Consider the following 230,686-nt stretch of genomic DNA (forward strand, 5'->3'; position numbering starts at 1 on the left):
AGCAAGCTACCTGTTACCCCTCGACTTGCATGTGTTAAGCCTGCCGCTAGCGTTCATCCTGAGCCAGGATCAAACTCTTCATTGTATATTTTAAATAATATTAATGAATAAGTTTCAAAAGAATTTAACTTAATTAAAAGTTATGGTTATTCTACTCTTTGTTTACGCTGTCAATTTCAATATTTTCAATGAACTTGGTGAGTCGCCAATGACAAGTATTATCTCATCTTTTAAACTCAACCTTTTTGTAGAAACGCTAGATTCGAACTAACTGATTTTCATCTTAAAATCATTTCCAAAATTTCTTGGTTATTTTTGCTTTCTTAAAGCGGTTGCAAAACTACAAACTATTTTAAAACTGACAAACTATTTTTGAAGTTTTTTTTTTAATTTGTTTTTGCAATATTTTAATGAACTATCGTCTTTAAAACGGACTGCAAATATACTTTCTTTATCTCGATTTAAACAAGTAATACTTAACTTATTTTTAACCTTTTATTGAAAATATAATAACAACCTTTTTAATGAACTTTTGCTAATCTTAAACCTATGTTTTTCCCTTAGCGGGTGCAAATATAGATTCCTTTTCTAACATAACAATAACTTATTTAATCTTTTTTTTGAAGTGTTTTACTTTACGTTGTTTTTCAAGCTTTTAGAACGTGTCTTTTTACCTTACACATCTACACCGATGATATCACCCATCAATATGAGTTCTTTTTACACTTAAAAAGGCTAAAAGCAAACAATGAAAGCTTAATGTTAAAAAAAATGACTCCCCTTGAAAAACATTACTATTATTATAGTGTACAAAAAAAGGTTTTACAATATATTTGCTTTTCAAAATTCTCACTTGTAAGGGAATTAAACATAACATATATTTATAATGATTAAAATTACATTACCTGACGGTAGCGTCAAAGAGTTTGAAATTAATAGTACATCTATGGATGTTGCTAAAAGTATTAGTGAAGGGTTTGCAAGAAATGTTATTTCTGCTAATTTTAATGGCACCACTATTGAAACCTCTACCCCACTTACTACAGATGGCTCATTAGTATTATATACTTTTAATGATAATGATGGAAAAAAAGCATTTTGGCATTCTTCTGCCCACGTGTTAGCACAAGCTATCTTAAGTTTTCATCCAAATGCAAAATTGACAATTGGACCTGCTATAGATAATGGCTTCTATTATGACATTGACTTAGGGGATGGAACCATTTCTGACAAAGATTTTTCTGCAATTGAAAAGAAGTTTTTAGAATTTGCCAGAGGAAAACATGAGTTTAAATTACGTTCTATTTCTAAAGCGGATGCTTTAGATTATTATAAAAAAGAAGGAAATCAATACAAAGTTGAATTAATTGAGAATTTAACTGACGGAGATATTACTTTTTGTGATCATAGTGACTTTACTGATTTATGTAGAGGAGGACATGTTCCTAATACAGGAATCCTAAAAGCTATTAAAGTGATGAGTGTTGCTGGTGCTTATTGGAGAGGTGATGAAAAGAACAAGCAACTAACACGAATATACGGAGTTAGCTTCCCAAAACAAAAAATGCTTACTGAGTATTTAGAATTATTAGAAGAAGCTAAGAAACGTGATCACAGGAAATTAGGTAAAGAATTAGAGTTATTTACATTTTCTCAAAAAGTCGGAGCTGGTTTACCTTTATGGTTACCTAAAGGTGCTGCACTTAGAGGTCGTTTGGAAGATTTCTTAAAGAAAGCTCAAAAGAAAGCGGGTTATGAGATGGTAATGACTCCTCATATTGGACAAAAGGAACTTTATGTTACTTCTGGTCATTATGCTAAATATGGTGAAGATAGTTTTCAACCAATAAAAACTCCTAAAATGGATGAAGAGTTTTTATTAAAACCGATGAACTGTCCTCATCATTGTGAAGTTTATAATTTCAAACCTCATTCTTATAAAGATTTACCTAAACGTTTTGCTGAATTTGGTACCGTATATAGATATGAACAAAGTGGTGAACTACATGGCTTAACTCGTGTAAGAGGTTTTACACAAGATGATGCTCATATTTTCTGTACTCCTGAACAGCTAGATCAAGAATTTAAAGATGTTATAGATTTAGTTTTATACGTATTTAGATCTTTAGGGTTTAAGGACTTTACGGCTCAGGTTTCTATTAGAGACATGGAAAATCCTGATAAATATATAGGTGACGTTAATACATGGGAACTTGCAGAGCAAGCTATTATTAATGCTGCTACTGATAAAGGGTTAGATTTTGTTATAGAAGAGGGTGAAGCTGCTTTTTATGGACCTAAATTAGACTTTATGGTAAAGGACGCTTTAGGCAGAAGTTGGCAGTTAGGAACGATACAAGTTGACTATAATTTACCTAAAAGATTCGAATTAACCTATAAAGGAGCCGATAATCAGTTACATCAACCGGTTATGATTCATAGAGCTCCATTTGGTTCTATGGAGCGTTTTATTGCTGTATTATTGGAGCATACAGGCGGAAATTTCCCTCTTTGGCTAACCCCTGAACAGGTTATCTTATTGCCAATCAGTGATAAATATGAAAAATATACTAAAAAAGTTTTAACTTTGTTAGAAAATTCCGAAATTCGCGCCCTCGAAGATAGTCGAAGTGAGAAGACAGGAAGAAAGATTCGTGATGCTGAAGTTAGCAAAATACCATTTATGGTTATTATAGGCGAAAAGGAAGAACAAGACGGCACGGTATCTGTAAGAAAACACGGTGAAGGAGATATTGGAACATTCACTATAGAAGAATTTATTTCTTTAATACAAAACGAAGTTAATAAAACATTGGTTCCTTTTGGAAACTAAAAAAAGAATAATAATTTAAAATCATGAGTCATAGCAATTAGAAGAAGAGGCGGACGTAGACCGCTAAGGGTAATTAAAGAAGATCAACATAGAATTAATGATAAAATTAGATATGTTGATGAAGTTCGTCTTGTAGGCGAAAACATCGAAGTGGGTGTTTATCCTTTAGAAAAAGCCAAACAAATGGCAATTGAACAAGAACTAGATTTAGTTGAAATTTCACCTAAAGCTGTTCCTCCTGTTTGTAAAATTATTGATTACAAAAAGTTTTTATACGAACAAAAGAAACGTGATAAAGCTTTAAAATCAAAAGCAACAAAGGTTATTGTAAAAGAGATTCGTTTTGGACCTCAAACTGACGAGCATGATTATGAATTTAAAAAGAAACATGCTATTAAGTTTTTACAAGATGGAGCTAAATTAAAAGCTTTTGTATTTTTCAAAGGTCGTTCGATTGTATTTAAAGAGCAAGGGCAAATTTTATTATTAAAATTAGCACAAGAATTGGAAGAACATGGTAAGGTAGAACAAATGCCGAAACTAGAAGGAAAACGTATGATTATGTTTATTGCTCCTAAAAAAGCTAAATAAATCATTTATAATATATAAGCAAGATAAACTAAAGAACAGAGATGCCTAAAATTAAAACAAAGTCTAGTGCCAAGAAACGTTTCAAAATAACTGGTTCTGGTAAAATAAAAAGAAAGCACGCGTTTAAGAGTCACATCTTAACAAAGAAGTCTAAAAAACGTAAGCTTGCTTTAAGACACGCAACATTAGTACACAAATCTGATGTAGCGAACATTAAGCAACAATTAGTTTTAAAATAATTGTTAGCACAGGGAATTTAATTATTAACCATGGAGTTAGGCTCATTAAGTACCGAATTTCGGTCGCCTACTACAAAAAAACATTTGAATTATGCCAAGATCAGTAAATTCAGTAGCCTCAAGAAAAAGAAGAAAAAAAATCTTGAAGGCAGCAAAAGGTTACTTTGGAAGACGTAAAAACGTTTACACAGTAGCAAAAAATGCGGTAGAAAAAGCGATGACATATGCTTATCGTGACCGTAAAAACAATAAGAGAAACTTCCGTTCATTATGGATTCAACGTATTAACGCTGGAACCCGTCAGTATGGAATGTCTTACTCTCAGTTTATGGGTAAAGTAAAAGCTAACAGTATCGAATTAAACCGTAAGGTTTTAGCCGATTTAGCGATGAACAATCCAGAAGCTTTTAAGGCCATTGTAGAAAAAGTAAAATAAAGTTTCATATACTTGCTTATACTAAAAACCCAAACTTAAACGTTTGGGTTTTTTTAAACCAATTAGATTAATTATTGAAATGAAATTATCATCTATGAAAACTTTAAGAATACTTTTATTTTTTATTCTTACTCAGAGTGTTATTGCTCAAACGACAATAATCAACGAACCAAATACTGTTAAAAATCAGTTTAAGAAACTTTATAAAAATTCAAATAATTATCAAATTTATAAAGTTGTAAAAAAGAATGCTTTTTTAAGTCTTCAGAAAAATATATTAGATAGCATTAAAATCATTAAAGAAGATGCTATTTCAAAACAACTGAAAATAAACGAACAACAAAAGTCCATTACTTCTTTACAAACTAAGATAGATACTTTAAACAGCGATTTATCTGTATCTATTGATAAAGAAGATGCTTTTTCATTTATAGGAATCTCTTTAAATAAAGGAACATATAACACTATTTTATGGAGTATTATCGGAATACTTTTAATTGGTTTAGCTTTTTTTATCTACCGTTTTAATAACAGCAATTCAGTTACTAAAGAAACTAAAAACTTATTAACTGATGTTGAGCTTGAACTTGAACAGTATAAAAGAAACTCTATTGATAAAGAACAAAAATTAAGACGTCAACTACAGGACGAAATTAATAAACAACGTGGTGTAAATTAATTTCACCTAAATAAACGAAATAAAAAAGCAGCCTCTATAGAGGTTGCTTTTTTATTTTACAGGATAAATACTTTTTAAGACAACCCTGAAATAACTCCATTATTATCAATACTCATGTTTTCTGAAGCAGGTGTAGCTGGTAAGCCAGGCATACGCATCATTTTTCCTAAAATAGGAATTACAAATTGTGCCCCCGCAGCTATTTCAATTTCACGAACATTTACAGTAAAACCTTTTGGTCTTCCAATTAGCTTATCATTATCTGAAAATGATTTTTGAGTTTTTGCCATACAAACTGCAAAATCGTTAAAACCTAATCGATCAATTCTACGTAGATTTAATTCTGCTTTTTTATCATAAGTAACGTTTGTTGCTCCATATATTTCTTTTGCAATTATCTCTATCTTATCTTTTACAGGGCTCTTCCAATCATATAAAGGCTTAAATTGGGTTGCTTTATTTTCAACAACATCAACTACAGCTTTTGCTAACTTTTTAGTTCCTTCACCTCCTTTTGCCCATCCTTCTGAGACAACAGCTTCTACACCTAATTTACTACATGCTTCTATTACAAAGTTCACTTCTTCTTCTGAATCTGAGATAAATGAATTGATTGCAACTACTGGTTCTATATTAAATTTACGAATATTTTCAATATGTTTTTCAAGGTTTTTAAATCCATCTTGAACTCTTTCTAAGCTTGGTGCATTGTACTCTTCTTTCTTAGCTCCTCCATGATGACGCAGTGCTCTTACTGTAGCTACTAAAACAACACATTTCGGATTTAAACCTGCAAATTGCGATTTAATATTTAAAAACTTCTCTGCACCTAAATCTGCTCCGAACCCCGCCTCTGTTACAACATAATTAGACAATGATAGCCCCATTTTGGTTGCAAGAATAGTATTTGTTCCTTGTGCAATGTTTGCAAAAGGCCCACCATGAATAATCGCTGGATTCTCTTCTAAAGTTTGTACTAAGTTCGGTTTAATTGCATCTTTTAATAGAATTGCCATTGCATCCTGTGCATTTAAATCACTTGCAAAAACTGGCTTTTTATCAAATGTAAAACCTATAAATATACTACCTAATCTCTTTTTTAAATCATCAAAGCTAACCGCCATACAAAGTATTGCCATTACTTCTGACGCTGGTGTAATATTAAAACCATCTTCACGAGGAATTCCATTACCTGTACCTCCTAAACCAATAGTAATTTGGCGTAAGGCACGGTCATTCATATCAATTACACGTTTCCATAAGATAGTTCTAGGATCAATGTTTAAATTATTTGTTTTGCTTTGTAAATTATTATCAATTAATGCTGACAACAAATTATTAGCCTTTTCTATTGCATTAAAATCTCCTGTAAAATGAAGATTAATATCTTCCATAGGAACTACTTGAGAATAACCACCTCCAGCAGCACCACCTTTAATTCCAAAAACTGGCCCTAATGAAGGCTCACGTAATACAACTGTAGCTTGTTTATCTATTTTATTCAATCCCTCAGTAAGTCCTATAGAAACTGTAGTTTTACCTTCACCTGCAGGAGTTGGAGTTAAAGCTGTTACCAATACTAAATTATTTTCTCTTACTTTTTCTTCATCAATTAAATCTAAAGGTAATTTAGCTTTATATTTTCCATACATTTCTAAATCGTCCTCCTTTACATTAAGCTTTTCAGCAATATACTTAATGTGTTGTAAGTCTTTCGATTGGGCTATTTCAATATCAGTTAAATGCGCCATAAGTCATTAAATAATTTAAGTTATTTATTTATATAAAAATTTAGGTAAATATACCTAATATAATTTCTGTACTTAATGACATTTATTAGCTTTATTTAATTAAAAACATGCTAATTACATAAATATGGCAAAAGAATTGGCAAATCTTTTTTGAAATACTATATTTGCACGTTTAAAAAAAGAACTCGAATTAAACTATTATAGATGCAAAACAAAGGTCTTATTAAATTATTTGCTGTCCTTTTCGGATTAGTAAGCTTGTACCAATTGTCGTTTACATTTTTTGCCAACAAAGTAGAAGATAACGCTAAAGTACATGCAAAGGAAAACGTTAAAGATAACAACGGTAGAGAGTTAGCTAAATTCGAAAGAAAGTATCTAGATAGTGTTGCAAATAAAAAAGTTGTAGATTTAGGTGTTACGAACTATACTTTCAATGAAGTTAGAGAACGTGAAATGAACCTTGGTTTAGACTTAAAAGGAGGTATAAACGCAATTTTACAAGTATCTGTAAAAGATATTTTAATTGCTTTAGCGAACAACTCAAACAATACTGTTTTTAGAAATGCTTTAGAAAAAGCTAGTGAACGCCAAAAAAATGCCCAAGACAATTATATCGATTTATTTTTTAACGAGTTCGAAACTTTAAGTAACGGAAGTGTTAAATTGAGTGATCCTGCTATTTTTGGAACAAAGTCTTTACGTGAAAAAATTGACTTTAATAAAACAAATACAGAAGTTAAGGAAGTTCTTCAAGAAGAAATTAACACCTCTATTAATACTTCTTTTGAAGTATTACGTAGTCGTATTGATAAATTTGGAGTTACACAACCAAGTATTCAGCGTATTGGTACTTCTGGTAGAATTCAAATTGAATTAGCAGGTGCTAAAGATATAGAGCGTGTTACTAAATTAATTACAAGTACTGCTGAATTACAGTTTTGGGAAGTATATACAAATGCAGAAGTTCAAAACTTTTTCTTTACTGCAAATGCTAAAGTTTCGGAATTATTAAAAGACGATTCAACAACTGAACAAGTTAAAGATTCTACAAAAACTGACGATATTGATGATTTATTAGGTGAATCAGCAGATTCAACTAAAGTTGAAAATAAAAAGAACTTATTTACTTACTTGTTTCCTAATGTAGCTCAAAACCAACAACAAATGAGTTCTTTAGTTGCACAAGCTAGAGTGCAAGATACAGCTAAAGTAAATAGCTTATTAGCTGAGAAAAGCGTAAGAGCTTTATTACCAAGCAATTTAAAATATGTTAAGTTCTTATGGGACTATAAAGCACAAGCAAATACAAATGCTGAAGGTATTACTTCTGAGATTATTGGTTTATATGCAATAAAATCAAACAGAAACAACAAGCCTGCTATTGACGGTGATGTAATCGCAGATGCTAATCAAGATTTTGACCAAATGAGTAAACCTGTTGTTTCTATGTTAATGAACGGTACAGGTACTAAGAAATGGGCAAAAATGACTGGCGAAAACGTTGGTAAATTCGTAGCTGTTGTTTTAGATAATTATGTATATACTGCACCTGTTGTAAATGGTGTTATTGCAGGAGGTAGTACTCAGATTTCTGGAGGAACAATGACTGTTGAAGAAGCGCAAGATATTTCTACAGTATTAAAGGCTGGTAAATTACCTGCACCTGCAAGAATTATTCAAATGGAGGTTGTTGGACCATCACTAGGTCAAGAATCTATTAACGCAAGTATTTGGTCATTTGGATTAGCTATCTTATTAATTTTAGGATGGATGATTTTATATTATGGTAAAGCTGGTTTATTTTCAAACATTGCTTTATTAGTAAACATCTTATTTATTTTCGGATGGTTAGTATCTTTTAATGCGGTATTAACTTTACCTGGTATTGCTGGTATTATCTTAACCATAGGTATGTCGGTAGATGCAAATGTTATTATTTTCGAAAGAATTAAAGAAGCCTTAAGAGGTGGTAAGAGTTTAGAAACAGCTGTTGATGAAGGTTTTAGTTTTAAAGGAGCTTTATCTGCTATTATTGATGCAAACATTACAACTTTCTTAACAGGTCTTATCTTATTTGTTTTTGGTACAGGTCCAATTAAAGGTTTTGCTTATACTTTAATGTTAGGTATTGCTACTTCTTTATTTACTGCTATATTTATTACTCGTTTATTTATAGATGGAGCTGTTAACAAAGGAACAAAGTTAACATTCAATACAAACATTTCTAAGAACTGGTTTAACAGTATTAACATTGAATTTTTAAAGAAACGTAAGTTAGCTTACATCATTTCTGGAGGTTTCATCCTTGCAGGTTTAATTTCTATCTTTACTTTAGGGTTAAAGCAAGGTGTTGATTTTAAAGGAGGACGTTCTTACGTTGTTCGTTTTGATCAAGATATGAATGCTACTGAAGTTGCGTCTACTTTAAAAGGTGCATTTCAATCAGCTCCTGAAGTTAAAACATACGGTTCTGACAATCAATTAAAAATAACAACTACTTTTAAAATTGATGAAGAAGGTCGAGAAGTTGATGAGTTAGTTCAAAATTCTTTATACAAAGGGTTAAAATCATACTTAGGAACTACTTCTTATGAAGACTTTAAACCAGGTTTCGAAAAAGCAGGTAGCGGAATTATGAGCTACATGAAAGTAGAACCTACTATTGCTGATGATATTAAAAAATCTGCTTTATGGGCGGTTATCGGTTCATTAATCGTAGTATTTTTATATATCTTATTACGTTTTAGAAAAATGTCTTATTCAATTGGTGCAGTAGCAGCAGTATTCCATGATGTATTAGTAGTACTAGGAGTATTCTCTATCTTTTATAAGTTTATGCCTTTTGATATGGAAATTGGTCAATCATTTATCGCTGCGATTTTAACAGTAGTTGGATACTCATTAAATGATACCGTGGTAATTTTTGATAGAATTAGAGAGTATGCTGATAACAGTAATTCTTTAACTGCTGGTTTAGTAGATAAAGCTTTAAGCAGCACTTTAGGTAGAACAATAAATACTTCTTTAACAACATTATTAGTAATGTTAGCTATCTTTTTCTTTGGAGGAGATAGTATTAAAGGATTTATGTTTGCATTAATCGTAGGTGTAGTTGTTGGTACGTATTCATCGTTATTCGTTGCAACTCCAGTTATGTTTGATGTTTCTAAAAAAGAAGGTAAAGAATAACACTCTTTTATATATAAGAAAAACCGTTTTGAATAATATTCAAAACGGTTTTTTCATTTACTATCAAGCAACTATCTTTGCACTATTATGAAAATTACAAAACTCCACGATTTATATTTTAAAGAATTCATTTCTACTGATGAAATCTCAACTATTGTTAAGAAAATAGCACGTCAAGTAAAAGCTGATTTGCCTAAAGGGGAAGTCCCTTTATTCATCGGAATTTTAAATGGATGTTTTGTTTTTACCGCAGATTTTTTACGTGAATACAAAGGTGACTGTGAAATTAGCTTTGTGAAATTAGCTTCTTATGATGGCACTAAATCTACAGAAAACGTAAAAAAATTAATCGGTATTAATGAAGATTTAACAAATCGTACCGTTATCATTTTAGAAGATATTATTGATACAGGTACAACTTTACAAGAAATATACGAGCTTTTTAAAGCTAAGAATATAAAAGAACTAAAAATAGCATCATTATTTTTTAAGCCTGACGTTTATCGTAAGGAATTACCAATAAACTACATCGGAAAGAGTATTGAAGATAAATTTATTGTTGGTTACGGCTTAGATTATAAAAATTATGGTAGAAATTTACCAGCTATTTACCAATTAACAACACAACCCAAAATGACAAACATTGTATTATTTGGCCCTCCTGGTGCTGGAAAAGGAACGCAAGCAGATTTATTAAAAGAAAAGTATAACTTAGTACACATTTCTACTGGAGATGTTTTCCGTTTTAATATTAAAAATGAAACAGAATTAGGTTTACTTGCTAAAACATATATGGATCATGGTAATTTAGTTCCTGATGAAGTTACTATTAGCATGCTTAAAGCTGAAGTAGAAAAGAATACTGATGCTAACGGATTTATTTTCGATGGTTTTCCAAGAACACAATCACAAGCAGAAGCTTTAGACGCTTTTTTAGGTGAAAAGAACGAACGTATTAACGGAATGGTAGCTTTAGAAGTATCTGAAGATTTATTAGTTGAACGTTTATTAGAAAGAGGTAAAACAAGTGGAAGAATTGACGACACTGACGAAAGTAAAATTAGAAACCGTTTTAATGAATACAATACTAAAACGGCAATTTTAAAAGACTTTTATCAAGATCAAGGTAATTATTACGGAGTTGACGGTGTTGGCTCGATAGAAGACATTACACAACGTTTATCTACCGTATTTGATACATTATAAAATTAATATCATTACGAGAAATAATAATTCTGAATTAATCTGAAGAGATTCTTTCGCTTTACTCGAAATGGCATTAGTAATAACGATTAGTTCTGTTTAAATAAAACAGAAAACAACTTAGAAAAAATGACTGAAGGAAATTTTGTTGACTATATAAAAATCTATGCATCTTCTGGTAAGGGAGGTCGAGGATCTGTGCATTTACATCGTGAAAAATATATTACCAAAGGTGGTCCTGACGGAGGTGACGGTGGTCGTGGCGGGCATATAATTTTGCGTGGTGATAAAAGTATGTGGACTCTTTTTCATTTAAAGTTTAAACGTCATTTTAGAGCTGAATCAGGTGGTGATGGTAGTGCTAGTCGTAGTACAGGTCATGATGCTAAAGACATTATTGTTCCAGTACCATTAGGTACAATTATCCGTGATGCTGATACTGATGAAATTTTGCATGAAATTACACATCATGAACAAGACATTATTTTATTACAAGGTGGTAAAGGTGGTCTTGGTAACTGGCATTTTAAATCATCGACTAATCAAGCTCCTCGTTATGCACAACCTGGTATTGACGGTATAGATGGCTGGTTTCGTATAGAACTTAAACTTTTAGCTGATGTTGGTTTAGTTGGTTTTCCTAATGCAGGTAAATCTACTTTATTATCAGTTATAACTGCTGCAAAACCTAAAATTGCAGATTATGCATTTACAACTTTAAAACCTAACTTAGGTATTGTAGATCACCGTAATCACACAAGTTTTGTTATGGCAGATATTCCTGGTATTATCGAAGGTGCTGCTGATGGTAAAGGATTAGGTCATTATTTTTTACGTCACATTGAACGTAATTCTACGCTATTATTTTTAATACCGGCTGACAGTGATGATATTAAAAAAGAGTATGGAATTTTATTAAACGAATTACGTAAGCATAATCCTGAATTATTAGATAAAGATCGTTTACTAGCAATTTCTAAGTCAGATATGTTAGATGACGAATTAAAAGAGGAAATTAAACAAGATTTACCTGAAGGTATTGATGCTTTATTTATCTCTTCTGTAGCTCAATTAGGTTTACAGGAACTAAAAGATAAACTATGGGATATGTTAAATTAACATTCTCTGTAAAATACATTTAAAAAAGCAACCTCAAATGAGGTTGCTTTTTATTTTAATGATACTGTATTTTTATTAAAAACAATAATCTCCAATTGTACAACTCAACTAATCTTATGTTAAATGATTAACTACATGGAAAATTAAACAAGTTATAGCTAATTACACAAAACAATTTTTTCTTCTGTAGTTTCTCTAAGAATAATAGAGTCTTACAATAATTATGGAGATTATTTAAAGAATCTTTTTAATTCATACTCCATATTTCTTCAAAAACTTCTTTAAAAGCATTTGAGGAGTTATCATTTTTTTCTTTAGTTAAATACTTTTTCATTAAATTAACTCTTTCATTACCTCCTGGATGCGTAAACGTTTTATTGCCTAATAGATCTTTTAATGTTTCAAAATTTGATTCCAATATTTCGCTTAATTCTTTTTCATGAATATTTATTAGATGAATTGCAATTAAATCAGCTAAATATTCTGCCTTTTTATAATCATTCGTTACAACACCTGAAGGTATTGACTCTGATAACATAAAAGTATTTGCTTGATTAAGAGTTACTATATGGCTTATCTCATGAGCTAATACAAAAACTTGTATGTATTCTTTTTTAGAATTCACTAAACCTTTGCTAACCTCTAAATAGTTATCTGCTGCTCCTGCATTAATTGAATTATCTTCCTCATCTATTCTAAAATCGTTTGGAATAACAACATCTTTATACGTTTTAAATAATGGTTTAATAGTTTTAGAAAACAATTTCTTTAACGTTTCTTCTTCTGTTAAATCAATTGGTATTTCATCTTTTTTTATTGATGATGATTCACAACTAAATGCTATAAATATTAATAATATAATTAAATTTTTCATTTTTTTCTTAAAAAAACACTCTTAAAACTAAAATTAAGAGTGTTAGTATTAATGGGGAAAACGGGGTGTTATTAGTAATATGTGTATGTTACATTTGTATTAATAAAACCAAATACTACATAAGAAGCTGTTAAAGGATAGTTGTCTGTATTATATGTAAAAGTAATTGGGGTATCACTTGAAAAACTACCTTGAGATGGATTGTTAATATTTACTTCACCTAAGCCAACTCCAATATTAATTTTTGAATAAGATGCAGGATAGATTCCTTTAAATGGATTGTTTTTATCATCATAAGTATTTTCTAAAGTTTGAGCGCCAATAGTTACTGATTTTACATTACCCAAGTCATCATAAATATAACTAGTATTCGTTACCTTATCGTTTTCTTTATTTACCCTTACTGATTTTTGTAACTTATTATTAGTATCATAAATATAAGAATAAGTAAAAGTCTCTATATTTTCATCTTTTTGTAAAGCACTAATTATTAAACTTTCATCATTATATGTATAAACAATGTTACGTTTATCTGATTTCTTTTCTAATACTTGGTTTTTATCATTATAAACATAGGTATATTCAGTTGTACTACCTCCTTCTTCAATAATGTATGATTTAACAAAATTAGATGTATCATCATAAGTATATGTAGTAGTACTTTCACTAAAATCATCTTTAAAATGATATACTTTTATTTTTGATCCACTACCTACTTCACCACGAATATTAATCGTAACATTATACACTTTTTCATCTCCGTTTTCTGCAGTAACAATAAAAGGCATACTTACACCATCTATAAAATTAATAGATTCATTTAATGATGGTAAAATAGTTGCTTTATCTGATATTGTAATAATTGGGGTAACTCCAGTAATAGTAGTTTTATAAGGAACACTTATTTGTATATTATTTCCTAAATCATATGTAATATCGTTATCATTTACACCTTCAAAATTAATTTTAAAACTCGTAATACTATTTAATGATGAAAGTGAAATACTATTATTAGTATCATCTGAGCAACTTACTATTACAAGTGCTAAAATGAAAGATAATAAAGGGAAAAATTTTTTCATAATGTTGATATTTAAAAATTAGTAATTATATATCGATTATTTTACTCCGTTCGATACTTACCGGATTAATATTTTTAAAAATTTGGGTTATTTATTTTAGCGTCATTAGGAAATGATATTACATATCTACTATCATTTTTTTGTAATGTATATGCTTTACCATCATAAACTCTTGTTATTTCTGGTTGTTCAGTTCTTTTTAAATCATTCCAACGCTGACCTTCAATAGCAAATTCTCTAGCTCTCTCTTCTAATAATTCTTTGTATAAATCTTCTTTACTAAAAGAGTTTATTTGAGTAGTATATAACGCAATTTTCACAGGTGTATATCTCTTTTTTACAAATGATATTAATTCTAATTTTGCTAAATCTATTTGATCTGTCTGTATATAAGATTCTGTTAAGTTTAAAAATAATTCAGCAACTCTAAAAGTTGATTTATACTTTATATCTGCATTTTTATTAGCCCTATAAGCACTTCCGTCTTTAGTAAAATATAAATTGAATCTTAAATCATTTATTTTGTCATATTTATTTATAAAATCATCAGACATAAAAGCATGTGTTGAAATATCAAAAGAAGAAACAATATCTAAGGCTAAAATTGATTCTATTGAATTAAACTCTGATGGCATTTGAGTATTAACAGTATTTAAATCTTGTAAATTAGTTTGTATCGCTAACGCTTGTTTACTAATTTCAATAACTTCTTCCCATTCTTTTAAATACAGGTATACTTTAGATTTCAAGCTTTTTAAAGCAACCATAGAAAACCTATAATTTAATCCTATCTGTTGCTTATCTATATTGATAAGGTTCTCTGCCTTTTCAATATCTTTTAAAATTAAATTATATACTTCTTGCAAAGATTGGATATCATATGTTTGTTCTATATTATATTCAGTAACAATTGGAACCCCTTTATCTGTATCAGCAGTCAATTTATTATAAGGTTTTGCATATAAATTAACGAGTTGAAAATATTGCAATGCTCTTAATGCATAGGCTTCACCAACTAATTGATTTACTGCCAAATCATCACCAATAATATTTTTTTGATTATCTATGACATGATTCGCATGAAAAATTATTTTATAAAAATTTGCATATGAAAAACTTAAGGTTAGAGGTGATGCACTAGTATCATTCCATAAATAAATGTCTTCATACTGCTCTATACCAAAAGAATTTTTACTAAGCTCTAACTCATCTGTTCTATAAGTAGTTAATACATGGTGAGTTTCTTTTATTGTGGCATAAGCTGTAGTTAAAAAACTTCTATAATCCTCTACTGATTTAGGAATTACTTTTCCTACTGGTTCTAGATCTAAATAATCATCGCATGAAACAATGCTCATTACAGCTATAAATAATATGTATATATATTTTTTCATAATTTATATTTTTAAAAAGAAAGATTAAAACCAAAAGAAATAATTTTTGGTAATGGTTGTGCGTAAGAACTTCCTAAAGTTTCTGGATCAAAATAACCATTATAGTCAGCACCAAATACAAATAAGTTTCTTCCTGATAAATTAAAACTCAACCTTGATAAATTTATCTTTTCTAAATACTTAGCAGGTACATTATATCCTAGTTTAATATTATTTATTCTTATGTATGAGATTTTCTCGACCCAAATATCTAAATCGTTATAAGTATTTCCTGTATCGTATTGATTATACCAATTGTAAACTAAATCTGTTTCAAAACCAGGTGTTGTTGCCCCTATTAAAGAAGGGTAATTACCTGTACCCGCGTTTAAAACTTCTTTATTGTAATTATAAGTTGGACTTATTTGGGTTGGATGATACGTTGGGGTTCTCTTAATCGTTTGGTTTAAGTTAAAATTTGTAGCAATCGTTAAATTAAAATCTTTATACTGAAATTTATTAGTAAAACCTCCTGTAAATTCTGGATCTCCATTCCCAACATAACTATATAAATTTCTATGCTCTTCTCTGGTTAGTTGACTACCATCAACCCCTTCTGTTAAGTTGTAAAAATCTACTGCTGTTACTTTTTTACCATCTTTCCAAAATAACGGTAACCCATTACTATCTAAACCTGCCGTTTTAATAGCAAAAATTGCATTAACTCCATATCCTTTTAGTGATGGCTTAAAGTCATTATCTTTAATTTGAATTTCTTCTACTTTATTTTTATTTTGTGAGATATTAAAACTAGTTGTCCAACTAAAATCATCTGTTGTTATATTTTTAGTATTTATAGCTAGTTCTATTCCTTTATTACTTAATGTTGCCCAATTAGTATTAATAAAATTAAAACCACTTTCTAAAGGAACTGACTGTAATCCTATTAAATCAGAACTTTTACGGTAATAGTAATCTGCTGATATATATACTTTGTTTTTAAATAACCCTAAATCAAAACCAATATTAGATGATATTGTTTTCTCCCAGCGTAAATCTTTATTAGGTGCATTAATAACAGTTATAGCTTCTTCTGTATTCCCTGGCAAAATGTTAACATTTTTATAAAAACCTGTTACAAATGGAGAGGTAGATTTATCTATATTTCCTTGAACCCCATATGATGTTCTAATTTTAAGTTCATTTATAAAATCAGAATCGAAAAAGCTTTCTTTAGTAACATCCCAAGAAGCCGATACTGACCACAGTGGTAAATATCTATATTTAGGATTAACACCAAATAGGTTAGACCCATCATACCTTAAACTTCCAAAGACAGTATATTTTCTATCATAAGTATATGATGCTGTACCAAAAAAAGATGCATATGCGTTTTCGTTTATACTCTCTCTATAAGGTTTAAACAATGTATTTCCCAAAACTCTATCATCTGTAATTTCTGTTGTACTTAAAGTGTTAGAATTAAAACCAAAACCTTTAGTATGAATTTCAGTTCTTTTATCTTCTCTAAACTCCATCCCAACCATAGCGTCTATTTCATGAACACTATTTATAGTTTTATTATAGTTTAAGGTAGTTTTCCAATTATACTGAAAAGAATCACTATTCCAATTTTGAGTTATTCCTCCTTGAGGTAAAAAATAAGCATCATTACCATTTGTATCTAAATATCTAGATGCAAACCTATATTTTCGAGTGTAATAACTTTCTTGACCAGCAAATTTTTCGGTTTTATCAAAATCAAACTGCATACCTAATTGACTATAGAGAGTTAAACGGTTATTATACTTGTAGGTAATATCTATAATAGGTTTTATAGAAAAAGTTGTAAGTTCTTGGTTCGTATTACTTCTTTCTTCCAGTGGATTATACAAAAAGTTTAAATCACTACGCTCAATTAAATCTAAATCATAATTATAAGAACCATTACTATTTAATGGAGTAAAATAAGGATTTACTCTTCTTGAATAATATGCTGGATTAGTATTCGCATCAGCTCCTGTAATATATGACTTGCTTTTATTTTTACTTGCAAAAACACTTACACCAACATTTAACTTGTTATTAATATCATAATCATTTTTAAATGTTATATTGTATCTATTTAATCCTGTTCCTTTAGTACTCCCCTCTTCATCATAATAACCTAAAGAAAAATAATATCTCGATTTTTCATTTCCTCCAGAAATATTTAATCCATATTGTTGATTTAACGCTGCTTGATATAATTTATCTCCCCAATTAGTATTTGAATCTCTTAAGTTATTAATTGCCTTTTGAGCTTGAGATACTATACCTGAAAAGCCATTTGTTTGATAATTATCATATTCATTATAAAGTTGTAGTATGCGAGCAACTTCTCCTCTTTCTTTTTGATAATTTAAATCTGATCTACGAGCTAATTTTAATTCAAAATCTACTTTTTCGCTGGCATTCATAAGATTTAACTTACTAAAATCTGGTTTTAAAGTTAAAAATGTGTTAGAATTAAAATTAATTCTCATAGCACCTTCTTTCCCTTTTTTTGTTGTAATAACAATAACCCCATTAGCTGCTCTTGCTCCATAAATAGATGTTGCTGAAGCATCTTTTAAAATAGTAATATCTTTAATATCTTCTGGGTTAATACCTGCTATTGCATACGATCTTAAATTATCAATATTATCTTTATCATTAAAATCATTTGGAATATCATTTCCTTGTAAAGGAATTCCATCTAATACCCATAACGGATCTGATGAACCATTTAAAGTAGATGTACCTCTAATTTGAATTTTAGCAGGAGCTCCTGGACCTCCATTAGTAGGTTGAACAAATACTCCAGAAATCTCACCTGAAAGCATTTGATCAATATTAGCAGTACCTGAACGTTTAATATCATCTGCTTTAACCTTAGCAAAAGAAGAAGTTACTTTTCTTTTTTCAATTTTTTGATACCCAGTAACTATAATTTCTCCTAATATTTCTTCTTTTTCTTCTAACTTTATAATGAGGTCTCTACTTTTACTCTCTACATTAATTTTTTGCGTTTCAAATCCTAAATATGAAATTATAATGTATTTAACTTCTTTTGGTGCATTAAATGTAAAATAACCATCAAAATCAGTAGTAGAACCAATCATTGATCCTTGAATTACATTATCAATATCTGTTTTATTTCCAATAATTCTTGTTGAAGCAAAAACGGTTACCCCTGGCAAAGGTTCATTTCTAGGTCCATCTATAATGGTACCACTTATTATTTTTGTTTCTTTTTTTGTTTTTTGTGCAAAAACCGAAAATGATGTAAGAAATAGTAAGTAAATTATTATTTTTCTCATAATTATTGATTATTCAAATTATATTGTATTCTAGCTATAATATCGTTGTAATGATTCTTTGTTATTTGATCTCCTTTTTTTCTTTTCTTTTCTAACAATTTTAAAATTCGTTTTAGCTCTGCTCTTTTACTTGAACCTATATCTGAAACTCTAGGAATATATGTAAAGTGTACATTCTTAAATTTATTACCCTCTATTGTTATACCTTTATTCCTTGTTTTTTTCAATAATTGATTCCTACCGACAGTTAAAACATCTATGTAATTTTTCTGTGTTATACGATCTAACATATCTAAAGATTCATTATTAACTGTTTTCTTAAAAATAGTTTCAAATAGTCTATCAAATAAATATTCCTCTGAAAACGAAGTGCTTTTATCTAATGTTAAAGCGATATTTTCAGTTACCCTCATTAATCTATCTGTTTTCAATAAATGATACATCATGTTTGTTTGATAAACACGAAACATTGAAATTGAAGAATAAAAACGCTCTCCATCTGGTGCATCTCTAACAGGGTATACTTTATGAATTAGTTCGGGCACAAACAACCATTTTTGCGGTAAAATTGATTTTTTAATTATATAATCAAGTGATTTTTTTTGAATAGATGTTGGTACTGGCACATAAGTATTTTTATTATCTCCATAAACTGTATTATTAATGTATATACCACCTATGTTAGCCATAACATGGCTACTATATAACTGCCACTGATCTATTACTGCCTTATAAAGTTTAGATGCTTTATAATAATCCTCACCTTCTTGCTTTGTCCATTCTAAAATATTAGGCACTATTCTTTTTAAATTTTTTATTCCGTACTCACTAGCTTTTACAGCATCATCCCCTAAATCTTCGCTCTGAGACCTAGGATCTATAACTTTACTTTGCTGCTCTCCATAAAAATAAAGAGGGTTGTTTTCATGTTTCCTTATCCATTTATTTAAAATAGGTAGCTCTTCATGAGATGTTTTTGTACCCAACCAACGGTACCCCCAATTAATAGCGTATTTATCGTATACTCCTATTTTTGGGCTTATTTCAGTAATATTATCTTCAGGTTGTGCTACATAATTGTAACGAGCATAATCCATTATAGACGGTGCTGTTCCCCCCATATTTTTAGTAAAGTTTGAAGATCTAAGTGAATCTACAGGATAACTAAACGATGCTCCCATATTGTGCTTTAATCCAAAAGTATGACCGACTTCATGAGATGAGACAAATCTAATTGACGCTCCCATAATTTCATCTGAAAAAGTATTGGCTCTTGCTTTAGGGTTTATCGGTCCTGTTTGAACTCGAATCCATTGGTGTAAACCTTTCATTAAATTGTGCCACCAAATAATATCAGCTTCTAAAATTTCACCACTTCTTGGATCAATAACAGATGGCCCCATAGCATTTTGTTTTTCTGAAGCCACGTAAGTTATAACTGAATAACGAACGTCGTCTGCATCAAAATCTTTATCTTTCTCTGTTACTTCTTTAACTATAACAGCGTTTTTAAAACCAGCTTGTTCAAAAGCCTTGTTCCAATCAGAAACACCTTTTTTTATATATGATCTCCATTTTTGAGGCGTAGCAGGATCAATGTAATACACAATTTGTTTTTTAGGTATTACCAACTCTCCTTTTTTATACTTCTCTATATCTTCTTTTTTAGGAACTAACCTCCATCTAGTAATTAACTCACGGTGTTCTACTTCGTGCTGATTATCTGAGTAATAATCCATAGGCTTACTAAAATACCCAATTCTTTTATCTGCAAAACGCGGTTTCATAATTTTTGACGGTAACAAAACTATATTCGTAGTTACTCCTATAGATAGTGGTAATGCAGCACTTTTGCCTTCGGTTACAGATGTTGTTAAAAGAGATTTTACTACAATATTTTCATGAAACGTTTTTACTACTTCTATTTTAGATAATTTTGTTTTAATACTTCCTCCCAAACCTATATTAGCCAACAAATCATTAAAACTTTTTTCTTTACCATTAAAAATCTTGTTTACTTTTATAAGTGCTGATGTTGAAGTTTTATTTTCAGACTCTATTTTAAATTCTTCAATAATAGATTCACCGAAGTTTTCTTCTACAGAAAGAGTTATCGCATTATTTTTGGGAGACTTCACTCTAGGATTTATTGTTTTAACCCATATTTTATTTGAAACGGTATCCTTATAAAACCTAATTAATTTAGTTTCATAAGTCATTCCTTTATTCAACCCATGTCCATTTAACTCAAACGGTACTTTTGAAATTTTATTAACTATTAAAAAATCTTTAGAAAATAAAGAATCAGGTATTTCAAAATAAATATCTTCTTTTAATTTAAATATATTAAATACTCCTGTTTTTTTATTTCCTTCTTTATTTAATTTAGAATATGATATTTTATTATTCTTTTTGATAGAATCTTTTTTTTCGTCTTCCTTTTGTGCAAAAACAGAAGTAGTTATGATTAAAAAAAGTAAGCTAATCGCTTTTAAATTAATATTATTTATTTGAGTGTGACTCTTCATAAGTTTATTCTAGTTAACAAAGAGTCAAAACTAGAAAAGAAGTCTATCTTTAAAAATTAAACTAGAGTGAAGTCGTTTTTTCACGGAGTGAACTTTGTTATTTTGACAACAAAGGCAAGTAACACTTAAATTTTCCTTCAGAAACAATCGTTTTAAATGAATTTATACCATGAAATTCATAAAAATTATTCAAATAGCTTAATCCTATACTATGACTTATTTCCTTTTTATTTATTCTTGGATTGTAATAATTACTAATTGTAATTATATCATCTTCAATTAAAACTTCAATAAGGAGCGGTTTTATTTTTGTAATCTTATTATGCTTAATAGCATTTTCTGCAAGCGTTTGTAAAGCTAAAAAAGGTATCTTTTTTAACAACACATTATCTGTATTCTGATAACTAATTTCTAAATTTATCTTATTATTAAATCTAATTTTATTTAAAAAGAAATATTGCTTTAAAAAATAAAGTTCTTCTTTAACTGTTGCAAAATTTGCATCTTTATCTTTTAATAAATACCTATAAACTTCTGATAATTTTAAAACAAATTCCTGAGATGTTTCTTTATCTACATCTATCAAGACATGTAAAGAATTTAGACTATTAAATAAAAAATGTGGGTTTAATTTTTTTCGTAATTGACTTAACTGCAGCTTTGCATTTTTTTGTTGATATTGCTCATTACTTATTGCTAGTTTTTGTTTTTCTTGCTCATATTTAAGCATTTTAAAATATTGATAGCGTAATTTATTTCTAGAAAACCCTAATATTAATATAAAAGAAAGCAATACTAAAAAACCAACCCATAATAAATATTGCTTTATATTATTTACAGATTCTTTTATAAAAATGTTAATAGGAAAACTTGTTATTGAAACTAATTGAGATTCACCTACATGTATAACATCATAATATCGTAACACCTCTAAATTTAAATACTCTGATACAGCAATTGTTTTTATTTGTTGACTATTTTTACCTTCTTTTTCTTCTAATTCCTTATAAATCTGATTTAAGGAAGTTTTATCAAAAAAAGAAGTTACTAATTTCCCTATATATTTTGTTTCTGGGTGCAATAAACAAACTCCTTCTTTATTTGTTACAATAACATAACCTCCTTCTCCGTTGTGTTTTTGAGAAAAATAACTCCAATATTTTAATAAATTAATATCATAACCAAAAACAATTACCGAACCATCTGGTATTCTGCATATCATAGTTTTTCTATAATATATTTTACCCTTTGAGCTTATGACACTATCAAATACAAGCTTTTCACCATTTAAGGAATGGACTTTTTTAAATGTTTTTTTTTCAAACTCTTTATCTTTATCTCCAAAAAAAGATGAAAAAGTTACTTTATTTTCTTTTAAGAAATAAACAAAACTGGCATCAATATTATCTTCAAAAAAAGCTAATTCACTATTAAGTATTATTTTATTTTTAAGTTGATTTTCATCTAAATTATAGCTATTCTCAATAATTTTTCGAGTATCTGAAATAAATTTATTAAAATCATTAAAATCAAACTCTAAGATATTTTTCTTCTCCTTTGCATATTGTTTTATAACAACTTCAACTACATCCTCAGCTTCTGAAGTAATTTTATTGGTTATTAATCTATATCCTAAAAAAAATAATATTATTAATAAAACACTAATTAATAAATAATATTTGTGCTCTCTTTTTTTTATTAAAAATTTCATGAGAGTTAATTATCTAACCATTTTTTAAAGTCTTTAATCCTTTGAGCACTAACCAATAATGTTTCTTCTACTTTTAAGTCGGGTGCTAGTTCAATTTTTATGCGATTATTACTATACTTTAATATATTTTTAATAGCTGAATGTTGAATAATATATTTTCGATTTATTTTAAAAAAATACTTACTAGACAACTCTTCTTCTAAATTAGAAATTGTACCATCATAAAGATAACTCTCATTATTAAACGTATATAGAAAAAGGTGTTTTCCTTGAGCCATAAAATAAGTAACGTCTTCTCTTTTTATTGAGATAGATAGATTTCCTTTTGATACTAAAAAACGTTCTTTTTCTTTTTCGTTCTGAATTTTAGTATTCATTTTCAGTAATAACTTTTCTAATTTATCGCTATAACTAGTATCTTTTTTAAGATTTATATATTTTTCTATTGCCTTATGAAGCAACTCTTCGTTATATGGTTTTAATAAATAATCAATTGCAAAAAATTGAAAAGATTTAATTGCATATTCATCAAAAGCTGTTGTGAAAATTATAGGTGTTGAAATTTTTAATTTTTCAAAAATTTCAAAACTATATCCATCTCCAAGGTGAATATCACTAAAAATTAAATCGCAACTATTTTCTTTAAACCATTCAATGGCTGTCTCTACACTTTCTAATCTTTTCTTTACAAAAACTGAAAAAGGACATTTCAACAATAATTTTTCTAAAGATAATGATGCCAAATCTTCATCTTCTATTATAACTACATTCATTATTTTTAGACTTTTTTAAATGAGATTAGCTTCAAAAGTATTAAATTATTTTTTTATACTATTCAATAAATAACATTTGCTAACATAATTATGGCAGTAAATAGTTATGAAAAATATTAAGTGAACTACAAAATACGTTTTGCTTTTACAAACTCATTTTTCCAATAAGATTCTTTCATTGATGAAATAATAACACCCTTTGAAGTTGTAGAATGAATAAAAAATATCTCTCCGTTTTTTATTAAGGTTACCAAACCTACATGGTTTATTTCTCCTTGTAATCGAGCAATATTAAAGAATAATAAATCTCCTATTTTAACATTCTCTAAAAAAATTTCTTTTCCGTTGTTACTAATTTCACTTGATGATCGTGGTAATATAATTCCTATATTCTTAAATGAAGTACTTACTAAACCTGAACAATCCATCCCTTTTCTAGTAGATCCTCCTGCACGATATAAAACACCTTTATAAGAATTGGCAAATTCAATTAATTCTTCAATTTTAGGATTTGCTACTGTTTTTAAATTATTCTCAGGTTTTGATTTCTCATCCTTTTGGTTAAAAAAAAGAAAACTTATAAAACCAATAATAATTAATAATAGTAGTTTTTTATCCATTTTATTATAATATTCTTTTCGCCCTTACAAAGGCTTTTTTCCAATAATAAGTATGTAATGAGGTTACTATAACTCCTTTAGAACTGGTAGAATGTATAAAACGAATATCTTTATTTTTAACGGAAGTTACTAACCCAACGTGATTAACTCCCCCTCTTTTTCTAGAAGTTTTAAAAAACAATAAGTCTCCACGTTTTACTTTATTTAAAGAAATCTCATAACTTTTCGCATACATCTCACGAGATGATCTAGGTATGCTAACATTACGTTGTTTAAAAGAAGTATAAATTAAACCAGAACAATCCATTCCTCTCTTTGTCATTCCTCCAAATTTATAAGGAACTCCTTTATAGGTTACTGCTGTCCAAACAATTTTATCTGCTATTGTAGGCTTGTTTGTTGAATTTGAAGGCTGCCCTATTTGTTTCCTTGGCTTCTTATAACCTGTTACATTTTTTGATGATCCACAAGAAACCATTACAAATGATATTATAAAAATAAAAACTATTTTTTTTACCATGTTATTGTTAAATCGAGCGTAGTCGAAATTTAATTATACTATTTTTTATATCTCTCGACTACACTCGAGAAGACACATATTATTACAATCCGTTAACAATTAATTTTGCCGTTTTTTCTGAAGCTCCTTTACCTCCTAATTTATCTTCTAATTCATGATATGATAAAAATAGCTGTTCTCTGTGTTTAACTTCAAGAATATGCAATAACTCCTTTTTAAGGTTCTCTTTTGTAAAATCATTTTGAATTAATTCTTTTACAACTTCCTTATCCATAATTAAATTTACTAACGATATATACTCTAAAGTAATAATTCGTTTTGCTATTTGATATGAAATATTGCTACCTTTATAGCATACTACCTGAGGCACTTTAAACAATGCTGTTTCTAAAGTTGCTGTTCCAGAAGCAACTAAAGCAGCGTGTGAGATACTTAATAAGTCGTATGTTTTATTATTTATAAACTTTACGTTTTTACCTCCAATAAATCCATTATAAAATTCATAAGGTTGACTTGGGGCTCCTGCCACAACAAATTGGTAGTTAGAGAAATCATCTACTAAAGATAACATAACAGCTAACATTTTTGTTATTTCTTGTTTTCTACTTCCTGGTAATAAAGCAATAATTTCTTTATTTCCTAAATCATATTCTTTACGAAATAATTCTTCATCAACTTGTTTTCTGCCTGCAATTCCATCAATTAATGGATGTCCAACAAAATTTACATTGTAATTGTATTTTTTGTAGAACTCTTTTTCAAACGGAAGAATAACAAACATTTCATCAACATCTCTTTTAATATCCTTTACCCTTCCTGCTCTACTTGCCCAAACTTGTGGTGAAATATAATAATTTGTTTTAAATCCTTGTTGTTTAGCCCATTTAGCTATTCGAAGATTAAAACCTGAATTATCAATAAAAATAATTACATCTGGTTTAAATTCTGCGATGTCTTTTTTACAAAAAGACATCATTCCTAGTATTTTTCGCAAATTCATTATTACCTCTATGAATCCCATAAAGGCACGCTCTTTATAATGCTTAACAAGCTCACCTCCTACTTCTTGCATTAAATCTCCACCCCAAAAACGAATATCAGCATTAGGATCTTCTTTTAATAAAGATTTCATTAAGTTAGCTCCATGTAAATCTCCAGAAGCTTCTCCTACAAGAATATAATATTTCATAAAGTAACTTTATATAAATTTTAAAACAAGTGTTACTAAAGCAATTGCTACTGTCGTTATTAAAACACCTCTAGCTCTGTAATCTTGATTCTTTTTTAAAAACACCCAAAAAACAAACAAGTTAGGGATTGCTGCCAAAGCCAATACAGGCCCTAAAACACCACCTTCTCTCACCTTTTTAAAAGTTTCAGTTACAGTATCATCAGATATAAATTCTAAATAAATAAAAAGTCCGCAACTAGTAGCTATTATAGATATTAAAATTCCGATAAGAACTTCTTTTCTTATATTTCCCATGAATTTATTTTTTGTATTGCATGATGTGCAGTCATATCAAATTGAACAGGAACCATTGATATATAACCATTTTCTAATGCCCAAATATCAGTATCTTGACCTTTGTCTCTATTTACAAACTCTCCAGACAACCAATAATATTCTTTTCCGTGAGGGCTCTTTCGTTTCTCGAAATCTTCTTTCCAATATCCATTGGCCTGACGACAAACACGAACTCCTTTTAATTCACTTTCTTTTAACTTCGGAATGTTTACGTTTAAAACCACCCCTTCAGGTAATCCATTTAATAAAACATTTAACACTATTTTTTCTATGAATTTTTTTGCCGCTCTAAAATCAGCATGCCAATCAAAATCTAATAATGAGAAACCAATTGCAGGAATCCCTTCAATACCAGCTTCAACAGCAGCACTCATCGTTCCTGAATAAATAACGTTTATTGATGAATTTGCACCATGGTTAATTCCCGAAACACATAAATCTGGTGTACGGTTTAAAATTTTATTTTTCGCCATTTTAACACAATCAGCTGGTGTACCAGAGCAACTATATTCTATTTGTGGTCCTTCATCAATTGTAATAGGATTACAATGCAATACATTATTAACAGTAATTGCATGCCCCATTCCACTTTGTGGACTATCAGGAGCTACAACTACTACATCTCCTATTTTATTCATTATTTCAATAAGCATACGAATACCTGGCGCGGTAATTCCATCATCATTAGTTACCAAGATTAAGGGTCTTTCTTGCATAGTATGTAAGTTTTACAACAAATGTAACATAAAAAAAGCACTCTTATTTTAACATTTCGTAAAGACAGATTCCTTTATTTTATATGTAAAATTGTAGTAGTCAAAGAGAAACAAAAAAACATATTTTATTACTTATTTAGTTCCTATTATTTTTTCTACATTTATTTAGTGAACATATACTTAAATAAGCTATCATACTTTATTGTTTTTAAAAAGACGGTTAATTATTTAAAGATGAGTGCTATTAAATTACCTGGATTAAAAAATAAGTATAAGTAAAGCACTTAAAAATTAAAAAAATGGCATTATTTTAGTAGATTAGTAATGCAAAAACACCCTTAAAAAGAAAAAAGATACATGAAGACGAGATATATCATTCCATTTTTAGCAATTACACTATTATTCTCAAATACAATATTCTCAAATACAATCTCTGAAAAAGACCCTGAAAAGGATCGCGTAATTATATATGTCTTAAAAAATATTCTAAGTAGATATCATTATGTTCAAAAAGAATTAAATGATGATTTCTCTGAGCACGTTTATAATACCTTTATTGATGGTTTGGATCCTAGTAAAAGGTATTTCACTCAAGAGGATTTAAAAGAATTCTCTCAGTTTAAGTATCAAATAGATAATCAATTAAAAGATACCAAAATAGATTTCTACAAATTGGTTTACAATCGTTTTTTAGAGAAGCTAAGTACTGCTAAAAATAATTATCGTTCTTTATTAACGCATTCTTTTAACTACAAAAAAAATGAAGTAATAGATGTCGATTATGAAAAAATTCCTTTTGCTAAAAACGAAAGTGAATTAATTGATTACTGGAGAAAACAATTAAAGTTATCAATATTAAGTAGGGTTGAAGATGCCGAAAACCTACAAAAAGAAAGACTTAAAAAAGACAGCACATTTAAGAAGAAAACATTCTCTGAGTTAGAAAAAGAAGCTCGAAAAGAAGTTTTAAAAAACATGAATGAGTTATATGAACGTATTGATGAACTTGAAAATTCTGATTGGTATTCTACTTTCTTAAATAGTGTTGTTAGTGGATTTGGACCACATACAACCTATATGTCTCCTCGAATAAAATCTCGTTTTGATCAAGAAATGTCTGGTAAGTTAGAAGGTATTGGTGCCCGTTTACAAAAAAAAGGTATTTACACACATATTGTTGAACTTATTTCTGGTGGCCCTGCATGGAAGCAAGGTGAACTAGAACCTGATGATATTATATTAAAAGTAGCACAAGGTGATGCTGAACCTTTAGATATTGTAGGAATGCGTTTAGATGATGCTATTAAGTTTATAAAAGGAAAAAAAGGAACTGTAGTTCGTTTAACTGTTAAGAAAAAAATTGATGGTTCGACTAAAATTATTCCGATTACTAGAGACGTTGTTGAACTTGATGAAACTTTTGTAAAATCGAGTATTGTTGAAAAAAATGGTAAAAAATATGGTGTTATCGATTTACCAAGATTTTATATTGATTTTAATGATTTAAGCCGTAGAGATGCTGCTAAAGACATGGAGAAGGAAATTGAACGTTTAAAAAATGAAAACGTAAAAGGTTTAATTGTTGATTTACGTGATAATGGAGGTGGTTCTTTAAAAACTGCTATTGAAATTGGAGGATTATTTATTAAAAAAGGTCCTATAGTACAAGTTAAATACAGAGATGAAGAACCAGTAATTAAAAATGACACTGATTCTAAAATTCAGTGGAATGGTCCTTTAGTTGTTATGGTTAATGAATTTTCTGCTTCGGCTTCTGAGATTTTTGCTGCTGCAATGCAAGATTATAAGCGTGGGGTAATTATTGGAGGTAAACAAACTTACGGAAAAGGAACTGTACAAAATGTTCTACCTATTAATCGTTTTTACGAACAGTATCCTAGTGATTTAGGAGCTTTGAAAATGACAATTCAAAAATTTTATAGAATAAACGGTGGGTCTACTCAAATTGAAGGTGTATACTCAGATATTTCATTACCTACTAGATATAGTTACATGAAATTTGGGGAACGTGATTTAGACGGTGCTTTACCTTGGGATAAAGTTCAGCAAGCAAAATATAGTACGCTAAACTCATACAGTAATTATAGAGATGTTGTTTATAGTAGTCAGCAACGAGTGTTAGGTGATAAAAAATTCAAAAAGATTAATGAGTACGCTAAATGGTTAAAGAAAAACCAAGAAGAGAGAGTTTATTCTTTAAACTATAATACTTACAAGAAAGAAAGTAACGGAAAAGTAAAAGAGGCTGAACAATTTAAAGACATCTTTAAGTTTGATTCGAACTTAACTTTTAACTCACCTAAATATGAATTAAACTTATTTTCAAAAGATACCGTTTTAAAAGAAAAACGTATTGTATGGCATAAAAATTTAAAGAAAGATATTTATTTAAATGAAGCGCTAAATGTACTAAGCGAGCTTAAAATGAATAAAAACTATACGATTGTAAAACAATAAAAAAAGCAGCCTTAGGGCTGCTTTTTTTATTATATTTTATACTTAATTAAATCACATTTAAATTTACAACCACTCCCTCATTAGAACGGACGTTAAAAACTCTCTCATCTTCAAATATTAAATACTGTCCCTTTATCCCTGTTAACTTACCTGTATAAGTTTGTTCTTTTACAATATTTAAACTTTTTGGTTTTAATGGATATTTTTTAACAGGAAAGTTAATTAGTGTTTCTTTATTATTTTCAATAATGTACTGCTGTGCTTCTTCGGGAATAAAACTTTGTAATTTTTCTTTCCAAGCAACCAAGTTTTCATCATCAATATCATTTTTTAACATTTTTCGCCAATTAGTCTTGTCAGCTACATGCTCTTTTAAAGCAACCTCAGTAATTCCTGCTAAATAACGATTAGGCACCTCAACAATTTCAATTGCTTCATGTGCACCTTGATCTATCCATCGTGTTGGCACTTGTTGCTTTCTTGTAACTCCTACTTTTACATTACTAGAGTTTGCTAAATAAACTATATGAGGTTTTAATTGTACGCTCTTTTCATATTCTAAATCACGATCTTCTTCACCTAAATGTGCTTTACTTAATTCAGGTCGCATAATCCAATCTCCCGCATTTGGTGTTTCAAAAAAACATTTTTTACAAAAACCTTGACGATACACTTCTTTCTCTAAATGACAACTTAAACATTCGTAAGTAACGAAACTTAACGTTATTTCTCTGTTTAACAACTGATTTACATTTATAAAATCAGACTTCATGTCTAAATAATATTGAACCGTATCTAATTTTTCGGTTGACATCTTTTTTAAAACTCCTTGGTACTGCATGTCTTAAATTTTATTACTTTTAGCTTTACAAACTTACTGTAAAAAAACTAAATTAAGAGTTAATCTATGTCGTTTCCATTTATAAATTCTATCATCTCTTGGTTTTTAAAAAAACGAAAACATCAAGTAGAGTTATTTTTAAAATATCCAATTGATGTGCAAAATGAGTTGCTTCAAAAACTATTAAACACTGCAAAGAATACTGAATTCGGAAAATTACATAAATTTTCTTCTATAAAAAATTACACTGATTTTTCTAACATTGTACCTATTCAGAAATATGAGAGTATTGAACCTTTAATTGAACGATGTAGAAAAGGGGAACAAAACTTATTTTGGCCCACTCCTATTCATTGGTTTGCAAAAAGTAGCGGAACAACAAATGCTAAAAGTAAGTTTATACCTGTTAGTGACGAAGCTCTTGAAGACTGTCATTTAAAGGCTGGGAAAGACATGTTGTGTTTATATATTAATAACAATGTAGATACACAAATGTTTACCGGTAAAGGCTTAAAGTTAGGTGGTAGTACTGCTATTTACGAAGATAACAATTCGTATTTCGGTGATTTATCAGCAATTATAACAGAAAACTTACCTTTTTGGGCAGATTTTAGCTCTGCTCCTAGCTCAGAAGTTTCTTTAATGGCTGAATGGGAAACTAAAATGGAAGCCATTATTGAAGAGACAATTAATGAAAACATTACGAGTTTGGTTGGTGTTCCTAGCTGGATGTTAGTGCTTTTAAATCGTGTTTTAGAAAAGACTGGTAAAAATAACATTTTAGAAGTATGGCCTAATTTAGAAGTCTATTTTCATGGTGGTGTAAACTTTAACCCATACCGAGAACAGTATAAAAAATTAATCCCGAAAAAAGATTTTAAGTATTATGAAACCTATAATGCTTCCGAAGGTTTCTTTGGCATTCAAGATATAAATAACTCAGAAGAATTACTACTAATGTTAGATTATGGGATCTTCTATGAATTTATTCCTATGAATGAATATAACGGTGAAAACTCAACTACCATCCCGCTTTCTAAAGTAAAAAAAGATATCAATTACGCGATAATAATTACTACTAATGGTGGTTTGTGGCGTTATTTAATTGGAGATACTGTTAAATTCACATCAACAGATCCGTATCGTATAAAAATTACTGGTAGAACCAAACATCATATTAATGTTTTTGGAGAAGAGTTAATTATTGAAAATGCTGAAGAAGCTTTGAAATCTGCCAGTGAAAAAACAAATGCCAGTATTAAAGACTATACTGTTGGCCCTGTTTTTATGGATGATCGTAAAAGCGGTGCACATGAATGGGTTATAGAATTTAGTAAACCTCCTGAAAATCTTAAATATTTTACAGAATTACTTGATAATGCTTTAAAATCTATCAATTCAGATTACGAAGCAAAACGTTATAATAATATGACCTTAGCAATGCCTATTATACACGAAGCTCGTAAAGGTTTATTTTACGATTGGTTAAGAGAAAAAGGTAAATTAGGTGGCCAACATAAAGTTCCTCGTTTATCTAACAAACGTGATTTTGTTGAAGAACTACTAAAATTGTAATTTATGAATTCTTTCTTAGAACAAAATGCTTCTTTGCTATTAGAAGCCCCTGAATTAGCTGCTGCTTTTAAAAATACTGTGAAGTTTGAGAAACACCCAAAACATCACATTTTACATGAAGCAGGCAAAATTTGCAATTATGTGTATATAATTACATCTGGTATTGCTCGTATATTTTACTACAAGGAAGATAAAGATATTACTGTTCATATTTCAGCAGAGCAAGAAACAGTTACAGCTATAGATAGTTTTATTCAACGTAAAAAAAGTAAATATACTATTGAAGCTCTAGAAGATTTAGAGGTTTTAAAAATTAAGCATGCCGATTTGGAAAACCTATTTGAAATAAACCCAAAATTTGAACGTTTCGGAAGATTATTTTTACAACAAATTTATGTTGAATTAGTTGAACGAATTGATGATTTACAACTACATACTGCACAAGAACGTTATCAAATTTTATTAGACAAAAAACCGCATCTTTTTAAGAGAATTTCAGCAAAACACATTGCTTCTTTTTTAGGTATGACTCCAGAAACTTTTAGCAGAATTAGAGCAAAGTAGTTTTCTTGATAATTGTCAAGAATTTATAGCATACTATAAAATACCTTTGTCTTATAATCTATAATTATGATAATAGCAGACGCTTTACAACAGTTTTATAAAGAAAATAATTTTGCAAAAGATGGTGGTGAAAATGAAGACACTTTTAACTTAAAATTTAAATTATTCACTTTAAAACTCCCTAATTCTCAATTCAGAAAAAAGGTCGTTCACATTCATGATATTCAACATGTTTTATATAATTGTGATACTACATGGAAAGGAGAAGCCTTTATTGCTGGTTGGGAAATATCAACAGGTTTATGGAAACATTTCCCTATTGGTTTTATGAGTTTATGGGCAATGGGTTTTTCTTTATTAAACTACCCTAAAGATGTTTTTAAAGGCTATAAAGCGGGTATAAACACAATTGGTGTAGTAGATTTAAAACTTAGTAAACAAGAATTATTAGCCTTATCTCTTACAGAATTAAAAGAAAAAATTCAAAAAAAGCATACTGTTAAAATGGGATTCATTCAATTTATAAGTTTTTTTAGTTGGTCCCTCATAAGTCTTTTTGTTTTTTTATTCCCTATTAGTTTACTGCCTCTTTTATTGCTATTTTAATAGGTAATTGATATTGTGATACAACAGGCATACCTCTTTTAAATGCTGGTATTATTATAGGCAATTTTTTAATTACGCTTTTTAAAACACTATCTAACTGAGGTAATTGTTTATTAATTTTATTTGATGCCGTAATTTTTTTTAATTTGAACCTACCTTCAGCATCAATTAATAAATCAATTAAAATAGTTTCATTAATAAACTCTTCTGTTCTAAAATTATGTATTACTAAAGATTCTTGAATTCTTTTATTTATTTCTTTTCTAAAGCAAGTTGTTTTTTCTTTTACGGGTAAATCTTTGCAGATTTTAAAACTTGGTGAAATGTCTACTTTAGAATAATCAACAACTGTATTTACCACATGTTTTTTAGGCTCTTTAAAAAATGAGTCGCATGATAAAAATAATAAAACAATTATAAGAAAAGTAACATAACAATACCTCATCTCATTGATTTTTAGATGAAAGTACGAAAAATTGTTTTATTCTAACATTTCTCCTTTCAAGAAATAATACTTTTTAATTTCTTTAAGTCTAACTTTTGCTTGACTAGTTAACAAAGAATCTTTAGTTTCAAACCTACTCACATAGTTTTTGTAATGTTTGTAAGCTATTTTTTTATCCTTATAAAAATTTTCCGATGTATTTGCTAATTGAAATAAAGCTCTATGATTTTTATAATTCTCTTCATAAGCATTTTTATAGGCATTCATTTCTTCTCTAGGTTTCCCCAACTCTTTATATGTTCTTGCTAATTTATAATGCTCTACATCTCGAGGCACTTTACCTATAATAGTTGCATATATATATTTAAATCTTGCCGATTTATACTCCTTTTCAGCAAAAGCTATATCTCCCAAATAAGTGTATGACTTAAAATCTGATTTATCAATTTTTAATGCTTTTTCAAAATATTCTTTTGCCTTTTCATAATCTTTTAACTTGTAAAAAGCACGCCCCAACATTTTAAATGTGTAATGTTCATTTGGTTCTAAAGAATCTATTTTTTCTAATAAATTAACCGCTGACAGGTATTCTTTTTTTCTATAAAAATTATTGATTTTAAGTTTATTTAATGCTACATGATTCGAATTAACTTTTAATCCTTTATCTATAAATAAATTAGCTGAATCTTTATCTCGTAAAAAAGTGTAAGCCAATGCTAATTGATGAATAGCATTTATATGCTCACCGTCTTTCTCATATGTTTTTAAAAAACTATTAATTTTTAAATTTCTCTTTTTAAGCATTGCATATACAATTCCCATTTGATAATGATAGTTCGCATTATTTCTATCTTTTTGTAGTAATCCTTTAAAAATACTTTTTGCTTTTAAAGCCTGTTTAGTTTTTAAGTACAATTTACCAAGTTGATAGCTTACCAATAAGTTGGCTGAATCTTTTTTTAGTATTTCTTCATAGACTGAAATTGCTTCATGTAATTTTTTTTCTTTCTGATAACTTTTTCCTAAACTAATTTTTGCTCTGTAATCATCTTTTAATAACAGTGCTCTCTCAAAATATTTTGTCGCTAATTTATAATTATCAATCGATGTATAAATAGCTGCAATTCTTTTATTTGATTGAAAAGTAGGTTCTTGTTTTTTTAATAAAACAAGTGCTTTTTGGTATCGACCAATATGCACTAAACTATCTATGGATGTAAAAGCCGAAGTTTGTGCTTCGGCTTTTAGCAATCCAATTACAAGAACAATCATTAAAATTCTCTTTTTCATATAAGTTTACTTTATACTGAAAGTAATAGGTAATACATAACCTGTTCTAACTTTTTTCTTATCTTTTTCTCCTGGTTTCATTTGTGGTAACTTCTCTACTATATCTATAGCATGTTGCTTTAATATTGGATGTGGTGCGCGCGCATCAATTTCAGATATTTTTCCATCTACTCCTATCTTAAACTTAACATACAATCTTTTCACTCCTGAGGTTAAACTTAAACTATCAGCTAATTTTGGATTAAAATTATTTACAACAAAACGTTGAATACTCTTATTAAAACATATTTTATCACCTTCTTCACAACCAGGGTAAGTTGGAGATTTATCTAAATCTGAAAATGGTACGTCTATCGTTTCTACAAAGGTATAAGAACCACTATAAGACTTTTTTTCTTCTTTTGTTATCGTTTTTTTATTTTTATTAACTGATTTTGTACTTGAACATGAAGCGTACAATACCATACTTACTAATAACGGGATTAACAATAAATACTTTAATTGTTTAATTTCTTTTGATTTTCTTTTTGTCATCATAATAATTCTTTTTTTTATTAATGAATGTTTATAAAATTGATTAACGAATGAGATATTTTCTACTTGAAAAATTTCTGAAAGTAAATTATTTATATAGTTTTCTTTTTTTGTAGTTTTACTCACTACATCATCTGAAATATATTCATGAACCAATGTTATCCGTTTTTGATATACATATACCATTGGGTTAAACCACATGAGTACTCTAAGAACTTCAAAAAACAACAAATCAATTGTGTGTTTTTGTTTACTGTGTACTAACTCATGCTGAATTATCTTTTCTTGTTTTTCCTCTGGTATTCCTTTCCCTAAAAAAATATAATTGAAAAACGAAAAAGTTTTTGAATTTTCAGGCAATAATACCAGTTTATAAGCTTGTTTTTTTTCACTTCCGTATTTAAAAATCAACTTAATTATTCGCTGTAGCTTTATTATAAAAATTAAAAAGAAAAGGGTACTTCCTACTACAAAAAACACATCTAAATAGTTTGCAGACTGATACCAAGTAGATTTTTCAATAATACTTTGAGGAGACAAAACCACCTCTGGTAATAGAGTTGTATATTCTAACGGCACTACTTTTTGTATTGTAGGTATTTTTAATAACGGTAGTGCAAAAGAAATTATCGCTGTACTTAATAAATACCATCTGTTCTTCGCAAAAAAAGTTTCTTTGCTTAAAAAGAAATCATACACAGCTACAAACAACACTTGGAATAAGATTACTTGAATTATATAATTTATCATGATTTTTTATTTTTATCAACCTCCTTTAAAATACTTTCCAATTCTTGGATATCCATTTTATTCTCTTTCATAAAAAATGACACCATACTTTTAAATGACCCTTCAAAATACCCGTTCATTAACTTATGTAAACTTTCGTTACTGTAGTCCGATTTTTCAACCAATGGATGATATACAAATCCTCTTCCTTTTGGCTCATGACCTACGAAGTTTTTGGTTTCCAAAATTCTAATAATCGTAGACACTGTATTATATGCTGGTTTTGGCTCTGGTAATTCAACGATCACTTCTTTTACCGAAGCTTTTTTTAAATTCCACAAAACTTGCATTATTTGCTCTTCTGCTTTTGTTAGTTGTTTACTCATTTTTATTCTTTTAATGTTGTGTGGAAAAATTCTGATTTAAATAATTTAGAAGGATCCTCTTTACTATAGTAATACTTCACTTTGGTTACGTTTCTTACTGAAATAATTTCTTTATTCAATCCGTAAAAAGCTCTTTCTGATACATTCCCGTATTTGTCAAACTTGTAATTTCTAAATACGTATTCTCTATTTCCAACCATTGGTTTACCTTCTAAATCGACAGTTATATATTGTAATACATTTCCGTTTTTATCATACTTAACAATACCTCCAGCAGCTCCTATAAATGTTCCTATAACTGGTTCGCCTTTTGCATTTAAAAATTTATAAGAAATAATATTTAAATTCTCATCATAAACAGGTTTATCTATTGCAACTCCTGTTTCTTCTTCTATTAAACTTCCTTCTTCATCAATGTTATTCATTGACACTAAAATACCTTCATCAGTATATTTATAGAGCGTTGTCATAAAATTATAATACGATCTCATCGCTACATACTTCCCTTTTGTATTTTTTCTTTTTTCAATAATATCATTAGTCTCATTATGCATCCAGAAATACTCAAAAATCTTCCAAGAATTATTCACAGGTTTATCATTTTCATCAAAATGCTGTAAACCTATTCTTTTATTGTTTCTATTATATGAATAAACCTCCTTATAAACACCCATAAAATTTTTACACTGATTCCCATATTCATCATAAAACGTTCGAATCTCTTTATCCTCTTTATATGTTATTTTAGTTTTAGGCATTAAGTTCCGATTTCCATCTAACATACCAGATCTTCGGATTCCAATTAGCTTACCTGCTATATTGTACTCTACCAAAATTAACTTACCAGAACTATTATAAGTAAGCTTGTAATTATTTTCTTTTAAAGCACTGTTTTCTGAAATAGCAATTCTCCCTTTTGTTTCAGCAAACGGTGTTTCTCTAAACACTAAATGCTTATAGTATTCCGTTCTATTTTGTGATTCCACAGAAAATGACGAAAAAATAATTGACAGCAATAAGATATACTTCATTGTTTGTTTTTTCAAATATAACTAAAAAACTAGTTTAAACTAGTTTTTTAGTTATAAATAATTGTAACAAAGCTTTCACAACTTCGTCATATAGTTATAAAATCTAGGTTTTTTACAAAAAATTAATTTTAATCTATGGATATTCTTTTAACAATACTTGGCTTTATATTTGTTTGTTTAGGTATTATTGGGGCTTTTTTACCTGTATTACCTGGCCCAATTACTAGCTGGGTAGGTTTGCTATTACTTTATTTAACGAAAGCAATACCGCAAGATTGGACATTTTTAGGAATTACCTTAGCTATTGCAGTAGCTATCTTTTTTCTTGACTACATGATTCCTGCTATGGGAGCCAAACGTTTTGGAGGAACAAAATATGGTGTTTATGGCACAACTATTGGACTTATTATTGGCTTACTTTCTCCAATACCTTTCGGAATAATTATTGGTGCTTTTTTTGGTGCACTTATTGGTGAATTAATATATGATAGTAAAGATACTAACAGAGCTATTAAAGCTTCTTTTGGTGCGCTTTTAGGTTTTATTACTTCGGCAACCATTAAATTTTTGATTGCTGCTGTTTACTTCGTATTGTTTTTCACAACACTTTGGGAGTATAAAGATGCCCTTATTTAATATACAAAACTTACTAAATTAGTTTAGCCCTGATTGTAGCATTTGTTTGAGCTCCTCGCAGAGAGCAAGTGCGAAAAGCGGGATATAGCTTCATCAAAAAATCTTATACTTTTTAGGCATAAAAAAAAAGCGTCCCATCTCAGGGAAGCTTTCCATTGGTTAACAAAACCATGACACTATTTAAAGTGCCTAACAACACAACTAAATGCTACTTTAAAAAAAAGCAGCCTGCAAATATACAACCTTTTTTTATATCTTCAAGTTTTATTTTCATTTTAACATAAAACCTGTTCTTGTTATTTCATTGTTTAATTCTGCAATTGATTGTATCTTTACAGCTTCATTAAAAATTATAAAAAACAACCCATGCAATTATCAGAACAAGAAGTTGTACGTAGAGACAAATTAGGGAAATTACGTGAATTAGGTATTAATCCGTACCCTGCTGATTTATTCCCATTAGATTCAAATTCAAAAATTATAAAACAGGAGTTTGAAGAGGGTAAAAAGGTGATAATTGCAGGTAGATTAATGAGTCGTCGTATTCAGGGAAAAGCTTCTTTTGCTGAATTACAAGATAGTGATGGTCGTATACAAGTTTATTTTAACAGAGACGAAATTTGTACTGGTGAAGATAAAACTTTGTACAACGAAGTATATAAAAAATTATTAGATATTGGTGATTTCATTGGTATTGAGGGTGAATTATTTACTACTCAAGTTGGTGAAAAAACGGTAATGGTTAAAGATTTTAAATTATTAAGTAAGTCTTTAAAGCCACTACCTTTACCAAAGGTTGATGCTGAAGGAAACACTTTTGATGGATTTACAGATCCTGAGATGCGTTACCGTCAACGTTATGCCGATTTAGTGGTAAACCCACATGTTAAAGAAGTTTTTGTAAAGCGTACGAAGTTATTTACAGCAATGCGTAACTTTTTTAATGACGCTGGTTATTTTGAAGTTGAAACACCAATTTTACAGCCAATTCCTGGTGGTGCTGCGGCAAGACCGTTTATTTCTCACCACAATGCTTTAGATATTCCGTTATACATGCGTATTGCGAACGAATTATATTTAAAACGTTTAATTGTTGGTGGTTTTGATGGTGTTTATGAATTCTCTAAGAACTTTAGAAATGAAGGGATGGACAGAACTCATAATCCTGAGTTTACTGCTATGGAAATTTATGTAGCTTATAAAGACTACAATTGGATGATGGACTTTACTGAAAAGTTATTAGAACATTGTGCGATTGCTGTAAACGGGACAAGTAAAACGACTTTTGGTGAACACGAAGTTGATTTTAAAGCACCGTATGCAAGAGTTACTATGGCCGACTCTATAAAGCATTTTACTGGTTTTGACATTAATGGAAAATCTGAAAGCGAGCTTTTTGAGGCTGCTAGAGGTATGGGGATTGAAGTTGATGCTACCATGGGGAAAGGAAAGTTAATCGATGAAATGTTTGGTGAAAAATGTGAAGGTAATTACATTCAGCCTACTTTTATTACTGATTACCCGAAAGAAATGTCTCCTTTATGTAAAGAACACAGAGATAATCCTGAATTAACAGAACGTTTTGAGTTAATGGTTTGTGGTAAAGAAATTGCAAATGCTTATTCAGAATTAAACGACCCTATTGACCAACGTGAGCGTTTTGAAGCACAGCTTAAGTTAGCTGAGCGTGGTGATGATGAAGCTACTGAATTTATAGATCATGATTTTTTACGTGCTTTAGAGTACGGTATGCCTCCAACATCTGGTTTAGGTATTGGTATGGATCGCTTGGTTATGTATTTAACGAACAACCCATCTATTCAAGAAGTATTATTTTTCCCTCAAATGAGACCTGAGAAAAAAACTCCTTCTATTGAGTTAAATGATGATGAAAAAGCTGTTTTAGCGATTGTTGAGAAAGCAGAAAAAATTGACTTAAATAATTTAAAAACACAATCTGGTTTATCTAACAAAAAATGGGACAAAACCATTAAAGGTTTAACTAAAAATAAATTAGCTAAAGTTGAAAAAACTGAAGAAGGTTTATTTGTTGAGTTAGTATAACTATTTTCTTTAAATAAAATTAAAAGCAACCCTTTTTGGGGTTGCTTTTTTGTTTAATTATAAGTTTATTACTGAATAATGAAAACTAATATTTCTTGTACTGTTTAAATTCCATTAATAACTACACATACAAAATGCTCTGGAAATTAAACCAGAGCATTTTTTTATTCTAATACTTAAAACAAATTAGGTGTGTTCTTAATTACCACAAGCCCCAAGATTGTTCCATCCGTTAGATGTTCTTTGATATAAAGTTCCTTGAGAAGTTACTTTATCTCCTACAGAATAAGAAAAATTACTATTATATGGAGAAACACCATCACATATGTCAGCTGGAGCAGATGCACCACATGCACCAAGGTTAATCCATCCGCTAGATGTTCTTTGATATAAAGTTCCTTGAGAGGTTACTTTATCTCCTACAGAATAAGGAAAAGATCTACCTTTATATGGAGCTACACCATCACAAATATCACCAGTAGGAGGCGTTGTATCTGTTTTAGGATATACCTCAGCAATATACTCTTTATCTATTGCTGATAACTTGTTATTATTTCCTACAGAAAAATTATCAAGAGTATGCTCGTTTCTTACAGAATAGTGCATTATTGATTTAGGATCATATTGACTATAGTTTGTCGTGTTTTTATCAAGACGTCTAAATAAATTATAATCTACTTTTGCTTTATCCCAATAATTAGGTGCCCCTGCAAAGTATTTGTATACAGCTGGTTTATTCCAATTAATTCCAGCAACAGGATTTTGATGCTCATGGCTTAAACCAAGTGCATGCCCAAATTCATGAATTGTAGTACCTCTAAACCCGTAATCACTAGAGCCATTATCTTCATACCCTATATTCATAGATTGCCCAGAACCTTTAGACTGAGTTCCTAACCTAGACCAATGTCCTCCACGCGCGTCAAACTTAATTCTAATATCCGCAGAACTATTTGATGATACCCATTTAAATTTGATATTTGCATATTTTTCCCATTCTGAAGCGTATTCTTTTACCCTAGCTTGATAATTAGCACTTCCATTTAAAAAACTTACTGTAATAGTTTGCCCATTTTTCCAATGTAATGATGGAGTACTTACACCTCTTGCATTATCATCATTTGAATTTTTCATCTCAAATAAACACATACGAGCTTTTTCAGATGTAACAGGGTCTACTTCAATAACTTCTTCAGAATTACTTTCACAGTTGAAGAGTAAAAATGAAAGTGCTGTCATTAAAACTACTTTCATTAAATTTAATTTTTTCATAATTGATTATATAATTTAGTTAATAATTAGAAGGAGATAACAACTACTTTAATTCTTTATTGTGTTGTTATCTCTTTTTATTAACATTTATTAACCACTATACGTATTATTTTAACTAAAAAAGCAGGATTTACATAAAAAATAAGATTCGGAATTATTCTTAATAAAAATATTAATAATCAGTATTAGCCCTTTATTTTGAGCACCTTTTATTAAAATAAATAAACAAATATTACTTATAGTTCACACTTAACGACACATCAAATTGATTATTTTATAAAAAATAATTATTTTTAAAAACTTGCATCTTTTATGAAAAAATTACCTCAATATTTACTTTTTATTTATTGAGTTTGCATCATAATTAGCGGTATCCTATACTAACATTTTTAATTATAATCTCAAAGAGAAACAATGCAAATAAAAACCTATTAACCCCTTTAAAAATTGGCATTCATTATCTAAACATCTTCAAATAAAGAAAAATAATATTGTTGCCGTTAGTATTTGACTTATAACGTATAATAACACTTTGAACAGATATTCATTGATATTTACATAAATTTAATCCGAAATTCTTAAATAGATTCTATTTAATTCATCAGTTATAAAATCAAAAACTATAGATAAATGAGTAAATAAAAATACTCCGGAAATAAAACCAGAGTATTTTTTTGAAAAAAATTTTTAATCTAAAAAATAGGTTAGCTATTAATTAGTACAAGCCCCAAGATTAATCCAGTCATTACGTGTTCTTTTGAAGACATACCCTTTAAAGATTACTTTGTCTCCTACAGAATAAGAAATGTTACCATTATAGTTAGCAACTCCTTTACAAATGTTACCTCCTCCAGTATTAGCTCCACCAGGGTATACTTCTGAAATATACTCTTTATCAATTGTAGATAAGTAATTATTATTCCCTACAGAAAAACCATCAAGAGTATGGCTTGCATTTATAGGATAGTGCATTATTGATTTTGGATCATATTGACTATAATTCGATGAATTTTTATCAAGCGTTGCAAATATATTAGAATCTACCGTTGCTTTACTCCAATTATTAGGAGGCGCTGCATAATATTTATATACTACTGGTTTATTCCACTTAATTCCTGCGCTAGGGTTTCGGTGTTCATGATTTAAACCAAGTGCATGCCCGAATTCATGAATTGTAGTACTTCTAAACCCATAAGTACTAGAGCCATTATCTTCATACCCTAAATTCATAGAATGACCAAAATTCTCAGAATCAGTACCTAAATAAGACCAATGTCCTCCACGCGCGTCAAATTTAATCTTAATATCCGCCTGACTATTTCGTGATACCCATTGAAATTTAATATTTGCATATTTTTCCCATTCTGATGCGTATTCTTTCACCTTAGCTTGAAACCTAGTACTTCCGTTTAAAAATTTCACTCGAATCGTTTTACCGTTTACCCAATGCTTTGATGGAGTACTTACACCTCTTGCTTTATCTCCCTCTGCGTTCTTTACATCAGATAAACACATAGAAACTACCTCTGCAACAGGTTCAACTTCTAAAACTTCTTCAGAATTACTTTCACAGTTATAGAGTAAAAGCGAAACTGCTGTTGCTAAAACTAGTTTAGTTAAATTTAATTTTTTCATAATTTGTTATATATTTTAGTTAATAATCAGAAAGGATAACATCAATATTATTTTTTTATTATGTTAATTTCATTTTTTTTTAACAAATATTAATAACTATATATATTATTTTAACCAAAAAAATAACATATACTTAAAAAAAAGAAAAATATAATTATTCTTAATAAAATTATTAATAATCAGCATTAACAGCATTACCTCCTTATTATAACTACCTTTTATTAAAGTATATAAACAAATGTTACTTACAACTTACACTTAACAACATGTCAAATTGATTATTTTTTAAAGGGTAATTATTTTAAAAAAAATTCATCTTTTATGAAAAAACTACCTCAATATTTATTTATAACTCATTGATTTGTACACTTATTAGAATTATCAGTATAGAATTGTACTAGTAATTTCAATATTTCACATTTAATTACTAGTCCTTTTTGTTTGATTTTGATTTATTACTGATTAATTTAATTACCATTGGACATAAATAATTAAAGATCATCCTACTTAAAAAAACTCACTCACAACACAATAATAAAAAAGACCACTTCCACAAAACGATAAACTAACACCCATCATCTCCTATAACTAATTCAAATTGTTGCTTAACTTTTTCTCCTTCTGTGTTTTTTGCTGGTAACCATCTAGGCATCTCATATAGTAATTCCATTATTGAAGCATCCACAGATGTAACACCTGTAGATTTTGTAATATTCACCTCAGCAACCTTACCTTCTTCATTTACTATAAAAGAAGCCGTAGCGTTTTGCATTGGTTTAAATTGCCATTCTACTATTTCTTTACTACTGTTTTTAGTTAAATACTCTTTTAAAGTATTTTTATCACTAATAAAACTCGCTGAAACTTCTGGCACAACCGTTAACAATATATTTGTTTCATTAGTACTCGTATCATTTAATGAGTTTTTGCTTTTATATATAACTCTAACCAGTATATCATCGCCAGTATTTGCTTTTTTAAAGAGTCCTCTTTGTTTTTTATTTAAAGTAACATCCTTACCTAAAATTTTAATTTCACTATTCTTTGTTACTCTATATGTTTCTACTAAAACATACTCCCCTATCCAATTAGACGGGAAATGTGCTACGATATCTTCTAAGGTTTTAGCTTTACTTAATTTACTTTTTGTTATCGTTCTATTACTTGCTCCTCTCACAAAATAATTGAGTGCAACTTTAAGTTTATTTCCTAAAGGAACATTACTATTTAGAGCTACATATTTGCTACTAGAATTTGTAATAACTAAGCATTCTTTTTTTGCTTCACTTTTATTTATAAAACTTAAAACTATAAAGCTCCCTATAATTACTCCAATTCCTATAACTGCTAATTTTTTCATAAGTAAATGATTTAAATATTTATTAGATACCATAAAGGTACTCTGTAAGCTGTAACTCATTAAAAATGAAATGTAAAAAAAGTGCAAAAGAAGTGTCAACTCCACAAAACAATTTTAAAATCATTAAAAAACTAGTTTCAACTTCTATCACAACTGTTAGCTGTATGTTTATATCATTAATATATAAAATCATACATAATTCTAAATAATAATCGTCTTTATTGCTTACTATCAAAACTATCCATTACTATAAACTTCTTCGGACTTTATATTTTATCGACATTCTTTATTTTTATTACCATACCGTTGTCAATTACAATTACCTGTTCGTTTTTTATTATTTAAACTTTAATTGCATTACTTACTTTTTATCGACACAGATTGCAAATCACCGCTATCAAGTCGAATGCAGCGGTCTTGAAAACCGTTGTGCTACAAGATAACGAGGGCCCAAATACCTCTTTCTCCCCACAAAACAAGGTTTTATTACTTCTAAATTTAATTTTAAAAACATATTTTTTTTACTTTTTTTAATAACTTGGCTGATAGTTAAAACAAGCTGTTATTATAACTCCTTTATACTATGGAAATCTTATTTATTCTATTATTTTTTTTTATTATCTTTTTAATAATTAAAATGAAAGCAACAGCGTTTACAGTTGGTATTGCCATAATTCACCTAATTACCTTTATTCCTTTTATATTTTGTCTGCTAATTAGTGTAGAACACAATGTAGCAATAGACCCAATAGACGGAACAGGCTATACTCCTCTTGGACAAAAAAATATGATAACTGTTTTTGTCTTTTACACATTATATGTTATTTCTAAAATTTTAATTTGGAAAAAAAGCAAAACACTACCACCACTTACATGGGTTATTACAACTATTTTTGTAATTATTGGTATTGTTTTAAACCTTTTCATCATACTTCAAACATCCTATTCAAATGATATGTTCGAATTCAATTACGACCCAATTAATACCTCAACAAATCATAATACAATAACATTTTTTTTATTTTATCCTTTTATATCTAGTATTACTTCTATTTACGTATTGGCAAAAAGTTCTAATATTGTAGCTGATCATTTTAATGATTATCAATACAAAAACTCCATACTAAGTTATTTACATAATATACTCTTCAAAATAAAATCGTATCCTTTAATAATACTATTATTAATTTTTCCTGTTTTTTTTATAATAACCATCATTTTAATGCTATTCGGACAAGACTCTGATAGCATGATAAAAGTATTTACTGATACTACAACTTGGCGTTTTTCTCAACAATCACATCCCCCAGCATTAGACCATAAAGGACACTATTTATGTACTGTTGCAGCACGAGGAAACCCAACAATTGTAAAACCGATAAGAATAGGAAAAAGGCAAGGAAAGCCGATTATAATAAACAGACAACTAATGATTGCAAATGCTTTTGAAGATGTTATTCAAGTTAACTATCCAAAAACACATCACTTTATTCGTGAAAATTATGATACTTATGGCTATAATTTATCGAAAGTTATAAATACGCCTTTCAAATCTAATTTAATCTATATAATAATGAAACCTCTCGAATGGTTATTTATTATTTTCTTATATCTATTTTGCACTAAGCCAGAAGAATTAATCAAAAGACAATATAAGAATTGAAAAATACAGCAATAGAAATAAAACAAATTACCGCAACTGAAACACTTGAAATTCGACATAAAGTTATGTGGCCAAATAAACCACTAGCTTACGTTGAATTAGCAAATGATAAAAACGGAAAACATTTTGGCTTGTTTGTAAATGAAGAAATAACATCAATAGTTTCTTTATTTACAGAAAATAATGAAGCTCAATTTAGAAAATTTGCAACATTAATAGAATACCAAGGTTTTGGGTACGGAACAATATTACTAAACAAAGTAATCAACTTAATAGAAGAAGAAAAAATAGCACGGTTATGGTGTAATGCTCGAGTAGAAAAAGCAAAATTCTATGAGAGGTTCGGCTTAAAATTAACTGATAAAAAGTTTAATAAAGACGGAATTGATTATGTTATAATGGAAAGAATATTTACTTACAACTAATAGCAGGAATAACTTATTGCATTTAATCGAAACTTAGTAATTATCACAAACTAAGTTTCGATTATTTTTTTTTATAAAACTACCTTCTTCTCCTTCTTTTATTTTTAGGAGCGCTATATTTTTTAGTTTCTTTTGTTTCCGTTTTAGAGTTTCCGTTATTCTTATCTTCTTTCGTATTACTTTTAGAAGCTCTATAATTTTTATTCTTACGTTGGTTAAAAGGAACCGCATCATCAAAAGTATTTTTTGCTTCTGTTGCGTTCTTATTCTTTTTCCATGAATTGTTTTCTGGTAACAAGACTTTCAATAAATCTTTTCTTCCTACTTTATTAAGTGTATTACGAATCCAATCTTTATTTTCCTTCTTATACCAAAAGAAAAAACGATGTTGCTCTTCCTTTTCTTTGGCTGTTTTAGGTGTTTTTGTTGGTTTTAAAGTATATGGATGGTAACCACTATAATAAATTACCGTAGCAACCGTCATAGGTGTTGGTGTAAACCCTTGTACTTGCTCTAACTGAAAACCCATATCTTTTGTTTCAGCAGCTAAATTTGCCATATCTTCCTTCTCACAAGCTGGGTGATTAGATATAAAATAAGGTATTAGTTGAAGCTTTAGTTTTTTCTTTATATTAATACGATCAAACCTATCTTTAAACATATGAAAATATTTAAATGATGGTTTACGCATTAACTTTAAAACAGGATCAGATGTATGTTCTGGTGCTACTTTTAAACGTCCAGAAATATGATTTGTCATTACCTCTTCGGTATACGCATCTAATTCTTTAGGGTCAGCATTTTTATTAAATTCTGGCACCAACATATCATGTCGAATTCCACTACCAATAAACGATTTCTTTATTTTCGGATGCTTATCAACTGCTTGATATAATTCAGTTAAAGGCTTATGCGATGTATCTAAATTACTACATATTACAGGCGAAATACAAGACGGAGCAACACATTTATCACAGATAGATTGTATTTTACCTTTCATCTTATACATATTCGCAGAAGGCCCACCAATATCAGATAAATATCCTTTAAAATCATCCATTTCAGCAACCTTGTCTACTTCTCTTAAAACAGATTCTTGACTACGACTTGCTATAAATTTTCCTTGATGTGCAGAAATTGTACAAAAACTACACCCTCCAAAACATCCGCGGTGAATGTTAATAGAGAATTTTATCATTTCGAACGCAGGTATTGGCCCACGCTTATTATATTTAGGATGCGGTAAACGTGTAAAAGGTAAATCGAAAGACCCATCAATTTCCTTTTCAGTCATTGTAGGGTATGGCGGATTAATCATCAACTTCTTATCACCTACTTGCTGAAAAATTCGTCGTGCATTTAATTTATTCGACTCCTGCTCTATTACTTTAAAGTTAGAAGCAAATGTTTTTTTATCCTTTAAACAAGCTTCATGAGAATTAATTTCTATGTCTTCCCAATTCTTATTTTTAGGAACATTCTCTCCTTCTTCAACAAAAACAGCCGTTTGTTTAATTGTTTTTAAGCTCGAAAACGGAACTCCTTTTTGCAACAACTCTACAATTTCTCGTAAAGGCTGCTCTCCCATTCCGTATACCAACATATCTGCTTTAGATGTTTCTAAAATAGTTGGTAATAATTTATCTGACCAATAATCGTAATGTGTAACACGACGTAACGAAGCTTCAATACCACCAATTAAAACTGGAGTATCTGGAAACTTATCTTTTAATATTTTTGAATATACCGAAGTTGCATAATCAGGTCGAAACCCTTTATCTCCATTTGGTGTGTACGCATCTTTATCACGACGACGTTTACTTGCCGTATAATTACTCACCATCGGATCCATACAACCACCAGTAACCCCAAAAAACAAACGAGGTTTACCTAGTTTCTCAAAATCTTGTAAATTATCATTTACACTAGGTTGTGGTACAATTGCTATTCGCAACCCATAACTTTCTAGTATACGCCCTATTACTGCAGGACCAAATGATGGATGATCTACATATGCATCTCCACTAAAAAGAATTACATCTAATTCTTCCCATCCTCTTAACTTAACCTCCTTATTTGTAGTCGGTAACCAATCTGAAACTCGTCTTATTCTCATGCCGCTGCAAAGGTACAACGTTTTAGTTGATATTACGGTTCTTAAAATGGTGTTAAATAAGTAACAAAAAATGTAACATTTCGTCAATAATTAATACCTATGTAACAAATTAGAACTAATCATGAGAAAAATATTATTAGGAGTTGCTTCTTTAGCTTTATTAGCAAGCTGTGCTACCTACAAAACTGCTAAGAACACCAAACAAACTGTAGCAGTAGGAATTAATCTAAATACTGTTGTTAACGACAAAGTAATGGTTGAAGTTAATCCGCAAAAAATTAAAGAAGAAACCTTAGTATATAACATTCCTGCAATTGTACCAGGAACGTATGCAATGAGTAATTACGGAAAATTTGTTTCTGACTTTAAAGCTTTTGATTACAATGGTAAAGAATTAATTACTAAAAAGTTAAACGAAAATTCTTGGCAAATTAACAATGCAAAGAGTATGGATAAAATTTCTTATTGGATTGATGATACTTTCGATTCTAAGAAAGAGCATAAAATTTATGTAATGGCAGGTACAAATATCGAAGAAGGCAAAAACTTCTTATTAAACTTACCTGGTTTTATTGGGTATTTTAATGGTAAAAAAGAATTGCCTTATGAAATTTCTATAACGCACCCTACCAACTTATATGAAACCTCATCTTTAATTAATAGGAATACTACAAAAACTGACAATAGTAAAGATGTATTCTTAGCGCCTAGATATGATGAAATTTCTGACAATCCGATTATGTATGCGCCATTAAACAATGTAAACTTTACAGTAAACGGAATTGATGTTAATTTAGCAATCTATTCTCCAAACAACAAACATAAAGCAGCAGATTTAAAGGAAGCTTTAAAAACAATGATGACTGCGCAAACAAACTTTTTAAAAGGTTTTGAAACTACAAACGAGTACAACGTATTAGTATATTTATTTGACCCTGAAATTTATAAGTTTCAAGGATATGGTGCTTTAGAGCACAGATCATCTACAACTGTTGTGTATCCTGAAACAATGAGCAAAGAACAATTTGCTAGTAATATGATTAACGGAACGGTATCTCATGAGTTTTTTCACATCGTTTCACCACTATCTGTACATTCTGAAGAAATTCACTCGTTTGATTTTAACAAAGCAAACATGTCTGAACATTTATGGATGTACGAAGGAATGACTGAATATTTCGCTAATCTTTTTCAGGTAAATCAAGGATTAATTTCTGAAGATGAATTTGTTTCTGAAATGAACACTAAAATAGGATCTTCATTACGTTTTAACGATGCAATGTCTTTTACTAAAATGAGTAAAAACATTTTAGATCCTGAATATGCTAAGAACTATGGTAATGTTTATCAGAAAGGGGCATTAATAGGTATGTGTTTAGATATTATTTTAAGAGAAGAAAGTAAAGGTACTTACGGCGTAAGAAACATGATGTTAGATTTATCTAAAAAATACGGAAAAAACAAAGCTTTTAAAGATGAGAACATTATTGCTGAAATTGTAAAAATGACGTATCCTTCAGTTGGTGAATTCTTTAAAACTCATGTGCAAGGTGCTACACCAATTAATTATACTTCTTTTTTTAACAAGGTTGGTGTAAAGAGTAAAACAAAAACTGAAAAATCTGCTTATTTTATTGATGCTAAAGGACAACCTTTTATATCTGTAAATAGTGATAAAAAAATATTCTTTACCATAAAAACTAATTCCGCTTTAAAAGCTTTAGGAATTAAAGCAGGTGATATTTTAGAATCTGTAAATGGAGAAAAAACATCTTTAGCTAACATTCGTCCTATTATAGGAAAAACAATGCAGTGGAAAACTGGCGACAAAATAACTATGGAAGTTACTAGAGATGGTAAATTAGTAAAAGTAACAGGAGACTATGTACAACCAACTAGTGAAAGTACTGGTTTAGTAATAGAAGAATTACCTGTAACCAACCCTAAAGTAATCTTAAGAAATGCTTGGTTAAAAAATTAACTGAACTTTCATAAAATAAAAAAAGGCAACCATTTTGGTTGCCTTTTTTGTTTCTACCTCTCTCCTATTAAAATAACTTTACACTAAAAAACATTGTAATCTACAAACAGTAACCCCCGCTAACTTAATCATTAAAAACAAAGCTAACACACCGAATAATAATAGTTTACACTGTTAAAAAATCACTTTTATTCGAATTATTTTCGTTTTGCTATAAAAAAACGAAACTTAACAAAATGTTAACATGTCTTTTTACATAGCTTTACATTATAGTTAACTTATTTCTATGAATAGAAAGAAAATAGTTTTTCGTTTGATCACCGAAAAATTGAAATAATAAGAATAGGAGTTCTTATTATAATATTACTAACAAAAACTATTAATTATAATGAAACTTAACATAATTAAATCTTCAATTGTATTTACGACATTAGTAGTAACAATGTATTCTTGTCAAAAAAATGAAGAAACGATTCCGTCTGAAGCACAAAATTTAATATCAACAGAACATTTAAAAGAAGAAAACCTACTAGGTGCTGCTTCCGCCACTCCATTTAACACAGGCTATTATGGAGGTTACAAAACATACAAAATGCAATACGGACAGAGCTACATAGAATGGGCTATTCCTAATTTAAAATGGTTTTTTGGTGTAAATCCCACTGTTTATAATTGGCGCGGTGCAAATACCAATAATATGTTAGCATACTCTAATCCTAATCGAGTTTTTATTGGAGAAACTTGGTGGAATAGCATGTTATCAAACTACGATGCCTATGCAGCTAAATCAATTATTGCGCACGAGTTTGGTCATATATTACAGTACGATAACAACTGGTATTGGGCTAGTGGTAAAAACCAAGAAATTGGGGCTGACTTTTTCGCTGGCTATTGGTTAGCTAGTAATGCTGGGCAAAATATTACTTGGCAAGAAGCTTCAATCTCTTTTAGAAATTTTGGTGCTATCGGAAATGGAGTTTCTCATGGTTCTTCTACCGAAAGACAAGCCGCGGCTAAATTAGGATACTACACAGGTTTTTATGCCAATACTAAAGGTTTTTTAGGCTGGGATAAAGTGTATAAATTATTAGTTCGTTACTGGGGGTACATTGGTCAAGGTAGATATTGGTATGATGGTTCTGGTTATTACAGAACTAGTAAAAACAGTAAGACTAAAGAATTGTATAAAGATCTTTCTGATAAAGAAGCTGAATTTCTTGAATTTATGATGCATAATTTTAATGAAATTTTAGATATTAAAAACGGTAAAGCTTCAAAAAAGCAGTTTGCCAAATTTAATTTAAAGAAGGTTGTTAACTAATAACAACAAACACCTTTAAGAAAAGCTACCTAAATAGGTAGCTTTTTTATTTAAAAAGGTACTTATATATTATTTTAAAATATCGAGTATTATTGGTTTTAACCCTGCAAAAAAGAATTCTACTGCAATAACCATAACAATTAGTCCCATTAAACGCATCATAACATTAATACCTGTTTGCCCTAGTACTTTAATTATTTTTGAAGAACTATAAAGAATCAAATACGTTAAAAGCATCACTAAAAAAACAGCTATAATTAATGTGATTTTTTTTTCAATTGAATCTGCATCCTCCATCATAACAATTGCGTTTGTTAATGCTCCTGGTCCACAAATCATAGGTATTGCTAATGGTGTTATTGAAATATCATCTACATATGTTTTAACCTCAGCGCTATTCACTTTCACTTTACCTAATCGTGCTTGTAACATATCCATTCCCATTAAGAAAAAAATAACACCACCAACAATTCTAAAACTATGAACTGAAATGCCAAAAAAACTGAATAATAACTGACCTGAATAAGCAAAAACAACAATGGTAATAAATGAAACAACTGACGCTTTTTTAGCCGTTTTCGTTCTATGATGACTATCTAACTCCGCCGTCATTGTCATAAAAATCGGCATGGTTCCAAAGGGATTTATTAATGTAAAAAAGGAAGTGAAACTTAACACTCCAAAAGCTATAAAATCTGCCATTCGTTTTTAATTTTCATGTTATTAACAAAACCTTACTCCTAATATGTTTTCTTAATCATTTCTAAGAAAGTTTCTTCAGATTGAGCCCCAGAAAGTGCTTGCTTATTGTTAAACACAAAAAAAGGAACTCCCGATACGCCTACTTCTTTTGCTAACTCTTGATCTTCACGTATACTAACCTCTAAACTCTTGTCGCTCAATTTATCTTCCAAATTTTCTTTTGAAAAACCTAAATTTTCTCCTATTTGTAATAAAACATTAGCATCATCAATATTCTCACCATCCGTAAAATAAGCTTTCAATAATAATTCTTTTGCTTCGTTTTGCTTATTAATTGTTTTAGCAACATGCACTAATTTGTGTGCTTTAAAAGAATTAGCTACTATAATCTCATTTAAATTAAAAGTGATACCTACTTCTTTAGCCATTCTTGTTGCATTAGAAAACAAATCTGTCATTTGCTGCCTACTAGCTCCTTTACTCACATAATAATCTATTGTATTCATTTTGGTATTCGTTTCTAATCTAGGATCTAACTCAAAACTTTTCCATTCCACCACAACTTCATCTTTGTGGTTAAATTGTGATATTGCGTTTTCTAATTTTCTTTTTGCGATATAACAAAAAGGACATCTTATATCTGACCAAACTGTAATTGTCATATTTGTATTATTTAGTAATTATTAATATTATTGAAGTAATTAAGGGGCTCACAGTGTGAGCCCCTTGGTAATTAATTATGTATGATTATAGGTTACATAATATTTAAAGTAGCTATCATCTTCACTTTATTAGCCATCGTTGCATAATTAGGTGAAAACTTAATTACCTCATCTGCGGCTTCTTGATACTGTGCTTCTGTACCGTTTCCTTTTACAGTAAATACATACTCAATAGCATCAAAACCTACAGGAGATGTTTCATTAACACCTAAGAAACCTTGTAAATCTAATCCTGATTTAATATCTAAAGTAACAGACTCTAATTCAATATTTTTCATTGAACACATTGCTACGAAAGTTACCATCATACATCCAGAAAGTCCTCCCAATACATAATCTTGTGGTGTTGGTGCTGAGTGTGCTCCTAATAATTGCGCTGGTTCATCAATAGTAAATGAAAAATCATGAGGAATCGTTTCATCTCCTAAAGCAAGATTGTTTGTTTTAACACCTACCTTAGTACCTCCCATCCAAGTAGCTTTAATACCACCATTGTACATTCCGTTTTTTGCATCTTGTTCTACAGTTGCCTTGTAAGCTCCTAGCGCTTCTAAATTTAATCCGTTAATCATACTACTATCTATTTTAATTTAAATAACCGTTTTCAATTAATTGTTTTTGCACTTCCATATACGTATCAGCATATAATGTATCAACCTCGCTTATAGCCATAAATGCATCAGAGAACCCTGGTTTTTCTGGATCGATCATTAATTTTATTGACTGAATAAAATGCTTAATTAATTCTTTTGGATTCTCATTACCAACTGATATTCTCATTGTTGTTTTATGAATCCCTGCTTTTAATAAAGCTTCTTTATCTAACTCAGAGTGCGATGTAAATGCAGGACATAATAATGTGGTATTAATTTGCCCTAGACTTACTTGAAAACCAAAGGCTGGCGCTAACGTGTCGAAGAATTTTTTAAATGCGTTATCACTTACATTTGCTTTTTCGAAATCGATTGTAAATAACGGAGCTGCTAACTTATATTTACTAACTTTTTTCATGATAGCATTGTTAGGATCACTTTCTACAGCATTACATATTACTGACATTTCTGGATTAGAATTAAAAAATTTAGCCATCACCAATGTGTTTACACATTTTTGAGTCATTCTTAAATTCATTGTCTTCATTCCTGATAAAATCTCAAAAGCAGTATCTGCATTTAAAAAAGCTCCTTTAATGTAGTATACATTCCAAAATAATGACTCATCCCAATTAACACCGTCAATTTTTTCCCCTTTAGGAACAAACATCAAGCTATTTTTTCCAATTATACCACCTGCAATCGCATTACCAGATCCTGTAATATCTTTTGTGTAACTGTGAAATAAGAAATCTGGCCTACAATCTTCATCTTCTTGTTGCAACGGTTTAATTAAAAATGGCGTTGCCACAGTACCATCTAACATCACCATCGACCCGTTTTGTTTCGCATACTTACAAATTGCAGGAACATCTAACATATAACCGTGCGGATTACATGGAGACTCTATGTAAACATGTATTTTTTTACCACCTGCTATTTGCTCTTTGTAAGCTATCTTAGCTTGATCCATTACAGGTTTAAAATCTTCTAATGTATAGCCATCAAACCAAACAACTTGAATATCCATCTTGCTCTTTTTTGCAAAAAAATCTTCAATTAATTGGTAAGCTCCACCATAAATATTTCTAGAAACAATTATAATATCTTGGTAGCTTAACACATTACATAATAAGGCATCAATTGCAGCCATACCACTATTAAAATTCCAAGCAGTATATTCATCTGCATACTTACCAGCCTCTAAATGTACCATGTGCGTACCAAGCGCCATAGATGTTGGATTTAAGGACCTTGAGTAAATGTGGTGAATAGATTCTTTACCATTAAAAGCATCATCAATCCACTCTGTACATGAATAATCGTACGTAGATGTACGTGCAATTACGGGTGTTGCAGAAAACAATGCTGCAATATTATTAAACAAAGGCATTGGTCCTTTTGCATTTAAAGTAGCGTCAGACTGCTCTAATGATTCGTATGTTTTCTTTAACGGCCCTTGTAAAGTTTCTAAAACTTTAGCTATTTGAAAAGACATAAAGCGCTTTGCATTAAAATACGCTACTTTTTCACTAGCATCTAATTTACCAACAGTATCGAAAGTAATTTCTTGTAGCTTAGAAATATCTGCTTGGGCAGTATAAATATCTATCGCTGCTTTTTTTAATGTTTCACCATAAGCACTATTTGCATCTATATCAAAATATGCCAACTGCTCTGTAGCTAACCCCTCTATTGTTGTACAAGCCGTAGAGTTTCTTTTTGGTGATAAAATCTTTGAATTATTTATGTTACTCATTTTATTTATGATTTAAGATTGAAACAAATTATTTTAGTTGTGCTCATTTCACGTATTGCAGCTTTAACACCTTCGCGTCCAATTCCGCTTTGCTTAATACCTCCAAAAGGCATCATATCTATACGATAATCAGACGAGTCGTTAACCATTACGCCGCCACATTGCAGTTCATTAGTAGCTTTAAAGGCAGCATCTATATTATTCGTAAAAATTCCTGCGTGTAATCCGTAAGGCGAATCATTACTTGCAGTAATACCTTCTTCTAATGAGCTAATTTTAGATATTGTAGCAACTGGCCCAAAGATTTCTTCTTTTCCGTTTAGTGCATTATCAAAATCACCTTCAATAATTGTAGCTTCAAAACTGTTGTTTACTCGTTTACCACCACATAAAACTTTATAACCTCCTTTTTCTAAATCGGCAATTGAACTTTCAATTTTATCGATTGCTTCATTGGTAATAATCGGCCCCATATCTGTAGCTTCATCTTCAGGATTTCCTAGTTTTACAGCTTTAGAAAGGTTGACTACTTTTTCTTTAAAAGCATCATAAACGGCATCGTGCACATACATCCGTTTTACACCAACACAATTTTGCCCTGCCGCCCAAATCATACCGCCAACACAGTTTTCTGCTACAGCGTTAACATCAACATCATCCATAATAATTACTGGGGAGCTAGATCCTAATTCCATTCCAATTTTCTTAACTCCCGCTGCCTTAGCAATCGCTTCTCCAGATTTAGAACCTCCTGTAAAACTTACCATATTTACTCTTGAATCTGTAACAAGAATATCTCCGAAATTACTTATTGGCCCTGTTATGATATTAAGAACGTGACTTGGCAAACCTGCTTCTAAAAAAAGCTCTCCTAACTTGATTCCTGAGATTGGTGTAAAATCTGAAGGCTTTAAAATAATAGCGTTTCCTGCTGCTACTGCGGGTCCTAGCTTATGAGCAACTAAATTTAACGGATCATTAAAAGGCGTAATTGCGGTAACAATACCTACAGGATCGTATACATAATGTCCTTTTTTTGCTGAAGCGCCTGCAAAAGCATTAAAAGGAACAGTTTCTCCCGTTAACCTTTTTGCCTCTTCCCCACAAAGTGTTAAAGTATTAATACACCTATCAACTTCTTTACCTGCCTCCATTTTGGTTTTAACACCTTCGTTTACGATTGTTTGCGTAAATTCTTCTTTTCTTTCTTTTAAAAGAGAAGCTACTTTTAAGATAATTTCACTTCTATCGTAAGCAGGTAAATTTCTAGCGATTATTTTTCCTTTTGCTGCTGATTTTAAAGCATCGTAAACATGTGTTTCGGTTGCACAAGAAATAGCGTATACTTCTTCTCCTGTATGCGGATTTAAAACAGGCAGTTTTTCGGTAGTTTCTACCCAATTACCACCTATAAGCATGCCTTTTGTTACTACTTTTTCTACTAAATTTATTAACATTACTTATTGTTTTTTAATATTGTTAATACATCAGAAAACACAGCATACCCCGTTTCTAACTTCCCTGCTCCAGGACCTGTAATCATTACTTTTCCTAAATATTTTGTGGTAATTTCTATAGCATTTGTTACCCCACCGATGTTAGATAACGCATCAAATGTTGGCAATGCTTCTGGTTGTACTTTTCCGGTTATAGTATTCCCATCTTTTTTTAAGCTTCCTATTAAACGAATATTCTTCCCTTCATTTTTAGCAGTATTTAATGCTTCTTTCGAAATAGCATCTATACCAATAGTAGGTATATTCTCTAAGCCTAATTCAACACCAAAAACTTTGTGCGAAAGAATTGCCACTTTACCTCTAGCATCATATCCCTTTACATCGTTTGTAGGGTCTGCCTCTGCGTATCCTTTTTCTTGCGCAACACTTAATGCGTTTTCAAAAGAATCACCTTCAGACATTTTTGAAAGAATGTAATTACTCGTTCCGTTAAGTATTCCTCTAATTTCAAGAATTTCATCACCTGTCAAACACTCTTCAATAAGTGAAAATGTTGGTGTACCACTTAATACAGTACCCTCATAACGAAGCGACACATTATTCTCTTCTGCTATTTTGTTTAACTCCGTAAAACGCAAAGCAACCGGCCCCTTGTTAGTAGTTACAACATGTTTACCGTTAGAAAGTGCGTCTTTTATAAAAGTATAAGCAGGATCACCTGTTTTGTAATCACTATAAGTAGCCTCTACAATTAAATCTATAGCATTTATAGATGCGACTGTAGTATCTTCTGACAAACTACCATCACTAAGATTTTCATTATTATTTAATTTACTTAAAAGTTCAATTAAATCTATACCATTGGAATTATATACATTCCCTTTCTGTATATCTTTAACTGCAACCAGTTTAATATGTGTTCCATATTTTTCTTGTAACCAATTCTTTTTTTCAGATAAAATTTCAATAAACCCTTGAGTTACCGTTCCAAGACCTATAATACCAATATTCATTATTTATTTATTTTAAATTTTAATACTGAACAATATTCCGTATTTTTGCATCATCCACGAATAATTGATTTGTTTATTTTTAAATAAATGAAAATAATTCTAAAAAACATTAAAAAATGAAGTTAGATCAAAAGGATATTCGAATATTAACATTATTACAGAATAATGCTCGGTTATCAAATAAAGAGTTAGCTGTTGAGTTAGATATAGCACCGTCAACCTGCCATGAAAGGTTAAAAAAGTTAACTAATGAAGGTTATTTTAAAGCTTTTAATGCCGATCTAAATTTAAAAAAACTAGGTGCTACGATAGAAATGTTAGTTGCAGTTCGTTTAAAAAGGCACGAAAGAGAAATAGTTAATTCATTTATAAAGAAAGTAAAAACTATTAAAGGTATTATACGTTTTTATCATCTTGCTGGCGATACCGATTTTATGATTCACGTAGCGGTTAAAGATTCTGATAGTTTGCGCTCTTTTATTATGGATGAGCTTGCAGGTTTTCATAATATTGATCATATAGAATCATCAATGATTTATCATAGCGAGTGTGTGCACAACCTATCGTATACAGATATCGTTTCATAAAACACTTATATCCTATTAAAAATTAAGAAATTACACATTACCAGTTCTTAACTAGTAAATTTATTTACAGTAAAAACACACCTCTTTATCGAATATAGTTCGATAGCAACAGGTGTGTTTTCTCTTCTTTAGAATTAATTTCGATATCCATCAATTTCACCTTAGTTAATTATTTTTTATTAAAAAAAAGACACAATATTTAACGCAAATATGTTTAAAACATAACTTAAATATTAGGACAAGGACTTAAAAATTAACTAACAAAAATTCAAAATTATGGATAAAAAAAAACTTAGCTCATATTATAAGCTTGAGTATTCTTTTTTTAAAAAACTTTTATTCAACTCTTTTAATATTTTGTTTTTGCTGTTTTATTTAAACGCAAATTCTCAAGAAAAAATAACGATTAAAGGTAAGGTAACAGACAACACAAATGTGCCGCTACCTGGAGTATCGGTTATAATTAATGGCACTACAACTGGTACCGAATCAGATTTTGAAGGAGACTATAATATTATAACCAATATAGGAGAAACTCTAACCTTTTCTTATGTAGGCATGAAAACTATACAAATAATTGTAAAAAACAACAACGATATTAACCTTACAATGCAAGAGGATGCCAGCTTATTAAATGAAGTTGTGGTTGTTGCCTATGGTAAGCAAGCAAAAAAAGCAATTGTTGGCTCTGTTGCTTCTATAGATTCTAAAATTCTTGAAAAACAACAAGTAACTACAATAACAAGTTCTTTGCAGGGAACCACAGCTGGTGTTAATATAATGTCTGTCGGAGGACAACCAGGATCAAACCCTGTAGTAAGAATTAGAGGTTTTGCCTCAATAAACGGTAGTAACTCACCTTTATATGTTGTTGATGGCGCTGTTTACAATGGTAATATTAATGTTTTTAGCCCAGATCAAATAGCATCAATAAGTGTTTTAAAAGATGGTGCCTCTACCGCTCTTTATGGTTCTAGAGCTACCGCTGGTGTTATAGTTATTACCACCAAAAAAGGACGCAGAAACAGCGCACCCAAAGTAACTATTAAAACACAAATAGGTATTGCTAGCCAATCGGTTAAACCTCATGAAATTTTAAACATAGACGACCAGTTTAAATATACTTGGGAGGCAATAAAAAATGACAAACAATATATAGAAGGAGACAATGCAATACTAGCAGGAACAAAAGCTACAAACGGACTTATAGATTTTATAGGCTACAATCCGTATGGGCCAAACACACCTACACCTGTTAATGCAAACGGTAATTTAGTTAATACTAAGAAAATTTGGGAGACCGACTGGAGAGATGTTATTTTTAATAATGCCGCAATAAGATCAGAACATAGTTTTTCTATTTCTGGCGGTAACGAGAATACAACTTATTTTTTATCTGGTAATTATTTGAATCAAGACGGATCAGTAAAAACTTCAAATTTTGAGCGTATTACAACTCGTTTAAATGTTGATACACAAGCTAACAAATGGCTTAGTGCTGGTTTAGGTGTAACCTACTCTACATCGAAACAAAATGTTCCCATACAAACTGGTGGTTCTACCACAAGTGCAACTGCATGGGCTTTAAGTTTGTCTCCCATTTATCCTGTTTACCAACGTGATGAAAATGGCCAATTAATAAAAGATGCTGGTGGAAATTTAATATACGATCTCGGCGCTAGCCCTTTACAACCAGTTAATGGTACAAGACCCTACGCGCCTAACCAACATGCATTTGGTCAATTATACTTCAATGACCAATCTCATATTAGAGATAATATAAACCTTAATGCAAATGTAAAAATACATTTAACGTCAGATTTATCGTTTAAAACAATGGTTAATCACACATATTTTGTGTATGATTATTATAACTATGCTAGCAATCAATTTGGTTCGTCAGTTTCTAACGGAGGTGCCATTTCTCAAACCAAAGACACTTATTTAACCACAACGATAAACAACTCTTTATCATATCGCAAAAAATTAGGAGACCATAGCATTAATGCTTTAGTACTGCAAGAAGCTTACAAATACAAATACGGTGCATTAAGCGCTACTGGTGAAGGCTTATTAGGTAACAGTAATACTTTAGGCGCAACAACTACCCCTACTTCGGTTAGTGGTGGAGATATATTGCACAGAATATCGAGTTATTTAGGAAGACTTTCTTACAACTACAAAGAAAAATATTTTATAGAAGGTTCTTACAGAACTGATGAATCTTCTCGATTTGCACCCGATGCTAGAAGAGGAAATTTTTATTCTGTCGGTGGATCATGGATTGTATCAGAAGAAGCTTTTCTTAAAGGAAACAAAATATTAAATAACTTAAAACTAAAAGCATCCTATGGGCAATTAGGTAATGAATCAAATGATAACGGTTATTTCTTATATCTTACTAATTTCTTAACAGGTTACGATGAAGGTAGCAACCCTGGTGTTTTATACGATTGGCCTAGTGATCCTAAAATAACATGGGAAGAGGCTGTTGCGACTAATTTTGGTGTTGATTTTAAATTATTTAATTTTCTAAACACTTCTTTCGAGTACTTTAATAAACAAACCAATAAATTATTTTACGATCTTCCTTCAGCACCTTCAACAGGGTTTAGTGAGGTTACCACAAATAACGGAAGTTTAAGAAACTACGGATGGGAATTATCGTTAAACACTCAAAATATTTCTACTAAAAACTTCGAATGGTCTAGCAACTTTAATATATCTACACTTAAAAGTGAAATTTTAGCACTCGAAAATGAAGATAATAGTAGTAATTTAAAAGAAGGTGGTTCTCGTTTTGAATTTTACATGAGAAAATATGCTGGTGTAAATTCTGACACAGGTGAGGCGCAATGGTATAAAGATGTTTTAGATACCGACAATAAACCTACAGGCTCAAAAGAAATTACGACAGATTATAGTGCTGCAACAAGGTATTATACGGGCAAAGAATTTATTCCAAAATTTACTGGAGGGTTTAATAACTATTTCCGTTTGGGTAATTTTGACCTTAACATATTACTTAACTATAGTTTCGGAAGCTATTTATATGATTACGACTACGCTTCTTTAATGAATGGTTTTAAATCGCAAGGGTATGCTGCATCAGTAGATCTTAAAGATCGATGGCAAAAACCTGGAGACATTACCAATGTACCACGATTGCAAACAAACACGAATTCATTTAACTCATATTCCGATCGATTTTTATTTAAAAATAATTACGTACGATTAAAAGCGTTGACTTTCGGATACTCTTTACCACAAGACGCTATTAAATCAATAGGAGCATCTGCCTTAAGAATTTACTTTCAAGGAGATAATTTATTTACCTATCAAAGCCATAAAGGTGTTGATCCTGAACAAGGTTTTGGCGGAGGTACAAACCAACGGGCTTTAGGACAAAAAACATACACTTTTGGACTTAAACTACAATTTTAAAAACATAAAATACATGAAACACACATATATTAAAATAGCATTAATAGCGCTATTTACTTTTAATACGGTAAGTTGTAACAAAGAATTTATTGACGAACCTCAACCTACAGGAATTGCACCAACAGTAATTTTTGCCTCTTTAGAAGGTATGGAAGCCCATATAGCTGGTATGGTAAGATGGCTAAGAACTTATAGACTTAGTATTGATTCTGCGGCATTAAACTCAATATATTATGCTCGTGCTGTTAAAGGAAATGATTTAATTAACAGAACTACCTGGTTTCAATACGACTATGGTAATGCCTATAGAGAACCAACGTGGAATAGAGCAAAGTTTACTTGGGAATATCTTTACATACTGGTTGATGAGGCCAATGTTTTTATTGAAGGTGCTGAAAACTCTTCTGTACCTGATGCTGATAAAAAAACGTTAATTGCACAAGCCAAAGCAATGCGTGCTTTAGCTTATTTTGAACTCACTTTAGAATACCAACACACCTATTCTTTTGATACCTCATTGCCTGCACCTCCTTTATACAAAGAACCTTCTGTTAATACAGGACCTTTAGGAATGAGCACCTTGCAAGAAATGTATGATTTTATTATAGAAGATTTAACTTTTGCAGTAAACAATTTAACTGAAAACCGTATTAGCAAATCATACATAAACACTCATGTTGCCAACGGTATTTTAGCACGTGTTTACCAAACAACAAATAACTGGCTTGATGCTGAAAAAGCTGCAAAACAAGCATACGGAGGCGGAAACCCCACTAGCGTATTACACCCAAACCAATATAATAATGGTTTTGATGACATTGCAGAAAGTAATGAATGGATATGGGGCGCTATACAAACCAAAGAACAAAACCAAGGTTGGGCAGCGGCACCTCACGTAATTTCCGATCACAACGCATTAAGCTACTATGGTACTTTTGTAAATAACGATTTTGTAAACTTATTTTCTGATACTGATGTTAGAAAACTATTTAGAAACCATTACAATGCTGTAAACGATAGCTACCGCCATTGGGTTACCGACAAGTTTGCTTTTTCTTTCTCTGCAGATATTCCTTTTATGAGAACTCCTGAAATGATTCTTATTGAGGCGGAAGCTAAATATCATAACGGAGATACCACTGGCGCTCATAATTTATTATTTACATTACAAGCTAACAGAGATGTTAACGCTGTAAAATCTAACAATACAGGACAATCTTTACTTGATGAAATTTTAATTGAAAGAAGAAAAGAACTGTATGCAGAGTTTGGTGTAGAGTGGTTTGATGCTAAAAGGTATAGAAAAGGAATTACAAGAACAGGAAATCATAGAATACTGAGCGGACTAGAACCTGATGATAAAAAATTCTTTTTAAAAATTCCATTGGTTGAAATTGAGTTAAATAAATTTATTGACCCTAGCATAAACACTAATCGATAAAAATTTACCTCCTTTATTTAATTTATGAAGACCATTTTATTTTCATAAAATGGTCTTTTGTTTTACACATAAATCATCTATAATGTGCTGCTAAAAAGTAACGAACACTTAAGTCATTTTAATCATAATTTTTTTAAATACACCTACTATTATCATTATTTTATTCTATTAAATATCATTTTTTATAACGCCACTTTAGTAATACGAACTTTACAAAATACTCTTAAAAATATCAACACATTTCTGACGATCTTCTATACCATTCATTCCTCCATTAATTTTTCGTGTAATGATTTTTAGAGCATCCATATTGGCATATTTATTCAAATTATGTTTGTTCCAATACCACACAGCAGAATCTACCGCCCATTTTGGTTGTGCAATCAAATCTGGATTATTTACAAAATCTACACCCCTATCTTTAGCATAGCTATGGTAATTTTCTTTTCCTGTGATTTGTATTAATCCCCTTCCTCGATATTTCCATCCATCTCCAGACGATTCTTCTCCATTTCCCATTCTATTTGCATAAACTTTATTAGCTATCTTTTCAGGTTGTCTTCCATAAGCAGTTGCGATATCTTCTGTAGGAAAATATTTTCTAAAAACCTTACTCAAAGCATAATGAGAATAGTTTAAATTTTCTGAAGAGTGCCTAAACCAACCACTTTCATGTGCTAATTGCCCAAAAAAGTGTGCTTTTTCTAACGGTGTAACAATTCCGTTATCTTCCGCTATAGGCTCTAAAAAATCTATAACTTCTAAAATTTCTTTTTTAGCAGACGTAACAGGGGTTAATGGGTTTTTTATTAATTCTTCTGATAACATATTTATATAATTAGTTCATTAATTCTGTTTTAAATTTAATTCATTTCTAAAAACAAAAAAATTAAAATGACATGAACGCCGTAATTTTGTTCTGAACGATATAAATTCACACTTATACTTTACCTACAGCTATAAAACAGTAAATATTTACAATATATAAACAAGGCTTTTAAAACGGAATAGGATATATTTGATAACAACTTTACCACATTTAATGGATTCAGAAACAGGTCGCATATTTACAAGTATCAGTACCGTAATAATGCTTGTAATACTTACAACCCTAATTTTTGCAAGTGCAAGCTACTTAACTATACTGTTAATTATTTACGCAGTTATAGGAATCGGCTTGTCAGTTTTGGGAGGCATTTTATTAAGTTGGGGAAAACGATACAATCCTACAAACTCGCTTATTTGCTTTCTTATTTTTTGTGTCGCTCCGTTTTTAGTTGCGTATGCTATTAACTACGGTGTTATTATTCCTTTGCAGAAAAACGGATTGCTAACCCTAATTAATAGCACCCTCTTTTTCTCAGCAATCGCATTGATAGTGCTTTATATAAAATACTGGAGCCAATATTTATGGAAAGCTTATGTAATTGAAGAAAAAAATCTTGACGCTACCATTCTTTCCATTAATCTAGTAGGTACTAAAAACTCGAAACCTCAACTGTTAACCAATCGATTTTATAGCAAACCAGATCTATTTGATAAAAAGCGAGTGGCTACTAAAAATAAGTATTGGGAAAATCAAGAACCGCAATATGTTGGATTACCACTGGGTTTAGAAATAACCTATTACGCTAAAAAAGAACAACAGTTATACAAAGGACAGTTTAAATTTAAAAAGCATTCGTTACGAAAAATACTAGGAACTGGTATCTTCTTTCCTATTACAAAACAACAGCAATACAGCCATTTAAACCTGGTACTATTTACCAAAGGTGCATTTACTTTACAAGTAGGAAATAGTAAAGATGATGTTACTTTTTTTGAAGGAATTTGCACTCCTATCACCAAAGAAGAATTATCTAATTCAACATTAAAAAAGTTCAATAAAAAAGAACTTGATAACAATACTGAAATTACAATAAATGAAGCGCTTGATACTGATTTAGCTTTCCTTAGAAAACAGCAAATTACCATTAAGCATAGCATTACGGGTTTAACCAATAAAATTATTTCGGTTGCTGCCATTACTGCTAACGGTGAACGTTATTTTTTAAATAAACGTTATTTTAAAGGGAAAACACTCCCCAAAACACACGCACCAATTGTTGTTTTATATTTTACCATACTAAATAACAAAGGAAAAACACTTACCTGGCATTACCAATACGATATACACGATATTGCCAACCACTTAAAAAAACTGACTCCTAACAGCGCACCTAAAATTGATTATAAATTTCACCTTACCACCAAAGAGGAAAATTTACTGAATGCCACTTCTTTTGAATTTATTAATAATAAAAAAGAGGAAATCAAATTAAATACCGCAGTCTCAGGTGTTACTCTTATGCGTTAAATTCTTTCGCTTACACCAATATCAACCCCTCTTACACTTAAATAAGCAACTCTTGTGTTATTTTTTTATAAACCACTTTGTTATTACACCACATTTGTAATAAGAAGTACGGTTTTCCCTTACTTATGTTACGGTTTCTCGTAAAGATAGTACGGTTTTTATGTGTAGTTTTCAAAACTGTAAAATTAGGACATTGATTACATACCTATAATAGATATATAACAGTAGCTTTTGTACGCATATAAACAAGTTGGCAACAATAAATAAAAAATGAAAGAGGAAATAGATTATATTAAAGAAAAAGAAGCTGAATTAGAATTAGTTAGCAAAACAAGAGTTGATAAAGAATATAAAGGAAACACTTATTATTATAGAAGTCATTCTGACATAGATTTTTCAAGAGTTTTATATTCATCTTCAGCTAGAAGACTTCAAGGTAAAATGCAATTGCTAGTACCCAAAAGCCAAGTTTTTTATCGTAATCGATTAACTCATAGTCTAGAAGTTTCTCAAATTGCAAAAACAATTGCAAAAAAACTTAGATTAAAAGATACTCAAACTGTTCAAGTTTGTTCTCTAGCACACGATATTGGCAATCCTCCTTTTGGTCATGCTGGAGAAATATTCTTAGGAAATTGTTCTCAAGAAAGTTATGAAGGAAATGCCCAAACATTTAGAATACTACGAAGAGTTGAGGAACGCCATCATGACTTTAATGGTTTGAATTTGACTTTAAGAACAATGCTTGGAACGGTCAAATATTTAAAAAAACAAAAAAAAAATGAAAAGATAACAAACAAAAAATTTCTATATGACGATGATTATGATTTAGTTAAAAGCTGGCTAAAAGAGTACGATATTAGCCACAAAACAATTGATTGTGAAATAATGGACATAGCCGATGAAATAGCTTATGCAGTTCACGATTTGGAAGATTCATTAAAGTTAAAATACTTTAATATAGATGAGCTTTTACATGAGTTTAATATAAATGAAAAATATAAAGATACATCAGAAATCCTCACCAAAATAGTCGAAAAAGCCAAATTATTTGCATCAAAATCCGAAGCTTATGGTACATCAGAAGAATACGCTATGTTATTTAGAAAAGAACTAAGTTCAATTTTAGCTGCCACTTTAATTAATGATGTAGGACTAACTTCTGAAAACATTTTAGGATATAAAAGCTTAGAAAAACTATCTAATGGATTAAAAAAATTAACTTTTAAAACAATTCAAAGACAATCTGATATAATTGAATATGAACAATTAGGTAAACATGTATTAACTCGATTATTTGGACTTTATACAGACAAAGACTATAATAAAGATATGAAGTTATTACCTGCAAACTATAGATTCCCAAAAAATTGGGATAGAAATGTTTTAGATTATATAGGAGGTATGATGGATATCTATGCTATTCAACAATATGAAAAATATTTCGGTAAATTAGAAAATAAAGGACTGTATCTAAAATAATATAATACTGTTACCAACAGCATGTATAATTAATTGCTTAGGTCTGTGTATACTCGGAAAATCCTGAAGATCCCCCTAAGATATGTCTTTCTTTTACTAGTTTAATTTAACTAACCATACATAAAACGTTATATACCATTACCAAAAAAACAACCAATGATATTAGAAATAGTAAAAATCAAGAATTTTAGAGGCTATCAAACGGAAACGATTATTCCTATTTCTAATCTAACTGCATTCATTGGAAAAAATGATGCTGGAAAATCTACCATACTTGAAGCTCTTGAAATATTCTTCAACAACTCTTTAGTGAATTGCGAAAAGGACGATTTAAATATTACTGCTGACAATAACAAAATTGAAATAACCTGTGTTTTTTCGGATTTTCCAGCAGAATTAATAATTGATGCTGCAAATCCGACAACTTTACAAGCCGAACATTTATTAAATATACAAAACAAGCTCGAAATAAAAAAGGTTTTTGCTGCAACTGCTGCAAAACCAAAAGAGAAAGTTTTTATTATTTGTAATCATCCAGGTATTGCTGATGGTAATGATTTACTCACTCTAAAAAAAGCAGAATTAAAACAAAGGGCTACAGCTTTAAGAATTCCAAACGAAAATTATAATGGAAACGTTAATTCGTCAATTCGACAAGCAATAAGAAATTCTTTTGAAGACCTCGCACTTCAAGAAACCGAATTATTAGTTGACAAAGAAGATACTAAAAAGGTTTATGATACTTTAAAATCATATTTACCACTTTATGCACTTTTCCAATCAGACAGACAAAGTAAAGATGATGATAAGGAAGTGACAGACCCTATGAGAATTGCAGTTCAACAAGCATTATCAGAATTAACGGTTGAACTTGAACATATAAAAGAACAAGTAAGAATTAAAGCTATTGACACAGCTAATAGAACTTTAGCAAAACTCAAAGAAATGTCGCCAGATTTAGCAAAAGAATTAATCCCTGAGTTTAAAACAGAACCTAAATTTGACTCACAATTTAAACTAACAATAAAATCAGAAGAGGATATTCCAATCAATAAAAGAGGAAGTGGAATAAGAAGATTAATTCTACTAAACTTTTTCAGAGCAGAAGCAGAAAGATTAAGAGCACAGAATCAAGGAAGCCAAATAATATTCGCTTTTGAAGAACCTGAAACCTCTCAACATCCCGACCATCAAGAAATGTTAATTCAAGCATTTATGGAATTATCTAATACTGGTAATTCACAAATAATTTTGACAACACACACACCTGCACTTGGAGGCTTACTCCCATTAGACAGTTTGCGCTTCATTCAAAAAACTGGAAATAACAGAACAGTTGAATTAGGAACTGAAGATGTTTTTGAAAAGATTGCAGACACACTAGGTGTTTTAGCAGACCCAATTGAAAAAAATGCAAGTGCAATTTTGCTTTTAGAAGGTAAAAGTGATGTAACATTTGTAAATCATACAGCAACCCAATTAAAAAGTGGAGGACATATTGACCACACTTTTGAAGACAAAAGAATTGCGTTAGTTCCTATTGGTGGTTGTGGTAATTTAAAGCATTGGACTACACTTCGATTAATTGACCAATTTGCAGTTCCTTATTGTGTATTGCTTGATTCAGATAAAGGAACAAATGAAGAACAACAAAACATAAATAAAATTCAAGAATTGCGGGATATTGGAATAAAAGCATATTTAACACTGAAACGTGAACCTGAAAACTATGTTCATCTTGATGTATTGAATTTGCCTCCGGGAAGCACTTTAAATTTTTCCGATACTTGTGATGCCAAAGTGTTAATCGCAGCAGAAAAAACTTCAAGAAAACAGAACGTGCTTGAAAACTATTGGACACTTATGACAACAGAACAAATTAGAGAAATGGAAAAATATAGCGATAATGGAACAGATAAATATGAATTTACAGAAATGTTCACTGACTTATTAAGCATTGTGCCATAAGTAGTGGTTACAACAAGGTATAAAAAACATAGGGCGCTTGTGCTAAACCGAAAGGTTTGTGAATATTCACAAAGTCCGCTAAATATAAAATTTGCGTTTATAGTAGAAAAAGTAAAATATTTAGCTAAGTAATAAACCGAAACGAAAGTGCTTATCACCTGCCCTACGTTTCTTATACTGACTGAACGTTAGACACAAACAAGAAACAACTAAATGCCGATAGAAACTACAATATTTAAAATACCTCCTGAAGATATCGGAAACGGTAATTATATACACTTTGTTAATATTGAAGAAATAACAATTGAAATTGGCAACCATATAAATAGTAAAATTCGATTAATAACAGAGGGTCACACGACTACAAATATCTCTGTTGCAAAAAAAAGATTACGAGATTATTTAATTAAGAAAAAAGGTTCAACTATTGAAATGGGTGCAGTTGCAGAATTCATGATTCATTTATATTTAAACCAATATAATTTCAAGCAAGAATTCCTTTTTTATAATTTAGAAGAAAGGTCGATAAAAAAAGGGTTTGACGGCTATTATTCAAAAAATAATGCTGAATGGATTTTAGAAAGTAAGTCCGGTAAAGCATCTACTGTAGGTATTACTCACAAGAAAAAACTATCAGAAGCTTATCATGATTTAAAGAATAAAGTATGTGACAACGAAGGAAATAATCCATGGAGAAATGCTTATCATCATGCTTCTCAAATAGATGTTCAAAGTACAAGTAGTTTAAGGCAGAATGTAAAAAAACTTGCAGATGACTTTGAAAGTGGAGTGTATAAGAATATTCAAAACTTAAACATAATTCCTACTTCTACTATTTTTCTTGGGAATCATTGGGAATCAATAGACCCAAGCAAGATTAAAAAAGAGATTAAAGACACCTTTGACTCCAAAGAATTTAATGGAATCCAATTAATATGTGTCAATAAAAAGTCAATCGATTTATTGGAAAAATTCTTAAGTATATAAATAATGATTGAAGAGGAAAAAAGAAGTTTGACATATATTGGGAAAGATGAACAATTCAAATTAATATTTAAAAAGCTAACAACAGGCGTAAATCTAAATTATGATGAAAAATCATATATTCTTGCAACAGCAATTATTTTTTTAAAACACTATGAAAAAGATAATAGGTTTAAAACCTATGCCGATATTTCATATTACATAATTTTAAAATACTCTATTTTTTATGAAGATTATATTCCTCTTTATGATTTCTCTGTAAACTTCGGCTTCTTCCCTATTGTAAAATCTCTAACAAGTAATGAATTATATAAACAAGAATTACTTACAAACTACATCATAGATATAAGATTGGATGAATTCAAAAATCCTAATGAATATTATGAAACACTAGAGCAAAATATTCAAAGTCAAAATTTCATAGAAGACAATTCAGCTGAAAAAGCATATATAGCTCCAACTTCATTTGGGAAAAGTTCTATAATAGTAGATTATATCAGAAATTTCAGTTTAACAACTAGTAAGGTCGCTATTATTGTTCCAACAAAATCTTTATTAATGCAGACTTATCAAATGATACGTACTGCTAACCTTCAAAAAAGAATCATTATTCATGATGAAATGTATAATGATGAAACAAATTTCATTGCTATTTTCACACAAGAAAGAGCACTTCGGTTGATAAATAGAAAAAACATTTACTTTGATGTTCTTATCATAGATGAAGCTCATAATATCTTAAAAAAAGATAGTAGTAATCGTCAAGTTCTTTTATCAAGGCTTATTAAAAGGAATTTACTAAACAAGCCTAATCACAAAGTAATTTATTTGTCACCTCTAATTAATGATGTTTCAAATTTAAAAGTTTCAAATAGTCAAAATATACATGAACATAAAATTAATTTCAATGTAAAAGAACCTGACATATTCGAACTTACAGTAAATAATGAAAAATACCAATACAACAGATTTGTAAATCAATTCTACTTATTAGAATCTGCGATTCCGAATAAATACAATTATATATTAAGAAATTCTCTTTCAAAAAATTTTATTTACGAAAACTCCCCTAGAAGGATTGAAAATATTGCTGAAGAATTTTCAAATCATTTGTCTTCAATTGAAAATGACATTGAATTAAACGAATTAACAGATGTACTTAGAAGTGAGGTTCATAAAGATTTTTATGGCATAAAATACTTGAAATACGGTATAATATATTTACATGGAAAACTCCCTGATATAATTAAAGAATACTTAGAAAGTAAGTTTAAATCAATAAAATCAATAAAGCATTTAATTGCAAATACAGTAATCTTAGAAGGTATCAACTTGCCAATTGAATCATTATTCATCTTAAATACTTATCGTCTTCAAGGAAAAGAACTAATTAACCTTATTGGTCGTATTAATCGCCTTAACGACATCTTTAGTAGTTCAGATTTAAATTTAGAAAAACTAATACCTAAAGTACATTTCATAAATAAAAAAGATTTTTCAAGTGGACATAATCCAAAAATTGAGATTTTGAGAAGTCGTATTTTTGATGATAAAGTAGAAAATCCAATACTAGAAAAGTTTGATATTGAAAAACTAGATGATATTCAAAGAATAAAAGCTAAGACTACAATTAATAACGAATCAATGCTTTTTAAAGAAGCAATAGATGAAAAAGATATAATTAGAAAATATATTATTGAAAATGGAATTGGTTTCTTTTATTCAGATATTGATAAATTTATACTATCATTCATTTCTTTAAAAAATAAAATAGCTTCTAATTTACTAAACGATTGGTCTTCTTTAAGAACTATTGATAAGGTCGGTACATTATTTATAGAAAATCAAGAAATTGAAGATTATGAGTTTAAAAGACTTAACAACTTAAAAGCTCGAAACTATTATCATAATTATATTACAAATCTAAGAAAGCTATCTTTTAATGAAAGAGTTAATTCACATGTTAAATATTTCTATGAAATTAAAGAGAATGATGAACCTCTTAATCGAAAATTATATGTCGGCAGTACTTATGGAGAAGTTCCTTACCAAGAAACAAGTAATGCTTCTAGGAATAACTATGTGGACTTAACAAGAAAGTCGAATGAAATAATTGTAAATTTAGCAATAGTAAAACTCAAAATGGAAGATGACTTTATTAGTTTTAAATTAAATAAATTCATTGTAATGTTATTTGATTTTGAGTTAATATCATTAAATGAATATAATTTATTTGTCTACGGCACAGAAGATATTAAAAATATTGCATTGACTAAAAGTGGATTAACATTAAGCTTAATAGTTAAGTTAGAAAATGATAATCAAATTAAAAATATAGAGTTCGACAGTTACAACAATCTCACTTCTAATAACCTATTTAAGAGCTACCTAAAGACTATAAATGATCTTAATCGCTATGAAATGAATAAGTATATAATGTAAGCCTGCATCTAACACAGTATATAGTTTATTACTGCAAATCACTAAACCAAAGTTAAGTAATTATTTATAAAGTTAGTACTTTACCGAAAATTTAGCACATTTAAACTCGCAACAAACCAAATACAAAACGTTAAGAACAACTAAATCATCTCATCACGAAAAATAAACAGTTGAGAAATTTAAGTTACTGAAAACATAATTATAATTCGACCTTTTGAATCACTAAACTTAACTAATTACAAATAGAAGAAATAATTTAAAACGAAAAATGCTGTTCTCGATACTAAATTCCTTCAGAATTTCACTCGAACTGACACCTTTTTCTTACATCGAACTCACATTATTAATTAAGTTTATTTTCAAATAATTAATGCAACTATTCTGTACGCTTCAAAAAAAATAATTTTTAGGAATGTACAGCCATGTACATTTTTAAAAACAAAAAAAACAGGAACGTACACGGCTGTACGTTCCTAAATTAAAATTTTTCAAAAATGTACGAGCGTGTACGTTTCTATAAATATACTTTTTAATAATGTACAAAAAACGACTTCTAAATAAACACTAGACTAGTGTTTCACCAACTCATCACGAAAAATCAACAGTTGAGAAATTTAAGTTACTGAAAGCACCATTATAATTCGACCTTTGAATTATCAAACTTAACTGATTACAAATGGAAGAAATAATTACGATTTTTATTTACATTCACGCATTTTTTGGCGGACTTGGTTTAATAACAGGATTTGGAAGTATTATAGTAAAAAAAGGAAGTAAGCCACATAAAAAAATGGGGAAGTTATTCTCTATCGGAATGCTAACAAGTTCTTTAATTTCAATCCCTATTTCTTGTTTACCTAAGCACGAAAATATATTTCTTTTTCTAATTGGGCTATTCACTATTTATTTGGTTATTTCAGGAAATCAAATATTGACTTTTAAATCAAAAGACAAAAAATTTGCAAAGCCAATTGATAAAATCATTTCTGGGGTTATGTTAATACTATCTGCACTTATGGTTTTATTTGGTGCCTATGGTTTACTAAAAGGGAATTCAACATATTTACTGTTCATTTTTTTTGGTGGCTTCGGACTTTCATTAACAATAAGAGATTTTATTTATTATAAAAATTTCAGCAAAACAAAAAATGGTTGGCTTGCCAATCACATTGGTAAAATGGTTGGAGCATTTATTGCTTCAGTAACAGCGTTTGTAGTTGCCGGTTTAGGTATTGGAACTTTAATTTCTTGGACGTTACCGTCTGTTTTAGGAACTATATATATTGTATATTGGAGAAGAAAACTAAAAACGGACTAAAAAAATTGGTTAGGCTTAATTATAGTTGTTTTAAAAATTATTATTAAAGCTAAATTCTACGGTTTTCCCTTACTTATTTTATGGCTTTTCAAAAACATAGTCTGTTTTTTGAGTGTATTTTTGAAAACTGTAAAACACTATAAAAATACATCGGTTACTTATGATAGCTTTTGTTCTAAATGATCACACCTACTTCTACATATAAATGAAAAAATTTTATACTATAGCTGCCTTAGTCAATATGACTATCTTAATTGTAGTTGGTCAAATAATAATTCCTTTACTTGAAGTTACTACAAACGCATATATTGGTAATTATGTTGAAATTAGTAGTTATGTGAATTACGCCTACCATTTTTACATCTTTATCTTTTGGTGGCTTGCTCCTTTCACAATTTTATTAATTAAAAATCATTTTCAACATCTATATTACTTTATAGCTGTAAGCATTATTTTAGGAATAATAGTTCTTATTAAATCTTTTAATCAAAGCTTTGATGTCTTTTTATATGACACAATATTATTTAGTATTCCTGCTATTTTAATCTCAATATTAACTTACTTTTCTCAAATGTTAATTGGTAAAAAGCTACTACCAACGATGTACAAGCTGCATTAAAAACTACTCCAAAGAATTTTCAACCACATAATTTCCCCAAGCTGCAATAGATTTTATTAAAGGAATGAGTGTTTTTCCGAAATCGGTTAAAGAATATTCCACTTTTAAAGGAGGTTTAGACGTATATACCTTTCTATTTATTATACCATCTTCTTCTAATGTTTTTAACTGTAAACTTAAAGTTCTTTCTGTAACCGTTGGCATTTCTTTTCGCAACTCATTGTATCTTAATTTTCCTTTTAACAAATGAAATAAGATTACTGTCTTCCATTTTCCGCCTATTATTCCCATTGTTAAACTTGTGCAACAAGGGTATTCTTTATCTTTAAATTTATACATAGTTATACTATCCTTTTCGACCGTTATTGCAAAGATAAAAAACTATACTTAGTTTTGCTACTATAAATAGTATAGTAATTAAATAATTTAAAAAATGAAAGAATTCGATAAAAAAGTAGCTTTAGTAATTGGCGGTACAAGTGGTATTGGAAACGCAACAACAAATGCTTTATTAGAAAACGGAGCAACTGTACATATTGTTGGTAGAAATGTAAATAAAGTAGCTGACGCTGATAATTTAATTAAGCACACAGTAAATATTTCTAACACAGAAGAAGTAAATACATTGATTTCAGAAATTGAAGCATTAAACAACTTAGATTATTTAGTAAATGCATCTGGTATTTTTGGTCCAAAACCGTTTTTAGAGCACACCGTTGAAGATTACAATTCGTACTTAGATTTAAACAGAGGTTTCTTTTTTATTACGCAGAGTGCTGCTAAAAAAATGAAAGCCACCAAAGGAGGGGCTATCGTAAATGTAGGCTCTATGTGGGCAAAACAAGCGGTAAAAGCAACTCCATCATCTGCTTACTCAATGCAAAAAGCAGGTTTACATTCTTTAACGCAACATTTAGCAATGGAATTAGCAGACGATAACATTAGAGTGAATGCTGTATCTCCAGCAGTTGTAAACACTCCTGTTTATCACGGCGTTTTTGGAGGAAAAGAAGAAGCAGAAAAAGCACTAGAAGGTTTTAATAACTTTCATCCTGCTGGAAGAAACGGAACACCTGCCGATGTTTCTAATAGTATTTTATTTCTACTTTCAGAAAAAGCGTCTTGGGTTACTGGTGCCATTTGGGATATTGACGGAGGTGTAATGGCTGGTAGAAATTAATAAAAACACCTTTTTTTACAAACAACAAAAAACCTTAACTAATTGCTAGTTAAGGTTTTGCTATTTAAACTTTGTACGGGCAGAGAGACTCGAACTCTCACACCTTGCGGCACTAGATCCTAAGTCTAGCGTGTCTACCAATTCCACCACGCCCGCATACAAATTTAATTGTGGCTGCAAATATACACAATAGTTCCAAACTACAAAGAAGAAGCATATTTTTTTTATTATTTTTGATGCACATTAATATACTATACATGAAAAACGTTCAAGAATATATTGCACAACATAAAGATCGATTTATAAACGAGCTTGTCGAATTATTAAAAATACCTTCTGTAAGTGCAGATGCTGCTTATAAAAAAGATGTATTGAATACTGCGGATGCTGTTAAAAATAGTTTAGAAAAAGCAGGCTGCGATAAAGTAGAGATTTGTGAAACTCCTGGATATCCTATTGTTTATGGAGAAAAAATAATAGATCCTAACCTACCAACCGTTTTAGTGTATGGACATTACGATGTACAACCTGCTGATCCGATTGAATTATGGACCTCTCCTCCTTTTGAACCTGTAATTAAAAAAACAGAAGTTCATCCTGAAGGTGCAATTTTTGCGCGTGGTGCTTGTGATGATAAAGGGCAAATGTACATGCATGTAAAGGCCATGGAATATATGACCGCTACAGGAAACCTACCTTGTAATGTAAAATTTATGATTGAAGGTGAAGAAGAAGTTGGATCTGAAAGCTTAAGTTGGTTTGTACCTAGAAACATAGAAAAATTAGCCAATGATGTTATTTTAATTTCTGATACTGGAATGATTGCAAACGACATTCCATCTATTACAACAGGATTAAGAGGTTTAAGTTATGTTGAGGTTGAGGTTACCGGACCAAATAGAGATTTACATTCTGGTTTATATGGTGGTGCTGTTGCAAACCCTATTAATGTATTAACAAAAATGATTGCTTCATTACATGATGAAAACAATCATATTACCATTCCTGGTTTTTACGATAATGTAGAAGAATTATCTTTAGAGGAAAGAGCTGAAATGGCAAAAGCACCTTTTTCTTTAGAAAATTATGAAAAAGCATTAGACATAAACTCAGTTTATGGTGAAGCAGGATACACAACAAACGAACGTAACTCTATTAGACCTACTTTAGATGTAAACGGAATTTGGGGTGGCTATACTGGTGAAGGTGCTAAAACTGTAATTGCTTCTAAAGCATATGCTAAAATTTCGATGCGTTTAGTTCCGAATCAAGATTGTAATGATATTACCGATTTATTTAAAAATCACTTCGAAAGTATCGCTCCAAAAGGTGTTACTGTAAAGGTAACTCCACATCACGGCGGACAAGGTTATGTTACACCAATTGATAATATAGGTTACAAAGCTGCAAGTAAAGCATACCAAGATACTTTTGGTAAAACACCAATACCACAAAGAAGTGGAGGAAGTATTCCTATTGTTGCTTTATTTGAAAAAGAATTAAAAAGTAAAGTTATATTAATGGGATTCGGATTAGATTCTGATGCTATTCACTCACCTAACGAACATTTTGGGGTTTGGAATTATTTAAAAGGAATTGAAACGATTCCTCATTTTTATAAATATTTCACTGAATTATCAAAATAATACAACTCTTTTAATAATATTAAATAGCCTTGATTTAACTTCAAGGCTATTTTTTTTTGCTTATTTCAAATGCTCTACACTTGTAGAATTAAAATATTAACTCTACATTTGTAGAGTAGAGTTTAAATTATTTAGAAATGCAGTTAACAAAAAGTGAAGAACAAGTAATGCAATTATTATGGAAGCTAGAAAAAGCTTTTATGAAAGATTTATTAGCGGAGTTTCCAGAACCAAAACCAGCAACAACAACTGTAGCTACTTTATTAAAAAGAATGAATGGTAAAGGTTTTATAGATTATAAGTTATTCGGAAAATCTAGAGAATATTTTCCAATAGTAAAAAAATCAGATTATTTTTCTAAACATGTAAATGGGTTGATTAAAAACTTCTTTAACGATTCTGCAAGTCAGTTTGCTTCGTTTTTCACGAAAGAAACCAATTTATCTACAAAAGAATTAGAAAGTTTAAAAGAAATTATTGAAAATCAAATTAAAAAACAACAATAATGGTGGCGTATTTCTTAAAATCTGGAGTCTGTTTAGCATTACTGCTTATCTTTTACCATTTGGTATTAGAACGTGAAAAAATGCACCATTTTAATCGATTTTATTTGTTAGGAAGTATGTTATTTTCATTTTTAGCTCCCTTATTTATAATATACACGAAAGTTCCTCTTGAAATTATAGGTACTGTACAAACAACAGTAACTAATGCTTTTATTTATGAAACTGTTGAAACCCCGATAAGTTATTGGAGTTATTTTATATACCTATCAATTTTTATATCAAGTATATTATTAATTCGCTTTATAAAAAATATCATTTCTATTTATCAAAAAACAAAGAGAAACCCTATACTAAAGCATAAAAAAGCAACATTAGTTTTAGTTGATGACGCTATTAGTCCGCATACCTTTTGGAATTATATTTTTATTAATAAAGAGGCATATTATGCTCAAAAAATTGAAGAAGAATTATTTACACATGAATTAACGCATGCCTCACAGAAACACACATTTGATGTGCTATTAGTTGAATTTTTAAAAATCATTTTTTGGTTTAATCCCATATTCTATTTCTTAAAAAAAACAATACAATTAAATCACGAATTTCTAGCAGATACTAAAGTTATCGCTAATCATAAAAACATTTCTGAGTATCAATATTTACTATTAAATAAAACTGCTTGGAACAACGAATATTACTTGGCCAGTAATTTGAATTATTTATTAACTAAAAAAAGATTATTAATGATGACAAAACAAAGTTCTCGCACAAAAGTAGCGATAAAAAAACTGGCTGTAATACCAGTATTAGTTGTAACTATTTTTCTGTTTGCTAATAGAATTGAAGCAAATGAAATAACAAAAAAAATTGTAGAAAATACTACAGATGAAAAAACTAAAATTTCACCACTAGAAAACAAGTATGTAGTAAGTAAAAAAGACTCGTTAATACCACTTCCACCAAAAACTGGTTTTCACGAAAAGAAAGGTAGCACGCTTTACTATGTTAAAAATAAAAAGGGAACAACTTATTATAATAAACACGGGCAAATAGTAACAAAGAGTGGTAAAATACTCAATGCGAAACAAACCAAATCTGATAAGGTTATACCTAATCAAAATATTAGTAAAGTATACAAAGACAATAAGGTTGTAGCCTCTTTTAAAGAGAACAACATCCCTCCGCCTCCTGGAGCTAATTTCCCTGTGGTTAAAAAAAATGATATTTCTAATATTCCGCCACCTCCATCACCTATGGTAAAAAAAGGGGTAAAATCAAATATTCCGCCTCCACCTCACGCTGTTTGTGCTTTTGATTTAGTTTCAAAATACCCTAATGCTACTTATTATTACAATGATAAAAAAGTTGGTTATAAAAAAATTCTAAGAATAGCGGAAAAAGAAAAAGAGCTAAGTGTACTTACACAACTTAACACAAATAAAGAAGTAATTAAACTTACATCTAAAGGTTATAAAAAATAAGGAATAATAGCGATTAACAGTCAGCCTCTTCTAATATTTAAAAAGAGCCAGTATTTACATATTTTCATTCACTAAAAACAATTTTAAAAACCTCTATTTTTGTTAAAAGCCTCTTAATTGAGGCTTTTTTTGTAACATTTCCCTTATAAATTCGTTCTTACTATATATAATCGGCTGTATGTTAAAACAATTTTTCCTCATTTGTTCTGGAGTAGACTTGGTATTAATTAAAGATTGCTCTAACGGTGAACAAAATAAATACGCAGGCATAGGTGCTACAATATTTTTTACTGCATTAATGGCCACCATTGCTTGTAGCTATGCTTTATATACTGTTTTTGACAACATATACACTTCTATCTTTTTTGGTTTTATCTGGGGACTTTTAATCTTTAACTTAGATAGATTTATAGTTTCTACTATTAAAAAAAGAGCTTCAAAACGACAAGAAATAGCACAAGTCGTTCCTCGATTAATTTTAGCCTTTATTATTGCCGTGGTGATATCAAAACCATTAGAATTAAAGATTTTTGAAAAAGAAATAAATCAAGTATTGTTAACTGAGAAAAATCAAATGACACTTGATAACAAAACACAAATAGCTCAGCAATTTACACCCGAAATAACAAAATTAACTACAGAAATTTCAACCTTAAAAGATGAAATAACTGCTAAAGAAAACGAAACTAACAAACTCTACGAAACATATATTGCAGAAGCCGAGGGCAGAAAAGGTACCAAACGATTAGGCAAAGGACCTGTTTATAAAGAAAAAAGAGCCAAACATGATGCCTCCCTCGCAGATTTTAATCAACTTAAAAAAGAAAATACAGAAAAAATTACGCTAAAAGAAGGCGCTATTACTGATTTAAATGAAAAGCAAAAGTTAACAGAAACCAAAACACAACCTGTTATTTCAAACTTTGATGGTTTAATGGCTAGAATTAATGCCTTAAATACATTACCATGGCTACCTTCTTTCTTTATCTTCTTGTTATTCTTAGCAATTGAAACGGCTCCTATCTTCTCTAAATTAATCAGTTCGAAAAGTGAATATGATTTTAAATTAGAAAATCAAGAGTCAATTATAAAAACATGGATTCAACAACAAGTACATCAGCGTGAAGCAATTTTACAAACAGATGTTGATATAAATAATAAGGTTTATTCTGATCTAAAAACGGAAGAAGAACTATACAATTACAAACAAAAAATAGCTCGTAACCTATTAAAAAATCAAGCAGATAGCTTTTTTAAAAACCAACAAGACATTTTATAAAGCTATTACGTTTGAATTCTTAACCTCTCCTATAGTAAAAGTACTATGAGTACTTCCAATATGCTTTAGCGCCGTTAATTTATTTACCATAAATTCACGATACTCATCCATATCTTTTACGTATATTTTTAATATATAATCATAATCTCCACTTACATGAAAACATTCTGTTACTTCTTCTAACTTATTAATTTCTTTTTCAAAAACCACAATATACTCTTTAGTGTGTTTTTCTAGTTTTATATGACAGAACACTAAAAAGGATTTATCAATTTTATTCTTATTTAATAACGCTACATATTCTGTTATCACCTCCTCTCTCTCCAATTTTTTAACTCGCTCATAAACAGCAGTTACCGATAAATCTAAATGTAAAGACAGCTGTTTTGTCGTTTGTTTACTATCTTTTTGAAGCAATCCTAAAAGTTTCTTATCAATCTTATCTAATTTCATCTGAAAATCTTACACTTTATTAAACACAAATAGCTTAATTGCAATTATAAAAACTACAATAAATCAAATTTAAAGAAAATTAATCTATAAATAAATATTTTACTTGATTTATAATTAAAAAAACAAGTGCTTTATTGTTACAAACTAAACATTTTTATTTATGGATTTTAAACCAGCTAACGACATTCAAGATTTACAATATTTTGGCGAATTCGGCGGAGTTAACCCTTCTATCTCTGATTCGTCTACCTATACTTTTATAAAGGCAAAAACAATGTTTGATACTTTTGAAGGAAATACCGATGGTTGCTATTTATACTCCCGTCACACATCACCTTCAAATTTATACTTAAGTGAAGCTTTAGCCGCTATGGAAGGTACAGAAACAGCGAATGTTTCAGGTACTGGTATGGGCTCAATTACAGCAACTATATTGCAAATATGTGGCGCTGGTGACCATATTGTATCTAGCAGAACTATTTACGGAGGTACTTATGCTTTTTTAAAAAATTTTACTCCTAGAATGGGACTGCAAACATCTTTTGTTAATATTACAAAACTAGATATTGTAGAAGCTGCAATTACTAAAAACACGAAAATGATTTATTGTGAAACTGTTAGTAATCCATTATTAGAAGTAGCTGACATAAAAGGATTGGCTGCTTTAGCTAAAAAATATTCTTTAAAGTTAGTGGTTGATAATACTTTTTCGCCTTTATCAATTTCTCCAATAAAGTTAGGAGCAGATATTGTAATTCATAGTTTAACAAAATTTATTAACGGTTCTTCTGATACCATGGGAGGCGTTGTTTGTGCTAGTGCTGATTTTATAAACTCACAAAAAAGTGTGATTGATGGAGCTAGTATGCTGTTAGGTTCTTCTATGGATTCTTTGCGTTCTTCTTCTATCTTAAAAAACATGAGAACTCTGCATATTCGAATAAAACAACATAGTAAAAATGCTACTTTTTTAGCTGAAAAATTTGAATCTAACGGATTAAAAATAGTATACCCAGGACTAGCGTCACACCCATCTCATGAAATTTATAAATCGATAATGAATCATGAATATGGTTTTGGAGGGATATTAACTATTGATGCAGGCTCTTTAAATAAAGCGAATAAGTTAATGGAATTACTACAAGAAAAAAATGTAGGGTATTTAGCCGTTAGTCTAGGTTTTTACAAAACATTATTCTCTGCTCCTGGAACCTCAACTTCATCTGAAATACCTGAAGATGAACAAGCAGAAATGGGGTTAACAAATGGCTTAATTCGTTTTTCTATTGGTTTAGACAATGATATTGAGAGAACATATAATACAATGAAATCATGCATGCTAGAAGTTGGTGTTTTACAAAGACATCTCATTTAAGAGAATGTATCATCACTTACACTCAATAAAAAACCTTGGGGAATTCATTAAATTCCCCAAAATCGCTTTGAAAACGCTTTTAAATCTTCTTTTGAGGGACGATTACCTGAAAATGGAGCCATATCCCAACGATTCTCATCTTTTTTTAATTCAAAACGAAATATAGAACTTCCTATATCTTTTGGATTTAATAAAGGGTAACGTAAGTCTAAATACTGAACATTCTTTGAACTATCCATCGGCATCAAGTTATAATAGCCATTACTAAACCATGTTAACGTTTTTATATCAGCATGAGTAACATCTAATAAATCACGTCTCTTAGGAATCGTTAAAATAGTATCTAATTTAGCTTTAGAATCAAGCAAAGAGTAAAAACCTACTTTATAATCTTTTTCAGTTTCAGCAATTCCATACCATAAAATATTATTCATTATTGTTGGCTGGGTAGAAAATCGATTGTAAGAAATATTTTCTGCATCAAATGATTTCTTAAAAACAGTATCAACATAAATTTTGTTTCCTATAGTAAATAACATGTATGCAGAACTAATATAAATTCCAACCTTTACCCAAGTGCTTCTTCTTGTTTGTTGTCTTTTATAAAACATCGCTATAACTAAGCAAACTAAAAAAGGTAATGTGTATAAAGGATCTACTACCGAAATGTTGTTAAAAGCAACTCTATAATCAGAAAAAGGCAAAAACAATTGTGTACCGTAAGGTGTAAAACTATCTAAAATAGGATGTGTGAATATGGATAAAAAATAAAGCCAAATCCAACCTTTTAGCGTTGTTGTTCCTTTTCGTTTTTTCCTATTATAAAGTTTAAAAGTGATCCATCCAAAAAGAAAAGACCCTAAAACTGCAAAGAGAATAGCATGCATAAACCCACGATGAAAAGCCATTGCATCAATTTCATTTCCATACAATATTTTACCAACAAACACGTCTAAATCGGGTATAGTACCACCTATTGCACCAAACAATAAAGCTTTGTTTCCAATCTTTTTTCCGAGTGCTAACTCACCACAAGCAGCCCCTAAAACAATTTGAGTTAATGAATCCATAGCTTGCAAAAGTACTAAACAGTTTCTACTTGTATAATCCTATACAAAATCGTAACATTACAAACCGAAAAATACTACATAATGCAAGACGAAAAAAACATCTCTGAAATTAAGATAGATGATCAAAAAATTATTGAGAATAAGGAGTTAAATATTTGGGAAGCTTTAATTCCTGTATTTGCCTTAATAACAATGCTAGCTTATAATGTTTTTGTATACGGAGATGATGCACTAAGTGGTAGTAATCAATTTATTTTATTGCTAGGTGGTGCTGTTGCTGCTATTGTAGGATTTAAAAATAAAGTTTCTTACGAACGAATGATGGAAGAGGTTGCTGAGAATATAAAATCAACTGCCGGAGCCATTTTAATATTACTAATGGTTGGCTCTTTAGCTGGTACTTGGTTAATTAGTGGTATTATTCCTTCAATGATTTATTACGGATTACAAATCTTAAACCCAACCATCTTTTTAGCAGCTTGTTTAATTATTTGTGCTATAATATCTATTGCTACAGGAAGTTCTTGGACTACTTCTGCAACGGTAGGTATTGCATTAATTGGTATTGGAGAAGCTTTAGGTATTTCATTAGGTATGACCGCTGGAGCTGTTTTATCTGGTGCTTATTTTGGAGATAAAATGTCTCCAATGTCTGATACAACAAACCTAGCACCCGCAATGGCTGGTACAGATTTATTTACCCACATACGCTACATGACATATACTACAATTCCTACTTTTGCAGTTACAATGTTATTTTTTATAATATTAGGCTTCTCACAAACAACTACGGGTGAAGCCAACACACAAAGTATACTTATTGACATTGATAAAGCCTTTAACATTACTCCTTGGTTGTTTTTAGTACCTGCACTAGTAATTGTTTTAATCATAAAAAAAACACCGCCTTTAATTGCTTTACTAGGAGGAACCCTTTTAGCAGGAGTTTTCGCTTTAATTTTTCAACCAAACGTGGTAGCACAAATTGCTGGTGTAAAAACTTTAGATTTTAACTCAGCGTACAAAGGTGTTATGCAAGCAATTACAGTAGAAACATCTGTTCCTACTGATAATGAAGTTTTAAAAGACTTATTTACTGCTGGAGGTATGAAAAAAATGCTTGGAACTGTATGGTTAATTTTATTAGCAATGGTTTTTGGTGGAATCATGGATGCTATTGGTGCATTAGCAAGAATAAGTAGTTTTATGTTAAGTTTGTTTGACTCTATATTTGGATTGTTTGCAAGTACTGTAGCAACCTGTATTGGATTAAATTTTACAGCTTCTGATCAATACCTAGCAATTGTAATTCCTGGTAAAATGTATGCAAAAGCATATAAAGACAAAAATTTAGCCCCAGAGAATTTAAGTAGAACTTTAGAAGATTCAGGAACAGTAACATCTGTTTTAATTCCTTGGAATACCTGTGGTGCATATCATTCAGGAGTACTAGGTGTACCTGTTATAGATTATGCTTTTTATGCAATGTTTAACTGGCTAAGTCCATTTATGACTTTATTATTCGCCGCATTTAGATTTAAAATTAGAGAAATTTCGAAAAAATAATACCAAGCCTCACTTTTAAAAGTGAGGCTTTTTTTTTATGATAACTAAAGCAACTATAGGAGATTCTGAATTACTAACCAATATTGCATTAAAATCTAAAGGGTATTGGGGCTATTCTAACGAACTAATTAATAGTTGGGTTAATGATTTAACAGTCACTCCTAAAATGATTAAAGAATTGTTGGTTTACAAATTTATTCAGAACCAAAAAACTGTAGGATTCTATATATTAAATCAACCTATAAAACAATCTATTGAATTAGAAATGTTATTTGTACTTCCCGAATTTATTGGAAAGGGAATCGGTAAAAAATTATTAATTCATGCCTTTGAAAATGCATTAAAACTAAAAGCTAGCAACCTAACGTTATTAGCAGATCCTAGTGCTGAATTTTTCTATAAAAGTCAAGGGTTTATAATCATCGATAAAAAAGAAAGCGCTATACCGAATCGTTTTTTGTTAATAATGCAGAAAGATTTAACACTATAGAAATTATTAAAAAGACCCAAGGACTTCCGTGTAATAAAACATCAAACCAATCTTTAAACTGCATTGCTTGTTCTCCTGAAAAAGCACCTCCTCCAAGAATCCAATTTAACTTACCAACAATGTGTGGCAGTGTAAAAGGAGCTAAACCTAATGTTAAACTAGTTATTAAAAATAATTTCCAATTCTCTCTTAATTGCTGCTTCACACCTATAAATGAATTATACCTTATTTATCACGTTGTAACTATATAAACCAGTTCCAAACAATTCCAAAACGAATTACAAAATCTCTATAAGGATAATTTGGTGCAGATAAATAATTCTTTTTCAAGAAAAAAGAACTCACGTTATCTGCCTTAAAGTAAATACGTGTTCTACGCACTCTTCCGTTAAAAAATAAATCAATAGTCGGATAACCAACTTCTGTATCGTTTTGCAATCTAAACTCTGCTAATAAAGGATTATAAGCATTTGCTTTATACTTAGAAAAATAATTAAATGTAGCACCTATCTGTACAAATAACGGATTCCCTTTAAACCAGCTATCAGAATAATACAATGTATTTCTTGTTACAAGTTCTGGCACTCTAAAAACATCACTTCCACTAGCTACTTTTTGATACATTAATGTATTATCTAACGCAAACTTTCCAAAAGTAAATTCTTTTGAGATTTTTGCTTTTAAGTAATTAACACTTCCTGAAAATTGTTTTGGTAAACTATTCGTATCAAAATACGTGTAATTATTAATATTTGTAATATCTACTGACGCATTTCCCCATTTAGATTCTATAACTCCTCCTAAATTCCTAGTTCCTACTGAAGCAAAATCATTTTCCCAATTATAAGTATTATAATTACTTTGATGTAATAAAAAATTAAAATTTGGTAATTTATTATTAATCTCTAATCGCGCTTTCACCGTAAACAAACTATCTTTTTTATAAAAAGCTTCTCCCTTAATATTGTTTCCAGACAACCTTCCACTACCAGGTGTTATATTTGCTGATGCATTTATATAAAAGTTTTTTATTTTTCCATTCCAGTCCGCTCCAAACGAAACAGCAGTACCTTTTAGCTTATTTTTTGTGATACCTACTAAACTATTCTGTAAGTTCTCATATCCATAATTATAAGTAGTATATCCCGACTTTACTCTAAATTTACCTAATACATATTTCGAATTAAAATCTAAAAACACCTGATTATTATATAATAAGAAATCTGTTCTATTATTTACTGCTCCTGTAAAATTCGCTGCTCCAAAAACAGCTGTTGTTGCTGCTGTTTCGGTAAAACGATAAGATTTAGAATCTCTTGTAAAAGAGTGACCTAGTTTTAGGTTTGAGAAATCTTTAGTATGCAAACTATCTTTTACTGACACTAGTTTAAAAGTATGCTCAAAATACAATCTTTTTCCATCAAGAGTATTCTCTGCATTATTTAAATTAATATCCAATCGACCTCTGTTTCCACTAAAATTAGGATCATCATTAAGAAAAGCGATTAAAGAATCGTCTTTTAGCCCTCCGTTTTCTTGATTTAAAAAATCTTGATTCACAGCCTGACCTCTTATAGCATATTGCCCCTTTGGACTTTCATATCTAAAACTCATTCTAAAATTACCCGAACTCGCTAATGAACGTCTATAAGCCCCTAATGAACGAAGTCCTTTATAAGAAACCCCTACGTTAAATCGTTTCGAAAAATTTGTTGTAAATAATATATCTAAAGCTTGCCCTTGCTCTAAACCTGTTCTATAAAAAGCTTCTGTTGTTGGTGTTGGTACATGGTAATAATCTACATTCTCGATTTCAAAAAAACCAAATTGTTTTGCTCGAAATCCAATATCAGGAAACTGAGACATATTACTAAAATCATACCCTAAATTATTAAATGTTTGTCCTTGGTTATGAAACGGTAATAATTCAAAATTATCTTTTCTTAAAAAATTAAATTTATAATGTTTTTTTAAAGTAAGCGTAGTATCAACAATTGTAGTATCATTTTTAAATGATATTATTTTATAATCAGTATACTTTGTTTTTCCACTAAGTTTTACATTAATTTCATCGTTAGATAGAGAATCTATCCCTTGACCTCGCCTTTCTTTAATTATTCCGATACCCCCATCAACTGTTCTTATCTGAGAATAAACCATCTGAATACCTAACAAACAAAAAAATACTAAAAAAAATCTCTTCATAGCTACAAAAGTAAAATAATTAAACGACAAAAATTGTGAATAATTTCTTTGAAAACTGTTAATTTGTAGCATGTTGAAATTAAACTTTAGTGGAAACACATTAGAAGCAGGAACAGATGAAGCTGGTAGAGGTTGTTTATCGGGACCAGTAGTCGCGGCTGCTGTTATTTTACCTAAAAATTTTAAACATGATTTATTAAATGATTCTAAACAGCTTTCAGAAAAAAAGAGACAAGAATTGCGCCCGTACATCGAAGAACATGCTTTAGCCTATGCAGTTTCTTTTGTTAGCCATGAAGAAGTTGACGAGATAAATGTTTTACAAGCCTCGATAACTGGAATGCATCGTTCTATTGAACAGCTTTCTATACAACCTAAATTTATTATTGTTGATGGCAATAAATTTAAACCCTACAAGGAAACGCCTCACGAAACTATTGTAAAAGGTGATGCAAAATATATGAGTATTGCGGCTGCATCGGTTTTAGCAAAAACATATAGAGATGACTACATGGAAAAAATTCATAAAGAGCATCCTCAATACAATTGGAAAAAAAACAAAGGTTACCCTACCAAAGAACACAGAAATGCTATTCGAGAATTTGGTATAACTCAGTATCATCGCAAGACTTTTAAATTACTTCCAGAACAATTTAAATTAAAACTTTAGTTTCTCTATTTTTGTCTTCCAATATTTTACAAGATGATTAAAAGAACACGAGCAGAAATTAATAAATGTATTATACATAAAGTAGCTAATAAATACAATAGTGGACAGAATTCTTTCTCTGAGAGCTTAGTTCGTTTTGATGAAGAAAGTTATGAATTGTTGATGCCTTTTTTATTAAAGAACTTTGGAACAGTAACGCAAAGCTATCGTTTTAATCACCATGCAGATGTTCGCTTAAACGAAATTAACAAATATACTTCTGATATTTTTGAAGATGACAGTAATGAAGTTTTCATTGAACATTCTAAAAATATTGTAAATCATTTATATGAGCAATCAAACTCTGCAAATATAAAAACAGGTGATGTTTTAGTGGTTTATTTTGAAGGTATTGAATACAAAGATGTATTAACAGAGGCTGTTGGTATTTTTAAGATTGAAAGTAAAGTAGATTTCCTTCAAACATATTTAGATGATGATAGTTTTGATGTAGTAGTTCAAAAAGGAATTTCAACTAAAAAATTAGACAAAGGTTGTTTAATTGTAAACTCGTCAGATACTGAGGGAACTGTAATACTATCTGTTGATAATAACCAATACGATGCGCAATATTGGATTAAGAATTTCTTAAACGCTAAATTTGCTGACGATCGTAATTTGCATACACAAAACTATTTAGAAATGTGTAAAGATTTTTCTGAAGAAATTATTAAACCTGAGTTTGGAAAACAAGAACAAAGTAACTTTTTAGCAAACACTGTTGATTACTTTAAAGAAAATGAAAGTGTAGATTATCATGGTTTTAAAGAAGAAGTTTTTGAGGATGAAAAACACCAAGGAATGTTTGAAGATTACAAAAAACATTTTGAAGGTTTAAACGATGTTTTAATCCGAAATAATTTTGAAGTTTCAGATGCCGTACTAAAGAAGGAAAAAAGCAAGTTCAAAACAGAAATTAAACTTGACACAAATATTCAAATTAAAATTGATGTAGATGCTCCTGATGCTTCTTCTGACTACTTAGAACAAGGATACGATGAAGATAAAAAAATGAAATATTACAAAGTATTTTATAATACTGAAAAATAGATACTAAAAAAGGTTGAGTTTTAAAAACTCAACCTTTTTTAGTATCTATCGTTATTTTGAATTTGTTTCAGAATATTATCATTCAATTACTATTCTTTTTCAGACATTTTCTTTACATAATCTGTAATAATTACAATCTGAGTAGGCCCTACCTTTCCTTCAATATAATTAGCATTTTCATGGTCTAAAGAAATTCTACGAACTGCTGTACCTTGCTTAGCAACCATACTTGATCCTTTTACTTTTAAATCCTTAATTAACACTACAGAATCTCCTGCCTGTAAAATAACTCCATTAGCATCTCTATGAATTATTTTTTCACTTTCATCTAAATGATCACCACTTTCTTTTGCAAAACGCAAATCGTCATCTTCTAAATACAACATATCTAATAAATCTTGTGGCCAACCTTCTTTGCGAAGTCTAGATAACATTCTCCATGCAACAACTTTTACAGCCCTAAACTCACTCCACATACTATCATTTAAACAACGCCAGTGATTCGCTTCCGTTTTTTCTACATCATCAATTTGCGCTACACAAACACCACAAGCCAACAAACTCCCATCTACACCTCCTACCGACATTGGTGGCACTTCGTAAATTGATAAATTATCTTTTGAAGCACATAGCTCGCATTGATTTCCACTTCTATCTTCCAATTCTTGTAATAAACTCATTTTTTTATGGTATAAATTAAGGTGCGTAAAAGTACATTTTTATTTTATACTTGCTTGGTATATTCAGAATGCAAACAAGTAATTATTGGGTATATACAAGTGAGTAGTTTTTATTTTAGCCACAAAAACAACTTAAATTTAAAAAACTGAAGTTTATCAAAAAAAGAGTAAGACACTGATTTTCAATAACAATAAATATTTTCTTTAAAAAAAAGACACAAATTTAAGTTTATCTAAACCATAAGGAGCTTCAAAAAAACACACAAACAGCTAAAAAACAAGAATATACGATAAAATAATCAGTTCAGAATCGTCCAAATCAGAAGATTTCGGACTCCTAATACGATTTATCTTTATATATTTAAACAACTAACTAAACTATCCCCCCGATGTATGAAAAAACCTTGTTGCTTTTTAAAAGGCAGCAAGGTTTTTTTTAAAATTTTATAAAAACGGTTTATTCTTTATCAAGAAAAAACAATATCCTATTAAAACTATTCCTCAAAATATAATTCAATTAATCCTTCTGGAGCTTCAACTTCTATTATTTTGTTTTCTCGGTCTACTTTCTTAATAAAATCATCAATCATAGGGATAAAAATTTCTTTATCTCCATTTTCAATCTCAAACAAAGGTTGTGCAGCTTTATCGTTTATGTAAGCCAAAGTTCCTACTTCGCCAAAATTTACATCAACAATAGTAAAACCAATAACCTCATGATAATAAAACTTATTTCCAGAAAGTTTTGGCAACAAATTTAAAGGTAAATAAATTCCCGATCGCATAATGGCATCTGCATCAGCTTCAGAATCTACATCTTCAAATTTTACGCGAAACATAGTACTTTTACTTAATGAAGATTTTTCAATAAAAAAAGGAACCAGATTATTGCCTAAATCGACAAAAACTGATTCCAAATTTTCGTAAAGATCGGGTTCATCAGTATCTAACTTAATAACTACCTCTCCCTTAAAACTATGTTTTTTAACGATTTTGCCAAGATAAAAGCAATCTTCTTTTTGCATCATCATTATAGTACAGTTTTTATTCTTCGCTATCTGCACCTTTTTCAGCAACAACTTCCTCTGTATCTTCTACAACAGGCTTGTTAGCTTCGATACGAGCTGCGTTTACTGCTTTTTCTGCTTCGATTGCTTTTGCTTTTGCATCTGCTTCAGCCTTAGCTAAACCTTCAACTTTACCAGCAACTTCTCCAGTTTTTCCCTCTAACCAAGTTGCAAATTTTGCATCTGCTTGTTCTTGAGTTAAAGCTCCTTTTTTAACTCCACCAGCTAAATGATTCTTTAACATAACACCTTTATAAGATAAAATGTTTCTTGCAGTATCAGTTGGTTGAGCACCTTTTTGTAACCATTCTACAGCTCCATCAACATCTAAATCGATAGTTGCAGGATTTGTATTAGGATTGTAAGTTCCGATTTTCTCTAAGAAACGTCCATCTCTTTTTGATCTTGAATCAGCAGCTACTACCCAGTAAAAAGGTTTTCCTTTCTTACCGTGTCTTTGTAATCTAATTTTTACAGGCATAATTTTAATTTTTAAGGTACGCGACCTTGATTATTAATAAATCTTATCATCTCGTGATAAGTGGCGGCAAAAATACAAAACCTTTTTTAACTAAAAAGCAAAAAACAACATTATTGCAACAAAAAAACAACTGAAAAACAAGGCTTTAAGAAAACAAGCACAAACACCAAGTCATCATTTTGTATTTATCCTTAAATTAAAAACACTTAGACAATTTAGAAGCCTAGTATCTAAAGCGTAATTTTATCATCTAATTAAAGCAACTACACTAAAGAAACCACGTTAATAACTTCTGCTGTAAACACCGCAAATTCTTTGTATTTTTACACTTTGTTTTTATCTAAACACCTCAATAAAATATTATAGATGTATTTAATATTTGATACTGAAACCACTGGATTACCTAAAAGTTGGAATGCTCCAATTACTGATACTAATAATTGGCCTAGAGCAACACAAATTGCTTGGCAATTACATGATGAACTTGGTAATTTAATTGAGCATAACGATTTTCTTATTATACCTGACGGATATAACATTCCTTATGATGCTGAAAGAATTCACGGTATTTCTACCGATTTAGCCAAAGAACAAGGTATTGAACTTTCTGAAGGTTTAGCTTTATTTAATGAAGCGTTAAGTAAAACAAAATTCATCGTTGGTCAAAACCTTGCTTTTGATATTAATATTATGGGATGTGAATTCCATCGTTTGGGCGTTGAAAACAATTTAACTGAACTACCTGTTTTAGATACTTGTACAGAGCATACTGCTAAAATGTGTCAAATTCCTGGTGGTCGTGGTGGTAAATTTAAGCTTCCCACACTAACCGAATTACACAATCATCTTTTTGGAATTGGTTTTGGTGATGCACACAATGCAACTGCCGATGTAGAGGCTACTACCCGATGTTTTTTAGAATTAATTCGTTTACGTCAATTTACCAAAGAGCAACTTGATGTTTCAGATGATTTCTTTGATAGCTATACAGAAAACAACCCAAGTGCAATTCAAGTAATTGGTTTAGAACACTTAAATCTTAAAAGAGAAAGCGAGAAGATTCGCAATAGAATTGAGAAAGCGAAAGGTGTAAAAACAACAATAAATACCAATGAAAGTTTAGCTGAATTAGAAAATGTTCAGTTTGCCCACCTTCATAATCATACACAATACTCAGTATTACAATCAACCATACAAATTGGTAATATTGTAAAAGCTGCCGCAAAAGATAACATGTCGGCAGTTGCAATGACTGATACAGGAAATATGATGGCTGCTTTTCATTTTGTACAAGCTGTTTTAAATCATAATAAAGCTGTAGAATCAGCAAATAAAGAAGCTATTGAAAAAGGTGAAGAACCTATTCAAAAAACATTAAAACCTATTGTTGGATGTGAATTCAATATTTGTGAAGATCATTTAAATAAAAGTCAAAAAGACAATGGTTATCAAGTTGTTTTATTAGCAAAAAACAAAAAAGGATACCACAACCTAGCAAAAATGTCATCAATAGCCTTTGTTGATGGTTTTTACTACATCCCTAGAATTGATAAGAAAGTAGTTGAACAATATAAAGAAGATATCATTGTACTTACTGGAAGTTTGTATGGTGAAGTTCCTAGTAAAATTTTAAATGTTGGTGAAGCGCAAGCAGAAGAAGCTTTACTTTGGTGGAAAGAACAATTTGGTGCTGACTTATATATTGAGTTAATGCGTCACAACCAAGATGATGAAAGAGTTGTAAATGAAACACTTTTAAAATTCTCAGAAAAACATGTTATAAAAACTGTTGCTTCAAATAATACTTTTTACCTAAGTCAAGAAGATGCAAATGCCCACGATATTCTATTGTGTGTAAAAGATGGAGAAAAACAAGCAACACCAAAAGGAAGAGGAAGAGGGTATCGTTATGGCTTGCCAAATGACCAATACTATTTCAAATCTTCTGAAGAAATGAAAATTTTGTTTGCTGATCTTCCTGAAGCAATCATTAACATTCAAGAAATTGTAGATAAAATTGAACCGTATACATTAGCTCGTGATGTTTTATTACCCGCTTTTGATATTGCTGACGAGTTTAAAGATGAAAAAGATAATGAAGATGGTGGTAAACGAGGAGAAAACAATTTTTTAAGGCATTTAACATACGTAGGTGCAAAAAAACGATATGGTGAAATAACCGATAGTATTCGTGAACGTTTAGATTTTGAATTGGAAGTAATTGAGAAAACTGGGTATCCTGGATATTTCTTAATTGTTGAAGATTTTATTAGAGAGGCGAGAAATATGGATGTTGCCGTTGGTCCTGGGCGTGGTTCTGCTGCAGGATCAGTAGTTGCCTATTGTTTATGGATTACCAATATAGACCCTATTAAATACGATTTACTTTTTGAGCGTTTCTTAAATCCTGAGCGTGTATCAATGCCCGATATTGATATTGATTTTGATGATGAAGGTCGTGGTAGAGTAATGGATTATGTAATTGATAAATATGGTGCGAATCAAGTAGCACAAATTATTACTTACGGTACCATGGCAGCAAAATCTTCAATTAGAGATACTGCTCGTGTATTAGATTTACCTCTTTTTGAAGCCGATAGAATTGCTAAGTTAATTCCAGGAATGAAACTGAAGAAAATATTTTCTTTAGATGAAAAAACACTGAAAGAAAAACTTAGAGCTGAAGAAATTGAATTAGTAAATGAATTAAAAAGACTTTCTAACGGAAATGATTTAATGGCTGAAACCATTAATAAAGCTCGAATTCTAGAAGGTTCTGTTCGTAATACAGGTATTCATGCCTGTGGTGTAATTATTACGCCCGACGATATTACAAAATTCGTACCTGTTGCGTTAGCAAAAGATTCTGACATGTATGTTACGCAGTTTGACAACTCGGTTGTTGAAGATGCTGGACTACTGAAAATGGATTTCTTGGGATTAAAAACGCTAACGCTAATTAAAGACACCGTTAAAATTGTAAAAGCACGACACGATGTTCTTTTAGATCCTGAAAATTTTCCGCTTGATGATATAAAAACCTATGAGCTATTCCAAAGAGGAGAAACTGTTGGTATCTTTCAATATGAATCTCCAGGAATGCAAAAACACATGCGCTCTTTAAAACCTACTGTTTTTGAAGATCTAATTGCCATGAATGCATTGTATCGTCCGGGACCAATGGAATATATTCCTTCTTTTATCCAAAGAAAACATGGAGACGAAGAAATTGAGTATGATTTACCTGCAATGGAAGAATACCTTGCAGAAACATACGGAATTACAGTATACCAAGAGCAGGTAATGTTACTTTCTCAGAAGTTAGCTGATTTCACTAAAGGTGAAGCCGATGTTTTACGTAAAGCAATGGGTAAAAAACAAATTGCGGTTCTAGATAAAATGAAACCTAAATTTGTTGAACAAGCTAGTGCAAATGGTCATGATGCTAAAAAATTAGAGAAAATTTGGACAGACTGGGAGGCTTTCGCATCCTATGCATTTAACAAATCTCACTCTACTTGTTATGCTTGGATTGCATATCAAACAGCTTATTTAAAAGCTCATTATCCTGCTGAATATATGGCTGCGGTTCTTTCTAACAACATGAATGATATAAAGTCTGTATCATTTTTTATGGAAGAATGTAAACGTTCTGGAATTACCGTTTTAGGGCCAGATGTAAATGAATCATACTCTAAATTCTCAGTAAATAAAGAAGGTGCTATTCGTTTTGGAATGGCTGCTATTAAAGGGGTTGGAGCTTCAGCTGTTCGTGCAATAATAAGTGAACGCGAAGAAAACGGTCATTATTCTTCTGTTTTTGACATGTCAAAACGTGTCGATCTACGTGTAGCGAATAAAAAAGCCTTTGAAGGTTTAATTTTAGCAGGAGGTTTTGATTCTTTTACAAACACTCATAGAGCTCAATATTTTGTTGAAGATGAAAAAAGTCAAAAATTTATAGAAAAAGCATTACGTTTTGGTAATAAGTTTCAAGAAAATCAAAACTCTTCTCAAGTCTCATTATTTGGTGGAGGCTCTGAAGAAGAAATGCCAGAACCTATTATTCCTATTTGTGATACTTGGGGTACTATGGAGTTATTAGGAAAGGAAAAAGAAGTTGTTGGTATTTATATTTCTGCACATCCATTAGATGATTTTAAAAATGAATTAAAATTCTGTAATGTTGCATTATCTGCTTACAATGATTTACCTAAATATGAAGGAATGGCATTATCATTTGGTGGTATTGTTACCGATGTACAACATCGTGTTTCTAAGGCAGGAAAAGGATGGGCTACTTTTTTTATTGAAGATTATACTGAAAATTTTGAGTTTAGAATTTTTGGTGAAGAATATTTAAAATTTAAACATTTCTTAGTTCCTAATTCTTTCCTTTTTGTAAAGACTATGGTAAAGCCTGGCTGGACGAATAAAGAGGGAATAAAAGGTGAACCAAGAGTTAGTTTTAATGAGTTTTTATTACTTCACGACATTATGGACAAAATGTGTAAAAAAGTTACACTAAAAATGAGCCTAAAAGAAGTGAGCGAAAACAGAATTAAAGACTTACAACATTTATTTGCTACTAATAGAGGTAGCCAAGGATTACATTTTACTATTTGGGATACCGAAGAAAAAATAGAATTAAATTTACCTAGTAGAAATACAAAAATTAAAATTTCTAATGAATTTTTAAAAACATTAGATGAGCAACATATTAATTATAAACTAAATTAAAAAGCTCAGGATTGATTTAATTCAATCCTGAGCTTTTTAAAATTCACATAGTTTTTCGGATAACATCCTATTTTGCTAAATTATAAGTAAGCCCTATAAAGAATCCACCTTTATAAACATCATTATATTTAAGATCTATATCATTTGTATTAACAAATTTTAAATCTGTATCTAAATTACTCGTATCTAAAGTTTTTACACTGGTTAATGAGTACCCCATTGAAAGTACTAATCGATTTTTTTCTGTAAACAAAAACGAAAACCCACTATAAAAACCTAAATTACCATTCGAATTCACACTTAAACCCGCCGATAATGCTGGTTGAAAACCGTCGACACAATCAAAATATGCATGTATTAACCCTCCTAGGGCATGATTTACTTCATTTTTTTCTGACTCTTTTACCCCTATAATTCCAGATGTATCTTTTTTATATGAAAAGCTATCATCTCCTTTAAAACTTAGTAAATATCCTGAGCTAAAATTCACTTTCCATTTATGCCTCGTTTTTATTTGCAACGGATTAAAAGAATAGACTTCTTTACCTTTAACATCTAGTAACTTTGGCGTTAATGTAACTACATCTTCTAGTAATTGATGCGCTTTTGTGAATACTTCATATTTTTCATTTTGTATTTTTTCATATAAACTTACTCCTATAGATGCCTTTTTCTTAATTAGTTTCTGAGTTTCTGGTTTAGCTATTGAATCTCTCAACTTACTAGCATATGCCATTTCTTCTTCGAATAATTTTTTTCTATCAATTTTAATATTAGCCTCCACTACTTTAAGTACCGTTTTTTTATCAGCATCCTTTAACTCTCCATTTAATTTAAATTCTTCCTTTTCTAATGTTTTATTAATCACGTTATAATTAAACTTCATTAAACTATAGTTTTCTAATAACCTACTAATAGTAGTATCTACTTCTTTTAAATTATCTAAAACACCTTTATCTTCAAATACTGCGTTATAATACGCTTCTGTATTATTTTTTAAAAAAAGTATATCTCTTATAAAAACTGAATCTTTTAATTCTATTTTTAATTGTTCTTCTAAAGAAATAAAACCATTTATTTTTTGGAGGTTTCTTATAAAATTATTTTTATTTTTTATAAAGTTATTTTGAGATACAATTATTTTTTTCAAGCTATCACTCAGTATTAAAGAATTAAACATATCATTATTTGTTGAGCTTTTTATGCCTAATTGACTATTACCGCTTATAAAAATTGAATCCATTTCCTTCCCGTATGTTTCCTTAAATATTTTCGGAATTTCAAATACAGAAGTTTCTCCTGTACTACTTACCTCTCCTGTTAACTTAAACACATTAACGTTTGTTATTTTAAACTTTACCGTATTACCATAACGGTTATTTTTTAGAGGATACTCGTTTGCTCCAAAAGGATTTATTACTATAATACTATCCTTTTTTTGAGAGTAAAGCGTAAAAGTTGTAAATACAACTATGAAAATTATAATTTTGTTCATGACAATAGTTTTATTAGTTAGTTATTGTCAAAATTAAGTACCAAAAGCACCTTTTTTAATACCCATATATAGGTAATTAAGTTTCTTAATCTCAGGATTCAATCCTACATAAAAAACAATAAAAAAGCTTAATAGCTTTATAAAACACAGCTATCTTCTATGAATTTAAAACAGTATTAATTACAGTGTCTAAATCATGCTTATCAGAAAAACTACCTAACCATAATGTTGTTTCATTATGATCTAAAAAAGTATTAAGTGCTTCTCTAACTACAATTCGGTTTTGCTGCGGCAAATCTTCAATAACTTCAGTTAAATTATTTAAAAGATGTGTAGGCGTTCTTTTTTCTTCACAAAGCTTAAATGCGATTTTACCCGTTATATCTAAAAATTTTATATAATTGACCCTCGTGGTTATTGGTGTATTGATTCCTAGCTTATTAAAAACCTCTTTTACAACGCCTGCTGTTTGCCTCCCCCAAATTCCATCTACTAAAATTTCTTCTTTATAAATATGTTTTAAAACTAATTGCACATAAAGTGTTTCTGATTTTGAGCTTTCATTATAATCAACAGGTACACTTGTATCTACGTGCCAGTGGTCTTTGTGATTTGGGTAATGGTAGTTTAATACAATTCCGAAATGTTTTCTTAAAAAAGATTCTATCCCTAAATACAATTCTTTTTGGTGTACAAAATTCATGGTAATTAAGGTTTCCTCCTTCCAAAAAACAGCATCTAAATCAAATGCTTTTCCATGACTATGTTGCCCTGGTTTATTAACAAATATTCCTGCTGTTGTTATTACTTCTGGTATTCCTAATGGGCAATGTTCAAAAACTTCTTGTAAAGCTTTTTCAAGTGTTATTAAGAAGGCTTCATCAACTAAAAAATTACGTTGTTCTCCTCTTGTACCATAAGGATGGTTTGTTAATCTTGCATAATGTAAAGGAATTCCGTTAATGTTATTTATCGATTTCATAATTGCTATATGTTTATATTAATGGTTTTTCCTTCTTTACTATACTCTCGCTTTATACCTTCTAAAAGATATTGCCTTTGTATTTCTTCTTTATGGTTAGCTATTGTTTTTAAACAAGCATACTGAATAACATTTACAATATTTGCTCCTGTAATACTGTATTTTTTAGCAAGTTCTTCAGTGGTTATAGATGACTCTAGTTCAATATTTATTGGTAAGTTTTTCTTCCACAATAAAATTCTTTCTTCATATCCTGGCGCCTCAAATTCTATAATATTATGGAATCGTCTTGTAAAGGCTGAATCTATATTGTTTCTAAAATTTGATGCTAATATTATTAATCCTGGATGTGCTTCTATTCGCTGTAGTAAGTAAGATACTTCTTGATTTGCATATTTATCATGTGCATCTCTAACACTTGTACGTTTTCCAAAAATAGCATCTGCTTCATCGAAAAAAAGAATCCAATTTTGATTTATCGATTTATCAAATAATTTAGATAAGTTTTTTTCTGTTTCACCAATAAATTTTGATACAACCATTGATAAATCTACTCGATATACATCTTTACCCGTATATTTCCCTAACAAACCAGCAGTTAATGTTTTTCCTGTTCCTGGCAATCCACAGAATAACACACGGTAACCTGGTTTTATTTTAGATTTCATACCCCAATCATTCATTAATGTCTCTTTATATGTCAGCCAATTCTCTATTTCTTTAACATCATCTAACGTTTTTGTATTTAATACCAAATCTTCCCATTCTAAATCAGTTGAAATTAAACTTGCAGGGAAATCTTGACTCATTTGTGGTTTTAACTCTTTTCCTGTTAAAAATAAATGAATATATTCTTCTGCTAGAATAAGTTTACCACTCATAAAAGGTTCACCTTTTGGTACGCTTTCCAATTCTATTATTTTTTCTTTAAACAAAAAGCTTTCATTTAACAAAAACCTAAAATACCTTTCCCTTTCTTCAAGTACATTTCCTGATAAAATATAAAGAGCTGTTTCACCTGTAGGCAAAACACCTCTATGATTCTTTCCTTTAACCCCTCCAAATTCAATAAAATCTCCCCCCTCAGGTAATAAATCTGTAATTACATCCTCAATAAACCCTGGCAATATATGTGGTATTAATGCTAGCAACAGAATAATTACTTCTTCTCCCAACAAATCTTTTTCTATTATAAATTTGGTAAGTACTGTATTCTCTCCTTTTATTGAAAAATTAAATTTTAATTCAGTTAGCATGCCCTTTTCATAAGCTATCCTATTTTTTAGCGCCTCTTCTAGTATACTAAAAACACCAACTCCTGTTCTTATTTTTTGATCTTTTACCATCTATTATTATTTCCCTTTTAATGCTTTTAGTTTTTTGATTACTTTGTTTTTATCAAATGCTGTATTTTTATTAATAACTTTCTCATAACCTTTATCTACACCTATTGTTAATGTTTGATTGATTAACCCTGCTTCTTCTTCAACTGTTGATTCTCTCTTAGTGTTGTTATAATCAGTACCATTATCATTTTCTTTTAGATTTGACAATCCTAATACATTTTTATTTACTGGTGTCTTTTTTTCTAATCCTTTTGTTTCATATACCACCTTCTCAAAACGTGCAGGTATTTCTTTCATGTCTTTAGTTATTTCTGTTTGAAGTGTTCTTACCATCTCATCTTCTGCCTTTGCTTTTATCTCTTTTACCCCTCCACTTTTTACCTTTACGTTATTATTATCTTTTTTAAATTCTTTTTCTAACAGATTCGTTAAAATATTCTTTTTTATTTTCTCATCTCTTAAAGTTGCTGAGACTGTTATATTAAATGGTAAATCATCATTTCTATTTTTATTTCTTTGTTTATAATAAGCCGCTACTTTATCTTCTACACCTTTCATATCTCTTGTGTTATATTCTGGAGATGATTCGTTAATATTTGCCGCATAGTTTTTTCCTGCTCCTCCTAGTTGATCAGCTAATATATGTGCATTATGAAATCCATTTTTACCACTATCCCAAACTCCTCTTCCTTTTACAGAGTCATGCTTTACTTTTAAAGAACTTCCTTTTACTGTTCTTACTTCTTCATTGTAAAACTTACTAGCCAGTTCGTCATACTTTACATCTATTTCAAATTCGGGACCTGAGTTCCCTTGTGAATCTGCTGTTTTATATAAAATTTTATAAACCCCCTCTCCCAACTCTTGAAAAACCATCTCTTTTGGGTTAAAGTTATTATGTGTATCTTTTTGCACTAATTTGGCTACCTCATCTTTTAAATTCTCTTCTTTCCCTTTAAAATATCTTGTTTGAGCCACCTTTGCTAATAAACTCGCTTTTGTTTTGATATCTCTTATTACTATATCTATTTCTTTTTGTACTTCTGGGCTTTTTAATGTTTTTCCTTTAAACTTTTCATTTTGATGTACTTTTAATAGTTTCCAAATAACAGATCTTAAATACTTTGTATAATCATTTGTTTTAGCATCTAATTCTTTAGACATTAGATTTTTTTCATTCAATTTACTCACCGCTCCTGTTGATAGATTTTCATTTCCATACGACCGTATTCTTTTTCTCCCATCCTTTATTTTTTTATCCTTTTCTAATATTGAGTCTAAACTTTTCTGTTGCTTTTTTATTATTTTAGAATGTGCCTTACTTTTAAAGTCTTCTTTTACTTGGTCATGTATTTTTTTTGTTGAATCTCCATCTCCTGGTGATTGTACGCTACCTCTAGAAGTGTTAGGAGCTATTTTTATATTAATATCAACATCATTATCTTTCTGATCTTTTGTCAATTCATTAAACTTAATGTCTAAATTAATCCCTTTCTTTAATTGAGGTTGATACTTGTTTTCTAATGTTTTTGCTTCTTTTTTCTTCCTCGCATGAAACTTATCAAAAGGTTCACCCTTATTTGCTTTTGTTCCTAATTTTTTCTCTATCCTTACAATAATTTTCTTATGCTTCGCCTTATCCTTAGTTGTGAGTATGTCTGGCTTTTGGTTTTTATTATCTTCTTTAATTTTCTTAGCTTGCCCTTTTTTAGGCTTATTCTTTCCTAAAATTTTATTGAATTTCTTCTTCGCTTTCTTAATCATTTTTGTAACCGCACGGTCGATACGTTTACGCACTTTTTCAACTATTTTCTGTACTTTTTTTACAAGTCCGCCTAAGCCTATTAGTTTAGCAAAAAGACTTATAACAAGTGGTAATAGCATTGCTAGCCCTTTTTCTATTGCCTTTGCAACCCCTGCTACATTACCACTGGCTAACGATTTAATCGCTTTAATTAAAGAAGGTATTAGCATGATTGCTGATTCTACAAAAAACACAATAAGATCTTTAATAGCCATAATGGCTTTTATAAACCCTGCTCCTGGAATTAACAAACTTAACAACCATTTTATACCAGCCTCTATTACCTGTGTAATTAGCATGCTCTTTATAGATTCTATAATGGTTTCTTTAAGGTCTGTAAACTGCTCTTTGATATGCTCCCAGATTCCAGAAACTCCTTTTTCTCTAATAATCTGAAACATTTCAAAGCCTTTTTCCATAGCAGTAACCATTGGTTCTCCCATTAGTAATACTGATTTTTCACGCACAAAATCCCAAGACAGTCCAAGTACTTGCATTACTAAACTAAAAATCCCCTTAAGACTAAATAAATTATCTGGAATAGTAATTCCTACTGGTCCCATCGCTCCTGTTAACCACGTTACAAAACCACCTAACATATGTTTTTGAATATTAGCCATAAACATATCAATTCCTTTTCCTACTCCTTCAAATAATGTAGCAACAAAACCTATAGGATCTTTAATAATAACATCCATAGCATTTTGTATTTCTGCTAATAAATTTGCTATTAAATCTCTAAGTTTTTTAATAGTTTCTATAACGCCCTTTAATGCATTTAAAGCTCCACCAATCCAACCTGCACTTACACTCTCTTTTATTTCATCAAACTTTGCTTGTAATGAATCTATATTTTCTTTGTATGACTGCGCCAAATCTGAAGCCAATTCATCTTGTTTTTCATAAACAGTATTTTCTAAATCGGCATATTGATCATTAAAATCATTAAATGCTTCTTCCCCTAATTTCTTTTGAGAGGCATCTAAATTATCAAACTTTTCTTTTGATTTCTTTTTCCCTACATCAATTGTATCTAAAGCTCCATTTAATCCATCAGCAATAATAATTGATATCGCATCTAAAACTGAATTCATCTTGGCTACAAAATTGCCTTTTTCTATTATGAAAAGTTTGTCTATTGCTTCTGTATCTTCTCCAAAAATCCAATCATCAATAACCGTCCAACCATAAATTTGTCCTAAACCATCTTCTACATTTTTCTCAAAAGTTATTTGTGCACTTTCTGCTTCTTCACTAAATTTTTTATCTACATCTTCAGATAGTTTTTCTAAACTCTCTGTTACCGTTTTTTTGGTTTCTTCATAAATCTCTTGAAACTCCGCAAAAATCTTTTCTTGTGCTGTTTTATCGCTCGTTTTATTCGTAGTTTGACTCGCTAAAACATTATTTTCTGACAACTGCTTTGCGCCTTGCATTTGATCTAAACCTTCTCTACTTGAAGTTGCGGCTTTATTTTGAGCAGTACCTAGTTGAGCTTCCTCTTTTTTACGATAAGTTACTGGTGCTAATTTTGCTTCTACTTGTGCTTGATTTTTTTGTTCTAAAGCACCTGTAAATTTTGGTTCGTTCGATTTTGCCAATTGTTCATCAGTCACATTATTTTCTGACATTTCATTGTCTAACGACTGACTTTCTTTTTCCATTGAAATTTCCTGGCTCGTTTTAGACTTTGGACTTATCGCTTTAGCATTCAATGGTTTTGGAGCAATTCCAGGGTTAGTAACTGGTAAAGCTTTTACTTCTAAAATTGGTGCTCCAGTTACTGGTGCAGGTTTATCTGCTTCATTTTTCATTGGCCCCGCTAACTTATCACTTTCTGAAGTTACTTGACCTGAAATATTTTCTTTGATCCTCTCTATAGGCTTCTCTTCTTTAAACTTTTCTGCTTCTTCTGAGTTTTTAGGTAATTTTTTTTCTAAATCATCTAGATTATTTTTTAATAATTCTTTAAATGATTCAGGAGTAAAAGGTGCTCTCTTTTTTTCTTGTTCTGAAGTTGCAGATAGTGAATCTGCATGTGCTTTTTGATCGTTTTTTACAGACTGTACTTCTACTCCTAGGCGACCAGCTTCTTTTTGTTCACCTACTTTAGTAGCTGGTTCTGGGTGTTTAGATTTTTCTTCTTTTACTTTTTCGGTTACTTTTATTTGTTTTTTAAAAGCAGGATCATCTTCTGGTTTTATAGGTGCTTTAGGAATTTTATTTTTAACAATATCTCCTTCCTTTTTTATGTCCTTTTCTTTATCACTTCTTTCTTTTACCTCTTTTTTACTTTTTATAGTCTGACTATCATAATTAGAACCTTTTACCGGTTTTGTAGTACTAGAAACAACTTCTTTTACACCTGCTACATTTAATGTTTTTAATCCAACATCCTTTGAAGTTTTTTTACTTTCACTTAATTTATTAACTCCTTCATTTGTCTCTTTATTCTCCTTATCAACTTCACTAGAATGTGTATTTAATTTGTTTACAGCCTGCTCTTTTTTGGGGGTAGATTTTACAGTTCCTTTTTTGTTTTCAGGTTTTACCACCTTCATTTTTGGCTTAATGAATGGTGATTCTCCTTTATTTTTTAAAGAAGTAGAAGGCTGTGTCTTATTCTTTTTTGCTGTAAACATAAATTTATACTTTTTTCATCTTTTTTTGTTGAATAATATGCGTTAACTCATGCGCTAATAAATGCTTTCCTTTATTAGAATTAGGATTGTACTTCCCTTTATTAAAATAAATATCGTTTCCATTTGTGAATGCCTGCGCTCCTATTTCTTGACTCATTTGAGTTGCTCCCAAATCATTATGTATTTTTACATTATTAAAATCTACACCAAAACTTGATTCCATTTCTTTTAACGTTTGAGCATCCATTTTTTGCCCTCCACTCCCTTTTCTTAATTTACCTTCAAAAGAAGGTTGTGATTTAGTCGTTGTTTTTGATTTCGTTTGTATTTCTTCCTCTTCTTTTTCCTGAATAGCTTCCTCTTCCTTAGCTTGAACAGCCTTTTCTTCTTCCTCCTTTTTTTGAACAGGTTGCTCTTCTTCTGAATTTTCCTTTTTTTGAATGAATGGTGTTATTTCAGAAGCTAACGGTTTTTGCTGTACCTCATCTTCTCCTTTTTTTCTTTGTAATAAACCTCCTTCATTTTTTTTACTAACCACTTTATCGGCCATTTTATCGGCTTCTACCTCGTGTTTATCTCCAGAACTTCCCATTTTCAACTTTGCTTGAATACTTGGTTTAAAAAAAGGAGTTTCTTTTTTTACGATTTGTGACTGTAGTCTTCTTGTTCTTCGCTTCATTGTTTCCGTTTGTAAAGCTTACCAGTTTGTAAAAATTAGTATATCCATCCACGGCAGTTTACACATACTGTAATTCCATGGCAACTTATCTAACAGTATATCTTGCGCTTTTCTTTCTATAGTAATACTAGGATTATCTTTGGTTAAATCTAATTTCCCTGCCCTTTGTATAAATTCATTTCTAATAAGATCTGGAGATGATTTTTTAAGTACTTCCCAGTTTTGGGTTACTGCTTTTAATAATTCTTCTGCCTTTTCTTTTAGTTCTGCTGATAGTGTAATATTTCTAGGAATTGAATGATTTATAGGAACATTACATAAAAACTTCTCAAAAACTAAATTACTTTCAACTTGCTTTTCTCTTTTTGTTGCGACATAGTGTAATAAGTGAACTGCTTGAATTGGTTTTATTATTTTATTTTCTTCGTTTAGGAAATTACACGAATTAAAAAACTGTTTTAAAAATGGATGAATTAAAATTAGTCCAGCATTATCAACAAAATATGAGGTGTTTTGATTTACAACACCTGTTTTATTTTTCGTTATTTGACTATTTAATTCATTAAATGATTCTTTAATATTTATTCTGTTGTCAACTATTAACTCTCTTTCTTTATTGTTTTTTAAGAACCTGTTTTCATCTAATCCTTTTGTTCTTTTAGCTATATTTTTAAGAGAAATATTATCTTTACTTATTTCGTTTTCTCTTTCTAAAACCTCCTTATCACTTTTTTCTGAGTGAATTTTAACATCTTTAGCTACTACATAAGGTTCATTATCTTCACTTTTTTCATTTGTAAATTTATTACCTAACTCTTCTTTGTTCGTTTTAATAATTTGATTTTGAAAGACGTTTTCTTTACTTAGCTTATCTGCTCTTGGATTTAATTTTTTATTATTCGTTTCTTCTGTCTTTTTTTCTTTCGTTATTCTTAACTCTTCTTTTTCAATAGAAGCTTCCTTACTTTCGCTATCTGTTAGTTTATTTTCAGTTTCTTTTTCTAATTCTTGCTTAACTAAATCATGAACTTCTTTTTCTTCCCTAATGTTATTCTTTACATCCTCAAGTTCTTCAGTAGTTAATATTTTTTCATTTGCTTTTTGAGACTCCTTTCGTTCTAAGCTTCTTTGAGCTGTTTTTAGCGCTAAATATTCTTGCTTTTTAGAGAAATTATCTTCCTGTTCTTTAATTGAATCCTGTTTATTCTTTTTCAAAAAAACTTCTTTCTCTTCCGTTATATTTTTTGGAATATTTATGTCTTTTCCTTTTTGAAAAATATTTTTTTCACCCGCCTTTTCTCTTAATTTATTTTTGCTCGAACTAACAAAAATTCTTTTTTCGTTTTCTACTTTTTCTTTTAATTCAGGCAATGCTTCATAAAAAAGTTCTAGAATATATTCTAGCTTACTTTCTTCTTTATAATTTTGAACACTTACACTAATTTTTTCTTGTAATTGCGTATACTCTTCTTTAAACTTAGTATTCTCTTTATTTAATTTATTTTTAGCTGTTAGTTGAATACTCTTTTTTTTAATAGTAGTAATTACCTTAAAAAAATCTTTTACCAACACTCCTTTAATAACATAAAGCCATATATTTTTTCTTTTTTCTTCTGATTGTATTTTAGTATTAGAAATAATTGATAGAATTTCTTTCAACCCTTTGGGTTTGTTTAAAATCCCTAAAAACAATAGCTGAAGTTCATCATCAAAAAATTGATTTATTAATCGTTGTTTTATCTTATTTTTTCGAATAGCTTTTAAAAACTGCGTCTCAAAGTTTTCATTTTCGGTAATTTCAAATAGTGTTTTTCTAGAAAAAACAGCTTTCTCTTCCATATTACTCCACCAAGGAAGTGTTCCGTTTTCTAAAAAATAAAAAAATGTATTTAGGTTAGATTTTGATACAGTTAATGAATTAACTTTTACATCATGTGCTGTTGGCTTATCTAAAACTATCTTTAATTGCTCTATAATTTGCTGTTTTACTTCTTGTTGTGCTGTTTTAAAATTTAAAACGCTATTGCTATTCGATAAATTAACTTCTAGTGTTAGTTTTGATATTTGTTGAATAACTTCTTCTGAACTTAATTTTAATGAATTAAAATACTTTTCAAGTTGCGGAAATACTTCTTCTTTTAAAAAAGTTTCAATTGAATTTTTATATTCTTCTGCTACTTTTTTACTTTTTGTATTTACCTCAACAAATACTTTATTGATTGTATGCTCTTCACCTGTTATCATAGTTTAGACACTAGGTTTTCGTTAATAAAGTTTGTTACAAGTACTGATTTAATAACTTTTGCACATCGTTCTAAAAATGTTTTTAAAGACATTACTTCTGGTAATAAATCTTTGACATCTACTATAATTCTAATTTCTTTGTATTCTCCTAAATCATCATTAATCGTATCTAAAATGTTTTTAATTCTAGAAGTTATATTCTTTTCATCTAATTCTAAACTCTCTATATCTTGACAATGGAGTATACCAATGAACAATTTTACTTGAGCTCTGTAATATTTTTTAAGAACCTCGTTCTTCGGATCTTTCTTTAATCTACTTGATGTTTGATCTAATAAGATTAAAAACAGTTTCTCTAACCTTGAGTTCTTTGAGCCATTTAAAAAGTTTGGAAGCTCCCCAAGTACAATATCATATAAGTTTTTAGTCGGTAATATTACATTATTGACTATTTCTGAGTCATTTAAATCTAAGATTTTATCTTCTTCTTTAAAAGTGTCTCTTTCTGACAACAAAAAGGTTTCTACTTTTTCTTCACATGTTTTTCCTCCTTGATTCCTAAAAACTTCTATTGTTCTTGTCTCAGTATGATCTCCACAATTACTAAATACAGTTAACGAAACCTTAATAAATTCTTCATCAAAAGTACTTAAGTCTTCTACTATTGTAGTTTTTTCTGTTGTTGGTTTTTTATCTAACCCATTTACCGTCCAAACATATTCTTTACCATCTTCTGAAATATTTACAAGTGTTAGTTTTCTTGTTTTTTCATTAAAACTATCTGTAAAATTGGCTTTCGATTTTTCTATTAAATTAATTGTTTTAGTGACAAAAGTTCCTGGAATGCTAAAAATTATAGCTCCTGCACTGTTTAATCCTGATTTACTAGAAATAAATTCCCATACTTTTTCATCTTCATTAAATGTTACATTTCCGCCAGTTAATTGAGTTCCTTCAATTTTTGGTTCTATGGTTATTTTATGAAGCTTGTCATCTAAACACAACTCATCTTCTAATCCGTTAATTGTAAACTTTGGAAAAGGAATTATTTTAGTAAAATTTGCTGTTGAAGAACAACCACTCTCATCAAAAATAGTTAGTACTATTTTAAATGTATTTTCTCTACCTTCTTTAATTAATAACTGAGGAGTAAATAATTCAGCGCTAGCCTCTATATTATTAACATTCCATTCGTATTTTAATCCACTAGGTTTAATTCCATCAGGTAATATCGCTTCAAATGCGCCTTCATAAAATAATTGTCCTTCTTTCCAAACAAACCTCGATTCTTTTCTTTCAGAAATAGCAATTTGTTTCACCTCTCGTATTGTAATTCTTGCATTGGTTGTTTGCCCGTTTTCTAAAAACACTATAGTTTGATCAAAGGCTCTAAATAATGCTACATCTATTACTAATTCTTCTCCTTCAATTTTCACTCCTTTTATAGCATCTCCTAAAAGTGTAATAACTCCATTAACGTTAGAAAACTTAATTCTAGCAATTTTTTCTGTTGTAAAGTCTAAACAATAACTTGGCTGAATATCTAATTCTGATGGTGTAAACGTGTCAAAAATTATTGTTTTTATTGCTATTGTTTTTTTACATGAACCTAATGAAACTTCTAAGGTTGGGTTTATTTCATTTTTTAAGTCATCTATTGGTAATGTATAACTTTCAATAACTCTATTATTCATAGGAGTTCGTTGTACTTTTGTACCATCTCCTATGAAATTCCAATTATAAGTAATTGAATTAAAGAAATCAGTATTTACAAATTCTGAGTCTTTCCAATTTAAAACATAAGTAACTCTAGCAAGGGTTTTGTCTGCATTATACTCAATAGGTTCTTCTACATTAATAAATAATTCTAATGCTGGGTATACGATAAGTTCACAGTTCGTAGGTTGATCATTTACCGTGAATTTTATTGTTTTTCCTAATTCACTTTTAGCAATTTTAGTAACATCTATTTTATACTTATTATCTTCTTCGTCTTTAAAAATTCCAGATTCTATTCCTTGAGGTAAATCAGCTTTGACCTCTCCGTCTTGTGGTTTAACTGTAAAAATAAGGGGGGAAATTACTGTATCTTTTTTCAAACAAATTACAGTTTCTGGTAGGCTTAAAAAAGGTGGTTCTTTTGGTATAATAAAGTTTATTGGTGCACAATCTGAACAACACATATATGGTAAAGAAAAATCTGCTATTACCGTATTTCTTAGTGTTGCATTATCTACAATTACTTTACTTTCATCAAAAAATAATCTTTTATTACTCCCTAAAATAGCAGGATTATAAATCTGGAAAAAATACTCATCTTTAGGCACTAGATGATCTTTTATTCTTATTTTCATACCTACTGACCTTAACTTATCATCAAACATTATTTCTTCTCCTGCCTGAATAATTTCAGAGACTCCTGCTCTTTCCCAAGTTTTATTCAAAAATTTCGTGAAATTCATAACAGTTTCTGCTAATGTTTTCCCTACTTCAACAACATTTTCATTCTGAAAATTTATCTTATCAAAATTTGTAAATCCTTTTTTTATAAAAGTAAATTCTGTACTCACTTTTTCATTCCAAAGCTTAAGAACACCTCCATTTTTATACGAAAACTCATTAATTGTTCTTCCCAAAAACAAGTTTTCTTTTTCTCTTTCCTTTTCTTTTTCAAACTCAAAATCTTCTTTCCCTGTGATTGGTTGTTGTTGAAAAACAAGATCTAAAACTACATCTTTAAATGTGTTTTTATCAGCAGTATTCTCGGTTACGTATACCATTACAAAAGTTCCTCCAGGTACAACTCCTGCTTTATGCTCTAACCCTGGATGCTGTTTTACAAATTGAGAAAATTGTATTTTTTCTAAAATTTTCTTCTTTCTTTTATCAATTTCTGCAAGTAATGTTTCAAGTTTTTTCCCTGAACAACAAACAATCGATAATTGGTTTACAAGTAGTCCCAATATCTGTTTGGTTGTTAATTTTAAAGATGTGCTATTATAGCGAGCTTGCAATTTTTTAACTTGTTTACACAACTGTTCAATCGTTAATTTATAACTCATTAAAACTGTGTGGTCAATATCTCTTATGTTCAACGGAACTTTAGTATCTAAAATATAAGCATGTACTAATGTTTCTGTGATATCTGTTAAAATAAAATCGGTAAGAACTGGTTCTTCTTTCCATATTTCTTTATCTCTAATAGCCTCAGTTTCTTTATTTACCTCTAGAATAATATCACTTGCCGATCCTTTTTTGTTTTTCTCAAAAACTTGTTCTATTAAAAAACCTAAAGAATCTTTGCTCTTAGTTAAGCTGTCTTTTACAATGTTTTTTTCTTCTAAAAAACGACTGTATTCTTTTACTTTCTCACCATATCTTGTAACTTCCTGATAGCCTGATCTTGATAGCTCTTTCATACTACGCATAGATTCTTTATCCATTGGTACTGAACTTGCAAGAACATCAGCAGTTTTGCCTTTGTTCTTTTTATAATCGAGTTTATCTACTTCTGAATTAGCTTTAGGGTCTGTTAATTTAAATGCTGAAAAGGTTTTACTTACTTCTGATAGAATACAATTTTGTTCTGCTCTCCAAGCACTCAAAAGCATTTTTAAATCTTCAAATTCACACTCATAATTATTTATGTTTATATGTAAATCTGTAGCATTAATTGAAAGTGTTTTAACATCAAAACTTAATCCGTTATCTTTTTTAAGCTTTTGTATTTTTTCTAAAGCTTCTCGATACATTTTACCATGATGGCCTTCAATTCTATAAAAATCATTTTTATCAATGTTGTATGATAATGGTTTTCGAATTGCTAACGCTGATGATAATTTGTCTTTGTGGTAGCTTAAGTTTTGATTTTCTGTATAATTTTTTGTTTTATTAAAATCCCATTTATTTAAAAACTCTGAGGAAACATTATAATAAAAAGGAATTGCTTTATCACTTAATAAAGTATGTGCACGCGAAGGTGTTATAATAATTTCTTCTGATTTTTCATTTCCAATATAATTGTTAACTATTGCAATGGCTCTATCTATTAAAAGCTGTACTTTTTGAAGGTTTTCATTCTCATGACCTATAATAGTCGATTTATAAAAACGATGGCGCAATTCTGGATATGCTGTAGTTTGTTTTAGTTTACCAAGCATTATATGTTTTGGAAATGCTCCTATATTCGGACAACAGTTTACATTTATATGTAGTAATAATTCTTTTATTTCGTTATAGGTATCTATTAAATCTTTTAAAACATCATATCTGTATTGAAAATCTAACGGAACAGCCAAAGAACTAAATTTTAACAGTGCTTCTATTTTTGCTGTAATTGAAGGTTTTTGAAATTTCTCTAGCAATATATTATAGCCTGAAATTAAATCTATGCTAATACTTTCATCTTTAACAACAGCATCAAACTGTGCTTTTAATGCCGAAAATGTTTTTGTATTTCCCTCACGTAACACAACTCTTTTTGCTTCTACTACTGGTAAGCTAGTATTAATTTTATACCAATTATGCTCTGAAAAAATTTTGTCTTTAGATGCTATAGCTTCTAAATCGTTACTGTCTACAAGTAATACTCGTAAATTGTTTATTTGTTCTATACCTTGATTATCGCATGATAGTTTATTACATAATACATCTTCTTTAGAATACTGCTCTAAGTACAACAAAACAGCCATTTTTTGTATGTCCTTAAAACTTGCCAAATCGGTATGTGATTCATTTTCATTAGCGTGTAACTCCCATAATTTAAACTGCTTCTCTTGTGAGTTTAAAAAACGAGGATATTGCCCTTTATCATCTTCAAATTTCTTAAAGTATGAAAATGTCTTAGAAGTTAAATTCTCTGCTATTAGATCAAAAAACTGAACTAAATCTCCATCAGTTGTAACTGCGGTTCCTTGGGTAATTTCAATACTTTTAACCGCTGTTTTATCAACATTAAATTGAGGTGCTACTTTAAAACCACAAACAAGACCAACACCACTTAAACCTAACCTTGATAAACGATCTTGATCATCAAAATAATCAATAAATGCATTTAATTGTTTTTCAGTTAATACTTGATTTGCATTAAACCTGCTGTATTCTGTTGTTATATTATTTAGTTTTAGTTTAGTTTCCATACGTATTAATTTTTGGCAGTGTTAATTGATAAACACGTACTATTTTTATGTCTTTATTATTTTCTTTTCTGTATCTATACTTCCTATACTCGATTGCCCTAAAATTATCCTTCCATCTAAAGCTTCATCTTCTGCACTACAATCTGTTAATCTTCCCGCGGGATAAATCGTATTTAATTCATGCATTGCAGTCATTAAATTTTGCAGCTCATTATTTACTACAGGTTGCTTTTGTTCTAACACAGTTTTAGCAAACAGGTATTCTTTATACCTTTTTTCGAACCTCAACAAATCATTTTCATTTTTATTTGCAACTTCTTTCCTATCTCCTACCCAACATATTCTTGGTAGTATATGTGCGGGTAATTCTTGCCTTATTACATCTTCCATATAGCGCCTAAAATCAGGGTTTGAAAAACGATACGTATATCCTGGTAATACAATACTTACTCTATATGAATATGGATCTATAGTTCCGCAATCTTCACAATCATCTGCGCAAATAGGTAAAAAATTTTCTGAATAGTTATTAGTAACATCTGGTCGTAATAGCATGTGTTCTACCAAAAACATTCCTTCTTCTGTAAACTCTTTTTTCATAAAAGTGATTGTTTTTAACAATGCATCTTTTAAATCATTAAGAGTAGTGTAATACGTGTATTGCTTAGCTATAATATAATCAGGACTACTTTCTTTTTTTTCAAGATTAATAACATCAAAAGAGTATTTTACTGGAATTGATGGTTTTGATGGAGTTGATTTATGTATTCTTATAAATCCTATAATTGTTTCGTCTTTAATATTGTTTTTAAAAGCTTCTTCTATTTCGTTTTCACTTGTTTGTACAATTTGAAGTACCGCAAAGTATAATTCTCTTGTAGCAAGTGCTACTTTTGGGTAATTTTCTGTTGCCGATAACACAATATTTCCATCATTATCTTTTAATCTCCATCTGTATACTTTTTTGTTTTCGCTATCTAATAAATCGTATACTTCAACATTTGCTTCTGTTAAATGTCTTCTTTTCTCATTTGTAATACCCATTAAACGAGCTATACGCTTCTGAAAACCAGAAACATTATTGGTATCCCATAAATTCTCTTCAGATTCTTTATAGTTAAATGCGAGCCCTCTATTACTACTAATTACTTTGTAATCTTTTAAAAATGCTTCTTTATTTGATAATACAATTTCATCGGTAGCAGTTCCGTACAATGCTTTCATTAAAAAGGTATATTCTCCAAATCTTTCGGCAAAACGGGCTAATAAATGATCTAAAATGGAATTCCTCCTTTCAATATTATTATCAAATTGACTTAATAATAATTTTGTTAGCTCTGTATCGTTTGATTCAGGATATTCATTTACAATATCTTTAAAGTCTTTAATATCTTTAACAGCTTGTGTAAAGTAGGTTCGCTTTTCTTGTCCGCTAACAGATAATAATGTTTTTACTTCTGATAAGTGTTTGAAATAAGTTGCTAAAATTTGATCAAAAAAAGTTAAGTATCCTTTTAATTGTTTTGCTTTTGATTTTCGTTCGTTTGTAACATGAACCGACAATCCTTCTTGACCAATTCCATAAGTATCTGGAAAATCATTTTGAATAGTAGTATATTCATTGGTGTTTATTTCATTCCCTTCAGGTAATGATATATCCTTCTCTTCTTCTTTTATTTCTTGAACTTCATCTTTTTTTATTTGTAGTAAATATGTATCTGCTCTATCGTAGTTTAAATTTAGCGGCAGAAATCCTTTACTAAAATTAAAAGTTCTCTTATCGCATAATACTGGTTTTTTACCTTCATCTATACAAACTACCCATTTATTATCTTGTGTTATCGTTTTATCACAAAACCCTACAGATATATCTTTAATCAATTTTACACCTTTAACATTCATTATAATTTTCATAATGTCCGATAAACGTACTTCTTTTCTTAGCGTTGCTTCTTTAAGTTCTTTGGTATCAATAAATCCGTTTTTTAATACAGGCCCATCAAATATCTCATCGGTAGTGTACTTTTTGTCTAGCATTTGCTTAACAGAATAACGTTTTAAAGAGGGTGATAAATAATTTTCTATCTCAAATAAAATAGTAGCATATATCCATTCTTCATCTGCTTCGGGCATAACATCTATATTAGCACAAATGGCGATTGGTTGTTCTTCTACTTGCTTTACTTCAATTAAATCTTCACATAAATTTCGATTCTTGTGATATGCTTTTTTAATATCAGAAAATACCTCTTCACTACAATCCTCCTCAAGATCTACCAATAAAGTGTACAGTCCTTTTAATTTAAAATCTTTTTGAAACTCAGGTAGAATGTTATTAAACTTTTTATAAGCAAGCTTATTATTTTTACAATCTACATATACTTGTTTTTCATAAATTATTAACCAGCAGTTTTTTACTCCATCTATGTCAATAAATAATTTTCTATAATCTAGCTCATTTACTGGTTTTGATGGAAAGATTTCAGAGGCTTTATAAAACTGCGCTTGTAATGATAAATCTGGTTCTTTAGATGCTAACAAATCCTCTAAAGGTGTATTCATTCGCATTCCTAAATCGGTAATTGCATAACACAGCATCTCTAAAATGGTTACTCCTGGATCATGCGAATTAAAGTCAGTCCATAACTTACCTCCTAGATTTTCTAGGTATGAGATTCCTTCTTTTCTTAAAAAAGAAAAATCTAAATCATCATTTGTTGTTATATTTTTAGGAATATTTATGGGTTTATTTATAACTGACATATCTGTTCTATAACTTTTTTAGTTCCTTTACAGGTAGTTAATACTGTGCTTACCGTATGTGTTTTTGCGGATACTATTATTGATTTTGGATTGCTAGGCATTATTTTATAAATGTTAGCATCTCCATTCATTTTTACATTTTGTAAATAATCTACATAGGGTAGTTTTTCTATATAATCAATCAATATGCTTTTATGTAATGCAATACCAAAGGTTACTTCTTTTGTCTCATCGTAAGCCCATGGTGACAAAAATTTTGTGATGTCTGATTTTAATTGTTCTGTATAAAAATTATCATCAAAACCTTCATAAAAACTAGCTTCTAAACCAATACTTATTTCTTCATAATTCGGATTCATTACTTCAGCATTTACATGCAAAGTGTTTAATGAGTTTATATACTTGGTTATATTATTTAGAGTTGCTTTGCTTACTCTTGGCTGATAAATATCAAATACATTTTTATTTACGGTATCTGGCACTACTACAATTGTAACGTGTCCTGCTGCTGTAAAACTTGCTTTTGAAGTGTGATTTAAACATTTTACCTTATAAATTTCTGGAAATTTCTGAAGAATTAAATGCTCGTAATCCCAAAGTGTTATTGCCCTGTTTTTATGACGCAAACGTTCGCTAATTCTTCGGTAAAAATTATCATCAGATTCTTCAGCGTTTCCTCCAAAGGCATTGTAGGGTTGTGATAATGATTTAATTTGTGGTATACGAGTTACCATTTTTTTTATAGTATCGCTGGCTAGTCCGTTTTTTAAATGACTTACTTCATTATCATTATTTTTAAAGGTAGCAACAACAGCTTGTGCATGAATATTAATAACTTTACATACTGCATCAAATGATTTATTCATTTGAGCTTTTATCCAAATATATCCTGCTGGTAGTAATGTATTATCTATACTAGCCTCTTTTGGTATAGAAAACTTGATAATTCCTGATTTTAAGAAATTATCTGTATTATTAGAAATAATATCGTTTTCAAGACTTTTCCATTTATTTTTACATAAAATAGACCAGTTTACTTTTTCATTTTCTTTAAAACTTTCGACTTCCGGGTTTTCACTTCCTTCAAGGACTTGAATTAATAAAGACAGATTTTGCTGAGGTTCGAGGTTTTCTATTCCTAAAAATAAATGTCCTCCTAAACAGTATTTTGGCACTAAAAAAGTTTGAATAGTATCTTTATCAAAAATATCTATGATGTTCTTTTCTGTTTGTAAGTATTTTTTTTCTGCGTAATTTTCTTCATGTTCTCCGAATGGATGATTATGAAAGAGTTGAATGCGATTATCATCTCTATTTACCCCAGACATCAAAATAGTTTCTTCAGCAACATAATCAACAGTTAATGTTTCCACCAAAGGTGTGTATGCTTCGTTTGGAAGATTTATATTTTTATCTCCCGAACTAACAGCCAAGGCATATAAACGAGCATATAATCCATGTAAAAAAGACTGTTCTAATGTTAATTGTAAAGCTCCTGCTTTGTCAACTTCATAAGTACTACTTGAATTTACAGCTGTGTAATTCCCTGTATAAAAAACTTCTTCAGTATCTCCATCCTCAACAACGTGTCTGGTAAATAAATTTACAACTTCTCCAACGGTTTCTTTTGTTTCTCCCGCTACATGTAACATTCTATTCTTTACTTCGAAATATTTTTCATCAGCAATTAATAAACTTCTATCATCTATATCTTTTGTAAGTTCGATTGCGTATGTAGAGATTGAAGAGTAGCTTGTTGATTTTAAATATGCCTGATACCAAATTTTAAAATCTTCAGGAACATTTTTCCAACGTAAATTAACCGTAAAATCTTTCCATTTTTTAGAAAAAGCTTCTTCATAATTTACACTAAAATTAGAACCTTCGATAGGGCGAGTTGTAAAAGGGTGAAAAGGTTTTTTAGTTTTTATGAGCCCGTTATCATTTTCAACTTTTAATGATTTAACTCCTTTAACAACTGTTTTTATGGTAATCTCATTTACAGTGTTACTTGCTAAAAATCTATAAAAATTATATCCAGTATCATTAGAAACATCAAAAATAAAACGAACTAATGGATGTGTTGTTTTGTATTTTTTTAAGAGAAATTCTTCTTTATAACTTACTACTGCATCTGAATCATACCCTAACAAAAATGTAAAACTTATTTGATTTGTAACTTCTAAATTACCATCATTAGCGTTGTTAATTGCTATTAAAGTAGGTTCAATCCACTTTTCTTCTCCACTTCCGTACAGTTTTAAATTTTCAATAAGTGTATCAACTTTAAAAGATTCTTTTTCAAAATCAGCATCAAACTTAATAGTTATTGTTACTGTTCTTTCTCCTTCTTGAAGTAATAACATAGGTGAAGCAATGCAAAAACCTACTTCTGCATCTTGTAATTCATCTACATTTTTTCCGTTAGAAGGATATCCGAAAGGGTACCAATACGGATCATCAGCAAGAAGTGGTTCTTCTAGACCATCTTTTGTATTCGCTACATGACTTCCTTTTATCTTTTTTAAATCATCAGAATTGTTATTATAAATAGTTTTTATAGCTGCTATTGAAGCTTTATTTACAATTAACTCTTCGTTCGTTTTATAGTTTAAAGGTTTTCCTAAAGCATCTTTTTTTGCATCTAGTAAAGTATCCTCTTTAATTTGTTGATTGGTAATTTTTTTGGCTAATTCAAAAATTACATGAGCTTGATCTGAAATTGCTTCTTTCTTATCAACTTGAAGAATTTCTTTATAATAAAAATCTAAATGACGCTTGGTTAATTTATTAAATCGCTCTTTTGAAAACTCTAACAGTTTTAAAAAACAAACAAATAAGGTTAAATGCGGAGAAAGTTTAGCTTCTTTTGTAAAATCGTTAAGTGTTTTAGCGATATCTTCTTTTAGTTTCCCATATTCTCGTGTACCTCTAAATGGAATTTTCGATGTTGTTAGTTTTTTAAAAAAAAGCTGCCAATCACTAGAAGCGACCTCATGGTTTTCTTTAGAGAAATAATTTAATTTTTCTGCAAAACTATATGCAAATAAAATCCAATCTTCTATAGTAAAATCGTGAAGCTCGAAATTTTCAGGATCTAATGCATCGATAGTACGTTGCTCTTGTCCTGTTCCGTTTCGTTGTAATATGTTAGGAATGATTTTACTCATGTTTTTTTAATTTATATCGGTTCCTTCTCCTTTATAAAAAGGAAACACCACATTGGTTCTACTATTCGTAGCTCTAATTCTATACTCAATTTTTATAACTAACATTCCCTCTAAAGGGTCTGTTTCTGAAACATCAATGTGAATTACATCTATTCTTGGTTCATGATATAAAATTGCAGTTGCAATCAATTCTTTTGCATAGGTTATGAGTGTTCTATCTAATCGTTCAAAGAGTAATTCTTGCAGATTACAACCATAATTAGGTAATAATACTCGTTCACCCAATCGAGTGGTTAACAATATTTCTAAACTACTTTTAATATCTTCCTCATCAGATATCATTACCACTTCATTCAAGTCTTCTGAAAACTCTGGAGGAAACCCCCATCCTATTCCTAAAAAAGCTTTTTTATTTTCCATCGTTAACTATCCTATTAATACTGTTGGTTCTCCAAGTACTATAGTGCCTCCATGTGAAGTACTATCTCCCATTCTTGCTGCTGGTACGCCGCCTATTAAAACTGTTCCTGAACCTGCAACGATACTATCTGGTGGACCAACACAAACTGCCATATCTCCAACTCTTGCTGCTGGTAAACCTCCTATTAAAACTGTAGGCTCTCCTGCTGGTAAAATTGGTCCTCCTACATGAGGTACTGGCCCTGTTGACATCGGACAAACATGCATATCTGTTATTCTTGCTGCTGGACTCCCCATATTTTTAATTTATTTGAACTAATGAGCCTTTTAAAACGGCTATTGCACTTGTTGACATTTCTGCCCCAGCACTACCTTCTGCTTTAAATTCTGCATTTGCTGTTAAACTTACATTCGTTCCTTCAATGGTAACATCTCCAGAAGCTTTTAAAGAAATATCCCCTGCGCTTTCCATTGCTATTCCATCACTGTTTATAGTAATTACATTTGAGTTGTCATCTTCAATAGTAATAGCTCCTTCATCTTCATCAAGAGAAATAATTTTCCCTGCTGGTGTTTCAATAGTAATTATCTTTTTATCATCATCAAATAGTACTTTCATCTCACTTCTAGTAATGATTCCTTTTTCATGATTATCATCTGTCGCAGTAATTGGTGAAGGTTTTGCACTACTATGTAACATCCCTAAAACAATGGCATCATTAGGGTCTTGATTGATAAATCCCACAATGACTTCATCTCCTATTTCTGGGCGAAAGAAAATCCCCCTATTTTCTCCTGCATCTGGTGAAGCAACTCTACACCAAATACCTTCTTCTTCATTGTTAATGATTGGAATTTGCACTAAAATTCTATCCTCTCCATCAGGATCTTCTTCTAATTGAGAAACAATACCTACCTGTAATCCTTGAATGGCAGGTAATAACCCAGAAGCTGGTTTTGCAGAGATTTCAAAAGTTTCAGAAAACCATTCTGTTGACAATCCAAATTGTGCATTTGATACCCAGTTTCCTTCTGAAATAACATGTTGAACACCTGTTACATAAACATTGCCATTAAATCGGTCCCCAACTCCTTCTAATTTTAAAATGGTATTGGGTTTTACTGATGGTATTCCTTGAAACTTTACTCTACCTCTTACTTTTGCTAGTTGCTGAAATAACCATTTTGCATCCGCCCAGTCTTGTAATTCGGTATCAGTAACAACACCTCCATGTCTTAATTCTAAACTTTCTAAACCTATCGTTTTGTTTAAATCTGAAACTGATAAATTTCCATTTAAATCAACATTTGGATCTTTCCCTTCTATTTCAACTAATTCTTGATCTGCATGATTCCAACTATATGCTGCTACTTTTTTAATTTGATGACGAGCATCTATTTCTGCATCAAAATCTAATAAAGAACCTCCAAAGGTTACCGTTTCTATTTCTGATTGCTCAACATCTGGTTTTGCAATGGTAATCGTTCCATCATCTATAAAGCATAATTTCCCATTAGCTTGCGCTCTTGAAACTAGAAAATCCCAATCTGATGCGTTATACTGAACTAATTCAGGGTGAGCATGATTTGTTGATTCAACATCTTTAGATAATCCATATTCGCCTATAATTTCTTCAAAAATGTCGCTATCTGTACTTTCGTAGAAGTATTTACTCTTTCTACCTATCGTCATCTTTACAGCTTCATCTTTACATTCAATAACCAATTGTGCTGAATGCGCTCGTATTCTTAAATTGTGTTTGATAACAATTCCTTTAAAAATAGTTTCTTCATCTGAATGATAACCAGCAGTAATTTCAACTTCTTTTCCTGGAATTAATAAATCTTCATTACTTAATTTAAAATCTCTTTTAGAAGCATCTCCATCAATCAAAACAATTTGAGCTGTTGGTATTTTGTTTACTTCTTTAGAAACAGTAATACTTTTAACTTCATATAGTTTTGATAACTCCTCTCCTTCAATAAGGATTTTAAAAGTGGTTAAATCGGCACTTTTTGAAGTTTTTATGGTTCCTGTGCTATTCATTTAGGCGAATTTTTGTAATGGTGGAAAAAATATTTCTTGTCCTGGTTTTAATTTTCTGAATTGCATTATTTTGTTTACACGAGCTACTTCTAAATAATAATTAGAATCCCCATAAATACGATAACACATTAATGGTAAAGTGTCTCCTGCTTTTACTTTACGATAGTGTGTTAAATCTGGCGATTGATTATTTTCTTTTGCTACTCGTAAATCATCATCAATAGTTCCTTTTACTTTTAGCTTTGCATTAGCTCTCAACGGAGTTCCGTCAGAAGCAAACAATCTATATTCTATTGAAAGATCAACTAAAGAGCCTTTAAAAAGTAAAGCTCCCCACTTAATCATTAAGTAATTGGGTTTATGTTCTTCTCCTTTATATTCAAAAACAATTCTCTTAAAGGCTTCTATTTTATCAATGATTCCGTTTGTTGAATCACCTTTTCCGTCAATTACTCCGCTACTGTCAAATAATAAATCTAAATCTAGTTCTTGAGGCGGAATTTTTGTAAACTTTGGTTGTGATCCACTTGTTCCTTGTCCCTGAACTTCAGTATACTCTGGCTTGTATGCCACCATATATTTTTCAGGGTTTACCAGCGTTGTAAACTCTCCATTGGCAACCTCATCATTAAACTTATCATCTTTATAAGCTTTTATAACTAGTTTTTTTAGTGCTCCTTGACTCATTATCGTTGTTTTTGTCTTTCAAGAATGTCCATTACTTCTTCAACACAAGTGGCTACTATAGCGGCTGTATTATTACTAGATACTCCACTAGTTTGCCCTTGTTTTTCAGACTTTTCATCTACATTTATTTTAATATGTAATTCTTTAATAGTAATTGGCATAATTAAACGACTTTAAAATAATTATAGGTTAACTCAAGAGTTTCTATTACTAGTTTACTTTCTTCAGCATTAAAATCACCAACATTCCATTTTACAGGGTATGCGTGAACAATATTCCAAGTTTGAATGGCTTGTTTATCTTCTCCAAGCAACATTACATTTATATTTACTGGTTGAATTTCAAAGTTTTCTAATGCTTTTTTACACCATTTTATAACTTCAGAATTTACCAATGCTCCCCTTTTTAAAACTAAGTTTGGATATTTTGATCGTACTGGTATTTTATGCTTAAACCTGTTTTCTCCTCCTTCCGCAATTTCTTCAGTTTCGAGGTCTACTGAAAGCCCCGAAACTGATTGAAATGAGTTATCTCCTTCTGATGATGAAATCGTTTCAAACTCTACTTTAAAACTAAAGCCTACTGGTGGATGGTAACTAGTCATTAACTTATCATTGTTAATTTTTCATGAACCCATTCAGCAGTTTCAATTGCTATTTCATTACCATCAGCTTTTAAATCTGTTGGTGTTACTTTTGTGATGTAAGCATTTTGAGCTTTCCATGTTACCGATGGGTCTCCGTTTTCATCTAATAAACTAATGGTTAAATCTCCTCTAAACTGTGCTCCTCCTTCTTGAAAGTAAACTGTTTTTGCCCATTGTTCGTAAAACCGCTTACTTTTATCAGCAAATACACCACTCTTTACTGTAATATTAGGGTACTCGAATAGCCCTGGTTGTTTAGATTTATGATATTCACTATCTGCTCCTCCACGATATTCAATCATTTTATTTTCAAAAGTCAATCCCGATACTTCGGTGCAATTAAACTTTGTGTCTCCAAAAGCTACCTCAAAGGAAAACTTTGGAAGTGGATATAATTCTGCCATGATTTTTTATTTTATAATTTGTTAAGTTTTATTTAGCGTATTAATTATGCTTCTTGCATTTTATGTGAGAATTTTAAAATGATAAATTCTGCAGGACGAACAACAGCCATTCCTATTTCAATAATCATATTTCCTTCTAAAATATCTTGCGCTGTCATTGTTTCTCCTAAACCAATGTTTACGTAAAAAGCTTTTTCTGGTGTTGGTCCTGCTAATGCTCCTGACCTCCATTGTAGTGTTAAAAAATTATCAATCATTGCTTTTACACGAATCCAAGTATTTTTATCATTTGGTTCAAAAACAAATTGCTCAGTAGCTTTTTTAATTGACTCTTCTGCCATATTAAAAAAACGTCTTACAGGTACATACCTCCATTCATTATCATTTCCTGCAAGAGTTCTTGCTCCCCATACTAAATTTCCTTTCCCTACAAAAGTTCTAATTGCATTTATAGATTTACCTGCAATTTCATCAACATTTAAACCTTGTTGTTCTTCATGAGATACTTGAATAGTTGGCTCTACAACATAATTTAAACTTACATTTGCTGGCGCTTTCCATACTCCTCTATTAGAATCAACCGCAGCATAAATCCCTGCTATTGTTGAACTTGGAGGTAGTACTAATGGTAATCGTCCAATTTCAGCTCTTATCTGATTATATAAACGATCGTTAGTATTTTTAAGATCTCTAAGAATAGTAGTTGTTGAAGGAAAAACACCTGCATTAGCATTTAAAGCTGTAATTAATAAACTTAACTCTCCAGGAGTAATAAGAGTATCTAAAGCAGTTTTTAAATTATCAATTTCTAAAACATTTGCATCAATTTCATTTTTAATTTTAGTCGCTGTATCATCATCATTTAATCTATCTTTTGCTTTATTAAAATCAAGAATTACATCATCTAAAATATTTGTAATCCAAGTATCTAAAGCATTTGATTCTGTTACTACGCTAGCATTTTTTCGTGAAATTGCCAAAGCTGTTTCTAAACTAGTTTTAATTGAGTTTACATAGTTTATCACATTATCTATAGACGCCTTTACTATAGGTGTATATCCTGCCGCTGATACTGCATCTGTAACGTTAGCATCAGTATCTGCTTTTAAAGTATTTAATGCTATTTTTAAATCATTAAATTTAGCAGTATCAATATCATCTGAAACAGATTGTACTTGTGCTTCTAAATCTTCTTGAGTAGTAGATTTTTCTACGACCAAAATTTGTGATTCATCATATGCATAATCTAGAATTGTTTTTAAAAACGGATAATATGCTGCTCCATATTTAACTTCGTTCTTAATACTAGAAATTTTGTTTCTTAAATCTTCTACAGGAGTAGGTGATTGTGATTCATCATCATGCTCTGAATCAATAATTACAAAACGATCTTTTAATTTTAAACATTGCTTTAAAGCATCATTATACAAACCATAAAAGCTATCAACGTCTCCTAAGTTTGTAGCATCTGGAAATACAATTAATGTAGCCTCATCAATTTTCTCTATAGCATCTAAACCAGCTTTTAATTTTGGTTGTTCGATAATAGAAACTTTTGCATCAGCATCATCAATAATATTTCCATATCTTCCTACTGAAACAATATAACATGGTCCTCCTCCATTTGCAAAGAACATTTGCATTCCATAATACATAAGAAATGGAGACCTATCGTTTTTAGAAGGTCCTTCTGCAAAGATTTCTCCATTAACTACAGATACTTTAATTCCAGTTTCATTTTTAGGTTTTCCAAAATAACTTTCATACTCTAACATTGAAGTAATACGAGTCGGTTTACCTTTTAGATCTCCTATTGCTTTTTTTGTAGCCTTTTCTGTATATCCAATAAAGGCTGGAATTGCTGTTTCTACTTGAGCTACTGACGGTGGAAATTTTACAATTTCTTCAATGTAGACTCCTGGTGTTTTGTAAGCTGACATAATTATTAATTTTAGTTTTTGTTATATAAATATTTCTGAATAGTAATCTTGATTATTAGAATCTAGCGTAATACTTTCTGCTGTTGGGTTTGGAAAAAAAACGGGGGTTATAGGTTGAGGTGCTACATCTGTTTTACTAATTTCTACTTTACCATTTTTGGTTAAAGGTTGTTTAGTATTTGTAATCATCTTTAAACTTTTTGATATTTGGTTATATCTCCAAAAAGTTTTTCTATTTTCTATATATATCTGAAAAGTTGGTGCTTCTTTTAGTAAACAGTTTTTATTGATATCAAAATTGTTCGTTTCAATATTTTTTACCATTATATTTTCAGTTAAATTCGAATTATTATCACCTGAAACTTTTAACCTAACAACACCAATAATCCCTTTATTTTTAAGTTTTTTTATACTTGAATCTAAATTTTCTATTATTTCAGATTCGTCAATATTTAATAAAATATTATTATCTATTTTAGTTTCAATAGCATTTATCTTATCTGAATCTATATCAGCAATTGTTACTCTTTTTGGTGTAATACTGTTTGCTTCATTTTCTTTTTCCAATTCATATACCAATCTTCTAGATTCTCTTTCTGTTATTAAGAAAGAACTCCATTCTTCAATGTTTCCATTAGAATCAAAAACATTCGTAGCTGTTGTTGAAATATTAGATAAATTATAAAGCTGATTGCTTTTCTTTTTTATAATGTCTGTATAATTTTCAAAATACCTGTCTGTTACTCTAACAAAAAAAGTAAGTATTAAATCATTTGGCAATTCAATAAATGGACAATATCTTTCTATTTCACTACCATCCTCTTTTGCTATTTCTTTTTGTGATGTTGCAAGAATTCTTATTCCTTTTGAATCATCCCTAACCATTAACCTATAATTCTTTATTACACTTAAAGTAGTTCTTGTAGGTATTATTTCTAAAAAATTAATACTCTTATAAACCTTTTCTGCCTCTTCTTTTTCTTTATCATTTAACTCATTCGTAAGATTATTTGGGTTATGATATTTTTTAATTCCACTATCAAGAAAATAAGCGTGTAATAGGTTTATATTTAAAAGTGTTTTATAGATCATTAGTTATTGATTGTTGCGTTTTTATTCATCTCAGAAATAACAGTTCCTTCTTTTGTTACTGCATCTCTTTCAATTTCTAATAATGTTATTTTATAAAGTACTGATGGGTTTTGTTTTCCTCCTAAAGTTCCCCATATAAAGTTTAACTCTTCAAAACTTGGCGTATAGAGTTCTGTAATAAACTTAAAACTCTTAATGTTCTCAGACCCTTCAACTTTATCGTAATTACTATTTGCTTGCGTGAAGACTTTTTTACCTTGAAAAAAAGCGATTATTTTTGCAAGACTTTTTAATGATTCTGTATAAGTAGATTTGTTAAGGCTAAAGAGTACAAATAAGTTTAAATAAATTTTTGGGTTTTTATAAGAAACTGAAGTTCCTCTTACCGAATTATTACGTGTATTTTTTAAAGCAAATTCTTCTTGAAGATTAATTAACGACAATGATATTTCAGGAAAACTACCCGATGAATTTCCTTCTGAATTAGCATCAGCTATATTTGCCAACGCTACTTCATTTCCTTCAAGATAATCATTTAACTCTTCTGTAATAATCTGTAGTATTTCGTAAATCACTTATAGTTATTGTTGGTTATATTAACTGTAATTCGAATAAATTGAATTCGAATACATTGTAAAATTAACCGTAACAACTCAAAAAAGCAGCAATGAAAATCTCCTTTAAATAAGTTCTTTTCCTTTGATTATTTTCAGGTTTAATTGGATTTAAAAAGGGGAAAACACCTGTTTATTTTTATAAAAAAATGTGTACTATTCTCTTCCTAATTTATTAACTTTATAAAATGCTACCTACTTATCAAAATAGTAATGACTTATTAACAAATGCAGCTAAGAATAATTATTATTTTATGTTAATAGCGCAGCTTAATAAAGATTTTAATTTAGCTAGTTTTGACTTTAAGTTATCTAAAGAGAACTCACCTATAGCGTTAAAAGAAGCGCTTAAAAAAGGAATACAGTATTTAATTAGCAATGACACTTCTACCTATAATAACCTTTTATATGTCGTTGATATTCCTGAAGAGGTGATAAAAAACATGGATGCATCAAATTTTGATGAGTATGTCGAGAATATTACTTTTTTATTATTAAAAAGAGTTTGGAAAAAAGTATGGTTTAAAAATAAATACGCTAATAATTCTTAATATTAAACCTAAGTGAATATTAAAAATAGGCTTCTTTTAAAGAAAATTACAAAAAATTAACTAGTTAACTCTCTAAACAGACTTTCTAAATCTTTATTTTCAGCATTTAAACCTAAAATTTTCAATCCATTTTCTTGGGCGAAGTCGAAAATTACAGGGCGCATATCTTCTTTTGCTTCAAAAGTAAGTCTCCAATTGTTATCTACAGTATTTTTATAATGAATAAGATTTGGTAAACGTTGTATAAACTGCTCTTCTAACTTATAATCAAACGTTACTTTTATAACCTGTTCATTACTTGTTTTAAGTTCTGAAATTGCTTTATCAACAATCAATTCACCTTTATTAATAATAATTACACGATTACACACAGCTTCTACTTCTTGCATAATATGTGTAGAAAATAAAACTGTTTTATTTTTTCCGAGTTCTTTTATTAATTCTCTAATTTCAACCAACTGATTTGGATCTAAACCTGTAGTTGGTTCATCTAAAATTAACACTTCAGGATCATGTAAGATAGCTGCTGCTAATCCCACTCGTTGACGATATCCTTTTGATAACTGTTCAATTTTCTTATGAGCCTCACTACCTAAACCAACTTTCTCTATTACTTCTGCTATCTTATTTTTGGAAACTTTATATATTGATGCTTGAAATTGTAAATACTCACGCACATACATATCTAAATACAACGGATTATGCTCTGGTAAATACCCAATACATTTTTGTGCTTCAATAGGATTTTTAACCACATCTATTCCGTTTACAGAAACGACTCCTTCACCTGGTTTAATGAAACCTGTTAAAATTTTCATAGTAGTAGATTTCCCAGCTCCATTTGGGCCTAAAAAACCAACTATCTCCCCTTTTTCTGCTTTAAAAGAAATTTCGTTTACAGCTTTTTGAGTTGCATAAGTTTTAGATATAGAAGTAAGTTGTATCGACATATTATTATCAATTGAAATTCTAAAGTAAATTCAGAATAAAATATTTTTATTGTATTTCTTCAGGTATAGTTTATAAATAAAGATCTCAATTCTGCTTAATCTTATATTTAAAAATTCAGTTATTTTCTTATGTAAGAAACGAAACTATAATCATATTTATTTTTTTCATCAGCTATAAAATCTTCTCTCGATGCCTCTTTCCAAACATTCATATCAATTTCTGGGAAGAAAACATCTGCTTCAAAATCATGATGTACAATCGTAATATCTAATCTATCAACCAATTCTCTTTCAAGAGCTTGTTTATAAATCTGTGCCCCTCCAATAATAAAAATAGCTGAATCCTCTCTTGATAACTCTAAAGCTTCTTCAATTGAATTAGCAACCAAACATCCATCTTTAAAATAATCATTATTTCTAGTTATAATAACCGATGTACGGTTAGGTAATGGTTTTCCAATACTTTCAAAAGTATTACGTCCCATTAAAATATGATGCCCAGAAGTAACCTTTTTAAATCGCTTTAAATCGGCAGGAAGATGCCAAATTAAATCATTGTCTTTACCTAAAGCATTATTATTTGCTATTGCTGCAATTATTGTAATCATAAATAGTATTTAATAAATAGTTACATGTTTTTTGCCCATTCTTTAATGTAACCTGTTAAATCTCTTTTTTCTGTAATAGTTCCTTCTAAAACTTCTGCTTTCATTGTATCAACCAAAGTTTTAATTGCATTTAGAACCTTTACATCATTAATCTCCCCTATTTTTTCATAAATAGTTTCTTTTAAAATATCAACGTCTGTAGTCATTTTTATCTTTTTTAGCGCTTCTTACAAAGCTACTAAAGAAACTATTAAAAATAAAGTTAAAATTACACAGCTACAATACCTTTTATGTGTGGATGTGGATTATAATCAACTAACTCAAAATCTTCAAAAGTAAAATCTTCAATGTTTTTAACAGCCGGATTAATTTTCATCTTAGGTAATGCTCGTGTTTCTCGAGATAGTTGTAGTGCTAATTGTTCTTTATGATTGTTATAAATGTGAGCATCACCAAACGTGTGAATAAAATCACCTGCTTCATAACCACAAACTTGTGCTATCATCATAGTAAATAAAGCATAAGATGCTATGTTAAAAGGAACTCCTAAAAATATATCGGCACTTCTTTGATATAGTTGACATGACAATTTACCGTCAGATACGTAGAATTGAAAAAATGCATGACATGGTGGTAAAGCTGCTTTTCCGTTAGCTACGTTTTCTGAAAATGACTTTGAAGTGTCTGGTAAAACCGAAGGATTCCATGCAGAAACTAACATTCTACGGCTATTAGGGTTTTTCTTTAATGTTTCAATTACATCTTTAATTTGATCTACCTCATCACTATTCCAATTACGCCATTGATGACCATAAACAGGACCTAAATCACCATTTTCATCTGCCCAGTCATTCCAAATACGCACACCTTTTTCCTTCAAATAATCAATATTAGTATCACCTTTTATAAACCAAAGTAACTCATATATAATCGATTTCAAGTGTAACTTTTTAGTTGTTACCATTGGAAAACCTTTACTTAAGTCGAATCTCATTTGGTAACCAAAAACGCTTTTCGTTCCTGTTCCTGTTCTATCACCCTTCTCATTTCCGTTCTCTAAAACGTGTTGTACTAAATCTAAATATTGCTTCATCCCCTACTTTTAATTTTGTAAAAGTAAAAAAGCTTCAACATTTAATGCTGAAGCTTTTAAAAATTATATTAATAAGTTATTAACTATTTTTAGTTGTCAGTAGCAACTCGCTACCCGATAATCATACCAGCAATTGTTGCTGACATTAAAGAAGCTATTGTTCCTCCGATTAGAGCTTTCATTCCAAATTCTGACAATGTTTTACGTTGTCCTGGTGCTAAAGAGCCGATACCACCAATCTGAATACCTATTGATGCAAAATTTGCAAAACCACATAACATGTAAGTTGCCATAATAATAGACTTGTTATACGTTAAGTGCGTTGCGTTAGCAACATTTTTAAGTTCAGACAATTGAATATAACCAACAAATTCACTTGCTGCTAATTTGATTCCTAATAACTGCCCCATTAGCGCCATATCTTCTTTTGCTACACCGATTAACCACATTAATGGCGCAAACACATATCCTAAAATTGCTTCTAAAGAAAACTTAGCGTATGAAGTGTTTTCAGCCATCCAAGTATTTAATGTAGTAATATCTCCTACCCAACCTAAAATTCCGTTTATCATCGCAATAAATGCAATAAAAACTAACAACATTGCTGCTACATTCATTGCTAAATTCAACCCTTCAGTTGTTCCGTTTGCAATAGCATCTAAGATATTAGATCCTATTTTTTCTGATGAAACTTGCACATTTGTGTTTACCTCTTCAGTTTGTGGATATAAAATTTTAGAAATAATAATTGCTCCTGGTGCTGCCATTACAGATGCTGCTAATAAATGCTTTGCATACATTAATCTTAACGCTTCATCTTCTCCTCCTAAGAAGCCAATGTAAGCTGCTAAAACTGCTCCTGCTACAGTTGCCATTCCTCCGATCATCACCAATAGCATTTCAGACTTGTTCATCTTTTCTAAATATGCTTTAATCAATAAGGGTGCTTCAGTTTGTCCTAAGAATATATTCCCTGCTACAGATAAACTCTCTGCTCCAGATATTTTTAATCCTTTAGATAACAACCAAGCTAATCCTTTTACCACTTTTTGAATTAATCCCAAATAAAATAATAAAGAAGTTAATGCCGAAAAGAATATAATTGTTGGTAATACCTGAAAAGCGAATATAAAACCAAACGATCCCATATCAGCTACTAAGCCACTAAATAAGAATTCACTACCCGCTCGTGTAAAATCTAATACACTTACAAACAAACCTCCAATCCATTCAAATACTTTTTGTACAAAAGGTATTTTTAAAACTCCAATTGCAATTATCAATTGAAAAGCTAAACCTAACCCTACTGTCTTCCAATCAATCCCTCTTCTATTTGCACTAAATAAAAATGCGACTATTAATAGCACAATCATTCCTAAAACTCCTCTTCCTAAACTTTGCATTGAAAAACCTTGGCTAGGAATTATTTGATTAGATGTTTCAGCTACAACTTCAACAATTTCTTTAACCTTAGAAACTACTGGCGTAGTATTAGAATCTTTGAATTTATACAGTACATTTTTTTCTGACAATGTTAATGCATCATCAGTCAATTCAACCACATTATAATAACGAACCGTATCTTTAGGTTGTTTGTGATTAAAAATTAATAAATTATTTTGATGAATATAATTCCCTTCAGCTTTTAAGCTATCTTTAGCTATTAAAGAATAATTAAAGTTCCCTTTAGTTAAACTTAAAACATCTGATTCGTTTATTGAGATTACTGGTCTACCATCAACAGTAGTAATCGATGAAAAATTCCACTTTTTCTCTATGCTTTGACCAAAAGTTACTATGGATGCACAAAGCATTATAAGCGTAAATATTTTCTTCATTTTATTTTTTTTATTAAGAACGCTTACTAATTTCGTCTCGAATTTCTGCAGCCAATTCATAATCTTCATTTTCAACCGCTTCATTAAGTTGTTCATTTAATTCTTCTAACGATGTGTTTGTATAATTTTTGTTATCATCAAGTTCGTCTTCTAAAGAGAACTCAATTTCATCAGATTCTAAATCTTCTTCTATAATTAACTCTTCATCCATCTTTAGATAAACACCTGCTTTATCTAAAATATTCTCATAAGTAAAAATAGGTGCCTGAAAACGAACAGCTAAAGCAATTGCATCAGAAGTACGTGTATCAATAAGTTCTTCTACCCCATCTCTTTCACAAATTAAACTAGAATAAAAAACACCATCAACCAACTTATGAATAATAACTTGAGTTACTTTAATAGAAAACCTATCTGAAAATGTTTTAAATAAATCATGTGTAAGTGGTCTTGGGGGACGAATTTCTTTTTCTAAAGCTATTGCAATAGATTGTGCTTCAAAAGATCCAATAATAATAGGAAGTGTTCTTACGCCGTCCATTTCACTCAATACTAATGCATAAGCACCACTTTGAGTTTGGCTATAAGAAATACCTTTAATAGTCAATTTAATTAAACTCATGTACAATTATCATAAATAAGAAAAAGCTGTCTAATTTTAGGCACTACGCTTCAAACTTAGACAGCCTTCTTTAGTCGGCACAATTTACTAAAAATTATGGGTTCACCTCTAATTTCTGTAAAAAGAAAATTTTTACTCGTAAAATTATGCTTGCTTAAAAGCTTTTAATTTTTCTATTAATTGTGGTACAACTTCAAAAGCATCACCTACAATACCATAATCTGCAGCTTTAAAGAAAGGTGCTTCAGGGTCTGAATTAATAACTACTTTTACTTTTGATGCATTAACTCCTGCTAAATGCTGAATTGCTCCAGAAATACCAATTGCTATATATAAGTTTGATGCTACTGGCTTACCAGTTTGACCAACATGCTCTCCATGAGGTCTCCATCCTAAATCTGAAACAGGTTTAGAACACGCCGTTGCTGCTCCTAATACACCCGCTAACTCTTCTATCATCCCCCAGTTCTCAGGACCTTTCATCCCTCTCCCTGCAGAAACAACAATATCAGCATCTGCAATAGATACAACACCTGTTGCCTTATTAATACTTTCTGACTTTACTCCTAATTCAGGTAAAGTTGCATCGAAACTTTCAGTTGATCCACTAACTACATTTTCATGAGCTCCGTATGAATTTTTTGCAACTCCAACTACTTTATTTCCTGTCGAAATTTCAGTATTATTAAACCCCTTATTAGAAAAAGCTTTTCTCTTTACAATAAACGGGCTTGTACTACTTGGCAAAGCAACCACATTAGATGCATAACCTGCTTCGATAGCTACAGCTACTAATGGAGCAACTGTAAATCCATCAATACTTGAATCAATAATTACGGTATTTGCTGCTTTTGCTTCCACTACCTGTTTAATAACAGCTGCGTATGCTTTTGCATTAAAAGAAGCTAAATCATTTTTTACTTCAATTACTTTTTCTGCTCCGTAAGCATATAATTCAGAAGCATCACCTCCATTGATAGTTAAAACTAACATATCACTTCCTTGCTGCTCTGCTACTTTTTTTCCGTACGAAACTACCTCAAAAGCAGTTTTTTTAAATTTTCCTTCCGATGAATCGGCAAAAACTAATACAGACATATTTTTTATGTTTTTTATATCATTAACGATAAAAAGTAACATTTTCTTACTCTACTTCGTTATGACGTTATTTTAAATCTTTCTTCTAAATTGCTTTCGCTTCGTTATGTAATAAATCGATTAAAGCATCAACATTATCTACTAACTTAATTGCTCCTTTTTCAGCAGGCTTTTCAAAATCCTTAGTAGCAGTACTTGTAGTAGCACCAATAGGTTCTACAACCGATAATGGTTTTTTACGCGCCATCATAATACCACGCATGTTAGGTATGCGTAAATCTTTCTCTTCTACCATTCCTTTTTGACCAGCAACAACCATAGGTAAAACTGAAGATACTTTTTCTTCACCTCCATCTATTTCTCTATCTAATGTTACAGCCGTTCCATCAACCTCTAGCCCTACACAAGCGTTTACGAAGTTAAAATCGACTAAAGAAGCTAACATCCCTGGTACCATTTGACCATTATAATCCGCAGATTCTTTTCCTGCTAAAACCAAATCATAACCTCCGTTCTTTACAACTTCAGCTAATTCTTTCGCAACCATTAAACCATCTGTTGGCTCTACATTAACACGAACAGCATTATCTGCTCCAATAGCTAACGCTTTACGTAAAGTTGGCTCTGTTGAAGCACCTCCAACATTTACCACTGTTACACTAGCACCTTGTTTTTCTTTAAACCACATGGCACGAGTTAAACTAAACTCATCATAAGGGTTTATAACGTATTGAACTCCGTTAGTATCAAACTTTGTATTGTTATCTGTAAAGTTAATTTTCGAAGTAGTATCAGGAACATGACTGATACAGACTAATATTTTCATATATCGTTGTTTTTAAGAAACTTAATTTTGAACGACGAAGTTACGTTTTTTTTTGATAATTTATTATGCATGCATAATAAATATTTCATTTTTTTACTCAAAAACAACGATAAAACGCTATAAACATAGGTTATTATTTGTTTAAGTTAAAAACCTATTTTATTATTTCAATTTTTATTATTTTTGCAATCTTGATAAACAACTACTAATAACACGTATGAAAACAGTACAATTTAGAGAAGCTATTTGCGAAGCTATGAGTGAAGAAATGCGAAGAGATGAAAGCATTTATTTAATGGGGGAAGAAGTAGCAGAATATAATGGAGCTTACAAAGCTTCTAAAGGAATGTTGGATGAGTTTGGAGCAAAAAGAGTTATCGATACTCCTATTGCTGAATTAGGTTTTGGTGGTATTGCAGTTGGTTCTGCAATGAATGGAAACCGTCCAATTGTTGAATACATGACTTTTAACTTCTCTTTAGTTGGTATTGATCAAATTATCAATAACGCAGCTAAAATTCGTCAAATGTCTGGTGGTCAATTCAACTGCCCTATCGTTTTCCGTGGCCCAACAGGTGCTGCAGGTCAATTAGGTGCTACACACTCACAAGCTTTTGAAAACTGGTTCGCAAACACTCCAGGGTTAAAAGTAATTGTACCATCTAACCCTTACGATGCTAAAGGATTATTAAAAGCAGCTATTCGTGATGATGATCCAGTAATTTTTATGGAGTCTGAACAGATGTATGGAGATAAAATGGAAATTCCTGAAGGGGAATATATCATTCCTATCGGAGTTGCTGATATAAAAAGAGAAGGTACTGATGTAACAGTTGTTTCTTTTGGTAAAATTATAAAAGAAGCTTATAAAGCTGCTGATGAACTAGCTAAAGAAGGTATTTCTGTTGAAGTTATTGACTTACGTACAGTTCGCCCGATGGATCACAAGACAATTCTTGAATCAGTAAAGAAAACTAACAGATTAGTAATTTTAGAAGAAGCATGGCCTTTCGGTAGTATTTCATCTGAAATAACTTTTAGAATTCAAGATGAAGCATTTGATTATTTAGATGCTCCAATAAAAAGAATTACAACAGCAGATACTCCAGCACCATATTCTCCTGTTTTACTAGAAGAATGGATGCCAAATGCTAATGATGTTATTAAAGCGGTAAAAGACGTTTTATACATTAATAAGTAATAGAAAAATAAAAAATTGATTAAAACAAAAATCCTTTTGACCTTGGTCAAAAGGATTTTCCAGTAATAAAAATGATGAAGAAAACGCTATCAATATTACTATTACTCATTACCAGCATATTATATTCTCAAATAACATTAAAAGGTAAAGTTGTTGATGAATTTAACAATCCTATGCCTTTTGTGAATGTTTTTTTAAAGAAAACAACTTATGGAACTACCACTGATGACAACGGTAAGTTTTTCTTAAAAACAAAAAAATACAGAGGTACCTTAGAAGTTTCTTTCATAGGTTTTCAAACACAAACGATAAAAGTTAATAAAAAAACGAAGTACTTAAACATTGTACTTAAAGAAGGAGAAAACCAATTAGAAGAAGTTATAATTGTTTCAAAACCAAAAAAACGCTTAAAGAAAAAAGAAAATCCTGCTTATCGAATTTTAAAAGAGATCTGGAAAAGAAAAAGAAAAAATGGTCTTGATTTAGTAAATCAATATCAATACAAGAAGCACTCAACTATCGAAATAGGTCTTAATAATTTAGACACGCTTTTCTTAAAGAAAATTTTTAAGAATGATTATAAAGAAACCATTAGTAAAATAAAATATGATAGTGACGGGATTAATTATTACCTACCTATTTATTTAAACGAGGAAATCGCTAATATTTATGGCGATAATAAAACTAAGAATGTTAGAACTGACATTGAGGCTGAAAAATTTGAAGGCTTAGGCGCACAAGGTTTTGTATTCGATAGAATGTCTAACACGTTTCAAAATGTTGATGTTTTTAAAAACAACATTACCCTATTAAGAAAATCTTTTGTTAGCCCTTTATCTACAGATGGATTTTCAACTTATGATTATGTTTTATATGATAGTATCGTTAAAAATGACAAAAAACTATATAACATTTATTTCTTCCCTATCAGGGATGGAGATTTAGCTTTTCAAGGAAATTTTTGGGTAACAGACAAAACATTCGCTATAAACAAGCTAAAGATGAAAGTTCATAAAAGTATTAACTTAAATTTTGTTAGAGGCTTATCTTTTGAAAAAGAATTTGAAGTAAGAAATGATAGTATCTATATCCCTACCAAAAATATTTATGAAGGAGATTTTACTTTTTTAGATAAAAATGAAAGCAACAAAGGTTTAACTATCAAAAAGACAATTATTTTTGATAAATACATATTAAACAAACCTTTATCTAAAGAATTTTACACTAAAAAAATTGTAAAACTAAGACCAGATCAATACACTAAAAAAGATACGTACTGGAAAGCAAAAGAAAACGAAGAAAGTAACTCAACTTACAGCTTTATAAAAGAAGTTAAAGAAAAAAAACAAATTAAAAACATTACAGGTTTAATAAACACTGTAGCAAGTGGATATGTAGATACTAAGTGGGGAGTACAGTTTGGTCCCTTATGGACACTCTTTGCTAATAATCAAGTAGAAGGATTCAGAACAAAACTATCTTTTAGAACTTTTAAAACAAAAGATGATCGTTTTCGTTTAGGTGGACATTTAGCTTATGGTTTTAAAGATAAAAAGTTAAAATACGGTATTGAAGGTCGCTACCTGCTATCTTACCAACCAAGAATTTCAATTGGATTAGCATATCAAAAAGACATTGAGCAACTAGGAAGCTCATTACTAAACACTTCTCAACTTTTAGGTACAACTTTCGGTACCGATGCACTATTTTCTAGAGGAGATAATTTTTTCTTATCTAAAGTAGAAAAAACAGCAACTAATTTTGATTATCAAGTTAAAAAAAATTTACATGTAGGAATTAATTTTTCACACGCTACAATACAATCTGCTTCTCCTGCAAATTTCTCTATGAATTACCTTGATAACAAAGGAAATACACAAACACAAGTAACCGATGTTGCTTCTGATCTTTATCTTTCATACACTCCTGGCAGGTTTGTATACGGTTTAGGTGTTCAAAGACGTTTTGGAAGAAATATATTCCCTACACTTATATTAAACTACCGTCGAGGATACAAAGGCTTTTTTAATGGTACACATACTTATGACAGATTACAACTTAAATACAACCAACCTATTCTTTTAAGTAAGTTTGGTATTTTAGACGCAACCGTAGAAGCTGGAAAAACATTTGGAACTTTACCAATAGGATTATTAAACATAGTTCCAGCAAACCAAACACTTGCATTAACAAAAAACACTTTTGCCTTATTAAACTATTATGATTTTGTAACTGATGCTTATTTAGCTACTCATTTCGAACAACATTTTAACGGGTTTATCTTAAATAGAATTCCTTTATTAAAAAAGTTAAAACTACGAAGTTTAGTTACTTTTAGAGCAGCTTACGGAACAATATCTGATAAAAATAGAGCTATTAATAAATCAAATATTAATTACAATGCACCTAATAAGGTTTATTACGAATATAGTGTTGGTCTTGAAAACATTGGTTATGGAAACTTACGTTTTTTACGTGTTGATGCTATCTGGAGAAGTAATTACACACCACCAGCAGGCTCAATAATCCCACCTAGTCCTAAGTTCGCAATTCGTATAGCAATAAAACCTGGTTTATAACGATAAAATAACATACTTTTTTTCTTTTAAACACCCAATAAATCACTACTTTTGCAATCGATTTTTAGAAACAGAAGAAAAGCAAGATATATGACTGCAAAAGAAAGAAAAACAGTAGATGTTTTAATTGAAATACCAAAAGGAAGTAGAAATAAATACGAATATGATTTTGATTTAGGTAAAATCCGTTTCGATAGAATGTTATTTTCATCAATGATGTACCCTGGAGATTATGGTTTCATTCCAGAAACTTTAGCTTTAGATGGTGATCCATTAGATATATTACTTTTAGGAGCTGAACCAACATTTCCAATGTGTGTTATGGAAGTTAAACCTATCGGTGTTTTCCATATGGCAGATGAAAAAGGACCAGATGAAAAAATTATTTGTGTACCTGTTTCAGATCCTATTTGGAGCCAACTGAATGATTTAAAAGACATGAATCCTCACCAAGTAAAAGAAATTACTCACTTTTTCCAAGTTTATAAAGACCTTGAAAAAAAGCAAGTAGATGTTGGTGGATGGGGAGATGCAAACGAAGCTTATGAGATACTAGATAAATGTATCGAACGTTATGAAACTAGTGAGCATAAAACTAACGGTGATTTCAAAATCTAGCACCAAGTTTTCCATATAAAATATCAAAAACCTCTCAGAACACTCTGAGAGGTTTTTTGTTTAGTCACTGATTTTGTTATATTTACGAACATTAATTAACTAATCAAACAATAACATATGGAATCAATAATGATTTGGATGCCGATCATTGCGGCTGTTTTAGGTTTAATTTACATGACTATTAAAAAATCTTGGGTAATGAAACAAGATGCTGGTGATGGAAAAATGAAAGAAATATCCGATCACATTTACGAAGGCGCACTAGCTTTTTTAAATGCAGAATATCGGCTTTTAGCGATCTTTGTAGTAGTAGTTAGTGTACTACTGGCGATTGTTTCTTATTTCGTACCTACAACAAGTTACTTAATCGTGATTGCATTCATATGTGGCGCTATTTTTTCTGCTTTCGCAGGAAATATAGGAATGAAAATAGCAACTAAAACCAACGTAAGAACAACTCAGGCTGCTCAAACAAGTTTACCAAATGCTTTAAAAATATCATTTGGAGGAGGAACAGTAATGGGACTTGGCGTTGCTGGCTTAGCTGTTTTAGGGCTAACAACATTCTTTATCGCATTCTTTTACTTCTTTATGGGAGGTGTTTGGACAAATACAATGGATATGACTATTGTTTTAGAAACACTAGCTGGATTCTCTTTGGGTGCTGAAAGCATTGCTCTATTTGCACGTGTTGGTGGAGGAATATATACAAAAGCAGCAGATGTTGGTGCCGATTTAGTTGGTAAGGTTGAAGCTGGTATTCCAGAAGACGACCCACGTAACCCTGCTACAATTGCTGATAATGTTGGTGATAATGTTGGTGATGTTGCTGGTATGGGAGCTGATTTATTTGGGTCTTATGTAGCAACGGTATTAGCAGCAATGGTTTTAGGAAATTATGTAATTAAAGATATGGGCGGAAGTATTTCTGACGCTTTTGGAGGGATTGGACCAATTTTATTACCAATGGCAATTGCAGGTATAGGAATTATCATTTCTATTATCGGAACAATGTTGGTAAAAATAAAGAGTAATGAAGCAAAAGAGTCTCAAGTAATGGGAGCATTAAATCTTGGTAACTGGGTTTCTATTGGCTTAGTAGCCATTACTTGTTTTGTACTATGTAAATGGATGCTTCCCGAAACTATGAAAATGGAATTCTTCGGAGAAGGTTTACAAGATATTTCTTCAATGCGTGTTTTCTATGCAACATTAGTTGGTTTAGTCGTTGGAGCTGTTATTTCTTCAGTTACTGAATATTACACAGGATTAGGAAAACCTCCAATTTTAAAAATAGTACAACAGTCAAGTACTGGTGCAGGAACCAATATTATTGCAGGTTTAGCAACGGGTATGATTTCAACATTTCCTTCAGTTTTATTATTTGCTGGTGCAATTTGGACGTCATACGCATTTGCAGGATTTTACGGAGTTGCTTTGGCAGCTTCTGCAATGATGGCCACAACAGCAATGCAATTAGCTATTGATGCTTTCGGACCAATTGCTGACAATGCAGGTGGTATTGCCGAAATGAGTGAGCAAGAACCAATCGTTCGTGAACGTACAGATATTTTAGACGCAGTAGGTAACACAACAGCAGCAACTGGTAAAGGTTTTGCTATTGCTTCAGCAGCATTAACATCGTTAGCTTTATTTGCTGCCTATGTTACGTTTACAGGAATCGACGGAATTAATATTTTTAAAGCACCTGTTTTAGCAATGTTATTTGTTGGCGGAATGGTTCCCGTTGTATTTTCTGCTTTAGCAATGAATGCTGTAGGTAAAGCTGCCATGGAAATGGTAGAAGAAGTTCGTCGTCAGTTTAAAGAGATTCCTGGAATTATGGAAGGAACCGGAAAACCAGAATACGATAAATGTGTCGCAATTTCTACTGAAGCATCTCTAAGAGAGATGATATTGCCTGGTTTATTAACCATAGGTTTTCCATTAATAATTGCTTTTGCTCCAATGATTTTTGGAATGAATAATTTAGCTATTGCAGAAATGCTTGGTGGCTATATGGCTGGTGTTACTGTGTCTGGTGTCTTATGGGCAATCTTTCAAAACAACGCTGGTGGAGCTTGGGATAACGCTAAAAAATCTTTTGAAGCTGGTGTAGAAATAAACGGAGAAATGACCTACAAAGGTTCTGACGCACACAAAGCTGCTGTAACTGGAGATACTGTTGGTGATCCTTTTAAAGACACTTCAGGCCCATCAATGAACATCTTAATTAAACTTACTTGTTTAATTGGGTTGGTAATTGCCCCTATTTTAGGTGGGCATGCTACTCACAGTAATCACCAAGGACATGATCATGTTATAAATAAAAAAGTTAAAGCTGAAACTAATAATAAAGGAATAGCAAAAAATAGAGTTACTACTTCAATAACCGAAAATGATAAAGTCGTTTCATCTATTAAAAAAGAAGAAGTCAATAAAAAAGAATAAACTCAATTATCCATAAAACTAAAACCCGATAGTATTATTTCTATCGGGTTTCTTATTTTTGTACGATGTCTAAAAGAACCCAACGTAATTTTGAAATAGATGACCCAAAAACATTTAAACAAAAACTTTTCACTTGGTCAAAACAATTTGAAACCACACTTTGGTTAGATTCTAACAATTACGAGCAAAAGTATTCTTCATTTGATTGCTGTTTAGCTGCTGAAGAATTCACTTCAATAAAAACAGATTATTACGGAGCATTTGACAAGCTTAAAGAATATCAATCATATACTAAAGATTATATTTTCGGGTACATTTCTTACGATGTTAAAAATGATGTAGAAAAACTATCTTCAAAAAACTTTGATGGTTTACATTTTGCTGATATTTATTTTTTTCAACCTCAAAAACTAATTTTCATTAAAGGAAATACTGTTGAATTTCATTATTTACAGATGATTGATGATGAATTGGAAGAAGATTTTGAAGATATTATTAGCACTAATACACACATAAATAATAACAAGTCTGAAGAACTTTTAAAAGACATAAAAATAAAACTTAGAATTCATAAAGATGAATATTACAAAAAAGTAAACACCATTTTAGATCATATAAATAGAGGTGATATTTATGAAGCTAATTTTTGTCAAGAATTTTATGCTGAAAACACAACAATAAATCCATATAAAATATACCAACATCTAAACGAAATATCTGAACCACCTTTCGCTACATTTTTCAGACACGAACACCAATATTTATTATCAGCCACTCCAGAAAGGTATATAAAAAAAATAGGTGATAAAATCATATCCCAACCTATAAAAGGTACAGCTAAGCGTTTAATTGATAAGATTGAAGATGATAAAATTGCATTCGATCTATCACGTGATGAAAAAGAACGATCAGAAAACATAATGATTGTTGACTTAGTTCGTAATGATTTATCTAAAATTGCAAAAAAAGGCAGTGTAAAAGTTGAAGAATTATGCAAAGTGCACTCTTTTAAACAAGTACATCAAATGATATCAACAATAGTATCTGAAACGGAACCTACCACACACCCTATAGACATAATTAAAAACACTTTTCCAATGGGAAGTATGACAGGAGCTCCAAAAATATCCGCAATGCAAATCATTGAAAAACTAGAAGAAACCAAACGTGGATTATATTCAGGAACAATCGGTTATTTCACCCCAAATGGTGATTTTGATTTTAATGTTGTTATTAGGAGTATTTTATACAATGCTGATAAAAATTATGTTTCATATTCAGTCGGCGGAGCTATTACAGCAAAATCTACACCTGAAAAAGAATACGAAGAGTGCTTACTAAAAGCAAAAGCAATGAAATATGTTTTACTAAATAGCAAATAGATTACTATCTTGAGCACAAAAAGATAAAATGAATTTCACAAACCCATTAGTATATGGTGTACCTTGTTTTTTAGGACTTATTTTGCTAGAACTCACATACAGTAAAACACATAACAAAAAAGAACTTTACAGTTGGAAAGACTTAGGCGCTAGTTTGACCATGGGTATAGGCTCAGCTATTATTGCTCCATTAATAAAAACAATTTCAGCAATTATTATTTTTAATTACGTCTATGACGTTTTTAACCCCTTAGTAAATGGCATTCGCACAAATATTATGGGTTGGGAATCTTTTGGATATGCTTGGTATATCTGGATTATTTGTCAATTTCTAGACGATTTTAGTTATTACTGGTTTCACCGACAAAATCACATGGTTCGTTTTTTATGGGCAGCACATATTGTACATCATTCTTCTGATAATTTTAATTTAGGAACAGCAGTTCGCAATGGCTGGTTTACAATTTTATATAAACCCTTTTTTTACATGTGGCTACCTGCAATTGGATTTCCACCAGAAATGGTCGTAGTTTGTTTAGGTATTGAAGCTTTATGGCAATTTCAATTACACTCGGTGTATATTCCAAAACTTAAATTTATTGATGTAATTTTTAACACCCATACAATGCATCAAGTGCATCACGCGAAAAATGTTGAATACATGGATAAAAATCATGGAGGATTTTTAAACATTTTTGATAGAGTTTTTGGAACATGGAAAGAACTTGACGAAGAAATAGATATCCAATATGGCGTAACACATGCTCCTAATTCATATAATCCTTGGATAATTTTAACTCATGAATACAAGGATATCTGGAACGACACAAAAAAATCTAGCAATTGGTTTCATAAATTTATGTATATTTTTGGACCTCCAGGATGGAGTCATGATAAAAGTACAATTACCGTTAAAGAGATGCAAAAACTTATCTCACAAAAAAATAAAATTTAATGATTATAGAGCAAGAAGAAAAGTTTACACATGTTCTTTCTAAAATGGAAGGTACTATAAATGAGCAAAGTTTTTTTAATAAATTCTTAGAGTTATACCCCGAAGCTTGGAAAAAACATAAAATTACATTCTCAAAATTTAAGAGAAGTAAACAATTTGGCCGAACAATTCCACTACCCAAACCAGAAGTTTCTTTAAGAAAAGAAATTAGACAATGGTTACATAAACAATAAATTATGCTGCATCAAGAATTTAACTTTAAATACCATAAAACTACTTTTTTTGGTCAATTTTGGAAACCTGAAACTACAAAAGCTGTTGTAATTATTGTCCATGGAATGGGAGAGCATTCTGGTCGGTACCAACATGTTGCTAAAAAACTTACCGATAATAATTTTGGAGTAATTGCTTTTGATCATTTTGGTCATGGTAAAACACAAGGCAAACGTGGTCATAACCCTGGGTTTGATACAGTATTAGAAAGTATTTCAAAATTAATTAATAAAACTAAAGAAGTTTTTAATAACAAACCTCTTTTTTTATATGGACACTCAATGGGTGGTAATGCTGTCATAAATTACACACTTCGTAAAGAAAACGCTTTAACAGGAGTTATTGCTACAAGCCCAATGTTAAAATTAGCTTTCGATCCGCCAGCTTGGAAACTTTCATTAGGTAAAATAATGCAAAAAATTGCCCCTGCAATAACATTAGGTAATGAATTAGATGCTAATGATATTTCTCGAGATAAGAGTGAGGTTAAAAAATATATAAACGACCCATTAGTACATGATAAAATTAGCCCAAATTTTTCTTTGTCATTTATTGATTCTGGTGAATGGGCAATTCAAAACGCTTCATCATTAAAAACACCAATGTTATTGTTACATGGTACAGGTGATAAAATTATTGATTTTAAAGGAACCGAAGCTTTTGCTAATAACTCTAAAAAAGCAAAACTTAAACTTTACGAAGGTGGTTATCATGAATTACAAAATGATTCATGTAAAGAAGAAATGCTACAAGATGTTGTAAATTGGTTGAACAGTCAACTATAAACCAATAATAAGAATTAAAATGCTTCAAAGACTTACAGAACATATTGATGAAAATTTTTCATTCATAAAAAACAAAAAACTTCTAATTGCTATTTCTGGGGGGATTGATAGTGTTGTTTTGTCACATTTATTACATCAATTAAACTATACTATTTCTTTAGCACATTGTAATTTTCAGTTAAGAGGAGAAGATAGTGATTTAGATGAAAAATTTATTAAAAACTTAGGAACCGAATTAGATATTACTACTTTTTCAATTCGATTTGAAACTGATAAATATTCAAAAAAAAATAAACTCTCAACTCAATTAGCTGCAAGAAAATTACGTTATGATTGGTTTCAACAATTAACTGAAGAAAATAATTTCGACTATGTCTTAACAGCACATCATGCTGATGATAATTTAGAAACATTTTTAATTAATTTAACCAGAGGTGCAGGCTTAGATGGTTTAACTGGTATTCCTCCCGTTAACAAAAATATTATACGCCCATTACTTGTATTTTCAAGAGAAGAGATAGAAGAATATGCTTTAAAAAACAATATTAAATGGCGTAAGGACGGTAGCAACTTTGAAACAAAATATGTTCGAAATAAAATAAGACATAAAATTATTCCTATCCTTAAGGAACTAAATCCAAGTTTATTAAAAACACATAACAAAACTATTGAGTCTTTAAAGCAGTCTCAGCAAATTATTACTGACAAAATTAAAGAAACTTCAATAAAAATAACATCTAAACAAGATGGTATACTAAAAATAAATATTTCTGAATTAACAAAACTATCAAACCCAAAGGCTTATTTATACCAGCTTTTAAAAAGCTATAAATTTACATCATGGAATGACATTTATAATCTAATTTATGCGGAATCAAGCAAGAAAGTATCAACAAATTCATATACTTTATTAAAAGACAGAGATTTTTTATTACTTTTACCCCCTGATAAAAAACTCACTATTAAAAGCGAACATTTTATCATACATGAAGAAGATGTTAAGCTAATAGATCCTATAAGTTTATTGTTTGAATATGTAAATAAAAAAACAATTTTTGACAAAAATAGTATTTATGTTGATAAAAATTTGTTAAATTACCCCCTAATCATTAGAAAATGGCAAGAAGGTGATTTTTTTTACCCAACAGGAATGCTAGGTAAGAAAAAAATTAGCAAGTATTTTAAAGACCAAAAATTATCAATTTTGGACAAAAAAAACATTTGGTTACTTTGCTCAAAGAATAATGAAATCATTTGGATTATTGGTAAACGACAAGACAGACGTTTTTCACCTACTAATAACACAACACAATTATTAAGATTAACTATTTAAAAATAACCCATTATAAACTAAATCGAATGAAAAAACTCATTACTCTTTTTTTATTATTCTTAGGTTTAACGGTTTACTCGCAATCTGATGATAACCCAATTGTCGTAACCCCTATCGTTGAAAAAGTTTCGGAAACTGAATACGACCTAATTTTTGACATTGAAATAGCTGAAGATTGGCACTTATATTCTCAGTATAACCCTGAGGACGCTTCTTTACCTATGACAATTTCTCCTGCTGAAGGACAAAGTGGATACACACTTAACGGAAAAGCAAAAGAGGGAGATACTGAAACTGAATTTAGTGAAATTTGGGGAAAAGATGAAATATTCTTTGTTGATGAAGGAAAACTAGTACAAAGAATAACTGTTTCTGACGCAACTCTAACTCAGATTACTCTTAATTTAGATGCACAAGTTTGTAAAGAATACTGTTTACCTTTCGATGAAGACTTTACCTTTTCATTAACTGGTGAAGAAGTATCTCAAACTGTTACTGAAGTAGATGACAAGAGTCAATCTTTATCACAATCATTAAACTTAAACTTAAAAAACACTGCTTTATTAAAAAGTACAACAGAAGAAAACACTGAAGAAAAAGGCGGTGATACATTGCTTAATATTTTTCTATTAGGTTTTGTTGGAGGTTTATTAGCCTTTTTAACACCTTGTGTTTTCCCTATGGTACCTTTAACAGTATCTTTCTTTACAAAACACACTGAAAAGAAAGGAAAAGGAATTGGTAGCGCTGTTTTATATGGATTCTTTATTATATTAATTTACGGGTTACTAAGTTTACCTTTTCACTATCTAGATACTTTAGATCCTGAAATTTTAAATAGTATTTCAACCAATATATGGTTAAATGTATTTTTCTTTGTTGTATTAATTTTCTTTGCAGGTTCATTCTTTGGTTTTTATGAATTAACATTACCAAGTTCTTGGAGTAATAAGGCTGATAGTGCTTCCAATATTGGAGGAATTATTGGTACATTCTTTATGGCTTTAACCTTAGCAATTGTATCATTTTCTTGTACAGGTCCTATTTTAGGTTCACTTTTAGCTGGTTCACTAGGTTCTAGCGGAGGAGCGATGCAATTATCAGCTGGTATGATCGGTTTTGGTACTGCTTTAGCATTACCTTTTGCTTTATTTGCTATGTTCCCAGGATGGTTAAACTCTTTACCAAAATCTGGTGGATGGTTAAATACTGTAAAAGTTTTCTTAGGATTCTTAGAGTTAGCATTTGCATTTAAATTTTTATCAAACGCTGATTTAGTTGGTCACTGGGATTTATTTAAGAGAGAAATTTTCATAGGTCTTTGGGCACTGATTTCTTTATTAACTGCATTGTATTTATTTGGTATTATTGGTAAAAAATACGGTAAAATCTCTTTCTTTAGAATTTTATTAGGTGTTGCAGCTTTAGCTTTTGCGGTATATTTAGCTCCAGGAGTTATGGAAAAACCAGCATGGAATCAAAATAAATTTTTAAGTGGATTTGCTCCACCTCAATTTCATAGTATTTACAAAAAAGACAATAAATGTCCGTTAGGGTTAAATTGTTTTAAAGATTTTGAAGAAGGTATTGCTTATGCTAAATCTGTTAACAAACCTGTTTTATTAGATTTTACAGGTTGGGCATGTGTTAACTGTCGTAAAATGGAAGAAACTATTTGGGTGAAACCAGAGATTTATTCTTTAATCAACAATGATTATGTTTTAATTTCATTGTACGTAGATGATCATGAAAGACAATTACCACAAGAAGAACAATTCGATTTTATTAAACCTAATGGTAAAGTAAAAAGAATTAGAACGTATGGTGATAAATGGGCAACATTACAAGTAGCTAATTTTAAGACAGCTTCTCAACCATTTTATGTGTTAATGAGCCCTGAATTAGAACTTTTAAATTCACCTCAACAATATTCTGATCATACAGCTTATTATGATTGGTTAAAAACGGGATTAGATAACTTTAAAAAAAACTAATCAACTTTTAAAATATTTCAAAAAGCCTCTTTTATAAAGAGGCTTTTTTTATATCTTAACATAAAAAACATGACCCCAGAATCAATTATTAGTGTTTTCTTAGGAATTGGATTAGCAGCTTCAGTTGGCTTTAGAGTATTTCTTCCACTTTTTGCACTAAGTTTAGCGGGATATTACAATATTATTCCTATAAATGAAAATTGGAATTGGGTAGCAAGTTCATCAGCTTTAATTACCTTAGGTATTGCTACTTTATTAGAAATATTTGCATACTATATTCCTTGGTTTGACAACTTGTTAGACACTATTGCTATTCCTTTAGCTGCTATTGCAGGAACTGCTGTTATGGTATCAACAGTTGCTGATTTATCTCCTATAATTACTTGGGCTTTAGCAATAATAGCTGGTGGAGGAACTGCTTCTGTAATTAAAGGAACCGCAGCTTCAACGAGATTAGCATCAACTGCGACAACGGGTGGTATAGCTAACCCAATAATTTCGACTGTTGAAACAGGTACATCGATTCTTATATCATCCTTCTCTATATTTTTACCAGTAATTGCAATACTAATAGTAATCTTACTTTTTTTTAGTTTCAGAAAGTTATACAAATTATTTTTTCATAAATCACCCACTTCTAAAAACCAGTAAACACATCTAAACCAAATTCTTAAAGAAATTTAGCTATCTTTATCAGAAAAAAGAAAGCTATGCTTATAAAAACCTATGGATCTGCCGTATTTGGTATTGAAGCTACCACAATTACCGTAGAGGTAAATATAGATAAAGGAATCGGTTACCATTTAGTTGGATTACCAGATAATGCAGTACGAGAAAGCTCTTATCGTATTTCTGCAGCACTCAATAATAATGGTTTTAAACTTCCAGGAAAGAAAATTATCATTAATATGGCTCCTGCTGACATTCGTAAAGAAGGTGCTGCTTATGATTTAACTTTGGCTGTTGGAATACTTGCTGCATCTAATCAAATTAAAGCTACAAATATTAATGATTACGTAATTATGGGAGAACTTTCCTTAGATGGAAGTCTACAACCCATTAAAGGTGCACTACCAATTGCAATTAAAGCTCGTGAAGAAGGTTATAAAAATTTTATTTTACCAAAAATAAATGCAAAAGAAGCTGCCATTGTTAATGACATAAATATATTAGGTGTCGAAAATATTATGGACGTTATTAATCATTTAGAAAATAAAGAAATGATTAATCCAACAATAGTTGATACTCGTGCAGAATTTTATAAGCATGTAGATTTTCCTGAATTTGATTTTTCTGATGTTAAAGGTCAAGAAAGTATTAAACGTTGTATGGAAATTGCAGCAGCTGGTGGCCATAACATTATTTTAATTGGTCCTCCTGGAGCAGGAAAAACAATGCTAGCCAAAAGACTCCCTTCAATATTACCACCTATGACATTACAGGAAGCTTTGGAAACCACAAAAATACATTCTGTTGTTGGTAAAGTTAAAAATACGGGACTTCAATATAATCGCCCTTTTAGATCTCCTCATCATAGTTGTTCAGATATTTCCCTCATTGGAGGAGGAAATAACTTACCACAACCCGGAGAAATTTCTCTTGCTCATAATGGTGTGTTATTTTTAGATGAACTACCTGAATTTAAACGAGGTGTTCTTGAAGTTTTACGTCAACCTCTAGAAGATCGAGAAGTAACGATTTCTAGAGCACGATTTTCAGTAAATTACCCAAGCAGTTTCATGCTTGTAGCAAGTATGAATCCTAGTCCATCTGGTTTTTTTAATGATCCAGATTCACCAATGACATCTTCTCCTGCCGAGATGCAACGTTATTTAAGTAAAATTTCAGGACCATTACTTGACAGGATTGACATACATATAGAGGTAACTCCTGTACCTTTTGAAAAACTATCAGAAGAAAGAAAAGGTGAAACTAGTGTTGCTATTAGAGAACGTGTAACAAAAGCTAGAGAAATACAAACTGAACGCTATAAAAACTCAAATACTGTTCACTACAATGCACAAATGAATGTGAAACAAATTCGAGCATTTTGTAAACTTTCTGAAGAAAGCAGTAATTTATTAAAGATTGCTATGGAGAAACTAAATCTTTCAGCAAGAGCCTATGATAGAATATTAAAGGTTTCTCGTACTATTGCGGATTTAGACGCCTCAAACAATATAAAATCAGACCATATAACTGAAGCAATTCAATACAGAAGTTTAGATCGTGAAGGCTGGTTGGGATAAAAATTTAAAAAGACATTTCTTTTCTATAAAATTAGTAATTTAGTACACTGTAAATAATTAAACTTATCAACCAATGAAAAAAATAGTTTACTTAATGGCAATTGCCATTACTATGGTCTCTTGTAAAAAAGAACAAAATAACTTTGTTTCTTTTTCAGGAAAAATTACCAATAAAAATTCTGATTCGATCGTTATTTCTAATCCTCAACTTAAGTTTAGCAGAGTAATTAAGGTTGATGAGAATGGTGCATTTAAAGATACAATGAATCTTAAAGACGGATTTTATCGCCTTTCTGACGGAAAAGAAGGTACTACTTTGTACTTAAAAAATGGTGCAAACGTTAACATGACACTTGACACTAAAGAATTTGATGAAACTGTTACTTTTACAGGAGAAGGGTCTGCTGAAAGTAGTTTCTTAGCAAAAGCAGCTTTATTACAAGAAGAGTTTTTTAAAGATGAGGCATTATTTGAATTACCTAAAGAAGAGTTTGAAACAAAGACAAACAACTTTATAGATGATTTTAACAAAAGGATTGAAACTACGAAATTAGATTCTACTTTCGTTTCTTTTCAAAAGAAAAACATAAAAGGGTTAAAGCAATATTTAAGCAAAACACATGCAGATAAGTTATATTTAGCTAAAAATTTAGCGAAAGGAATGGCTTCTCCAAAATTTGTTGACTATGAAAACATTAAAGGGGGTACAACTTCTTTAGATGATTTAAAAGGAAAATATGTATATGTTGATGTTTGGGCGACTTGGTGTAATCCTTGTAAAAAAGAAATTCCTTTTTTACAAAAAATGGAAGAAAAATACCATGGTAAAAACATTGAATTTGTAAGTATCTCTGTTGATCAGATGAAAGACCATGAAGCTTGGAAGAAAATGATTGCTGACAAAAAATTAACAGGAATACAATTATTTGCTGATCAGAACTGGAAATCTAAATTTGTTACTGATTATGTAATTAATGGAATTCCTAGATTTATTTTAATCGATCCACAAGGAAACATTGTTAATTCTAATGCTCCTAGACCTTCTAGTATTAAATTAGTAGAGCTATTTGATTCTTTAGAGATTTAATTAGAATATTAATAATATATAAAAAAATCCCGTAACTAAGTTGCGGGATTCTTTATTTTTGCTTTCTATGAAAAAAGTTATTTTATCTTTAATATTATTACTTCCACTTACTTTATATTCTCAAATTGAACTTACAAATAATTTTGATGATGATGTAAAGTTTAAAAATATGTTTTCTTGCTATCAAACAGAATGGTGGGCTAGAGAATTTACATTATCAGAATTTGGAATTTCTGAAAATCAAGAATTTATTATTAAAAGTGGAAAATTTGCAGTTAACTATTCATATAATGGTGCTTCTTATCAGTTTAACATCTATGAGATAGATGAAAATTTTCCTACATCATTTAATGAGAATAAACTAATTGGTAGTAGTGAAATAGGTAGTATTCCATATGCAGGTTCAACATCAGTTATTGTTACAAAAAACTTTAATCAACATATAGTAATTCCATCAAATGTAAAAAAAATTTTAGTTGAAGTTAAGAAAACTGTTACTCCAAACAATCCAGCAATTCCAATAGCTACTATTGCTGGTACAGATAGAGATATAGGTAAATCTTGGTATAAAGGATGTTTAAATATTGGTAACGGTACTGGTTATCAATCTACAGAAGATTTTGGTGGATTATACCCTGGTAATCCCGATGCTAACTTCTACATAACTGTTAATGGAGAAGCAAAAACAGTCTTTCCTTTTGAAATTACAAACGACAACAATTGTGTTAACTTAACCAATAATTTTAGTTTAACTAATCAATCAGAAATAAATTCTGTTAAATGGAATTTTGATGATATAAATTCAGGAATCAATAACTTTTCTAATTCTATCAACACGAGTCATCAATTCTCTAATAGCGGAACTTATAAAGTTTCCGTAGAAGTTACCCATATAGATAATACAGATTATAAAATCACAAAGGAAATCGAAATATTCAATGCTCCTAATATTAACTCAATAGTTTCTTTAAAACAATGTGATAATTCAGATATTAATGGATTTAGTTCTTTCAATTTAGAAGAAGCTAAAGAAAAAATAATTTCCAATTCAGAAAATTACACCATCACTTTTTATGAAGAAAAAACTTTAGCCGAAGGCAATAGCCCAAACTCTATTCAAGATATAACGGCATACACAAATCAAATTGTAAGTAACGATGTAATTTGGGCAAGAATAGTAAATGCTAATGGTTGCTTTAGAATTAGTGAAGTTAGTTTAACTGTTTCTACAACACAGATTCCTTCAAGTTTTCAAAAATTATTTTATCAGTGTGATAACGGAATAGATATTACAAACGGAATAGCAATATTTAATTTCAGTTCAGTAACACAAGAAATTAAAAGTTTGTTCCCTCCAAATCAAGAACTCATTATAACCTATTATGAAAATGAAGCAAATGCGTTAACTGAGGAATATAAAATTACAGATATATCTAATTATCAAAATACAAATTCGCCAAACCTACAAACAATTTATGTACGTGTAGATAGTGCTCTTAATAATGATTGCTTAGGCTTAGGAGGCCATATTACATTAAATGTAGATACTATCCCTATCGCAAATTCTGTAATCATTAATCCTGAATGCGATAACGATAGAGATGGATTATTTGCATTTGATACATCTAACATACAGAGTACAATTATAGGTAACCAAACAAATGTTCTGGTGAGTTACTCTGATGAAAACGGAATGGCATTATCTAGTCCATTACCAAATCCTTTTATAACATCATCTCAAACAGTTACAGCTAGAATTACCAATAATAATTCTCAAGACCCTAACGGACAATGCTATAGTGAAACTACTATTGATTTTGTAGTAAATACTGTGCCAATTGCTAATAGTATTCCAGTTCAAGAAGAATGTGATGATGATCCAGATGGTGTTTTTGCTTTTAATACATCAACCATAGAAAGTACAATTTTAGGTAATCAAACAGGATTAATAGTGAAATATTTTGATGAAAATGATGTAGAATTATCTAGCCCATTACCAAATCCTTTTACAACAACAACGCAAACTATTAGAGTTCGTATAGAAAACCCGAATTACGGTGTTTGTTACGAAGAAACAGCTCTAGATTTTATTGTAAGAGAAAAACCAACTGTAAATGTCATTGATGAAGATATTATTTGCATGGATAAAAAACCTAAACTACAAATTAGCGTAGAAAATCCAAATGTAAATTATAATTATATTTGGAAAGATGAAAACAATTTTGTAGTAGGTAATTCTGCTGCTACAACTATTACTAAAGGTGGAAAATATACAGTGGTAGCAACATCTGGTTATGGTTGCAATTCAGAAGAGGCGACTATAAACATTAGAGAGTCTTCAAAATCTACTATAAATATAAATGATATTGATGCTCAAGATGATTCAGATAATAATTTTATCAAAATAAACACTTCAAATTTAGGTTTAGGTGATTATGAATTTAGATTATTAGATTCTAACTCAAATATTTTGATTGATTATCAAGAAAATTCAAATTTTGAAAACCTTGATGGAGGAAACTATATTATAGAAATCAATGATAAAAATGGTTGTGGTAGTGTCTTTTTCGATATATCTTTAATTAGTTTTCCTAATTTTTTCACTCCAAATGCAGACGGAAGAAATGATACTTGGCATATTCAAGGAATAGGAAAAAGCATTTATAAATCTGGAACAGTAACAATTTATGACCGTTTTGGAAAAAACTTAAAGACATTAAGTATAAATGATACAGGCTGGAATGGTTTTTATAATAGTAAAAAACTTCCTTCTAATGATTATTGGTTTTATGCTGAGCTAATTACTTCAAAAGGAAAAGTTATAACTAGAAAAGGAAATTTTAGTTTAATTAGAAAGTAAAAAATGAAAAAATCCCGCAACTTTAATTGCGGGATTTTTTATATTTCTAAAATTACAAATCTTAGTATCTGTAGTGTTCTGGTTTATAAGGACCATCAACAGTTACACCAATATATGATGCTTGATCTTCACGTAATTCAGTAAGCTCAACTCCTATTTTAGCTAAGTGTAGTTTTGCTACTTTTTCATCTAAATGCTTAGGTAACATGTATACTTCATTTTCATAAGCATCACGGTTAGTCCATAATTCTATTTGAGCTAAAGTTTGGTTTGTAAATGAGTTACTCATTACAAAACTTGGGTGACCTGTTGCACAACCTAAGTTTACTAAACGTCCTTCTGCTAAAATAATAATATCATTTCCTGCGATATTATATTTATCAACCTGTGGTTTAATAGTATCTTTTGTAGCACCATGCTTTTCGTTTAACCAAGCCATGTCAATTTCATTATCGAAATGTCCAATGTTACATACAATAACTTTGTCTTTCATTGCTTCGAAATGACGTCCTTGAATAATATCTTTGTTTCCTGTAGTTGTAATAATAATATCAGAATTACCAACAACAGTTTCTAATTTTTTAACCTCAAAACCGTCCATTGCAGCTTGTAATGCACAAATAGGGTCAATTTCTGTAACTGTAACGATAGATCCTGCTCCTTTAAAAGAAGCTGCTGTACCTTTACCTACATCACCGTAACCACATACTGTAACACGTTTACCAGCTAACATAATATCAGTTGCTCTACGAATTGCATCTACTGCAGATTCTTTACAACCATATTTGTTATCAAATTTAGATTTTGTTACAGAATCGTTTACGTTAATCGCTGGCATTGGTAATGTACCTGCCTTTACTCTATCGTATAAACGGTGAACTCCTGTTGTAGTTTCTTCTGATAAACCATTAATTCCAGCAGCTAATTCTGGGTAACGATCTAAAACCATATTTGTTAGATCTCCACCATCATCTAAAATTAAATTTAATGGCTTTTTGTCTTCTCCAAAGAATAAAGTTTGTTCGATACACCAGTCAAACTCTTCTTCAGTCATATCTTTCCAAGCATACACAGCTGTTCCAGCAGCAGCAATTGCAGCGGCAGCTTGATCTTGTGTAGAAAAAATATTACATGAACTCCAAGTTACCTCAGCTCCTAAAGCTTGTAATGTTTCAATTAAAACCGCAGTTTGAATCGTCATGTGTAAACATCCTGCAATTCTTGATCCTTTTAATGGTTGTTCGTTCTTGTATTCTTCACGTAAACTCATTAATCCTGGCATTTCAGCTTCTGCCAATTCAATTTCTTTTCTTCCCCAATCAGCTAAAGAAATATCTTTAACCTTAAAAGGTACGTATGTAGCGGTTTTTGTGCTCATATTTATGTATATTTATGTGTCTTAAATTTTATGTCGCAAAATTACGAAATAACTTTCTAAAATATGCCTGTTCACAAAACATTAACTGTAAACGAAACTACTAAAGTATTGATTTGGAAGATTGAAGAATCTTTTGAGAATTTATCTGATGGTATCACACTTACCCAAAGAAGTAGTGACCGACTTAACGGTATGAAATCTGATTTACATAGAAGAGGTTTTTTAAGCGTTCGCCATCTATTAAACGAAGTTGGTTATACTGATGCTGACTTGGTATATGATGAGTTTGGGAAACCGCATTTAAAGGATGGGAAATTTATTTCAATAACGCACTCTTTTACCTTTTCTGGTATTATTATTTCTGATGATACTCCAGTAGGAATAGACATTGAAAAACAACGTGATAAAATTTTAAAAATAGCACATAAGTTTACACCTATTGAAGCTTATAAATCAATAGCAAATCATGATGCTTTAGTTAGTAAATTAACCATTGTTTGGGGAGCTAAAGAAAGTTTATATAAAATTTACGGAAAGAAAAAACTATTGTTTTTAAACAATATTTATATTGAAGATTTTTCTTTTGAAACCAACGAAACTACTGGTAAAATTTTATATGAAGGTGTTACCGATGAATATAAAATTCACTTTTTAGAAACTGAAGGTTTTACTTGTGTATATGCTTGTTAGAAATTTATCTACTTAAAATTTCACGTTATAATTTACTACGTTACCTTTGCTTTATTAATATCTTTTAATATGAAAATATCAGTAGAACTTACGTTAACACCACTTCAAAACGAATTTGAAGCACCGATTATTAACTTTATAAAAAAATTGAGAGCTTCTGGTTTAACAGTACTTGAAAATCCGTTAAGTACTCAAGTGTATGGAGATTACGATACCGTAATGAAATTGGTAACAAATGAATTAAAAAATACTTTCGAATTAATTGATAGCGGAATATTATTTATGAAAATTGTAAAATCTGATCGAAGCAATTATGAGCCAAGTTTTTGATTTACTTTTTAGTCAATACGCTACCTATTCTACTTTAGATATTTCTTTAGAAATTGTAGCTATAATTTTTGGTTTTTTATCGGTTTGGTATTCAAAAAAGAATAAAATTTGGGTATTTCCTACTGGCATGATTAGCACTATTATTTTTGTATACCTGTTGTTTAAATGGCAACTATTAGGTGATATGATGATTAATGGTTATTATTTTATTATGAGTGTTTATGGTTGGTATATTTGGACTCGCACTATTGATGAAACTCACGCGACTCCTATCTCTAGAACAACATTAAAAGAAAAGAAAACGAGTGTTTTTATTTTTTTTGCTACGCTAGTTTTCGTGTACTCAGTTTATACCTATTTTGATAAATGGAATAACTGGACTGCTTATATTGATACTGTTACTACAGCAATCTTTTTTGTAGGAATGTGGCTAATGGCAAAGCGCAAAATTGAAAATTGGATTTATTGGATTATTGGCGATATTATCTCTGTTCCACTATATTTATATAAAGGGTTTACTTTTACTAGTTTTCAATATTTAATATTTACATTTATTGCCGTTAGCGGTTATTTAGCATGGAAGAAAAACTTAGACAAAAACCAATTAACTTAATAAAAGTTGTTCTATTCGGACCTGAAAGCACGGGTAAGACAACGCTTTCTGGTCAATTAGCACGTCATTACAATACTGTTTGGGCACCTGAATTTGCTCGTGAATATTTACAAGATAAATGGAATAATGAACGTAAAATTTGTGAACAACAAGACATTATTCCTATTGCAGAAGGTCAAATAAAACTAGAAAATGATTTAGCAAAAAAAGCTGATAAAGTTTTAGTTTGTGATACTGATCTATTAGAAACAAAAGTATACTCAGAAGAATATTATGGTGGCTTTGTAGATCCTAAACTTAATAAAGCTGCAATCGAGAATTCATACGATATTTATTTCTTAACTTATATTGATACTCCTTGGGAAGCTGATGATTTACGTGATAAACCCGGTGAACGTTTAGAAATGTTTACAGCTTTTGAAAACACTTTAAAAAAATACAACCGCCCTTATATTTTACTTAAAGGAGATAAAGAAACGCGCCTTAAAAAAGCAGTTGAAATTATTGATGATTTACTTTCTAAAAAAGAAAACTTATATTCTTTCTCTGATACATTAACAGATTTAGATATGCATTTTATGCATCAAAATATCGACACAAACGATTATCCTATATAATATGAATACTCATGAGCTTATAAAAGAATTAAAATTTAAAGCCATTAGAAGTTCTGGTGCTGGTGGGCAACATGTAAACAAAGTGTCTTCAAAAATTGAATTAACTTTTGATTTAGAAAACTCAAAAGAATTATCGAAAAATCAAAAAGAAATACTCTTAAAAAAACTTACCAATCGACTTACAAAAGAAAATATTTTAATTCTATTTTCAGACGAAACTCGCTCTCAGCATAGAAATAAAGAACTTGCTATAAAACGTTTTTTAGAAATCATAACACAAGGTTTAAAAAGACAAAAAATTAGAAGAGCTACAAAACCAAGTAGAAGTTCTATTCGAAAGAAAGTAGAAAACAAAAAACGCCAAGCATCAAAAAAGTTACTTCGAAAAAAACCGTCTCTAGAGTAGTTTTCATTTTCTAAATCTTTTGCTTTTTTGAATTAAAAAATCCATTTTTAAAAAAGATGAATTAAGGCTATTAAAAATAATCAATTCTTTATATGCTATTCACAAAATCTGTTTTACATTTGCAGCGTTCTCATAAAGGGGTGCCTATATCGGCTGAGATCATACCCAATGAACCTAGAACAGGTAATGCTGTTTAGGGAGGCGATAATCGCCATTTTGTAAAACAAGTAATTGTGAACAAAGTAAAATAATCTTTATCTATAAGATTGTTTCACTATAATCGCAAGCAACTAATTATTTAACAATAACAAAAGAATAATTACCTCTTTTTATTCAATTTTATTTTATAAAAAATGAGACCTATGTCTTTTAATAAACAAATGAAAACAATAGCTTTTCTATTCGTATTATTTACTGCTATAACAGTAAATGCGCAAAACCTTATCTTATCTGGTAAAGTAGTTAATAGCAGTCAAAAACCTCTTGTTGGTGCCACAATTGTTATTAAAGAACTTAAAAAAGGAACTTCTTCTGATTTTGAAGGAAACTTTAAAATAAAACTAGCAAAAGGAACACATCGTATTGCTATTTCTTATGTTGGATTTAAAACTTTAATTCAAACTGTAGCAATAAAAAACAATCAATCTATAACTTTTCAATTAACATCAAATGAAAATGTATTAGATGAAGTATTAGTTTCTGCTGTTCGGGTAAAAGCTGATGCTCCTGTAACACATTCAAACCTAACAAAAAAAGAAATAGCTAAACGTAATTTAGGACAAGATATTCCTATTTTATTAAACTACTTACCAAATGTTATTTCTTCATCTGATGCTGGTGCTGGAGTTGGATACACTTATATTCGTGTTCGTGGTTCTGATGCTTCTCGTGTTAATGTAACCGTAAATGGTATTCCTTATAATGATGCTGAAAGTCAAGGAACTTTTTGGGTAAATATGGGAGATTTTGCCTCATCAACTCAAAGTTTACAGTTACAGCGTGGTGTAGGTACATCTACTAATGGTTCTGGCGCATTTGGTGCAAGTTTAAATATTCTTACTGATGCTGTTGCCGAAAAAGCTGGTGGAGAAATTTCTAATTCTTTTGGTTCTTACGGAACTAGAAAACACACTGTAAAGTTTACAACTGGTAAAGTGAATAAACATTTTGAATTTGCTGGACGTTTATCTAATATTTATTCTGATGGTTATATTGATAGATCTTCATCTGATTTAAAATCATATTTTTTACAAGGGAGTTATACTGATGATAATACATTAATAAAAGCCCTTGTTTTTGGAGGAAAAGAAAAAACTGACCAGGCTTGGTATGGGTTATCAGCTACAGAATTAAAAGAAGATCGTCGTCAAAACCCTTATACCTATGATAACGAAACTGATAACTACCAACAAGATCATTATCAATTACATTGGAATGAGAAATTAAACGACAATTGGTCCACTAATATTGGACTAAATTACACACGTGGTAAAGGATATTATGAACAGTTTAAAGAAGGGGAAGATGCTATTGATTACAATAATTTAATTGTTGATGATAGTGATGTTATTGTTAGAAGGTGGTTAGACAACCACTTCTACGTTATTAACGGAAATACAACATATAAAAATGATAGGTTAGAAGTTATCTCTGGTTTTTCTTTTAGTAAATATGACAATGATCATTACGGAGAAATAATTTGGGGAAGCGACTTAGCTCCAAATGTTAGTATCCGTGACCATTATTATGACAGCACTTCTAATAAATATGACTGGAGTGCCTTTTCTAAGACAACATTTAATGTTTCTGAGAATTTAAAAGCTTATATTGATTTACAAGGTAGAATTGTAAAATACAAAACTGTAGGATTAACATCTGATAGAGATCCAATTAATATAAACAAAAAGTATCGCTTCTTTAATCCTAAAGTTGGATTAACATATAACGTAAATAAAGAACATAGTTTATATGCTTCTTATGCTAAAGCTAACAGAGAACCTAACAGAAACGATTTTGAAGGAGGGAATTCTAAACATGAAAGTTTAGATGATTATGAGTTCGGTTGGCGTTTAAAAAATAAAACTGTAAAACTAAGTACGAACGTGTATTATATGAATTATAAGAATCAATTAATTTTAACTGGAGCTATTGATTCAAATACAGGTGAGCCACTAAGAGCTTCAAGCGGTCGTAGTTATCGATTAGGTTTAGAGATTGATGCTGACATCAGCTTAACAAAAAGTTTTTCTGTACGCCAGAACATTGCAGTTAGTCAAAATAAAAATATTGATTTCTTTACTAATAGAGACAATGCTTTGCAAGAGTTAGGAAATACAACTATTGCTAATTCACCAAATATTGTAAGTGGTAACACATTTGTATACCATCCATCAGAAAATTTTCAAATTGCATTTTTAACAAAGTTTGTAGGTGAACAATATTTAAGTAATACAGATACTAAAACTTCAAAATTAGATAGCTACTTTACTAGTGATTTTAATATAATGTATGAATTAAAAACGAAATCAATATTTAAATCTATTGTATTTACAGGGTTGGTAAATAATGTTTTTAATAAAGAATATGTAGATCGAGGTTATATTTATTTAGATGATTGGTCTACACCAGGAACTACGCAAGAAGCCCAAGGGTATTACCCGCAAGCTACCATTAATTTCCTAGCAGGAATTACTTTAAAATTTTAAAAAACACCTTTAAAAACCTGAGCTATCGCTCAGGTTTTTTATTGAAAAAATATAACTTAGCAACCTAATGATATAGGTTCTCAAAACGTACTAACATCATTAAAATTAAATAAAAAAACATGAAAAATTTAAAAGTAACAACAATTTTAGTCTTATCCTTATTTACTTTAATACTTAATTGTTGTAGTAGTAATAACAATGACCTTGAAGACACTCCAGAAATAATTAATCTTGAAGATGTTAAAATATCAGATTTTCCTTTATTTGGAATTACTCCTATTTCTATTGAAATTATAGCCCCTACTATTGTAAATAATAAAGAAACAAAATTTGGAGAAATTAATATCGTAATCCCTTATACTGTTTCTTTGAATGGAATTGCTTCTTCTATTACATCAAACGAATTAAACTTAAGTAAATTCAATATTTTCCCTGGTAATAATACTATGCTTAATTTTGAAACGCGAACCCATATATATAAGATTGTAAACGTTTTTGATGAATCAGAAGAGTTATTACATTATGTTGTAAATATTAAAAAAGAAACAGCCCCAATACTTTCTACTTTAACCATTAGTGATTTTAAATTTGAGGTTACAAAAAACGCTCAATTAACTGAAGATGTTATTATCGAACATAGATTTGAAAATGGAAACAGGCGTGATATTTATTTATTCGTACCTGAAGGAACAAATTTTTCAAACTTAACACCAACAGCTATATTTGATGCCGAGGAAGTTTTTTTTACACAAAACTCTTCTATTCCTGTTATAGATATAGATACGCCATATCCAACTGTAGATACTAATTTTGATTTTTCATATCCAAAAAGTTTTACCATAGTATTAAGAGATAACTCTAGTAATAGAATGAAATGGGTAAATATTTTTGTGGATGTTAAAAACCCTGTACAACTTGAAAATACTGATATTACAACACCAAACATAACAGCACTTGGTTCTTCAAAATATTTTAATGGTATTACAAAATGGAAGAATGTGGGTAATCATAAAATTGAGTTTAAATCGGCAACTACATATGAAAATAAAGTTCCTGATATTACTGGAAATATTATAAAGGCTGACAGAGTTTTGGTTGCTGGTGGTTTAGCTCCTGGAGAAAGTGCAAACGTTAATATTTTAGTCAAAGAAAATTTACCCATGGGAGAATACAAAACTACAGCATTATTCCATACTAGTTTTTTTGGACACAATGCTGTTGATGACATAGTTAAACCAATCAAATTGAACATCATATCTAACCTTGTAAACTAAAAAGTGTAAATTAATATCAAGTTCTTATTAGGAATGAAAATTATTCATTCCTAATAAGAATTCTATTATATACCTACTCCTTTTTTTCTATTAAGACCTAGCTAATCCATATTGACTTTCTTCGTAAAAAGAAATAACTTAGCTAACTACTGTAATATTTAATTTACAGCAAGTATCTACCCTAAATTTTATAAGAAATAAAATATTATGTCTATAAACTATTCTTTTGGTCTTCCACTCAAGCATAATTTCGCCGAATATGTATATTATCAAGGATTAATTCTTCCTCATGAAATAGATAAAATACTCAATTTTTGGGACGATAATAAAACAATAAAAGCAACAGTTAATGGGAAAGATAAGTATAACGATGAACTAAGAAAAAGTGCTGTTATGTTTATTGAAAACACTCAAAAGAACGACTGGATTTACAGTAAACTAGCTGGTCTTGCTGTAAATTGTAATAATGAAAGATATTGGTTTGATTTATTAGGCTTTCATCAAGAACTACAACTTACAAGGTATTCTGAAGGAGATTTCTTTGATTGGCATTTAGATTTCGGTGCTGGAGAAATTTCGGCTCGTAAATTAAGTATATCTATTCAATTATCAGACTCTGATGATTATGAGGGTGGTGATTTACAATTTATGATTAATCAGAAAGTCGTGAATGCTCCACGAGAAAAAGGTACGATAGTAATTTTTCCGTCATTCATTATTCATAGAGTTACTCCAATTACCAAAGGTACTCGTCAGTCAATTGTTGGCTGGGTTTCTGGCCCTCCTTATAGATAAATCGCTCATAAACTAGCACAAAAAAAATTAATTATTAAAAAGACCGAGCTATTTGCTCGGTCTTTTTATGCCTTATTTTGTCTCATCCTGAAATAGCATTACACTAAACATAAGTGTAATGAAAAATAATTATGTAAAACGTACGTAAAAAGATTATAGCATCTCTTTTTAACTTCATGTGATACAAGAGGTTGAGCAAGGTCTATTAACCCGAAATCAAGCTTTGGACAAATTATGGTATTCAAGCAAAATCCACGATTTGAACTTGGTTAAAAAAATATGGTGAATTTGATTATAACTTTACAATAAATCAACCTATATCCAAAATTCTAAAGCAACGTATTTTAGGATTAGAACAGCAAGTTAGATTATTAGAAAAACAAAAACCTAGAGCAGAACATTTAGCTGATAAAAAGCGATTCTGTTTGATATAATGATTAATATTGTAGAAGAGGAATTTAATATTCCTATTAAAAAAAAGTCTGTACCCGAGTTGTCGAAAAATTTCGTCAAGAAAAGCAATAAAAAATAGTATTTTACATGTGAATTACTCGGGATTAATAAACAGGTTTATTATAGCGCTAAACAAACTAATATTTATAAGTAAAAAACTAACTAATAAAGTTAGTTAGAACCATTCGTATGATAATGCCTAAGTTGGGAACTAGAAAATTATATGATAAAGAAGATTACCTTTATCGCGATTATCAGTAAGTAGAGATCAGTTATCTGATATTTTAAGAGCTAATCACATGCTTATAAAACCTAAAAAGAGATATCATATAACTACGAACTCTCATCATAGATTTAAAAAACATCAAAATCTAATAACTACTTTAGAGTATTAGTTTTGTAACGCTATTTCAGAGCGTTACAAAAGTTACAATTTTTACCTTTTTGATTAAAAATAATATAAATTCGCAAACTCATACCACTATAATTAATTATCTAAACATGAAAAAAATAAATTTAAAATTATCTTTTACACTATTTATTATTACAATCATATTTGGAGCGTGTAAAAATGATAATTCGAAACAAAAAAAAGACGAGTTTAAAAAAGTAGCAACAAGATATACTAATAAAACGCAACTTTTTCCAACATTAAATATTAAGCCTAATGAAAAAATAATTTCTCCTAAAAAAATTAGGGTTAATTCAGAAGGTGTATGGTTTGCTAGTGAAGGAGAATTAGGATGGATTCAACTTAAAGATAACGAAGGAAATGAACTAGCAAGAGGTATTTTAAGTGCTGAAGGAGATTGGATGAAAGAAGGCCCAGTGATGTTTTCAACAATCTTAACATTTGATATAAAAAATATAGAGAAAGGTAAATTAGTTATCCATAATGATCCTGGACCAGGTGATGGTGATGAAGCTGGCAAAAACATAAACTTTGAGATTCCAATAACTTTTTAGTTTCTAAAAAACACTAATCAATTATTAAAAAATGAAATTTAATAAGAAAAACTTAAACAACATAGAAGACTTCTTAGAAAAATTTAGTGAAAAATATTCTTGTTTTTATGAATCTTTCTATGAAATAAGAAAAGGACGAAAACTTAGTGTAAAGATTGGTAAAAAAATAGGAAGTGATTTAACTAAATTAGAAAAAATTAATGAACAAATATGGGAGTTCACTTCTATTTACTCATGGAATTTTACTTCTTTTTTGTGTAGCTCACTTTGGAATACTGATGAGGTTTTACATAAAGACGTTAGTACATTTGTTAATAAAATATTATTAAACTTTAACAAGGTCTCAGATAAAAAAACAGAGCCTGAAGTAAAACTAAAAAAAGAAATTGATCTTAAAAAACTAAAGAAAGATGTTGATGCTTCTCCGTACACTGTTTTTTGGGAAGCTAAAAGTATTTTGCCAACAAATAACGATAAAGAAGGTTGCTTAGAAGTTATATTAAAAGCATTGTCTAATATAGATGATGATATAGATGAACACGATACAAGTAATTATAACTCTTATTTTGAACCTGTAAATGAAGATGAACCATGTTATGATGAGCATTTGGAATATCAAGAGCACTATATAAATCTTTTAAAGAAGGTAAAAGCAACTAAAAATATTACTCAGAAAGAATTTGAATATACCTCTACTATAGAAGTAAATAAACATATTGAGGTTATAAACATAGACACTCACGAATCAGATCATGATGGCTCATATTATATTTCTTTTCTATCTTCTATATATTGGGATACACCAGAAAAATATCGAAAAAATATTCATAATAGTTTTCACAAATCACTAGATCAATTTAATAACAGGTCCGAAAAACCAATTTCTATTGAGCTCTTAAAAGCAAGAAATAATACTTATGATTCTCTAGAAATAGCACAACTATTAATTGATTATGCAAATTCCTTATGGGAAAACGTAAACAAAATTTATAAGTTTAATTATGTTATAGAGATAATAAACAAAATGCCTTTATATGGGCAAGAAGTGAAAAATGGTTTAGCCAATGAATTAGAGAAAAAACAAAAAATATCTGAAATTAAAAAATACCTAGATTTTTTAAAAGAAAGTAGTTTCCATTTTTTTATGAATCATGAAAAAGTAAAAAATTCGCTAATAAAAAAAGTATCACAAACTAAAGGTAATAGAATAACAGTAATTCAGCAGCTTGCCTATTTTAATGATGAAGAAGTACAACAAACTTTTATTAATTGCCTAAATGATTCTAATCCAACAATTGTATATCATGCTATAAAGGCACTTTCATATCAAAAAAACTTAGCTTTAAGTATACATCATATAAAAGAATTGTTTTTAAATAGTGATCAATTAGAGTATCATTTAAAAAATACAATTTACGTGTTCTCAAAAATAAAAAACCCCTTAATTTCCGAATTTTTAACACCTTTAAAAAAGGTGTATATTAAAGACCAAATAAGGGACAGTGTTATATATAATTATAAAGTTAACATAAATAGTGATGTTAATCTTAACACACTTGATAAGGTTGATTTTAATAAATTTTATTCAGATATGTTATGGTCTTTTAATTTAGTTCCTACAGACATTTATAATATAAATTCTTATGACCACAGTATTAATGGGATGAATCAGTTAGTTTTAGATCACTGGAAATGTAAACTAGACGAATAATACCATTTCTAATTAAAAACTTATCCAAGGATTACTAAAAACTGTTTGGATATTTTTAGTTCAGTTAATTAATCAATTAGTTTTAATTGATTGATTGATTAACATTACATAATTTAAATCATAAAAAACGAGCTATTTATCTCATTTTTTATGATTTATTTACTTTACCTACTGCACAACTAACAAACGACTTTGCTTTATGAAACACTGTGTTTTTATCACCAACCTCAGGATAACCAAGCCTAGATAATTTTTCTTTTACTATCAGTAGAGTAGCTTCATTTGTAAATAAAGTAACTAATGATTTTTCTACATTAACATTTACTTCGCTTACCTCATTTATTGATTTTAATCCGTTTATAATTGTATTCGCACAACCACCACATTTTAAATTCTCTATATAAATTTCTTGTTTCATTTTATTTGTTTTTTTCTTTCCATTCTAAATAACCTCCTAAAACATTATAAGGGTTAAAACCTTCTTTTAGCAACATATCAGATGCTATTTTAGACCTTCCTCCTGATCGACAGTATACATATACTGTTTTTGTTTTATCAAGTTTTTCTAATATAATACTTTTAAAAGTATCGTCAGTTACATTTATTTCTATGGCATTCTCAATTGTTCCTTTTGCACATTCCTCAGGCGTACGCACATCTAATAACTGAACATTTTTATTTGCTTTTAAAATAAGCTGTAAATCATCAATCGTTATATCTTTTACTACATTTTCTTTTGACGTACAAGACATTATAATTGTAAAAACTAATCCTATAAAAAAAAGATTATTTTTCATTCTTTTTTATTTTAAAGTTGACGGACAAACAGTTGCTGTCCTTGAGATATTCGTTTCTTTTATTGCTTTATAACCACCAGCTACATCAATTACATTATGGTAACCTCTTGCTTTTAAAATTGATGAAGCGATTACCGAGCGATACCCACCCGCACAATGAATATAAAAATTCCCTTCTTTAGGGAATTCTTGAATATGGTCGTTTAAAAAATCTAACGGAGTATTTGGTACATCAATAATATGTTCGTTTTCATATTCTCCTGGTTTACGAGCATCGAATACTTTTGAATTATTATTTATAGCGACTTCTAAATCATTAGCAGAAACAGAACGTAAAGTATCAATTTCTTTTCCAGATGCTATCCACCCATCAAAGCTACCGTCTAAATATCCTAAAATATTATCAAAACCAACACGTGATAAACGTGTAATTGTAGTTTCTTCTTCACCAATAGGTGTTACCAATAAAATTGGTTGTGTTACATCTTTTATTAAAGCACCTACCCAAGGAGCAAATGTACCTCCTAAACCAATAAAAATTGATTGTGGTATAAATCCTTTAATAAAGTCAAATTGATGGCGTACATCTATAATTATAGCATCAGTTGTATTCGCTACTTTCTCAAAATCAGAAACTGATAACGCTATTGCTCCGTTTTTTATAACTTCATCAATAGATTGATATCCTTCTTTGTTCATTTTTACATTTAAAGGAAAATAAGCTGGTGGAGGTAATAATCCGTCAGTTACTTCATTTACAAACTCTTCCTTTGTCATATCTGCTCGCAAAGCATAATTTGTTTTCTTTTGGTCACCAATAGTCCCTACAGTTTCTTTACTTAAATTTTTACCACAAGCAGAACCTGCTCCGTGTGCTGGATATACAATAACATCATCATCTAATGTCATAATTTTTGTACGCAAACTATCGTATAATAAAGCTGCTAAATCATCAACAGTAAGTGTCTTTTTTTGCGCTAAATCAGGGCGACCAACATCTCCTAAGAATAAAGTATCTCCACTAAATATTGCATGATCTTTACCTTTCTCATCTTTTAATAAGTAAGAAGTACTCTCCATGGTATGCCCAGGTGTATGCAATGCCGTAATTGTGATATTCCCTACTTTAAAAACCTCACCATCTGTTGCTATATGAGCTTTATAATTTGTTTTAGCTGTCGGTCCGTAAACAATAGTTGCTGCTGTTTTTTCGGCTAAAGTTACATGTCCACTAACAAAATCAGCATGAAAGTGAGTTTCAAAAATATATTTAATCGTTCCATTATCTTTTTCTGCCTTCTTTATATACGATTGTACTTCACGTAACGGATCTATTATAGCAACTTCTCCATTACTTTCAATATAGTAAGCACCTTGTGCTAAACAACCTGTATAAATTTGCTCTATCTTCATAATATTAATTAGTCATACGCTTGGTGTATATACTGTGCGTATTTTTTTTGATTTTGATTATCACCTGTTTTAAAAAAATTTACTGCTCCATTTGCCCTCATAAAAAAATGATCTAAACTAACCACTTCTAAGACTCCTCCTCTAAAAAAAGCATCTCTTACAGGGCCTTTTACTCCTGCAAAATAGAATGCTATATTTCTTTTATTATAATATTTAATACGTTCTTTTAACATTTCAATACCAGTACTATCAACGCGATTTATACTTTCAGCATCTAATACTATTAATTTTAATGTTTTACCTTTTTCTTCAACCATTTCCTCTAATTTCTCTCGAAAATAATTTGAATTTGCATAAAATAATTGAGCATCAAAACGAAATACTAATACTTCTTTATCTGTTACTACTTCATTGAATCTATGTTTATTCCTATAAAAATCAGAATTTGGAACTTTTCCTAATTCAATTACATAAGGTCTTGAAGTTCTAAAAATTAATACAATTAAAGATAAACCTACACCTATTAAAATACCGTGTTCAATTCCAAAAGTTATTGTTGAAAAAAATGTAGCTATTAACAACCAAAAATCTAAATTATTAGCACTCCAAAGTCTTTTAGCTTCTTTAAAATTAATTAAATTGAATACTGCTACTATAATTATAGCTGCTAATATTGTTTTTGGTAAATGGTAAAATAAAGGGGTTAAAAATAATAATGTCAATATTACTATCACTACAGATATCATTGCTGAAACTCCAGTTTTCCCTCCTGCTTCTTCATTTATAGCTGAACGAGAAAAACTTGAGGTTGATGGATATGATTGAAATAGAGAACCAACAATATTACTTAAACCTAAAGCTACTAATTCTTGATTAGGTCTTATTCTATATTCATCTTGTTTTGCCTCGAGTGTTTTACCTATTGAAATAATTTCGAGGTATCCAACCATTACTAGTGTTACTGCAATTGGAAATAATTCCCTTACCAAAGCAATATCAATAATAGGAATTGTAAACTTAGGTAAACCTGAAGGGATCCCTTTTACAATTGCAACATCTAAAAAGTAATTTTCAAAAAAGCGAAGTACTACTATTCCTAAAACAACTACGATTAGTGCATTCGGTATTTTCTTATTAATTTTTCTAAAAATCATAATTATAATACAAGCTATAACTCCAATAATAGTTGTATTCATATTAAAATATGATATTCTATTAATAATATCTTCTAAGAGAATGTGTACTTGATCACTTTGCAAAAATTCAACTCCAAATAAATTTCTAAATTGATTTAGGCCTATAATCAAGGCTACAGCTGATGTAAAGCCTATAATCACAGGTCTTGACAAAAAGTTAACAATAAATCCTAAACGAAACAACCCCATTAAAAGTTGAATTCCTCCTACCATTAATGCTAATAAAATTGCTATTGCAATGTAACTTTCAGACCCTATTAACGCCAATGTTGAAACACCTGTTGCTACAATTAATGAATCCATTGCTACAGGACCAATTGCTACTTGACGTGATGAACCAAAAATAGCATACATTAATTGGGGCATTAAAGCTGCATACAAACCATAAATTGGGGGTAACCCAGCAATTAAAGCATATGCAATTCCTTGTGGAATTAACACAGTTGCAACAGTTATACCAGCTACAATATCACCACGCAGTTGTGATTTTTTATAACCAGGTAACCATTCTAATATAGGTATGAGTTTTTTTAATAATTTCATTTTAAAAAAGACCTCCTTGAGTTGGTTCCTTTATTCTTCCTAAATGTTTATATGCTAAATCTGTTACTTCTCTTCCTCTTGGTGTACGCATTATAAAACCTTGCTGAATTAAGAAAGGTTCGTATACCTCTTCAATAGTTTCTGTATTTTCACTAACGGCTGTTGCAATTGTACTTATTCCTACTGGGCCTCCTTTAAATTTATCTATAATAGTTGATAAAATTTTATTATCCATTTCGTCTAAACCGTGGGCATCTACATTTAATGCCTTTAAAGCATAAACAGCTATTTCTATGGTAATGCTTCCATTACCTTTTATTTGTGCAAAATCTCTAACTCTTCTTAATAATGCATTTGCAATACGAGGTGTTCCTCTACTTCTACCAGCTATTTCAATAGCTGCTTCCATAGAGATTGGTACTCCTAAAATATGTGAGCTTCGCTGAATAATTGTAGTTAATAATTCAGTTGAATAATAATGTAAACGACTACTAATTCCAAAACGAGCCCTCATAGGAGCAGTTAATAACCCTGAACGTGTGGTTGCACCAACCAATGTAAAAGGTTCTAAGTTTATTTGAACAGTACGTGCATTTGGCCCAGATTCAATCATTATATCGATCTTATAATCTTCCATTGCTGAATACAAATACTCTTCTACAATAGGACTTAATCGATGAATTTCATCTATAAATAGCACATCTCTTTCATCAAGATTCGTTAACAAACCTGCTAAATCACCTGGTTTATCTAAAACCGGGCCTGATGTTACTTTTATACCAACTCCTAGCTCATTTGCTAATATGTGGGCAAGTGTTGTTTTACCCAATCCTGGAGGTCCATGAAATAAGGTGTGATCTAAAGCTTCGTCTCTTTGATTTGCAGCTTCAACGAATATTTTTAGGTTATCAATTGCTTGATCTTGTCCTGAAAAATCATCAAATGATAGCGGACGTAATTTTTTTTCTACGTCTAATTCTTCGTTTGAAAAATTAGTATTATCAGGGTTTAAGTTTTCGTTCATGTGGGCACAAATATACTTGAAATATACTATTTGGTTTGTAATAATTGTTACGCAGTAATTAACTACGCTAAGATACGTATTACTCTTTAAAATTATAAAACAAAAAAGCCTTCCAAAATTGGAAGGCTTTTTTTAATCTTTAATATATTTTTAAGAAGGTTCTTCTCCTTCTAATAAAGGTGTTGTTTGTAATACGAAATCTTTTCCGTGTACATATTCACCAAATCTAGAATCATTTTCATCATCCCATACCTTACTATAATCATAAGCCCATCTGTGAACTTCAGGAATAGCACCTGGCCAGTTTCCATGAACATGTTCTACTGGAGTTGTCCATTCTAAAGTATTAGATTTCCAAGGATTTTGTGTTGCTTTTTGACCTCTATACATTGAGATAAAAAAGTTCGCTAAAAATATTATCTGAGCCAAACCACCTAAAAATGCCATTAATGTCATAAATACATTAATTTCAACTAAATCATCAAACATTGGAAAGTTTGAATTTGTGTAGTAACGACGTGGTAAACCTGCCAATCCAACAAAGTGCATTGGGAAAAATACTCCATAAGATGCTATTATAGTTAACCAAAAGTGCCAGTAACCTAATGTTTTATTCATCATTCTACCATACATTTTAGGGAACCAGTGATATACACCCGCAAACATACCAAGTAATGCAGATACCCCCATTACTAAGTGAAAGTGAGCTACTACGAAGTAAGTATCATGTACGTTAATATCTAATGCTGAATCTCCTAAAACTAATCCTGTTAAACCTCCAGTAACAAATGTAGATACTAATCCGATAGAAAATAACATTGCTGGATTTAACTGTAAATTACCTTTCCATAGAGTAGTAACATAATTAAATGCTTTAACAGCTGATGGTATTGCAATTAATACTGTTGTAAATGTAAATACAGATCCTAAGAATGGATTCATTCCTGAGATAAACATATGGTGTCCCCATACGATTGTAGATAAAAATGCAATAGCCATTATAGATCCAATCATTGCTCTATATCCAAAAATTGGTTTACGAGCGTTTGTTGAAATTACTTCAGATGTAAGACCTAATGCTGGTAATAATATAATATAAACTTCAGGGTGACCTAAAAACCAGAATAAGTGTTCAAATAATACTGGTGATCCTCCTTGATAGTGTAATACTTCTCCTGATATAAAGATATCTGATAAGAAAAATGACGTTCCGAAACTTCTATCAAATATTAATAATAAAGCTGCTGATAATAATACTGGGAATGAGATTACACCAATAATAGCTGTAATAAAGAAAGCCCACATTGTTAATGGCAATCTTGTCATTTTCATACCTTTCGTACGCAAGTTTAAAATTGTTACGATATAATTTAATGATCCTATTAATGAAGATGCTATAAAAATAGCCATAGAAACTAACCATAACGTCATTCCTGTACCTGAACCTGGAATTGCTTGTGGCAATGCAGATAACGGTGGATATATTGTCCATCCTGCTGATGCTGGTCCTGCTTCAACAAATAATGAAATTATCATAATTACTGATGATAAGAAAAATAACCAGTAAGAAACCATATTTAAAAAACCAGATGCCATATCTCTAGCTCCAATTTGCAATGGTATTAATAAGTTTGAAAATGTACCACTTAAACCTGCTGTTAGTACAAAAAACACCATTATAGTACCATGTATTGTTACTAATGCTAGGTACATATCTGGGTTCATTATACCATCTGTTTGATGGTCTCCTAAAAATGCTTCAATAATTGAAAATGATGTTTCTGGCCATGCAATTTGCAAACGAAACAACATAGACATAAAACCTCCTATAACTCCCATAAATATACCCGTAACAAGAAATTGTTTCGAGATCATTTTATGATCTTGACTGAAGATGTATTTAGTTACAAATGTTTCTTTGTGGTGGTGATCTGACATAATCTATATATATACTTTAAAAAATATCTTATTTAATAACTTGAGCTAATGTTTGTTGCTTTGATAACCAACTGTCGTACTCTTTTTGTTCAACAACTGTTATCTTCATTTGCATATTGTAGTGAGAGGCACCACAAATTTTGTTACACAACAATAAATAATCAAACTCGTAAGGATCTTCTCCTTTTACTTTTCTAATCTTGTTAATTCCATCTGTCTTTGCAATTACTTCTTTATTCAAACGCATATCTGCAGTTGTATACTTAGGCGTAAATGCAAATTGAGTAATCATACCTGGTACACAATTCATTTGCGCTCTAAAGTGAGGCATATAAGCTGAGTGTAATACATCTTGTGAACGGAACTTGAATAATATTTTTTTACCTACTGGTAAAACTAGTTCGGTTACTTTTTTATCATCTTGTGCACTAGGATCAGACATATCGACTCCCATAGAGTTTATACCTTTTATGAAATTTACATTTCCTAAACCTAATTGATTGTCTTCTCCAGCATAACGTGCTTGCCAATCAAATTGTCTTGAATAAACTTCTATTTCAATAGGGTTTTCACCATCTCCAACATACATAATATTGTTCCAAGCCCATAAACCATATCCAATTAATAAAACAATTGTTACAGCTGGAATAACTGTCCATATTAATTCTAGTTTATGACTATCTGCATAAAATAATGCTTTTTTATCTTTATTACCTCTGTACTTATAAGTAAAGAAGAAAATTAAGAATTGCATTGCAAACTGAACAACTCCAATTAACCAAAATGTAATATTAAATAAGTTATCATCGTGTTCTCCTTCTATAGAAGCAGACTCTGGTAACATTACTACATTCATTCCTATTAAACAATAAATCATCATTGTGTATAAGAAAACTAAGAATCCAATTCCTATTTTAGCTTGTGTTTCGTTGTCTTTGTCTGTAGCAATTACAGAACGAAGATTCATGATACGTGTAATTTGCCAGAAACTAACTCCGATTGCAACTGCTATGAAAATATAAAATAAAGCGAGCATAAATATTAATATTTAATAGTATTAAGAAAGACTATTATAAAGTCTTCAAATTTAATGTTTTTTTAACTCCTATGATATAAGTCATAAGATATTTTTTAAGCAAAAAAATCACCTTTTTATCACAGAAGATAAAAAGGTGACTCTATATATTTAATGATTACTATCTTCTCCTCTGTGTTCGATATTGTAGTAATGGTGTGTTTCACTTTCGTGTAAGAATGGATTCCCTTTTGCTAATGGATTCGCTTTTGCAAATGCATTAAATGTTGCAAATATGAACAATCCTAAGAAAAATAGAATTCCACTTATTTCACCAACTCCGAATCCGTATTGTGCTCCAACTGTTCCTGGCATAATCATTACAAATAAGTCTAAATAGTGACCTGCTAATATCACAACACCTCCTATTGTTACAAACCAAGGTACACTCTTAAAGTCACTATTGATTAATAATAATATTGGGAATATGAAATTCATCACTACCATTGCTAAAAATGGTACTTTATACTCATTAAAACGTAATAAGTAATAAGTTGTTTCTTCAGGAATATCAGCATACCAAATTAACATAAACTGAGCAAACCATAAATAAGTCCAGAATACTGAAAAACCAAACATATACTTTGCTAAATCATGAATATGACTATCATTTACAAATGGTAAATAACCTTTAGCTCTTAAATAAATTGTTACAAATGCAATTACCGTTAAAGCAGATACTAAAAATGTAGCTAATACATACCAACCAAATAATGTAGAGAACCAGTGAGGATCAATTCCCATAATCCAATCCCATGACATCATAGACTCAGTAATTAAAAATAGAAATAAGAAAACTACAGAGATATTATAATTTCTCATGTGTAGTTTTAAATCTCCATTTTCTTGCTTTATAGATCCTTTTCTAATAATAAAACGATAAACATTCCATACAACTAGGTAAAAAACACTTCTAATTAACCATCCTGGTGTATTTAAAAACCACTTTTTTCCGTCAACTACAGGGTCGTAATTTGGACTCTGAGGGTCGAAAACACCTTCATTCATCCAAGGGAATAAATGATTCATGTGCAAAAATGTAGCAATTAAAAACACTAACATAATAGCACTTACGTAATGTAAATTAGCTGTTATAGCTTCCATTACTCTAAATAATACTACAGACCAACCTGCTTGTGCAACTCTTTGAATTGCATAAAAAGCTAATACTAATAGTGTAACACCTAAAAAGAACATTAATGCTACAAAAAATGCCGCCCAAGGACGATTTTGCATTTGATGAAAAGCATGTTCAGCATGTGCGTCATCATGATTTACACTATGAGTATTATCAGCGTGTGATGCTACAGTTGTTTTATGTACTTCTTTTACATCTTTAGCGTGAGCTGTATCTACTGCTTTAACAATAGCACTATCCGCTTTGTGTTCATTTTTAACATCCTCTACATGTGTTTTTGTACTATCACTAACGTGAGCTACTGTAGCTTCTTCAGCATGTTTTTCAACTTTAGCATGTGCTTCAGCCTTTACTTCTTCAACATGTGCAACCTCCTCTTTATGAGAATCTACATCTGCATGTTCACTTCCGTGAGCATTGTGTTGATTCGCTAAAATTTCTTTAGCTTCTTCTAATGTTTTAGGAGCACTATAAAAACTATAAGCAGTTCCTAAAAGTCCTAAAGCCATTAAAACAATAGCAAGCATTTTTAATTTTCCTGAAAACTGATACATATCTTAACTATCTATTATAGACTTATTTTAATTCGCTTCTTAACTTTTCTACATACTGCACAACTTGCCAACGCTCTTTGTACTGTAACTGTCCTGCATGAGATCCCATTAAATTTTTACCATACATAATAACATGATAAATGTTCCCTGGTGTTAATTCTCTATCTTTATAATTTGGAATACCATTGAATTTATCTCTTTGAGATAAAACGCCATTACCATCTCCTTTTGTTCCATGACATGTAGCACAGTATATTCCGTATAATTCTTTACCTTTTGCTAAACTTTTTTCTGTAGTAGCGATAGGGTTTTTTAATTCTGCTTTGGCTTTTTCATAACCTGCAAAAGTATCAGGAATATCATAAGCTACTATACCTTTTCTACTAACGGTACCTGCAACAGGTAATCTATCAACCATCTTACCGTTTAAACCAGTTGCGCCATTTGGTTCATAAGGAACTGCTACATACATATCTGGCATATATTGTACCTGTGGTGTACGCTTGTCGCCACAAGAAACAATGCTTGACATTACTACTAAAGCGACAATTATTTTTACAAAACTTTTCATATCTCTTTACTTAGTGCTTATCTACTATGTTAATTTCTACAGCTCCTGTTGTTTCTAACAAAGCTTTTAACTCTTCTTCATTTCCATCAACTGGGATTTCCATTAAAAAATGATCATCAGTTGTTCTTGGATCTGGATTTTCTGCTTCTTTAAATGGCCATATTCTACTTCTCATGTAAAAAGTAATAACCATTAAGTGGGCTGCAAAAAACACTGTTAATTCAAACATAATTGGCACAAATGCTGGCATGTTAGCAAACCAACTAAAGTTTGGTTTACCCCCAATATCTTGAGGCCAATCTTGAATCATCATATAATTAGTCATCCAAATAGCGAAGCATAAACCTGTAATTCCGTAAAAGAATGCAGTAATAGCTAAACGTGTTGGAGCAACTCCTAGTGCTTTATCTAGACCATGAACTGGAAATGGACAAAATACTTCTTCAATGTGATGATTTTCTCCTTTGATTTTCTTAACGGCATCCATTAAGATATCATCATCATTATAAAATGCGTGAATTACTTTACTAGTGCTCATTGTTCTCTTCTCTTGTTTTTTTAAAATTCTCTCCTGAAGATTTCAAGATTGTCTTAACTTCTGCTTGTGCAATTACTGGGAATGTTCTTGCATATAATAAGAATAATACAAAGAAAAACCCAATAGTTCCTACAAAAATACCTACATCTACAAATGTTGGTTCAAAACGCCACCATGTTGATGGTAAATGTCCTTTACTTAATACAATTGCAATAATGTCAAAACGCTCAAACCACATACCAATGTTAATTACGATTGAGATAATAAAAGAAAAAATAAAACTTCTTCTTAATCTCTTGATCCATAAAAATTGTGGTAAAATAATATTACACCATAGTAATGACCAAAATGCCCATCCATATGCTCCTGCTTCTGCTCCAAATGATAAGTATGTATAGTTTTCATAAGGTGATCCTGTATACCATGCAATAAAGAATTCTGTTGCATAAGCTACAGCTACAATACCACCAGTTAAAAGAATTACAATATTCATATACTCTACGTGTAAACGTGTAATATATGCTTCCATATTCGTAACCTTACGCATTATACCTAATAAGGTTTGTACCATTGCAAATCCTGAAAATATTGCTCCTGCTACGAAATAAGGTGGAAATATTGTTGAGTGCCATCCTGGGTTAATAGAAGTAGCAAAATCCATCGATACAATTGTATGTACTGAAAGTACTAATGGTGTAGCTAAACCTGCTAACACTAAAGATACTTCTTCAAAACGCTGCCAATCTTTTACTCTACCTGACCATCCGAAAGATAATAAAGCATATATTTTCTTTTGAAAAGGTTTTACTGCTCTATCACGAATCATTGCAAAATCAGGTAATAATCCTGTCCACCAGAAAACTAATGATACAGATAAATAAGTTGAAATTGCGAATACATCCCATAATAATGGTGAATTAAAGTTTACCCATAACGAACCAAATTGATTTGGCATAGGTAATACCCAATATCCGTTCCATGGACGTCCCATGTGAATAATAGGGAATAAACCTGCTTGGAATACAGCAAAAATTGTCATGGCTTCTGCAGAACGGTTAATTGCCATTCTCCATTTTTGACGGAATAATAGTAGTACTGCCGAAATTAATGTTCCAGCGTGACCAATACCTACCCACCATACAAAGTTGGTAATATCCCATGCCCAACCAATGTTTTTACTTAATCCCCACACACCGATACCTGTACCGACTGTGTAGAAAATACATCCAAATCCCCATAACATTGCTGCTAAAGAGATATAAAATGCGATATACCAATTTTGATTTGCTTTACCCTCAATAGGTTTTGCAATGTCTTCAGTGATATCATGGTAACTTTTGTTACCCAACACTAAAGGTTCTCTATAAGATGATTCGTAATGAGACGACATAAATCTATATACTTATTAGTTTTGTTATTAAGCTTCGTTTGTATTCCTTACTTTCACTTGGTATACTACATTTGGTTTTGTACCAATATAATCTAACACGTGGAAAGCTCTTTTATCTTCTTTTAAAGCAGTTACTTCATCTTCAGAGTTATTTATATCTCCAAACACCATTGCTCCTGTAGAACATGCTGATGAACAAGCTGTTTCAAACTCATCTTTATTTACTGCTCTACCTTCTTTTTTAGCTTTTAAAATAGTTGCTTGTGTCATTTGAATACACATAGAACATTTTTCCATAACTCCACGAGAACGAACTACTACGTCTGGGTTTAATACCATCTTACCGTATTCGTTGTTCATGTTAAAGTCAAATTCATTGTTTTCTGAGTAATTAAACCAGTTGAAACGACGAACTCTATATGGACAGTTGTTTGCACAATATCTTGTACCAACACATCTGTTATAAGCCATTTGATTTTGACCTTGACGACCGTGTGATGTTGCCGCTACTGGACAAACTGTTTCACATGGTGCATGGTTACAGTGCTGACACATCATTGGTTGGAAAGCAACCTCTGGGTTTTCAGCAGAATTCTCTAAAGCATCAAATAAATCTCCTTTACTTAATTCTAGAACTCTCTCTGTATATTTTCTTTCAACATCTTTATTCGCTAAGTTAGGATTTTCAGCTTTAAACTGTTCAATAGTCATTGAAGCTTCATGCTGTTTGTCTACTACAGTTGAAGAATAATAACGATCAATACGCAGCCAGTGCATATCTCTACCTACACGTACTTCATCTTTACCTACAACCGGCACATTATTTTCTGCATGACATGCTACTACACACGCCCCACATCCTGTACAAGATGTTAAATCGATAGATAAGTTAAAGTGGTGTCCGATTTCACGATTATGTTCATCCCATAAATCGATGCTACTAGCTTCAACTTCTTGATGATCATAAGAAACCATTGCTGGTTTGTTCCAAGTGTGTTTAGGATCTAATTTATGATCTGTTACTTGCTTTAATGTAGCTTCTTTTAAAATATCATGACGACCTGCAAGTGTACTTTGTACCTGAGTACAAGCAAACTTATGCCATCCTGATGTTTTCTCTATAGAAACGTTGTATTGTACAGCATTTCCATTTTTATATAAAGGATACGCGTTTATACCAACTTGCATCTCTTCTTTTAATCCTTCTGTTCTACCGTAACCTAATGCTAATCCAACAGATCCTTTTGCTTGACCTGGCTGAATCATTACTGGTACATTTTTAAGGCTAACTCCGTTTACTGTTACAGTTGCATAGTTACCATTTATAGCACCATTATCTTTTACTGGATTTTCAAAACCTAATTCTCTGGCATCAGCCATAGAAACAGTTAAGTAATTATCCCAAGCTGCACGAGTTATAGGATCTGGTAATTCTTGTAACCAAGGGTTGTTTGCTTGTTTACCATCACCTAGTGCAGTTGATGAAAATAAGTTTAATTCAAAACCAGTAGCACTATTTGCACTATTTACTAATTCAGCACCTACAGTATTTAATACTACAGTAGATTCAAAAATTTCTTCTTCTGAATTGAAATCAGACTTAAAGAAACCATCATGTAATGCTTGGTTCCAAGAAGCTCCATTTAAAACAGTAGTACTCCAAAATTCTTTTAAGGTATCGTAATAATTTACAGAACTACCTGACCATTTTAATAACACATCTTGTAATTGACGTGTATTAAATAACGGAGAAATAGTTGGCTGCATTAAACTATACGTTCCTTTTGTTACCATTACATCTCCCCAACTTTCTAAGTTGTGAGGTGCTGGTAATGCATATTGTGCAGCTTTAGCTGTTGCGTCATTCTGAGTAGCTATTGCAACAGATAATTTTAATTTCTTAATTCCTTCAGCTAATTCAGCTGAATTAGCTAATGTGTATAAAGGATTTGTATTATAAGTAATTAAACCTTTTACATTACCTCCTTTAATATCTGCAACTAATTTAGCTACTTGAGTATCGTTACCTTGTCGTGTTAAGTTGACAGCTTTGGTATCGAATATCTGACTATTTAATTTCTCATTAATTGCAAAAGCAATTAACTGAGCATTTTTATCATTTAATCCTGTAACTACAACTCCTTTTGAACCTGCTCTCTTTAAATCTCTAGCGATATTTTTAAGTTCAGCATCAAATTTAGTTGCTTTTGATGGAATAGATTCTCCTGTTACAGCATTGTATAAATTAACTAAAGCATATACTTGTTCAGAAGGTTTCACAACCATTCTTTTATCAGCATTTGCTCCTGCTAAAGACATGTTACTTTCTATTTGAACATGGTAAGACATTTTACCAGATTCAGCTCTACGTCCTTCAGCATATGACTTTTCGTACCCACCTTGCCAATCACCAATAAAATCAGCACCAACAGAAACAATCATTTCTGCCTTACTAAAATCATAGTTTGGTAAAGCACGCTTACCGTACATTGCTTCAAAAGCATCAGCTGTTGCACTTTCTGAAATTGCATCATAAACGACATGCTTTACATTAGGAAAAGCAGTAGTAAAATCGGCAATTACTTTTTCAGTAGAAGGACTCGCAAGAGTACCTGTTAATAACACTACTGATTCGTTTGCTGATTTTAATTCGTTTAATTTTGCTATAATTTTAGAATCTGCATCTTTCCAAGTTAAAAAAGACTCTCTATCTTGAGGTTCTTTTAAACGCAAACTATCATCATATAATGATAATACAGATGCTTGTGTACGTGCATTTGTCTCTCCTCCTGCTTGCTTATTAGGCATTACAAGAATTGGACGACCTTCACGTGTTTTTACCAATACGTTTGCAAAATCAAAACCATCAGCGATTGTAGTTGCGTACCAATCAGCAACACCTACAACGATATCATTTGGTTGCACTACATATGGGATTGATTTTCTTACTGGACCCTCACAAGCTGCTAAAGAAGCTGCTGCTGTGGTAAACCCAACATATTTCAAGAAATCTCTACGTGATGTTGATGATGTTTCTAACGTTTCTTTATCACCTAAAAACTCATCTGTAGGAATATCTTGTACAAACTCATTGTTACGTAGCGTTTCAACAACAGAACTACCTTTTAGTTCTTCAACACTTTGCCAGTATTTTTTGTTTGAAGCCATTTATATATGTGTTTTTCTACTTTCTAATTGATTAATAGTGGCACTTACCACACTCTTTTCCACCTAACTGTGCAATTGTCACTTGGTCAACATTATATTTTGCTGCTAATTCTTTATGAATCTTAGCATAATATTCGTTCCCTTTTAAGTCAACTTTCGTTTCCTTATGACAATCTATACACCAACCCATTGTTAACGGAGAGTATTGATATACCTCTTCCATTTCTTCAACAGGACCGTGACATTTTTGACATTTTAACCCTCCAACAGTTACGTGTTGTGAGTGATTAAAATATGCAAAATCTGGTAAATTATGAACTCTAACCCACTTTACAGGTTTTGTAACACCAGTGTACTCTAAGTTTTCCGCATCCCATCCGGCAGCTTCATAAATCTTAGCTATTTCTTTATCTAAGTCAGTCTTAGTTAATGTATGATCATCCATAACTACCTTAGTGTCATCAGCAACTTCTGATATATTTTTATGACAATTCATACAAACACTTACCGAAGGAATTCCTGACGTTTTACTATGCTTTGCTGAAGAGTGACAATATTGACAATCTATCTTATTATCACCAGCGTGTATTTTATGTGAAAAAGCAATTGGTTGAATTGGCTGATACCCTTCATCAACTCCCACTTTAAACAAAGTTCCAAATAAGAAATAAGCACCTAATAGAGCTCCGAAGATCACAGTTAAAACATGTAAAAAAGTATTTTTCTTAATACCTTCCCACAACTCTGCTGTTTGACCTAATGCACCAGCTGTCTTAGGAGCACCTTTCAATTCACTAATTGTTTTCAACAAACTAGCTATAATTAAAAACGCTACAATAATTGCCGCCGCCAAAAGATACAATAACCACTTAGGGGCATCACCTTTTTCAGCAACACCAGCAACCGCTACTGCTTCTCCTGCTTTCTTGATTTCTCCTACAGTTGTATAATAAAGAATATCATCGATATTTTTATCTGTTAACTGAGGAAAAGCCGTCATATTAGATTGCTTGTACTCTTCAAAAATTTCGTTTGCATCTTTATCTCCAGAAGCTCTTAACGCGGCGTTGTCTTTAATCCAAGACTTTAACCAATCGTTTTCTCTTCTTTCTTCTATGCCTGCTAACTTAGGCCCCACAAGTTTCTTATCTAACTTGTGACATGAAGCACATAAAGACTTAAATAATTTTTTTCCTTCCTTTTGACGAGCTTCATCAATTTCTTGTGAAAATGCCGTAAAGCCTACGAATAAGACTAAAAAGAAAGCGATACTCTTTACGAGTGTTTGGGTTAATCTGCTGTGATGTTTCACACTTTTCATACTATTAAATATAAGTTTTGTATCTATTTTGGTACAATTTTTTCTATAACACCGTTATAAAAACAGCACTTAGAAAGTTGGACAAAAGTACTACTTATCTCTAAATTGTGAAATGTTAAGAGATTGCTAATTTATAATTTATATTTGTTCTAAATAAGTAGCACAGACAATCTATTAAAATGCAAGTTGTTACTTTTGTAAAAAATTTAAATAAAATGAAAAAAAGAAATATTCTAATTACCCTTTTTTTAATTCTTATAATTGGTGTTTTCAATATACAAGCCCAAGATAATCATACTGATAATAAAGACATTATTTCTTTAATAGCTAAAAAGAGAGCCTACAATAAAAATAACGGAAGCGGTTACAGGATTCAGCTATATAATGGATTAGAAAGGAGAGCTAAGAGCCTCCGCCATAGATTTCAAGTTGAATACCCAGGCGTTTATACAAAGCTTAAGTATGACCAACCAGACTGGAAAGCTCAAGTAGGGAATTACAAAACAAGATTACAAGCTGACAAAGCTTTAAATAAAATTAGAGAGAAATTTAATGGAGCTATTGTTGTTCCAATTTAAATAAACTTTCACACAAAAAAAAAGCGAAATCAATTGATTTCGCTTTTTTTATATCTCTAATTTAACAAATCTTATCTAGTATGCTCTTTTATCACTTCCCTCATAGAAATTAATAAACGCTTGGTTTACTACTCGATTACCTCCATCTGTAGGATAATCTCCTGTAAAATACCAATCTCCTAAATTATCAGGACATGCTTTATGTAAATTATCTACACCTTGAAAAATTACCTCTACCTCAGATGTAATGTCTGGTGTTTTTAACATTTGAGCAATTTTAGCAGAAATTTCTTCGTCAGAAAAAGGAGCATATACTTCTTTTACATAATTAATAACATCCCTATCTTCACTAACTTCTTGCCTCTTACATTTGGCATATACTTCATCAATAATATTATATTGATTAGTTTCCTTTAATAATTCTAATGCCGCTTTAAAAGCAATAAAATCATTAATTTTCGCCATATCAATACCGTAACAATCAGGATATCGTATTTGAGGCGCAGAAGAGACTACCACTATTTTCTTAGGGCTTAATCTGTCTAATATTTTTATAATACTTTTCTTTAATGTTGTACCGCGCACTATACTGTCATCAATAATTACTAAATTATCAGTAGGCTTTACAACTCCATAGGTTATGTCATAAACATGCGCCACAAGATCATCTCTACTACTATCATCTGTAATAAACGTTCTAAGTTTGGCGTCTTTAATTGCTATCTTCTCAAAACGAGGTCTCTTAGAAAGAATATCAACTACTTTTTCTTTTGACAACTTACCTCCTCCTGCTAAAATAGCTGCTGTCTTTTGCTGATTCAAAACATCTTCAGCAGCTTCCATCATTCCGTAAAATGACGTTTCTGCCGTGTTTGGTATATATGAAAACACAGCGTTTTCTATATCATCATCAATTGACTTTAAAACCTCAGGAAACACATATTTCCCTAGATTTTTACGCTCTTCATAAATTGAAGCATCACTTCCTCTCGAAAAGTAAATACGCTCAAAAGAACATGCTTTTTTAACTCGCTGTTCTAAAACAGGAGCCATTGTTGTTTCTCCACTTTTTTTAATAATTAATGCATGCCCTCTATCAATCTCTTTAATTTTATCAATAGCTACATTAAATACAGTTTGAATTGCAGGTCGCTCTGAAGCTATTACCACCACTTCATCATCTTGATAATAAAATGCAGGACGAATAGCAGATGGATCTCTCAATACAAAAGCATCTCCATGACCTAATAATCCAGCCATTGCATAACCTCCATCCCAATTTTTTGCTGATCGTTTTAAGATTCGCTGAAGATCTAAATTCTCTTCTATGTAAGGAGAAGCATTTTTCTTACTAAATCCTGCTTCTTTTGCTTTAAGGTATAAATCAGAAACTTCAGCTTCTAAGAAATGGCCTATCTTTTCCATAACAGTAACAGTATCTGTAAACTCTTTAGGATGCTGACCTAACTCAACTAAATCATCCATTAACTGCTTCGAATTCGTCATGTTAAAGTTACCTGCAACCAATAAATTTTGATGTTTCCAATTACGTTGACGTAAGAAAGGGTGTACACTTTCTATAGAGTTCTTACCAAAAGTCCCATAACGAACGTGCCCTAAAAACAAGTTACCTAAATAAGGCACATTTTCTTCTTGCCATTTAACATCGTTAACTTTATCAGGGTTCTCTTCAAAAACTCCATTAATTCTATCGTTAACTTTACCAAAAATATCTTTAATCGGTTGTGGTTGATTAGATCGAACTCTACTAATATAACGTGTACCTGGCTCTACATTAAACTTAATACTTGCTAAACCTGCACCATCTTGCCCACGATTATGCTGTTTTTCCATTAACAAATACATTTTATTTACACCATAAAATGCCGTTCCGTATTTGTCTTTATAATACTGTAATGGTTTTAATAAACGAACCATTGCAATACCACATTCATGTTTAATAGCGTCACTCATTTGATAAAAATTTAATTATGTGTTGTTGTTATTGTTATACTCTATAAAAAAATCCGCAGCAAAAAGCGCGGATTTTTATTTTATGATAATTCTATATCAAACTGTGTTAACTCTCTAAAAGACTGCAAGCGTGTTAACACCTCGTCATTTGTTAACTCCTCCATTCGCTGAGTTCCGAATTTCTCAACACAGAAGGAAGCTAAGTTTGATCCGTAAATAATTCCATTTTTCATATTCTCAAACGAAACATCTCCTGTTTTAGCTAAATATCCACAGAAACCTCCTGCAAAAGTATCTCCTGCTCCTGTAGGGTCAAACACTTCTGCTAATGGTAATGCAGGGGCAAAAAACATTTTCCCTTCATTAAATAATAAAGCTCCATGTTCTCCTTTTTTAATCACTACATATTTTGGTCCCATTTCATGAATCTTCTTTGCTGCATTTACCAACGAATACTCTCCACTTAACTGACGTGCTTCTTCATCGTTAATTGTAACAACATCTACTCGTTTTAATACAGTATGTAAATCCGCTAATGCAATATCCATCCAGAAATTCATAGTATCTAATACCACTAATTTTGGTCGTTCTGTCATTTGATCTAAAACTGATGCTTGCGTTAATGGGTGTAAATTACCTAACATTACTATAGCAGCATCTTTATATTCTTCAGGCACTACTGGCTGAAAATGCTCTAAAACATTTAATTCAGTAATTAAAGTATCACGAGAGTTCATATCATTATGATATTTTCCGCTCCAAAAGAAAGTTTTTCCTTCTTTAACAACTTCAATACCATCAGTATTAATTCCTTTGTTGTTCATCATATCTATATATGACTGAGGGAAATCACCTCCAACAACAGAAACTACACCTGTTTTTACTCCAAATTGAGAAGCTGCCAAACCAACAAAAGTTCCTGAACCTCCTAATATTTTATCTGTTTTTCCAAAAGGTGTTTCAATAGCATCAAATGCAACTGTACCAACTGCTAATAATTTACTCATTTCTTATTTTTTTACTGTAATTTTGCACTTTTAAATAACGTGTCTTTAGACAGCGCAAAAATAGTTTTAAAAAATGACTATCAAAGAAATACAAGAAGAAATTATTGACGAGTTTTCTATGTTTGATGAATGGATGGAGCGTTATGAATATATAATTGACCTCGGAAAATCATTACCTATTATAAACGACACCTATAAATTAGATGAAAACTTAATTAAAGGATGTCAATCGAAAGTATGGTTATACTCTGAGTTAAAAAATGATACTATAGTGTTTACAGCCGATAGTGATGCTATTTTAACAAAAGGAATCGTTGCTTTATTATTAAGAGTATTTTCTAACCAAACTCCTCAAAATATTATAAAAGCTGATACTAATTTTATAGACGAAATTGGATTAAAGGAACATTTAAGTCCAACACGTGCAAACGGCTTAGTATCGATGGTGAAACAAATAAAAATGTACGCCATTGCACAACAATCAAAATTAACGAATTAAAGAAGCAGAAAATGACTGATAAGGAATTAGATGATTTAGGAGATAAAATAGTACGCGTTTTAAAAACAATTTACGATCCAGAAATACCTGTAGATATTTATGAACTGGGATTGATTTACGACGTATTTGTTTCTGAAGAAAACGATGCTAAAATATTAATGACCTTAACCTCTCCAAATTGCCCTGTGGCTGAAAGCCTACCTGTTGACATTGAAGAAAAGGTAAAATCATTGGAAGAAATCAACGCTTGTGAAGTAGAAATCACTTTCGATCCTACATGGACGCAAGATATGATGAGCGAAGAAGCGAAGTTAGAATTAGGAATGCTTTAAATAAATTTGTCTTTTCGAGAAAGAACAATAAAGTAATCTATTAAAAAGATTGCTTTACTTTCATCGCAATGACGTTTCATACAAATGGCAAAAGAAATTATAAATAGAGTAGCAAACAGTAAATTAATCACGATAGATCTTGAAGATTACTATCCTCAAGGAAAGCGTGTTGTTTTTGATATTAAAGATTGGCTTTATGAAGAATTAATTCTTCGTGAAAAAGATTTTAGAGAACAAGTAAAAAATCATGACTGGTCTCAGTATAAAGGTAATTATATTGCTTTAACTTGTTCTTCTGATGCTATTATTCCTTCTTGGGCTTATTTATTATTAACAGCTCATCTAGCTAGTTTTACTAAAAAAACAATAGTAGGTGGTTTAGAAATGTTAGAAACCGTTCTTTACCAAGAAATAATTGCTGATTTAGATCTTTCTAAATATCAAAACGTTCCAGTAATTATTAAAGGGTGTACGAATAAACCTATTCCCCCATCTGCTTATACTTTACTAATTAGTAAAATTCAGCCTTTAGCAAAGACTATTATGTTTGGAGAGGCTTGCTCTACTGTTCCTTTGTTTAAAAAAAAAGTGTAAAAAATTAGTGACTTTTATAAAATTGAGTTGTCTTATAAAAGGCGTAGATTCGCGCTCTTAAAAAAATTTAAAAATTAATATAATGAAAAAAATAGTTTTAACGTTAGCACTTGTATGCTCTATTGCTTCTTTAAAAGCACAAACAGTAGAAGAATTAAAGAAAGACCTTGCAACTAAAAATACTGAAATAGGTAAATTACAAGGTGAAGCTAATGCTTTACAATCTAAAATTGATGCTTTTCCTGGATGGAAATTTGGTGCTTTTGGTACTATTGGTGCTAATCTTTCAGGATTTAACAACTGGTACTCTAATGCTGTACCAAACTCTTCGGCAGGTAACATAGGTATTACAGTTAATGGTTTTGCTAATTTAGATAGAGAAAAATATTTTTGGAGAAACTCTGCTAACGTAAACTTAGGTTGGGTTAAATTAGATGATAAAGATAACGCTAATGATGACACTGAATTTAAAGGAACTACTGATGTTTTTACAATAACATCTTTATTTGGTTATAAATTGACTAAAACTTTAGCTGTTTCTACATTAGCTGAATACAGAACTTCTTTTATCAAGAACTTTAATGACCCAGGTTATTTAGATTTTGGAGTTGGTGCTACTTGGATACCAATACCTGAATTAGTTGTTGTTGTACATCCTCTAAACTACAATTATGTGTTTAGTAAGTCAGGATCTGAATATACATCTTCTTTAGGTACTAAAATTGTTGCAGAATACAACAAGAAAATTGGTAACTTTAAATTTAGATCTAATTTATCTACCTTTCAAAGCTACAAATCTTCAGATTTATCAAACGCAACTTGGATAAACTCTATTGGGTTTAATATATGGAAAGGTATTGGAGTAGGAATTGAATCTGGTTTAAGAGCTAACAAACAAGAAACGTTTAACTCTGCTTTAACAAACTTCCCTTCATTAGAAGCAACTCCAGGTAAAGTTCAGTCATACTGGTTAGCTGGTTTAAGCTACGGTTTCTAATTAAAAAACATTAAATATTTTAGAAAACCTCAAGGAATCATATCCTTGAGGTTTTCTTTTTTGCTTACTTTAGCTTAATAAAATTTAAAAAAGAATGACTCTATTAATAATTTATGCAACAGTATCAATATTTTTCTCTTTCATATGCTCAATATTAGAAGCTGTATTGCTAAGTGTAACACCTACATTTGTTAATGTTAAAAAGAAAGAAGGAAAACTTTTTGCGACACAATTAGAAGCATTAAAAAAAGATGTAGACAAACCATTAATTGCGATACTTACTTTAAATACTCTTGCGCACACAGTTGGTGCAATTTTAGTTGGTACCGAGGCTAAGAAAATATTTAACGATGACGGGTATGGTGTTTTTATCGTATCTGCAATAATGACAATTTTAATCCTAGTCGCTTCAGAAATCATTCCTAAAACAATAGGGGCTACCTACTGGAAACAATTAGCTAACTTTACCACTAAGGCTTTAAAAGTAATGATTTTCCCTTTAAAATGGACAGGAATCTTATGGATACTACAACTAACAACTAAACTTATTGGCGGAAAAGGAGGTCATGGTGAAAGCGTCTTAAGCAGAGAAGATTTTTCTGTTATGACAGATATTGCAGAACAAGAAGGTGTATTTCATGAAAATGAAAGTAATGTAATTAGAAACATGCTAAACTTTAAAGATATTCAAGCAAAAGATATTATGACACCTCGTACAGTTATTATAACTGCTGATGAGAATATGACGATACAATCATTTTTTGACAATAACAAAGAATTACATTTTTCAAGAATACCTGTTTTCACTGACAAACCAGATAATATAACTGGTTATATATTAAAAGATCAAATGCTATTAGCTTTAATAGATGAAAAAGGAGATGAGCCTTTAAAATCTATTAAAAGAGATATAATTATTGCTAATAGAGATTTATCTATCCCTGATTTATTTAATAAACTGGTTAAAAAACGTGAACATTTAGCCTTAGTTGTTGATGAATATGGATCGGTAAGTGGCTTAGTAACACAAGAAGATGTCATTGAGACTTTACTAGGTTTCGAAATTATGGATGAAAGTGATAGCGTTGCTGATTTACAAAACTTAGCTAAAAAGAATTGGGAGAAAAAATCTAAAGATATAGATATCATTGATAAATCTGATAAGTCGTAGTACTTAGCTATTACACTGCTCTCTAACTCAGTTTTACATCATATAAAAAGACAGTAATCTTATATTACTGTCTTTTGTTTTTTATCTAATTTTATTTTTCAAATAATTTAGCTTACTGTTTTAAGCCTCAAATAAATTGTATTGTTTTTTTGAACTCAATTAAATATCACTATTCTTAACTAGCTTTTATTGTTGTTGTTTTTAAGTTAAATAGTACTAAGTAGATATTTCCCACACAAACTATTTAAACCCTCCTTAACAAGCTTTCTTTACGTTCTTAAACTGCGGTTTTCAATTACCTTAAGTAAGGTTATCTAATTCTATTATAAAAATAAAATCTCGAGCAATGCTCGAGATTTTATTTTTTAAAGTAATACTATTTATTTATTATAATCTTAGTTATTAATAACCCAAGATATGTAATATAACTGTCCTATTTGACCAGATCCTGGCGCTACATAATAATCTTTTCCAAATAAATTTGTTCCTCCAATTTTAATTCTAGATTTCATTGATGGAATTGTGTAATTTAACTGCGCATCTACAACTGTTCTCGCATCTACATCTCCTTTAACGAAAGTAGATATCCATCTATATTTATCTTGCCATCTAGCATCAATGTTAAATCCAAAATTCTTGAAAAGTTTTTCGTTCCCAAACTGAAACTTTACAGTATGCTTAGGTGAATTAAAGTTTGGTTCAAAATAACCGAAATCTTTATCTTCAAATTCAAAATCAATAAAATTATAATTTAAACCTATATCAAAATCTCTAAACATTTTAGTATGTAAACCTAAACCAAAACCGTAAGAATCAACTTGTGATTTAGCATTTGTTACAATATTAAATTCACGTAAATTTGTAGTACCATTAGTACCATTGATGGCATCACTAGCAACTTCATCAGCAATAGCCACATCATCTATAATAATTTCATAAAGGTGTTCTGGCTCTAATTGTTCTGCTGCTGTTAATTTTCTATTCCCATAAGGAAATAATTTACCTGCATTGGGTGTAATGACATCTTGTGTAAAAATAAAATCATTATGTTGGCTATAAAAAGCATTAAAGTCTATATCTAAATTATTTTTATTATTTAAACGCAAAATACTTCTATACCCTAACTCTAAAGTCTTAACAACTTCCGGAACAACTTCTTTGTATTCTGATTTAATCCCTTTACCTTCTGCGTAAAAAGCTTTTGTTAATAATGAGTTATTAATTATATCGTCTCCTGTAACAGTTCTAGTGAAATTCTCGAATTGTCCTGTTGTATAATTAAAAACAGAATAAGGGCTATTTTCATAGTTTATATTCTTTAAATTATCACCTACAGTTCCCACATTTGTTTTTATACCTGATTGAGAAAATAAATATTGTTCTTGTAAAGTTGGGTTACGAAAACCTGTTTGATATGAGGCTCTTACTACGTGTTTTCTTTCTTCTCCTAAAGAATAATTTATTGCAATTCTAGGTGAGTAATTTGCTTTAAAATTTTTAGATTTATCATAACGAATAGATCCAGTAAATTTTAACCTATCATCAAATATTTTTTTCTGAAATTGAGTATAAAAACCATACTCATATAAATTTATTTTCTCATCCTTATCATTAAAAAGAGTCCCTTTCGAATTTGGATTAAAATCTCTATAAGAAGCACCTACCTGAATATCAGCCCACTCATTTAACAACGATTTAAAGTTATAATTACCATCTAAATGAGAATAATTACTTCTTTCATAAATAAGAGCCCCACCTTCAGTTGTTAGCGTGTTTTTAGCTTCATTTAAAGATTCATTAAATCCATTCGATCCTGCTTTTGGTATATTCCTAGCAGCATATAGTCTTGCTTCCTGTATAGATGTTTTTTCATCGTAATGCTTCAAATAAAAATCTGATGCATATCCACTATTAAAAACCCCTGCTTGATCTAATATAAAATTACCTGTTTTAGTTAAATCATAACTTTTACCTGAATCATTAGAAGTATAATAACCTCTTATATAAAAATTATCACCTTTTAATTCTAATTTATGTTGGCCTGTAAAATAACCTTGCTGTGCCAACCTTGTATCATTTCCTTGAAATAAATTATCTCTTAATGATAACCTTGATGACAATTGAATTTCTAATGATTCATCACCAAATGGGCGATAATACAGACCTCCTGAAAATCGGACATTCTTAGAAGTAAAATCCTCTCTAAGCAGTTCTCTTTCTGAATAACCTTGTCTTCTTGAAAGTAAATCCCCTGGTAAACCTAAGTTCAAATAATCTACAAAAGACAAACTATTAAATCCTTCATCACCATAAGTATTAACACCATCATATTCAGAAGTGCTATTCAAGTTACCCTCAATTAAATTATTTGAATCAACTTGTTTATTTCTAGTATCATTAGCCGACCATTCTTTAACTTCATAGTACGACATATTAACTTTAGCTGCGAATTTATCACTAAATTTATATGCCATTCTTATAGCTACATCATAAAAAGGTGAATTACCTGCCACATCTTGACTTGTATACCCTGTTTTAAACATTGTACTAATTCCTGTGTAATCAAATGGGTTCTTAGTATTCATCAACATTAAACCATTGTATGCATTAGCTCCATATAATGCAGAGGCAGCTCCTGGTAGTATCTCAACACTTTTAATATCTAATTCAGAAACACCAGAAAAATTACCAGTACTATAACTCAATGCTTGAGCAGCAGTATCCATACCATCAATCATTTGTACAAATCTAGTATTCGTAAAATCTGAAAAACCTCTAGAATTTATAGATTTAAAACCATAACTAACCTCTCTCGAGTCAACACCTTTCAGATTCGTTAATCCATCATAGAATGAACTAGATGCTGTTTTTCTTATATCAGCTGCTCCAAATCTCTCAATTGTTACTGGAGATTCAATAATTCTTTCAGGAACCCTAGATGCAGAGATTACTATTTGATCTAATAAAAAACTTTCTTTTAAAATTACTTTTACAGATTTTTCTAAATTTGTAATAAGTACTTCTTCATCTTGATAACCAAAGGCAGTAACTTTTAGAACAGCTGGTAATTCTTTTTTTAATACTAATACAAACTCACCATCTTGGTTAGAGGTTGTTTCTTTACCATTTAAGGTAACTTTAGCATTATAAAAAGGCTCTAGGTACTCATCATACACTAATCCCTTTATCTCTACTTGTGCATAAGACATTAATGCACATAATGTAAAGACAATCATTAATAATTGTTTCTTGAACATTTTAAAAAATTTTACTATTATATAATTATGAAATTATTCTTCTAAAGAGAAATTTATTGGAAAACCATATTTTGTAGATGTAGGCTTTCCATTAATTTTGGCAGGCTTAAATCTTGGTAACTTTGATACTACACGTACCGCTTCCTCATTTAATATTTCTGCATCATCTGGGCCTAATGTTTTAATGTTTTTAACATATCCATCTTTGTCTATAATAAAACGTACCCAAACCTCACCTTCTAAATGAGATCTTACAGCCTCTGATGGATAATTAAAGTGTTTAGATATATGATTTATCATTTCGTTATTAAAACAATCTGACCTTTCATTTTTCTTTACTCTTTCACACCCTTTAAAAGTAGGTATTCTATCTACGAATGTAAACCTTAAAGCTTTACTAACCTCTTCTTTTGAAAGCTTCTCTTTTAATCTTTCAATACTACTTTTTGCTTTAGTTTCCTTTAAAGCAATTACAGGTTTTAAATCAGGTGTATCTTCTTTTACAGATGAAGAACCTATTTGTGATGTACTTAGACCATCAACTGGAGCTGTTGCGGTTTTTATAGATGATTTATCTACGCTTGAAGCACTTAAGCTATTTGCTGAAGCTGTTGCTTTTCTTTTCAACACTCTTCTTCTAGCAGATACTCTAACTCTAATTTGACGTGACTTTTTGTCTTTCGAATTTTTTAATGGGGTAATTGCACATTTTGTAATACTGTTTAAATCAACTTCAGAACTTTCATCTGGCGATTCACAAACTTCTTGCGAAGAAACAGTACATATACTAAAAACAAACAACACAAAAAACAATAAACTTCTCATAACTAAGGGTTTCATTTAAATAAATTTATTTAACAAATACTTTCTTAGGGGGGTGCAAAGGTACTTACAAAAAACATAAGTTACAAAAAAAAGAGGAATGAATTAAATTCATTCCTCTTTTTTTTGTAAAAAACTTATTTTTAATCATTTATCACCCAAGAGAAATAGTATAAAGATCCTATTAGTCCTGAACCTGGTGCAACAGTATACTCTTTACCTGTTAAGTTTGTTCCTCCGATTTTAAACCTAGATTTAATTGAAGGTATTCTATAATTAAGCTGTGCGTCTAGTATAGTTCTATCTTCAACAGCACCACTTAAAAAACTAGATTGCCATAAAAACTCATTTTGCCATCTAACATTAACATTAAAACCAAAATTCTTAAACAAATTAGCATTACCCAACATGAATTTAACTTGATGTTCTGGAGTATTATAACCTGGTTGGAAATTTGGATCTGAGACTTGATCAAAAATCATTCTACTTAAAGTATAGTTCGCTCCAAAATTAAAATTTTTAAATACTTTTGTTGTTATTCCAACACCAACACCATAAGAATCAACATTAGCTTTAGTATTTGTATTTAAAGTAAACTGCGTTAAATCTTCATTATCAAAAGCACTATTACCATTAGGCGCTAAACCATCATAGTTAGGTACTAAAACATTCTTAAACGCAACAAAATCTTTATATTGATTGTAATAACCGTTAACATCTAATTCAACAATACTAGTAGCACCAATATTAACGATACTTCTATACCCTAACTCGTAAGAAGTTACTCTTTCTGGTTTTATTGGATCAACATTAGATTTAACTAAACTACCATTTTCTAAAATAAATGCTTTTTTAAAAGCATCTTGTCCTGTTAATATATTTGTACTCCCATCATTATTATTAACTAAACCAGAAAATCGGTCTAAATTATCAAGAGATGTTCCTAATATAAATCTATTAGGGCCCGATTGTAATCCAAAATACTGTTCAGTTGTACTCGGATTCCTAAAACCAGTTTGATATGAAACTCTTATTATCTTATTTTTACTTCCACCTACATCATAGGTTAAAGCAATTCTTGGCGAATAATTTCCTTTGAAATTCTTAGCTTCATCATAACGCAATGATCCTGTAAACTTTAAACGTTCGTCTAATAATTCTTTTTGAACTTGCGCATATAAACCAAACAAGTCAGACTTAATAGGACCGTCTTTATCTGTAAACAAAGTCCCTTGAGAGTTAATGTTAAATTCACGGTAAGAAGCCCCTACTTGAATTTCAGCCCAACTAATTAAATTTTTGAAATTATAATTACCATCAACATGATAATAACCAGTTTGATCAGCGACACCAGCTCCTCCTTGATTTATAGGTATATCTTTAATACCTTCCAAAGCATTCTTAAACTGAGAAGTACCAGGTTTCAACCTATTTCTATCAGCGAAAGTTCTTGCTTGAGAATCACTTCCCCCCGTAACTCCAGGTACAAATCCTGAATACGCAGTAGCATATTCAGTAAACCATGTTCTAGACGGATTATATGTTTCATTTAAAGCAGCTCCAGCAAATCGCAAATCATGCGCCCTACCAGATTCGTTACCTGTATAATACCCTCTCAAAAAGAAATTATCTCCTAGAACCTCTAATTTATGTTGTTCTAAATAATACCCCTCTTGAGAAAACCTATTCGTACCTTGGTATAAATTATTACCAGTTGAAAAACGAGAGTTAAAAACTATTTCTAGTTTATCATTACCCATAGGTCTATAATGTAATGAACCATCAAATTTAACACTATGTCCATCATACTCATACAATTCTTTTTCAGAATAACCTGTTCTACTAACTCTACCTATTCCTGGTATTGTTATAACAAATTCATCACCATAAAAATTAACACCATCATAATCTGAAGTATCGTTTCTATTTCCTTCTTTAATAACTCCACCTACACCTGATGTATTACGATCATCATTAGCATGCCATTCTTCCGCTTTATAAGCAACCATGTTAACTTTTGCAGCAAAATAATCACTAAATCTGTAAGCCATTCTTATTCCTCCATCATAAAATTGGTTGTTCCCAGCTTCCTTTTGCGATGTTACACCTGTTTTAAAATAAGCACTTATTCCATCATAATCAAAAGGATTTTTACTCGTCATTAATAAAATACCGTTAAATGCATTTGCACCATACAAGGCTGAAGAGGCACCAGGTAATATCTCAACATTTTTAACATCTAAGTCCGATAGACCTAAAAGATTACCCGCAGAAAAATTTAATGCTGGTATTGAAGTTTCAACTCCGTCAACTAATTGAACAAACCTTGTGTTATCAAAAGTAGAAAAACCACGTGAATTTATAGATTTATAACCATAACTAGCTTCTCTAGATTCAATTCCTTTTAAATTCGTTAATCCATCATAAAAAGACACTGAAGTGTTTTTTCTTATATCAGAAACACCTATTCTTTCAATGGTTACAGGCGATTCAATTATACGCTCTGGAGATCTTGATGCAGATATTACAACTTCATCTAAGGTTGTATTTTCTTTAAGAATAATATTTAGCTCTTGATCTTCATTAAGAACATCTATCTCTTCTGATTGATAACCTAAAGCTGTGACTTTAATTTTAAAAGGAAATTTAGCAACTCCTTTTAACGTAAAACTACCATCAAACTCAGAACTAACCGTTTGATTTCCAAAAGCAATTAGAGCACTTGGAAAAGGCTCTAGGTACTCATCATAAATTTTCCCTGACATAGATACCTGTGCTGATATTGACGCACCGCATATAATCAAAAAAACTGTAAGTAATTTTTTAAACATATATAATAGGATTTAATTAATAATAATTGAGTGTGGATTTAATAATAAATTATTCTTCTAAGGCAAAAACTATGGGAAAGCCGTATTTGACAGCAATTCTTCCTCCATCTTTTTTCGCTGGAATAAATTTTGGTAATTTTAAAACAACTCTAACAGCCTCTTTATTAAGTATACTAGCATTCTTAGGACCTAATGTTTTTATATTTCGAATATCACCATTTTTATCGATAATAAAACGAACCCAAACCTCTCCTTGAATAGATTCTTTTACCGCTTTACTTGGGTATCTAAAGTGTTTTGATATATGATTGATCATCTCTTCATTGAAACAATCCATACTTTCAGATTTTTTCACTTTCTTACATCCCTTAAACATTGGTAGTTTATCTACAGTAGTAAATCGTGAAGCTTTTTTAATTTCTTCTGCAGATAGTTTTTCTTTAAGGTTTTCAATATTGTCTTTTAAAGACAAAGTTTTGGTTATCTCAGCCTTTCCGGTAGTACTTTTCACACTAGCAAGACCAACTCCTGTTGCTCCTGAGACACTTTGTTTTTTAAGAGCCTCTCTTTTTTTAAGATATCTTCTACTAGCAGATACTTTAACAGATATTTGCCTCGTTTTTTTATCTCTCTTATTTTTAGATTCTTTAATAGAACATTTAGTTATACTATTTAAATCTAATTCGCTTTCATCTGGAGATTCACAAACCTCTTGTGACATCATGTTAACTGAAATAAAAAAAACGAACATTAATGTTATTTTTTTTCTCATACTACTGGGGGTATTATATTTTTGAATCAAATATTTAATATAGCTTGCAAAGATAGTGAAATCAATACACATGCATAAAAAATATTAATACAGCTAAAACAGATAAATACTATTATAGCTTAACATAACACACTTTTAGTTTTCATCTAAACTAAAACTCATTGAAAAACTATAAAAAACATTTAACTCCTTACCATCTTGTTTACCTGGTTTGAATACAGGCAATAAAGAAACTATTCTTTTTGCTTCAGCATTTAAAATTTTCTGATATTTATCTCCTGATGCTTTTATATTTTTAATTTCACCTTTTTTATCAATAATAAAACTTACTGTTATATCTCCTTCAATTCCTTGTTCAATTGCCTTCTCAGGATACTCGAACGTAGAATTTATATGTTTCTGAATTTCAGCATTAAAACATTTTAATTTATCCATAGAACTATCAGCACAAGAAGCAAATAAGGGTATTTCTTCTACCAAATCAAAAGAAACTTCTTTTTCTTTTGATTCTAGTGCATCTAACACTAAATCTATTTTAAAATCATTAACAACCTTAGTATCAGAAATAGTTTTTTCTTTTAGACTACTTGCTAATTCAGCAGCTTCTTCTAGATAAACTCTCTTTTTAAAATACCTTTTACTAGATACAATTACGTCGTCAATCTTTTGTTTTTTTTGTTTTTTCTCTACAGCACACTTATTAAGTGTATTCACATCAATTAGCGCTTTGTCTTCCAACAAACAAACCTTTTGTGAAAAAATTTGAAATACAGAAAAACACATCAACAATATTATCGTTATATTTTTCATCTTTATTTAATTTTAAGTAAACAAATAACTTGCTTTAACAAATTGCCAAAGTCCGTTAAATATTATTTACAAAAGGTTATTTAATAAAAATGATGTATATGTCGTTACTTTTTTTCTTTGCGAAATTTCAGCAGCAAAAAGTGTTACTAATTTCGAACGTAGGGGATTGTAGTTTTTCATTTTCGAGGGGGCTTTGGGGGGATAATATATTTAAAATAAACTTATTAACTATTTTTATAAAATGAGTCTAAATATAATAAAAAAACACAAAAGTAAAAAATATTTCTACATATTTTCACTTTTAAAAATTCACTTTTATACTTATTTACTCGTATTCTTGGTATAAAAAATTATTATAAGGAAAACGTTGAATATGTATTTCCCTAACCAATTCATATACTTTTTCTTTAAAGCTTTCTAAATTATCTTTATTCAACGCAGAAATAAATAGACTTTCTTTTTCTAAATCATTCATCCATGTTTTTTTCCAGTCATCTAAAGTATAATGAGCTTTTGTTTTTTCTGTTACTAAATCATCATCCTCAATTGTTTCATGCGTATATGCGTCAATTTTATTAAATACCATTACTGTTGGTTTATTTGCGCTGCCAATTTCATCCAAAATTTTATTTACAGATTCAATATGGTCTTCAAAATTTGGATGACAAATGTCTACGATATGCAATAATAGGTCAGCTTCACGAACTTCATCTAAAGTAGATTTAAATGATTCTACTAATTGCGTTGGTAACTTTCTAATAAAACCAACAGTATCTGTCATTAAAAACGGAAGATTCTTTATAACAACCTTTCTTACCGTTGTATCAAGCGTTGCAAACAATTTGTTTTCAGCAAATACATCACTTTTACTTATTAAATTCATTAGAGTTGATTTACCAACATTAGTATACCCTACTAATGCTACACGAACCATTTTGCCTCTGTTTTTTCTTTGTACCGCCATTTGCTTATCTATAGTGGTAAGTTTTTTCTTTAACAAAGTAATTTTTTCTCGAATAATACGACGGTCAGTTTCTATTTCTGTTTCACCAGGTCCACGCATACCGATACCTCCCTTTTGCTTATCAAGGTGAGTCCATAATCTTGTTAACCTAGGTAGTAAATATTGACATTGGGCTAACTCTACTTGCGCTTTAGCTGAGCTTGTTTGGGCTCTACCTGCAAAAATATCAAGAATTAAATTCGTTCTATCTAGCACTTTACAATCTAAAACATTTTCAATATTTCTTAATTGCGCAGGTGACAGTTCATCGTCGAAAATTGCAGTACCTATATTGTGCGACTCAATATACATTCTGACATCCTCTAATTTACCTGTTCCTAAAAAAGTTTTAGGATTTGGCCTTTCCATCTTTTGCACAAAGCGTTTTACAGCAACACCTCCAGCAGTTAAAGTTAAAAACTCTAACTCATCTAGATACTCCTTAGATTGCTTTTCATTTTGATGTTGAGTTATAATACCAATTAAAACTGCTTTTTCTGATACTGGTTCACGTGTTTCTATCATAGTGTGCAAAAGTACAAATTTATCAATTGAACCAATCTTTTTTAATTTGTTCTTTACATTGTAAATTACTCTACTATTTCAGCCACTTTATCTTTAAGTATTGGTAATACACTTTGTGAGAACCAAGGATTTTTAGTTAACCAAAAACGATTTCTTGGTGATGGATGTGGCAAAACCATGTATTTAGGTAAATATTCTTCAAAAGAGCTTACCGCATCAGTTAGAGTTCTTTTTGCAGTCTTTTTTAAATAATATTTTTGAGCATACATTCCTATTAAAATAACCAACTCTACATTTAACATTTTTTCTAGCAATAAATGATGCCATTGGGGAGCACATTCTTTTCTCGGTGCTAAATCTCCGGATTTTCCCTTTCCTGGATAGCAAAACCCCATAGGTATAATTCCAAAATTTTTAGTATTATAAAATTGTTCGTCAGTCACACCTAACCAAGATCTTAATTGCTTTCCACTTGCATCATCCCAAGGAATACCTGATTTATGAACTTTAAGCCCTGGGGCCTGCCCTATAATTATAATTTTTGATTTTTTTTGGCTAAATACAACTGGTCTTGGCTCTATAAAATCTTCACAAATTCTACATTGCTGTATTCTTAATAACAGATCTTTCATTTCATAAAGTTAAGATTATAACATAAAAAAACACTCATTTTTTTAAAACGAGTGTTTTCTATAAAAATATATGGTTATTAAACAGTCAAAGACCCTAAGTCTTCTTTACTTATATTTAAGTTGCACAAAAAAAATTAAATTTTTATAAAATCCTCAAAGGCAACATAATATGGCTGATCCTTAAAAACAGGTAATTCTATACTTTCTGAATTTGCAATACCGATCCCTGCAAACCAAATTTTTGCATTCTGTTTTTTTGCATGCTCTTTAAATGTTTCCATCCATAGCACATCGTATTCTTCTGGTGTTTGAATATTGTTTGTTGTTTTTACTAAAACAAAAATAGTAGGTTCGCCTTTTTTAAATAAAACAAACTGCGGATGTTTTTTAAGTTCGCTGTTTATTGCAACAAACTCATACCCCATCTTCTGCAATTTTTTACCCACAATATTCATCCCTAAATTATGAAGTTCTTGTCTGGTAAGTGCTTTCATTATTTTTTCTTGTTACGCATGTTATAATTCTTATCTCCTCGAGTTTTTGGTTTTTTATATTTTTTCGCAATTTCTCTACGATAAGATCCTCCTTGATTAGTTTTACTATTTTTTTCACTTTTTTCATGAAAAGCAGGACCAGGAACGTACTCTAATGAAGTTCTATTTTTATTTTTTTCCGCCTCTTCTTTCGGTCGCTCTTCTTCTGTTAACTGCTTAGAAATTTCAACATGCTCAGGAATTTCTAACTTAGGAACTTCATAGTTCATTAATTCTTCAATTCTAAGCTTTGCTTCTTGTTCTTTTACTGTTGAAAAAAGAATTGAAGTACCTTCATGCTCAGCACGACCTGTACGTCCAATCCTGTGCATATAGTTCTCAGGGTAGTAAGGAGTATTAAAATTAATTACATGAGTAACTTCTGCTAAATCTAGTCCACGGGCAATAACATCTGTTGCTATTAGAATTCGTTTTTCTCCTTTATTAAATTGTTCAATAGAACGTAAACGGTAATTCTGTGTCTTATTCGAATGAATTACACATGATTGCGATGGAAATTCTTCTTTTACGCATTCAAATAATCTATCAGCATTCCTCTTATTTGGTGTAAAGATTAACACTTTACTATATTCACTTTTATTATAAAGCAATTCATGTAATAAATTTACTTTAGTATAAAAGTTAGGTACATCATAACTAATTTGGTTAATATTATCTAACGGTGTACCACTTACTGCTATAAAAATCTTTTTTGGCGCTGTAAAAAAATCATCAATTAATGCTTCTACATCTTGCGTCATAGTAGCAGAAAACATAATATTTTGACGACGTACAGGTAATAGATCAAAAATATTTAATAATTGAAATCTAAAACCTAGGTCTAACATTACATCTACTTCATCAATCACCAACTTTTGAATTGATTTCAACTTTAACGTGTTACTCAATGCTAAATCATATAAACGTCCTGGAGTAGCTACAATAACATCTGCGCCTAGTGCAACAGCTTGTTTGTGTCTATTTAAAGGAATTCCTCCAAATACTCCTATAGTACGCAAAGTCATAAACTGTGATAGCTTTTCTATTTCATTAACAACTTGCACTACTAATTCACGTGTTGGTACTACAACAAGTATTCTAGGATGCTGTTGTTTTGAAAATTTCAAATCGCGAAGTATTGGTAACATATAGGCAAAGGTTTTACCTGTACCTGTCTGAGCAATTCCAACCACATCACTACCAGATCTAACAATAGGAAAAGCTTTTTCTTGAATTGGTGTTGGGTTTACAAAACCTAATTCTTCTATTGAGTTTTGTAATGGATTTGATAAATCTAAATCTTGAAAAGTAATCATTTACAGTAATTTGCCGCAAAGGTACGGTTTCTATACTCAAATACCACAAGTATATTCTTTTGACAAAGTTCATTTTTTTAAAATGCTTTTATTTTTAATACTTTTAGCATATTATATGCTGATACTCTATTTTTAATTTACTTCATTACTTTTTTAATATTCTCAATTTATGATATTTACAGAACAGCTATTATTACTCATTTAGCCTCAATTATTGCTCTATAAATGACTGTTACAAACATAACACAGAGTAAAACCATTAAATTAAAGAGTTATAATATTATGGGGTTCTATAAATTTAAATTAGAATCTTTTATTACCAAAACCAAACTATAACGCAGGGAATAACTCCTCCATTTCCTTTTTATATTTTAATGAAATTGGAATATCTACAAGGTTTATAATAACAGAATCTTTTCTTAAAACTGTTACTTTAGTTATATTTATAATATAGCGTTGATGGCATTGAAAAAATAAAGATTTTGGTATTACATTTTTAAATACTGTAAGCTTATTTCTTACAACATGTTTTTTTTCTCTTAACGTTATTTCTATATAGTTACCCTCTGATTTTATATAACAAATGTCATTAACATTTACCCTAACTTTCTTGTTTCTATCTTTTATAAAAATAGTATGCTCCGTTTCAATATTTGAAATGCTTTTTGAGTTTTTATTTTCAGAAAAATTATGTAATGCGATATCGATAGTTGTTAATAATGTAGGTTCTTGGTATGGCTTCATTAAATAACCATTTGGTTTCGTTTCTAATACTTCTTTAAGTGTTTGTTGATCGCCAAATGCTGTTAAATATATAATAGGTATGTTTAAATACTTTCGAACTTGTTGCGCTAACCAAACACCGTTTTTTTCTCCAGCCAAATTAATATCTAGTAAAATTAAATCAACAGGTAAATTCTGAATCTCTTTCCACGCAGTTTCTGAAGATGCTGCTGACCCTGCTATTTCGTATTTATTTTCTAACAACATTGTTTCAAGTGACATTCTCGAAATTGCTATATCTTCTACTATATAAATATTTTTTGACGCTATCACTTATTATATCCTTGTTTTAAAATTAAAGTTATAAGCTAAGCCGTTTTTATTTTTAATTGTTAAATCGGCTTCAATTTCTTCAGCTAGCATTTTTATCAACCTTCTACCTAAAGTTTTATTTCCTGTTTTTTCGTCGTCAACTTCATACCCTTTTCCGTTATCTGCATAGGTAAAAAGGAATTCATTTTTACTTATTTCATATAAAGATAAAGTAATAGTACCTTCTTTAGCTTTAAACGCATATTTTAAAGAGTTTGTAACCAATTCATTTACTATAAGTCCTAAAGTTGTAGCATAATCAACTGGTAATGAAACATTATTTACATTCAATTTAAATTCAATTGCTTCAATACTTGAAACTTGAAGTAATCTAAAGCCTAACTCTTTTAAATACTTTTCCATTGATACCAAAGACAAAGTATCATCTTTATATAACATCTCATGTACCAAAGCAATAGAATTAATGTGTTTCTGTGATTCATTTATCATTGCCGTTATCTCTTCATTTTTGTGCTTTACAGATTGTAAATACAAAAGACCTGAGATTAATTGCAAATTATTTTTTACTCGATGATGTATTTCTTTAAGTAAAATAGTTTTTTGCTTTGCTATTACTTCTATTTCCTTTTTTTGCTCCTCTATACTAATTCTATCTTTTCTAGACTTCACTATAAAAATGATAATTGCAATTAGAAAAATAAATAAAAAAATTATTGAAGTTGTAACAACCAGTAATAAATCACCTTTATTATTCATCACTCACTCCGTGCTTACTTATATAACTCCACTCTATAAATATCAATACTTGATAAATAATATAAAACAAGGTATTAAATATCCAAATATCGATATATGGATCTTTAATAAAAACCAATTCGTAGTTTCCGAATAGAAATATTAAGGAACTACATAACAGATATAAAAGCAAACCAATAGTTAAATAAAAGTACTTTTTCTGAACTCCTAAAGTATTGTTCAAATGAATTAATGCATATATGATTAACAATATTGACGTTGAAGCAATCTCAAATAGGTTAAATACCCAGAAAGATTCGGGATTATACACATACATTCCAATAATTATTAAGGTAACTATCGTGTAATTAATGACAATGATTTTTTTTAATTTCGGAGTAGAAAACAATCGATAAAACACAAGACTTAATAATATAAATTGAGCATTGAAATAAAAGTGTGACAGGTATAAGTTTTCAGCTGGGTATAAGTAACCTATAGTATTACAACAAAGCTCTACAACAAACAATACAGTTAAATATATCGCTATATATTTATACGTTTGGCTTTTAATTTTCTTTACTTTACTTAAAAAGAGAATTGAATTGATTAGTAATAATAATAAACTAAAAATGCTTAATGCAAATCCAAATAAATAAGGCCCCATATTTAATGTTTATTTTTTTAAATATACTATAATTAATTTGTGTGTAAAAATATGCTTTCTAAGCATCATTTATATTAGAAAAAAAGCAATAAAAAACCGATACATCACTGTATCGGTTTTTTTATATAATAAATTCTAGTGTTTATCCACCAAAATCATCAAATCTAATGTTCTCATCTGCAAGACCAAAATCTTCTCCCATCTTCTGAACTGCGTTGTTCATTAATGGTGGACCACAGAAATATAATTCTAAGTCTTCTGGTGCTTCATGTTTAGATAGATATTCATTAATCACTACTTGGTGAATAAACCCTGTAAATCCATCTCCAGCCTCATCACTTACATCTGTTTTAACGTTCCAGTTATCAGCTTCTGTAGGATCAGATAATGCAATAAAGAATTTAAAATTAGGGAAATCTTTTTCTAAAGCTCTAAAATGATCTACATAGAACAATTCAGCTTTAGAACGACCACCATACCAATAAGTTACTGTTCTACCTGTTTTTAATGTTCTGAATAAGTGATATAAGTGTGAACGCATTGGTGCCATACCTGCTCCACCACCTACATACAACATTTCAGCTTCAGATTCATTAATAAAGAATTCACCATAAGGTCCAGAAATAGTACACTTATCTCCTTTCTTTAAATTAAATATATAAGAAGATGCAACCCCTGGGTTTACATCCATCCATCCACCTTTTACTCTATCAAAAGGAGGCGTAGCAATACGTACATTTAACATAATTTCTCTTCCTTCAGCAGGGTAAGAAGCCATAGAATATGCTCTTTCTACAGTTTCCGTATTTTTCATCACTAATGGCCTTAAACCAAATTTATTCCATTCAGCTTCAAACTTATCTGGCGTATCATGTTCTTCTGGATGCGCAGTAATATCCATATCAGCATACTTCACTTCACAGTTTGGAATTTCAATTTGAATATATCCACCTGCTTTATACCCCATGTCTTCTGGAATTTCAACTACAAACTCCTTAATAAAAGTAGCTACATTGTAATTTCTTACAACTACTGCTTCCCATTTCTTAATTCCAAAAATTTCTTCAGGAATAGAAATATCCATGTCTTGTTTTACTTTTACCTGACAAGATAAACGTACTCCACTAGCTAATTCTTTACGTGTAAAATGAGGTGTTTCAGTAGGTAATGCTTCACCTCCACCTGAGTTTACATGACATTCACATTGAACACAAGATCCACCTCCACCACAAGCTGATGGTAAGAAAATTTTCTCGTTACCTAAAGTAGATAACAATGTACCTCCTGAAGCAACTTCAATTGTTTTATCACCATTAATAGTAATTTTTACCGGACCTGATGGCGCAAGTTTTTGTTTTACAAACAATAATAACCCTACCAAAATCAATAAAATTACTAAAAAAGATATAACCGTTACAGCTACTGTACCTCCTGTACTTACTTCTAAAAATACCATTATTCTATAATTTTTTTAGTGTTATCAGCTAATTTTTCAGCTTCTTTTTTAACTTCTTCTTTCTTCTCAATTCTGATTTCTGCTTTAGGAGCTTCTTCTTTCTTTACTTCATCATCACCTCCTGTTAACATTCCTCCAAAACTCATAAACCCTATAGCCATTAATCCAGTAATAATAAAAGTTATTCCTAACCCTCTTAATGCTGGTGGCACAGATGAATATCTAATCTTTTCACGAATAGCCGCAATTGCTAAAATTGCTAAAAACCATCCGATTCCTGATCCAATACCGTATGTTAACGACAATCCTAATGTTGGAATTTCACGAGATTGCATAAATAAAGACCCTCCTAAAATTGCACAGTTTACGGCAATTAATGGTAAGAAAATACCTAAAGAGTTATATAATGCTGGTGCAAACTTCTCAACAATAATCTCTACCAATTGTACCATGGTTGCAATCGTTGCAATAAACATAATAAATGATAAGAAACTTAAATCGTAACCTTCATATTCAGCTCCTAACCAAGATAAAGCTCCTGGTTGTAATAAATATTGATCTAATAACCAGTTGACAGGTACTGTTACTGCTAATACAAAAATAACCGCAGCTCCTAAACCTACTGCTGTTGCCACTTTTTTAGATACAGCTAAGTACGAACACATCCCTAAGAATGTAGCAAATACCATATTATCAATAAATATCGACTTGAAAAATAATTCTAAATGTTCCATTTTTCTATATTTTTAATGAATTCTAACTTGGTTAGTCCTCGATTAATGCTTTGTTTCTACTACGTTGTATCCAAATAATAATACCTACAACAATTAATGCCATTGGTGATAATAACATAAACCCGTTATTTTCATATCCTAAAGCATATAAGCCTGTTAATTCTATTGGATCTCCTAATACTTTAAATCCTAATAAAGTACCAGAACCTAACAACTCTCTAAAGAAACCTACTGCAATTAAGATAGCTCCGTATCCTAAAGCATTTCCTATTCCATCTAAAAATGATCTCCATGGCCCGTTACCTAAAGCAAATGCTTCAAAACGTCCCATAATAATACAGTTCGTAATAATTAAACCAACAAATACCGAAAGTGTTTTACTTAATTCATAAGCAAATGCTTTTAATACTTGATCAACAATAATTACTAAAGCAGCAACTACGATTAACTGTACAATAATTCTAATTTTTGATGGTATAATGTTTCTCATTAAAGAGATTACAACATTTCCAATACCTAATACAAATAATACAGAAACTGCCATTACTATAGAAGCTTTCAGTTCTGCTGTAATTGCTAATGCTGAACAGATACCTAATACTTGAATCGTAATTGGGTTGTTATCTAATAACGGATCTGTAATTAATACTGCGTCTTTTTTTGATAAAAGTCCCATATTTATTTCAATGTTTTAAAGTAAGGCACGTATAAACCTAATTCAGATTTAATCATTGCTGCAACTCCATCACCTGTAATGGTTGCTCCTGCAATTGCATCTACCTCGTTATCATTTTTATCTTCGTTCTTTGGATCATTGTTAGATTTAGAAACAGTGATTCCTTTAAAAGAACCGTTGTTCATTAAGTCTTCTCCAATAAAGTCATCCATGAAGTAACGTTGCTTAATGTTAGCTCCTAAACCTGGTGTTTCTCCTTTATGATCAAAAAAAGCACCTTGTACTACCATATTTTTATCCATTGCAACATATGCCCACACAGCATCCCAAAGACCTTTACCTCTTATTGGTGCGATATAAAACATTTTACCGTCTTTTTCTCCTACAAATAATGGTAACTTTCTTACGGCTCCTGATTTTGCGGCTGTTTGTTGCTTTTTTACATCAATTAAATATGCATTAGCATCTTCAGTAATTTTATCACCTTCAATAACTAATTGTTTTTTGATGTTTTTTGAAAACGCGTCAGCTACTTTGTCTTTAGATACAAAAACTGCACTGCTTTCATCATTTTCATTTACACCCATAGCATACAAAATATTTTGTTGCTTTTCGATACGTTTATTTGCATCAATCATTGGGCGAAGCGATGATGCTGTAAAAGCTAACAACGCTCCTACTACTAATACCATACCAATGGCAAAAAGTAGCGTATATCCATTACTATCTGTTCTCTTACTCATAACTAGGCAGTTTTAACTTTAGCACGTTTTAATCTTCTCTTTACATTTCCTTGAACCACATAATGGTCAATTGTTGGAGCAAAAACGTTCATTAATAAAATAGCTAACATTACTCCTTCTGGATATGCTGGATTGAATACACGAATCATGATCGAAATAAATCCGATAAAGAAACCGTAAATCCATTTTCCTTTGTTGGTTTGTGATGCTGATACAGGATCAGTTGCCATATAAACAGCTCCAAAAGCAAAACCTCCAATTAATAAATGTTTCCAGAAGTCTAAACTCATTAATCCGTAAAACTTACTTGTTTCACCAATCCACCCTAAACCAACTACTTGATTAAAGATGAATCCCATAACTAATGCTCCTATTACTGCAGATAACATAATTCTCCAGCTTCCTATTTTTGTTAGAATTAAGAACAAACCTGCTAATAAAATTAAGAATGTAGATGTTTCTCCAACTGAACCAGGAATAAACCCGAAGAACATATCAGAAACTGAGTGTGTTAATGGTTGTGATTGTGCTAAGCTTCCTAAAACTGTTTCACCAGAAATAGCATCTGCTGTTCCAGCTAATTCTCTTGCTCCGTTAACCCATACTTTATCTCCAGACATCCAAGTTGGATATGCGAAGAATAAAAATGCACGAATTGTTAATGCTGGATTAAGAATATTCATTCCTGTACCACCAAATACTTCTTTACCTATTACCACACCAAATATAACTGCAACAGCTAACATCCATAATGGTAAATCGATTGGTACAATTAAAGGAACTAACATCCCAGTAACTAAATACCCTTCTTCAATTTCGTGTCCTTTTATAATACAAAATATAAATTCTACTGCTAAACCAACTACGTATGATACTATTACTAATGGTAAAATTTTAACTGCTCCAACTAATAAGTTGTCAAAGTTCCAAAAATCTCCACTAAAGAAAGACATTCCTTCAGTAAATCCATTAATTGCTGCATAATGTTGGTATCCTGCATTAAACATACCGAATAATAAACATGGTACTAAAGCCATGATTACAATATTCATTGTACGTTTTAAATCATCTGCTGCCTTTATATGAGTTCCTCCGTGAGTTGTCTCATTTGGCAAATATAAAAAAGTATGAAAACCATTAAATAGCGGTGCCATTTTAGTTCCTTTATACTTTTCTTTTAAATTATGTAAGTTTTGTTTTAAGCCCATATCTTATCCTAATTCTTCTCTCATTAAATCTAATCCTTCACGAATTATCTTCTGGTGAGGTTGTTTAGATACACAAATAAATTCTGTCAAACCGAAATCTTCTGGTGCAATCTCATAAGCTCCTAACCCTTCCATTTCGTCAAGATCTTTATACTTACAAGCTTTTAATAATTGCATCGGGTAGATATCTAACGGAAATACTTCTTCATACGCTCCTGTAACCACAAATGCTCTGTGTTCACCGTTTGTATTTGTATTTAAGTCATATTTTTTCTTTGGAGTTAACCAAGAAAATGTAAATGCTCTTGATGTAGAAACTTTATTAAAAACAGGTTTATTCCAACCAAATAATTCATAATCGTCTCCTTCAGGAATTGCAGTTACTATGTTTTCATAGTATCCTAAATATCCTTCTTCACCAACTTGCTCTCCGCTTAATACATTTCCGCTTATTACACGGGTATTGTCTGCATCTAAATTCCCTTTTACAAGCGCTGCGATATTAGCTCCTGCTATAGCAGTAACATATTGTGGCTTATTAAATTTAGATCCAGCTAAAGCAATTGTACGTTTAGCATTAAACTTACCAGTTAATAATAGTTCACCTATTATTACTAAGTCTTGTGGAGTAACTACCCACACAACTTCTCCTTTATTAATAGGATCTATTTGTGCTATTTGAGTACTTACATTACCAATAGGATGTGGCCCTGTTACTTTATGTAACTCAACTCCTTTCATCTCTTTAAACGGAGATAGCATTGAGTCTTTTGCTACTGAAACATGTACTTTACCTTCTGTTAATTTTGTTAGCGCAGTTAAAGCAGCCTGTAATTCGGCCTCTTTACCTTTTAATGCATAATCATAATCTGCTGCTAAAGGTGCACTTGCGTAGGCTGATACAAAAATTGATTTGGGAGTTTGATTTGGATCTGCAATCACATCGTAAGGACGTTGTTTTACAAATGGCCAACAACCTGAAGCAAGTAAGTGAGTTTTCACTTCTTCTCTAGAGATTGCGTCAATATCTTTTTTACCAAATTCTTTGTATTCCTGCTGTGCATCAGCAGTGATTTTAAATGCTAAAACTTTTCTTCTGGCTCCACGAACGATTTCTGTAACTTTACCACTTACCGGACTAGGAAATAAAACGCGCTCATCACTTTTTGAATAAAAAAGTGCTTGACCTGCTTTTACTTCGGTACCTTCTTTTGCTAAAATTTTTGGAATAACGCCGTGAAAATCATTTGGCTTAATTGCAAACACACCACCTTCTAACGAAAGTTCTGTAGTTATTTGCTCTGCGTCGCCAACGAGCTTGATATCCAAGCCTTTCTTAATACGGATGTCTTTTGACATAGGAACTGATTAAATTGATTTTCTAAAAACAAGCAAATTTACAGATTTTGAATTTTTCGGATACGAATTTGTATTTTTATCTTTTGAATAACTCTTTATTTATACCTGTTCTAAATAATCAATTACATTTGGCTTACATTTTGATACATTTGCATCTATGAAAAAACTACTTTTAACCTTCTTATTTTGTGCATCCTCTGTAATAATGAATGCTCAAAACATTAAAACAATTCAGTTACGCCCAAAGCATAACACAAACCAGTATTCTGCAATTGTACGACTAGGGGAAGTTTTAAAATTATCGTTTGACGATTTAGATGCTGACAATAAAGAATATCAGTACAAAGTTGAGCACATGACTCATGACTGGAAACCAAGTAGTTTATCTTCAAACCAATACATTGATGGTTTTAATGAGAATGAAATAATCAATACCAATAATTCTTTTAACACATTACAGCCTTACACCCATTATTCAGTCGAAATCCCGAATCAGAATACAATTATTACAAAAAGTGGAAATTATTTAATTTCTATTTTAGACGAAGACTATGAGATCGTTTTTTCTAGACGTTGTGTTTTTTATGAAGATATTACTATGGTTGGAGTTGCTGTTTTTAGAAGTAGAGACACAAAATCAAACAACAAAAAACAAACGGTTCAGTTTTCTGTTAATCATCAAAACATATCAATTAACAACGCTAACCAAGAAATTAATGCTGTTTTACTTCAAAACCACAATTGGAACACTGCCATTAATAATATTAAACCTCAGTTTATAAAACCTCAGCAACTGTTATATAATAACACACTTAAAACAAATTTCGCTGGCGGAAATGAATTTTTAAATTTTGACAGTAAATATTTACGAAGCACTAGCTTAAACATAGCTAAAACAGAAAGAAAAGATATTTACCACAGTTATTTATATACCGATGAAGAGAGAATTCATAAAACCTATACTTATAACCCAGACATCAACGGACAATTTGTTGTGAGAACCCTAGAAGCTAATGACGCTAATACAGAAGCTGATTACTCAATGGTACATTTTTCTTTAGAAGCTTTTGAACCTTTAGAAAACAAAGATGTTTTTGTATACGGTGCCTTCAATAATTATCAACTATCCTCTGAAAACAAAATGGAGTACAATGCTGCTAATGAAATGTACCAAACAACAATTAAATTTAAACAAGGGTTTTATAACTATAACTACGCCACACTAAGTAATAATGGAATTATTGATTTAAACGAAATTGACGGTTCCTTTTATCAAACTGAAAATGAATACACTGCAATTATATACTACAAACCTTTTGGTGAAACCTACGACAGAGTTATTGGTGTAGGAAATGGGTATTTTAACCAAAACAGGTGATTTATTGTCGTAAAAATTGGCTAAATCATAAAAAAGTTTATATTTAGGCGATGTTTCAACAAATAACAAAAGGCATAAAAATAGCCGTCAAGACCACTTTTAACGGTCTAATACAGCATAAGGATGAAGAATATTATTCTTTTAGTTACTACGTATCAATTGAAAATAAATCAAAAGATACCGTAAAACTTTTAGAACGTTTTTGGGTAATTTTAGACTCACTTAACAACACAGAATATGTTGAAGGAATTGGTGTTATTGGTAAAACTCCTATTCTTAAACCAAATGAGACATACAGCTATAAATCTAATTGTTTTTTACATTCGCCTATTGGAGCAATGAAAGGAAACTACAAAATGATTAATTTTGAAAACTCAGAAGAATTTCTAGTAACAATTCCAACATTTAAACTAACCTCCACTCCTACTTTAAATTAATGGCTAAGAAAAATAAGGTTGCAATTATACAAGAACCTAATTGCTTAAATTGTGGATACCCATTCACTAAAAGTGAAAATTACTGTCCTGAATGTGGTCAAAAAAATAAAGGAAAAAAAATCACATTAAGTAATTTTATTCGTGAAGTTTTTGCTGGTTTCTTTTCTTGGGATGCTAAATTTTGGAGAACATTAATACCTTTATTAATAAATCCGGGTAAAGTATCTAAAGATTATATTGAAGGCAAAAGAGACAGATACTCTAACCCTTTTAGATTTTACCTTACCGTATCTGTTATTTTCTTTCTAATTATTGGAGCTACTGAAAGCTACAACAAGTTTAATGATTTACAAAACGGAAAGTATTTTAAAGAGAAAACATCAAAAATAAAAATTGACGAGAACGGCATAAAAGCACTCGAAGTAAATTTAGACTCAATTCAAGAAGTTGTTTTCAAAGAAATTGACAAACAAGACTCAGTTAAAGCAAAATTAATTAAGCAAAAATTTGATTCTTTAAAAATAGACGGAAACCCTAATCAATCAATGTTAAATGTCGGCTTTGGTGATTCTGATAGAATTACTAAATTCATGAAGTTTCAGAAAAAAAATTCAGAAATCGGACTTGACAACGCCCTAGACAGTTTGCATTTAAAAAAGAACTTTGCAAATAGGTTCTTATACTCAAGAGCAAAAGTTTTTAACTCTTTTCTTTCTAAAGAAGACGAAGCACAAAAATTTTATCGCCAAATATTATCATATGCTTCAATTGCACTTTTCATCCTACTACCACTTTTCACGTTGTTTTTACGAATTATTTATATTAGAAGCAGATTCACTTATGTAGAACATTTAGTTTTTGTATTTCATACTCAAACTGTTTTCTTTTTACTTTTTTCTATCTTTTATTTAATCGGTTTTTTTAAAGATGCTGAATATTTATTAGGCGCATTTTTAACACTCTTTACAATATACTTATTCATGGCTATGAAGAAATTCTATGGTCAAAGAATATTTAAAACTTTTATAAAATATGTTATCGCTAATTTTATATTTTTTATGCTTGCAATGCTTGGCTCTTTAACAATTTCATTTATAGCATTTGCATTATACTAAATTACTTCAACAATTGAATCATAAAGTTTTGAGGAGAGGTTTTTAAGCAAATCTTCACCTCTACTTTATCCTCTTTAGTAACAAAGCCGTTAATGCTTTTTACTAAAGAGAGGTTTTTATTAGAAATACTATAAGCACTTTCTTTAATTTTCATGTATTTATCTACATCAAAAAAAAGTGAAAATTTATTCTCTTCACCTCTTTGAAAACCACTCGTACCAACTCCTTTTGAAGATAAAAAAGTATTAGTTTTCTTTTTACTCGCATACGTCTTAAAAAAAGGATTTACAATCAACAAAGTATCACTATCAATCTTTTTAATAACCTCTTTATAATATAAATAATCAAACAAACTACTTCCTCCTATATTAACATTAATAGCTGGTATTATATTTTTCTGAATTGTCGTTTTTTCCACTTTATTAAAATCATCGTCATATTCATACGTCACTACTGTATCATTTTTATAGACAAAAGATTTTAACTCAATATCAAAATCACCATTCCAATGACTAGCAACAGAATCTAATGATAAGTTTGTCAATTTTTTAAACTTATTTTTTTGTTTTTCTTTTAATAAAGCAGATAGTAAACCACTCTTAATTTTTCCTGAAACAGCGACTAAAGAACTTGTTTTCTTCAGTGCTTTATAAGGTAAAAACAAACTGTTTTCTTTTATCAACTCTCCGCTTAGCAAAAAGCTTTCATTATCTATTCCTAACTCAAAAAAACCTTCTTTTTTAGTTGACATCACAACAAGCTTGTCACTATTTTTTACATTAAAAAAAGTTTGAGATCCTTCCTTTAAATAAGTGTTATTTTGTAAAATAAATTTTATTCCCTCTTCAATTTTAGTAATTCCACCAAAACTAAACAGTATTCTTAATTTGCGATTATCTAGAATGTAAACATTGTTTTTATAAAAAAAGCAATCAACACCTTCAATCCTTTTTTTAATATAATTTTCTTGTTTAAAAAACGACGCTAACCTACTCTTATCTTTCACCTCAACAACGCTACTAACCCAAATATCTTCTAAACTACTGTAATTCGTATAAAAAAGAAGGTTTACAGGCATTTTTAGCTGATCAAATAAAGACAATTTAGTTTTAGAACTAGATGAGCTACTCCTTGATTTAAAATACAAAAAAGGATGTCTTACAACATCCTTTATAATAGTATATTCAATCTCTCGTAAATTAACACGAACAATTGCCTCTGCATAAACAGGTATCTCTTTAGTAAAATTTACAGTTGGGTTATATCTAAAATACCCAACTGTAAATAATATACCAAATATAATTATAATAGTACAAACTATTTTTTTAACCATTTGTTTATTTTGCCATATGGTCTATAAACTCAAACAACATCTTTAAAGTGTTTCCGTTTTTACCATTTGTATTTAACCTTAACTCAGAAGACATTTTATTTCCTTTTACTTTTGAAACTTTAAAGTAAGCATCTTTAATATTCTCTTTAGAAAAAGCACTCATTTTTCTTTCATCTCTACCAAACAAATCTGTAGGTAAATTCTCAATTAACCTATTTACGTCTGTATATAACACACTAGAATTCTTTTTTATTAATTTGCTATATTTAGCTGATCTATAAACTCCTCTACCAGCTCCAATACTTATAGCTCTTGTTTTTAATGTTGTTATGTATAAAACATCATTTTTAACAACTGCATATAAATCAAAAGGAAGCTTTCCTAATTTTTTATCAAATTCAAAAACCCCATTAAACTCACTTACAGCTTTGTGTTTTTTACCTAATCTAAACATTTTGTTTAGCAATTCTTTTTTCTCTGACCCAATCATTAATGTAAAGTCAGGTACTAATGCTTTTCTTGTTTTAACAACTTCTTTACTCTTATAATCTTTATCGTATTTATAAGTTGTGTAAGTAACATCTTTTTCAGCAAAATCATTTAAAACAAATAAAGCATCGCCTGTAAATAATTCAGCAATCGCTTTTTCATCTAACACTAACGATAGTAAGTCTCCAACAATATCAATTTCATCTTTAAACTTTGGCAACATACCTCCGTACATCTTATCCATCATTTCTGGATACTCAAGAAGTAACTCTTCTGTATTCATAGAAACACTCCAAAAAGCTAAAGCTTTATTATGATCAAAACTATTAATCAAAGTGCTATTCATTTTTTTATTATAAATCTTTTTGAAAGATTTTTTCATACCATCACTAATAAACATATCTAATGAAACACTTGCACTACTTTCATTAAAAAATAAATTAGCTGCAACTCCTTCTATTCCGTATATATTATTACCTTTTTGTAGGTTTAAATAAGGCATAGATCTATAAACGCTACTCCCTAATGACCCAATAATATCAGACATTAACATTCCGTAATTACGAACCCAAAGAGTTGCCGATGCTCCTTTTTTCTTACTTTTTTGAAAACTTGAATTAGTTGCTATAGAACTAAACAAACCATTGTTTTCTAAAATTGAAAAAGCTTTCTTTAAGGTCCATAATTTTGAAAACCTCTTTTTAACAGAATACATAGATTCTCCTTCTTCCTTTAAAGCTTCAAAACGCTCTTTATGTTTCTTAAAATAACTATATGATTTCTGAGCATTAACAATTAAAAGAAGGTTATCATTCCATATCATTACATCTCTACTCCCTCTAATAAAGCTATACCCATCTTCTTTTTGTATTTTTTTTACACTCCTTTCTTTTAACATAGACTCATACTGCTTTCTATCATTAAGCTCAACTAAAAATGAATGATATGAGATGCTATCTGTTTTTTGAAAGAAGTAATATGCGTTTGATTTTATGTTAACCCCAGTTTCACCTACTGAAGTTACCTTATCATCTCTCCTTCTATTGATACTCTTTAACATTTCCTTCCCCAACATGCTATTATCTATGTCAGAAACATTAATTAATTTAAATAAATTTTCTGCATTTGCTGCAATAACAACATCTGCATTATTAGGTATTTTGCTTTCTAACTTTTGCGCTTGTAAAGCAACAAAAGTGTGTACTAATAGTAGTGTTACAATAATTTTTTTCATGGTTATTTTTTAATTATTAAGTTGAATTTTATTTTTTATAGTTTGCTTGTTTGTTATTATATCTTGCGCTTTAATTCGTAGCATTACCGCTTTTTTACTTTTCGAAATTTTGGCTTGTTTGTTTGTACACGATTTTACGACACCATCAAAGCGATACACACCAGTATAAGTTGCTGTTTCAAACACTTTTCTGTCTTTCATTTTTGTATTCTGAAACTCTTTTCCTAAATTAAAATGGTGGCTGCGAACAAATGTTTTATCTGTTTTATTATAAATAAAATGTTTATTCTTTTTTATTGCCTGTGCTTGTTTTTTAGAGCTAAATGTTGACAAAACGGTATTAAGCGCATCTACATTATCGAAATCACAAGACAGTGTAACAATAAACTCATCAAAATTCAAGGTGCTTTTTACATTATGAACCCCTTTTGTTGTTTTTATTTTTTGAACAATTGTTGCTAGTTTATCTTTAATTGTTGTTTTTGATGGAATTTTATATCCATTAACGCTATCCAACAACATTAGCGATGCTATCTTAGTTTTACTTTTACTTAAATTTATAGTTAACATTGCTGTACCAGAACCATCTTTATTAAAAGATATTTCCTCAACAAACTCAAAACATCCTGTAAATAAAAAGAGTGAAATCACAGCTAACAATAACAGTCGTTTTTTACACATAATTTTTTTATTGCAAAAATAATAAAAAACTTCGTTTTTATATCCCTACAAGTAGCCATAAATGAATATTATGCAACAATTAGATTACAATTCGCATTTTTTTTATCATATTTCATTAAAAAATAAATTACATCTATTATTTCTACAAATAAACAGTTAACATTCTTGCTAATTTGAAGAATTTTTATACCCTTATAAAAACAACAATTAATACTCTTGTTTTCTATTTTCACAACACGCAAACCCTTTATAAAACATGGATTACTGGAGGCAATTAAGTTACCGCGCACATATTGTATTGCCTTTCGGTAAATGAGAAGTAAAAACTATTTAATTATTCCTAAAAATAAACTTAACTTTGTAGCTTATAATTAAATATAATTTAACAAACAACATACTAAAATGGGAAGAGGTTTTTTTAACGTTCCAGCTGCTGTAAACGAGCCTGTTAAAGGTTACGCACCAGGTTCTCCTGAAAGAGAAGAACTTTTAGCAAAATATAAAGAAATGTTTAATAGCAATATTGATGTGCCAATGCACATTAATGGTGAAGAAGTAAGAACTGGTAACACCAGAAACATTACACCTCCACACGACCATAAACACGTTGTTGGTCAATACCATATTGCTGATAAATCACACGTAGATAGTGCAATTTCTACAGCATTAGCTGCAAGACAAGAATGGTCTAGCACAAGCTGGATGGAAAGAGCTTCTATCTTTTTAAAGGCTGCTGAATTATTAGCAGGTCCTTATAGAGCAAAAATGAATGCTGCAACAATGATTGCACAATCTAAAAATGTACACCAAGCAGAAATTGATGCTGCTTGTGAAATGATTGACTTCTTCCGTTTTAACGTAGAGTTCATGATTGACATATTTAAAGAACAGCCTGCTTCTGCTCCTGGTATTTGGAACAGAGTTGAATATAGACCATTAGAAGGTTTTGTATATGCAATTACACCTTTTAACTTTACATCTATTGCTGCAAACTTACCTGCTGCTGCTGCTTTAATGGGTAATGTTGTTGTTTGGAAACCATCTGATCATCAAGCATACTCTGCACAAGTAATTGTAGATTTATTTAAAGAAGCTGGTTTACCTGACGGTGTAATTAACGTTGTTTATGGTGATCCTGTAATGATTACTGATACTGTATTAGCTTCTCCAGATTTCTCTGGATTACACTTTACAGGTTCTACACATGTTTTTAAACATTTATGGAAGCAAATTGGTAACAACATCGATATTTACAAAACATACCCAAGAATTGTTGGAGAAACTGGTGGTAAAGATTTTATCTGGGCACATAACTCAGCAAATCCTTTACAAGTTGCTACAGGAATTACCAGAGGTTCTTTTGAATATCAAGGTCAAAAATGTTCAGCTGCTTCACGTGCATACATTCCTGCTTCAATGTGGGAAGAGGTTAAAGGTCATTTAATTTCGCAAGCTGCTGAATTAAAAATGGGGTCTCCTGAAGATCCTTCTAATTTTGTAAATGCAGTTATTCACGAAGGTTCTTTCGATAAAATTGCAAGTTTCATAGATGCTGCTAAAGCTGATGCAGACGCTGATGTAATTATTGGTGGTGGTCACGATAAATCTAAAGGATACTTTATTGAGCCTACAGTAATTGTAGCGAAGTCTCCAACATATGCAACAATGACTACCGAATTGTTCGGACCTGTTATGACTATTTTCGTTTACGAAGATGCTGAATGGGAAGCTTCATTAAAATTAGTAGATGAATCTACTGAGTATGCATTAACAGGTGCTATTTTCTCTACAGACAGATACATTGTTGAAAAAGCTTCTAAAGCTTTAGAAAACGCTGCTGGTAACTTTTACATTAACGACAAACCAACAGGTGCAGTTGTAGGACAGCAACCATTTGGAGGAGCAAGAGCTTCTGGAACAAATGATAAAGCTGGTTCTCCTCAGAACTTATTACGTTGGACATCTGCTCGTTTAATTAAAGAGACTTTTGTAACACCAACTGATTACAAATATCCTTTCTTAGGATAAGAATCAAATAACATATATTTTTAAAAACCTCATCAAATTTTGATGGGGTTTTTCTTTACAAGAAACTCTAGCATTTCTTTAACAATATTAAAAATCAATATTATGTATATTTATCGTCTTCAAAAACGCATCTAAATAACAAAATAATGATAAAAAAAATTCTACTATTTACAACCGCAATACTCTTTATTGCTTGTAGTACAGAAAAAAAGGAGAAGACGACTGCTCTTAATGTTCCTTTTGAAAAATTTGAACTAGAAAACGGACTTCAAGTTGTTTTACACACCGATAAATCTGATCCTGTTGTTGCCGTAGAACTAATGGTTCACGTAGGTTCAGCAAGAGAAATTGAAGGAAGAACTGGTTTCGCTCATTTATTTGAACACTTATTATTTTTAGAATCTGAAAACCTTGGAAAAGGCGGGTTAGATAAAATGAGTGCAAGAATTGGTGGTTCTGGTGCTAACGGATCTACCTCTAGAGATAGAACGAATTATTTACAAACCGTACCAAACGATGCCTTAGAGAAAATGATTTGGGCAGAAGCTGACAAATTAGGTTGGTTTATAAACACAGTAACCGATCCTGTTTTAGCAAAAGAAAAGCAAGTCGTAAAAAACGAAAAAAGACAGAGTGTTGATAATCGCCCGTACGGTTTCAATCAACAAATTATCGATCGTAACTTATATCCAAAAGAGCATCCATACAATTGGCAAGTAATTGGTTCTTTAGAACATTTACAAAATGCAACTTTAGCTGATGTAAAAGCATTTTTTAAGAAATGGTATGTCCCTAACAATGCTACTTTAGTTTTATCAGGAGATTTTGACACAGTCAAAGCAAAAGAATGGGTTCGTAAATACTTTAATGAAATTCCTAGAGGGGAAGAAATCACGCCTTTAGTTAAAAAACCAGGTAAAGTTGATGAATCAAAATCTTTATATTATGAAGATAATTTTGCAAGATTACCAATGTTAACATTTGCGTGGCCAACTGTAGCATTATATCATAAAGACTCATATGCTTTAGATATCTTAACAGAATATTTATCTCAAGGAAAAAAAGCGCCCTTAAATACTGTTTTAGTTGATGATTTAAAATTGAGCTCTTCTACCAGCATGTGGAACTGGTCTTCTGAACTAGCTGGTCAAACTCAATTAGGTATTCGTGGATTTAATAATGTTGATTTAAATAAAATTAATGAAGGAATTACTACCGCTTTTAACAAATTTGAAACAGCAGGTATTTCTGACAAAGACTTAAACCGAATTAAAGCTGGACTAGAAACTAATTTTTACAATAGTTTATCTAGCGTACTTGGTAAAGGAACAAATTTAGCATCTTACAATACCTATGCAGGAGATCCTGGATTTATTAATAAAGAAATTGACTTAACTTTAAATGTAACTAAAGAAGATGTAATGCGTGTTTACAACACCTACATTAAAGGCAAAAACTTTATCGCTACTAGCTTTGTTCCCAAAGGAATGAAAGAACTTGCTTTAAAAGGAGCTAAAGAAGCAACTATAAAAGAAGAAAAAATTGTTATTGGAGCTGAAGAGAAATTCGATGCTAAAACTGCTGCTGAATATACCAAAACTCCATCTAAAATAGAAAGAGCTACCGAACCTGCCTATGGTAAGGCTCCTGCTTTAAGCGTACCAAATGTTTGGAATAATAAACTAGCAAACGGAATTAAAGTATACGGTATCGAAAACAGTGAAGTTCCTTTAGTTCGATTTAACTTAGTGCTAGACGGAGGTCAACTATTAGAAAAAATGGATAAATTAGGTGTTGCAAACTTAACTGCTCGCTTAATGAATAGAGGAACTAAAAATAAAACAGTTGCTGAATTAGAAGAAGCTATTCAAGAGTTAGGAGCAGCGATTAACATATACTCTTCTAAAGAAAACATTACGATAAGTGGTACTACTTTAGCTAAAAACTATGCCAAAACAGTAGCATTAGTAGAAGAAATTTTATTAGAACCACGTTGGGATGCTACCGAATTTGAATTAATCAAAAAATCGGTAATTGGTAATTTACGTCAGCAAGAAGCAAGCCCTACAACGGTAACAAGAAATGTGTACAATGGGTTAATTTATGGTAAAGATAATATTCGATCTAAAAACACCTTAGGTACCATTACATCTGTCGAAAAAATATCTTTAGATGATTTAAAAACATACTATTCTAATTACATGTCTCCATCAGTTGCAAAAATGCATATCGTAGGAGATATTACTAAAGAAAAAGCGTTAGCCTCTTTAACGAACTTAACAACTAAATGGGCTGCTAAAGAAGTAACTATTCCAGTTTTTAAAACTCCAGAAGCTCCTAGTAAGCCAACAATCTATTTTTACGATGTACCTAAAGCAAAACAATCTGTAATTAGTTTTGGTGCACCTGCGTTGGCGGCAACAGATAAAGATTTTTATGCAGCAACGGTAATGAATTACATTCTTGGTGGTGGTGGTTTTGCTTCTCAATTAACGCAAGAATTAAGAGAAGGAAAAGGATATACTTATGGTATTGGTTCTCGTTTTACCGGTACAAAATCGAAAGGTACTTTTACTATTTCTAGTAGAGTTAGAACCAACGTTACGTTAGAATCTGCTCAATTAGTAAAAGATATTATTACAAATTACCCTATCAATTACGCTGAAAAAGACTTAGCAACTACCAAAGGCTTTTTAATTAAAAGTAATGCAAGACGCTTTGAAACTATGGGCGCTAAATTAAATATGTTAGAAAACATTAGTACTTACAATTTAAATGCCGACTATGTTAAAGACAGAGAGAAAATTGTAAATGAAATGACGATTGAAAAAGTACAAGAATTAGCGAAGAAATATGTGAATCCTAATAAAATGATTTGGTTATTTGTTGGTGATGCAGAAACGCAATTAGATCGTTTAAATGAATTAGGCTTCGGAAAACCTGTTTTATTGAACAATACCAAAGAAAAAATTAAACTTTAATTGTATTTTAAATACATCAATAATCGTTAAATTATCAAAAAAAAGCAGCCTCATTTGAGGTTGCTTTTTTGTTTGATTCAATTATTTTCTAGTAGTTTTGTTATTTACAATTTTGTAATAAAGTGAATTAGAAAAAATGGATTATCAAAAAATAATACAAGAGGTGTTTTCAGGAGTTAATAAAATAGAAAGTAAAGGTAAACTTGCTTCCTATATTCCTGAGTTAGCGAATTTAGATCCTAATAAGTTTGGGGTTCATATTTCTACAACCTCTTCTTTAAAACACGGGATAGGTGATTTTAAAGAAAAATTCTCTATTCAAAGTATCGCTAAAGTTTTATCACTTTGCTTAGCTTACAAAACATTTGAAGGTAATATATGGGAACGTCTTGGGGTTGAACCTTCAGGTACTGCCTTTAATTCACTTGTACAATTAGAGAATGACAATGGAATACCAAGAAATCCTTTTATAAATTCTGGAGCTATGGTCATTTCAGATATCCTTGTCAGTAATTTAAAGAACCCTAAAGAAGATTTACTTGCCTTTATTAGAAGTCTTTCAGGTAATAACGACATTAATTACTCTGCGAAAATAGCTGCTTCTGAAAAATCGGTAGGTTACAGAAATGTAGCGCTATGTAATTTTATTAAGTCTTTTGGCAACATAAAAAACGAACCGAGTAAAGTGCTCGATTTTTATTTTGATTTATGTTCTTTAGAATTAAGTTGCGAACATCTTTCTGACTTGTTTTTATTTTTAGCCAACAATGGTAAAGCACCTCATAACAACAAACAAATATTAACAATAGGGCAATCGAAAAGGATTAATGCATTAATGCAAACTTGTGGTTTTTATGATGAGTCTGGTGAATTTGCTTTTAAAGTAGGCTTAGCGGGTAAAAGTGGCGTTGGTGGTGGTATTATTGCCATACTACCAAACCAATATAGTATTGCCGTTTGGAGCCCTAAATTAAATGAAAAAGGAAATTCTTATAAAGGAATGAATTTTTTAGAGAACTTTACTACGTTATCGGAGCAGTCTATTTTTTAGTTTGGTTTTAAACTTTTTTCAAGCCCCTATGTTTTGTTATAAAAATTTAATTTCATAAGTTTTTAAGCGTAACTTATAATAATTAAAAAAATATTTTTTAATTATTATACTCCATATTTTTGGACTATTTTTGTCCTAAACTAAAGATGACAGATGACAGATACTTTTGGAGAATATATTAAACAACGTAGAACTGAACTTGGATTTACGTTAAAAAAAGTAGCTTCTCACTTAGATATTGACACTTCTACACTTGGAAAAATAGAACGAGAAGAACGAAATTTATCAGAAAACCTACTGAGTCCTCTTTCTGAAATACTTGAAACTGAACAAAAAAAAATCCTTAATCAGTATTATTCTTCAAAAGTGACTCAAGAAATAAAGGACTATCCCCATTATAAAGATGTACTTAATATTGTTGAAGAACAATTAAAGTTACATTATGCAAATACTAAACAAAAACAAAATTGGACTGAAATGGAGTTCTCTAATCCTAAAGCAAAGATTAGAGTTGCAACAATGTTTTCTGGAATTGGAGCAATAGAATATTCTTTTAAAAGACTTAAATTAGATTCCGAAATTATATTTGCAAGTGATATTGATAAATTTGCCAAACAAAGTTATTTCACTAACTATAAAATAGAAGAAGAAAATTGGTATGATGATGTTCAAAAAATTAACGGAAAAAAATACAAAGGTAAAGTTGATTTATTAGTTGGAGGCAGCCCATGTCAATCATTTTCAATGGTTGGAAAAAGAAAAGGTTTTAAAGATACTAGAGGTACTCTTTTCTATGAATTCGCTAGAGTTGTAAAAGAAAGTCAGCCTAAAATTTTTATTTTTGAAAATGTTAAAGGTTTAATTAATCATGATAGCGGAAATACATTTGAAACAATAAAAGCTACATTTGATGAGCTAGGATATAAATATTTTTATCAAGTTTTAAACTCTAAAAACTATGGAGTTCCACAGCATAGAGAACGAATTTTTGTGATTGGATTCAAAGACAAGAAAGTGAAATTTGAGTTTCCAAAACCAATTAAATTAGAATATAAAATGCAAGATTTTCTTGAAGATTATACTGATAGTAAATATTATCTAAAAGAAAAAGGAGTTAAATTCGTAACCAGCTCAAAAAACAGAAAAAAAAGATATACTCAGATAAATGGTGATATTGCAATTTGCCAAAAAGCCAATCAACAATTTAATTGGCATGGAGATTTCATTTTTGAAAGTCAAGAAAACCCTGAATTTAACGAACTAATTTTTGATGTAAACGAAGTAGAAGAAAAATACTACCTTCTTGAAAAAACAAAAAAATATGTTTTAACTGAGGGCACTAAAAATTTTAAAACATCTATTAAAACAGATTTAGAAGTTGCTAGGCCTTTATTACAATCAATGCATAAAATGCATAGAGCTGGCGTTGATAATTATGTAACTCACAACAAAGGTAGAATACGGAAACTTACACCTAAGGAATGCCTGAGATTAATGGGATTTAGAGACGATTTTAAACAAGAAGTCAGTGATACACAAATGTACAGACAAGCAGGAAATAGTATTGTAGTTGATGTTCTAATTGCCATATTAAAACAAATGGATATAACCAAATTTGCAAAAAAATAACAATGTATGGCTGACCCAATATGTAGATGGCGGAATCCAAAAATAGACACTGTCGTTTATTTAATAAACCTTTTACCTAAAAATGAAATGCCTAAAAATGAGGCAAGAAAATTAGTAAATGAAAAGTTTGGAGGGAATTTCTTTCATACACCTTACCAATTAGCCTGTCAGTTAGGCTTGTATCATGAAAATGACAATTCTTTTTTTCCAAAATTTAAACATACACCTACCACAGGAGAAGTCAAAGCCTACTTATCTAATTGGATAAAACATTATTGCGTTCCAAATCCTTATACAAAAAAAGGTTTTGAAAATCTAATACCTTTTTCTATCCACAGTATTCTTTGTGAAAAACTTTTTAACACACAACAAATAATTAATTGGGAAGAAATTGAAATTAATTTGTTTGGAGAGAAAATTGGAAATTTTGATATACTAAAGAACTCAATTAACGAACATTCTAATGTTATTCAAATTATTGATAAAATTGTCTCACTAAAAAATGATACTACTTACCTAGACTTAGAGCATTACACAGAAGTAGATATTAGTATAGATAGAAATAACAAAGAATATTTTTTCGATTTATTTCCTGAACCAAACAAAATTAGCAAAGAATTAAATAATTGGATAGATCTACAAAATTTTGAAATAAATCAAGATGAAGCGAATTTATTAAGTGAAATTGATAATACCAATAACTTATCACAAACGGAAAAATCCCAATTAGTAAAATCAAGGATAGGCCAAGGAGTTTTTAGGAGAAATTTAATTTCGGATTGTAATTTTTGTCCGATCACTGGTGTAAATGATAGTCAATTTTTAATAGCGAGTCATATTAAACCTTGGCGTAATTCAAATAATAACGAAAGATTAAATAAAAAAAACGGCCTTTTACTAACTCCAACTTATGATAAATTATTTGACAAAGGATATATTTCCTTTAATGAAAATAAAAACATAATCGTATCTACTAAAATATCACAAATTAATTGCGAAAGATTAAATATTGTTGATGGACTCAATATTCCATTGCTTCCTATTGATGGTAGAGAAATATTCTTAGAATATCATAGGGATATAGTACTTAAAAGATAAAAGAAATAAATGGATAATCTACAAAAAATTAAAATTGAAGGAGAAGAATATTATATCATAGATTCTATTCAAGATTTCAGAGCAGAAGATAGCTTTATTCACAGGAGAAATAAACTAGCCCAATTTAAAGGTAACGGCGAATCAAAAAAACACGTTGGAACTTATAGTGGAGAGAAGGGAGAAAGAATGTCTAATTTTTTCAACTATTCAAATTGGGGTTTAGAGCACTTTGATAAAAATAAAAAGCGAAAAACTTTTGGTAGTGCAAAAGAAAGTGGAGCACTAATTAGTGAAAATAAATGCTTCTTTAGTAAATCTAATTTTCTAAAATATTTGAATGATGCTAAGACTGAATACTATGCGCAAGAACAACACTACCATAATAATATAAATGAATACTACAATGAAAGATTAGAAGAAGTAAATAATCTTGAAACTAATCAAGTCTTTTTCAGTATTTATGATGCATCTGATAATCTTTTACAAAAACAAAATAGAGGTTATATTCGTTCTGATGATTCTATTTGGAAAGTGTGGAGAGAATTAATTTTACCAAGTATTAGTTATTTATCTATTCTAAAATTAGTTCCTGTTCATGATGTAAACTCAGAACCATTATTCTACTTCCGAATTTTATTAGATTATCAATTTAGGTCATTTGTACATCCAAAATCTTTAGAAGCTGAACAGGCTGTAAAACAAGAGGATATTCAAGTAGATACCGCAAAAAAAAGAACTTATAGAAAAGGTGCTGAAAAATATAGACGTGAGGTTATTAATCACATGCCTCAATGCCCATTTACAAAAATAACAGACGAACGCCTATTAATTGCAAGTCATATAAAGCCTTATAGTACTTGCATTAAAAATAATGAAAATGATCAGGCTTTAGATTACTTGAATGGATTAGCATTATCACCAACTTATGATAAATTATTTGACCAAGGATATATCACTTTTACTGATAATGGAGAATTGGTTTGCGGAACTCAATTAAGTTCTTATACATGGGAAAAATTAAAGATTAACCCCAATGCTAAAAACAAAATGAGAATATTTCCAGAGGATAGAGAAGCGTATTTAGATTACCACAGAAACAATGTCTTTCAAGATGATATAAATGACTTGATATAAATCATATAGCAACTCTTCTACTCAACAATTGAATACAATTATTTTTTTTACTTTAGCTGTATCAAAATAACATAAATTAATTATGAAGAAAATTAAAAAATTAGCTAGTTTATTATGTTTAACCTTAATGGTTATTTCATGTAGTAAAAACAATGAAGAAATTCAAGGTAAATTAATTGAAAAAAAATCAATTAGTGCTAAATGGGAAATTAGCAATAGTAATTACAAATCTCTTGAATTTAATAAAGACGGTAATTATATTATTGTAAAAAGTAGTACTCAGGGAAAAAACACCTTATCAAAAAACAATGACGGCGTTCTTTTTGGAGAATATACCATTGTTGACGAGACTACAATAAACCTTATTGGCTTTGGAAAAATTTTAATTTCTAGTATTAATGATACTGAAATGAATTTCACAATCGTAGACGACAAAACAGCTACCAGTATTGAGGTAAGCTCAACAAAAATTCTTAAAATTGATAGCTCTACTAGTACAGACTTATTATGTAGAACATGGAAAATGGTAGAAGTTGATAACGAAAATGTAAAAGGTACGGAATACGAACTTACAGTTATTTTCTCTCAAGCAGGAACCTATTTCGTAGAATTACAAAACCCTACAGAAGAAGTTAATGGTGGTTTAGCAGAATGGAAGTGGAAAGACGCATCTGAAAACACAATGTGTTATTCATGGGATGGAGAACCTACTTGTACTGAAGAAGATGGATTAGTATCGATAACAAACTTAACAGAAAATAATTTAACAATAGTTGAAACAAAATACGGAGAGACTAATGAATATAAATTAGAGGTTGTAACCGATAATACTAGCGCTAAAACTCACCAAAATAACAGCACTAAGAATATTAACCTTAAAAAAGGAATCTTTAAAAATAATTAATAAATACTTAAACAATACTTATTCAAAAAACCACCTCTAATGAGGTGGTTTTTATTTTTAACTTTGTATCTCAAAAAAATTAGATAACTTATAATGTCACAAAAAAACGACTTAAAAGAAATAGCCAAACTCTTTTTTAAGCTAGGAAGTATTGGTTTTGGAGGTCCTGCTGCTCATATTGCCATGATGGAAGATGAAGTAGTAAAAAAGAGAAAATGGATGACCCAAGAACATTTCTTAGACCTTATAGGAGCTACAAATTTAATTCCGGGACCAAACTCAACAGAAATGACGATGCATTGTGGTCATGAAAAAGCAGGTTGGAAAGGATTAGTTGTTGCGGGGTTCAGTTTTATTTTTCCAGCAGTAATTATTACAACTATTTTTGCGTGGCTATATCAAGAATACGGTCAGTTACCAAAAGTTGAACCTTTTATTTACGGTATAAAACCCGCAGTAATTGCCATTATCGTTATGGCTGCATATCGACTAGGTAAAAAAGCAATAAAAAATACGGAGTTAGCCATTTTAGGAATCATTGCATTAACTACATGCTTATTAGGCATAAATGAAATTATAACACTTTTTAGTTGTGGACTCTTAGGTATCGGATTGTATTTTTTTAAACAAAATAAAAACAATTTACACAGTTTTATTCCGCTGATTGCATTTCAAGCAAGTGAATTTATAAACTTAAGTAACATAAAAATATTGGTAACTTTTTTAAAAATAGGAGCCATATTATATGGTAGTGGTTACGTATTATTCGCCTTTTTAGATTCAGAATTAGTAGCAAATGGTTGGTTAACAAGGCAAGCATTAATTGATGCTGTTGCCATTGGTCAAATAACACCAGGTCCTGTTTTATCTACTGCCACTTTTATTGGATGGCAACTAAACGGAATAACAGGTGCAATTGCAGCTACAATCGGTATTTTTTTGCCCTCATTTATATTTGTGTTGGTATTGAATCCGTTAATACCAAAAATGAGAAACTCTAAAGTTATTCGTTCGATTTTAGACGCAGTAAATGTTGCCGCAGTAGCATTAATAATTGCTGTTTGCATAAACATGGCTAAAGATACTTTAGTAGATTGGCGAACAATTGTTATTGCTATCACTAGTTTAATTATTGTCTTTGGCTTTAAAAAACTAAACAGTGCTTTTATTGTTTTAGGTGGTGCTGTTCTTGGCTATTTGTTAACTTTTTTATAAACATTCAAAAAAAAAGCAAACAAACTTATATCACTTCATTTAGAGTATCTTTGCAAAAAAAATAATCAATGCAGTTTTCAGATTTACAACTTAATCAATCAATTTTAAAAGCACTAAGTGAAGAAAGATATCACAAAGCTACTTTAGTACAGCAAAAAGTGATTCCGTTAGTACTAGATAAAAAAGATGTGATTGTTGGTTCACAAACAGGATCGGGTAAAACAGCGGCTTTCGCTTTACCTATTCTTCATAATTTAGAACAAGAACCACAAGCTGAACAAGGTGTAAAAAAAATAAAAGCTTTAATTATAAGTCCAACCAGAGAGTTAGCTATACAAATTGAAGAAAGCTTTAATACCTACGGTAAACACACAAAATTACAGGCTGCAGCGGTTTATGGAGGTATCTCTATAAAACCACAAAAAGAAATTTTAGCAAAAGGAGTTGACGTTTTAGTAGCAACACCTGGTCGTTTTATAGATTTACAAGAACAAGGGAGTATTGACTTAAACGCATTAAAAACCTTTGTTTTAGACGAAGCGGATTTAATGTTAGACATGGGCTTTATTCAAGATGTAAGAAAAATTGAAGCATTATGTCCTCGTAAAAAACAAACACTACTCTTTTCTGCAACAATGCCCGAAAAAGTAAGTGATTTGGCAAAAGCAATGCTTTACAAACCAGAAACGGTTAATG

At 30.3% G+C, this 230,686-nt stretch carries 183 protein-coding genes, 1 tRNA gene and 1 rRNA gene (1 of these 185 cut by a window edge); 82 read left to right on the top strand and 103 right to left on the bottom strand.

The features are described from left to right. A 16S ribosomal RNA gene (locus H518_RS0100005) occupies positions 1 to 85 on the bottom strand; the annotation flags it as partial. 801 nt (positions 86 to 886) lie between these two features. On the opposite strand from H518_RS0100005, the gene thrS reads away from it, so the two are divergent. From thrS to H518_RS0100030, 5 genes are all read left to right on the top strand, one after another. Continuing rightward, positions 887 to 2,833, top strand: coding sequence for a threonine--tRNA ligase (thrS, locus tag H518_RS0100010; protein WP_028887162.1), 1,947 nt, complete (start codon positions 887 to 889; stop codon positions 2,831 to 2,833). A 72-nt stretch (positions 2,834 to 2,905) separates the two neighbouring features. Further along, complete coding sequence (infC, locus tag H518_RS0100015; protein ID WP_081411123.1) at positions 2,906 to 3,424, top strand: translation initiation factor IF-3; 519 nt, start codon at positions 2,906 to 2,908, stop codon at positions 3,422 to 3,424. A gap of 41 nt (positions 3,425 to 3,465) precedes the next feature. After that, a complete protein-coding gene (gene rpmI, locus H518_RS0100020) occupies positions 3,466 to 3,663 on the top strand; it encodes a 50S ribosomal protein L35 (RefSeq protein ID WP_028887164.1) in 198 nt (65 codons plus the stop codon). 91 nt (positions 3,664 to 3,754) lie between these two features. Next, positions 3,755 to 4,099, top strand: a complete 345-nt coding sequence (gene rplT / locus H518_RS0100025) for a 50S ribosomal protein L20 (protein WP_028887165.1) — start codon at positions 3,755 to 3,757, stop codon at positions 4,097 to 4,099. A gap of 94 nt (positions 4,100 to 4,193) precedes the next feature. Next, positions 4,194 to 4,778 (top strand): hypothetical protein, encoded by a 585-nt coding sequence (locus H518_RS0100030; protein ID WP_028887166.1) that lies wholly within the window; start codon positions 4,194 to 4,196, stop codon positions 4,776 to 4,778. Positions 4,779 to 4,852: 74 nt separating this feature from the next. Here H518_RS0100030 and H518_RS0100035 read toward each other — a convergent pair whose 3' ends face one another. Beyond that, entirely contained in the window at positions 4,853 to 6,529 is a 1,677-nt protein-coding gene (locus H518_RS0100035) for a formate--tetrahydrofolate ligase (RefSeq protein WP_028887167.1), read from the bottom strand. 204 nt (positions 6,530 to 6,733) lie between these two features. Here H518_RS0100035 and secDF point away from each other — a divergent pair, with 204 nt between their 5' ends. The 3 genes from secDF (at position 6,734) to obgE (ending at position 12,043) form a co-directional block, all read left to right on the top strand. Beyond that, positions 6,734 to 9,721 carry a protein translocase subunit SecDF gene (gene secDF / locus H518_RS0100040; RefSeq protein ID WP_028887168.1) on the top strand — a complete coding sequence of 996 codons (2,988 nt, stop codon included), beginning with the start codon at positions 6,734 to 6,736 and terminating at the stop codon, positions 9,719 to 9,721. 87 nt (positions 9,722 to 9,808) lie between these two features. Further along, on the top strand, positions 9,809 to 10,927 hold the full coding sequence (locus H518_RS20700) for an adenylate kinase (protein ID WP_081411124.1): 1,119 nt from the start codon (positions 9,809 to 9,811) through the stop codon (positions 10,925 to 10,927). A 126-nt stretch (positions 10,928 to 11,053) separates the two neighbouring features. Beyond that, positions 11,054 to 12,043 carry a GTPase ObgE gene (gene obgE / locus H518_RS0100050; protein WP_028887170.1) on the top strand — a complete coding sequence of 330 codons (990 nt, stop codon included), beginning with the start codon at positions 11,054 to 11,056 and terminating at the stop codon, positions 12,041 to 12,043. Between the two features lie 247 nt (positions 12,044 to 12,290). Here the strand turns inward: obgE and H518_RS0100055 are convergent, their stop codons facing one another. The 12 genes from H518_RS0100055 to surE all read right to left on the bottom strand — a co-directional run bounded on the left by H518_RS0100055 (position 12,291) and on the right by surE (position 27,109). Then, positions 12,291 to 12,917 carry a M48 family metalloprotease gene (locus H518_RS0100055; RefSeq protein ID WP_028887171.1) on the bottom strand — a complete coding sequence of 209 codons (627 nt, stop codon included), beginning with the start codon at positions 12,915 to 12,917 and terminating at the stop codon, positions 12,291 to 12,293. Between the two features lie 71 nt (positions 12,918 to 12,988). Further along, entirely contained in the window at positions 12,989 to 13,999 is a 1,011-nt protein-coding gene (locus tag H518_RS0100060; protein WP_028887172.1) for a hypothetical protein, read from the bottom strand. Between the two features lie 74 nt (positions 14,000 to 14,073). After that, positions 14,074 to 15,393 carry a RagB/SusD family nutrient uptake outer membrane protein gene (locus tag H518_RS0100065; RefSeq protein WP_028887173.1) on the bottom strand — a complete coding sequence of 440 codons (1,320 nt, stop codon included), beginning with the start codon at positions 15,391 to 15,393 and terminating at the stop codon, positions 14,074 to 14,076. Positions 15,394 to 15,404: 11 nt separating this feature from the next. After that, positions 15,405 to 18,713, bottom strand: coding sequence for a SusC/RagA family TonB-linked outer membrane protein (locus H518_RS0100070; RefSeq protein ID WP_028887174.1), 3,309 nt, complete (start codon positions 18,711 to 18,713; stop codon positions 15,405 to 15,407). A 2-nt stretch (positions 18,714 to 18,715) separates the two neighbouring features. Next, entirely contained in the window at positions 18,716 to 21,241 is a 2,526-nt protein-coding gene (locus H518_RS0100075; RefSeq protein WP_028887175.1) for a zinc-dependent metalloprotease, read from the bottom strand. Between the two features lie 97 nt (positions 21,242 to 21,338). After that, positions 21,339 to 22,952 carry a sensor histidine kinase gene (locus H518_RS0100080; RefSeq protein WP_028887176.1) on the bottom strand — a complete coding sequence of 538 codons (1,614 nt, stop codon included), beginning with the start codon at positions 22,950 to 22,952 and terminating at the stop codon, positions 21,339 to 21,341. Positions 22,953 to 22,957: 5 nt separating this feature from the next. Further along, positions 22,958 to 23,725, bottom strand: coding sequence for a LytR/AlgR family response regulator transcription factor (locus H518_RS0100085; RefSeq protein WP_028887177.1), 768 nt, complete (start codon positions 23,723 to 23,725; stop codon positions 22,958 to 22,960). Between the two features lie 125 nt (positions 23,726 to 23,850). After that, positions 23,851 to 24,345 carry a C40 family peptidase gene (locus tag H518_RS0100090; RefSeq protein WP_028887178.1) on the bottom strand — a complete coding sequence of 165 codons (495 nt, stop codon included), beginning with the start codon at positions 24,343 to 24,345 and terminating at the stop codon, positions 23,851 to 23,853. Positions 24,346 to 24,349: 4 nt separating this feature from the next. Next, a complete protein-coding gene (locus H518_RS0100095) occupies positions 24,350 to 24,865 on the bottom strand; it encodes a C40 family peptidase (protein WP_028887179.1) in 516 nt (171 codons plus the stop codon). Positions 24,866 to 24,947: 82 nt separating this feature from the next. Beyond that, positions 24,948 to 26,054: a lipid-A-disaccharide synthase gene (gene lpxB / locus H518_RS0100100; RefSeq protein ID WP_028887180.1), complete on the bottom strand. Its 1,107-nt coding sequence runs from the start codon at positions 26,052 to 26,054 to the stop codon at positions 24,948 to 24,950. A 9-nt stretch (positions 26,055 to 26,063) separates the two neighbouring features. Further along, entirely contained in the window at positions 26,064 to 26,351 is a 288-nt protein-coding gene (locus H518_RS0100105; RefSeq protein ID WP_028887181.1) for a hypothetical protein, read from the bottom strand. Beyond that, positions 26,339 to 27,109 carry a 5'/3'-nucleotidase SurE gene (gene surE / locus H518_RS0100110; protein WP_028887182.1) on the bottom strand — a complete coding sequence of 257 codons (771 nt, stop codon included), beginning with the start codon at positions 27,107 to 27,109 and terminating at the stop codon, positions 26,339 to 26,341. Before surE ends, H518_RS0100105 begins: the two co-directional genes overlap by 13 nt. Positions 27,110 to 27,466: 357 nt before the next feature. Between surE and H518_RS0100115 the strand changes: the two genes are divergently transcribed. Then, positions 27,467 to 29,587: a carboxy terminal-processing peptidase gene (locus H518_RS0100115; RefSeq protein WP_028887183.1), complete on the top strand. Its 2,121-nt coding sequence runs from the start codon at positions 27,467 to 27,469 to the stop codon at positions 29,585 to 29,587. A gap of 46 nt (positions 29,588 to 29,633) precedes the next feature. On the opposite strand, the gene H518_RS0100120 is transcribed toward H518_RS0100115, so the two are convergent. Next, positions 29,634 to 30,428 carry a DUF2797 domain-containing protein gene (locus tag H518_RS0100120; protein ID WP_028887184.1) on the bottom strand — a complete coding sequence of 265 codons (795 nt, stop codon included), beginning with the start codon at positions 30,426 to 30,428 and terminating at the stop codon, positions 29,634 to 29,636. Between the two features lie 66 nt (positions 30,429 to 30,494). Here H518_RS0100120 and H518_RS0100125 point away from each other — a divergent pair, with 66 nt between their 5' ends. The 3 genes from H518_RS0100125 to H518_RS0100135 all read left to right on the top strand — a co-directional run bounded on the left by H518_RS0100125 (position 30,495) and on the right by H518_RS0100135 (position 33,173). Then, a complete protein-coding gene (locus tag H518_RS0100125) occupies positions 30,495 to 32,003 on the top strand; it encodes a GH3 auxin-responsive promoter family protein (RefSeq protein WP_028887185.1) in 1,509 nt (502 codons plus the stop codon). 3 nt (positions 32,004 to 32,006) lie between these two features. Then, a complete protein-coding gene (locus H518_RS0100130; protein WP_051263598.1) occupies positions 32,007 to 32,567 on the top strand; it encodes a Crp/Fnr family transcriptional regulator in 561 nt (186 codons plus the stop codon). Between the two features lie 66 nt (positions 32,568 to 32,633). Continuing rightward, the gene (locus H518_RS0100135) at positions 32,634 to 33,173 is read left to right on the top strand and encodes a hypothetical protein (RefSeq protein ID WP_028887187.1); all 540 of its coding nucleotides are present in this window, start codon (positions 32,634 to 32,636) and stop codon (positions 33,171 to 33,173) included. On the opposite strand, the gene H518_RS0100140 is transcribed toward H518_RS0100135, so the two are convergent. The 5 genes from H518_RS0100140 to H518_RS0100160 are packed head-to-tail and all read right to left on the bottom strand — an operon-like array spanning position 33,142 to position 37,588. Beyond that, a complete protein-coding gene (locus H518_RS0100140) occupies positions 33,142 to 33,618 on the bottom strand; it encodes a hypothetical protein (RefSeq protein WP_028887188.1) in 477 nt (158 codons plus the stop codon). The two genes, H518_RS0100135 and H518_RS0100140, sit on opposite strands and share 32 nt — an antisense overlap. A 36-nt stretch (positions 33,619 to 33,654) precedes the next feature. Next, entirely contained in the window at positions 33,655 to 34,908 is a 1,254-nt protein-coding gene (locus H518_RS20705) for a tetratricopeptide repeat protein (RefSeq protein ID WP_028887189.1), read from the bottom strand. A 6-nt stretch (positions 34,909 to 34,914) separates the two neighbouring features. Further along, positions 34,915 to 36,192 (bottom strand): M56 family metallopeptidase, encoded by a 1,278-nt coding sequence (locus tag H518_RS0100150; protein WP_028887190.1) that lies wholly within the window; start codon positions 36,190 to 36,192, stop codon positions 34,915 to 34,917. Then, positions 36,189 to 36,557, bottom strand: a complete 369-nt coding sequence (locus H518_RS0100155) for a BlaI/MecI/CopY family transcriptional regulator (protein ID WP_028887191.1) — start codon at positions 36,555 to 36,557, stop codon at positions 36,189 to 36,191. The genes H518_RS0100150 and H518_RS0100155 overlap by 4 nt, the downstream gene beginning before the upstream one ends. Positions 36,558 to 36,559: 2 nt before the next feature. Beyond that, the gene (locus tag H518_RS0100160) at positions 36,560 to 37,588 is read right to left on the bottom strand and encodes a hypothetical protein (protein WP_155995094.1); all 1,029 of its coding nucleotides are present in this window, start codon (positions 37,586 to 37,588) and stop codon (positions 36,560 to 36,562) included. A 135-nt stretch (positions 37,589 to 37,723) separates the two neighbouring features. Between H518_RS0100160 and H518_RS0100165 the strand changes: the two genes are divergently transcribed. Both H518_RS0100165 and lysS read left to right on the top strand, forming a co-directional pair. Continuing rightward, positions 37,724 to 38,224 (top strand): DUF456 domain-containing protein, encoded by a 501-nt coding sequence (locus tag H518_RS0100165; protein ID WP_028887193.1) that lies wholly within the window; start codon positions 37,724 to 37,726, stop codon positions 38,222 to 38,224. 366 nt (positions 38,225 to 38,590) lie between these two features. Next, positions 38,591 to 40,288: a lysine--tRNA ligase gene (lysS, locus tag H518_RS0100175; RefSeq protein ID WP_028887194.1), complete on the top strand. Its 1,698-nt coding sequence runs from the start codon at positions 38,591 to 38,593 to the stop codon at positions 40,286 to 40,288. Positions 40,289 to 40,486: 198 nt separating this feature from the next. Here lysS and H518_RS18895 read toward each other — a convergent pair whose 3' ends face one another. From H518_RS18895 to H518_RS0100190, 3 genes are all read right to left on the bottom strand, one after another. Next, entirely contained in the window at positions 40,487 to 41,560 is a 1,074-nt protein-coding gene (locus tag H518_RS18895) for a M12 family metallopeptidase (protein ID WP_051263599.1), read from the bottom strand. Positions 41,561 to 42,271: 711 nt separating this feature from the next. Then, a complete protein-coding gene (locus H518_RS18900; RefSeq protein WP_051263600.1) occupies positions 42,272 to 43,195 on the bottom strand; it encodes a M12 family metallopeptidase in 924 nt (307 codons plus the stop codon). A gap of 565 nt (positions 43,196 to 43,760) precedes the next feature. After that, on the bottom strand, positions 43,761 to 44,555 hold the full coding sequence (locus tag H518_RS0100190) for an energy transducer TonB (RefSeq protein WP_155995095.1): 795 nt from the start codon (positions 44,553 to 44,555) through the stop codon (positions 43,761 to 43,763). Between the two features lie 583 nt (positions 44,556 to 45,138). On the opposite strand from H518_RS0100190, the gene H518_RS0100195 reads away from it, so the two are divergent. Beyond that, the gene (locus tag H518_RS0100195; RefSeq protein WP_028887196.1) at positions 45,139 to 46,218 is read left to right on the top strand and encodes a DUF6688 domain-containing protein; all 1,080 of its coding nucleotides are present in this window, start codon (positions 45,139 to 45,141) and stop codon (positions 46,216 to 46,218) included. Then, entirely contained in the window at positions 46,215 to 46,643 is a 429-nt protein-coding gene (locus H518_RS0100200; protein ID WP_240472480.1) for a GNAT family N-acetyltransferase, read from the top strand. Before H518_RS0100195 ends, H518_RS0100200 begins: the two co-directional genes overlap by 4 nt. Before the next feature lie 79 nt (positions 46,644 to 46,722). Here the strand turns inward: H518_RS0100200 and H518_RS18905 are convergent, their stop codons facing one another. Next, positions 46,723 to 48,759, bottom strand: coding sequence for a YgiQ family radical SAM protein (locus H518_RS18905; protein ID WP_081411125.1), 2,037 nt, complete (start codon positions 48,757 to 48,759; stop codon positions 46,723 to 46,725). 121 nt (positions 48,760 to 48,880) lie between these two features. Here H518_RS18905 and H518_RS0100210 point away from each other — a divergent pair, with 121 nt between their 5' ends. Together H518_RS0100210 and H518_RS0100215 are read left to right on the top strand one after the other, a co-directional pair. Continuing rightward, complete coding sequence (locus H518_RS0100210) at positions 48,881 to 50,740, top strand: M61 family metallopeptidase (protein WP_028887198.1); 1,860 nt, start codon at positions 48,881 to 48,883, stop codon at positions 50,738 to 50,740. Positions 50,741 to 51,128: 388 nt separating this feature from the next. Continuing rightward, positions 51,129 to 52,061, top strand: a complete 933-nt coding sequence (locus H518_RS0100215; protein WP_028887199.1) for a hypothetical protein — start codon at positions 51,129 to 51,131, stop codon at positions 52,059 to 52,061. 69 nt (positions 52,062 to 52,130) lie between these two features. Here H518_RS0100215 and H518_RS0100220 read toward each other — a convergent pair whose 3' ends face one another. From H518_RS0100220 to H518_RS0100245, 6 genes are all read right to left on the bottom strand, one after another. Next, entirely contained in the window at positions 52,131 to 52,763 is a 633-nt protein-coding gene (locus H518_RS0100220; protein WP_028887200.1) for a MarC family protein, read from the bottom strand. A 38-nt stretch (positions 52,764 to 52,801) separates the two neighbouring features. Further along, positions 52,802 to 53,425: a DsbA family oxidoreductase gene (locus H518_RS18910; RefSeq protein WP_043706285.1), complete on the bottom strand. Its 624-nt coding sequence runs from the start codon at positions 53,423 to 53,425 to the stop codon at positions 52,802 to 52,804. Positions 53,426 to 53,517: 92 nt separating this feature from the next. Beyond that, on the bottom strand, positions 53,518 to 54,057 hold the full coding sequence (locus H518_RS0100230; protein WP_051263602.1) for an OsmC family protein: 540 nt from the start codon (positions 54,055 to 54,057) through the stop codon (positions 53,518 to 53,520). A 13-nt stretch (positions 54,058 to 54,070) separates the two neighbouring features. Beyond that, positions 54,071 to 55,837, bottom strand: a complete 1,767-nt coding sequence (locus H518_RS0100235; protein ID WP_028887202.1) for an aminotransferase class I/II-fold pyridoxal phosphate-dependent enzyme — start codon at positions 55,835 to 55,837, stop codon at positions 54,071 to 54,073. A gap of 5 nt (positions 55,838 to 55,842) precedes the next feature. Continuing rightward, positions 55,843 to 57,294, bottom strand: a complete 1,452-nt coding sequence (locus tag H518_RS0100240) for an aldehyde dehydrogenase family protein (RefSeq protein WP_240472481.1) — start codon at positions 57,292 to 57,294, stop codon at positions 55,843 to 55,845. After that, positions 57,294 to 58,307 carry a homoserine dehydrogenase gene (locus H518_RS0100245; protein WP_028887204.1) on the bottom strand — a complete coding sequence of 338 codons (1,014 nt, stop codon included), beginning with the start codon at positions 58,305 to 58,307 and terminating at the stop codon, positions 57,294 to 57,296. The genes H518_RS0100240 and H518_RS0100245 overlap by 1 nt, the downstream gene beginning before the upstream one ends. Before the next feature lie 116 nt (positions 58,308 to 58,423). Here H518_RS0100245 and H518_RS18915 point away from each other — a divergent pair, with 116 nt between their 5' ends. The 3 genes from H518_RS18915 to H518_RS0100260 all read left to right on the top strand — a co-directional run bounded on the left by H518_RS18915 (position 58,424) and on the right by H518_RS0100260 (position 63,779). Then, the gene (locus tag H518_RS18915; RefSeq protein WP_051263603.1) at positions 58,424 to 58,894 is read left to right on the top strand and encodes an Lrp/AsnC family transcriptional regulator; all 471 of its coding nucleotides are present in this window, start codon (positions 58,424 to 58,426) and stop codon (positions 58,892 to 58,894) included. Positions 58,895 to 59,170: 276 nt separating this feature from the next. Beyond that, a complete protein-coding gene (locus tag H518_RS0100255) occupies positions 59,171 to 62,338 on the top strand; it encodes a SusC/RagA family TonB-linked outer membrane protein (protein ID WP_051263604.1) in 3,168 nt (1,055 codons plus the stop codon). A gap of 13 nt (positions 62,339 to 62,351) precedes the next feature. Next, positions 62,352 to 63,779 carry a RagB/SusD family nutrient uptake outer membrane protein gene (locus H518_RS0100260; RefSeq protein ID WP_028887206.1) on the top strand — a complete coding sequence of 476 codons (1,428 nt, stop codon included), beginning with the start codon at positions 62,352 to 62,354 and terminating at the stop codon, positions 63,777 to 63,779. 210 nt (positions 63,780 to 63,989) lie between these two features. Here the strand turns inward: H518_RS0100260 and H518_RS0100265 are convergent, their stop codons facing one another. Then, a complete protein-coding gene (locus tag H518_RS0100265; protein ID WP_043706288.1) occupies positions 63,990 to 64,607 on the bottom strand; it encodes a glycoside hydrolase family 19 protein in 618 nt (205 codons plus the stop codon). A 214-nt stretch (positions 64,608 to 64,821) separates the two neighbouring features. Here H518_RS0100265 and H518_RS0100270 point away from each other — a divergent pair, with 214 nt between their 5' ends. The 7 genes from H518_RS0100270 to H518_RS0100300 all read left to right on the top strand — a co-directional run bounded on the left by H518_RS0100270 (position 64,822) and on the right by H518_RS0100300 (position 74,948). Then, the gene (locus H518_RS0100270; protein ID WP_028887208.1) at positions 64,822 to 66,135 is read left to right on the top strand and encodes an MFS transporter; all 1,314 of its coding nucleotides are present in this window, start codon (positions 64,822 to 64,824) and stop codon (positions 66,133 to 66,135) included. A 270-nt stretch (positions 66,136 to 66,405) separates the two neighbouring features. Then, positions 66,406 to 67,617 (top strand): deoxyguanosinetriphosphate triphosphohydrolase family protein, encoded by a 1,212-nt coding sequence (locus tag H518_RS0100275; protein ID WP_028887209.1) that lies wholly within the window; start codon positions 66,406 to 66,408, stop codon positions 67,615 to 67,617. A 156-nt stretch (positions 67,618 to 67,773) separates the two neighbouring features. Continuing rightward, entirely contained in the window at positions 67,774 to 69,585 is a 1,812-nt protein-coding gene (locus tag H518_RS0100280; RefSeq protein WP_028887210.1) for an ATP-binding protein, read from the top strand. 213 nt (positions 69,586 to 69,798) lie between these two features. Beyond that, positions 69,799 to 70,572 (top strand): hypothetical protein, encoded by a 774-nt coding sequence (locus tag H518_RS0100285; protein ID WP_051263605.1) that lies wholly within the window; start codon positions 69,799 to 69,801, stop codon positions 70,570 to 70,572. A gap of 3 nt (positions 70,573 to 70,575) precedes the next feature. Continuing rightward, the gene (locus H518_RS0100290) at positions 70,576 to 73,011 is read left to right on the top strand and encodes a DEAD/DEAH box helicase (RefSeq protein WP_028887212.1); all 2,436 of its coding nucleotides are present in this window, start codon (positions 70,576 to 70,578) and stop codon (positions 73,009 to 73,011) included. 676 nt (positions 73,012 to 73,687) lie between these two features. Then, the gene (locus H518_RS0100295; protein ID WP_028887213.1) at positions 73,688 to 74,329 is read left to right on the top strand and encodes a hypothetical protein; all 642 of its coding nucleotides are present in this window, start codon (positions 73,688 to 73,690) and stop codon (positions 74,327 to 74,329) included. Positions 74,330 to 74,534: 205 nt separating this feature from the next. Next, complete coding sequence (locus tag H518_RS0100300; RefSeq protein WP_028887214.1) at positions 74,535 to 74,948, top strand: hypothetical protein; 414 nt, start codon at positions 74,535 to 74,537, stop codon at positions 74,946 to 74,948. A gap of 3 nt (positions 74,949 to 74,951) precedes the next feature. On the opposite strand, the gene H518_RS0100305 is transcribed toward H518_RS0100300, so the two are convergent. Then, positions 74,952 to 75,287 (bottom strand): winged helix-turn-helix transcriptional regulator, encoded by a 336-nt coding sequence (locus H518_RS0100305; protein ID WP_028887215.1) that lies wholly within the window; start codon positions 75,285 to 75,287, stop codon positions 74,952 to 74,954. Positions 75,288 to 75,381: 94 nt separating this feature from the next. Here H518_RS0100305 and H518_RS0100310 point away from each other — a divergent pair, with 94 nt between their 5' ends. Continuing rightward, a complete protein-coding gene (locus H518_RS0100310) occupies positions 75,382 to 76,128 on the top strand; it encodes an SDR family NAD(P)-dependent oxidoreductase (protein ID WP_028887216.1) in 747 nt (248 codons plus the stop codon). Positions 76,129 to 76,202: 74 nt separating this feature from the next. Here H518_RS0100310 and H518_RS0100315 read toward each other — a convergent pair. Next, positions 76,203 to 76,284: transfer RNA gene (locus H518_RS0100315), tRNA-Leu, on the bottom strand. A 101-nt stretch (positions 76,285 to 76,385) separates the two neighbouring features. On the opposite strand from H518_RS0100315, the gene H518_RS0100320 reads away from it, so the two are divergent. The 4 genes from H518_RS0100320 to H518_RS0100335 all read left to right on the top strand — a co-directional run bounded on the left by H518_RS0100320 (position 76,386) and on the right by H518_RS0100335 (position 81,040). Next, complete coding sequence (locus tag H518_RS0100320) at positions 76,386 to 77,774, top strand: dipeptidase (protein WP_028887217.1); 1,389 nt, start codon at positions 76,386 to 76,388, stop codon at positions 77,772 to 77,774. A 137-nt stretch (positions 77,775 to 77,911) separates the two neighbouring features. Then, positions 77,912 to 78,280, top strand: coding sequence for a BlaI/MecI/CopY family transcriptional regulator (locus tag H518_RS0100325; RefSeq protein WP_028887218.1), 369 nt, complete (start codon positions 77,912 to 77,914; stop codon positions 78,278 to 78,280). Next, positions 78,280 to 79,761 carry a M56 family metallopeptidase gene (locus H518_RS20285; protein ID WP_051263606.1) on the top strand — a complete coding sequence of 494 codons (1,482 nt, stop codon included), beginning with the start codon at positions 78,280 to 78,282 and terminating at the stop codon, positions 79,759 to 79,761. Before H518_RS0100325 ends, H518_RS20285 begins: the two co-directional genes overlap by 1 nt. A 178-nt stretch (positions 79,762 to 79,939) precedes the next feature. Continuing rightward, positions 79,940 to 81,040, top strand: a complete 1,101-nt coding sequence (locus tag H518_RS0100335; protein WP_028887219.1) for a DUF4407 domain-containing protein — start codon at positions 79,940 to 79,942, stop codon at positions 81,038 to 81,040. Here H518_RS0100335 and H518_RS0100340 read toward each other — a convergent pair. Further along, a complete protein-coding gene (locus H518_RS0100340; protein WP_028887220.1) occupies positions 81,035 to 81,493 on the bottom strand; it encodes an Lrp/AsnC family transcriptional regulator in 459 nt (152 codons plus the stop codon). The two genes, H518_RS0100335 and H518_RS0100340, sit on opposite strands and share 6 nt — an antisense overlap. A 160-nt stretch (positions 81,494 to 81,653) precedes the next feature. On the opposite strand from H518_RS0100340, the gene H518_RS0100345 reads away from it, so the two are divergent. Then, the gene (locus H518_RS0100345) at positions 81,654 to 82,868 is read left to right on the top strand and encodes an aminotransferase class I/II-fold pyridoxal phosphate-dependent enzyme (protein ID WP_028887221.1); all 1,215 of its coding nucleotides are present in this window, start codon (positions 81,654 to 81,656) and stop codon (positions 82,866 to 82,868) included. 47 nt (positions 82,869 to 82,915) lie between these two features. Here the strand turns inward: H518_RS0100345 and H518_RS0100350 are convergent, their stop codons facing one another. Next, positions 82,916 to 83,938, bottom strand: coding sequence for a metal-dependent hydrolase (locus tag H518_RS0100350; RefSeq protein ID WP_028887222.1), 1,023 nt, complete (start codon positions 83,936 to 83,938; stop codon positions 82,916 to 82,918). 81 nt (positions 83,939 to 84,019) lie between these two features. Between H518_RS0100350 and nhaC the strand changes: the two genes are divergently transcribed. Next, entirely contained in the window at positions 84,020 to 85,504 is a 1,485-nt protein-coding gene (gene nhaC, locus H518_RS0100355) for a Na+/H+ antiporter NhaC (protein WP_028887223.1), read from the top strand. 37 nt (positions 85,505 to 85,541) lie between these two features. Further along, complete coding sequence (locus H518_RS0100360; protein WP_028887224.1) at positions 85,542 to 85,994, top strand: GNAT family N-acetyltransferase; 453 nt, start codon at positions 85,542 to 85,544, stop codon at positions 85,992 to 85,994. Here the strand turns inward: H518_RS0100360 and H518_RS0100365 are convergent. Then, positions 85,945 to 86,199 carry a hypothetical protein gene (locus tag H518_RS0100365; RefSeq protein ID WP_028887225.1) on the bottom strand — a complete coding sequence of 85 codons (255 nt, stop codon included), beginning with the start codon at positions 86,197 to 86,199 and terminating at the stop codon, positions 85,945 to 85,947. The two genes, H518_RS0100360 and H518_RS0100365, sit on opposite strands and share 50 nt — an antisense overlap. 38 nt (positions 86,200 to 86,237) lie before the next feature. Next, positions 86,238 to 88,199, bottom strand: coding sequence for a putative porin (locus H518_RS0100370; RefSeq protein WP_028887226.1), 1,962 nt, complete (start codon positions 88,197 to 88,199; stop codon positions 86,238 to 86,240). Positions 88,200 to 88,269: 70 nt separating this feature from the next. Here H518_RS0100370 and H518_RS0100375 point away from each other — a divergent pair, with 70 nt between their 5' ends. After that, on the top strand, positions 88,270 to 88,869 hold the full coding sequence (locus H518_RS0100375) for a ribonuclease HII (RefSeq protein ID WP_028887227.1): 600 nt from the start codon (positions 88,270 to 88,272) through the stop codon (positions 88,867 to 88,869). A 33-nt stretch (positions 88,870 to 88,902) separates the two neighbouring features. Then, complete coding sequence (locus H518_RS0100380) at positions 88,903 to 89,958, top strand: nucleoid-associated protein (protein ID WP_028887228.1); 1,056 nt, start codon at positions 88,903 to 88,905, stop codon at positions 89,956 to 89,958. An 89-nt stretch (positions 89,959 to 90,047) separates the two neighbouring features. Here H518_RS0100380 and H518_RS0100385 read toward each other — a convergent pair whose 3' ends face one another. From H518_RS0100385 to H518_RS18925, 3 genes are all read right to left on the bottom strand, one after another. After that, a complete protein-coding gene (locus tag H518_RS0100385) occupies positions 90,048 to 90,638 on the bottom strand; it encodes a PhnA domain-containing protein (protein WP_028887229.1) in 591 nt (196 codons plus the stop codon). 494 nt (positions 90,639 to 91,132) lie between these two features. Beyond that, complete coding sequence (rimM, locus tag H518_RS0100390) at positions 91,133 to 91,663, bottom strand: ribosome maturation factor RimM (RefSeq protein WP_028887230.1); 531 nt, start codon at positions 91,661 to 91,663, stop codon at positions 91,133 to 91,135. A 19-nt stretch (positions 91,664 to 91,682) separates the two neighbouring features. Next, positions 91,683 to 92,186: a 30S ribosomal protein S16 gene (locus H518_RS18925; protein ID WP_043706289.1), complete on the bottom strand. Its 504-nt coding sequence runs from the start codon at positions 92,184 to 92,186 to the stop codon at positions 91,683 to 91,685. Between the two features lie 366 nt (positions 92,187 to 92,552). Between H518_RS18925 and dnaE the strand changes: the two genes are divergently transcribed. Beyond that, on the top strand, positions 92,553 to 96,926 hold the full coding sequence (dnaE, locus tag H518_RS0100400; RefSeq protein ID WP_028887231.1) for a DNA polymerase III subunit alpha: 4,374 nt from the start codon (positions 92,553 to 92,555) through the stop codon (positions 96,924 to 96,926). Between the two features lie 67 nt (positions 96,927 to 96,993). On the opposite strand, the gene H518_RS0100405 is transcribed toward dnaE, so the two are convergent. The 19 genes from H518_RS0100405 to H518_RS0100495 form a co-directional block, all read right to left on the bottom strand. Beyond that, complete coding sequence (locus H518_RS0100405) at positions 96,994 to 98,421, bottom strand: hypothetical protein (protein ID WP_028887232.1); 1,428 nt, start codon at positions 98,419 to 98,421, stop codon at positions 96,994 to 96,996. Between the two features lie 157 nt (positions 98,422 to 98,578). Then, complete coding sequence (locus H518_RS0100410; RefSeq protein ID WP_028887233.1) at positions 98,579 to 99,403, bottom strand: hypothetical protein; 825 nt, start codon at positions 99,401 to 99,403, stop codon at positions 98,579 to 98,581. Between the two features lie 5 nt (positions 99,404 to 99,408). Further along, positions 99,409 to 100,749, bottom strand: a complete 1,341-nt coding sequence (locus tag H518_RS0100415) for an ATP-binding protein (RefSeq protein ID WP_051263607.1) — start codon at positions 100,747 to 100,749, stop codon at positions 99,409 to 99,411. A 6-nt stretch (positions 100,750 to 100,755) separates the two neighbouring features. Beyond that, positions 100,756 to 105,195 carry a phage tail protein gene (locus H518_RS0100420; protein WP_028887235.1) on the bottom strand — a complete coding sequence of 1,480 codons (4,440 nt, stop codon included), beginning with the start codon at positions 105,193 to 105,195 and terminating at the stop codon, positions 100,756 to 100,758. Positions 105,196 to 105,199: 4 nt separating this feature from the next. Then, positions 105,200 to 105,874 (bottom strand): eCIS core domain-containing protein, encoded by a 675-nt coding sequence (locus H518_RS18930; RefSeq protein ID WP_051263608.1) that lies wholly within the window; start codon positions 105,872 to 105,874, stop codon positions 105,200 to 105,202. Between the two features lie 18 nt (positions 105,875 to 105,892). After that, positions 105,893 to 108,118, bottom strand: a complete 2,226-nt coding sequence (locus H518_RS0100430) for a contractile injection system tape measure protein (protein ID WP_028887236.1) — start codon at positions 108,116 to 108,118, stop codon at positions 105,893 to 105,895. Then, a complete protein-coding gene (locus H518_RS0100435; RefSeq protein WP_028887237.1) occupies positions 108,115 to 113,256 on the bottom strand; it encodes a hypothetical protein in 5,142 nt (1,713 codons plus the stop codon). The genes H518_RS0100430 and H518_RS0100435 overlap by 4 nt, the downstream gene beginning before the upstream one ends. Positions 113,257 to 113,301: 45 nt before the next feature. Continuing rightward, a complete protein-coding gene (locus H518_RS0100440; RefSeq protein ID WP_028887238.1) occupies positions 113,302 to 116,019 on the bottom strand; it encodes a hypothetical protein in 2,718 nt (905 codons plus the stop codon). After that, positions 116,007 to 119,189, bottom strand: coding sequence for a baseplate J/gp47 family protein (locus H518_RS0100445; protein WP_028887239.1), 3,183 nt, complete (start codon positions 119,187 to 119,189; stop codon positions 116,007 to 116,009). Before H518_RS0100445 ends, H518_RS0100440 begins: the two co-directional genes overlap by 13 nt. A 6-nt stretch (positions 119,190 to 119,195) precedes the next feature. Next, positions 119,196 to 119,609, bottom strand: a complete 414-nt coding sequence (locus H518_RS0100450) for a GPW/gp25 family protein (protein WP_028887240.1) — start codon at positions 119,607 to 119,609, stop codon at positions 119,196 to 119,198. Between the two features lie 6 nt (positions 119,610 to 119,615). Continuing rightward, a complete protein-coding gene (locus tag H518_RS0100455; protein WP_028887241.1) occupies positions 119,616 to 119,906 on the bottom strand; it encodes a PAAR domain-containing protein in 291 nt (96 codons plus the stop codon). Positions 119,907 to 119,910: 4 nt separating this feature from the next. Further along, positions 119,911 to 121,656, bottom strand: coding sequence for a type VI secretion system tip protein VgrG (gene vgrG / locus H518_RS0100460; protein WP_028887242.1), 1,746 nt, complete (start codon positions 121,654 to 121,656; stop codon positions 119,911 to 119,913). Then, positions 121,657 to 122,343, bottom strand: coding sequence for a CIS tube protein (locus H518_RS0100465; protein ID WP_028887243.1), 687 nt, complete (start codon positions 122,341 to 122,343; stop codon positions 121,657 to 121,659). It lies immediately after the preceding gene. Next, the gene (locus H518_RS21255; RefSeq protein ID WP_169720511.1) at positions 122,343 to 122,504 is read right to left on the bottom strand and encodes a DUF5908 family protein; all 162 of its coding nucleotides are present in this window, start codon (positions 122,502 to 122,504) and stop codon (positions 122,343 to 122,345) included. Before H518_RS21255 ends, H518_RS0100465 begins: the two co-directional genes overlap by 1 nt. A gap of 2 nt (positions 122,505 to 122,506) precedes the next feature. Next, positions 122,507 to 122,947, bottom strand: coding sequence for a phage tail protein (locus H518_RS0100475; RefSeq protein WP_028887244.1), 441 nt, complete (start codon positions 122,945 to 122,947; stop codon positions 122,507 to 122,509). Then, a complete protein-coding gene (locus H518_RS0100480) occupies positions 122,947 to 123,393 on the bottom strand; it encodes a phage tail protein (RefSeq protein ID WP_028887245.1) in 447 nt (148 codons plus the stop codon). The genes H518_RS0100475 and H518_RS0100480 overlap by 1 nt, the downstream gene beginning before the upstream one ends. A gap of 44 nt (positions 123,394 to 123,437) precedes the next feature. Beyond that, entirely contained in the window at positions 123,438 to 125,333 is a 1,896-nt protein-coding gene (locus tag H518_RS0100485; protein WP_231891912.1) for a phage tail sheath family protein, read from the bottom strand. Between the two features lie 21 nt (positions 125,334 to 125,354). After that, positions 125,355 to 126,425 carry a hypothetical protein gene (locus H518_RS0100490; RefSeq protein WP_028887247.1) on the bottom strand — a complete coding sequence of 357 codons (1,071 nt, stop codon included), beginning with the start codon at positions 126,423 to 126,425 and terminating at the stop codon, positions 125,355 to 125,357. Then, positions 126,425 to 127,000 carry a DUF4255 domain-containing protein gene (locus H518_RS0100495; protein WP_028887248.1) on the bottom strand — a complete coding sequence of 192 codons (576 nt, stop codon included), beginning with the start codon at positions 126,998 to 127,000 and terminating at the stop codon, positions 126,425 to 126,427. The genes H518_RS0100490 and H518_RS0100495 overlap by 1 nt, the downstream gene beginning before the upstream one ends. Before the next feature lie 227 nt (positions 127,001 to 127,227). Between H518_RS0100495 and H518_RS0100500 the strand changes: the two genes are divergently transcribed. Beyond that, positions 127,228 to 127,590, top strand: a complete 363-nt coding sequence (locus tag H518_RS0100500; protein WP_028887249.1) for a hypothetical protein — start codon at positions 127,228 to 127,230, stop codon at positions 127,588 to 127,590. Positions 127,591 to 127,646: 56 nt separating this feature from the next. Here the strand turns inward: H518_RS0100500 and gldA are convergent, their stop codons facing one another. From gldA to H518_RS0100540, 8 genes are all read right to left on the bottom strand, one after another. Next, positions 127,647 to 128,540, bottom strand: coding sequence for a gliding motility-associated ABC transporter ATP-binding subunit GldA (gene gldA, locus H518_RS0100505; RefSeq protein WP_028887250.1), 894 nt, complete (start codon positions 128,538 to 128,540; stop codon positions 127,647 to 127,649). 119 nt (positions 128,541 to 128,659) lie between these two features. Next, positions 128,660 to 129,148 carry a dihydrofolate reductase gene (locus H518_RS0100510; RefSeq protein ID WP_028887251.1) on the bottom strand — a complete coding sequence of 163 codons (489 nt, stop codon included), beginning with the start codon at positions 129,146 to 129,148 and terminating at the stop codon, positions 128,660 to 128,662. Positions 129,149 to 129,168: 20 nt separating this feature from the next. Beyond that, complete coding sequence (locus H518_RS0100515; RefSeq protein ID WP_028887252.1) at positions 129,169 to 129,354, bottom strand: hypothetical protein; 186 nt, start codon at positions 129,352 to 129,354, stop codon at positions 129,169 to 129,171. Between the two features lie 62 nt (positions 129,355 to 129,416). Next, positions 129,417 to 130,241: a thymidylate synthase gene (locus H518_RS0100520; protein WP_028887253.1), complete on the bottom strand. Its 825-nt coding sequence runs from the start codon at positions 130,239 to 130,241 to the stop codon at positions 129,417 to 129,419. Positions 130,242 to 130,351: 110 nt separating this feature from the next. Further along, the gene (locus H518_RS0100525; protein ID WP_028887254.1) at positions 130,352 to 132,079 is read right to left on the bottom strand and encodes a NupC/NupG family nucleoside CNT transporter; all 1,728 of its coding nucleotides are present in this window, start codon (positions 132,077 to 132,079) and stop codon (positions 130,352 to 130,354) included. A 13-nt stretch (positions 132,080 to 132,092) separates the two neighbouring features. Beyond that, positions 132,093 to 132,701, bottom strand: coding sequence for a bifunctional nuclease family protein (locus H518_RS0100530; RefSeq protein WP_028887255.1), 609 nt, complete (start codon positions 132,699 to 132,701; stop codon positions 132,093 to 132,095). Between the two features lie 144 nt (positions 132,702 to 132,845). Further along, positions 132,846 to 133,799 (bottom strand): electron transfer flavoprotein subunit alpha/FixB family protein, encoded by a 954-nt coding sequence (locus H518_RS0100535; RefSeq protein ID WP_028887256.1) that lies wholly within the window; start codon positions 133,797 to 133,799, stop codon positions 132,846 to 132,848. An 85-nt stretch (positions 133,800 to 133,884) separates the two neighbouring features. After that, positions 133,885 to 134,625 carry an electron transfer flavoprotein subunit beta/FixA family protein gene (locus H518_RS0100540; protein ID WP_028887257.1) on the bottom strand — a complete coding sequence of 247 codons (741 nt, stop codon included), beginning with the start codon at positions 134,623 to 134,625 and terminating at the stop codon, positions 133,885 to 133,887. A 217-nt stretch (positions 134,626 to 134,842) separates the two neighbouring features. On the opposite strand from H518_RS0100540, the gene H518_RS0100545 reads away from it, so the two are divergent. The 14 genes from H518_RS0100545 to H518_RS0100610 all read left to right on the top strand — a co-directional run bounded on the left by H518_RS0100545 (position 134,843) and on the right by H518_RS0100610 (position 154,392). After that, complete coding sequence (locus tag H518_RS0100545; protein ID WP_028887258.1) at positions 134,843 to 135,826, top strand: pyruvate dehydrogenase complex E1 component subunit beta; 984 nt, start codon at positions 134,843 to 134,845, stop codon at positions 135,824 to 135,826. 74 nt (positions 135,827 to 135,900) lie between these two features. Then, positions 135,901 to 138,405: a DUF5686 family protein gene (locus H518_RS0100550; protein ID WP_028887259.1), complete on the top strand. Its 2,505-nt coding sequence runs from the start codon at positions 135,901 to 135,903 to the stop codon at positions 138,403 to 138,405. Positions 138,406 to 138,495: 90 nt separating this feature from the next. Next, positions 138,496 to 139,023, top strand: coding sequence for an inorganic diphosphatase (locus tag H518_RS0100555; RefSeq protein ID WP_028887260.1), 528 nt, complete (start codon positions 138,496 to 138,498; stop codon positions 139,021 to 139,023). Between the two features lie 117 nt (positions 139,024 to 139,140). Continuing rightward, entirely contained in the window at positions 139,141 to 141,474 is a 2,334-nt protein-coding gene (locus H518_RS18935) for a sodium-translocating pyrophosphatase (protein ID WP_081411127.1), read from the top strand. Between the two features lie 65 nt (positions 141,475 to 141,539). Further along, the gene (gene pabB, locus H518_RS0100565; RefSeq protein WP_043706290.1) at positions 141,540 to 142,856 is read left to right on the top strand and encodes an aminodeoxychorismate synthase component I; all 1,317 of its coding nucleotides are present in this window, start codon (positions 141,540 to 141,542) and stop codon (positions 142,854 to 142,856) included. A gap of 28 nt (positions 142,857 to 142,884) precedes the next feature. Beyond that, positions 142,885 to 143,811 carry a sterol desaturase family protein gene (locus H518_RS0100570; protein WP_028887262.1) on the top strand — a complete coding sequence of 309 codons (927 nt, stop codon included), beginning with the start codon at positions 142,885 to 142,887 and terminating at the stop codon, positions 143,809 to 143,811. Further along, a complete protein-coding gene (locus H518_RS0100575) occupies positions 143,811 to 144,044 on the top strand; it encodes a hypothetical protein (protein WP_028887263.1) in 234 nt (77 codons plus the stop codon). Before H518_RS0100570 ends, H518_RS0100575 begins: the two co-directional genes overlap by 1 nt. 3 nt (positions 144,045 to 144,047) lie before the next feature. Then, entirely contained in the window at positions 144,048 to 144,869 is an 822-nt protein-coding gene (locus tag H518_RS0100580) for an alpha/beta hydrolase (RefSeq protein ID WP_028887264.1), read from the top strand. Positions 144,870 to 144,888: 19 nt separating this feature from the next. Then, complete coding sequence (tilS, locus tag H518_RS0100585; protein ID WP_028887265.1) at positions 144,889 to 146,202, top strand: tRNA lysidine(34) synthetase TilS; 1,314 nt, start codon at positions 144,889 to 144,891, stop codon at positions 146,200 to 146,202. 26 nt (positions 146,203 to 146,228) lie between these two features. After that, positions 146,229 to 148,196 carry a protein-disulfide reductase DsbD family protein gene (locus H518_RS0100590; RefSeq protein ID WP_028887266.1) on the top strand — a complete coding sequence of 656 codons (1,968 nt, stop codon included), beginning with the start codon at positions 146,229 to 146,231 and terminating at the stop codon, positions 148,194 to 148,196. Between the two features lie 69 nt (positions 148,197 to 148,265). Then, complete coding sequence (locus H518_RS0100595; RefSeq protein ID WP_028887267.1) at positions 148,266 to 148,847, top strand: DUF4126 domain-containing protein; 582 nt, start codon at positions 148,266 to 148,268, stop codon at positions 148,845 to 148,847. A 59-nt stretch (positions 148,848 to 148,906) separates the two neighbouring features. Beyond that, positions 148,907 to 150,445, top strand: coding sequence for a YifB family Mg chelatase-like AAA ATPase (locus tag H518_RS0100600; RefSeq protein ID WP_028887268.1), 1,539 nt, complete (start codon positions 148,907 to 148,909; stop codon positions 150,443 to 150,445). Between the two features lie 73 nt (positions 150,446 to 150,518). Beyond that, positions 150,519 to 151,532: a TlpA family protein disulfide reductase gene (locus H518_RS0100605; protein WP_028887269.1), complete on the top strand. Its 1,014-nt coding sequence runs from the start codon at positions 150,519 to 150,521 to the stop codon at positions 151,530 to 151,532. A 67-nt stretch (positions 151,533 to 151,599) separates the two neighbouring features. Further along, complete coding sequence (locus H518_RS0100610; RefSeq protein ID WP_028887270.1) at positions 151,600 to 154,392, top strand: T9SS type B sorting domain-containing protein; 2,793 nt, start codon at positions 151,600 to 151,602, stop codon at positions 154,390 to 154,392. 61 nt (positions 154,393 to 154,453) lie between these two features. On the opposite strand, the gene ahcY is transcribed toward H518_RS0100610, so the two are convergent. Next, positions 154,454 to 155,770 (bottom strand): adenosylhomocysteinase, encoded by a 1,317-nt coding sequence (ahcY, locus tag H518_RS0100615; protein WP_028887271.1) that lies wholly within the window; start codon positions 155,768 to 155,770, stop codon positions 154,454 to 154,456. A gap of 63 nt (positions 155,771 to 155,833) precedes the next feature. Here ahcY and H518_RS0100620 point away from each other — a divergent pair, with 63 nt between their 5' ends. The 10 genes from H518_RS0100620 (at position 155,834) to H518_RS0100665 (ending at position 166,330) form a co-directional block, all read left to right on the top strand. After that, a complete protein-coding gene (locus tag H518_RS0100620; RefSeq protein ID WP_028887272.1) occupies positions 155,834 to 156,460 on the top strand; it encodes a 4'-phosphopantetheinyl transferase family protein in 627 nt (208 codons plus the stop codon). A 69-nt stretch (positions 156,461 to 156,529) separates the two neighbouring features. Further along, on the top strand, positions 156,530 to 156,790 hold the full coding sequence (locus H518_RS0100625; RefSeq protein WP_028887273.1) for a thiamine-binding protein: 261 nt from the start codon (positions 156,530 to 156,532) through the stop codon (positions 156,788 to 156,790). Beyond that, positions 156,774 to 157,403: a nicotinamide riboside transporter PnuC gene (gene pnuC, locus H518_RS0100630; protein WP_028887274.1), complete on the top strand. Its 630-nt coding sequence runs from the start codon at positions 156,774 to 156,776 to the stop codon at positions 157,401 to 157,403. Before H518_RS0100625 ends, pnuC begins: the two co-directional genes overlap by 17 nt. Then, a complete protein-coding gene (locus H518_RS0100635; RefSeq protein WP_028887275.1) occupies positions 157,367 to 158,020 on the top strand; it encodes an AAA family ATPase in 654 nt (217 codons plus the stop codon). The genes pnuC and H518_RS0100635 overlap by 37 nt, the downstream gene beginning before the upstream one ends. 1 nt (position 158,021) lies before the next feature. Beyond that, positions 158,022 to 158,426, top strand: coding sequence for an alternative ribosome rescue aminoacyl-tRNA hydrolase ArfB (arfB, locus tag H518_RS0100640; protein ID WP_028887276.1), 405 nt, complete (start codon positions 158,022 to 158,024; stop codon positions 158,424 to 158,426). A 380-nt stretch (positions 158,427 to 158,806) separates the two neighbouring features. Beyond that, the gene (locus tag H518_RS0100645; protein ID WP_028887277.1) at positions 158,807 to 161,131 is read left to right on the top strand and encodes a TonB-dependent receptor; all 2,325 of its coding nucleotides are present in this window, start codon (positions 158,807 to 158,809) and stop codon (positions 161,129 to 161,131) included. A gap of 119 nt (positions 161,132 to 161,250) precedes the next feature. After that, entirely contained in the window at positions 161,251 to 162,405 is a 1,155-nt protein-coding gene (locus tag H518_RS0100650) for a hypothetical protein (RefSeq protein ID WP_028887278.1), read from the top strand. 207 nt (positions 162,406 to 162,612) lie between these two features. Beyond that, complete coding sequence (locus H518_RS0100655) at positions 162,613 to 163,200, top strand: 2OG-Fe(II) oxygenase (RefSeq protein ID WP_028887279.1); 588 nt, start codon at positions 162,613 to 162,615, stop codon at positions 163,198 to 163,200. A 954-nt stretch (positions 163,201 to 164,154) separates the two neighbouring features. Next, positions 164,155 to 164,619, top strand: a complete 465-nt coding sequence (locus H518_RS0100660; protein ID WP_028887280.1) for a hypothetical protein — start codon at positions 164,155 to 164,157, stop codon at positions 164,617 to 164,619. Positions 164,620 to 164,650: 31 nt separating this feature from the next. Next, positions 164,651 to 166,330: a HEAT repeat domain-containing protein gene (locus tag H518_RS0100665; protein ID WP_028887281.1), complete on the top strand. Its 1,680-nt coding sequence runs from the start codon at positions 164,651 to 164,653 to the stop codon at positions 166,328 to 166,330. A 148-nt stretch (positions 166,331 to 166,478) separates the two neighbouring features. On the opposite strand, the gene H518_RS0100670 is transcribed toward H518_RS0100665, so the two are convergent. The 13 genes from H518_RS0100670 to H518_RS0100730 all read right to left on the bottom strand — a co-directional run bounded on the left by H518_RS0100670 (position 166,479) and on the right by H518_RS0100730 (position 182,996). Beyond that, a complete protein-coding gene (locus H518_RS0100670; protein WP_028887282.1) occupies positions 166,479 to 166,748 on the bottom strand; it encodes a heavy-metal-associated domain-containing protein in 270 nt (89 codons plus the stop codon). Position 166,749: 1 nt separating this feature from the next. Then, entirely contained in the window at positions 166,750 to 167,127 is a 378-nt protein-coding gene (locus tag H518_RS0100675; RefSeq protein ID WP_028887283.1) for a rhodanese-like domain-containing protein, read from the bottom strand. 6 nt (positions 167,128 to 167,133) lie between these two features. Then, complete coding sequence (locus H518_RS0100680) at positions 167,134 to 168,540, bottom strand: MBL fold metallo-hydrolase (protein ID WP_028887284.1); 1,407 nt, start codon at positions 168,538 to 168,540, stop codon at positions 167,134 to 167,136. Between the two features lie 8 nt (positions 168,541 to 168,548). Further along, positions 168,549 to 170,279, bottom strand: a complete 1,731-nt coding sequence (locus tag H518_RS0100685; RefSeq protein ID WP_028887285.1) for a SulP family inorganic anion transporter — start codon at positions 170,277 to 170,279, stop codon at positions 168,549 to 168,551. Between the two features lies 1 nt (position 170,280). After that, positions 170,281 to 171,303, bottom strand: coding sequence for a Holliday junction branch migration DNA helicase RuvB (gene ruvB / locus H518_RS0100690; RefSeq protein WP_028887286.1), 1,023 nt, complete (start codon positions 171,301 to 171,303; stop codon positions 170,281 to 170,283). Between the two features lie 150 nt (positions 171,304 to 171,453). Continuing rightward, positions 171,454 to 173,241, bottom strand: coding sequence for a cytochrome c oxidase subunit I (locus H518_RS0100695; RefSeq protein WP_028887287.1), 1,788 nt, complete (start codon positions 173,239 to 173,241; stop codon positions 171,454 to 171,456). A 28-nt stretch (positions 173,242 to 173,269) separates the two neighbouring features. Continuing rightward, positions 173,270 to 174,277 carry a cytochrome c oxidase subunit II gene (locus H518_RS0100700; RefSeq protein ID WP_028887288.1) on the bottom strand — a complete coding sequence of 336 codons (1,008 nt, stop codon included), beginning with the start codon at positions 174,275 to 174,277 and terminating at the stop codon, positions 173,270 to 173,272. A gap of 150 nt (positions 174,278 to 174,427) precedes the next feature. Further along, positions 174,428 to 176,008: a quinol:cytochrome C oxidoreductase gene (locus H518_RS0100705; RefSeq protein ID WP_028887289.1), complete on the bottom strand. Its 1,581-nt coding sequence runs from the start codon at positions 176,006 to 176,008 to the stop codon at positions 174,428 to 174,430. A 22-nt stretch (positions 176,009 to 176,030) separates the two neighbouring features. Beyond that, a complete protein-coding gene (locus H518_RS0100710; RefSeq protein ID WP_028887290.1) occupies positions 176,031 to 176,579 on the bottom strand; it encodes a c-type cytochrome in 549 nt (182 codons plus the stop codon). Between the two features lie 10 nt (positions 176,580 to 176,589). Beyond that, a complete protein-coding gene (locus H518_RS0100715) occupies positions 176,590 to 177,117 on the bottom strand; it encodes a DUF3341 domain-containing protein (protein ID WP_028887291.1) in 528 nt (175 codons plus the stop codon). Continuing rightward, complete coding sequence (gene nrfD, locus H518_RS0100720) at positions 177,107 to 178,507, bottom strand: NrfD/PsrC family molybdoenzyme membrane anchor subunit (RefSeq protein ID WP_028887292.1); 1,401 nt, start codon at positions 178,505 to 178,507, stop codon at positions 177,107 to 177,109. The genes H518_RS0100715 and nrfD overlap by 11 nt, the downstream gene beginning before the upstream one ends. Before the next feature lie 27 nt (positions 178,508 to 178,534). Next, the gene (locus tag H518_RS0100725; protein ID WP_028887293.1) at positions 178,535 to 181,675 is read right to left on the bottom strand and encodes a TAT-variant-translocated molybdopterin oxidoreductase; all 3,141 of its coding nucleotides are present in this window, start codon (positions 181,673 to 181,675) and stop codon (positions 178,535 to 178,537) included. 31 nt (positions 181,676 to 181,706) lie between these two features. Next, the gene (locus H518_RS0100730) at positions 181,707 to 182,996 is read right to left on the bottom strand and encodes a c-type cytochrome (RefSeq protein WP_028887294.1); all 1,290 of its coding nucleotides are present in this window, start codon (positions 182,994 to 182,996) and stop codon (positions 181,707 to 181,709) included. Between the two features lie 215 nt (positions 182,997 to 183,211). Here H518_RS0100730 and H518_RS0100735 point away from each other — a divergent pair, with 215 nt between their 5' ends. Next, the gene (locus tag H518_RS0100735; RefSeq protein ID WP_028887295.1) at positions 183,212 to 183,574 is read left to right on the top strand and encodes an SPOR domain-containing protein; all 363 of its coding nucleotides are present in this window, start codon (positions 183,212 to 183,214) and stop codon (positions 183,572 to 183,574) included. A gap of 75 nt (positions 183,575 to 183,649) precedes the next feature. On the opposite strand, the gene H518_RS0100740 is transcribed toward H518_RS0100735, so the two are convergent. Both H518_RS0100740 and H518_RS0100745 read right to left on the bottom strand, forming a co-directional pair. After that, a complete protein-coding gene (locus H518_RS0100740) occupies positions 183,650 to 185,548 on the bottom strand; it encodes an amidophosphoribosyltransferase (protein WP_028887296.1) in 1,899 nt (632 codons plus the stop codon). Positions 185,549 to 185,628: 80 nt separating this feature from the next. Then, positions 185,629 to 186,555 (bottom strand): PfkB family carbohydrate kinase, encoded by a 927-nt coding sequence (locus tag H518_RS0100745; protein ID WP_028887297.1) that lies wholly within the window; start codon positions 186,553 to 186,555, stop codon positions 185,629 to 185,631. 73 nt (positions 186,556 to 186,628) lie between these two features. Here H518_RS0100745 and H518_RS0100750 point away from each other — a divergent pair, with 73 nt between their 5' ends. From H518_RS0100750 to H518_RS0100770, 5 genes are all read left to right on the top strand, one after another. Next, entirely contained in the window at positions 186,629 to 187,054 is a 426-nt protein-coding gene (locus tag H518_RS0100750) for a SufE family protein (protein WP_028887298.1), read from the top strand. 11 nt (positions 187,055 to 187,065) lie between these two features. After that, a complete protein-coding gene (locus tag H518_RS0100755; RefSeq protein WP_028887299.1) occupies positions 187,066 to 187,386 on the top strand; it encodes a DUF59 domain-containing protein in 321 nt (106 codons plus the stop codon). An 84-nt stretch (positions 187,387 to 187,470) separates the two neighbouring features. Continuing rightward, entirely contained in the window at positions 187,471 to 187,980 is a 510-nt protein-coding gene (locus H518_RS0100760; RefSeq protein ID WP_028887300.1) for a DUF2480 family protein, read from the top strand. Between the two features lie 82 nt (positions 187,981 to 188,062). Beyond that, a complete protein-coding gene (locus H518_RS0100765) occupies positions 188,063 to 188,977 on the top strand; it encodes a DUF3078 domain-containing protein (RefSeq protein ID WP_028887301.1) in 915 nt (304 codons plus the stop codon). A gap of 94 nt (positions 188,978 to 189,071) precedes the next feature. Further along, a complete protein-coding gene (locus H518_RS0100770) occupies positions 189,072 to 190,148 on the top strand; it encodes a CNNM domain-containing protein (RefSeq protein WP_028887302.1) in 1,077 nt (358 codons plus the stop codon). Positions 190,149 to 190,543: 395 nt separating this feature from the next. Here the strand turns inward: H518_RS0100770 and H518_RS0100775 are convergent, their stop codons facing one another. The 17 genes from H518_RS0100775 to H518_RS0100855 form a co-directional block, all read right to left on the bottom strand. After that, on the bottom strand, positions 190,544 to 193,405 hold the full coding sequence (locus H518_RS0100775; RefSeq protein WP_081411128.1) for a TonB-dependent receptor: 2,862 nt from the start codon (positions 193,403 to 193,405) through the stop codon (positions 190,544 to 190,546). Positions 193,406 to 193,438: 33 nt separating this feature from the next. Continuing rightward, positions 193,439 to 194,245 (bottom strand): energy transducer TonB, encoded by an 807-nt coding sequence (locus H518_RS20290; RefSeq protein WP_081411129.1) that lies wholly within the window; start codon positions 194,243 to 194,245, stop codon positions 193,439 to 193,441. A gap of 125 nt (positions 194,246 to 194,370) precedes the next feature. Then, positions 194,371 to 196,992, bottom strand: a complete 2,622-nt coding sequence (locus tag H518_RS0100785) for a TonB-dependent receptor (RefSeq protein ID WP_051263611.1) — start codon at positions 196,990 to 196,992, stop codon at positions 194,371 to 194,373. 115 nt (positions 196,993 to 197,107) lie between these two features. Further along, positions 197,108 to 197,830 (bottom strand): energy transducer TonB, encoded by a 723-nt coding sequence (locus H518_RS20295; RefSeq protein WP_051263612.1) that lies wholly within the window; start codon positions 197,828 to 197,830, stop codon positions 197,108 to 197,110. 135 nt (positions 197,831 to 197,965) lie between these two features. After that, the gene (locus tag H518_RS20300; protein WP_081411131.1) at positions 197,966 to 198,640 is read right to left on the bottom strand and encodes an energy transducer TonB; all 675 of its coding nucleotides are present in this window, start codon (positions 198,638 to 198,640) and stop codon (positions 197,966 to 197,968) included. Positions 198,641 to 198,965: 325 nt separating this feature from the next. Continuing rightward, positions 198,966 to 200,168, bottom strand: coding sequence for a GTPase HflX (hflX, locus tag H518_RS0100800; RefSeq protein ID WP_028887306.1), 1,203 nt, complete (start codon positions 200,166 to 200,168; stop codon positions 198,966 to 198,968). Between the two features lie 65 nt (positions 200,169 to 200,233). Beyond that, entirely contained in the window at positions 200,234 to 200,800 is a 567-nt protein-coding gene (locus H518_RS0100805) for a uracil-DNA glycosylase family protein (protein ID WP_028887307.1), read from the bottom strand. Positions 200,801 to 200,934: 134 nt separating this feature from the next. Continuing rightward, positions 200,935 to 201,294, bottom strand: a complete 360-nt coding sequence (locus tag H518_RS0100810; protein WP_028887308.1) for a hypothetical protein — start codon at positions 201,292 to 201,294, stop codon at positions 200,935 to 200,937. Then, a complete protein-coding gene (locus H518_RS0100815) occupies positions 201,294 to 202,646 on the bottom strand; it encodes a DEAD/DEAH box helicase (protein ID WP_028887309.1) in 1,353 nt (450 codons plus the stop codon). Before H518_RS0100815 ends, H518_RS0100810 begins: the two co-directional genes overlap by 1 nt. 333 nt (positions 202,647 to 202,979) lie before the next feature. Further along, positions 202,980 to 203,705, bottom strand: coding sequence for a LytR/AlgR family response regulator transcription factor (locus H518_RS20305; protein WP_155995096.1), 726 nt, complete (start codon positions 203,703 to 203,705; stop codon positions 202,980 to 202,982). A 3-nt stretch (positions 203,706 to 203,708) separates the two neighbouring features. Then, positions 203,709 to 204,461 carry a sensor histidine kinase gene (locus H518_RS0100825; protein ID WP_028887311.1) on the bottom strand — a complete coding sequence of 251 codons (753 nt, stop codon included), beginning with the start codon at positions 204,459 to 204,461 and terminating at the stop codon, positions 203,709 to 203,711. A gap of 788 nt (positions 204,462 to 205,249) precedes the next feature. Continuing rightward, a complete protein-coding gene (gene nqrF, locus H518_RS0100830; protein WP_028887312.1) occupies positions 205,250 to 206,563 on the bottom strand; it encodes an NADH:ubiquinone reductase (Na(+)-transporting) subunit F in 1,314 nt (437 codons plus the stop codon). Continuing rightward, a complete protein-coding gene (gene nqrE / locus H518_RS0100835) occupies positions 206,563 to 207,297 on the bottom strand; it encodes an NADH:ubiquinone reductase (Na(+)-transporting) subunit E (RefSeq protein WP_028887313.1) in 735 nt (244 codons plus the stop codon). The genes nqrF and nqrE overlap by 1 nt, the downstream gene beginning before the upstream one ends. A gap of 31 nt (positions 207,298 to 207,328) precedes the next feature. Next, positions 207,329 to 207,973, bottom strand: coding sequence for an NADH:ubiquinone reductase (Na(+)-transporting) subunit D (locus tag H518_RS0100840; protein ID WP_028887314.1), 645 nt, complete (start codon positions 207,971 to 207,973; stop codon positions 207,329 to 207,331). Between the two features lie 2 nt (positions 207,974 to 207,975). After that, positions 207,976 to 208,716, bottom strand: coding sequence for a Na(+)-translocating NADH-quinone reductase subunit C (locus tag H518_RS0100845; protein WP_028887315.1), 741 nt, complete (start codon positions 208,714 to 208,716; stop codon positions 207,976 to 207,978). Positions 208,717 to 208,718: 2 nt separating this feature from the next. After that, the gene (locus tag H518_RS0100850; protein ID WP_028887316.1) at positions 208,719 to 209,924 is read right to left on the bottom strand and encodes an NADH:ubiquinone reductase (Na(+)-transporting) subunit B; all 1,206 of its coding nucleotides are present in this window, start codon (positions 209,922 to 209,924) and stop codon (positions 208,719 to 208,721) included. Between the two features lie 3 nt (positions 209,925 to 209,927). After that, a complete protein-coding gene (locus H518_RS0100855) occupies positions 209,928 to 211,283 on the bottom strand; it encodes a Na(+)-translocating NADH-quinone reductase subunit A (RefSeq protein WP_028887317.1) in 1,356 nt (451 codons plus the stop codon). Positions 211,284 to 211,440: 157 nt separating this feature from the next. On the opposite strand from H518_RS0100855, the gene H518_RS0100860 reads away from it, so the two are divergent. From H518_RS0100860 to H518_RS0100870, 3 genes are read left to right on the top strand one after another with little or no spacing between them, the layout of a single operon-like run. Next, entirely contained in the window at positions 211,441 to 212,661 is a 1,221-nt protein-coding gene (locus H518_RS0100860) for a type IX secretion system plug protein (protein WP_028887318.1), read from the top strand. A 50-nt stretch (positions 212,662 to 212,711) separates the two neighbouring features. Beyond that, a complete protein-coding gene (gene apaG, locus H518_RS0100865; RefSeq protein ID WP_028887319.1) occupies positions 212,712 to 213,098 on the top strand; it encodes a Co2+/Mg2+ efflux protein ApaG in 387 nt (128 codons plus the stop codon). Further along, positions 213,098 to 214,213 (top strand): DUF3667 domain-containing protein, encoded by a 1,116-nt coding sequence (locus tag H518_RS0100870; protein ID WP_028887320.1) that lies wholly within the window; start codon positions 213,098 to 213,100, stop codon positions 214,211 to 214,213. The genes apaG and H518_RS0100870 overlap by 1 nt, the downstream gene beginning before the upstream one ends. Before the next feature lies 1 nt (position 214,214). Here the strand turns inward: H518_RS0100870 and H518_RS0100875 are convergent, their stop codons facing one another. The 3 genes from H518_RS0100875 to H518_RS0100885 are packed head-to-tail and all read right to left on the bottom strand — an operon-like array spanning position 214,215 to position 217,950. Then, entirely contained in the window at positions 214,215 to 215,546 is a 1,332-nt protein-coding gene (locus H518_RS0100875) for a hypothetical protein (RefSeq protein ID WP_028887321.1), read from the bottom strand. 4 nt (positions 215,547 to 215,550) lie between these two features. Then, positions 215,551 to 217,269 (bottom strand): hypothetical protein, encoded by a 1,719-nt coding sequence (locus H518_RS0100880; RefSeq protein ID WP_028887322.1) that lies wholly within the window; start codon positions 217,267 to 217,269, stop codon positions 215,551 to 215,553. 9 nt (positions 217,270 to 217,278) lie between these two features. Next, positions 217,279 to 217,950 carry a hypothetical protein gene (locus H518_RS0100885; protein ID WP_028887323.1) on the bottom strand — a complete coding sequence of 224 codons (672 nt, stop codon included), beginning with the start codon at positions 217,948 to 217,950 and terminating at the stop codon, positions 217,279 to 217,281. 402 nt (positions 217,951 to 218,352) lie between these two features. On the opposite strand from H518_RS0100885, the gene pruA reads away from it, so the two are divergent. From pruA to H518_RS0100930, 9 genes are all read left to right on the top strand, one after another. After that, on the top strand, positions 218,353 to 219,978 hold the full coding sequence (gene pruA, locus H518_RS0100890; RefSeq protein WP_028887324.1) for an L-glutamate gamma-semialdehyde dehydrogenase: 1,626 nt from the start codon (positions 218,353 to 218,355) through the stop codon (positions 219,976 to 219,978). Positions 219,979 to 220,124: 146 nt separating this feature from the next. Further along, on the top strand, positions 220,125 to 222,959 hold the full coding sequence (locus tag H518_RS0100895) for a M16 family metallopeptidase (protein WP_205618000.1): 2,835 nt from the start codon (positions 220,125 to 220,127) through the stop codon (positions 222,957 to 222,959). Between the two features lie 136 nt (positions 222,960 to 223,095). After that, a complete protein-coding gene (locus H518_RS0100900) occupies positions 223,096 to 224,010 on the top strand; it encodes a glutaminase (RefSeq protein WP_028887326.1) in 915 nt (304 codons plus the stop codon). Between the two features lie 153 nt (positions 224,011 to 224,163). Beyond that, positions 224,164 to 225,639, top strand: coding sequence for a DNA (cytosine-5-)-methyltransferase (gene dcm / locus H518_RS0100905; RefSeq protein ID WP_081411132.1), 1,476 nt, complete (start codon positions 224,164 to 224,166; stop codon positions 225,637 to 225,639). Between the two features lie 6 nt (positions 225,640 to 225,645). After that, positions 225,646 to 226,737: an HNH endonuclease gene (locus H518_RS20315; protein WP_051263615.1), complete on the top strand. Its 1,092-nt coding sequence runs from the start codon at positions 225,646 to 225,648 to the stop codon at positions 226,735 to 226,737. A gap of 9 nt (positions 226,738 to 226,746) precedes the next feature. Next, positions 226,747 to 227,871: an HNH endonuclease gene (locus H518_RS0100915; protein ID WP_028887328.1), complete on the top strand. Its 1,125-nt coding sequence runs from the start codon at positions 226,747 to 226,749 to the stop codon at positions 227,869 to 227,871. Between the two features lie 82 nt (positions 227,872 to 227,953). Next, on the top strand, positions 227,954 to 228,775 hold the full coding sequence (locus H518_RS0100920) for a hypothetical protein (protein WP_028887329.1): 822 nt from the start codon (positions 227,954 to 227,956) through the stop codon (positions 228,773 to 228,775). A gap of 93 nt (positions 228,776 to 228,868) precedes the next feature. After that, on the top strand, positions 228,869 to 229,990 hold the full coding sequence (chrA, locus tag H518_RS0100925; RefSeq protein WP_028887330.1) for a chromate efflux transporter: 1,122 nt from the start codon (positions 228,869 to 228,871) through the stop codon (positions 229,988 to 229,990). Positions 229,991 to 230,058: 68 nt separating this feature from the next. Then, on the top strand, positions 230,059 to 230,686 hold the 5' portion of the coding sequence (locus tag H518_RS0100930) for a DEAD/DEAH box helicase (RefSeq protein ID WP_028887331.1). 605 nt of this gene lie beyond the right edge of the window; only the first 628 of its 1,233 coding nucleotides appear in the window; its start codon is at positions 230,059 to 230,061; its stop codon lies off the right edge, out of view.

The organism is Tenacibaculum ovolyticum DSM 18103 (assembly GCF_000430545.1).
Classification (GTDB): Bacteria; Bacteroidota; Bacteroidia; order Flavobacteriales; family Flavobacteriaceae; genus Polaribacter; species Polaribacter ovolyticus.

Excerpts from the sequence above, each read along its gene's own strand:
- H518_RS0100215 (WP_028887199.1), top strand. The coding sequence starts at position 51,129 with ATGAAACTTAACATAATTAAATCTTCAATTGTATTTACGACATTAGTA.
- H518_RS0100915 (WP_028887328.1), top strand. The coding sequence starts at position 226,747 with ATGGATAATCTACAAAAAATTAAAATTGAAGGAGAAGAATATTATATC.
- H518_RS0100775 (WP_081411128.1), bottom strand. The coding sequence starts at position 193,405 with ATGTTCAAGAAACAATTATTAATGATTGTCTTTACATTATGTGCATTA.
- obgE (WP_028887170.1), top strand. The coding sequence starts at position 11,054 with ATGACTGAAGGAAATTTTGTTGACTATATAAAAATCTATGCATCTTCT.
- H518_RS0100855 (WP_028887317.1), bottom strand. The coding sequence starts at position 211,283 with ATGTCAAAAGACATCCGTATTAAGAAAGGCTTGGATATCAAGCTCGTT.
- H518_RS20700 (WP_081411124.1), top strand. The coding sequence starts at position 9,809 with ATGAAAATTACAAAACTCCACGATTTATATTTTAAAGAATTCATTTCT.
- H518_RS0100385 (WP_028887229.1), bottom strand. The coding sequence starts at position 90,638 with ATGAGTTTATTACAAGAATTGGAAGATAGAAGTGGAAATCAATGCGAG.
- H518_RS0100210 (WP_028887198.1), top strand. The coding sequence starts at position 48,881 with ATGAGAAAAATATTATTAGGAGTTGCTTCTTTAGCTTTATTAGCAAGC.
- H518_RS0100605 (WP_028887269.1), top strand. The coding sequence starts at position 150,519 with ATGAAAAAAATAGTTTACTTAATGGCAATTGCCATTACTATGGTCTCT.
- H518_RS0100455 (WP_028887241.1), bottom strand. The coding sequence starts at position 119,906 with ATGGGGAGTCCAGCAGCAAGAATAACAGATATGCATGTTTGTCCGATG.
- H518_RS0100140 (WP_028887188.1), bottom strand. The coding sequence starts at position 33,618 with ATGAGGTATTGTTATGTTACTTTTCTTATAATTGTTTTATTATTTTTA.
- H518_RS0100635 (WP_028887275.1), top strand. The coding sequence starts at position 157,367 with ATGGAAGAAAAACTTAGACAAAAACCAATTAACTTAATAAAAGTTGTT.
- H518_RS0100490 (WP_028887247.1), bottom strand. The coding sequence starts at position 126,425 with ATGATCTATAAAACACTTTTAAATATAAACCTATTACACGCTTATTTT.
- lysS (WP_028887194.1), top strand. The coding sequence starts at position 38,591 with ATGCAATTATCAGAACAAGAAGTTGTACGTAGAGACAAATTAGGGAAA.
- H518_RS0100920 (WP_028887329.1), top strand. The coding sequence starts at position 227,954 with ATGAAGAAAATTAAAAAATTAGCTAGTTTATTATGTTTAACCTTAATG.
- H518_RS20295 (WP_051263612.1), bottom strand. The coding sequence starts at position 197,830 with ATGAGAAAAAAAATAACATTAATGTTCGTTTTTTTTATTTCAGTTAAC.
- H518_RS0100320 (WP_028887217.1), top strand. The coding sequence starts at position 76,386 with ATGAAAAACGTTCAAGAATATATTGCACAACATAAAGATCGATTTATA.
- H518_RS18895 (WP_051263599.1), bottom strand. The coding sequence starts at position 41,560 with ATGAAAAAATTAAATTTAATGAAAGTAGTTTTAATGACAGCACTTTCA.
- apaG (WP_028887319.1), top strand. The coding sequence starts at position 212,712 with ATGTTTCAACAAATAACAAAAGGCATAAAAATAGCCGTCAAGACCACT.
- H518_RS0100850 (WP_028887316.1), bottom strand. The coding sequence starts at position 209,924 with ATGGGCTTAAAACAAAACTTACATAATTTAAAAGAAAAGTATAAAGGA.
- hflX (WP_028887306.1), bottom strand. The coding sequence starts at position 200,168 with ATGATAGAAACACGTGAACCAGTATCAGAAAAAGCAGTTTTAATTGGT.
- rplT (WP_028887165.1), top strand. The coding sequence starts at position 3,755 with ATGCCAAGATCAGTAAATTCAGTAGCCTCAAGAAAAAGAAGAAAAAAA.
- H518_RS0100410 (WP_028887233.1), bottom strand. The coding sequence starts at position 99,403 with ATGAAATCGATAAATAACATTAACGGAATTCCTTTACATTATGCAAGA.
- H518_RS0100665 (WP_028887281.1), top strand. The coding sequence starts at position 164,651 with ATGAAATTTAATAAGAAAAACTTAAACAACATAGAAGACTTCTTAGAA.
- H518_RS0100685 (WP_028887285.1), bottom strand. The coding sequence starts at position 170,279 with ATGAAATTATTAAAAAAACTCATACCTATATTAGAATGGTTACCTGGT.
- H518_RS0100135 (WP_028887187.1), top strand. The coding sequence starts at position 32,634 with ATGATAATAGCAGACGCTTTACAACAGTTTTATAAAGAAAATAATTTT.
- H518_RS0100715 (WP_028887291.1), bottom strand. The coding sequence starts at position 177,117 with ATGAGCACTAGTAAAGTAATTCACGCATTTTATAATGATGATGATATC.
- H518_RS0100335 (WP_028887219.1), top strand. The coding sequence starts at position 79,940 with ATGTTAAAACAATTTTTCCTCATTTGTTCTGGAGTAGACTTGGTATTA.
- H518_RS0100580 (WP_028887264.1), top strand. The coding sequence starts at position 144,048 with ATGCTGCATCAAGAATTTAACTTTAAATACCATAAAACTACTTTTTTT.
- H518_RS0100095 (WP_028887179.1), bottom strand. The coding sequence starts at position 24,865 with ATGGTAAAAAAAATAGTTTTTATTTTTATAATATCATTTGTAATGGTT.
- H518_RS18925 (WP_043706289.1), bottom strand. The coding sequence starts at position 92,186 with ATGCCTGTAAAAATTAGATTACAAAGACACGGTAAGAAAGGAAAACCT.
- chrA (WP_028887330.1), top strand. The coding sequence starts at position 228,869 with ATGTCACAAAAAAACGACTTAAAAGAAATAGCCAAACTCTTTTTTAAG.
- H518_RS18915 (WP_051263603.1), top strand. The coding sequence starts at position 58,424 with ATGAAGTTAGATCAAAAGGATATTCGAATATTAACATTATTACAGAAT.
- tilS (WP_028887265.1), top strand. The coding sequence starts at position 144,889 with ATGCTTCAAAGACTTACAGAACATATTGATGAAAATTTTTCATTCATA.
- H518_RS0100710 (WP_028887290.1), bottom strand. The coding sequence starts at position 176,579 with ATGAAAAGTTTTGTAAAAATAATTGTCGCTTTAGTAGTAATGTCAAGC.
- H518_RS0100620 (WP_028887272.1), top strand. The coding sequence starts at position 155,834 with ATGCCTGTTCACAAAACATTAACTGTAAACGAAACTACTAAAGTATTG.
- H518_RS0100645 (WP_028887277.1), top strand. The coding sequence starts at position 158,807 with ATGAAAACAATAGCTTTTCTATTCGTATTATTTACTGCTATAACAGTA.
- H518_RS0100240 (WP_240472481.1), bottom strand. The coding sequence starts at position 57,294 with ATGTTAATAAATTTAGTAGAAAAAGTAGTAACAAAAGGCATGCTTATA.
- H518_RS0100760 (WP_028887300.1), top strand. The coding sequence starts at position 187,471 with ATGGCAAAAGAAATTATAAATAGAGTAGCAAACAGTAAATTAATCACG.
- H518_RS0100660 (WP_028887280.1), top strand. The coding sequence starts at position 164,155 with ATGAAAAAAATAAATTTAAAATTATCTTTTACACTATTTATTATTACA.
- H518_RS0100510 (WP_028887251.1), bottom strand. The coding sequence starts at position 129,148 with ATGATTACAATAATTGCAGCAATAGCAAATAATAATGCTTTAGGTAAA.
- H518_RS0100465 (WP_028887243.1), bottom strand. The coding sequence starts at position 122,343 with ATGAGTCAAGGAGCACTAAAAAAACTAGTTATAAAAGCTTATAAAGAT.
- H518_RS0100060 (WP_028887172.1), bottom strand. The coding sequence starts at position 13,999 with ATGAAAAAATTTTTCCCTTTATTATCTTTCATTTTAGCACTTGTAATA.
- surE (WP_028887182.1), bottom strand. The coding sequence starts at position 27,109 with ATGCAAGAAAGACCCTTAATCTTGGTAACTAATGATGATGGAATTACC.
- H518_RS0100740 (WP_028887296.1), bottom strand. The coding sequence starts at position 185,548 with ATGAGTGACGCTATTAAACATGAATGTGGTATTGCAATGGTTCGTTTA.
- H518_RS0100245 (WP_028887204.1), bottom strand. The coding sequence starts at position 58,307 with ATGAATATTGGTATTATAGGTCTTGGAACGGTAACTCAAGGGTTTATT.
- pruA (WP_028887324.1), top strand. The coding sequence starts at position 218,353 with ATGGGAAGAGGTTTTTTTAACGTTCCAGCTGCTGTAAACGAGCCTGTT.
- H518_RS0100590 (WP_028887266.1), top strand. The coding sequence starts at position 146,229 with ATGAAAAAACTCATTACTCTTTTTTTATTATTCTTAGGTTTAACGGTT.
- H518_RS0100270 (WP_028887208.1), top strand. The coding sequence starts at position 64,822 with ATGGATTCAGAAACAGGTCGCATATTTACAAGTATCAGTACCGTAATA.
- H518_RS0100610 (WP_028887270.1), top strand. The coding sequence starts at position 151,600 with ATGAAAAAAGTTATTTTATCTTTAATATTATTACTTCCACTTACTTTA.
- H518_RS0100420 (WP_028887235.1), bottom strand. The coding sequence starts at position 105,195 with ATGTTTACAGCAAAAAAGAATAAGACACAGCCTTCTACTTCTTTAAAA.
- H518_RS0100275 (WP_028887209.1), top strand. The coding sequence starts at position 66,406 with ATGAAAGAGGAAATAGATTATATTAAAGAAAAAGAAGCTGAATTAGAA.
- H518_RS20705 (WP_028887189.1), bottom strand. The coding sequence starts at position 34,908 with ATGAAAAAGAGAATTTTAATGATTGTTCTTGTAATTGGATTGCTAAAA.
- H518_RS0100285 (WP_051263605.1), top strand. The coding sequence starts at position 69,799 with ATGCCGATAGAAACTACAATATTTAAAATACCTCCTGAAGATATCGGA.
- H518_RS0100370 (WP_028887226.1), bottom strand. The coding sequence starts at position 88,199 with ATGAAGAGATTTTTTTTAGTATTTTTTTGTTTGTTAGGTATTCAGATG.
- H518_RS0100600 (WP_028887268.1), top strand. The coding sequence starts at position 148,907 with ATGCTTATAAAAACCTATGGATCTGCCGTATTTGGTATTGAAGCTACC.
- H518_RS0100520 (WP_028887253.1), bottom strand. The coding sequence starts at position 130,241 with ATGAAGCAATATTTAGATTTAGTACAACACGTTTTAGAGAACGGAAAT.
- H518_RS0100340 (WP_028887220.1), bottom strand. The coding sequence starts at position 81,493 with ATGAAATTAGATAAGATTGATAAGAAACTTTTAGGATTGCTTCAAAAA.
- H518_RS0100825 (WP_028887311.1), bottom strand. The coding sequence starts at position 204,461 with ATGAATAATAAAGGTGATTTATTACTGGTTGTTACAACTTCAATAATT.
- H518_RS0100150 (WP_028887190.1), bottom strand. The coding sequence starts at position 36,192 with ATGATAAATTATATAATTCAAGTAATCTTATTCCAAGTGTTGTTTGTA.
- ahcY (WP_028887271.1), bottom strand. The coding sequence starts at position 155,770 with ATGAGCACAAAAACCGCTACATACGTACCTTTTAAGGTTAAAGATATT.
- H518_RS0100035 (WP_028887167.1), bottom strand. The coding sequence starts at position 6,529 with ATGGCGCATTTAACTGATATTGAAATAGCCCAATCGAAAGACTTACAA.
- H518_RS0100265 (WP_043706288.1), bottom strand. The coding sequence starts at position 64,607 with ATGTTATCAGAAGAATTAATAAAAAACCCATTAACCCCTGTTACGTCT.
- H518_RS18930 (WP_051263608.1), bottom strand. The coding sequence starts at position 105,874 with ATGAAGCGAAGAACAAGAAGACTACAGTCACAAATCGTAAAAAAAGAA.
- H518_RS0100360 (WP_028887224.1), top strand. The coding sequence starts at position 85,542 with ATGATAACTAAAGCAACTATAGGAGATTCTGAATTACTAACCAATATT.
- H518_RS0100785 (WP_051263611.1), bottom strand. The coding sequence starts at position 196,992 with ATGTCAGGGAAAATTTATGATGAGTACCTAGAGCCTTTTCCAAGTGCT.
- H518_RS0100260 (WP_028887206.1), top strand. The coding sequence starts at position 62,352 with ATGAAACACACATATATTAAAATAGCATTAATAGCGCTATTTACTTTT.
- H518_RS20315 (WP_051263615.1), top strand. The coding sequence starts at position 225,646 with ATGGCTGACCCAATATGTAGATGGCGGAATCCAAAAATAGACACTGTC.
- H518_RS0100525 (WP_028887254.1), bottom strand. The coding sequence starts at position 132,079 with ATGAAGAAAATATTTACGCTTATAATGCTTTGTGCATCCATAGTAACT.
- H518_RS0100515 (WP_028887252.1), bottom strand. The coding sequence starts at position 129,354 with ATGACTACAGACGTTGATATTTTAAAAGAAACTATTTATGAAAAAATA.
- H518_RS0100555 (WP_028887260.1), top strand. The coding sequence starts at position 138,496 with ATGACTGCAAAAGAAAGAAAAACAGTAGATGTTTTAATTGAAATACCA.
- H518_RS0100845 (WP_028887315.1), bottom strand. The coding sequence starts at position 208,716 with ATGAGTAAGAGAACAGATAGTAATGGATATACGCTACTTTTTGCCATT.
- thrS (WP_028887162.1), top strand. The coding sequence starts at position 887 with ATGATTAAAATTACATTACCTGACGGTAGCGTCAAAGAGTTTGAAATT.
- pabB (WP_043706290.1), top strand. The coding sequence starts at position 141,540 with ATGTCTAAAAGAACCCAACGTAATTTTGAAATAGATGACCCAAAAACA.
- H518_RS0100130 (WP_051263598.1), top strand. The coding sequence starts at position 32,007 with ATGAATTCTTTCTTAGAACAAAATGCTTCTTTGCTATTAGAAGCCCCT.
- H518_RS0100570 (WP_028887262.1), top strand. The coding sequence starts at position 142,885 with ATGAATTTCACAAACCCATTAGTATATGGTGTACCTTGTTTTTTAGGA.
- H518_RS0100090 (WP_028887178.1), bottom strand. The coding sequence starts at position 24,345 with ATGGATAAAAAACTACTATTATTAATTATTATTGGTTTTATAAGTTTT.
- H518_RS21255 (WP_169720511.1), bottom strand. The coding sequence starts at position 122,504 with ATGCCAATTACTATTAAAGAATTACATATTAAAATAAATGTAGATGAA.
- H518_RS0100900 (WP_028887326.1), top strand. The coding sequence starts at position 223,096 with ATGGATTATCAAAAAATAATACAAGAGGTGTTTTCAGGAGTTAATAAA.
- H518_RS0100160 (WP_155995094.1), bottom strand. The coding sequence starts at position 37,588 with ATGAAGTATATCTTATTGCTGTCAATTATTTTTTCGTCATTTTCTGTG.
- H518_RS0100725 (WP_028887293.1), bottom strand. The coding sequence starts at position 181,675 with ATGGCTTCAAACAAAAAATACTGGCAAAGTGTTGAAGAACTAAAAGGT.
- dnaE (WP_028887231.1), top strand. The coding sequence starts at position 92,553 with ATGTATTTAATATTTGATACTGAAACCACTGGATTACCTAAAAGTTGG.
- H518_RS0100545 (WP_028887258.1), top strand. The coding sequence starts at position 134,843 with ATGAAAACAGTACAATTTAGAGAAGCTATTTGCGAAGCTATGAGTGAA.
- H518_RS0100415 (WP_051263607.1), bottom strand. The coding sequence starts at position 100,749 with ATGGTAAAAGATCAAAAAATAAGAACAGGAGTTGGTGTTTTTAGTATA.
- H518_RS0100115 (WP_028887183.1), top strand. The coding sequence starts at position 27,467 with ATGAAGACGAGATATATCATTCCATTTTTAGCAATTACACTATTATTC.
- H518_RS0100810 (WP_028887308.1), bottom strand. The coding sequence starts at position 201,294 with ATGAAAGCACTTACCAGACAAGAACTTCATAATTTAGGGATGAATATT.
- H518_RS20285 (WP_051263606.1), top strand. The coding sequence starts at position 78,280 with ATGGTGGCGTATTTCTTAAAATCTGGAGTCTGTTTAGCATTACTGCTT.
- H518_RS0100290 (WP_028887212.1), top strand. The coding sequence starts at position 70,576 with ATGATTGAAGAGGAAAAAAGAAGTTTGACATATATTGGGAAAGATGAA.
- H518_RS0100535 (WP_028887256.1), bottom strand. The coding sequence starts at position 133,799 with ATGTCTGTATTAGTTTTTGCCGATTCATCGGAAGGAAAATTTAAAAAA.
- nhaC (WP_028887223.1), top strand. The coding sequence starts at position 84,020 with ATGCAAGACGAAAAAAACATCTCTGAAATTAAGATAGATGATCAAAAA.
- H518_RS0100070 (WP_028887174.1), bottom strand. The coding sequence starts at position 18,713 with ATGAGAAAAATAATAATTTACTTACTATTTCTTACATCATTTTCGGTT.
- H518_RS0100105 (WP_028887181.1), bottom strand. The coding sequence starts at position 26,351 with ATGGGAAATATAAGAAAAGAAGTTCTTATCGGAATTTTAATATCTATA.
- H518_RS0100190 (WP_155995095.1), bottom strand. The coding sequence starts at position 44,555 with ATGAAAAAATTAGCAGTTATAGGAATTGGAGTAATTATAGGGAGCTTT.
- H518_RS0100485 (WP_231891912.1), bottom strand. The coding sequence starts at position 125,333 with ATGTCAGCTTACAAAACACCAGGAGTCTACATTGAAGAAATTGTAAAA.
- H518_RS0100540 (WP_028887257.1), bottom strand. The coding sequence starts at position 134,625 with ATGAAAATATTAGTCTGTATCAGTCATGTTCCTGATACTACTTCGAAA.
- H518_RS0100530 (WP_028887255.1), bottom strand. The coding sequence starts at position 132,701 with ATGAGTTTAATTAAATTGACTATTAAAGGTATTTCTTATAGCCAAACT.
- H518_RS0100445 (WP_028887239.1), bottom strand. The coding sequence starts at position 119,189 with ATGAGTAAAATCATTCCTAACATATTACAACGAAACGGAACAGGACAA.
- H518_RS0100080 (WP_028887176.1), bottom strand. The coding sequence starts at position 22,952 with ATGAAATTTTTAATAAAAAAAAGAGAGCACAAATATTATTTATTAATT.
- H518_RS18935 (WP_081411127.1), top strand. The coding sequence starts at position 139,141 with ATGGAATCAATAATGATTTGGATGCCGATCATTGCGGCTGTTTTAGGT.
- H518_RS0100885 (WP_028887323.1), bottom strand. The coding sequence starts at position 217,950 with ATGTGTAAAAAACGACTGTTATTGTTAGCTGTGATTTCACTCTTTTTA.
- H518_RS0100670 (WP_028887282.1), bottom strand. The coding sequence starts at position 166,748 with ATGAAACAAGAAATTTATATAGAGAATTTAAAATGTGGTGGTTGTGCG.
- H518_RS0100700 (WP_028887288.1), bottom strand. The coding sequence starts at position 174,277 with ATGCTCGCTTTATTTTATATTTTCATAGCAGTTGCAATCGGAGTTAGT.
- H518_RS0100730 (WP_028887294.1), bottom strand. The coding sequence starts at position 182,996 with ATGAAAAGTGTGAAACATCACAGCAGATTAACCCAAACACTCGTAAAG.
- H518_RS0100220 (WP_028887200.1), bottom strand. The coding sequence starts at position 52,763 with ATGGCAGATTTTATAGCTTTTGGAGTGTTAAGTTTCACTTCCTTTTTT.
- H518_RS0100235 (WP_028887202.1), bottom strand. The coding sequence starts at position 55,837 with ATGAGTAACATAAATAATTCAAAGATTTTATCACCAAAAAGAAACTCT.
- H518_RS0100325 (WP_028887218.1), top strand. The coding sequence starts at position 77,912 with ATGCAGTTAACAAAAAGTGAAGAACAAGTAATGCAATTATTATGGAAG.
- H518_RS0100655 (WP_028887279.1), top strand. The coding sequence starts at position 162,613 with ATGTCTATAAACTATTCTTTTGGTCTTCCACTCAAGCATAATTTCGCC.
- H518_RS0100075 (WP_028887175.1), bottom strand. The coding sequence starts at position 21,241 with ATGAAGAGTCACACTCAAATAAATAATATTAATTTAAAAGCGATTAGC.
- H518_RS0100480 (WP_028887245.1), bottom strand. The coding sequence starts at position 123,393 with ATGGCAGAATTATATCCACTTCCAAAGTTTTCCTTTGAGGTAGCTTTT.
- H518_RS0100680 (WP_028887284.1), bottom strand. The coding sequence starts at position 168,540 with ATGAAGATAGAGCAAATTTATACAGGTTGTTTAGCACAAGGTGCTTAC.
- H518_RS0100280 (WP_028887210.1), top strand. The coding sequence starts at position 67,774 with ATGATATTAGAAATAGTAAAAATCAAGAATTTTAGAGGCTATCAAACG.
- pnuC (WP_028887274.1), top strand. The coding sequence starts at position 156,774 with ATGAGCCAAGTTTTTGATTTACTTTTTAGTCAATACGCTACCTATTCT.
- H518_RS0100030 (WP_028887166.1), top strand. The coding sequence starts at position 4,194 with ATGAAAACTTTAAGAATACTTTTATTTTTTATTCTTACTCAGAGTGTT.
- H518_RS20290 (WP_081411129.1), bottom strand. The coding sequence starts at position 194,245 with ATGAAACCCTTAGTTATGAGAAGTTTATTGTTTTTTGTGTTGTTTGTT.
- H518_RS0100345 (WP_028887221.1), top strand. The coding sequence starts at position 81,654 with ATGGATTTTAAACCAGCTAACGACATTCAAGATTTACAATATTTTGGC.
- H518_RS0100500 (WP_028887249.1), top strand. The coding sequence starts at position 127,228 with ATGCTACCTACTTATCAAAATAGTAATGACTTATTAACAAATGCAGCT.
- H518_RS0100430 (WP_028887236.1), bottom strand. The coding sequence starts at position 108,118 with ATGATAACAGGTGAAGAGCATACAATCAATAAAGTATTTGTTGAGGTA.
- H518_RS0100300 (WP_028887214.1), top strand. The coding sequence starts at position 74,535 with ATGAAAAAATTTTATACTATAGCTGCCTTAGTCAATATGACTATCTTA.
- H518_RS0100155 (WP_028887191.1), bottom strand. The coding sequence starts at position 36,557 with ATGAGTAAACAACTAACAAAAGCAGAAGAGCAAATAATGCAAGTTTTG.
- H518_RS0100750 (WP_028887298.1), top strand. The coding sequence starts at position 186,629 with ATGACTATCAAAGAAATACAAGAAGAAATTATTGACGAGTTTTCTATG.
- H518_RS0100375 (WP_028887227.1), top strand. The coding sequence starts at position 88,270 with ATGTTGAAATTAAACTTTAGTGGAAACACATTAGAAGCAGGAACAGAT.
- H518_RS0100475 (WP_028887244.1), bottom strand. The coding sequence starts at position 122,947 with ATGACTAGTTACCATCCACCAGTAGGCTTTAGTTTTAAAGTAGAGTTT.
- H518_RS0100840 (WP_028887314.1), bottom strand. The coding sequence starts at position 207,973 with ATGGGACTTTTATCAAAAAAAGACGCAGTATTAATTACAGATCCGTTA.
- H518_RS0100255 (WP_051263604.1), top strand. The coding sequence starts at position 59,171 with ATGGATAAAAAAAAACTTAGCTCATATTATAAGCTTGAGTATTCTTTT.
- H518_RS0100595 (WP_028887267.1), top strand. The coding sequence starts at position 148,266 with ATGACCCCAGAATCAATTATTAGTGTTTTCTTAGGAATTGGATTAGCA.
- H518_RS0100380 (WP_028887228.1), top strand. The coding sequence starts at position 88,903 with ATGATTAAAAGAACACGAGCAGAAATTAATAAATGTATTATACATAAA.
- nrfD (WP_028887292.1), bottom strand. The coding sequence starts at position 178,507 with ATGTCGTCTCATTACGAATCATCTTATAGAGAACCTTTAGTGTTGGGT.
- rpmI (WP_028887164.1), top strand. The coding sequence starts at position 3,466 with ATGCCTAAAATTAAAACAAAGTCTAGTGCCAAGAAACGTTTCAAAATA.
- H518_RS0100650 (WP_028887278.1), top strand. The coding sequence starts at position 161,251 with ATGAAAAATTTAAAAGTAACAACAATTTTAGTCTTATCCTTATTTACT.
- H518_RS0100295 (WP_028887213.1), top strand. The coding sequence starts at position 73,688 with ATGGAAGAAATAATTACGATTTTTATTTACATTCACGCATTTTTTGGC.
- H518_RS0100065 (WP_028887173.1), bottom strand. The coding sequence starts at position 15,393 with ATGAAAAAATATATATACATATTATTTATAGCTGTAATGAGCATTGTT.
- H518_RS0100705 (WP_028887289.1), bottom strand. The coding sequence starts at position 176,008 with ATGTATCAGTTTTCAGGAAAATTAAAAATGCTTGCTATTGTTTTAATG.
- H518_RS20300 (WP_081411131.1), bottom strand. The coding sequence starts at position 198,640 with ATGAAAAATATAACGATAATATTGTTGATGTGTTTTTCTGTATTTCAA.
- H518_RS0100085 (WP_028887177.1), bottom strand. The coding sequence starts at position 23,725 with ATGAATGTAGTTATAATAGAAGATGAAGATTTGGCATCATTATCTTTA.
- H518_RS0100450 (WP_028887240.1), bottom strand. The coding sequence starts at position 119,609 with ATGGAAAATAAAAAAGCTTTTTTAGGAATAGGATGGGGGTTTCCTCCA.
- H518_RS0100875 (WP_028887321.1), bottom strand. The coding sequence starts at position 215,546 with ATGGTTAAAAAAATAGTTTGTACTATTATAATTATATTTGGTATATTA.
- H518_RS0100550 (WP_028887259.1), top strand. The coding sequence starts at position 135,901 with ATGAAGAAAACGCTATCAATATTACTATTACTCATTACCAGCATATTA.
- H518_RS0100805 (WP_028887307.1), bottom strand. The coding sequence starts at position 200,800 with ATGAAAGATCTGTTATTAAGAATACAGCAATGTAGAATTTGTGAAGAT.
- H518_RS18910 (WP_043706285.1), bottom strand. The coding sequence starts at position 53,425 with ATGACAATTACAGTTTGGTCAGATATAAGATGTCCTTTTTGTTATATC.
- nqrE (WP_028887313.1), bottom strand. The coding sequence starts at position 207,297 with ATGGAACATTTAGAATTATTTTTCAAGTCGATATTTATTGATAATATG.
- H518_RS0100230 (WP_051263602.1), bottom strand. The coding sequence starts at position 54,057 with ATGATTAACGGATTAAATTTAGAAGCGCTAGGAGCTTACAAGGCAACT.
- H518_RS0100055 (WP_028887171.1), bottom strand. The coding sequence starts at position 12,917 with ATGAAAAATTTAATTATATTATTAATATTTATAGCATTTAGTTGTGAA.
- H518_RS0100125 (WP_028887185.1), top strand. The coding sequence starts at position 30,495 with ATGTCGTTTCCATTTATAAATTCTATCATCTCTTGGTTTTTAAAAAAA.
- H518_RS0100625 (WP_028887273.1), top strand. The coding sequence starts at position 156,530 with ATGAAAATATCAGTAGAACTTACGTTAACACCACTTCAAAACGAATTT.
- H518_RS0100435 (WP_028887237.1), bottom strand. The coding sequence starts at position 113,256 with ATGGAAACTAAACTAAAACTAAATAATATAACAACAGAATACAGCAGG.
- H518_RS0100675 (WP_028887283.1), bottom strand. The coding sequence starts at position 167,127 with ATGAAAAATAATCTTTTTTTTATAGGATTAGTTTTTACAATTATAATG.
- nqrF (WP_028887312.1), bottom strand. The coding sequence starts at position 206,563 with ATGGTATTTTTAGAAGTAAGTACAGGAGGTACAGTAGCTGTAACGGTT.
- H518_RS18900 (WP_051263600.1), bottom strand. The coding sequence starts at position 43,195 with ATGAAAAAATTAAATTTAACTAAACTAGTTTTAGCAACAGCAGTTTCG.
- H518_RS0100895 (WP_205618000.1), top strand. The coding sequence starts at position 220,125 with ATGATAAAAAAAATTCTACTATTTACAACCGCAATACTCTTTATTGCT.
- H518_RS0100870 (WP_028887320.1), top strand. The coding sequence starts at position 213,098 with ATGGCTAAGAAAAATAAGGTTGCAATTATACAAGAACCTAATTGCTTA.
- H518_RS0100165 (WP_028887193.1), top strand. The coding sequence starts at position 37,724 with ATGGATATTCTTTTAACAATACTTGGCTTTATATTTGTTTGTTTAGGT.
- H518_RS0100755 (WP_028887299.1), top strand. The coding sequence starts at position 187,066 with ATGACTGATAAGGAATTAGATGATTTAGGAGATAAAATAGTACGCGTT.
- H518_RS0100310 (WP_028887216.1), top strand. The coding sequence starts at position 75,382 with ATGAAAGAATTCGATAAAAAAGTAGCTTTAGTAATTGGCGGTACAAGT.
- lpxB (WP_028887180.1), bottom strand. The coding sequence starts at position 26,054 with ATGAAATATTATATTCTTGTAGGAGAAGCTTCTGGAGATTTACATGGA.
- H518_RS0100575 (WP_028887263.1), top strand. The coding sequence starts at position 143,811 with ATGATTATAGAGCAAGAAGAAAAGTTTACACATGTTCTTTCTAAAATG.
- H518_RS0100305 (WP_028887215.1), bottom strand. The coding sequence starts at position 75,287 with ATGTATAAATTTAAAGATAAAGAATACCCTTGTTGCACAAGTTTAACA.
- ruvB (WP_028887286.1), bottom strand. The coding sequence starts at position 171,303 with ATGAACGAAAACTTAAACCCTGATAATACTAATTTTTCAAACGAAGAA.
- secDF (WP_028887168.1), top strand. The coding sequence starts at position 6,734 with ATGCAAAACAAAGGTCTTATTAAATTATTTGCTGTCCTTTTCGGATTA.
- arfB (WP_028887276.1), top strand. The coding sequence starts at position 158,022 with ATGAATACTCATGAGCTTATAAAAGAATTAAAATTTAAAGCCATTAGA.
- H518_RS0100880 (WP_028887322.1), bottom strand. The coding sequence starts at position 217,269 with ATGAAAAAAATTATTGTAACACTACTATTAGTACACACTTTTGTTGCT.
- dcm (WP_081411132.1), top strand. The coding sequence starts at position 224,164 with ATGACAGATACTTTTGGAGAATATATTAAACAACGTAGAACTGAACTT.
- H518_RS0100860 (WP_028887318.1), top strand. The coding sequence starts at position 211,441 with ATGAAAAAACTACTTTTAACCTTCTTATTTTGTGCATCCTCTGTAATA.
- gldA (WP_028887250.1), bottom strand. The coding sequence starts at position 128,540 with ATGTCGATACAACTTACTTCTATATCTAAAACTTATGCAACTCAAAAA.
- rimM (WP_028887230.1), bottom strand. The coding sequence starts at position 91,663 with ATGCAAAAAGAAGATTGCTTTTATCTTGGCAAAATCGTTAAAAAACAT.
- H518_RS0100745 (WP_028887297.1), bottom strand. The coding sequence starts at position 186,555 with ATGAGTAAATTATTAGCAGTTGGTACAGTTGCATTTGATGCTATTGAA.
- H518_RS0100405 (WP_028887232.1), bottom strand. The coding sequence starts at position 98,421 with ATGAACAAAATTATAATTTTCATAGTTGTATTTACAACTTTTACGCTT.
- H518_RS0100440 (WP_028887238.1), bottom strand. The coding sequence starts at position 116,019 with ATGTCAGTTATAAATAAACCCATAAATATTCCTAAAAATATAACAACA.
- H518_RS0100350 (WP_028887222.1), bottom strand. The coding sequence starts at position 83,938 with ATGGATTCATTAACTCAAATTGTTTTAGGGGCTGCTTGTGGTGAGTTA.
- H518_RS0100765 (WP_028887301.1), top strand. The coding sequence starts at position 188,063 with ATGAAAAAAATAGTTTTAACGTTAGCACTTGTATGCTCTATTGCTTCT.
- H518_RS0100770 (WP_028887302.1), top strand. The coding sequence starts at position 189,072 with ATGACTCTATTAATAATTTATGCAACAGTATCAATATTTTTCTCTTTC.
- H518_RS0100695 (WP_028887287.1), bottom strand. The coding sequence starts at position 173,241 with ATGTCAGATCACCACCACAAAGAAACATTTGTAACTAAATACATCTTC.
- H518_RS0100195 (WP_028887196.1), top strand. The coding sequence starts at position 45,139 with ATGGAAATCTTATTTATTCTATTATTTTTTTTTATTATCTTTTTAATA.
- H518_RS0100120 (WP_028887184.1), bottom strand. The coding sequence starts at position 30,428 with ATGCAGTACCAAGGAGTTTTAAAAAAGATGTCAACCGAAAAATTAGAT.
- H518_RS0100735 (WP_028887295.1), top strand. The coding sequence starts at position 183,212 with ATGAAAAAAAGAAATATTCTAATTACCCTTTTTTTAATTCTTATAATT.
- vgrG (WP_028887242.1), bottom strand. The coding sequence starts at position 121,656 with ATGAATAGCACAGGAACCATAAAAACTTCAAAAAGTGCCGATTTAACC.
- H518_RS18905 (WP_081411125.1), bottom strand. The coding sequence starts at position 48,759 with ATGAGAATAAGACGAGTTTCAGATTGGTTACCGACTACAAATAAGGAG.